General features: G+C 44.1%; 167 protein-coding genes, 6 tRNA genes and 1 pseudogene (2 of these 174 only partly in view). 101 read left to right on the top strand and 73 right to left on the bottom strand.

Features of this window, described 5'->3' with window-relative positions; all coding sequences use genetic code 11:
* Both NBH06_RS09530 and NBH06_RS09525 read left to right on the top strand, forming a co-directional pair.
* On the top strand, positions 1 to 223 hold the end of the coding sequence (locus NBH06_RS09530) for a hypothetical protein (protein WP_250794058.1). It extends 899 nt beyond the left edge of the window; only the last 223 of its 1,122 coding nucleotides appear in the window; its start codon lies beyond the left edge, outside the window; its stop codon occupies positions 221 to 223.
* Positions 220 to 1,260, top strand: coding sequence for an acyltransferase family protein (locus tag NBH06_RS09525; protein WP_250794056.1), 1,041 nt, complete (start codon positions 220 to 222; stop codon positions 1,258 to 1,260). Before NBH06_RS09530 ends, NBH06_RS09525 begins: the two co-directional genes overlap by 4 nt.
* A 2-nt stretch (positions 1,261 to 1,262) precedes the next feature.
* Here NBH06_RS09525 and NBH06_RS09520 read toward each other — a convergent pair whose 3' ends face one another.
* From NBH06_RS09520 to nadA, 3 genes are read right to left on the bottom strand one after another with little or no spacing between them, the layout of a single operon-like run.
* A complete protein-coding gene (locus NBH06_RS09520) occupies positions 1,263 to 2,132 on the bottom strand; it encodes a YitT family protein (RefSeq protein WP_021891736.1) in 870 nt (289 codons plus the stop codon).
* A gap of 58 nt (positions 2,133 to 2,190) precedes the next feature.
* Positions 2,191 to 4,962, bottom strand: a complete 2,772-nt coding sequence (leuS, locus tag NBH06_RS09515) for a leucine--tRNA ligase (RefSeq protein ID WP_250794055.1) — start codon at positions 4,960 to 4,962, stop codon at positions 2,191 to 2,193.
* Between the two features lie 36 nt (positions 4,963 to 4,998).
* Positions 4,999 to 5,988: a quinolinate synthase NadA gene (nadA, locus tag NBH06_RS09510; RefSeq protein ID WP_155012856.1), complete on the bottom strand. Its 990-nt coding sequence runs from the start codon at positions 5,986 to 5,988 to the stop codon at positions 4,999 to 5,001.
* A gap of 589 nt (positions 5,989 to 6,577) precedes the next feature.
* Here nadA and NBH06_RS09505 point away from each other — a divergent pair.
* Positions 6,578 to 7,108: an RNA methyltransferase gene (locus NBH06_RS09505; RefSeq protein WP_155012857.1), complete on the top strand. Its 531-nt coding sequence runs from the start codon at positions 6,578 to 6,580 to the stop codon at positions 7,106 to 7,108.
* Positions 7,109 to 7,177: 69 nt separating this feature from the next.
* On the opposite strand, the gene NBH06_RS09500 is transcribed toward NBH06_RS09505, so the two are convergent.
* Positions 7,178 to 7,780, bottom strand: coding sequence for a DUF4294 domain-containing protein (locus NBH06_RS09500; protein WP_008863014.1), 603 nt, complete (start codon positions 7,778 to 7,780; stop codon positions 7,178 to 7,180).
* Between the two features lie 516 nt (positions 7,781 to 8,296).
* Here NBH06_RS09500 and NBH06_RS09495 point away from each other — a divergent pair.
* Positions 8,297 to 9,076, top strand: coding sequence for a radical SAM protein (locus NBH06_RS09495; RefSeq protein ID WP_250794053.1), 780 nt, complete (start codon positions 8,297 to 8,299; stop codon positions 9,074 to 9,076).
* Positions 9,077 to 9,159: 83 nt separating this feature from the next.
* Here NBH06_RS09495 and NBH06_RS09490 read toward each other — a convergent pair whose 3' ends face one another.
* The 5 genes from NBH06_RS09490 to NBH06_RS09470 form a co-directional block, all read right to left on the bottom strand.
* Entirely contained in the window at positions 9,160 to 12,108 is a 2,949-nt protein-coding gene (locus NBH06_RS09490) for a T9SS type A sorting domain-containing protein (protein ID WP_250794050.1), read from the bottom strand.
* 165 nt (positions 12,109 to 12,273) lie between these two features.
* A complete protein-coding gene (locus NBH06_RS09485; protein ID WP_250794048.1) occupies positions 12,274 to 13,674 on the bottom strand; it encodes a tetratricopeptide repeat protein in 1,401 nt (466 codons plus the stop codon).
* A gap of 252 nt (positions 13,675 to 13,926) precedes the next feature.
* A complete protein-coding gene (locus NBH06_RS09480) occupies positions 13,927 to 14,682 on the bottom strand; it encodes a succinate dehydrogenase/fumarate reductase iron-sulfur subunit (protein WP_008863018.1) in 756 nt (251 codons plus the stop codon).
* A 44-nt stretch (positions 14,683 to 14,726) separates the two neighbouring features.
* Positions 14,727 to 16,748, bottom strand: coding sequence for a fumarate reductase/succinate dehydrogenase flavoprotein subunit (locus tag NBH06_RS09475; protein WP_008863019.1), 2,022 nt, complete (start codon positions 16,746 to 16,748; stop codon positions 14,727 to 14,729).
* Between the two features lie 36 nt (positions 16,749 to 16,784).
* A complete protein-coding gene (locus NBH06_RS09470; protein WP_008863020.1) occupies positions 16,785 to 17,474 on the bottom strand; it encodes a succinate dehydrogenase/fumarate reductase cytochrome b subunit in 690 nt (229 codons plus the stop codon).
* 294 nt (positions 17,475 to 17,768) lie between these two features.
* Here NBH06_RS09470 and NBH06_RS09465 point away from each other — a divergent pair, with 294 nt between their 5' ends.
* Positions 17,769 to 18,845, top strand: coding sequence for a TlpA disulfide reductase family protein (locus NBH06_RS09465; protein ID WP_046413651.1), 1,077 nt, complete (start codon positions 17,769 to 17,771; stop codon positions 18,843 to 18,845).
* A gap of 221 nt (positions 18,846 to 19,066) precedes the next feature.
* Complete coding sequence (locus NBH06_RS09460; protein WP_250794046.1) at positions 19,067 to 20,929, top strand: right-handed parallel beta-helix repeat-containing protein; 1,863 nt, start codon at positions 19,067 to 19,069, stop codon at positions 20,927 to 20,929.
* 847 nt (positions 20,930 to 21,776) lie between these two features.
* Here the strand turns inward: NBH06_RS09460 and NBH06_RS09455 are convergent.
* Positions 21,777 to 22,478: a DNA alkylation repair protein gene (locus NBH06_RS09455; protein WP_250794044.1), complete on the bottom strand. Its 702-nt coding sequence runs from the start codon at positions 22,476 to 22,478 to the stop codon at positions 21,777 to 21,779.
* 18 nt (positions 22,479 to 22,496) lie between these two features.
* The gene (locus NBH06_RS09450) at positions 22,497 to 23,297 is read right to left on the bottom strand and encodes a KilA-N domain-containing protein (protein WP_250794042.1); all 801 of its coding nucleotides are present in this window, start codon (positions 23,295 to 23,297) and stop codon (positions 22,497 to 22,499) included.
* A 486-nt stretch (positions 23,298 to 23,783) separates the two neighbouring features.
* Between NBH06_RS09450 and NBH06_RS09445 the strand changes: the two genes are divergently transcribed.
* The 8 genes from NBH06_RS09445 to deoC all read left to right on the top strand — a co-directional run bounded on the left by NBH06_RS09445 (position 23,784) and on the right by deoC (position 31,796).
* Positions 23,784 to 25,016 carry a spore maturation protein gene (locus tag NBH06_RS09445; protein WP_021891724.1) on the top strand — a complete coding sequence of 411 codons (1,233 nt, stop codon included), beginning with the start codon at positions 23,784 to 23,786 and terminating at the stop codon, positions 25,014 to 25,016.
* Between the two features lie 127 nt (positions 25,017 to 25,143).
* Positions 25,144 to 25,557: an rRNA maturation RNase YbeY gene (ybeY, locus tag NBH06_RS09440; RefSeq protein ID WP_250794040.1), complete on the top strand. Its 414-nt coding sequence runs from the start codon at positions 25,144 to 25,146 to the stop codon at positions 25,555 to 25,557.
* A gap of 74 nt (positions 25,558 to 25,631) precedes the next feature.
* Positions 25,632 to 27,506, top strand: a complete 1,875-nt coding sequence (gene mnmG, locus NBH06_RS09435; RefSeq protein ID WP_021891722.1) for a tRNA uridine-5-carboxymethylaminomethyl(34) synthesis enzyme MnmG — start codon at positions 25,632 to 25,634, stop codon at positions 27,504 to 27,506.
* 72 nt (positions 27,507 to 27,578) lie between these two features.
* Complete coding sequence (locus NBH06_RS09430; protein ID WP_250794035.1) at positions 27,579 to 28,103, top strand: adenine phosphoribosyltransferase; 525 nt, start codon at positions 27,579 to 27,581, stop codon at positions 28,101 to 28,103.
* A 6-nt stretch (positions 28,104 to 28,109) separates the two neighbouring features.
* Positions 28,110 to 29,906 (top strand): excinuclease ABC subunit UvrC, encoded by a 1,797-nt coding sequence (gene uvrC, locus NBH06_RS09425; RefSeq protein WP_250794034.1) that lies wholly within the window; start codon positions 28,110 to 28,112, stop codon positions 29,904 to 29,906.
* Positions 29,907 to 30,129: 223 nt separating this feature from the next.
* Positions 30,130 to 30,582, top strand: a complete 453-nt coding sequence (gene dtd / locus NBH06_RS09420) for a D-aminoacyl-tRNA deacylase (protein WP_250794033.1) — start codon at positions 30,130 to 30,132, stop codon at positions 30,580 to 30,582.
* Between the two features lie 4 nt (positions 30,583 to 30,586).
* A complete protein-coding gene (locus tag NBH06_RS09415; RefSeq protein WP_008863030.1) occupies positions 30,587 to 30,922 on the top strand; it encodes a nucleotide pyrophosphohydrolase in 336 nt (111 codons plus the stop codon).
* On the top strand, positions 30,915 to 31,796 hold the full coding sequence (deoC, locus tag NBH06_RS09410; protein WP_250794032.1) for a deoxyribose-phosphate aldolase: 882 nt from the start codon (positions 30,915 to 30,917) through the stop codon (positions 31,794 to 31,796). Before NBH06_RS09415 ends, deoC begins: the two co-directional genes overlap by 8 nt.
* 72 nt (positions 31,797 to 31,868) lie before the next feature.
* Here deoC and NBH06_RS09405 read toward each other — a convergent pair whose 3' ends face one another.
* Positions 31,869 to 32,945: a mannose-1-phosphate guanylyltransferase gene (locus NBH06_RS09405; RefSeq protein WP_008863032.1), complete on the bottom strand. Its 1,077-nt coding sequence runs from the start codon at positions 32,943 to 32,945 to the stop codon at positions 31,869 to 31,871.
* Between the two features lie 144 nt (positions 32,946 to 33,089).
* Here NBH06_RS09405 and NBH06_RS09400 point away from each other — a divergent pair.
* Positions 33,090 to 33,173: transfer RNA gene (locus NBH06_RS09400), tRNA-Leu, on the top strand.
* 230 nt (positions 33,174 to 33,403) lie between these two features.
* Here the strand turns inward: NBH06_RS09400 and NBH06_RS09395 are convergent.
* Positions 33,404 to 34,225, bottom strand: coding sequence for a hypothetical protein (locus NBH06_RS09395; RefSeq protein WP_250794031.1), 822 nt, complete (start codon positions 34,223 to 34,225; stop codon positions 33,404 to 33,406).
* A gap of 407 nt (positions 34,226 to 34,632) precedes the next feature.
* Positions 34,633 to 34,872 (bottom strand): annotated as a pseudogene (locus NBH06_RS09390) (GNAT family N-acetyltransferase); the annotation flags it as partial.
* 189 nt (positions 34,873 to 35,061) lie between these two features.
* Between NBH06_RS09390 and NBH06_RS09385 the strand changes: the two are divergent.
* The 13 genes from NBH06_RS09385 (at position 35,062) to NBH06_RS09325 (ending at position 54,124) form a co-directional block, all read left to right on the top strand.
* A complete protein-coding gene (locus tag NBH06_RS09385) occupies positions 35,062 to 35,616 on the top strand; it encodes an RNA polymerase sigma factor (RefSeq protein WP_021891715.1) in 555 nt (184 codons plus the stop codon).
* 82 nt (positions 35,617 to 35,698) lie between these two features.
* Complete coding sequence (locus NBH06_RS09380) at positions 35,699 to 36,640, top strand: FecR family protein (RefSeq protein WP_046410600.1); 942 nt, start codon at positions 35,699 to 35,701, stop codon at positions 36,638 to 36,640.
* 32 nt (positions 36,641 to 36,672) lie between these two features.
* Positions 36,673 to 40,074 carry a TonB-dependent receptor gene (locus NBH06_RS09375; protein ID WP_502800951.1) on the top strand — a complete coding sequence of 1,134 codons (3,402 nt, stop codon included), beginning with the start codon at positions 36,673 to 36,675 and terminating at the stop codon, positions 40,072 to 40,074.
* Between the two features lie 15 nt (positions 40,075 to 40,089).
* Positions 40,090 to 41,823: a RagB/SusD family nutrient uptake outer membrane protein gene (locus tag NBH06_RS09370; RefSeq protein ID WP_250794030.1), complete on the top strand. Its 1,734-nt coding sequence runs from the start codon at positions 40,090 to 40,092 to the stop codon at positions 41,821 to 41,823.
* A 62-nt stretch (positions 41,824 to 41,885) separates the two neighbouring features.
* On the top strand, positions 41,886 to 42,749 hold the full coding sequence (locus tag NBH06_RS09365) for an endonuclease/exonuclease/phosphatase family protein (protein WP_250794029.1): 864 nt from the start codon (positions 41,886 to 41,888) through the stop codon (positions 42,747 to 42,749).
* Positions 42,750 to 42,752: 3 nt separating this feature from the next.
* Positions 42,753 to 43,535 (top strand): endonuclease/exonuclease/phosphatase family protein, encoded by a 783-nt coding sequence (locus NBH06_RS09360; protein ID WP_155012877.1) that lies wholly within the window; start codon positions 42,753 to 42,755, stop codon positions 43,533 to 43,535.
* Positions 43,536 to 43,544: 9 nt separating this feature from the next.
* Positions 43,545 to 44,567, top strand: coding sequence for an endonuclease/exonuclease/phosphatase family protein (locus tag NBH06_RS09355; RefSeq protein ID WP_195555071.1), 1,023 nt, complete (start codon positions 43,545 to 43,547; stop codon positions 44,565 to 44,567).
* Positions 44,568 to 44,588: 21 nt separating this feature from the next.
* Positions 44,589 to 46,112: a right-handed parallel beta-helix repeat-containing protein gene (locus NBH06_RS09350; protein ID WP_250794028.1), complete on the top strand. Its 1,524-nt coding sequence runs from the start codon at positions 44,589 to 44,591 to the stop codon at positions 46,110 to 46,112.
* 140 nt (positions 46,113 to 46,252) lie between these two features.
* Positions 46,253 to 48,421: an alpha-N-acetylglucosaminidase gene (locus NBH06_RS09345; RefSeq protein WP_250794026.1), complete on the top strand. Its 2,169-nt coding sequence runs from the start codon at positions 46,253 to 46,255 to the stop codon at positions 48,419 to 48,421.
* A gap of 41 nt (positions 48,422 to 48,462) precedes the next feature.
* Positions 48,463 to 49,608 (top strand): glycerate kinase family protein, encoded by a 1,146-nt coding sequence (locus NBH06_RS09340; RefSeq protein ID WP_250794024.1) that lies wholly within the window; start codon positions 48,463 to 48,465, stop codon positions 49,606 to 49,608.
* On the top strand, positions 49,601 to 50,854 hold the full coding sequence (locus tag NBH06_RS09335) for a GntP family permease (protein WP_250794022.1): 1,254 nt from the start codon (positions 49,601 to 49,603) through the stop codon (positions 50,852 to 50,854). The genes NBH06_RS09340 and NBH06_RS09335 overlap by 8 nt, the downstream gene beginning before the upstream one ends.
* Positions 50,845 to 51,939 (top strand): acyltransferase family protein, encoded by a 1,095-nt coding sequence (locus tag NBH06_RS09330; RefSeq protein WP_250794020.1) that lies wholly within the window; start codon positions 50,845 to 50,847, stop codon positions 51,937 to 51,939. The genes NBH06_RS09335 and NBH06_RS09330 overlap by 10 nt, the downstream gene beginning before the upstream one ends.
* 4 nt (positions 51,940 to 51,943) lie before the next feature.
* Complete coding sequence (locus tag NBH06_RS09325) at positions 51,944 to 54,124, top strand: alpha-N-acetylglucosaminidase (RefSeq protein ID WP_250794018.1); 2,181 nt, start codon at positions 51,944 to 51,946, stop codon at positions 54,122 to 54,124.
* A gap of 73 nt (positions 54,125 to 54,197) precedes the next feature.
* Here NBH06_RS09325 and NBH06_RS09320 read toward each other — a convergent pair whose 3' ends face one another.
* Both NBH06_RS09320 and NBH06_RS09315 read right to left on the bottom strand, forming a co-directional pair.
* A complete protein-coding gene (locus tag NBH06_RS09320; RefSeq protein ID WP_250794016.1) occupies positions 54,198 to 54,890 on the bottom strand; it encodes a Dph6-related ATP pyrophosphatase in 693 nt (230 codons plus the stop codon).
* 13 nt (positions 54,891 to 54,903) lie between these two features.
* Positions 54,904 to 55,761 carry an alpha/beta hydrolase gene (locus NBH06_RS09315; protein WP_250794014.1) on the bottom strand — a complete coding sequence of 286 codons (858 nt, stop codon included), beginning with the start codon at positions 55,759 to 55,761 and terminating at the stop codon, positions 54,904 to 54,906.
* A gap of 217 nt (positions 55,762 to 55,978) precedes the next feature.
* Between NBH06_RS09315 and NBH06_RS09310 the strand changes: the two genes are divergently transcribed.
* Positions 55,979 to 56,923 (top strand): DMT family transporter, encoded by a 945-nt coding sequence (locus NBH06_RS09310; protein ID WP_250794012.1) that lies wholly within the window; start codon positions 55,979 to 55,981, stop codon positions 56,921 to 56,923.
* 72 nt (positions 56,924 to 56,995) lie between these two features.
* Here the strand turns inward: NBH06_RS09310 and NBH06_RS09305 are convergent, their stop codons facing one another.
* The 4 genes from NBH06_RS09305 to NBH06_RS09290 form a co-directional block, all read right to left on the bottom strand.
* Positions 56,996 to 57,829 carry an HAD family hydrolase gene (locus NBH06_RS09305; protein ID WP_250794010.1) on the bottom strand — a complete coding sequence of 278 codons (834 nt, stop codon included), beginning with the start codon at positions 57,827 to 57,829 and terminating at the stop codon, positions 56,996 to 56,998.
* A gap of 90 nt (positions 57,830 to 57,919) precedes the next feature.
* On the bottom strand, positions 57,920 to 58,846 hold the full coding sequence (locus NBH06_RS09300; protein ID WP_155012889.1) for a magnesium transporter CorA family protein: 927 nt from the start codon (positions 58,844 to 58,846) through the stop codon (positions 57,920 to 57,922).
* Between the two features lie 178 nt (positions 58,847 to 59,024).
* Positions 59,025 to 59,098 (bottom strand) — tRNA-Asn (locus NBH06_RS09295).
* Between the two features lie 16 nt (positions 59,099 to 59,114).
* Positions 59,115 to 59,191 (bottom strand) — tRNA-Asn (locus tag NBH06_RS09290).
* Positions 59,192 to 59,273: 82 nt separating this feature from the next.
* Here NBH06_RS09290 and NBH06_RS09285 point away from each other — a divergent pair.
* Together NBH06_RS09285 and NBH06_RS09280 are read left to right on the top strand one after the other, a co-directional pair.
* Complete coding sequence (locus tag NBH06_RS09285) at positions 59,274 to 60,266, top strand: adenosine kinase (protein WP_250794008.1); 993 nt, start codon at positions 59,274 to 59,276, stop codon at positions 60,264 to 60,266.
* 28 nt (positions 60,267 to 60,294) lie between these two features.
* Entirely contained in the window at positions 60,295 to 61,971 is a 1,677-nt protein-coding gene (locus NBH06_RS09280) for a S41 family peptidase (RefSeq protein ID WP_250794006.1), read from the top strand.
* Positions 61,972 to 62,045: 74 nt separating this feature from the next.
* On the opposite strand, the gene ychF is transcribed toward NBH06_RS09280, so the two are convergent.
* Positions 62,046 to 63,149, bottom strand: a complete 1,104-nt coding sequence (gene ychF, locus NBH06_RS09275) for a redox-regulated ATPase YchF (RefSeq protein ID WP_008863055.1) — start codon at positions 63,147 to 63,149, stop codon at positions 62,046 to 62,048.
* 277 nt (positions 63,150 to 63,426) lie between these two features.
* On the opposite strand from ychF, the gene NBH06_RS09270 reads away from it, so the two are divergent.
* Together NBH06_RS09270 and NBH06_RS09265 are read left to right on the top strand one after the other, a co-directional pair.
* On the top strand, positions 63,427 to 65,205 hold the full coding sequence (locus tag NBH06_RS09270) for a glycoside hydrolase family 10-like protein (RefSeq protein WP_155012892.1): 1,779 nt from the start codon (positions 63,427 to 63,429) through the stop codon (positions 65,203 to 65,205).
* 155 nt (positions 65,206 to 65,360) lie between these two features.
* Positions 65,361 to 66,773, top strand: coding sequence for a mechanosensitive ion channel family protein (locus tag NBH06_RS09265; RefSeq protein WP_008863057.1), 1,413 nt, complete (start codon positions 65,361 to 65,363; stop codon positions 66,771 to 66,773).
* On the opposite strand, the gene mfd is transcribed toward NBH06_RS09265, so the two are convergent.
* Positions 66,712 to 70,056 (bottom strand): transcription-repair coupling factor, encoded by a 3,345-nt coding sequence (gene mfd / locus NBH06_RS09260; protein WP_250794004.1) that lies wholly within the window; start codon positions 70,054 to 70,056, stop codon positions 66,712 to 66,714. The two genes, NBH06_RS09265 and mfd, sit on opposite strands and share 62 nt — an antisense overlap.
* A gap of 276 nt (positions 70,057 to 70,332) precedes the next feature.
* Positions 70,333 to 73,113 (bottom strand): DNA polymerase I, encoded by a 2,781-nt coding sequence (gene polA, locus NBH06_RS09255; protein ID WP_250794001.1) that lies wholly within the window; start codon positions 73,111 to 73,113, stop codon positions 70,333 to 70,335.
* Positions 73,114 to 73,229: 116 nt separating this feature from the next.
* Between polA and NBH06_RS09250 the strand changes: the two genes are divergently transcribed.
* Positions 73,230 to 74,207 carry a polyprenyl synthetase family protein gene (locus tag NBH06_RS09250; RefSeq protein ID WP_021891698.1) on the top strand — a complete coding sequence of 326 codons (978 nt, stop codon included), beginning with the start codon at positions 73,230 to 73,232 and terminating at the stop codon, positions 74,205 to 74,207.
* 205 nt (positions 74,208 to 74,412) lie between these two features.
* On the opposite strand, the gene NBH06_RS09245 is transcribed toward NBH06_RS09250, so the two are convergent.
* A complete protein-coding gene (locus tag NBH06_RS09245; RefSeq protein ID WP_250793999.1) occupies positions 74,413 to 76,086 on the bottom strand; it encodes a nucleoside kinase in 1,674 nt (557 codons plus the stop codon).
* A 181-nt stretch (positions 76,087 to 76,267) separates the two neighbouring features.
* Between NBH06_RS09245 and NBH06_RS09240 the strand changes: the two genes are divergently transcribed.
* The gene (locus NBH06_RS09240) at positions 76,268 to 78,091 is read left to right on the top strand and encodes a Na/Pi cotransporter family protein (protein ID WP_250793997.1); all 1,824 of its coding nucleotides are present in this window, start codon (positions 76,268 to 76,270) and stop codon (positions 78,089 to 78,091) included.
* 65 nt (positions 78,092 to 78,156) lie between these two features.
* Here NBH06_RS09240 and NBH06_RS09235 read toward each other — a convergent pair whose 3' ends face one another.
* Complete coding sequence (locus NBH06_RS09235; RefSeq protein ID WP_250793995.1) at positions 78,157 to 78,849, bottom strand: SIR2 family NAD-dependent protein deacylase; 693 nt, start codon at positions 78,847 to 78,849, stop codon at positions 78,157 to 78,159.
* A 237-nt stretch (positions 78,850 to 79,086) separates the two neighbouring features.
* On the opposite strand from NBH06_RS09235, the gene bamJ reads away from it, so the two are divergent.
* From bamJ to NBH06_RS09220, 3 genes are all read left to right on the top strand, one after another.
* Positions 79,087 to 79,671: a BamJ family beta-barrel-assembly machinery protein gene (gene bamJ, locus NBH06_RS09230; protein ID WP_195330670.1), complete on the top strand. Its 585-nt coding sequence runs from the start codon at positions 79,087 to 79,089 to the stop codon at positions 79,669 to 79,671.
* An 18-nt stretch (positions 79,672 to 79,689) separates the two neighbouring features.
* Complete coding sequence (locus tag NBH06_RS09225) at positions 79,690 to 80,562, top strand: FKBP-type peptidyl-prolyl cis-trans isomerase N-terminal domain-containing protein (RefSeq protein WP_250793993.1); 873 nt, start codon at positions 79,690 to 79,692, stop codon at positions 80,560 to 80,562.
* 199 nt (positions 80,563 to 80,761) lie between these two features.
* Positions 80,762 to 81,223, top strand: a complete 462-nt coding sequence (locus NBH06_RS09220) for an Lrp/AsnC family transcriptional regulator (protein ID WP_008863066.1) — start codon at positions 80,762 to 80,764, stop codon at positions 81,221 to 81,223.
* A 61-nt stretch (positions 81,224 to 81,284) separates the two neighbouring features.
* On the opposite strand, the gene NBH06_RS09215 is transcribed toward NBH06_RS09220, so the two are convergent.
* The 6 genes from NBH06_RS09215 to pnp form a co-directional block, all read right to left on the bottom strand.
* Positions 81,285 to 82,652 (bottom strand): MATE family efflux transporter, encoded by a 1,368-nt coding sequence (locus NBH06_RS09215; RefSeq protein WP_250793991.1) that lies wholly within the window; start codon positions 82,650 to 82,652, stop codon positions 81,285 to 81,287.
* An 18-nt stretch (positions 82,653 to 82,670) separates the two neighbouring features.
* On the bottom strand, positions 82,671 to 84,482 hold the full coding sequence (locus NBH06_RS09210; protein WP_250793989.1) for a 4-hydroxy-3-methylbut-2-en-1-yl diphosphate synthase: 1,812 nt from the start codon (positions 84,480 to 84,482) through the stop codon (positions 82,671 to 82,673).
* 19 nt (positions 84,483 to 84,501) lie between these two features.
* A complete protein-coding gene (gene purE, locus NBH06_RS09205; RefSeq protein ID WP_155012899.1) occupies positions 84,502 to 85,008 on the bottom strand; it encodes a 5-(carboxyamino)imidazole ribonucleotide mutase in 507 nt (168 codons plus the stop codon).
* A gap of 25 nt (positions 85,009 to 85,033) precedes the next feature.
* On the bottom strand, positions 85,034 to 85,648 hold the full coding sequence (locus NBH06_RS09200) for a phosphatase PAP2 family protein (RefSeq protein WP_046413699.1): 615 nt from the start codon (positions 85,646 to 85,648) through the stop codon (positions 85,034 to 85,036).
* Between the two features lie 21 nt (positions 85,649 to 85,669).
* Positions 85,670 to 87,139, bottom strand: coding sequence for an RNA polymerase factor sigma-54 (rpoN, locus tag NBH06_RS09195; protein ID WP_155012900.1), 1,470 nt, complete (start codon positions 87,137 to 87,139; stop codon positions 85,670 to 85,672).
* Between the two features lie 731 nt (positions 87,140 to 87,870).
* On the bottom strand, positions 87,871 to 90,039 hold the full coding sequence (gene pnp / locus NBH06_RS09190) for a polyribonucleotide nucleotidyltransferase (protein WP_021891690.1): 2,169 nt from the start codon (positions 90,037 to 90,039) through the stop codon (positions 87,871 to 87,873).
* A 452-nt stretch (positions 90,040 to 90,491) separates the two neighbouring features.
* Here pnp and NBH06_RS09185 point away from each other — a divergent pair, with 452 nt between their 5' ends.
* The 3 genes from NBH06_RS09185 (at position 90,492) to NBH06_RS09175 (ending at position 93,023) form a co-directional block, all read left to right on the top strand.
* On the top strand, positions 90,492 to 91,631 hold the full coding sequence (locus tag NBH06_RS09185) for a TlpA disulfide reductase family protein (protein WP_195330654.1): 1,140 nt from the start codon (positions 90,492 to 90,494) through the stop codon (positions 91,629 to 91,631).
* A 242-nt stretch (positions 91,632 to 91,873) separates the two neighbouring features.
* Positions 91,874 to 92,344: a transcription elongation factor GreA gene (gene greA / locus NBH06_RS09180; protein ID WP_008863075.1), complete on the top strand. Its 471-nt coding sequence runs from the start codon at positions 91,874 to 91,876 to the stop codon at positions 92,342 to 92,344.
* 283 nt (positions 92,345 to 92,627) lie between these two features.
* Positions 92,628 to 93,023, top strand: a complete 396-nt coding sequence (locus NBH06_RS09175) for an HIT family protein (RefSeq protein ID WP_008863076.1) — start codon at positions 92,628 to 92,630, stop codon at positions 93,021 to 93,023.
* A 105-nt stretch (positions 93,024 to 93,128) separates the two neighbouring features.
* On the opposite strand, the gene NBH06_RS09170 is transcribed toward NBH06_RS09175, so the two are convergent.
* Genes NBH06_RS09170 through aroQ form a run of 5 tightly spaced genes read right to left on the bottom strand, consistent with a single transcriptional unit; the run spans position 93,129 to position 97,299 of the window.
* Positions 93,129 to 94,370: an FtsX-like permease family protein gene (locus NBH06_RS09170; protein ID WP_021891688.1), complete on the bottom strand. Its 1,242-nt coding sequence runs from the start codon at positions 94,368 to 94,370 to the stop codon at positions 93,129 to 93,131.
* A 9-nt stretch (positions 94,371 to 94,379) separates the two neighbouring features.
* Positions 94,380 to 94,715, bottom strand: coding sequence for a 30S ribosome-binding factor RbfA (gene rbfA / locus NBH06_RS09165; RefSeq protein WP_008863078.1), 336 nt, complete (start codon positions 94,713 to 94,715; stop codon positions 94,380 to 94,382).
* Between the two features lie 51 nt (positions 94,716 to 94,766).
* Complete coding sequence (locus tag NBH06_RS09160) at positions 94,767 to 95,402, bottom strand: O-methyltransferase (protein ID WP_021891687.1); 636 nt, start codon at positions 95,400 to 95,402, stop codon at positions 94,767 to 94,769.
* Positions 95,399 to 96,862 (bottom strand): pyruvate kinase, encoded by a 1,464-nt coding sequence (gene pyk, locus NBH06_RS09155; RefSeq protein WP_008863080.1) that lies wholly within the window; start codon positions 96,860 to 96,862, stop codon positions 95,399 to 95,401. The genes NBH06_RS09160 and pyk overlap by 4 nt, the downstream gene beginning before the upstream one ends.
* An 11-nt stretch (positions 96,863 to 96,873) precedes the next feature.
* On the bottom strand, positions 96,874 to 97,299 hold the full coding sequence (gene aroQ, locus NBH06_RS09150; protein ID WP_046410538.1) for a type II 3-dehydroquinate dehydratase: 426 nt from the start codon (positions 97,297 to 97,299) through the stop codon (positions 96,874 to 96,876).
* 181 nt (positions 97,300 to 97,480) lie between these two features.
* Here aroQ and xerD point away from each other — a divergent pair, with 181 nt between their 5' ends.
* The 4 genes from xerD (at position 97,481) to NBH06_RS09130 (ending at position 103,589) form a co-directional block, all read left to right on the top strand.
* A complete protein-coding gene (xerD, locus tag NBH06_RS09145) occupies positions 97,481 to 98,392 on the top strand; it encodes a site-specific tyrosine recombinase XerD (protein WP_008863082.1) in 912 nt (303 codons plus the stop codon).
* A 163-nt stretch (positions 98,393 to 98,555) separates the two neighbouring features.
* Complete coding sequence (locus NBH06_RS09140; protein WP_250793987.1) at positions 98,556 to 100,238, top strand: hypothetical protein; 1,683 nt, start codon at positions 98,556 to 98,558, stop codon at positions 100,236 to 100,238.
* Positions 100,239 to 100,405: 167 nt separating this feature from the next.
* A complete protein-coding gene (locus NBH06_RS09135) occupies positions 100,406 to 102,853 on the top strand; it encodes a YfhO family protein (protein WP_250793985.1) in 2,448 nt (815 codons plus the stop codon).
* 10 nt (positions 102,854 to 102,863) lie between these two features.
* Positions 102,864 to 103,589, top strand: coding sequence for an O-methyltransferase (locus NBH06_RS09130; protein ID WP_250793983.1), 726 nt, complete (start codon positions 102,864 to 102,866; stop codon positions 103,587 to 103,589).
* A gap of 91 nt (positions 103,590 to 103,680) precedes the next feature.
* Here the strand turns inward: NBH06_RS09130 and NBH06_RS09125 are convergent, their stop codons facing one another.
* A complete protein-coding gene (locus NBH06_RS09125; protein WP_021891681.1) occupies positions 103,681 to 104,604 on the bottom strand; it encodes a bifunctional riboflavin kinase/FAD synthetase in 924 nt (307 codons plus the stop codon).
* A complete protein-coding gene (locus NBH06_RS09120) occupies positions 104,594 to 105,238 on the bottom strand; it encodes an HAD family hydrolase (RefSeq protein WP_021891680.1) in 645 nt (214 codons plus the stop codon). Before NBH06_RS09120 ends, NBH06_RS09125 begins: the two co-directional genes overlap by 11 nt.
* 568 nt (positions 105,239 to 105,806) lie before the next feature.
* On the opposite strand from NBH06_RS09120, the gene NBH06_RS09115 reads away from it, so the two are divergent.
* The 22 genes from NBH06_RS09115 (at position 105,807) to NBH06_RS09010 (ending at position 144,623) form a co-directional block, all read left to right on the top strand.
* A tRNA-Ile gene (locus NBH06_RS09115) sits at positions 105,807 to 105,880 on the top strand.
* Between the two features lie 938 nt (positions 105,881 to 106,818).
* Positions 106,819 to 107,457 (top strand): RNA polymerase sigma-70 factor, encoded by a 639-nt coding sequence (locus tag NBH06_RS09110; protein WP_008863088.1) that lies wholly within the window; start codon positions 106,819 to 106,821, stop codon positions 107,455 to 107,457.
* A gap of 69 nt (positions 107,458 to 107,526) precedes the next feature.
* Positions 107,527 to 108,564, top strand: coding sequence for a FecR family protein (locus NBH06_RS09105; protein WP_195492540.1), 1,038 nt, complete (start codon positions 107,527 to 107,529; stop codon positions 108,562 to 108,564).
* A gap of 341 nt (positions 108,565 to 108,905) precedes the next feature.
* Entirely contained in the window at positions 108,906 to 112,172 is a 3,267-nt protein-coding gene (locus NBH06_RS09100) for a TonB-dependent receptor (protein ID WP_195330120.1), read from the top strand.
* Positions 112,173 to 112,179: 7 nt separating this feature from the next.
* Positions 112,180 to 114,123: a RagB/SusD family nutrient uptake outer membrane protein gene (locus NBH06_RS09095; protein WP_046414992.1), complete on the top strand. Its 1,944-nt coding sequence runs from the start codon at positions 112,180 to 112,182 to the stop codon at positions 114,121 to 114,123.
* Between the two features lie 116 nt (positions 114,124 to 114,239).
* Positions 114,240 to 115,412 (top strand): purple acid phosphatase family protein, encoded by a 1,173-nt coding sequence (locus NBH06_RS09090; RefSeq protein ID WP_250793981.1) that lies wholly within the window; start codon positions 114,240 to 114,242, stop codon positions 115,410 to 115,412.
* A gap of 20 nt (positions 115,413 to 115,432) precedes the next feature.
* Positions 115,433 to 117,091, top strand: a complete 1,659-nt coding sequence (locus tag NBH06_RS09085) for a beta-N-acetylhexosaminidase (RefSeq protein WP_250793979.1) — start codon at positions 115,433 to 115,435, stop codon at positions 117,089 to 117,091.
* Complete coding sequence (locus NBH06_RS09080) at positions 117,088 to 121,398, top strand: putative Ig domain-containing protein (protein WP_250793977.1); 4,311 nt, start codon at positions 117,088 to 117,090, stop codon at positions 121,396 to 121,398. Before NBH06_RS09085 ends, NBH06_RS09080 begins: the two co-directional genes overlap by 4 nt.
* Positions 121,399 to 121,467: 69 nt before the next feature.
* Entirely contained in the window at positions 121,468 to 123,075 is a 1,608-nt protein-coding gene (locus NBH06_RS09075) for a calcineurin-like phosphoesterase C-terminal domain-containing protein (RefSeq protein WP_250793976.1), read from the top strand.
* Between the two features lie 19 nt (positions 123,076 to 123,094).
* Entirely contained in the window at positions 123,095 to 124,459 is a 1,365-nt protein-coding gene (locus NBH06_RS09070; RefSeq protein WP_250793973.1) for a Gfo/Idh/MocA family protein, read from the top strand.
* A gap of 40 nt (positions 124,460 to 124,499) precedes the next feature.
* The gene (locus NBH06_RS09065; protein WP_250793971.1) at positions 124,500 to 126,317 is read left to right on the top strand and encodes an alpha-1,3-galactosidase-related protein; all 1,818 of its coding nucleotides are present in this window, start codon (positions 124,500 to 124,502) and stop codon (positions 126,315 to 126,317) included.
* A 199-nt stretch (positions 126,318 to 126,516) separates the two neighbouring features.
* Positions 126,517 to 127,125 (top strand): WG repeat-containing protein, encoded by a 609-nt coding sequence (locus tag NBH06_RS09060; protein ID WP_250793969.1) that lies wholly within the window; start codon positions 126,517 to 126,519, stop codon positions 127,123 to 127,125.
* 132 nt (positions 127,126 to 127,257) lie between these two features.
* Positions 127,258 to 127,851, top strand: a complete 594-nt coding sequence (locus NBH06_RS09055; protein WP_250793967.1) for an RNA polymerase sigma-70 factor — start codon at positions 127,258 to 127,260, stop codon at positions 127,849 to 127,851.
* Between the two features lie 55 nt (positions 127,852 to 127,906).
* Positions 127,907 to 128,881 carry a FecR family protein gene (locus NBH06_RS09050; protein WP_250793965.1) on the top strand — a complete coding sequence of 325 codons (975 nt, stop codon included), beginning with the start codon at positions 127,907 to 127,909 and terminating at the stop codon, positions 128,879 to 128,881.
* A gap of 272 nt (positions 128,882 to 129,153) precedes the next feature.
* The gene (locus NBH06_RS09045; protein WP_250793962.1) at positions 129,154 to 132,489 is read left to right on the top strand and encodes a SusC/RagA family TonB-linked outer membrane protein; all 3,336 of its coding nucleotides are present in this window, start codon (positions 129,154 to 129,156) and stop codon (positions 132,487 to 132,489) included.
* Between the two features lie 24 nt (positions 132,490 to 132,513).
* Entirely contained in the window at positions 132,514 to 134,175 is a 1,662-nt protein-coding gene (locus NBH06_RS09040) for a RagB/SusD family nutrient uptake outer membrane protein (protein WP_250793960.1), read from the top strand.
* Between the two features lie 31 nt (positions 134,176 to 134,206).
* Entirely contained in the window at positions 134,207 to 135,046 is an 840-nt protein-coding gene (locus NBH06_RS09035; protein ID WP_250793958.1) for an endonuclease/exonuclease/phosphatase family protein, read from the top strand.
* A gap of 7 nt (positions 135,047 to 135,053) precedes the next feature.
* Entirely contained in the window at positions 135,054 to 135,794 is a 741-nt protein-coding gene (locus NBH06_RS09030; protein ID WP_250793956.1) for a GDSL-type esterase/lipase family protein, read from the top strand.
* A 15-nt stretch (positions 135,795 to 135,809) separates the two neighbouring features.
* Positions 135,810 to 136,553, top strand: coding sequence for an endonuclease/exonuclease/phosphatase family protein (locus tag NBH06_RS09025; RefSeq protein ID WP_021891665.1), 744 nt, complete (start codon positions 135,810 to 135,812; stop codon positions 136,551 to 136,553).
* 87 nt (positions 136,554 to 136,640) lie between these two features.
* On the top strand, positions 136,641 to 138,902 hold the full coding sequence (locus tag NBH06_RS09020) for a putative Ig domain-containing protein (RefSeq protein ID WP_250793954.1): 2,262 nt from the start codon (positions 136,641 to 136,643) through the stop codon (positions 138,900 to 138,902).
* A gap of 83 nt (positions 138,903 to 138,985) precedes the next feature.
* Entirely contained in the window at positions 138,986 to 140,404 is a 1,419-nt protein-coding gene (locus NBH06_RS09015; RefSeq protein ID WP_250793952.1) for a Gfo/Idh/MocA family protein, read from the top strand.
* A 772-nt stretch (positions 140,405 to 141,176) separates the two neighbouring features.
* Positions 141,177 to 144,623, top strand: coding sequence for an exo-alpha-sialidase (locus NBH06_RS09010; protein WP_250793950.1), 3,447 nt, complete (start codon positions 141,177 to 141,179; stop codon positions 144,621 to 144,623).
* Positions 144,624 to 145,006: 383 nt separating this feature from the next.
* Here the strand turns inward: NBH06_RS09010 and NBH06_RS09005 are convergent, their stop codons facing one another.
* The 12 genes from NBH06_RS09005 to recF all read right to left on the bottom strand — a co-directional run bounded on the left by NBH06_RS09005 (position 145,007) and on the right by recF (position 162,682).
* Positions 145,007 to 146,581, bottom strand: coding sequence for an ADP-ribosylglycohydrolase family protein (locus tag NBH06_RS09005; protein WP_250793948.1), 1,575 nt, complete (start codon positions 146,579 to 146,581; stop codon positions 145,007 to 145,009).
* A 113-nt stretch (positions 146,582 to 146,694) separates the two neighbouring features.
* Entirely contained in the window at positions 146,695 to 150,147 is a 3,453-nt protein-coding gene (locus NBH06_RS09000) for a tetratricopeptide repeat protein (protein ID WP_250793945.1), read from the bottom strand.
* An 893-nt stretch (positions 150,148 to 151,040) separates the two neighbouring features.
* Complete coding sequence (gene kbl, locus NBH06_RS08995; RefSeq protein WP_250793943.1) at positions 151,041 to 152,234, bottom strand: glycine C-acetyltransferase; 1,194 nt, start codon at positions 152,232 to 152,234, stop codon at positions 151,041 to 151,043.
* 6 nt (positions 152,235 to 152,240) lie between these two features.
* Positions 152,241 to 153,197 carry an NAD-dependent epimerase/dehydratase family protein gene (locus tag NBH06_RS08990; protein WP_250793941.1) on the bottom strand — a complete coding sequence of 319 codons (957 nt, stop codon included), beginning with the start codon at positions 153,195 to 153,197 and terminating at the stop codon, positions 152,241 to 152,243.
* A gap of 209 nt (positions 153,198 to 153,406) precedes the next feature.
* Positions 153,407 to 154,522 (bottom strand): Fic family protein, encoded by a 1,116-nt coding sequence (locus NBH06_RS08985; protein ID WP_250793939.1) that lies wholly within the window; start codon positions 154,520 to 154,522, stop codon positions 153,407 to 153,409.
* Positions 154,523 to 155,318: 796 nt separating this feature from the next.
* Positions 155,319 to 157,139, bottom strand: coding sequence for a DEAD/DEAH box helicase (locus tag NBH06_RS08980; protein ID WP_250793928.1), 1,821 nt, complete (start codon positions 157,137 to 157,139; stop codon positions 155,319 to 155,321).
* Between the two features lie 910 nt (positions 157,140 to 158,049).
* Positions 158,050 to 159,309 carry a tyrosine-protein phosphatase gene (locus NBH06_RS08975; RefSeq protein WP_250793925.1) on the bottom strand — a complete coding sequence of 420 codons (1,260 nt, stop codon included), beginning with the start codon at positions 159,307 to 159,309 and terminating at the stop codon, positions 158,050 to 158,052.
* Positions 159,201 to 160,130: a carbohydrate kinase family protein gene (locus tag NBH06_RS08970; RefSeq protein WP_250793921.1), complete on the bottom strand. Its 930-nt coding sequence runs from the start codon at positions 160,128 to 160,130 to the stop codon at positions 159,201 to 159,203. The genes NBH06_RS08975 and NBH06_RS08970 overlap by 109 nt, the downstream gene beginning before the upstream one ends.
* Positions 160,131 to 160,141: 11 nt before the next feature.
* Entirely contained in the window at positions 160,142 to 160,756 is a 615-nt protein-coding gene (locus NBH06_RS08965; protein ID WP_021891656.1) for an SIS domain-containing protein, read from the bottom strand.
* Between the two features lie 74 nt (positions 160,757 to 160,830).
* The gene (locus NBH06_RS08960; protein WP_008863120.1) at positions 160,831 to 161,271 is read right to left on the bottom strand and encodes an acyl-CoA thioesterase; all 441 of its coding nucleotides are present in this window, start codon (positions 161,269 to 161,271) and stop codon (positions 160,831 to 160,833) included.
* A 17-nt stretch (positions 161,272 to 161,288) separates the two neighbouring features.
* The gene (locus tag NBH06_RS08955; RefSeq protein WP_021891655.1) at positions 161,289 to 161,579 is read right to left on the bottom strand and encodes a DciA family protein; all 291 of its coding nucleotides are present in this window, start codon (positions 161,577 to 161,579) and stop codon (positions 161,289 to 161,291) included.
* A complete protein-coding gene (gene recF, locus NBH06_RS08950) occupies positions 161,576 to 162,682 on the bottom strand; it encodes a DNA replication/repair protein RecF (RefSeq protein ID WP_046410496.1) in 1,107 nt (368 codons plus the stop codon). Before recF ends, NBH06_RS08955 begins: the two co-directional genes overlap by 4 nt.
* Positions 162,683 to 162,935: 253 nt before the next feature.
* Here recF and NBH06_RS08945 point away from each other — a divergent pair, with 253 nt between their 5' ends.
* From NBH06_RS08945 to NBH06_RS08930, 4 genes are all read left to right on the top strand, one after another.
* A complete protein-coding gene (locus NBH06_RS08945; RefSeq protein ID WP_250793917.1) occupies positions 162,936 to 163,607 on the top strand; it encodes a tetratricopeptide repeat protein in 672 nt (223 codons plus the stop codon).
* Positions 163,608 to 163,685: 78 nt separating this feature from the next.
* A complete protein-coding gene (gene ribH, locus NBH06_RS08940) occupies positions 163,686 to 164,177 on the top strand; it encodes a 6,7-dimethyl-8-ribityllumazine synthase (RefSeq protein ID WP_008863124.1) in 492 nt (163 codons plus the stop codon).
* A 26-nt stretch (positions 164,178 to 164,203) separates the two neighbouring features.
* Positions 164,204 to 164,286: transfer RNA gene (locus tag NBH06_RS08935), tRNA-Tyr, on the top strand.
* Between the two features lie 10 nt (positions 164,287 to 164,296).
* A tRNA-Gly gene (locus tag NBH06_RS08930) sits at positions 164,297 to 164,369 on the top strand.
* A 524-nt stretch (positions 164,370 to 164,893) separates the two neighbouring features.
* Here the strand turns inward: NBH06_RS08930 and NBH06_RS08925 are convergent.
* Together NBH06_RS08925 and NBH06_RS08920 are read right to left on the bottom strand one after the other, a co-directional pair.
* Positions 164,894 to 165,175, bottom strand: coding sequence for a hypothetical protein (locus NBH06_RS08925; protein WP_250793915.1), 282 nt, complete (start codon positions 165,173 to 165,175; stop codon positions 164,894 to 164,896).
* Positions 165,172 to 165,405, bottom strand: coding sequence for a hypothetical protein (locus NBH06_RS08920; protein ID WP_250793913.1), 234 nt, complete (start codon positions 165,403 to 165,405; stop codon positions 165,172 to 165,174). Before NBH06_RS08920 ends, NBH06_RS08925 begins: the two co-directional genes overlap by 4 nt.
* A gap of 332 nt (positions 165,406 to 165,737) precedes the next feature.
* Between NBH06_RS08920 and NBH06_RS08915 the strand changes: the two genes are divergently transcribed.
* The gene (locus NBH06_RS08915) at positions 165,738 to 166,235 is read left to right on the top strand and encodes a hypothetical protein (protein WP_250793910.1); all 498 of its coding nucleotides are present in this window, start codon (positions 165,738 to 165,740) and stop codon (positions 166,233 to 166,235) included.
* A gap of 63 nt (positions 166,236 to 166,298) precedes the next feature.
* Here NBH06_RS08915 and NBH06_RS08910 read toward each other — a convergent pair whose 3' ends face one another.
* From NBH06_RS08910 to NBH06_RS08875, 8 genes are all read right to left on the bottom strand, one after another.
* Positions 166,299 to 166,793, bottom strand: a complete 495-nt coding sequence (locus NBH06_RS08910; RefSeq protein WP_008863128.1) for a hypothetical protein — start codon at positions 166,791 to 166,793, stop codon at positions 166,299 to 166,301.
* A gap of 56 nt (positions 166,794 to 166,849) precedes the next feature.
* Positions 166,850 to 170,077: a beta-galactosidase, LacZ type gene (gene lacZ, locus NBH06_RS08905; protein WP_250793908.1), complete on the bottom strand. Its 3,228-nt coding sequence runs from the start codon at positions 170,075 to 170,077 to the stop codon at positions 166,850 to 166,852.
* A gap of 49 nt (positions 170,078 to 170,126) precedes the next feature.
* Positions 170,127 to 170,981, bottom strand: a complete 855-nt coding sequence (locus tag NBH06_RS08900; RefSeq protein WP_157260388.1) for a helix-turn-helix domain-containing protein — start codon at positions 170,979 to 170,981, stop codon at positions 170,127 to 170,129.
* Between the two features lie 166 nt (positions 170,982 to 171,147).
* Positions 171,148 to 172,257 carry a type IX secretion system ring subunit PorN/GldN gene (porN, locus tag NBH06_RS08895; RefSeq protein ID WP_250793905.1) on the bottom strand — a complete coding sequence of 370 codons (1,110 nt, stop codon included), beginning with the start codon at positions 172,255 to 172,257 and terminating at the stop codon, positions 171,148 to 171,150.
* A gap of 7 nt (positions 172,258 to 172,264) precedes the next feature.
* Positions 172,265 to 173,833 (bottom strand): type IX secretion system motor protein PorM/GldM, encoded by a 1,569-nt coding sequence (gene porM / locus NBH06_RS08890; protein ID WP_008863132.1) that lies wholly within the window; start codon positions 173,831 to 173,833, stop codon positions 172,265 to 172,267.
* 3 nt (positions 173,834 to 173,836) lie between these two features.
* Entirely contained in the window at positions 173,837 to 174,829 is a 993-nt protein-coding gene (gene porL / locus NBH06_RS08885; protein ID WP_021890883.1) for a type IX secretion system motor protein PorL/GldL, read from the bottom strand.
* Between the two features lie 34 nt (positions 174,830 to 174,863).
* On the bottom strand, positions 174,864 to 176,279 hold the full coding sequence (porK, locus tag NBH06_RS08880) for a T9SS ring complex lipoprotein PorK/GldK (RefSeq protein ID WP_118687046.1): 1,416 nt from the start codon (positions 176,277 to 176,279) through the stop codon (positions 174,864 to 174,866).
* Between the two features lie 3 nt (positions 176,280 to 176,282).
* Positions 176,283 to 177,230, bottom strand: coding sequence for a PorP/SprF family type IX secretion system membrane protein (locus NBH06_RS08875; protein WP_021890881.1), 948 nt, complete (start codon positions 177,228 to 177,230; stop codon positions 176,283 to 176,285).
* A 625-nt stretch (positions 177,231 to 177,855) separates the two neighbouring features.
* Between NBH06_RS08875 and NBH06_RS08870 the strand changes: the two genes are divergently transcribed.
* The 10 genes from NBH06_RS08870 to NBH06_RS08825 all read left to right on the top strand — a co-directional run bounded on the left by NBH06_RS08870 (position 177,856) and on the right by NBH06_RS08825 (position 190,662).
* Complete coding sequence (locus tag NBH06_RS08870; RefSeq protein ID WP_229033574.1) at positions 177,856 to 179,298, top strand: lipopolysaccharide biosynthesis protein; 1,443 nt, start codon at positions 177,856 to 177,858, stop codon at positions 179,296 to 179,298.
* Entirely contained in the window at positions 179,295 to 180,242 is a 948-nt protein-coding gene (locus NBH06_RS08865; RefSeq protein WP_118687048.1) for a glycosyltransferase family 2 protein, read from the top strand. Before NBH06_RS08870 ends, NBH06_RS08865 begins: the two co-directional genes overlap by 4 nt.
* Positions 180,233 to 181,150: a glycosyltransferase family 2 protein gene (locus NBH06_RS08860; RefSeq protein WP_118687049.1), complete on the top strand. Its 918-nt coding sequence runs from the start codon at positions 180,233 to 180,235 to the stop codon at positions 181,148 to 181,150. Before NBH06_RS08865 ends, NBH06_RS08860 begins: the two co-directional genes overlap by 10 nt.
* A 3-nt stretch (positions 181,151 to 181,153) precedes the next feature.
* Positions 181,154 to 181,837, top strand: coding sequence for a CatB-related O-acetyltransferase (locus NBH06_RS08855; protein WP_021891255.1), 684 nt, complete (start codon positions 181,154 to 181,156; stop codon positions 181,835 to 181,837).
* On the top strand, positions 181,837 to 182,583 hold the full coding sequence (locus NBH06_RS08850; RefSeq protein ID WP_021891256.1) for a glycosyltransferase family 2 protein: 747 nt from the start codon (positions 181,837 to 181,839) through the stop codon (positions 182,581 to 182,583). Before NBH06_RS08855 ends, NBH06_RS08850 begins: the two co-directional genes overlap by 1 nt.
* 756 nt (positions 182,584 to 183,339) lie before the next feature.
* Positions 183,340 to 185,382, top strand: coding sequence for a methionine--tRNA ligase (gene metG / locus NBH06_RS08845; protein ID WP_250793902.1), 2,043 nt, complete (start codon positions 183,340 to 183,342; stop codon positions 185,380 to 185,382).
* 389 nt (positions 185,383 to 185,771) lie between these two features.
* Positions 185,772 to 187,148: a hypothetical protein gene (locus NBH06_RS08840; protein ID WP_250793893.1), complete on the top strand. Its 1,377-nt coding sequence runs from the start codon at positions 185,772 to 185,774 to the stop codon at positions 187,146 to 187,148.
* A 546-nt stretch (positions 187,149 to 187,694) separates the two neighbouring features.
* Positions 187,695 to 188,438, top strand: a complete 744-nt coding sequence (locus NBH06_RS08835; RefSeq protein WP_250793891.1) for a glycosyltransferase family protein — start codon at positions 187,695 to 187,697, stop codon at positions 188,436 to 188,438.
* The gene (locus NBH06_RS08830) at positions 188,423 to 188,671 is read left to right on the top strand and encodes a hypothetical protein (protein WP_250793889.1); all 249 of its coding nucleotides are present in this window, start codon (positions 188,423 to 188,425) and stop codon (positions 188,669 to 188,671) included. The genes NBH06_RS08835 and NBH06_RS08830 overlap by 16 nt, the downstream gene beginning before the upstream one ends.
* Positions 188,672 to 188,901: 230 nt before the next feature.
* On the top strand, positions 188,902 to 190,662 hold the full coding sequence (locus NBH06_RS08825) for an LTA synthase family protein (protein ID WP_250793887.1): 1,761 nt from the start codon (positions 188,902 to 188,904) through the stop codon (positions 190,660 to 190,662).
* A gap of 618 nt (positions 190,663 to 191,280) precedes the next feature.
* On the opposite strand, the gene NBH06_RS08820 is transcribed toward NBH06_RS08825, so the two are convergent.
* From NBH06_RS08820 to pdxB, 5 genes are all read right to left on the bottom strand, one after another.
* Entirely contained in the window at positions 191,281 to 192,777 is a 1,497-nt protein-coding gene (locus NBH06_RS08820) for a GH3 auxin-responsive promoter family protein (RefSeq protein ID WP_195330044.1), read from the bottom strand.
* A gap of 72 nt (positions 192,778 to 192,849) precedes the next feature.
* A complete protein-coding gene (gene rnc, locus NBH06_RS08815; RefSeq protein WP_021892412.1) occupies positions 192,850 to 193,602 on the bottom strand; it encodes a ribonuclease III in 753 nt (250 codons plus the stop codon).
* Positions 193,603 to 193,642: 40 nt separating this feature from the next.
* Complete coding sequence (fabF, locus tag NBH06_RS08810; protein WP_195241919.1) at positions 193,643 to 194,905, bottom strand: beta-ketoacyl-ACP synthase II; 1,263 nt, start codon at positions 194,903 to 194,905, stop codon at positions 193,643 to 193,645.
* 3 nt (positions 194,906 to 194,908) lie between these two features.
* Positions 194,909 to 195,151 (bottom strand): acyl carrier protein, encoded by a 243-nt coding sequence (locus NBH06_RS08805; protein ID WP_008863150.1) that lies wholly within the window; start codon positions 195,149 to 195,151, stop codon positions 194,909 to 194,911.
* Between the two features lie 238 nt (positions 195,152 to 195,389).
* The gene (pdxB, locus tag NBH06_RS08800; RefSeq protein WP_250793885.1) at positions 195,390 to 196,505 is read right to left on the bottom strand and encodes a 4-phosphoerythronate dehydrogenase PdxB; all 1,116 of its coding nucleotides are present in this window, start codon (positions 196,503 to 196,505) and stop codon (positions 195,390 to 195,392) included.
* A gap of 216 nt (positions 196,506 to 196,721) precedes the next feature.
* Here pdxB and NBH06_RS08795 point away from each other — a divergent pair, with 216 nt between their 5' ends.
* From NBH06_RS08795 to NBH06_RS08770, 6 genes are all read left to right on the top strand, one after another.
* A complete protein-coding gene (locus NBH06_RS08795) occupies positions 196,722 to 197,324 on the top strand; it encodes a DUF4254 domain-containing protein (RefSeq protein WP_021892409.1) in 603 nt (200 codons plus the stop codon).
* A 10-nt stretch (positions 197,325 to 197,334) separates the two neighbouring features.
* The gene (locus tag NBH06_RS08790) at positions 197,335 to 198,390 is read left to right on the top strand and encodes a glycosyltransferase family 9 protein (RefSeq protein ID WP_250793884.1); all 1,056 of its coding nucleotides are present in this window, start codon (positions 197,335 to 197,337) and stop codon (positions 198,388 to 198,390) included.
* 76 nt (positions 198,391 to 198,466) lie between these two features.
* Entirely contained in the window at positions 198,467 to 199,225 is a 759-nt protein-coding gene (locus NBH06_RS08785) for a lipopolysaccharide kinase InaA family protein (protein WP_195634406.1), read from the top strand.
* A 117-nt stretch (positions 199,226 to 199,342) separates the two neighbouring features.
* Positions 199,343 to 200,368 (top strand): Holliday junction branch migration DNA helicase RuvB, encoded by a 1,026-nt coding sequence (ruvB, locus tag NBH06_RS08780; protein ID WP_195634408.1) that lies wholly within the window; start codon positions 199,343 to 199,345, stop codon positions 200,366 to 200,368.
* 20 nt (positions 200,369 to 200,388) lie between these two features.
* A complete protein-coding gene (locus tag NBH06_RS08775; RefSeq protein WP_195634410.1) occupies positions 200,389 to 201,891 on the top strand; it encodes a lipopolysaccharide biosynthesis protein in 1,503 nt (500 codons plus the stop codon).
* 41 nt (positions 201,892 to 201,932) lie between these two features.
* Complete coding sequence (locus tag NBH06_RS08770) at positions 201,933 to 203,294, top strand: TIGR00341 family protein (RefSeq protein WP_250793882.1); 1,362 nt, start codon at positions 201,933 to 201,935, stop codon at positions 203,292 to 203,294.
* A gap of 236 nt (positions 203,295 to 203,530) precedes the next feature.
* On the opposite strand, the gene NBH06_RS08765 is transcribed toward NBH06_RS08770, so the two are convergent.
* Positions 203,531 to 207,691 (bottom strand): toll/interleukin-1 receptor domain-containing protein, encoded by a 4,161-nt coding sequence (locus NBH06_RS08765; RefSeq protein WP_250793880.1) that lies wholly within the window; start codon positions 207,689 to 207,691, stop codon positions 203,531 to 203,533.
* A gap of 156 nt (positions 207,692 to 207,847) precedes the next feature.
* Positions 207,848 to 210,076 (bottom strand): beta-N-acetylhexosaminidase, encoded by a 2,229-nt coding sequence (locus NBH06_RS08760; RefSeq protein ID WP_250793878.1) that lies wholly within the window; start codon positions 210,074 to 210,076, stop codon positions 207,848 to 207,850.
* A gap of 549 nt (positions 210,077 to 210,625) precedes the next feature.
* Between NBH06_RS08760 and NBH06_RS08755 the strand changes: the two genes are divergently transcribed.
* Positions 210,626 to 211,762, top strand: coding sequence for a Fic family protein (locus NBH06_RS08755; protein WP_250793876.1), 1,137 nt, complete (start codon positions 210,626 to 210,628; stop codon positions 211,760 to 211,762).
* A 182-nt stretch (positions 211,763 to 211,944) separates the two neighbouring features.
* Here the strand turns inward: NBH06_RS08755 and NBH06_RS08750 are convergent, their stop codons facing one another.
* The 3 genes from NBH06_RS08750 to NBH06_RS08740 all read right to left on the bottom strand — a co-directional run bounded on the left by NBH06_RS08750 (position 211,945) and on the right by NBH06_RS08740 (position 213,355).
* Positions 211,945 to 212,166 carry a DUF2795 domain-containing protein gene (locus NBH06_RS08750; protein ID WP_008863178.1) on the bottom strand — a complete coding sequence of 74 codons (222 nt, stop codon included), beginning with the start codon at positions 212,164 to 212,166 and terminating at the stop codon, positions 211,945 to 211,947.
* Between the two features lie 62 nt (positions 212,167 to 212,228).
* The gene (locus tag NBH06_RS08745) at positions 212,229 to 212,792 is read right to left on the bottom strand and encodes a cob(I)yrinic acid a,c-diamide adenosyltransferase (RefSeq protein ID WP_250793874.1); all 564 of its coding nucleotides are present in this window, start codon (positions 212,790 to 212,792) and stop codon (positions 212,229 to 212,231) included.
* A 17-nt stretch (positions 212,793 to 212,809) separates the two neighbouring features.
* Entirely contained in the window at positions 212,810 to 213,355 is a 546-nt protein-coding gene (locus NBH06_RS08740) for an LOG family protein (RefSeq protein ID WP_250793872.1), read from the bottom strand.
* A 183-nt stretch (positions 213,356 to 213,538) separates the two neighbouring features.
* On the opposite strand from NBH06_RS08740, the gene NBH06_RS08735 reads away from it, so the two are divergent.
* The 3 genes from NBH06_RS08735 to NBH06_RS08725 all read left to right on the top strand — a co-directional run bounded on the left by NBH06_RS08735 (position 213,539) and on the right by NBH06_RS08725 (position 216,554).
* Positions 213,539 to 214,762: a M16 family metallopeptidase gene (locus NBH06_RS08735; RefSeq protein ID WP_250793870.1), complete on the top strand. Its 1,224-nt coding sequence runs from the start codon at positions 213,539 to 213,541 to the stop codon at positions 214,760 to 214,762.
* A gap of 80 nt (positions 214,763 to 214,842) precedes the next feature.
* The gene (gene dusB, locus NBH06_RS08730) at positions 214,843 to 215,835 is read left to right on the top strand and encodes a tRNA dihydrouridine synthase DusB (RefSeq protein WP_250793868.1); all 993 of its coding nucleotides are present in this window, start codon (positions 214,843 to 214,845) and stop codon (positions 215,833 to 215,835) included.
* A gap of 11 nt (positions 215,836 to 215,846) precedes the next feature.
* On the top strand, positions 215,847 to 216,554 hold the full coding sequence (locus tag NBH06_RS08725) for a GIN domain-containing protein (protein WP_008863183.1): 708 nt from the start codon (positions 215,847 to 215,849) through the stop codon (positions 216,552 to 216,554).
* Between the two features lie 12 nt (positions 216,555 to 216,566).
* Here NBH06_RS08725 and NBH06_RS08720 read toward each other — a convergent pair whose 3' ends face one another.
* The 3 genes from NBH06_RS08720 to glsA are packed head-to-tail and all read right to left on the bottom strand — an operon-like array spanning position 216,567 to position 219,488.
* Entirely contained in the window at positions 216,567 to 217,673 is a 1,107-nt protein-coding gene (locus NBH06_RS08720; protein ID WP_250793866.1) for a WG repeat-containing protein, read from the bottom strand.
* A gap of 38 nt (positions 217,674 to 217,711) precedes the next feature.
* Positions 217,712 to 218,659: a glycine N(alpha)-acyltransferase GlsB gene (gene glsB, locus NBH06_RS08715; protein ID WP_008863185.1), complete on the bottom strand. Its 948-nt coding sequence runs from the start codon at positions 218,657 to 218,659 to the stop codon at positions 217,712 to 217,714.
* A 1-nt stretch (position 218,660) separates the two neighbouring features.
* The gene (glsA, locus tag NBH06_RS08710) at positions 218,661 to 219,488 is read right to left on the bottom strand and encodes a lyso-glycine lipid O-acyltransferase GlsA (protein ID WP_040296344.1); all 828 of its coding nucleotides are present in this window, start codon (positions 219,486 to 219,488) and stop codon (positions 218,661 to 218,663) included.
* A gap of 224 nt (positions 219,489 to 219,712) precedes the next feature.
* On the opposite strand from glsA, the gene rsmH reads away from it, so the two are divergent.
* The 9 genes in view from rsmH to murC are tightly spaced (at most 24 nt apart) and all read left to right on the top strand, a layout consistent with a single transcriptional unit that may run on beyond the window.
* Positions 219,713 to 220,627: a 16S rRNA (cytosine(1402)-N(4))-methyltransferase RsmH gene (gene rsmH, locus NBH06_RS08705; RefSeq protein WP_021892393.1), complete on the top strand. Its 915-nt coding sequence runs from the start codon at positions 219,713 to 219,715 to the stop codon at positions 220,625 to 220,627.
* Between the two features lie 2 nt (positions 220,628 to 220,629).
* Positions 220,630 to 220,992, top strand: a complete 363-nt coding sequence (locus NBH06_RS08700; protein WP_250793864.1) for an FtsL-like putative cell division protein — start codon at positions 220,630 to 220,632, stop codon at positions 220,990 to 220,992.
* Entirely contained in the window at positions 220,976 to 223,045 is a 2,070-nt protein-coding gene (locus tag NBH06_RS08695) for a PASTA domain-containing penicillin-binding protein (protein WP_250793862.1), read from the top strand. The genes NBH06_RS08700 and NBH06_RS08695 overlap by 17 nt, the downstream gene beginning before the upstream one ends.
* Positions 223,046 to 223,060: 15 nt before the next feature.
* Positions 223,061 to 224,524, top strand: coding sequence for a UDP-N-acetylmuramoyl-L-alanyl-D-glutamate--2,6-diaminopimelate ligase (locus tag NBH06_RS08690; RefSeq protein WP_250793861.1), 1,464 nt, complete (start codon positions 223,061 to 223,063; stop codon positions 224,522 to 224,524).
* 24 nt (positions 224,525 to 224,548) lie between these two features.
* Positions 224,549 to 225,814, top strand: a complete 1,266-nt coding sequence (gene mraY / locus NBH06_RS08685; RefSeq protein WP_046411154.1) for a phospho-N-acetylmuramoyl-pentapeptide-transferase — start codon at positions 224,549 to 224,551, stop codon at positions 225,812 to 225,814.
* A 13-nt stretch (positions 225,815 to 225,827) separates the two neighbouring features.
* Positions 225,828 to 227,171: a UDP-N-acetylmuramoyl-L-alanine--D-glutamate ligase gene (murD, locus tag NBH06_RS08680; protein ID WP_021892388.1), complete on the top strand. Its 1,344-nt coding sequence runs from the start codon at positions 225,828 to 225,830 to the stop codon at positions 227,169 to 227,171.
* 11 nt (positions 227,172 to 227,182) lie between these two features.
* On the top strand, positions 227,183 to 228,466 hold the full coding sequence (locus NBH06_RS08675; protein ID WP_250793859.1) for an FtsW/RodA/SpoVE family cell cycle protein: 1,284 nt from the start codon (positions 227,183 to 227,185) through the stop codon (positions 228,464 to 228,466).
* 7 nt (positions 228,467 to 228,473) lie between these two features.
* On the top strand, positions 228,474 to 229,586 hold the full coding sequence (gene murG / locus NBH06_RS08670; protein WP_250793857.1) for an undecaprenyldiphospho-muramoylpentapeptide beta-N-acetylglucosaminyltransferase: 1,113 nt from the start codon (positions 228,474 to 228,476) through the stop codon (positions 229,584 to 229,586).
* Positions 229,583 to 230,686, top strand: partial view of a UDP-N-acetylmuramate--L-alanine ligase gene (murC, locus tag NBH06_RS08665; protein ID WP_250793855.1) — the 5' portion only. 267 nt of this gene lie beyond the right edge of the window; only the first 1,104 of its 1,371 coding nucleotides appear in the window; it begins with the start codon at positions 229,583 to 229,585; its stop codon lies beyond the right edge, outside the window. Before murG ends, murC begins: the two co-directional genes overlap by 4 nt.

The following is a 230,686-nucleotide window of genomic DNA, read 5'->3' as shown; positions in this document are numbered from 1 at the left end:
AAGTTTCTTTTGCAGAAACTACAACGACGTTAGATTTTTCAGCGTTCTGCTGTTATTCGGTATCGTGACAATCCATTTTATAGAAGCGGTTTGCCAATACAGTTTTACACAAGCTCTATTCCAATCGAAAGCAGATATATCTTATTACATTTTCTGCATACCCTATTTGCTGCAAATACTCGCCGATACAGATTATAAAAGACTTATGAATCCGCAAACATGAATACGGGAAAAAGGATATTGTGGATAGACTATGCCAAATCGATATGTATCTATTTGGTTCTGTTGGGACATGCTCATGCTTCCCAACCTGTCACCGACTTTATCTATACTTTTCACATGCCTCTTTTCTTCTTTCTGTCCGGTTGTCTTTTTTCATTCGAGAAACACCCTAACTTTAAAGAGTTTGCCATAAAACGATTCAAAGGGCTCATGGTTCCCTATCTTTGGATAAACCTCATCACCTATCTGTTCTGGTTATTTGCAGGTCGTAATTTCGGCGAAGATGCGACAATATCCACTACTTGGTATTCCCCCATAATAGGCATTCTTTTAGGATATAGTAAACAGATGATACACAATACACCTATGTGGTTTTTCATTTGTCTCTATTTCTTGGAAATATTTTACTACCTCCTATTCAAACCGTTACAAAAGAAAAGCAAATCGATAAAGATTTCGGTATTGATCGTTATCGCCGTCATAGGATACACAAATTATGCCTACAATCCCTACACATTACCCTTTTGTTTGGGAACTGCCATAGTAGGAATGGTTTTCTACGGAATAGGCAATTTAATCGTACACAACATACAAATAACAAAAATAAAATTACTCCATATAATACTCGTTTTCCTGACAATGGGAATTGTTATTTTCATAGCTCATGAAAACGGATACATAATAATGGACACAAATAATTATAATAACTATATACTGTTTTTCATAGGAAGTTTCGCCGGTATATGTATGATAAATCTGTCGAGCAATTTTCTATCCTTAAAACCTGTTTTTCAAAATATCATAATCTATATATCCAAAAACACACTCATTATCAACAGTTTTCATTTGCTTACGTTCTCTTTCTTAAAAGGAATCATGGTATTTGTCTTTCACATACCGGTAGAACCCTTATACGGCAAAATAGTTCCTAATATAGTTTTCGCTTTGGTGAGTCTTTTTTCGTGCCTACCTATCGCCTATATCATCAACAAACATTTCCCCTTTATAATAGGAAAAAAAAGAAGTCCCGAAGGGTAGATTTATGCTTTTATTTTGTCGAAACCTTCTCCATAAACTCCCACAACATTGGATTGGGAAATAAAAGCTTTCGGGTCTATGGACTTTATCAAGCGAAATATTTTAACCGACTCATTCCTTTTGGCCAATATCATCAATACTTTTTTGGGTTGCTTGGAATACCAGCCCATGCCGTCGATAACTGTCACGCCGCGGCGTATATCGTTATTGACATGAGTAGCTATCTCTTCGTATTTATCCGACAGAACCAAAATTTGTACCGACTGACGTTTGCCATTGATAAGCATGTCCATCGTGTAACTCATCACCCCCATCACTACATATCCGAAAATCATTTTCTCCACACTATGGAACAGAACGTAAGAGCAGGCGATAATTAAAAAATCGATGTACATCATCATTTTGGCAAACGAAATATTCTTGTATTTGTTTACGATAGCCGCTATAATATCGGTTCCTCCCGTACTTCCGTTAGACACGAATACCAATCCAATACCCGAACCGCACAGAATACCGCCTATTATAGCCGACATAAAAGGTTGTTCGTCTACCAAAGCATCTTTTATGAACAAAGGAAGAATAGACAAGAATGAAGAACATACGATTACGCTGAAAATAGTTCGTATGCAGAATTGAAGACCCAACACCTTGATGGCAGCCAATAACAATAATACATTGATAACAAAATAGGATACCGATATAGGTATACCCGTACCGTAGTATATCAAGGCCGATATACCCGTTACACCTCCTGTCGTTATTTCGTTCGGTATCAGAAAACCTACCCAACCCAAAGCATACAACAGTAACCCGAATATGATAATCAAATAGTCTTTTATCGAATACCAGACACTATTAAAAGGCAAACGCATAATATGTAAAATATAAAATCCATGTTCGCTATGAATTTACGAACATGGATAAAGTTTATTAAATAACTATATTGACTATTTTATTAGGTACTACGATTATCTTCTTAGGTGTTTTTCCTTCGAGCCACCGCACCGAAGATTCATGATTAAGTACCATTTTCTCTATTTCTTCACGGGGAGTATCTGCCGGAATTTCCAAATTGTAACGTGCTTTTCCATTAAAAGAAATAGCATAAGTCACTACATCTTCTTTCAGATATTCCTCTTTCCATTCGGGCCACCGGGCATTGCATACAGTAGAATCGTAACCCAATTCATGCCACAACTCTTCACTGATATGAGGAGCGAAAGGAGCCAACAATATAATTACCTTTTCAAGTATCTGTTTGTTGTGCGATTTAAGAGAAGTCAACTCATTCACGCATATCATAAAAGCGCTTATAGAAGTATTATACGAGAAATTCTCTACGTCCCACGATATTTTCTTTATCAGTTTATGCAAAGACTTCAATTCCTCTTTCGTAGGCTCTTGATCTGTTACAATCCAATTATCACCTTGATAAAACAGATTCCACAACTTTTTCAGAAAACGATGTACGCCGTCTATTCCGTTCGTATCCCACGGTTTGCTTTGTTCGATGGGACCGAGGAACATTTCGTACAACCGTAAAGTATCGGCTCCGTATTTTTCTACGATATCGTCGGGATTTACCACATTGAACATCGATTTGGACATTTTCTCTACCGCCCAACCGCATACATATCTGCCGTCGTCTTCCAAAATAAACTCGGCCGAACCAAACTCAGGGCGCCAGTTTTTAAATGCTTCTATATCGAGTACATCGTTACTTACGATATTCACATCGACATGAATGGGAGTAGTATCGTAATCTTTCTTTTTATTCAAAGATACGAAAGTATTCGTATCTTTAATACGATATACAAAGTTGGAACGCCCCTGTATCATACCTTGATTTATCAGTTTCTTGAAAGGTTCGTCTTCACAAACCACTCCTTTATCGAAAAGGAACTTATTCCAGAAACGACTATAAATAAGATGACCGGTAGCATGTTCGGTTCCCCCTATATAGAGGTCTACATTACGCCAATACTCATCGCTTTTCTTCGATACCAGAGCTTTGTCGTTGTGCGGGTCCATATATCGCAAATAATAAGCCGAAGAACCTGCAAATCCCGGCATGGTGCACAATTCCAACGGATAATGCTCTTCTGTCTCCCAGTTCTTAGCACGACCTAATGGAGGTTCACCTGTTTCGGTCGGCAGGAATTTATCCACTTCGGGAAGTTCCAGAGGCAGTTTACTTTCGTCGAGCATATAAGGCATACCCTCTTTATAGTAAACAGGAAAGGGTTCACCCCAATAACGTTGACGACTGAATATAGCATCGCGCAAACGATAGTTTACTTTTACCCTGCCTATACCCTTTTCCTTAATAAACTTTTTCGTGGCGGCAATGGCTTCCTTCACCTCCATACCGTTCAAATCCAATCCGTTACCACAAGAATTTATCATTTTACCTTCTTTGGCATCGAAACTTTCCTCCGAAACATCGCACCCTTCTATCAGCGGTATGATGGGCAAGTCGAAATGTTTGGCGAAAGCGTAGTCCCGACTATCGTGCGCAGGTACGGCCATGATAGCTCCCGTCCCGTATCCGGCCAAGACATAATCGCTTATATAGATAGGTATATGTTTATTGTTCAACGGATTGACAGCGTATGCACCAGTAAACACACCAGTAACGCTCTTGTCCATGAGTCGCTCACGCTCGGTACGATGTTTTATACTGTCCAAATATTTGTTTACAGCTTCTTGTTGATCGGGGGTGACTACTTGTTTTACATAATCGCTTTCGGGAGCCAATACCATAAAAGTAACCCCGAAAACCGTATCGGCACGCGTCGTAAATATAGTAAACTCCACATCGGAATCCACCACCTTAAACTGCATTTCGGCTCCCTCGGAACGACCTATCCAATTCTTTTGGGTCTCTTTAAGAGAATCTGTCCAATCTATTTTATCCAGACCTTCCAACAAACGTTGAGCGTATGCCGATACCCGAAGACACCACTGACGCATTACTTTCTGTTCCACCGGATATCCTCCTCGTATGGAAACGCCCTCGCTCACCTCGTCGTTGGCAAGCACGGTTCCCAATTGCGGACACCAGTTTACCATCGTATCGCCCAAATAGGCAATGCGGTAATTCATCAATATTTCCTGTTGTTCTTTCTCCGATTTACCATTCCATTCTTCGGACGTGAAAGAAAGTTCTTCGCTGCAAGCTGCATTCACACCTTCCGTACCTGTCGTTTCAAAAGTCTTTACAAGCTCTTCTATGGGACGAGCTTGTTGTTTGTCGTTGCAATAATAACTATTGAACATTTGTATGAACGCCCACTGAGTCCATTTATAATATTCGGGATCGCAAGTACGTATTTCGCGGCTCCAATCATAACAAAAGCCTATCTTGTCCAATTGCTCGCGATAACGATTTATGTTCTTTTCGGTCGTTATGGCCGGGTGTTGTCCCGTCTGTATGGCATACTGCTCGGCAGGAAGACCGTATGCATCATACCCCATAGGGTGAAGAACGTTAAACCCCTTCAATCTTTTATATCTGGAATAAATATCGGAAGCTATATATCCCAACGGGTGACCTACATGCAGACCTGCTCCCGAAGGATAGGGAAACATATCCAGTACGTAATATTTGGGTTTACTCTCATCTTCTTTTACTTGATAAATATGATGATCTTTCCAATACTTTTGCCACTTCTTTTCTATCTCTTTGAAATTATATTCCATGATAAACAATTATGAATGAAATTATTATTCTCTTTTTTAAATTCCCAATGAAGCCGATATGTCGAGCATACGCTGTATAGGTTCGATAGCTTTTTCGGCTATCTCTTTATCCACTATCACCTCGGGCAACTCGTATTTAAGCGTGTTATACAATTTTTTCATCGTATTCAATCGCATGAAATTACACTCGTTACAAGCACATGTACTATCGTTGGGAGGCGCAGGTATAAACTCTTTGTCGGGATTGTTTTTCTTCATTTCATGCAATATACCCGACTCGGTAGCTACTATGAAACGCTTGCAGTCCGATTGTGTCGCAAAGCGCAAAAGAGCAGCCGTGGAACCTACCTTGTCGGCTACTAACAATATATCTCTTTTACATTCCGGGTGAGCCAGTATCAACGCATCGGGATACTGTTTTTTCAAATCTACTATTTTTTCCAATGAAAATTGGGAATGCACGTGGCAAGCTCCGTCCCATAATAACATATCACGTCCTGTGATACTGTTTATATAATTACCCAAATTTTTATCGGGTCCGAATATGATCTTCTCGTCGGCAGGGAAACTCTCTACGATTTGACGGGCATTCGACGAAGTGACTACCACATCGGTATAAGCCTTTACCGCCGCAGATGTATTTACATAAGATATGACTTTATAGCCGGGGTGAGCTTTTACGAATTCGGCAAAAGCATCGGCCGGACAACTGTCTGCCAAAGAACACCCGGCATTCATGTCGGGTATCAGTACTTTCTTGTCGGGACAAATAATTTTGGCGGTCTCGCCCATAAAATGAACACCACAAAGCACCAATATGGAAGCATCTGTTTTCGCAGCCCATTGAGCCAATGCCAAAGAATCTCCCACATAATCGGCTATATCCTGTAAATCTCCCGATTGGTAGTAATGAGCGAGAACGACAGCATTTTTCTCCCGCTTCATTCTCTCTATCTCGGACACTAAGTCTATCCCTTCGGGAACAGGCATATCCACATAACCTTTGGAGATATCTACATCGAACATATAATATATTCTTTTTATTTTTTAATTTTAAAATCTTTATTGTTGATGATAATAGACTGTTGATAGTAATGATAACTTCTTGTTAAAATACTTGTTATTTAAAGTTTCAACTGACTATGAAAATATGTTCTTACTTTATCAACGTTTTTATCTTTTCTATATGAGCTCTTTATCTTCTTTATCAACTATCTGTTTACAATATGCAAAGTTAATAACTTTATTCTATTTGCATGATTGATAAATAGATATTTTAGGTGGATATATGAACTAAAAACTCGATGAGTTATTATTTGCTTTATTGACATGCAGTGCTGTATAGATATATGATTTTTAAAAGCAATATTTTTATTACTTTTTTGTGCAAGTATTTTATAACGGTTTATACACATTTAATAACAACTTATGCACATAGCGTTGCGTCCGTGGGGTAGATAGGAGATTGTTGTATATAAGACGGGTGTAATTTTATATTTACCGAAAATGTGAGAATCGTCTGTACTTCGACATGGCTCTATATGATTGTTTTTGCGCTCGGCTTATATTATCTTTGTACAAAATGGAAATTAGACTCTTATAAAGATGATCGTTTATGAAGAAAAAGAGTGTATTGGATTTGAAAAGAATTTCACAAGAAGAGTTCAAACGAGTTGAAAAAATATCGCTGACTGTTATTTTGGATAATGTGAGGAGTCTCAATAATATAGGTTCTGTATTTCGCACGGCCGATGCTTTCAGAGTGGAGTGTATTTATTTGTGCGGAATAACGGCTACACCGCCTCATACCGATATTCATAAGACAGCTTTGGGAGCCGAGGACAGTGTCGATTGGGTTTATTTTCAAGACACTTGCGAGGCTGTTGATAACTTGTTGGCAGCCGGATATGAGGTATATGCCGTAGAACAAGTAGAAGGCAGTATAAGTCTGACAGACATAAAATTGGATAAGAATAAAAAATATGCCGTCGTGTTGGGTAATGAAGTGAAAGGTGTACAACAGTCGGTGGTCGATAAATGTACGGGAAGTATAGAAATACCTCAATTCGGTACTAAACATTCATTGAATGTGTCGGTAACGGCAGGACTGGTAATTTGGGATTTCTTTAAACAGTTAGGAATATAGCTTTGTAAAAAAATAACTTATTAAAATTAAGTGCTTTATAAATAAAAAATATGTTTTAGAATCGATATACTATAAAGAACCTTGTTCCACTAATATACAGATTCTTTCTATTATTTTATCTTCGCCTTCCGGATCCCAATCGGTTTTAAGGGAAGCTCCGAATATTTTTCCGAAAAATTGCCAAAAGTTGGCTCTGAAACTGCCCAAGAATGCTTTGATTAGTTCGTATGAAGATTGGTTACATTCCCGGTTAATAAGTTTGATGAGCATTTTACCTTGCGATAGGGTAAACTTTTTCAATACCGGTTTATATTGTTGAAAAACTTCTTTTTCCATTTTCTTCATGTGTTCTTCTCGAGCTTTGTCGTCGGGAAGAGTTTCCATATATTCATAGGTTTCAATAAGTATGGAGTAGATGAGTTTGGCATAGGGTAGGGTCTTTTTCACATCGCGTACGGTCTTCCAGTAAAATTTTTCCTGTTTTTTGTCTTTGAATTTTTCGGGAGGAAATACATGAAACGTACGTAATTCTATTACCAATACGGTATCGTTGTCTATGACAGCATGATAAAAATGTTTATATGCCGGGTGTGATTCCTGTACAATTTGGGATTTTGTACGGGGAATAAACAGGAAAAGAAAAAGAAACAATATGAATATGGTTCTCTTCATAGGGTACAAATGTAAATCTTTCGATATTCATAAGCGCTACGTTTTTGCAATAATTATATTATTCACATGTGTTTATATCTATTGTGGATAAATTGTCTATATACTGTTTATTTATAAGTGTATAATATTATAAATAATTGGTTAATAGTATATTATAATTTGTTCATAACTATAAGACCTTATCAGTTGAAATCTCGTTGATAACTTGTTTATAGTCTATAAATAGCTAACTGTTCGTTCTTATATCGTTTTTGAGTTGATAATCTGTTTATATGAATGTGAATAGAATAGTTATTATATTGGAAATAAATTAATTATAGTTATAAACACAATGTTTATAATAGATAACGATATAAAGAATTGAGTAAGATTTCCATTGAATATGGAGCAATAATTTATAAACTTTGTTTTTATAGAATAAGGAATATAATCGACATAGGTAGATTCAGAAATGAGATTTACGTTTGCCTCTGCTCCCGGCTTTCATTATATTTGTAACTGTAAAAAGGTAAAACTATGCAGACAGTATTGTTTCACGAAATCATATTCGGTCCCATACACAGTCGTCGGTTGGGAATATCGCTGGGTGTCAACCTGCTCCCGGTGGACGGTAAGTTGTGTTCATTCGATTGTGTGTATTGCGAATGCGGTTATAATGCGCAAGGGGTGGGGAAGAGCGGATTGCCTTCGTCCGATAGGGTAGAGGAGGAGTTAAAATCTCGTTTACAATCCATGCACGAGGCAGGGGAAAAGCTCGATGTGATAACTTTTGCCGGGAACGGAGAACCTACTCTACACCCTGAATTCGAGAAAATCATAGATACCACGCTTTATCTTCGGGATCACTATTATCCCGAAGCCAAGATAAGCGTACTATCCAACGCTACCCGCATTTACGACGAATCGGTGTTCAGGGCATTGAATAGGGTAGATAATAATATACTTAAACTCGATTCGCTTCGTCCCGAAACAGTCGTGTTGATAGATAATCCGAACGATCCGCATTTCGATGTGAATAAGGTAGTGGATAATTTAAAACGTTTTTTGGGTAATGTCATTATCCAAACAATGTTCTTGCGAGGGTGGCACGACGGCAAGCGTATTGACAACACGGTCGAGGAGGAGCTGAAACCGTGGTTGGAGGCTTTACAGCGCATTTCGCCTCGTTCGGTAATGGTTTATACCATCGATCGGAAAACGCCGGAAGAATCGCTCGAAAAAGTGTCTCGTGAGGAGTTGGAACAGATAGCCGACAGAGCGAGAGCCTTAGGTTTCGAAGTTTCCGTGTCGGCTTGATGGAAATAGGGTTGTGTCATGTAATATGAAAAATCCCGTTGTAAAGATTCTACAACGGGATTTTTTCTAAAATGAAGATCGGCTTATTCCACAACTATTTTTTTACTTTGTGTGGATTGTGCGTTACGAACTTTCACTATATAAATTCCTCGGGTTACATCGATGGTTTTTTCTTGATAAATATTACCTTCCCAAACTAATGCACCGCTCGTCGAATAGACTTGGACATGGGCATTTTCGGCATTTACTCTTATAATTCCCGGAGTGCTCCATATCTTCATTCCCGAATTTTCTATCTCGGTTATGCTTGAACCTTCGTCGAAAGCAGCCGTTACGACCGAGGCCATTTTGACTACAAATTCTCCGTTGGTGACGCTTACGCCATTTACCCAAACATTTTTCAGATAGAAACCTTCATCGGGATTACCTTTTACGGTAACTGTCGTATTTTTTATTACTTTACTACCCGAATTAACGATTTCGTTGTCGCTGTTCCGCAATTCCAAAATTCCGTTTTCGGTAGGCTCGATAGTTATGTAAGCTTCGTTACAACCGCTGCCATCTCCATCGACAGAAACTTTCCAACCTTTTTTGGTAGCCATAGAGGTTTCGCTACCTTCCGCTTCGTTGGGGTTGTTGATTCCTGCGATAAACATATTTACATTGGTGGGTGTCGTTGAACATTTGGGTAGATTGTAATACAAGTCGTTCAAAGCGCAGGCGGACATTCCGTTGCCGGAACATTCGAGATAGTTGAGTTTCGTGTTATTACTCAGGTCGAGAGAAGTCAATTGATTCCCGTCGCAGAACAGGCGTTCGAGCAATGTATTTTTCGATAGATCGAGAGTGGTAAGTTTATTGTTCGAACAGATGAGTTTTATCAACTTCGTATTATGGGTGACATCGAGGTCCGTAAGACCGGTGTAGGAACATTGAAGTTCTTCCAGATCGGTTAACATACTGGCATCGATAGATTTTAGTTGCTCGTTGTTCTGCACGTCTAGTAATAGTAGTTTTGTATTCGAGGAAACAGTCAGCGATGTCAGTTCGTTATTTTTAACAACAGCCTCTTCCAATTCGGTATTGTTAGACAAATCGAGGGAACCGAGTTCGCAGTTATAGCAAGAGAGTGAGAACAATGCTTTGTTGTTGGACAAATCGAGAGTTCCGATACTGTTGTAGGAACAGTTGAGTTTGCCCAATGCAGTGTTCTTCGATAGATCGAGAGCGGTGATACCGGTCCAATAACAATCGAGTGTAGCGAGAATGGCGTTATGAGATACATCGAGAGATTTCAAATCATTTTCCGAACAATCGAAATAGTCGATCAGTCCGTTGATACGAACGGTCGTACCTTTTGAATTACCGTCGATACGGGTAATAGATTCGTTGTCGATAGTCATAGTCTGCCATTCTCCGTTACCCCAATCTATTTCTACTTCTGTTTCGGGGTCTATGCCACTTATGCCGAATGAAAGCGAAGCGTTGCTTTCTACTCCCATTTCTATGTAATTGTTAGAGGCGGTAGGAACGAATACAGCCGATACGGTGACATTTTCGGTAGTTGCGAATATGGAACCGTTTATGCGTTCTCCATTTATTTGGTAGTAACGCACCTGATAATTTTCAATGGGAGTCGCAGTTATGTATACCGGTACGCCGGCTTCCAAAGTATTGTTTTCTATCGGATGCAATTCGTGGGAAACAAGATCTGGTTGAGATAATGAAATGGTTCCGAATTCCGAAGTTTCGATCGTTGCCGTTACATCTTTACATACGGCACTGCCGTCGCCTGTTACGTCTACTGTCCATTTTGATTCGGTAGCAATACTTGTAGAAGAAGTTTCGGCATTGCTTCCTTCTAGGAATAAATTCACATACGGACTTGCACTTTCGAGACCGGAAAGAGTCTGGTACATAAAATTGAGGCTGCAAGGGGTCATTCTTGGGTTATTGCGAATATCGATCGTATTCAACCCCTGATTATAATAGAAATCAAGGAATGAGAATAAGTTGTTTTGCCCCCAGAATTTTTGAAGGTGGAGGTTTTTGCTAAGATCTATCTCTTCCAACTGGTTATCACCGCATTTCAACGATTTCAGACGTGGCATGTTGGAGACTGTGATTTTTTTCAATAGGTTGCCATCGCAAGACAGGTTAGTGATATTGATGTTTGCCGTTAAATCCAGATTGCTTATTTGGTTGTTGGAACATACCAAGTCCATCAATTCGGTATTGGCAAATACATTCAATTCGGTCAGGGCGTTATCGTCGCAGTAGAGTTTTTCCAAAGCAGTATTTTTCGATACGTCCAAGTTCGATATATGGTTTTTGCGAATATCGAGTTTTCGCAAGTTGGTTAAACTCGATACATTTATGTCTATCAGAGCGTTTCCTTCCAAGTTGATGTAACGTAAATTGGGACAACCCGAAAAATCGATACTGCTTATGTCGTTGTTATAGGCGGTTATATTTTCCAATTCACTTCCTTCGCCGGGTAAGATAATGGTTGTAATACCTCCTTTGTCATCTGGATCCGATGTATTTTTTTTGTCATGTCGGCAGTCGAGTGTTTTTAATTTTTTATGAGCCGATAGATTGAGGAATAGCAGCTTGGGATTGTTGTAACAGTTTAGAGTTTCCAAATTCAAAGCCCCGGAAATATCGAGGTTGGTACGCTCTATTTCGTTTTTATAGCAATCCAGTAAAGTCAAATCAGGTTCATCGATAATAGTGACCGAAGTTACATGGGCATCGGAACAATCGAATGTCTGCATGGGAGAGAATATTCGGATTGTATCGCCCACTTGGGTTCCGTTCACTTTTTTGTTCCACATTCCATCTACGGTATATTCTTTTTTAGTTCCGTCTCCCCAGTCGACGATTACTTTACCGTCGGATGCTACCGGCTTGGGGTAAAAAGTAAAATCACTGCCGAGTTCCAGCGATGTAGTAAGTCTTATTTCGCTTTGTACTTTCGAGAACCCGAGTACGATACATAGAGAAATTAGAAAACTTGTAATTTTTTTCATACGATTTATTTTATTTTTATGTTTTGTGTTGTATATTTTTTTCAGATTGAAGATTAATATTACAAAAATGAAAAAAATATATGTACATAGCAGCATAGAAAGCGTTGCTATTTAAAAATAAATATACTTTGATTATCAATGAGTTATTTATTGAAACGTTGCAATTTAACGTTTTGAAAGATTTTCTTCTCCTAAAATGACGACACCCAATCCCTGAGAGAGAAAGTTTTGAGGAATTTTTTTTCGGATGCGTGTCCGTTGGGAACGTATGGTTTCGCTGCTGATACCCCGACAAGCCGCACACTCTTTTGTCGAAAAACCGAGTTGCAACAATGCACATAGAAAAGCGTCGTTGTCGGTTAGCGGTACTATGCTCGAAACGTGTTGCAAATAGGTATCGAACTCTTTCAATATAGTCGTCTGGAACGATTTCTGCTCGTTATAACTCAGCGATTCTTTATCGGAGTTTATCTTTTTGTATAAATCGGTATAGATATTGCTTTCTTTGAAATGTTTGCTACATGTTTCTCCTGCTTTTCTGATAATATCTATAATTTGTAATTCCCGGTTTTCGTTTTCTTGGGCGCGGGCCTCTTGTCTTTCCCATTTGTGGGCGAAGATTCGTTCGTTGCATCGTTTCAGATGTTTCCGATAAAAGAAGAATACCGTGATAGATAACAGCAGAACGACGATTATGCTAACGGTTATCGATACAATGAGCCGTATATGACTTTGCTCTTTCAGGTCGGAAGTTATCCGTATTTGTTCTTGTCGGTCTATCTGGTGAGAAACAGCCATGTTTTCAATCGAATCGGACAGGCGATAGGCCTCCTGTAAATAACGATATTTCATGGAGTCTGTTATACCCGACTTTTCGGGTAGATCGGCCAGCTTGAAATAGGCCGAGGCTTTTACCGATTTATCTTCGCTGCGGCTGGCTTGTTCGAGATAAAACAAAGCCGAATCGTATTGCATTTGCATGGCGAATAACTGTCCCCGTACGGCATAGTTGCGCAATCGTTTTACTTCGTCGTTGGTCAGAGACAACGCTTTCGCATTACATTCCAATGCCGCTTTTATATCGTTTTTCAATTTATAGGCGCTTGTCAGATTATTATAGACCGAGGAACGTTCTTCCCGATTTTTTATTTCCGGGAAAAATCCGAGCGGTTTTTCGAAATAGTAAAAGGCGCTGTCACGGTCTTTATAGAGAAAATGGTATTTCCCTATGCCCCGATAGGCGTGGGAAAGATTGCTTTTGTCTGCCAATTCTCTTGAAACGTATAGAGCTTGTTGGTAGGCTCTTCGAGCGGTTTCGTAAATGTTGTGTTCCAGAAGAAGGTTCCCGAGTTGATTGTATATTTTACTCTTTAACTCGTTGTCGTTCGATTTGTCGAGTCGTTTTAATGCTTTATGGTAGAAAATGACGGCTGAGTCGGGCATATAACGCTTTTCCAACTCCACACCATTTTGATAGAGGATTTCAGCTTTTTCGGTGTCACGATGGTTACATGAGCCGAGTAATATCGATAGTAATAATATGGTGTATATAAAACCCCGTTTCATGACCGGTAGAAAATAGAATAGCTTCCAAAGATACGAAAAGGTGAGGGCAGAGACAAATGGAAAACCTGTTTTCGGCTTGGCTGCGCCGAACCTCATATGATCTTTGTAGTGACAAAGATAGAAATAATTCGCTATTTGGGAAATACAATCTTTCAGTCATCTCGATGGCGACATGCCGCAGTTTCCGGGTAGGGGTATAAAAAAACTATCCCGGATTTCCGGGATAGTTTTCAAGATATGAACTTAGGATTTTTAGTCTTTCAGTTTAGCGCAAATGAACTCGCGGTTTAAACGGGCGATGTTCGTCAACGAAATGTTTTTGGGACATTCGGCGGCACAAGCACCGGTGTTGGTACAGTTACCGAATCCCAATTCGTCCATCTTGGCAACCATAGCACGAGCGCGTTCGGCAGCCTCTACGCGGCCTTGCGGCAGCAGGGCGAATTGGCTTACCTTAGCCGAAACGAACAACATGGCCGAACCGTTTTTACAAGCTGCTACGCAAGCTCCGCAACCGATACAAGTAGCCGAGTCCATAGCCTCGTCGGCATCGATTTTAGAGATAGGAATTGCGTTGGCATCTTGTGCACCGCCCGTGTTTACCGAGATATATCCTCCGGCTTGCTGTATTTTGTCGAATGCACGACGGTCTACCATCAAGTCGCGAATAACGGGGAATCCGGCCGAACGCCACGGTTCTACGGTGATTACGTCTCCGTCGTTGAATTTACGCATGTGCAATTGGCAAGTGGTAACGCTGGTGTCGGGCCCGTGGGGGTGTCCGTTGATATAGAGCGAACACATACCGCAAATACCTTCGCGGCAATCGTGATCGAATACTACAGGCTCTTTGCCTTCGTTAATCAGTTGCTCGTTGAGCAAGTCGAGCATTTCGAGGAAAGAGCTGTCGGTAGATACACCATTAAGTTTATATTCCTCAAATCTACCTTTTTCTTTGGGACCTTTCTGGCGCCAAACTTTGAGTGTTATATTTATTGTTTTTTCCATAACTTTATCGTGTTATACCGGAATTAAAACGGCGATTAAACAAATTATTTCTTGTAGTTACGTTGTTGAACTTTGATAGCTTCGTATTTCAGTTCTTCTTTCAATAATTCGGGCTTTTTGTCTTCGCCTTGATATTTCCAGCAGCTTACATACATAAAGTGTTCATCGTCACGTTTTGCTTCTCCTTCTTCTGTTTGATATTCTTCACGGAAGTGTCCGCCGCAAGATTCTTCGCGGTTGAGAGCATCGAGGGCCATCAATTTGCCTATTTCGAGGAAGTCTTCCACACGCAAAGCCTTTTCGAGCTCTACGTTCAGTGTATTGGCTTCGCCGGGAATGCGCACGTTGGTGTAGAATTCTTTCTTCACCTCTTCGATTTTTTCGAGGGCAGTTTCCAATCCGGCTTTGTTACGTCCCATGCCCACATAGTCTACCATGATACGTCCTAACTCTTTGTGTATGGAGTCTACTGAACGTTTCCCCTTGATATTCATCAAACGGGCGATACGAGCTTTTACCGCTTTTTCGGCTTCTACAAATTCGGGCAGATCGGTCGAGAAACGGGGAACTTGGATTTGGTCGGACAAATAGTTTTGAATCGTATAGGGAAGTACGAAATAACCGTCGGCAAGACCTTGCATCAAAGCCGAAGCACCCAAACGGTTGGCTCCGTGGTCCGAGAAGTTGGCTTCGCCGATAGCGAACAGACCGGGAATGGAAGTCATCAATTCGTAGTCTACCCAGATACCACCCATCGTGTAGTGCGATGCGGGATAAATCATCATAGGAGTCTCATACGGATTATCATCGACGATTTTTTCATACATCTGGAAGAGGTTTCCGTAACGGCTGGCTACGGCTTCTTTTCCTTTTATTTGGATAGCGGCTTGTTCTCCGCCCAAACTTTCGATCACGTGGTGGTCGAGACCTTGTATAGCTTGTTTACCTAAGCGTTCGATACTTTCTTTGAAATCGAGGTAAACGGCATAACCCGTAGCTCCTACGCCATAACCGGCATCACAACGTTCTTTGGCTGCGCGAGAAGCTACGTCGCGAGGAACAAGGTTACCGAAGGCCGGATAACGACGTTCCAAGTAGTAGTCGCGATCTTCTTCTTTGATGTCGGTCGGTTTCAATTTGCCGGCACGGATAGCTTCGGCATCTTCTTTTTTCTTCGGAACCCAGATACGACCGTCGTTACGCAACGACTCCGACATCAAAGTCAGTTTCGATTGGAACTCGCCGTGTGCAGGAATACAAGTGGGGTGAATCTGAGCATAAGCCGGGTTGGCGAAATAAGCGCCTTTATGATAACATTGAACGGCTACCGAGCCATTCGATGCCATAGCGTTGGTCGAAAGGAAATAAACGTTTCCGTATCCGCCGGTAGCGATAACGACAGCGTGTGCCGCGAATCTTTCAATCTCTCCGGTAACCAGATTACGGGCGATGATACCGCGCGCACGACCGTCGATAATCACGAGGTCGAGCATCTCGTAACGTGTAAATTGTTTTACCGTACCTTTTTTCACCTGACGGTTGAGCGATGCATATGCACCTAACAACAGCTGTTGTCCGGTCTGGCCTTTGGCATAGAATGTACGAGATACCTGAGCGCCACCGAAAGAACGGTTAGCCAATTGACCCCCATATTCGCGGGCAAAGGGAACGCCTTGTGCCACGCATTGGTCTATGATGTTGTTCGATACTTCGGCCAGACGGTAAACGTTGGCTTCGCGGGCACGATAGTCGCCACCCTTGATGGTGTCGTAGAATAAACGATATACCGAGTCTCCGTCGTTTTGATAGTTTTTGGCGGCGTTGATACCTCCCTGAGCGGCAATAGAGTGGGCGCGACGAGGTGAATCTTGAATGCAGAAGTTCAATACATTAAAACCCAACTCGCCGAGAGTGGCAGCAGCAGAGCCACCGGCAAGCCCCGTACCTACGACGATAATGTCAAGACGGCGTTTGTTGGCCGGGTTCACCAATTTTTGGTGAGCTTTATAATTGGTCCACTTTTCGGCCAATGGGCCTTCGGGTATTTTAGAATCTATGGTAGACATAACAATTGTTTTTCTGTGAATAAATAGTTTGGTTTATTAAAGGGTGCAAGTTCCGCAACCGGTCAGGCTCATCACATAGAAAGAGATGGCAACGGCGGCAAAGCCCAAGCAGATGATTGTTGCGAAAATGTTGGAGATACATTTCCAACGGTTGAACCATACGTGGTTGTTGATACCGATGGTTTGCATGGCACTCCAAAATCCATGAGTGAGATGGAACCACAAAGCAACGAACCAAATGAGATAAATAACTACATAGATCGGGCAACCGAATGTTTCGCGGATCAAGGCGATTCCGTCGTGAGGATTTACTTCGGGCAAATGACCGACGATTTCGTTGAGCTGCATTTTGTACCAAAAGTTGAAGAGGTGCAAAACCAATCCCAACAAAACGATGATACCCAAAACGAGCATGTTTTGAGATGCCCATTCTACGGTTTGCGGGCGAGTGTTCACCAAATAACGGTCGTTACCGCGCGCCTTCCGGTTTTGCAAGGTCAACCAAAATGCGTAGACAATGTGAAGAACGGCTCCGGCAGCGAGAATGACAGTTCCTGCCAAAGCATACCAGTTGGCTCCCAAAAATTGGCAAACGGCATTGTAGCCGGCAGGGCTGATTAACGCCACTAAGTTCATACACATGTGAAACGTTAGAAATAGGACGAGAAAGAGTCCGGTAATACTCATGACTACTTTTCGTCCTATGGACGAGTTACTTAACCACATAGGATTTGAATTTAAGTTATTATTTGTTGTAAATGAAATTTATGCAAATTTACACCATGCAAAATTAAATGAAGTATGCGGAATAAACAAGCTAATAAGGAAATATTTCTTTAATGTATAGTCTGTTGCCGGGGAAGTTCCCGAATGCTTAAAGAAAGTAAATCGTGTGTTTTTTCTTAAAATATATCTATCTTTGCAATAAGCGCGAAAATAGGCTACACTCGTCTTGATCGGACAAACTCGCCGTTATTTTCGTTTTGCGTCGTTTTTTTACAATTATCAATAAAAATAAATATGAAGAACAGTAATTTTTTCTTATTGGCCGTTACGGCTGCAACGGTTGTGTCTTGTGGTACGCATCCGTCTTCTTACACGATTAACGGAACGGTTTCCGATACAACGTTGAACGGAAATAAAGTTTATTTGACCGATATGGCATCCCGCAATGTATTGGATAGCGCGGTGATTGCCAATGGTAAGTTTACGTTTACCGGTAAAGCGGATACCGCATTGATTTGCCAGATACAATCACGTCCGTATCGTATGGAGTTGGTTCTTGAAAACGGCGATATCGCTGTTGAAATGGGAGAGACCGATAAACGTTCGGGTACTCCTCTGAACGATAGTTTCGCTTTGTTTATGTCCGATATGGATTCTTTGCAGAATACGATTATCGCCAAACAACAGGAAATTATGCAGAAAGGATTGTCCGAAGAAGAGCTTCGCGAGGCTTGGCAAGACTTTCAAACGAATACTATTATGCCCGAATTTAACCGAGTGATGTCCGAGAATTTCGATAGGAATAAGGACAATGCCGTAGGTGCATGGGCTATTGCCAACTGGAATTTGGAACCGGCTCAATTCGATTCCGTGCTCAATCTCGCCGGCGAAACTTTGAAGGCCAATCCGCTTATAAAAATGATGATTCAGCAACAGGAGATATTGAAAAAGACGGCCGAAGGTGCTATGTTTACCGATTTCACGATCGAGCAACCGGACGGCAGCAAGGTTTCGCTTTCTGATTATGTAGGAAAAGGAAAATATGTTTTGGTAGACTTCTGGGCATCTTGGTGTGGTCCTTGTCGAGCCGAAATTCCTAATATCAAGGAGTTGTACGATAAATATCATAGTAAAGGACTCGATGTCTTGGGCGTAGCCGTTTGGGATAAAGTAGAAGATACTCAAAAAGCTATAAAGGAACTGGGAATCGTTTGGCCTCAGATTATTAATGCACAGCAGATTCCTACCGAATTATACGGTATTCAAGGAATCCCTCACATCATTTTGTTTGCTCCCGACGGTACGATTGTCGCTCGCGATTTGCGCGAAGAGGCAATGAAGGAAAAGGTGGCAGAAGTTATGAAGAAATAATAGATTTCCTATCGTAAGGGTTAAAGGAGTGGCGATTGCCACTCCTTTTTTTGTGTGTTTGTGTTTCATTTCTTTTTCTTTTATGTTTCATTTTTGATTCAAATAGAAAATTATAGAATTTAGAAAGAAAGTAAACGAAATACTTTGTATATAAATAAAAAAATATTATACTTGCAAAAAAATAATTATTTCATTTCTTATCAATTCTAAAAAGTGTTATTATGAAAAACAAATTACTTTTAGTGAGCTGTGCTCTATTTTTGTTTTCGGGTACGGCTTTTGCCGAAAATTTATTAGTGACCAAAACATCGGGAGGTGCAGACGAAGAAGGAACTCTCCCTTATGTCGTGGCTAATGCACCGGGCGGGTCGGTCATCGAGCTGTCTATCGGTGATGAGACCACCGTTACGATTCCCGAAACGATTTTGATAGACAAAAACCTGACTATCGACGGTAAAGGAAAAACGATTTCCGTGGCCGAGCCGGGAGTCTCTAATTATCGTATTTTTAAAATCGGGCTTTACGAACCCGAAGATGGAGCGGAATTAATATCGCTTACGTTGAAAAACTGTACGCTCTACGGTGGTGACGGTACGGCTTTGGTCGATACGGAAACGACTATGGCTACTTGGTCGGCTACTATTTTGGTAGGTGCAAACGGTACGCTTACCGGTGAGAATCTGCTTTTCGATAAGGCGAAAAACGGTTATGCTGCCGGTATTATGGCATGCGGCGATATTACGCTTACGAACTGTACTTTTCAAAACCTATCGGGAACGAAAGCCGGAGGTGCATTATATACCAATAAAGGTGTAACAGGTCGTTTTACTAATTGTACATTTACGAATAATACTAGTGAAGCTCATGGTGGAGCTGTTTGTTGCTCGGGCAGTACGAACTATTTTACCGACTGTGTTTTCACCGGTAACACTTCTACTGGAAAATCTACGAACGGAGGGGCTATATTTTTGCAGAATGCAGGAGCTTCGGCAGAAATAATAAATTGTACATTTACCGAAAATACAGCGACAAATTATGGTGGAGCAGTAGAACAGAATAATAATGTAACCGATGGCGCTTTGAAAATCGTCAACACGACATTTACGAATAATACGGCTAAGGGAGGTGGTGCATTATTGACTTGGATGGGTGATGTTACTGTTGAGAATTGTTCTTTCGAGCATAATGAAGCTACGGGTACTTCTGGCGGTGCATGGTATGCTTCGTTAAAGACGGCGGTTACCTATAAGGTTGCTGGCTGTTATTTCGGGGAGAATTTATCGGCAGCACATGGTGGAGCTATCCTATCTACTTCTAAAAATGCTACGTTTACCAACTGTACTTTTTATAAAAATGAAATTACAGGAGCAAATAATGGTGGAGGAGCTTTGGCCTTACAAGGAGATGCTACTATTTATAATTGTACTTTTGTAGATAACAAGGGTGTGCATGAAACCTATGGGTCGGGAATCCATATAGCTTCCAAAGCAATCGTTCAAATCTATAATTCTATTCTTGTAAGAGGTATCGGTGGCCCCGATATTTATACTCATAACGATTGTGTTATTTCGGGTACTCACAATATATATGGTACGGCTTTGGAAGGTACACCTGTGACCACCGACGAATTTGTGGATAATGTAGTTTATACCGATCAGAAACTGTTTGCGGAAGATGAACCTATTCCGGCTCTCAATGAGGGTACGACCAAAAATATCGCTATTGCAGCCGACGGTATCGCAGCCGGAGCCGGTATTGTGGTAGAAGGTGTTCCCACAGTGGACCAACGCGGCAAATCTCGTTCGGCGACTAATCCGGCCATCGGCTCCTATGAAGTGGAGAAAGCCACGTCGATAGAGCGTGTAGCTGTTGAGAAATTGTTTTGGCCTAATCCTGCACAAGGCAATATCAACTTGACGGAAGGTGTTTCGAATATCGCTATTTATGATTTGCAAGGCAGCTTGGTAAAAGAGGTCGCTATGCCTGCACAATCTGTTTCTGTGGAAGGTTTGAATCCCGGAATTTATCTGATTCGTATCACTCTAAACGGCAACGAACACAACCATCGTTTGGTTATTAAATAATAGAATTCATCATGTGTTTAAAAACGGGAACTTCACGAAGTTCCCGTTTTTTTGTGAAATGAGTAAAGGGTAAGCCGGTGTACCTGAGCTGTGAGTTCAGTAGAGAATCCGAGGGGTAGATATGTATTTTAGCTATGGAATTTTTGTAGATAACCGCGTACCGAACTTTTGGGGAGAGTTTGATTCTTGTTTAAATTTCTATACAGAGTGTATTACTCCTTCTCCCCTATATTTTGCTCAAAACACAAGGGAGAAGTGTGAATGCTTTCGATAACAGGAATAGGGTAGTGTATCTCCCTCTTCCCTTTGCTGTGCCCCGTAGCATTACGGGGTGTTCCTGCAAGGAATATAGGAGGAGTGCCCACAGAGCGAGGGGGTTGAACTCTACAATCAAATGATCTTTTTCAACCCCTCTCCAAAGAAACGATAGTTTCTTTGGAGTCTCCTCTATATGGCTAATATAGTGCCCCGCAATACTATGGGGCATGGCAGGGGGAGAGGCTGAGATGTATTTTCGTCTTCGCTCCTGCTTCGATTTACGTGCGATTCCTCCGTAATATCACGAGCCACCACGGCAAGAGGAGAGGACTAAGATGTCGCTTCGAATATTCTTTTTACCTCTACCCGCGAATACAAGAGAGAATTTGAAAGACGATTCCCTTTGATTTCCTATTGGGTCGATATCCTCACTAATTTATAGACTGAACCGAGTTATGAGGTAACGTTGTCATCGAGGCAGATAAAGGACAGATGTATTTTAAATTCCTTCATTGGGGGTGGTGGGATTGTAGTCGATAGATTTTTGGAATCTCATTCAATGCCTGTATATGGCCGTGCGTTGTTTATGTTATTTCTGCATATAATGTCGTCGTTCTTCGGGCGGGAATTTTTCAATGGCGTAGCGAAGCATGGTTCGAGGCATATCGCGATAACGGGTGTCGAGGAAAGTACAGAGCCGGATTTTATCCTTTTTCCCGACCTCTCGCAGCATCCAGCCTACGGCTTTGCGGATTAGGTCGTGTTTGTTGTACAAGAGAATATCGGCGATAGCGAGGGTGTCGTCAAAACGGCCTTTGCGGATCCATTGCCAAGTGGAGACAATCGAAATGCGTTGTTCCCAGATGAGGCTGCTTTGGGCCAGCCGATAGAGTGGGGTGTGGTCTTGTTCTTCGAGATAGCCTCCGACGATTTGTGCTGCGGATAAATCGACCAAATCCCAGTTGTTGATATATGCGGTATTGGATAAATAGGTGTGGTATATCGCTTCTCGACGGTTGGCATCGGCTTTTTTGAATTGTTCGACCATACATAACAAGGCGGCCATGCGCAACTCGTGAACCGGGTTGTGTAACAGGATTTCGAGTTGGTCGAGCGGGGTATCTAAGTATTGTTTGACGATATTGCGCGTTACAGGAACGGGGATGCCGATGAATATGTCTTGCTCGCCGTATTCTCCTTTTCCGGTTTTAAAGAATCCAGAGAGGGTTTTTGCTTTGTCGGGGTTGGCTGCCGCCCGAATCGCTTGCTCTATGTCTTGTGCTGTGTGCATGATTGAAGATGTCGAGTTTTATTTAAGAAAGGTTCTTTCATTGTTTGCTTCCAAAATTTTCATTTGTTGAATGGCTATTTGGTTAAGTTTGATGAGCCGTTCTTTTTGAGGAATACCTTGTTCTATGAATACGGCATTGAGATTTTCCATATTTGATAAACAAATGAGTTGGTTGATCGTAGCATAGTCTCGAATATTACCTTTTTTGTTAGGATTGGTTTCTCTCCATTGAGCAGCGGTTATACCGAAAAGCGCCATATTCAATACATCTGCTTCGTTTGCATATATAATATTTGCTTGTTGATTTGTAAGTTCCGAGGGAATAAGATTTTGTTTAATGGCATCTGTGTGTATGTGATAATTGATTTTTGAGAGTTCTCGTTTGGCAGACCAGCCTAACAGTTTTTGCTCGTTTTCTTTTAGCCGTTGGAATTCCCTAATCAGGTAAACTTTAAATTCAGGACTTATCCACATTGCAAATTCCATAGCAATGTCTTTGTGAGCATAGGTTCCACCATAACGACCGGTTTTGGATACAATGCCTATCGCATGGGTGCTTTCTGTCCATTCTTTGGCACTTAGACGGAAGCTGTTTAATCCGGCTTGGGATTTAATTCTGTCGAATTCGACAGAATTAAAATTTGGATTATAAACTTTTTCCCAAATGCCTAAAAATTCTATCGTATTTCTGTTGCGCAACCAATTGTAGAAAAAATATTCTCCATCTTTGGCCCGTAACATGTCGGTTAATGAGATATAGTCATTATCGTTGATTTGTATAATTCTAATCTCGGTGTCCTCTACTTTTATTTTTGCCATATCGATATTTGTTGAGAAACGAATTTATAAATAAAATTTTATGGATAAATATAATTTTTGATTTTTTTGAAATTTGAAATTTTAGCTTCTTTGGTATAGTCGTTGTCTTTTATAATTATTGTTTTTTACAATGTTTTTAGATGTTAATTTTAAAGGGTTCTGTTGAAAAATTTGCGGATAGGCGGCAAGGTGATGGAAAATATTCGATTCTCAGGAAGATAAAATTTGAATAAATGATTGATATATAGTCGTATATGATAAAAATTGGAATGCGGGAATCAAGAAGAAATAGAACAGTCGGTTCTTTGGGCTGGGTGTAAATCCTTTTTTGGGGAAAGAAAAAGAGTGGGTTTGCTTAAAATGACTATTTTTGTAGTGAAGCTACGAAACATAGATTACGTGTTGTCATCGTCAAGTAAATTTGTTTTTACTCAGGGTTTGTGCTATGTTCGTTTTTTAGAAAGATAATTTGAAAACAGTCTCGGCATGGTTCTCAATTACATTTGGATCGCATTTTTCGTTATTGCTTTTGTGGTGGCGGTGGTACAGACTTTCGTATATGGAAACACGGGAATCTGGACCGATATTATGAATGCTTCGTTTTCCTCGGCTCGGAGTGCGTTCGATATTTCTTTGGGTTTGACAGGAGTTCTTACGTTGTGGCTCGGACTTATGAAAATAGGGGAGCGGGGTGGGGTAGTCGCTGTTTTGTCGCGTTGGATCAGTCCGTTGTTTTCCCGACTTTTCCCGGGAGTTCCCAAAGGGCATCCAGCTTTGGGGTCGATGTTCATGAATGTTTCTGCCAATATGTTGGGGTTGGACAATGCTGCTACTCCATTGGGATTGAAGGCGATGAGAGAGTTGCAAGAGTTGAATCCCAAGAAGGACACGGCAACCGATGCCATGCTGATGTTCTTGGTTTTGAACGCTTCGGGGTTGACCTTGATTCCTATCGGGGTGATGACTTATCGGGCACAGATGGGGGCAGCCAATCCTTCGGACGTTTTCTTGCCCATTTTAATCGCCACGTTTATGGCGACGTTCGTGGGGCTTTTGGCATTGTGTATCAAACAGCGAATCAATATATTCGACCGGGTAATTCTGCTATGGGGATTGGGGCTTACCGCTTTTGTGGGCGGGGTGTTTTATTATTTCTCCTCTTTGCCGGAAGAGAAGATTTCGTCTTATTCGGCTTTTGCAGCCAACAGTATTCTGTTTACGATTATCGTAATTTTTATCGTGGCGGGGTTTGTCAAGCGAATCAATGTTTACGATGCTTTTATAGAGGGCGCGAAAGAGGGTTTTAAGACGGCGGTTATGATCATACCCTATTTAGTGGCTATTCTCGTGGCTATCGGGATATTTCGGGCATCGGGAGCGATGGATTATATCGTCGAGGGTTTTGCTACGGTTTTCGGTTGGTTGGGAATAGATACCGAATTTGTGGGGGCATTGCCTACGGCTTTGATGAAGTCGTTGAGCGGTAGCGGTTCGCGAGGTATGATGGTCGATGCGATGTCGGCTTATGGTGTAGACTCCTTTGTGGGTAGGGTAGCTTGTACCGTGCAAGGATCGACCGACACGACATTTTATATCTTGGCGGTCTATTTCGGTAGCGTAGGGGTGCGTAAGACCCGCTATGCGGTCGGCTACGCTTTGCTGGCCGATGTGATAGGGGCTATTTCGGCTATTACGGTTTCTTATTTCTTCTTCAAGTAATTCTTATTCGCAGAATTGCACTATCTTTGCAGAGTATGCGGAAATGGGTTCGTACCTCGTATAAACGAGGATTCGGCCTCCGTAGCTGTGCGTTGCGAGTGTTTTATAAGATAAAAGAGATAAAGTCATGGCTGTGAGTTATTTTGCCGAAGACGTCAAGATGCCGGCGATAAAAAAGAGAGAAACGACCGATTGGATACGTCGTGTCGCTTCGGGGTATGGGAAGAAATGCGGCGATATAGCCTATATCTTTTGTTCCGATGAGAAGATTCTCGAAGTGAATAAGGCTTATTTGCAGCATGACTATTATACCGATGTGATTACGTTTGACTATACCGAGGGCGATAAAATAGGCGGTGATATATTTATCAGCGTGGATACTGTCCGTTCCAATGCGGAACAGTTCGGAACCGATTATGACGAAGAGCTTCATCGGATTATCATACACGGTGTTTTGCATTTGTGCGGTATCAACGATAAAGGTCCGGGTGAGCGTGAGATAATGACTCGTCATGAGAACGAGGCTTTGAAGCTGAGGTGATTGAATATATTTCTGATTTCTATGTAGCGGGGGAGGGTTCTTTCCCGATAAAAGTCATGGAGAAATAAGATACGATGGATTTTAATTACGATGTGATAGTGGTGGGTGCAGGGCATGCCGGGTGTGAAGCGGCGTGCGCTTCGGCCAATCTTGGTTCGAAAACCCTGCTTATTACTATGGATATGAATAAGATAGCTCAGATGAGCTGTAATCCTGCGGTCGGTGGTATCGCCAAAGGGCAGATTGTTCGTGAGATTGATGCGTTGGGCGGATTCATGGGGATTGTGACCGATGAGACGGCGATACAATTCAGAATGCTGAACCGCTCGAAAGGTCCGGCCATGTGGAGTCCTCGTTCACAGAGCGACCGAACCAAGTTTATTGCTACTTGGCGCTCTATTTTGGAAAATACGGAGAATCTATATATGTGGCAAGACTCTGTTAATCAGATTCTTGTGAAAGACGGGCGCGTGACGGGCGTGGTGACGGATATGAACGTGACGTTTACGGCGAAATGTGTGGTGTTGACGACCGGTACTTTTATGAACGGTTTGATGCATATCGGTCGTACCCGACTGCAAGGGGGGCGTATCTCTGAGCCGGCATCGTACGGTATTACCGAGCAGCTCGTGGAGCTGGGTTTTACTGCCGGACGTATGAAAACGGGAACACCGGTTCGAATCGATGGCCGAAGTATTCATTTCGAGGAGGCGACCGAGCAGAGAGGGGAAGACGATTTTCACAAATTTTCTTTCCTCGATTTCCAGCCTCGTCCGTTGAAACAACGTAGTTGTTGGACTATTTATACGAATGAACAAGTACACGATATATTACGTGCAGGTCTGCCCGATTCGCCTTTGTATAACGGTCAGATACAAAGTATAGGACCTCGCTATTGTCCCAGTATAGAGACAAAAATAGTGACATTTCCCGATAAAACGGAACACCAGTTGTTTCTCGAACCAGAAGGGGAGACTACGCAGGAATATTATTTGAACGGTTTTTCTTCGTCGTTGCCTTTGGATATTCAGATAAAGGCGTTGCAAGAAATTCCGGCATTGCGAGATGTGCGTATATATCGTCCCGGTTATGCGATCGAATATGATTATTTCGACCCTACACAATTAAATCATAATTTGGAAACTAAACAGATTTCCAATCTTTTCTTTGCGGGACAAATCAATGGCACGACGGGGTATGAAGAGGCCGGAGGACAGGGGCTTATCGCCGGAATAAACGCTCATATCAATTGTCACGGAGGTGCTCCGTTTACATTGGGGCGGGACGAAGCCTATATAGGGGTTTTGATCGACGATTTGGTGACAAAAGGTGTCGATGAACCTTATCGTATGTTCACTTCGAGAGCCGAATATCGTATTTTGTTGCGTCAGGACGATGCCGATATGCGCCTTACCGAGCGAGCTTATCGGTTAGGGTTGGCGAAACGGGAGCGATATGATTTGTTGACGGCGAAACGGGATAGCGTGGACCGGTTGATTCGGTTTGCGCAAAACTATTCTATAAAACCGGCCTATATAAACGAAGGTTTGGAAGCTCTGGGAACAGCTCCCTTGAAACAGGGGGTGCGATTGATTGATTTGATATTACGTCCCCAGTTGGATATGGCCAAACTTTCGACATTGGTTCCTGCGTTGAAACAAGAAATTTCTGTTATAAAGAATCGCAGAGAAGAAATTGTAGAGGCTGCCGAGATTAAGATGAAGTATCAAGGTTATATCGATAGGGAGAAAATGATTGCCGATAAAATTTCTCGTTTGGAACATATTCGCATACGAGGGAAATTCGATTATAGCCAGATACATGCATTATCGACCGAAGCTCGTCAGAAATTGGAAAGAATAGATCCCGAGACCATAGCGCAGGCTTCGCGCATACCGGGTATTTCGCCGAGCGATATAAACATATTGCTGCTGTTGGTGGGACGTTGATGTTTCACGTGAAACAAATCGCCGGAAAGCCTTTAAATAAAGGGATAGAACGAATAAAACAATAAAAATAAAATGAGTGTAGAGATTATTAAAAGTAAGATTCGCGATGTTGTTGACTTCCCTCAAAAGGGAATTGTTTTTAGAGATTTGACAACAGTTTTCAAAGATGCGGATTATTTGAGGGAATTGTCGGATATGCTTACTGCCATATATGCCGAAAAGGGTATTACGAAAGTAGTGGGTATAGAGTCTCGCGGTTTTATTATGGGACCTATATTAGCGACGCGTATCGGAGCCGGATTCGTGCCTATGCGCAAACCGGGAAAACTTCCTGCTGAAACTTGGCAGGAAAGTTATACCAAAGAGTATGGCGTAGATGTCATAGAGATTCACAAGGATGCCCTTTGTGAAAACGATGTTGTTTTATTGCACGATGATTTGTTGGCGACAGGTGGGACTATGTTGGCCGCTTATAATTTGGTAAAACGATTCAACCCGAAGAAAGTCTATGTCAATTTTCTCGTTGAATTGGAGTTTTTGAAAGGAAGGAATTTATTTCCGAACGATGTGGAAATCGAATCTCTGATAAAATATTGATACGGATTGATCGATAAAAACGAAAATATTAAGAATAAGCTCGCCCTTTTACCGGATACCCCGGGCGTATACCAATATTTCGATAAAACGGGAAAGATTATTTATGTAGGTAAGGCGAAGAATCTGAAACGTCGTGTGTCTTCTTATTTCAATAAGGTGCATGATTCGCCTAAGACTAATATTCTCGTCAAAAATATTTATGATCTTCAATATATCGTCGTCAAGACCGAGGAAGATGCTTTGCATCTTGAAAACAGCCTTATCAAAGCATACAAGCCCCGGTATAACGTTTTGTTGAAAGACGACAAGACTTATCCGTGGATTTGTTTGCGTAACGAACATTTTCCCCGGGTGTTTCTGACTCGCAAAGTTTATAAGGACGGTTCGAAATATTATGGCCCGTATGCCAATGTACACTTGGCGAAAACCGTGTTGGGGTTAATTCGAGAATTATATCCTATTCGCACATGCAATTATGCATTGACTCCTGAAAATATCGAAAAAAATCGTTTTCGGGTTTGTCTGCAATATCACATTAAAAATTGCAAGGGGTGTTGTGTAGGCAAAATATCGGAACAAGAATATAACGGATATATCGAACAGGTGCGTCAGATTCTCAACGGAGACATACACCAGTTGAGTAACCATTTGTTGGAAGAGATGTCGTCCCTGTCTGCCGAGCTGCGTTTCGAGGAAGCTCAGGTTGTTAAGGAAAAATACGATTTAATCGAGAAGTATAAAGCTAAATCGGTTATCGTGAATCCGGCTTTGCACGAAATCGATGTCTTTTCTTACGATGAGGACGAGGGGGTAGCTTTTGTGAATTATATGCACGTGCGAGGCGGCTCGATCGTACAAAGTATTACTATCGAGTATAAGAAAAAGCTCGATGAATCTGCTTCTGAAATTTTGTCATTGGGTATTGCCGAATTACGTTCCCGATTCGGAAGTCGGGCTAAGGAGGCTCTTGTACCGTTTTTGCCGGAGTCTGATTTTATTGACCTTGAATTTGTCGTTCCGCAAAGGGGGGATAAGAGAAAATTACTCGCGGTATCGGAGCAGAATGTGAAGCAATATAAGGTAGATCGATTGAAACAAAGCGAGAAGCTGAATCCAGAACAGAGAGTCATGCGGATATTGACCCGGATACAACAGGATTTCAGGTTGCCCGAATTGCCGTGGCACATGGAGTGTTTCGACAATTCGAATATACAGGGTACGAATCCGGTCGCCTCTTGTGTGGTGTTCAAGAAAGCGAAACCATCGAAAAAAGACTATCGCCATTTCGATATTAAGACTGTCGTGGGGCCTGACGATTTTGCTTCCATGCGTGAGATTATTTATCGCCGGTATCGTCGTTTGCTCGATGAAGGAGAGGAGTTACCGCAGTTGATTATTGTCGATGGCGGGAAAGGGCAATTGAGTGCGGCTTTGGAGTCGATCGACGCTCTTGGATTGAGGGGTAAAGTTTCGATAGTGGGTATTGCCAAGCGTTTAGAGGAAATTTATTTTCCCGGAGATTCCTTGCCTCTTTATATAGACAAGAATTCGGAGTCGTTACGAGTTATTCAGCACATGCGAGACGAGGCTCATCGGTTCGGTATTACATTTCATCGAAATAAACGGAGTAAAGGGCAGGTGAAGTCGGCGTTAGATTCCATTCCCGGTATCGGCCCCAAGAGTCGGGATTTGTTGCTGTCTCATTTCAAGAGTGTGAAACGGATTAAGGAGGCTTCGGAATCTGATTTGATGGCAGTCGTGGGGACGGCGAAAGCTAAAATCATAAAAAAATATTTGATTTAAACTATAATTATTTGATTTTCAGATTTTTAATTTGCTATTCCTTTATGGCCGGCTTTGAAAGCCGTTATACTACGTATAATCAAGTAAGTTTGCTTCTGTTTTGGATTTACATTATCTTTGTCTAATGCGAAAATAGGATGCGATTCGGAATGAAAAACGAGTGTATTCGTTTTATCTTGTACACTCCTTTCTCTATCTTTGCATGATAAGAAATGAATTTCCTATGAGAGTAGTCGTTCAAAGAGTGAAGAGGGCTTCGGTGCGGATAGGCGGAGAATTACATTCCTCCATAGAAGCCGGTCTTTTGATTTTGTTGGGAGTGGAAGATAGCGACGAATCGTCGGATATCGAATGGTTGGTGAAGAAATGTGCCAATCTGCGTATCTTTGACGATGAGAACGGGGTTATGAACCGATCTTTAATCGATATAAACGGAGAAGTGATGATTGTTAGTCAGTTCACGTTAATGGCATCGACCAAGAAGGGAAACAGGCCCTCTTATATCCGGGCGGCCGGACATGAGCACGCTGTCCCTATGTACGAGGCTTTTTGCCGTCGTTTTTCGGAGGAAATTTCCAAAACGGTGGCTACGGGTGTCTTCGGCGCCGACATGCAGGTAGAACTCGTGAACGACGGGCCGGTAACGATTTGTATGGATACGAAAAACAAGGAGTGATCTTATGACGATAAAAGAAGCGCAGGAACAGGTCGATAAATGGATTAAAAGCGTTGGCGTGAGATATTTCAGCGAATTGACGAATATGGCTATATTGACCGAAGAAGTGGGAGAGGTGGCGCGTATCATTTCCCGTCGGTACGGCGATCAGTCGTTTAAATCGGGGGAGGAGAACAGTGATTTATCGGACGAATTGTGCGATGTTTTCTGGGTATTGCTGTGCCTTGCCAACCAAACAGGGGTAGATTTGACCTCTGCTTTTGAAAAGAATATGGAGAAGAAGACAAATAGAGATAAAACAAGACATATCAACAATCCTAAATTAACAAAAAATGGATAGATACGAAGAAATGTTGAGTCGGTATAAAACCGATTTAGACGATGCACAAGTGGCATCGGCCGTAGAAAAGATCGTGTGGGATAATTTGGCAACGAACAGTACTCCCGATGTATATAAGTTTTTGTTCAGCTGTATCGATCTGACTTCGTTGCATACAGAGGATAATACCGATTCGATTACTAAGTTTACCAAACGAGTGAACGATTTCGAAGAGGAGCATCCGGAGATGCCCAGCGTGGCCGCGATTTGTGTGTATCCTAATTTCGCGGGTACGGTTCGCGCTAATCTCGATGTGTCTTCTGTGAATATTGCTGCCGTGTCCGGCGGTTTTCCCACTTCGCAGACTTTTACCGAGGTGAAAGTAGCCGAGACGGCTTTGGCTCTCGGCGATGGAGCCGATGAAATAGATATTGTCATCAATGTGGGTAATTTTTTAGGCGGAAATTACGAGGAAATGTGCCAAGAAATCGAAGAACTCAAACAAACTTGTAGAGATGCTCATTTGAAAGTGATCCTCGAAACAGGAGCCTTAAAAACGGCTTCTAATATTAAGAAGGCTTCTTTGTTGTCTATATACTCGGGAGCCGATTTCATAAAGACTTCTACGGGTAAGAGCGAGCCGGCTGCGACTCTCGAAGCCGCTTATGTGATGTGTCAGGCCATTAAGGAATATTATGAGCAGACCGGGACGATGATCGGGTTTAAGCCTGCCGGTGGAATTTCTACGACAGCCGATGCTGTGAAGTATTATTGTGTGGTGAAAGAAGTGCTCGGTGAAAAATGGTTGACTAACGAATATTTCAGAATCGGGGCCAGCCGTTTGGCCAACAATTTACTTTCGGATATTTGGGGAAATCCCACGAAATTCTTTTAGATAAAATAGTTTGACGAAAATAAAGAAGCCCGGTACAATCCGGGCTTCTTTATTTTTATGATAACCAGCATGTTAAATGAACGAATCGTCATAAGCCATTTTTGCATCGGTCACGAATTGTTTTATTTTCTGTTCTTCGCTTTTGGGGCAGATGAGCAGCACATTATCGGCTTCGGCTATGATGTAATCGTGAAGTCCTTCGACAACGACCAATTTTTCCCCCTTCACGGCTATGACACTGCCCGTTGTGTTGTAGAGTAACGCTTTGCAGTTTTGGGTTACGTTTTCGTCTTTATTTTTGGGTGAGTGGTCGTACAGGGCACTCCAAGAACCTAAATCGCTCCACCCGAATTCTGCGCAAAGCACAAATACGTTCGAGGCTTTTTCCATGATACCGAAATCTATCGATATACTGGGGCAGGCTGCGAAATTTTCGTCGATAAAATGTTTTTCTTCGGGCGTGTTGAATACTTTGATGTTTTCTTCGAATCGGTTCGAAATATCGGGTAAAAACCGTTGGAACGCTTTGATAATTGTCTGTACATTCCAAATGAAAATACCGGAGTTCCAGAAAAATTCGCCGCTCTCCACGAACATTTTGGCAAATTCGAGATTGGGTTTTTCGGTAAATGTTTTTACGGTCTTTATATTATCTTCGGCATCTTCGCCTATCTGAATATATCCGTATCCCGTTTCAGGACGATTGGGCTTTATACCTAAGGTGAGCAGCGCCGGATATTTTGATACGAAATCGAGCCCGCGATTGACGCATTGAGCGAATTCGTCTTCTTTGAGAATGAGATGATCCGAAGGGGCTACGACGATATTGGCATTCGGGTTGAGTGCCTGAATATGATAAGAGGCCCAAGCGATACAGGGAGCTGTATTTCTTCGGGTCGGTTCCAGCAAAATATTTTCTTCGGCAATATCGGGTAGCTGTTCTTTTACCAAATCGACATATATTTCGTTTGTGACGATGAATATATGGTCTTTGGGTATTATTTTTATAAATCTGTCATAACTCATTTGGAGGAGCGAACGTCCTATCCCGAAAAAGTCGAGGAATTGCTTGGGTCTGTTGTTTCGGCTAAAAGGCCAAAAGCGACTTCCGATACCACCTCCCATGATTACACAATATCTATTTTCCATAGTCGTGTCGTTTTTTTAATGTTAATTCTTCTGCTAAAATAGCTATTTTTTTATTAGAAAGACAGCTCGAATAACTTTTTTTGAAAAAAAACAGAGATTATTTGTCTTATTCAAAATCTGTTTTTATCTTTGCACCGCATTTAAGCCCAGATGGCGGAATCGGTAGACGCGCTGGTCTCAAACACCAGTGGATTAACCTCCATGCCGGTTCGATCCCGGCTCTGGGTACAAAGATAAAAGCTAAGTGTTGAGCAATCATCATTTAGCTTTTTATTTTGCCTAAAATTTTCCCATATTAGGCTCCATATTTTCCCCACGCGTAGCAGTATTTAAGACCAATTATCTTTGCTTGTAAAGAGAATTGATAAAAACAAAGCAAACGAAAAGAACAATCGGTTCATTTTCTCTCGTTTGCTTTATAGAATATGTAAGTTTAACTGCTTAACCACAGCGATGCATCAATCCAATATATGTTCTGGTATAGATGTAGTGCTTAACATTCCTGTAATTTGATAATCTGTATTAGGAACAGTCAGTTTCATAGTCATATCTATCGGCGCAGGACTTTTTGTATGTACACTATCGAAGAGTTTGCCCCACTCTACGCCCAAATAGGCTTGAATAACACTTAATACTAGTGAGGAATTTGCATTGATTTGAAAGTCATAAGATTTTGTCGTGGCGTCATTATCTGTAATATTTAGATGTAAACCGGGAATGCCATTAAATTGAGGTAGGGCATCGTCGGGTGTGACAAAAAACTCATAGCTGCCTTTTGCTATCGGTTGTTCAGATAACCGTCCGTGAATTTTGTCTATGGCGAAAATATAGCACTCTTTTTCTTGGTTATTTACGAAAAAGAGCGTTGTATTGGCTTCCAGTGCCGGATAATTGCTCTCGGATATAGCGTATGCCAAATAGCAGTCCGTTACTTTAACCTCAACTTTTTCCACATCATTTGTTACATTGTCAATAATAGTCAAGGTTGTGACTCCTTTCTGCATACCATACAGATTGATATGCCCTTTTAGGTTATCTTCCTCCCAATCATCGTTGTATTTCGAATAAATGGCTTGTAATACGTCTTCATTTTCTATGTCCAAGCTGATGTCTCCGCTGCCATTTGTGATTGAAATAGAAGTGGAACTTCGTTCTAGTCGTATTTCATAGTAGTCTTTTTCGAGAATGAATGGTGTTGGTGTATTTTCAATATTATCATCACTGCAAGCTACAATAAACAGGCACGTAATTAAAAGAACCGAATTGATAAGTTTATTCATATCCGCACAATTCCCTATTGGCTCTGTCGGGTTATTAAATTTACAGATTGAAAAACGTGAGCCAACTATGTCACGTCTAAGTGAAGGCCGTAGGAAATCTTTGATGCAGATGTAACAATAGCAGTCCACGCTATATGCGTAAGAACCACTATGCTATCTCTTGCATCGGTTTGAAAACTTCCTACATTTTCACCTATAAGATAAACATAACGTTTCTTCTTTTTTAAAGTGTCTTGGAGAGAGTTCCCTCAATCCACTCACAAAGATATGCGGTTTAGTTGAAATCCAGTCAAATACTATCAGATTACATTCTGAATACCCTATTTTTCTTCTCTATCTGTATGGAATTGAGCAGACTTTGCTGTAATTTCTCCCATTGCACCTTGAACCATTGGATTATTGGCGTATTATTTAGGGATTGTTTCTACAAAATGGATAGGATATTTGTTCCAGTATTTTTTATAAATTCTATTTTCCTGACCGTCTAAGTTGAGTGGATACATTCGAAATGTAACCCATTTGTTTTTAGGTTGCCACAATTCGTTATAGGAATATCGGTATTTCATACCGATGGCTTGCATCACCCTTCCGCTTCTTGGATTGTTTACATCGTGTGTGGCCGTGATATAGGGTATTTCGATATGTTTTTCACTTGGGTATAATTTGTCCTACAAATATAACGTGAATATTGGATCGAAAGCCGTATGGACAATGGATTTATATAATAATTTTTCATATAGATGTAATATTATATCAAACTTATTTTAATCGAAATTCTTTTGCTATTTCAATATTTTTTTCAATCTTGCAATGCTCTTAGATTCTATTAATAGGAAATGGACGATAGCGCTTTAACCCATCAGTTAAAACAGGGTAACCAGTTAGCTTTTACCATTCTTTATGACACTTATTCGGAGCAGGTGTATAGACTTGCGTTTAAATATTTGTGTAATAAAGAGCTGGCAGAAGATGCTGTGCAGAATCTTTTCATGAAAGTTTGGATTAAACGAACCTCTCTCGATGAGAGCCGCCCATTGAATCATTTTTTATTTACCGTTTTAAAAAACGATTTACTTACTATCCTTCGTGATCCCAAGAATCATATCTTTGTTTTGGACGATTGTTTGGAGTTATTGGAGCGTATAGACGGGGGCAACCAAGACGATGAGGATATGGATAAAGAGCAATTGGATTTGGTGCGCCATGCTATCGAACAGTTGTCTCCTCAAAGGAGGAAAATTTTTTCTTTGAAAATTTCGGGAAAGTATTCTAACCAAGAAATTGCAGATAAGCTAAATCTTTCTGTCAATACAATAAAATTCCAGTATAGCCAGTCTCTGAAACAGATAAAGGAGATTGTTCGTAAGTGTGCTATTTCCCTTTTGATGTAATGCTTAAAATAAGTTAATGTAATATCTGTATATAATACTTTTTGAAATTTATATAGTATTATATAATGAAAGCCAATGAAACATGCATTTTAGAAAACGACATCAGACCGATTCTGAGATATTGAAATATATATCCGGGCATATCGACAAAGATATAAACCGGCTGTTAAATGCCGAATCTTTGCCAATGGGAGGATGCGATGTGCCGGATTTCGATAAATTCGGCGTGTATGAAAGTTTGGCGCAGAGAATAGGTCGAAGCGAAAGACGAAATGTCTGGACGGTTTGTAAATGGGCTTGTGCCATTGCATTGGTATTGTTGAATGTCGGATATTTGGCTTATCAGAATATCGATTTATCGAAGCCTGTCTATAAAGAGGTTTGTTCTTTGAAGGGAGAACGATTGGTCGTATTGCTCGAAGATGGAACGAGAGTGTGGTTGAATGCAGACTCGAAGTTGGTTTATCCAGAGCAATTTGCGAAAGATAAAAGAGAAGTATCGTTAGTAGGCGAGGCTTATTTTGAAGTAAAGAAGGATATATCTAAACCGTTCATGGTACAGGCAGACGAAATGAATATCCGTGTAACGGGAACGAGTTTTAACGTATCGGGATATCCTACGGATTCGGTGGTTACGACCACGTTGGACGAAGGGGGTATAGTGATAAGTTATCCGTATGCAGAAAAATCGGGAACGTATCAGATGGCTCCCGGCCAGACGGCAATTTATGAAAAAGGAAGTAGGCTTTGTAAAGTCATGAAGAACGAGTATTATAAAGATGCTTCTGTTTGGAAGGAAAATAAATTGATATTCAGAAATGCTCCTTTGGAAGAGGTCTTGACTACATTGTCTCGACAATTTGACGTTTCTTTTGATATCCGCAGTGAAAAGATAGCTGCGTTCACATATAATTTCACCTGCAAGCTAAACAATTTGTCAGGTATTTTTGAAATGATGTCTGCCATTACCCCAATTAAGTTTAATGAAATATCGGAGAATGTATATGCTGTGAAAGAAAAATAATTAGTCTAATAACATATAAACACTAGAAATTTATGCTGAAAAAACACGTTTTTTCATACATCAGAAAATGGTGTATGGTAGGAGGGCTTTGTCTTGCTTTTCCGTGGGTTGCTTATGCTCAGCAACAGAAAATCTCGTTAAACATTCAGAATGTTACATTGAAACAAGCGATGGAACAGATAAAGGAGCAAGCTGTTGTAAATGTGGCATATAGTAAGGAATTTGTAGACCCGAACAAGACCGTTTCCTTGAAGGTCGAAAATGTGAGTTTGCAGACGGCGCTGACCCAACTATTTAAGGGTACAGATGTCGGATTCCGTTTCTTGGATAATAGTGTTCTTTTATACAATCAAAAGGAACAAGACAGTTCGGGAGCTGCATCGAAAGAGCAACAAATCGTATCGGTCAAAGGTACTGTCGTAGATCAAGTGACCGGCGAGCCTATTATCGGAGCGTCTGTTGCCGTAGAGGGATCATCGAAAGGAACCAGTACCGATTTGGACGGTAAATATTCGTTAAACGCACCCGTGGGTAGTACTTTGAAATTTTCTTATGTCGGATATAAGGAAACGAAAAAAGAGGTATTGCAGGCCGGGGTGTTAGATGTTTCTCTCATGGAGAGTTCTGTTTCTTTGGACGATGTGGTGGTCGTCGGTTATGGCGTACAGAAGAAGGTGAACGTAACCGGGGCCGTATCTATGGTAAAAGGAGATGAATTGGAAAACCGTCCCGTCGCTAATGTCAGTGCGGGGTTACAAGGCTTATTGCCGGGTGTGAGCATTACGTCTTCGTCTGGGCAGCCCGGAGCCGTGCCTTCAATAACGGTTCGTGGTGTCAGTACCATAAATAGTAGTACCGCACCTCTTATATTGATTGACGGAGTTTCGGGTGGAGATTTGAATTTATTGAATCCCAATGATGTAGAGAGTGTGTCGGTTTTGAAGGATGCTGCATCTGCCGCTATTTACGGAGCTCGTGCGGCCAACGGGGTTATTTTGATTACAACCAAGCAGGGCAAACGAAAGGAGAAGGCTACATTGACCTATTCGGGATATGTGGGTATGCAAACACCTACCGCTTTGCCGGAATTGGTAACAGGCCGGCAGTATATGGAGTTGTCTAACGAGGCAATGTCTGCCGCCGGTTTTTCCAGACCTTATGATGTGGATGCTTTTGAAAAATATGATTCGGGAATGTATCCCAATGAATATTCGAACACAGATTGGGTGAATGAAATTTTTAAGAAGCATGCGTTGCAAACGAGTCACTCGGTAAGTGTAAGAGGTGGAAGCGAGAAAAGCAGCTACTTTATGTCTTACGGTTATTTAGATCAAGATGGATTGGTTGTGGGTGATGCATTTAAAACAAAACGGCACAATGCAAGAATCAATGTGAATACAGAGGTTTTCGATCGATTGAAAATAAACGGGAATGTCAGTTTTGTCGATTATTACCGTAATGCGTCCGGATTTTCGGGTACTGGTGGCGTATTTCGTTTAGCCCAACGTATGTCTCCGCTGTTACCGGTGAAATGGCAACAACAAAATGAGATGGGATTATGGGAAGACACCGAATATTGGTCCAGCGGGAGTATAAATAATCCTGTTTATGTTGCCACAGAGGGTGGAGAGGAAAAGAGAAAATCTCGTACATTGAATACTATCGTGAGTGCGGATTTGCGTATAATCGACGGTTTGAATTTAGGAGGACAATATGCTGCGAACTATTATTTCAGAGAAACTGATAAGTTTACTCCTACGTTACCGGAATATTTTTCAGACGGGACTCCCGATCCTGCTAATAAAAATATGAGAAATTCGGTGAGCCAAGCACATCAAGATGCTTTGACTCAAACCTTACAGTTAACTTTGAATTTTCAGAAGCAGATCAATAAACATGAAATTGGAGCTCTGTTGGGATATTCGCAAGAGTGGTATAATTTCAGTAGTTTAAGCGCGAGTCGTAAGAAAATACCATTTGATGGCATTTATGTGATCGATGCAGGGACCGAGGATATTACGAATAGCGGTACGAAGAGTTCTTGGGCTTTGCGCTCTTATTTCGGCCGTGTGAATTATGCGTTTGATGGAAAGTATTTGGTAGAAGCGAATATGCGTATCGATGGTACTTCTCGCTTCGCTAGGGATAATCGTTGGGGATATTTTCCATCTTTCTCGGCTGGTTGGAATTTTTCCAGAGAAGAATTTATGCAGTTTGCAGAACCTGTGTTGAGTTCCGGTAAACTAAGGGCTTCTTGGGGTGAATTAGGAAACCAGAATGTGGGTAGCGATTATTATCCATATTTGACTCCTATTGATTCGGGAGAAAGTTATCCGATCGGAGGAAAACAGAATATCGGTTTTCAACAAAGTAAATTGGGAAATGCCAATATCAAGTGGGAAACGATAAGAATGTTGAATGTCGGCGTAGATTTAACTTTCTTTAATAATAGGTTGGCCGCTTCTTTCGATTGGTTTAAGAAAGATAATATCGATGCATTGGTGAAACCTGTTTATCCTACGGTCGTAGGAATCACCGGAACGGCTAATTTGCCTTATGAAAACATGGGTAAAATCGAAAATAAAGGTTGGGAGCTTGAAATCGGTTGGCGAGACCAGATTGGAGAAGTGAAATATAATTTGCTATTCAATCTTTCTGATGCCAAGAATAAAATTGTCGATTTAGGAACGAGTGAACCTCGATTAACCAATAACATTCGTAGAGAAGGAGATCCTATCGACGCTTATTATGGTTATTTGACCGATGGTTTGGCACAGATTGATGACTTTGGCGGTGTCGATAGTAATGGAAAGTATATTAATCCTAAGTTCGCTATTCCAAAAGCGGCAGAAGCTATAACACAACCGGGAGATATTAAATATCGAGATATTTCTGGACCCGGTGGAATTCCAGATGGAGAAATAGATGAATATGATAAGGTTGTATTTGGCGATCCGTATCCGCATTATTCCTATTCATTGAGAGGCCAGTTGCAATGGAGAGATTGGGATTTTAGTTTTTATTTCCAAGGAGTGGGGAAAGTAAATGGTTATCTGTCAGATGAAGCCCGTCACTGTTTTATCAACGATTATTCTATTCCTAAGGTAGAACATTTGGATCGCTGGACTCCTAACAACCCCGATGCCACATATCCTAGACTGTATCAAGCTCAATCTCATAATTTATTATTCAGTGATTATTGGAAAGAAGATGCTTCGTATTTGCGTTTGAAAAATGTACAATTGGGTTATTCTATTCCCAAAAAACTTCTTAATCGATGGAAAATAGAGGGGTTGCGATTGTATGCGTCGGCAGATAATTTACTGACATTCACTAAATATTTCGGTGCTTATGATCCGGAAGTACGGGAATCTTCAGGTGATGTTTATCCCCAAGTAAAGACATACGTATTCGGTTTAGTTCTTTCATTTTAATAAATACCATTGAATATGAAAACGATTAAATATATTGCGGCTTTTTTGCCGTTGGCATCATTGTTGGTTTCATGTAACGATGATTTTTTAGACAGATATCCTCAGGATTCCGTGACTAATGAAACTTATTGGAAGACGGAGGAGCAGTTGCGCGCGGCATTGTATCCTTGTTATGAAACATTTGAATATGAGTTGTTGATTAAATGGGCAGAGTCTACGGCCGAAACTGTAATATGGGGTAATAAAAACAGCGGACTTTCCAAAGTATCGGGAGGGAAACATGCTTATACCGATGGGTTCCCCTTTACTTCGTATTGGAGATATTCTTACGGACATATTCACACTTGCAATAATTTCCTAGATAATTACAATCGGGCCGAAATCGACCAAGATGTTAAAGATGTCTATGCCGCCGAGGTGAAGGTCATAAGGTCGTGGGTATATTTTATGTTGACGACTTTTTTTGGAGATGTTCCCTGGATTAACCATGTTATTACGTCCGAAGGAGCTTATGGACCTCGTACTCCACGAAGTGAAGTTATCGATAGCTTAATGACCGATTTGGATTGGGCTGCTTCGAAATTGCCTCATGAAAGGCAAACGGGAGATAATGTAGGTCGTATAGACCGCTGGGGGGCTTTGGCGATGAAAGCGCGTATCGCCCTTCAAAACGAACGTTATGATATTGCTGCCAAAGCTGCCAAAGAGATTATAGACGATGGCCCCTACGATCTTTATGATTATGAAAAATTGTATCATCTCGAAGGAGATATAGAGAATAATCCAGATAATAACGAAGCGATTATTTCCAGTATCTATGTGAATGATATTCGCAATAACAACATGTCGAACGAGACTTGTTCGCCGGTGGATTTTATTCGATTTAATCCTACCAAAACGTTGGTCGATGCTTATTTATGTATCGATGGTATGCCTGCTAAGCCGGGATTGGAGTATTATAAACGTACAGATATAAAAACGTCACCTCTGTATAAGTATCCTGAGGAACATTATGCCGATTATTTCCAAAACAGGGATCCGAGAATGAGAATGACGTTGTTTACTCCCGGTGATCAATGGGGTGGCGGTGACGATGGAGATACCGAATATCGCCGTCCGAACGATATATTTCAGTTACCACGCTTCTCGTCGTTACAACCCGGCCGGAACGGAGCTAACGGGATAACCGGCTTTTATTTCAAAAAATACAACGAGATAAGTATTGCTGGAAATGCCAACAGGTCTCACACCAATTTGAACGTAATTCGTTATCCAGAGGTTCTTTTGATTTATGCAGAAGCTCTTTATAAGATGAACGGGACATTGACCCAAACTGAAATCGATGAGACTATTAATCGTTTGAGAGATCGAGTGGGTATGCATCGAATGGATTTGAAGGAGCTGCAACAGTGGAATCTCGATTTGTGGACCGAAATAAAGAGAGAGCGACGTATCGAGCTTTCGTTCGACGGTATGCGATATGCAGATATAATGCGTTGGAGAGAAGGTGAATTGCGTTTTGGTCGGGCTATTACAGGGCCTAGTCTAACCGTTTGTATGAACGATTTGGGCGCTAATCCTTATCCCGATACCGGAGTCGATGAATTCGGCGATGTGATTTACGAAAAATCGAGAGCAGAAGGAGGTCCCCGTTATTTCGATCCGGCTATGCATTATTTGTGGCCTGTGCCTTATGAGGAAAGAATGAAAAATCCTCTGTTGGGTCAAAATCCCGGTTGGCCGGAATAAGTTGAATTTCTAATCCACACTATTAGAATCCTAATAGTGTGGATATTAATGGACTATAAAATATGATTACGATGAAACGTGTGTTTATATTGATGATGAGTATCTGTGCGGTTTTTATGGGTTGTAGTAAAGCCAATGAACCGCAAGGTGATGCCGGTTGGGGTGGTAACACTGAACCCAAAGAAAACCTGGTCGTGATGAGTTATAACATAAAACATTGTGCACCCTATTATGGTGTATCGGGTGAAACAACAACCGCAGATGTGAATAACGTTGCGAATGTGATAAAAAGCAAAAAGCCAGATGTAGTTTTGTTGCAAGAGGTAGATTATAAAACGACAAGAAGTTTGGGTGTGGATCAGGCTAAAGAATTGGCAGAATTGGCCGGTTATCCGTATTATTATTTTTTCAAACAAAAAGATTTTCAAGGCGGGGCTTATGGTGCAGCTATCCTTTCTTCTTTTCAAATGAGCGAAATCGTAAATCATGATCTCCCGAAAGAGATAGATGGACTGACTATTACGGGAAGTAACGTTTTGGGGACAGCCAAGATAAAGTTCAATGGAATCGATGTTTATTTGGCGGTAACCCATTTATCCGTTACTCAGGCGGAAAGGGATAGACAATTCCCCGTTATAATGGAAGAACTTTCTTCTAAAAGCGACTTTCCTATTATTTTAGGAGGGGACTTTAATTCGAAACCGGATAATTCGATTATCGGCAAGTTGGAAGCTGCCGGATTTGTCAGGACGAATACAGATCCGAAAAATTTTACAATTCCTTCTAATGCGCCCAATCGGGAAATAGACTATATCGCTTACAGGCCTTTGGAATATTTTAATGTTGTTTCTCATACTGTCGTTACGGGGGTAAATGCATCCGATCATCTCCCTATTATTTCTGTGTTGAAAATTTCAAAACCGTAGAAAATGAAAGCATTTAAATATCTTTTGATTGTCGTGTTTTTATACCAGTTTGGAAACGTATATGCACAAGACACTTTGAGAATAAAGGTAATGACCTATAATATTCGTTTTGGAGAATTGGCATCGTTGGAGGAACTGGCTTCGCATATAAAGTCTTTCAATCCCGATTTCGTTGCGTTGCAGGAAATAGATTGTAAAACCGATAGAGGAGAGAGAGCTCCGCATCAAATCGGGCGTGACTATATTTCGGAATTGGCATATTTTACAAAGATGTTTGGCGTGTATGGGAAAACAATCGATTATAAGGGTGGATATTATGGTATAGGAATCCTTTCCCGATACCCTTATATCGATACGAAGAAAACTTTTTTGCCGTGGCCCAATAAAGCGCATGAACGTAGAGCTCTGTTAGAGGGTCTGTTTGAAATAGGCGAAGATACGATTTGTTTTGCATCGACACATTTGGATTATCAGTTGCCAAAGACGAGAGAAGCACAGACCGCTTTTATTACCGAGCATTTCAATGATTATCGATACCCTGTGGTTTTAGGAGGAGATTTTAATACAGCTCCTTCGTCAAAGGAAATTAAGTATAATATGTTGGAAAATTGGTTTTTGGCAACCGATTACGGTTTTACTGTTCCCGCTTGGAACCCCAAGAGAAAGATAGATTATATTTTCGCCAGACCTAAACAGGGGTGGAAAATTGTGAGAACTCAAACCGTTCAATCTGTTTTATCCGACCACTTGCCTATTGTGACAGAATTGGAGTATGTAAAATATTAATTTCTTGTTATGAAAAGGGTATTTACATTATCGATATTGATTTTGTTTATAAGTTTATGTACTGGTTCTATATCGGCTGGAACGACGAAGTTACTTTCTTATAACATTAAAGGTCATAGTATGACCTCATCGAGGTTGGCCGATATTGCTACCATTATCAATACGCAAAATCCCGATATCGTGGCTTTGCAAGAAGTCGATAACCGTTCGTTAGGTATCTTTAATCATGATTATTTGAGCGAACTGGCCGAATCTACTGGCATGCATTCGCAGTTTTTTGCTTTGGTGGGGACTTATTATGGCATAGGTATTTTATCGAAGACAGAACCTATATCGGTGAAAACCCAGTCTTTTGCCCCCTCGGATACTTCGAAAGACAAGGAGTCCCGCGGTTTTCTCATTGCCGAATTTGACAACTTCTATTTCCTTTGTACGCATTATTCTCTTAATGCCGATGACCGAGATACTGCGACAGAATGGGCTATCCGCTTTGCACGGCAAAGTGATAAGACTGTCTTTATCGCTGGCGACTTCAATGCTCAGCCTACTTATCGGGCAATGGTGACTTTCAAAGAGTATGGATTTTCGATACTGAACAATACGGCTTTATATACCTATCCGGCTAAGGACCCTACGTCGTGCATAGATATGATTATCTCTTATCGACCCGATGATTCTCTTAAATATACAACCACGGAGACGGGTGTCGTTACCGAAGAACCGGGTCTGACACTTTCAGATGTATCGGATCATTTACCTGTATTCGTTACTATCGAAGCCGAGGGGAGTGCAGTGTATGACGCTACTTCCTTGCAGGAAATAAACCTTATCAGGAGTGCCGACGGTTTTTCGCTTAGTAATCTCAAAACAACGTCTCAGGTGAATATTTATGACATATCGGGAAAATTGGTAAAGACACAAAATGTAGATAATGCAACGAATATAGTTTTACCGGAAGGTTCTCGAAATGGACTTTATGTTATTCGAGTTTCTAATGCTTATCAGAATAGCAGTTTTAAATATCTATATTAACCATTAAATTTTTAAATTATTATGAAGAAGGTTACATTTTTAACGTGTGTACTTGCATTGTGTACAAGTACGATGTTTGCACAAACTTTGGAAGTAACGACGGCCGACATGGACCCGGTAGCAGCCGGTGGGTTGGTGTATGTGATTGAACATGCCGAATCGGGCAGTGTCATCGAGTTTAATTTCGATGGAGAAGTGTTGGATTACGGTGAAGGAACCGGTATTGCCATCAAAGGAAAGACGCTAACTTTTAACGGTATCAATAAAAAGAATGGAAAACGAGTAACCATAAAAGGGTTGGAATCGTTGTTTACGGTCGGTGAAGCATCTGTGATTTCATTAAACGATCTTATCATCGATGGTTTTAAGAATATTGCTATCCGATTGAGTGGCAATTCGACACTGAACGCTAATAACTGTCAGTTTTCGAATAATTACGAACCTCTTAGCAGTAAAGTCAATAATGGCGGTGTGATGCGGGTGAGTGGTTCCAATGCTTTTTTGAAAAATTCCTTATTCCTCAAAAACAGATGCGGTGCTTCTTATGGAGGCGGTGCCGTTTGTGCTTATGGAGATTCGGAATTGCGTGTTGAAAATTGTTCTTTCGTGGAAAATGAAGGGGCTGCGGGTGGTGCCATAGGAGTAAATGCGACGGCAAAGAACCCGTCTCCCCGTGTTTATATTGCTAATTCTACATTTGCCAACAATACAGCAGACGATCGTGGTGGCGCTATTTATATGCAGACAGCGACCACTGTTGATGTTTTTTCTCCGGTTATTGTAAATTGTACATTTGTCGGTAATTTGGGAAGCAATGGTGGTGCTCTTTGCGTATGGTCAAGATCAGCCACTACTATGAAGCCTACTTTCGTGAATAATTTGTTTGCTGAAAATTATAGCAATACGTGGATGGACGACGAATCGAGATTCGATATAGTTGCCTTTTATATGGCAGGACAAGTCGATGCTAATAACCAACCTTTGCCCCAAACTGTATTACCGGTTTGCAAGAACAATTTATACGTAGCTGCTTCTGACGGATTTTTTGCCGACGGTTCGAATAAAGCCGTTAATTTCGATAGCGATGTCATTTTCGCCGCTACCGAACAAAATCCGTGGGACGGGGGAGATGTGAGCTATAATCACCAGACAAGTGTTCTTTCGGGCGATATGAAGATTGCGATGATTGCAGAAAACAGTATTGCTTCGGGTGCAGGTATCGCCGTGGTAGATGGCGTGGAGATTCCCACGGTCGATCAATTGGGTAATGCGCGTCCTGCTACTCCTTCGGTGGGAGCCGTAGAGTACTCTTCTTTGAGTGGTATCACAGGAAATGTAAAAGATGTTGTTCGCATTTGGAATAGTGGGAATATCGTTTATGCAACGGGGTTGGATAAAGCTGCTACCGCTAAGGTGTACAGTATGACCGGCGGATTGGTTTATGAAGGAATCATAGCCAATCATTCGGCTTTGGAATTGCCGATAGAAGAAGGTGTTTATTTGATCGTTGTTGATAAAGCGATACAGAAACTTATCATAAAGTGATAGATAGAGTATAGGTTCATGAAAATCGTGTCGTGAGTTGCTTCTGTTCTTACAAGAGATATTATGGAATATCGGGTCTGTAAGTGGTTCATGACACGATTTTTATTCGGTAATAGGTTTAATTAAAAAAAAATAATTCCATGAAATACCACATATCAAGTAGTTTGTTTGTGCTTTTTTGTATCGTACTGTGTGCTTGTAACTCGTCTTCGGTCGAGAAAGACGGCATAATACAACCCGCTTTTGATTTAATTGAGCGGCAAATCGGGGAGAGAGCGGCCGGTATACAGTTAAAGGAGATAGCTCCTGAGAATGGGAAAGAGACTTTCGAGGTAGAGGCTAAAAATGGTATTCTCACGTTGAGAGGCAGCAGCTCGGTGGCTATTTGTTATGCGTTCCATACTTATTTACGAGAGGCTTGCTCGGCGATGAAAACATGGAGCGGGGAGCGTATGGAGTTGCCTGAGACTTGGCCCGATTTTGTTTTGAAAAAGCAGACTACGCCGTATGAGTACCGATATTTCTTGAATGTGTGTACCTTTGGTTATACAACTCCGTATTGGGATTGGGAACGCTGGGAAAAGGAAATCGACTGGATGGCTCTGCGGGGAGTCAATATGCCGTTGGCTACCGTAGCGAGCGAGGCGATTGCCGAGCGAGTGTGGCTGAAAATGGGATTGAAAGAAGAGGATATACGGGCTTTTTTTACCGGCCCGGCACATTTGCCGTGGCATCGTATGGGGAATCTGAATGGTTGGGACGGCCCGCTTACGGACGGTTGGCAAAAGGAGCAGATAAAACTGCAACACAAGATATTAAATCGAATGCGTGAACTGGGTATGGAGCCTATTGCTCCTGCATTTGCCGGTTTTGTACCTACTGCGTTTGCCGAACGACACCCCGAGATACAATTCAAACATTTGGAATGGGGCGGATTCGATGAAAAATACAACGCTTATGTATTGCCTCCCGAGACTCCCTACTTTAAGGAGATAGGAAAACTTTTTATCGAAGAGTGGGAAAAAGAGTTTGGGAAAAATACTTACTATCTGTCGGATAGTTTCAATGAGATGAAATTGCCTGTCGCCGAGGGTGACGATGACGGGAAACACAAGTTATTGGCACAATACGGCGAATCTATATATCATTCGATTGCGGCCGGTAATCCCGATGCCGTTTGGGTAACGCAAGGCTGGACTTTCGGATATCAACACGATTTTTGGGACAAGGCTAGCTTGCAGGCTTTGCTGAGTAAGGTTCCCGACGATAAAATGATTATTATCGATTTGGGAAACGATTATCCGAAATGGGTTTGGGGTACTGAACAAACGTGGAAAAATCATGATGGTTTTTATGGAAAAAAATGGATATTCAGTTATGTGCCGAACTTTGGGGGAAAGACTCCGATGACGGGCGATTTGCAGATGTATGCGACCTCTTCGGCCGAAGCTTTGCATAGTGCGAATGCCGGTAATTTGGTCGGGTTCGGATCTGCTCCCGAAGGGCTTGAAAATAATGAGGTCGTTTATGAACTGTTGGCCGATATGGGTTGGACGGCCGATTCGATAGATTTGGATTCTTGGTTGCCCGTTTATTGTAAGGCTCGTTACGGCGGTTGCCCGGCGGCTATGGATAGTGCTTGGCTGCGGTTCAAGGAAACAGTTTATAGCTCGTTGTATTCTTACCCCCGGTTTACTTGGCAAACGGTTGTCCCGGATACCCGTCGAATCAGTAAGTTGGACGTGAGCGATTCGTTCTTGCAAGGTGTCGAACTGTTTTTGTCGTGTGCCGATAGTTTGGAATCGTCGCCGCTGTATGTGAATGATGCCATTGAATATGCTTCTTATTATTTGGCCGCCAAAGCTGATGACTGTTATAAACGGGCTTTGAAAGAAGATTCTTTGGGGAATCGGGTGGCAGCTATGCAGCAGTTGGATCGTTCGGTCGAGATTCTTTTAGATGTGGATAAGTTGTTGGCCTCGCATCCGTTGTATCGACTGGAAGAGTGGGTAGATATGGCTCGCGATTGGGGGAAAACGGATTTGGAGAAAGATGCCTATGAAGCTAATGCCAAGCGGTTGATTACGACATGGGGTGGTTTCCAAGAAGATTATGCCGCCCGGTTTTGGAGCGGGTTGATAAAGGATTATTATATTCCCCGTATGAAGTTGTATTTTTCGGAACAGCGGGCCGATTTGGACCGTTGGGAGGAAAATTGGATAAAAGCTCCGTGGCACAATACCTCTACGTCATTCGAAGATCCGTTACAAAGCGCGATTAAATTGGTCGAACGGTATAAAGGGGAATAGGTCTTATTTTATTAAATTTGGAAAGTTTTGGAGCGAGAGTGATGAAAAGGGTAATTTTGGCTTTTGATTCTTTCAAAGGATGTGCGAGTTCGCAGGAAATCGCAGCCTCTGCGCGGCAGGGGATTATCGACGTGTTTCCCGAATGTGCGGTGGTGGTAGTGCCTGTGGCCGACGGAGGTGAAGGTACGGTCGAAGCGATTTGCTCGAATATGTCCGTCGAGCGGGTATCGTGCCGTGTCCACGATCCTCTTATGAATCCGATGGAAGCGGCATACGGAATTACTTCTGATGGATCGACCGCTATATTGGAAATGGCAGCTGCAAGCGGTTTGCCTTTGATTCCGCAAGAGAAACGAAATCCTTTGCTCACGACTACATGGGGAACCGGCGAGATGATTGCCGATGCGTTGCAGCGGGGGTGTCGTCGCATTGTCATGGGTATCGGCGGCAGCGCCACTAACGACGCAGGTATCGGTTTGTTGGCGGCGTTGGGTTATCGTTTTTTGGACGAGCGGGGCGAGGAGCTTCCTCCTGTTGGCGAAAGTTTGGGGAAGATTGCTCGGGTGGACGGTTCTTCGGCTAACAAATTGTTGTGTGAAACTTCTTTTACGATAGCTTGCGATGTAAATAATCCTTTTTACGGTAGTCGCGGAGCTGCCGCTGTTTACGCTCCCCAAAAGGGTGCTTCTCCCGATGAAGTCGATTTTTTGGAAAAGGGAATGATTCATTATGCGCAAGTGATAAAGGAGACGAGGCAGATGGATATTTCGGAAATTCCGGGAGCCGGTGCGGCCGGAGGTTTGGGTGGCGGCGTGTTGCCATTCTTGAATGCCGAGTTACAATCGGGAATTGATATTGTTTTGGATATGCTCCGTTTCAGGGAGACGATACAGGGAACCGATTTGATTTTTACCGGTGAAGGGAAATTGGACAAACAGACCGGTATGGGCAAAGCATTGGGCGGAATTTTGCGTTATGCGAAAGAGGAGGCTGTCCCGGTAATTGCCATAGGCGGTTGTGTGGAGGCGTGCGAAATATTGAACGAGATGGGATTTGCCAGTATTTTTTCCATACAGACGGCTCCGGTTTCTTTGCAGGAGGCAATGGATCGGGATTTTGCTTTGAAGAATATAAGGCAGGTCGTCACACAGATTATGCGAACCATTCAAATAGGAACACATGGATAGTACGGTAGGTGCATTAATCGGATTGCTGGTGTCGATATTCTTGATAATCAAGAAAGTTTCACCGGCTTATAGCCTTATTTTGGGCGCTTTGATCGGTGGTTTGGCCGGAGGCTTCTCCTTGGAAGAAGTCGTTGTGTCGATGACCGAGGGCGTGAAAGATGTCTCTTCGGCTGTGTTGCGTATCCTGACGGCGGGGGTATTGTCGGGTGTTCTGATAAAAACAGGAGCTGCAATGACTATTTCAAATGCGATAATCAGGTTTTGGGGTGAGAAACGTGTTTATTTGGCTTTGGCGTTTGCCACGATGTTGTTGTGTGCGGTAGGCGTTTTTATCGATGTAGCGGTGATAACGGTAGCTCCGGTTGCATTGTCTATCGGTCGGAGGTTGGGGATTCCTACTCCGCAACTGCTGCTTGTGATGATAGGTGGAGGGAAAAGCGGAAATATTATTTCGCCCAATCCCAACACGATTATTGCGGCCGAGAATTTTGGAGCCGATTTGCCCTCGGTTATGTTTGCCAATATTATACCGGCCATAATAGGTTTGTTGTTTACTGTGTTCGTGATAGCCCGTTTTTTCCCGGTGAAACCTCGTAAGGTCCATACCGATGAGGAGGAGATGGGAAACGACGATGGATTACCTTCGTTATGGAGTAGTTTGGTGGCTCCCGTCGTGACTATTTTCCTGTTGGCTTTACGACCTTTGTGTGGTATCACCGTAGACCCTTTGGTAGCTCTTCCGGCAGGTGGATTGTGTGGATTGATATGTATGCGGCAATGGAAAAATGCATTGCCGAGTATCGAATTCGGTTTACAGAAAATGTCGGTGATAGCCGTGTTGTTGATCGGTACAGGGACTATTGCCGGAGTGATTAAAGATTCGACTTTGAAAGATTATATCTTGGCCATGTTGGATCATGTGAGTATGGGAAAGGATATGATTGCTCCTATTTCCGGTATTTTAATGTCTGCTGCTACGGCTTCGACTACGGCGGGAGCTACGTTGGCTTCTGCCTCTTTTGCCGATACGATTTTAGCAGTGGGCGTTTCGTCGATATGGGGTGCAGCGATGGTTAATGCCGGGTCTACCGTGCTGGATCATTTGCCTCACGGGTCGTTTTTCCATGCTACGGGAGGGGTTTGCGATTTGACGTTTAGAGACCGGTTGAAACTGATTCCTTATGAAACACTTATCGGAGCCGTGTTAACTTTATTCTCGATTATAATGTATTGGATATGTCGTTGACGAGAACTTCTAAACGGTTGGTTTCATTGGACGTGTTGAGGGGTATTACCGTTTGCAGCATGATTCTCGTCAACAATGCAGGAGCGTGCGGATATGCATATGCTCCTTTGAAACATGCGAAATGGGACGGATTTACACCGGCCGATCTTGTTTTTCCTGCCTTCATGTTTATCATGGGAGTCTCTATTTATTTGTCGCTCAATAAATCGAATTTCGATTGGCGGGTTTCGATTGCCCGAATCCTGCGGCGCACGGCATTGATTTTCGTGTCGGGTGTCGCCCTCAAATGGATTTTGGCGTTTATTGCTACCGGTGAATACAATACGCTTGAAAATTTACGGATTATGGGTGTATTGCAGCGACTGGGAATCTGTTACGGGATTGTTGCTCTTTTGGCTGTGACTGTTCGTCATCGTTTGTTCCCGACGATTATCGCCGTTTTGCTTGTCGGGTATTATTTGCTGCAACTTTTCGGGAACGGATTTGAGAAATGTGCCGGGAATATTGTCTCTATGGTCGATTATGCCGTGTTGGGAAAATCTCATATGTATTTGGGCGGAGCTCAATTCGTCGATCCCGAAGGGATATTGAGTACGATTCCGGCAATAGCTCAGGTGATGATAGGATTTCTTTGCGGAAAGGTTATCGTCGGGGAAAAAGAGATACGTTCACAAATCGTGAAGTTGGCGGTTTGGGGTACATCGATGTTCGTTGTCGGGTATCTGTGGAGCTATGCCGCTCCTTTGAACAAACGGCTGTGGTCGCCGAGTTTCGTTTTGGTAACTTGCGGTATCACCTCTCTGATTTTTGCGACACTCATTTATATTATCGACGATTCGAAGAGGACGCGCTGGTCGTTTCCGTTCTTGGTAGTAGGCATAAATCCGTTGTCGATTTATATATTCAGTGAAATTGCCGGAGGGTTATTCCGTAAACTCCAATGGACGACAATATCGTTTGAAGGGATATGGCAGCCTCTTTTCGGGAATTACGGAGGCAGTTTGGCCTATGCGCTCGCCTTTCTTATGTTTAATTGGCTCATTGCCTTTTTCTTGTACAAAAAGCATATTTATATCAAATTATAGAAAGATGAAAAAACTATTTTTTATTGCTTCGTTTTTTATGCTATTGGGAATGACGGCTTGTTCCTCGAAGGATCACGATGTGTTGGCCGTGGAACAACTTACTCACCGTTTAATCCCCCAATATGCCGATCAATTCGTGTTCGAGATAGTTCCTGAGGAGGATAGGGATTACTATTCGTTGGAAAGTAAGGACGGAAAAATCCACATTAGTGGGAATAACGCCAATTCGATGGCTGCCGGATTGAATTATTATTTGAAATATTATTGTCTGACGACTGTATCGTGGTATGCCGATATTCCGGTCGAAATGCCCGATGTGTTGCCTATGGTGGAAAAACCGGTCGTCGTAGAAGCGAAAGTGGATAATCGCTTTTTCTTGAATTATTGTACTTACGGGTATTCCATGCCTTTTTGGAAATGGAAGGACTGGGAGCGTTTTATCGATTGGATGGCGTTGAACGGAGTGAATATGCCATTAGCTATAACCGGCCAAGAGATGGTATGGTATAAAGTGTGGAAAAAAATAGGGCTGACCGATGAAGAGATTCGTTCTTATTTTACGGGCCCGGTTTATTTGCCGTGGCATCGCATGGCGAATATCGATGGCTGGAACGGGCCGTTACCCATGCAATGGTTGGAATCTCAGGCCGAGTTGCAGAAAAAGATTTTGGCTCGTGAGCGCGAATTGAACATGACGCCGGTATTGCCCGCTTTTGCAGGTCATGTGCCGGCTGCCTTGAAACGGATTCACCCCGATGCCAATATTCAATATTTGGGGAAATGGGCGGGTTTCGGCGATTCGTATCGCTGTCATTTCTTGAATCCTGAAGAGCCGCTTTTTGCAGAGATTCAAAAGAGTTTCTTGGAAGAACAGGAAAAGATGTTCGGGACAGACCATATTTATGGTGTGGATCCTTTTAACGAGGTGGATCCGCCGAGCTGGGAGCCCGAATATCTGGCACAGGTATCTTCGGATATGTATAAATCGTTGGCTGCTGCCGACCCCGATGCCGTGTGGTTGCAAATGACATGGATGTTTTATCACGATCGAAAATTGTGGACTGCACCTCGGGTGAAAGCTCTGTTGACGGGGGTTCCGTCCGATAAATTGGTTTTGTTGGATTATCATTGTGAAAATGTAGAGCTGTGGAAAAGTACGGAGAAATTTCATGGACAGCCTTATATCTGGTGTTATTTAGGAAATTTCGGAGGTAATACCACGTTGACCGGAAATGTAAAGGAGAGCGGTGACAGGCTCGATAACGCTTTGATAAATGGAGGAGACAACTTAAAAGGTATAGGTTCTACATTGGAAGGACTGGATATCAATCAGTTCCCTTATGAATATATCTTTGAGAAGGCGTGGACGATAGATGTGAATGGACAGGATTGGGTGGAGCGTTTGGCGGATAGGCACGTAGGAACCGTTTCGGAATCGGCACGCGAGGCTTGGCAGATATTGTTTGATGATGTTTTTGTACAAGTACCTCGTACATTAGGTATTTTGCCCGGATATCGGCCGAAATTGGGAGATAACTATAATACACGGACCAGTAACGAGTATGATAACGCTACATTGCTGCGGGTGTGGGAGCTTTTATTGGAAGTTCCGTCTTGCGACAGAGATGCATTCGAGATAGATGTGATTATGACCGGTCGTCAACTCTTGGGCAATTATTTTTTGGCCGTGAAAAAAGAATTTGACGGTTTTTATAAGAAACGGAATGTTCCCGGGTTGAAAGAAAAGGCTTCTGAAATGAGAGAGATACTGTCCGATTTGGAGTTGTTGAATTCTTTCCACAACCGGGCATCGTTGGATAAATGGATTGAAGATGCCCGCAGTTTGGGCGATACCGACGAATTGAAAAATTATTATGAGAAAAATGCTCGTAATTTAATAACTACATGGGGCGGTAGTTTGAACGATTATGCGAGTCGTACATGGGCCGGTCTTTTGAACGATTATTATGCCAGACGATGGGAAATTTATTTTGATGCTGTGATCGGTGCGGCGGAGAAAGGAATAGAGTTGGATAAAGATGAATTGAAGAGCCGGCTTGCGACTTTTGAGCAAGAGTGGGTAGATAGTACTACTCCTATTCAGATACACAGGGAGGGTTCGTTGTTGGATACAGCTCGTCATTTGTTGGAAAAATACGGGCCGAGGATTGAGAAATCTCTCTAAGCCGATTTCCCTATAATGTTATTCTACAAGGGGATACGACAATGCAGTCGTTATCCTCTTGTAGATTTTTTTGTTAGGGAGCATTGTAGATGTCGATATACCAGAATCCGGTGTTCTGTTTCAGATCTTGACAAGGGTATTCTTTATACGATACAGGGCCCAAGTGATAGGGAACGGGTTCTTTAAAGATAGGGCCATCAAAAACAAATGAATGATACTCTCCGTTTTCGCCGCAGATATCGACGCCGTCGGGTAAATCGTTTATAAAATCATAGTCTATCATTCTGCCGACGAAAGTTTTGTCGAGTACACTGCTGTCGACACAGGTGATTATGGCTTTGAAACCGGAGTCTATAAATTCATGTAATAGCTCTTGGGGTGAATTGTTCCATAAAGGAAAATCTGTTTTTAATCCTGCTTGTCTGCATTTTTCTTCTCTGCCGATTTTTAATTCCAGCAAATGAATATCGCCGAATAGGGCAGTGGAAATTTCCTGACTTTTGAATTTGTCTATGATTTCTTGTAAAGATATTTTGTATTTATCTTCTGAATATTCGGTATTTATATCACAGGTAACGAGCGGAATTCCTATGCTTTGAGATTGTGCTTTCAATAGGTCGAGGTTGGTTCCGTGCATGGGAATGCGGTTGTTCGTAGAGTCGATAACCGTAAGCAACGCTTTGATGTCGAATCTGTTTAACGCTCTGTATAGGGCCAAAGCCGAGTCCTTACCGCTGCTCCAATTAAAATATGCTTTTGTTTTCATGTTTGGAGCTTATTCAAAATGAACGCAACCAATCGGAAAGTTCATCATGAACGGCTTTTTTGAATCGGAACGACTCGTTATATCCCCAGCCGTGACCTCCTGTGGGATAAATATGCAATGAGACCGGTATTTGATATCGATGCAGGGCTTTGTAATAACGGAGGCTGTTTTCGACAGGGACAGCTCGGTCGTCATTGGAAAGGGCGATAAAAGCTCGTGGCGACTCTGCGTTGACGTGTTTCTCATTGGAATAGTAATCGATGAGTGCTTTGCTCGGATTCTTCCCGATGAGATTTTCTCTCGACCCGCTGTGAGTTATCGTTTCGTCCATAGAGATTACCGGATAAACGAGTATTTGGAAAGCTGGCCGTAATTCTGCCGGATAGTGGGTCGCGAAAGTAGAAGCCAAGTGTCCGCCGGCGGAAAAGCCCATAATTCCTATGTCTTCGGGGTTTATCTTCCATTTGGCAGCATGAGATTTTACGACCCGCATGGCCTCGCAAACATCGGACATGGGGACTTTGTGGTTTCCGTGCGGCATGCGGTATTTGAGGACAATGAGGGCGATGCCTTGATGTTTGAAGTAGTCGGCATAGGCATATCCTTCGTGGTCGTAGGCCAGAAGGGCATATCCTCCTCCCGGGCACATGATGACAGCTCGTCCTGTATTTTTCCCTTCGGGTAGAAAGACTTTGATCGAGGGTCGATAGATTCTGACGTTTTCGTCGTATGCTTTTCCTTCATCGTCGTTCTTTTCTAACGGCCCGTTTTCCCATAAAGCTATGTCGATGGGGCGGTTGTTTTCTGCGTAAATGTCGGTACAAGTCATAGAAGCTGCAAGAACTATAAAAATAAGACTTTTGAATTTCATGTGTATTGTTTTTAGGTGAAATATTTTGCTAAATGTCGTATAAGAGGGAGCTGTGTCGGTTTATCGGGGCTGAGCCGTGGCTTGCCTGTTTCCTCGGTTTATTGCAAAGATAATTCTTTATTGTGTGAACGGAAAAAGACGGAGAAATAAAAGTCGTATGAAAAATCTTTATTGTGGAAACAATTTGTACTTTTGCGCCCGAAATAACAGCAAGGGAATGAAAGAAAAATTAAAAGGCCATTCGGCTATGTTCACGGCAAATTTCTTATGGGGAATTATGTCGCCTATTTCCAAAGCAATCTTTTTGACTGGAACGATTTCGGCGTTTTCGCTAACCAACATGCGTATGGCCGGAGCGGCGATTCTTTTTTGGATTGCTTCTTTGTTTATGCCTCGGGAGCCGGTTACTAAACGAGATTTGCTTTTGCTTTTCGTAGCATCTTTGTTCGGGATAACATTGAATCAGGGTTTCTTTGTGTTGGGATTGTCTTATACGACGCCGATAGATGCTTCGGTCGTCGCTTCTTTGGCTCCTATTATTACCATGATATTGGCTGCATTTATCCAGAAAGAACCTATGACCGGCAAGAAGGTTGTGGGTGTATTTATGGGGCTTTCGGGAGCTTTAATGCTTATTTTGAACGGAGCGGGTACTGTTTCGGAAGGGCTTTCGGGTGGCCGGGTTATGGGAGACTTGTTTTGTTTGGTCGCTGAAATCAGTTTTGCTATTTATTATGTGGCTTTCAAGGGTTTGATAAGCCGGTATACACCTGTGACTTTGATGAAGTGGATGTTCTTGTTTTCTGCGATTTGCTGTTTGCCGCTCGGGGGAAACGATTTGTTGAGCATCCCATATTCCGATCTTAGCGGCACGATTTATCTCGATTTGTTTTTTGTCGTATTCGGTGCTACATTTTTATCTTATATGTTGGTTTCTATCGGACAAAAACGTTTGAGACCGACTATTTTAAGCATGTATAATTATACCCAGCCGATAGTCGCTTCTTTGTTGGCTGTTTGGTGGGGAATGGATAGCTTTGATTTGAAAAAGGGTTTTGCCATTCTTCTTGTTTTCTTGGGTGTTTATGTGGTGACAACCAGTAAATCGAGAGCACAAGTAGAGGCGGAAATGGCTGGACAAAATAATGCTGTCGATAAGTAATTGATTTTTAGTATATAATTGCTCTATATTATTTATAATATATCTATATTTTATTTATAAATAAAGGGCGATTTATAGAAAATCTTCGCAAAGGAATCGGGCTACCCCGTCGTGGTCGTTGTCGGGAATGATAGCCGTCGCTTGTCTTTTGATTTCTTCGGTGGCATTGGCCGGTGCATATCGGCGGTCTGCCAAGTTAAAGAGGGGTAAATCGTTGAGGTTATCGCCAAAAGCTACGACTTCCCACGGATTTATTCGGTCGATTATAAGCTGGGCTGTCGCTGCTTTGGAAACTCCTTTGGGATATATTTCCAGATTTCCATAGTCGGGAACAGCGATGTCTCGATAACAGAACACACTACAATTTCCGGCACGGGTTATTTCGGCTGCTGCTGTTTCGAGCTTGTCGAAACGGTCGATGACCAGCATGAATAGGGGAGGATTATCGGTTAGTTCGGCCGTATAGTTGTCGGTGGGTATAAAATCTTTATAAGGAGTGTTTTCCCGCTTGTATTTAAAATCCCGTTGTATATCGTTTACGAGAGGTTTGTGAAACACTTGGAGTTTATTGTTCTCGATTCGGTAAACAAAGGGGATCAAGTCTCTATTTTCGAGCACCGAGATGTAACGGAGGGCCGAGTCATCGGTGAATCCATTCGTTTGTATGTAATGTTTGTTTCGTATGTCGTAGAGTACGGCTCCATTCATGAGTACTACCGGAAGGTCGAGCTGTAATTGTTTCAGTAGGGGAACGACCGTAGCTGGTGTTCGAGCCGTAGCTATCGTAAAGAGCATACCTTTTTGTAGTAAATGGTTGATATTCTTGATAGAATGGGAGGTTACGATCGAATTACTATTGAGTAGAGTCCCGTCTAAATCGGAGATATAAAGTGTTCTGGTTGTCATAATCGGGTACTGTTTCGGGGGCGTTTTTATAATTTTCGGAATCAAGCTCTCGGATAACGGTGGTACTCCACCGTTATCCGATAAAATATCTTAGAACCATTTGATTTTTCTGAACACAATGAAGGCCAAAGCAGACAACAGCACGGAGAAACAAACGATTAAAGAGAATGCGTGCGGAAGTTCTTCGATGTGTATGTCTACGTTCATGCCATAAAAACTGGCTATCAAAGTGGGAACCATCAGAACGATGGAAAGGCTGGTCATGCGTTTCATGATGGTATTGACATTGTTCGAGATGATGGAGGCAAAAGCATCCATCGTTCCGGTTAAAATGTCGCTGTAAATGTTCACCATATTTTGGGCCTGTTTCAATTCTATCATCACGTCTTCCAAAAGTTCGGGGCTTTGGTAATCCTTCTCATTGAATATTTTGGGCAATTTTCTTATCATTACCTCATTTCCTCGGATAGACGTGTTGAAGTAGACCAGACATTTTTGCAAGTTCATCAAACGGAGAAGGTCTTCATTACGTATGCTTTGTTGTAACTCTTTTTCGGCTGTGCTGACTTCGTTATTGATTTGTTTCAGGTATTTGAGAAACCATACGGAAGAAGAGTATATCAGACGGAGAATCAGTTCATATCGGTTGGGGACATTTATTCCTTTACGTCGGGTATATTCGATGAAATCGGGGATCATGGCTGTCGAATGATAGCAGACCGAAATGATGATTTCGTTATTGGTAATAATCCCGATAGGTACGGTTGTATAGGTAATGTTGTTGTCTTTTACGAAGATGGGGATACGTAAAATAGTCAACAACCAATTTCCTTCCGAATCGATACGGGGACGTTCGTCGGTGTCGGCAATATCGTGTAAAAATGCAGCCGGTACATTCAATTCATTTTCGAGGAAATCGAAATCATCGGGTGTAGGGCATTCGACATTTACCCAGCAGTTGGGAAGCCAATTGGGTTTTTCGATAAAACCTGCTTCACAAAAGAGATACTTTCTCATTGCGTTGCTCCTTTCTTTTTTTGTATCCCGAAGGGAGCCCGCAAGATTCGACATCAAATCTCACTTACTCCCACGGGAGATGTTAATACTACTTGTGTACGTTCGTGAGTTTGAATCGTCCATGATTTATCGGTTTGATTGAACAAAAAGAGTCCGTCTTATGAACGAACTCCCGAAGCTCTTCAGGTTGGACTTGAACCAACGACCCTCTGATTAACAGTCAGATGCTCTAACCGACTGAGCTACTGAAGAATAAAAATATCAAAATTGGCTCTTCAGGTTGGACTTGAACCAACGACCCTCTGATTAACAGTCAGATGCTCTAACCGACTGAGCTACTGAAGAAGATTGCATTCGTTAAAAATGCGTTGCAAAAGTAATGGCTTATTTCCAATTATGCAATATATTTGCAAAAAAAATTTCCAGAATGAGGATAGTAGGATTGGGAAATGCTCTTACAGATGTACTTGCACGGTTACATTCCGACGAGTGTTTCGATGAGATGGGGCTGCTGAAAGGCGGTATGCAACTTATAGACGAAGAGAAGCTTTTGAGAATTATGTCGGTTTTCGAAGGGCTGGAAACCACCTTAGCATCAGGCGGGTCGGCCGCTAATGCTGTTTCGGGAGTAGCCCGTATGGGAATAGAGAGCGGATTCATCGGGAAAATAGGTCGGGATGCTTATGGCCGCTTCTTCCGGGAGGATATGGAGCGCAATGGCGTGCAGACTTTGTTGATCGAAGGAGAACAGGCTTCGGGTTGTGCCATGACGATGATAACTCCCGATGGAGAGCGGACTTTCGGTACATTCTTGGGTGCAGCGGCTACTTTGTGCGCCGAGGAGCTCTCTGCCGAAATGTTCGAAGGGTATGATATATTGCATATCGAAGGGTATTTGGTGCAAGACACTTCGTTGATTTTACGAGCCGTACAATTGGCAAAAGAGGTCGGCTTGTCTGTTTCTTTCGATATGGCGAGTTACAATGTAGTAAAAGATAATTATGCGATTATCCGTGATTTGGTGGAGAATTATGTGGATATTCTATTTGCGAACGAGGAAGAGGCATTGGCCTATACAGGCGAAGAGCCCCGTAAAGCGACAGAGATATTGTCGCGATATTGTAGGATTGCTGTTGTAAAATGTGGTGCACAAGGTTCTTTCGTAGGGTGTGAAGGCATAATTACCGAGGTCCCTGCGACACCAGAGGTTCGAGTAGATTCTACGGGAGCCGGGGATTTATATGCTTCGGGGTTTCTTTACGGTCTTTCTCAAAATTGCTCGTTGGGAGTTTGCGGTGCTATCGGTTCTTTATTGGCGGGTCGTGTGATTAAAGTAATCGGTACTAAGATGAGCGATGAGATTTGGACTGAAATAAAGTTAAAAGTATCTTCTATGGTTGCCGAAGATATTCGGCATTAGTTATCTTCGTGTGATTAAAAGAAGTGAAATGAAAAATATAAGGTTGACTTTTGCGACAGTAACGGTATTATCTTTTTGTTCGGGATTTATAAATCCGATATGGGCAGGCAAATCTGACGAGAAAAATTTCGAAATATCACGTAACCTCGATATATTCAATTCTCTTTTTAAGGAATTGAATATGTTTTATGTCGATACGATTAATGCCGAGAAGGCTATTAGCGACGGTGTAAATGCGATGTTGGCGCGTCTGGATCCTTACACCGAGTATATACCTGAGAAAGAGAAAGACGATTTTTTCTTTTCGACTACCGGAGAATATGCGGGTATCGGTTCTTTCATTATGGAGCGGGATAATGCCGTTTACATTTCGGAGCCGTATGAGGGTATGCCGGCTCAATTAGCGGGTTTGCGTCCCGGAGATAAAATCGTGATGATCGATAACGATACTGTATTGGGGTGGAAGAGTGCGAAGGTGAGCGAGCGGTTGAAAGGACCTGCGAATACGCAGTTGAAAGTTACGGTCGAACGTCCCGGTGTGAAAGACTTGCTCTCTTTCGAGTTAACTCGTAAGAAGATACAAATGCCTGCCGTACCTTATTACGATGTGGTATGCGATAGCGTGGGGTATATTTATTTGAGTAGTTTTACCGATACTTCGGCCGGGGAAGTGAAACGGGCTTTACAAGACTTGAAAAAACGGGGGATAACTTCGTTGGTACTCGATTTGCGCAGTAATGGCGGTGGTATTTTGGAGCAGGCCGTGCAGATTGTCAATTTATTTGTTCCGAAGGGGGTAGAGGTGCTTTCTACCCGGGGAAGAAATAAGAAGATGGATAAGATTTATAAAACCACTCAGGAGCCAGTCGATGTGAAAATGCCTTTGGCCGTGCTGATCGACGGAGGAACCGCATCTTCTTCGGAAATCGTGGCCGGAGCTTTACAAGACCTCGACAGGGCTGTGATTATCGGTTCACGTTCTTATGGCAAAGGATTAGTGCAATCCACACGGCCTTTGCCTTATAACGGTATGTTGAAGGTAACGATCGCTCGTTATTATATACCCAGCGGACGTTTGATACAAGCTATCGATTATTCGCATCGCAATCCCGACGGGAGCGTCGCCCGTATTCCCGATAGCCTTACCCACGAGTTCAAGACCGCTCACGGTAGGATTGTCCGTGACGGAGGCGGTATAAAACCCGATGTGGAAACTTCGATGGAAAGGCGGGGGAATATCAGCTATTATTTGATGAAAGATTTCTATTTCTTCGATTATGCGACTCGGTATGCAGCCGAGCACGATACGATTCCGGCTCCGAAAGATTTTAAATTGTCCGACGAAGAATACGAGGAATTCAAAGCTTTTGTGAAATCGAAGGATTTCAAATACGACAAACAGAGTGAACGGATATTGTCCGACTTAAAGGAGGTCGCTAAATTCGAAGGATATTTCGATGAAAACACGCAGAAGCAGTTCGAAGCGCTTGAAGCTTGTTTGAATCACGATTTGGATAGGGATTTGGAGACTTTTCACGATGAAATCGCCGAATTGCTTTCGATAGAGATTGTGAAACGGTATTATTATCAGAAAGGCGAAATTATAGAGTCGATCAAAAACGATAAAGATTTAAAGGAGGCTTGTCGTATTTTGGGCAATAAATCCCGCTATGACGAGATTTTAAATCTATCGGGAAAGCATTGACGGTTCTTGAAGGAGGATATAAAAAATGCGATGAATTTTCATCGCATTTTTTTGTATGGTAATGACTGTGTAAATTATACGTTGAATCGGAAGTGCATGATGTCGCCGTCTTGTACGACATATTCTTTTCCTTCGATGTACATTTTACCGGCCTCTTTACAAGCGTTTTCGGAACCGAGAGCGATATAGTCGTCGTATTTGATTACTTCGGCTCGGATAAAACCTTTTTCGAAATCGGTATGGATAATACCGGCACATTGGGGAGCCTTACTACCTTTCAAATAGGTCCATGCCCGTACTTCCTGAGGCCCGGCGGTAAAGTAGGTTTCGAGATTGAGCAAGCTGTAAGCCGCTCGGATCAGACGGGAAACGCCCGATTCTTCCAAGCCTATTTCTTGAAGGAACATTTGTCGTTCCTCGTAAGTTTCGAACTCGGCGATTTCCGATTCTGTTTTGGCTGCCAAGATAAGGATTTCGGCATTCTCGTCTTTAACGGCTTCGCGTACCATATCCACGTATTTGTTACCCGATACGGCACTGTTGTCGTCCACGTTGCAGACATACATTACCGGTTTGTTGGTAAGCAGGAAAAGGTCATGAGCTATTTTCTGTTCGTCTTTGGTCTCGAAAGTGACGGTACGAGCAGCTTTCCCTTGTTCGAGTGCTTCTTTGTATCGGCTTAAAACCTCGTATGTAACCTTTGCTGCTTTATCTCCTCCTGTCTGAGCCTGTTTTTGGACTTTTGAAATACGTGATTCTATGGTTTCCAAGTCTTTCAGTTGGAGCTCGAAATCGATGATTTCCTTGTCACGTACCGGGTTGACTGTTCCGTCCACGTGAGTAATGTTGTCATCGTCGAAGCAACGCAATACATGCAGGATTGCATCGGTTTCCCTGATGTTCGCCAAGAATTTATTTCCCAGACCTTCGCCTTTGCTGGCTCCTTTGACCAACCCGGCGATGTCGACAATCTCCACAGTGGTGGGGACTATTCGTTGCGGATGCACCAGTTCTGCCAGTTTGTTTAATCGTTCGTCGGGTACTGTAATGACACCTACATTAGGTTCTATGGTACAGAACGGGAAATTTGCCGATTGCGCTTTTGCGTTGGACAGACAATTGAAAAGAGTCGATTTACCCACGTTAGGTAAGCCGACTATGCCACATTGTAAACTCATTATATAATATTGTTTCGGTTATAATCGAAATAATTTGTTGCAAAATACTGCACGAAAACAGACGCAAAGTCGTTTGATTACGACGAAACGTAATCTGTTTTCATATTTCTTGCAAAGATAGCGATTCTTTTCTTACTTCTGTGTATTATGTTCAATTAGCGATTTTGTATAATAATTATATATTTTATGTGCCGTTTTATTTATTTAAATAAAATAGCCTTGAAGAATTAATTTAAAGGGATATATTTGCAAAATACACTAATATTTTGTGAATAACATGAAAAAATTATCCTTCCTTTTTTTAACTATCGGTATTATTTGGGGGTGTTGGGCCGAATCTCCAAAACGTGAATTTCGTGCAACATGGTTGGCCTCGGTGAGTAATATCGATTGGCCCAAATCGACCCAGACTTTGGAAGAGCAAAAGGCCGCTCTGATTAAGATATTCGATGGTATGCAGGCGGCCCGTATGAATGCGGTTTGGTTGCAGGTGCGTCCTATGTCGGATGCCTTGTACAATTCGGCCTACGAGCCATGGTCGAAGTTTTTGACGGGAACACGTGGGGTCGATCCGGGATATGATCCGCTGGCGTTTGCCATAGAGGAGGCGCATAAGCGGGGAATGGAACTTCATGCATGGATCAATCCATATCGCTATGAGAGTGAAAAAAATATGAACGGAGCCGATGATCCCATACGTAAGAATCACCCGGAGTGGCTGTTGGAGTATTCGTCGAGTTTTATTCTCGACCCGGGGAATCCCGAGGTAATCGAGTATTTGGTGAAGGTTATCAAAGATATAGTCATCAAGTACAATGTCGACGGTATCGTGTTCGACGATTACTTTTACCCCTACGAAGGCACTAAAAATGAAGATGCCTATTCTCAGAGTCTATATAAACCCGAAGGGAAAAATGTGGGGGATTGGCGCCGTGAGAATTGCAACAAACTTATCGCCGATATTTACGCTATGATACAGGAGACGAAACCGACCGTGAAATTCGGTATAGGGCCTTTCGGGATATGGGGCGGTAGCAGTAGTGTCGCCGCTTCGTATGGTATAGAGTATTTGAATACAAGCGGAGGAACGAGTGCCTATTCCCAACTATATTGCGATGGAGTGGCTTGGTTGAAAGCGAAAACGATAGACTATATTTCGCCACAATGTTACTGGCCGAGTTTCAACACTCATGTTTGGGGGTATAAGACATTGGTTCCGTGGTGGGCGAAGGTGGCCAAGACGATGGACAGACACTTTTATTCGAGTATGCGAATTTCTACGATGCCCCAAAATAGTCCGCAGCGTATGAAAAGTGTATTGCGTCGGCTCGGCATGAGCGAGAACGAATATAACGGTTTGTCGATGGTGGAACGTTCTATCGCCGCGACAGCAGCCAAAGGTACGGAAGAGTGCGGGTTTGAAGTGGATATGAACCGATCGACCGATCTGATGGGGGCTCCCGGACACGTCTTTTTCAATACGACGCAGTTTTTCAGTTATGGGTTGGATACCTATGTCGCCGAGAATAAATTTACCGAACCAGCGTTAACGCCCGTTATGAGCTGGAAAACGCCCTGTGATTTGCCCGATATTACCGATATTTCGGTGTCGGGAAATATGTTGAGCTGGTCGGCTGATGCAGATGAAACGATACGTTATGCCGTGTATTTCGTACCCAGTCGCGTGGCTAATAATCCTCAAACCTATGAAACATCGGCCTATTTGAAGCGAGTTACATGGGAAAAAAGTATAGATGTTTCTTCTTATACTCAATTGGGATATGTGTATGCTATAACGGCTATTGATTCTTATGGAAACGAGTCACAACCTTATATTAAAACTCCATCGGGTGTTCAGTCGGGAATTGTCGATGGCCTTGTCGTTTATGGAGGATCGGGAGCTATCTATGTTTCTGTTCCAAAGGATATGGATATTTATATATATTCGTTTACCGGGCAGTTGATTCGTATGGTCAGAGTTTCGGGTGGAAATTCGGAAATAACGGTTCCAGCAGGAATGTATATTGTTAATGGAACGAAAGTGGCGGTTCAATAGTTGCATATATTAGTTTTCGTTTATTGTGGAAAAAAGAAATTCCTTCTGAAAGGAATTTCTTTTTTTGTTTGAGACTTATTTAAGCGGGTTGCCCGATCTCTGATCGGTAGTGAACTCTCTGGGGTATGAAAACGTTTTAACAAAAAAGATATTTGATGAATAAAGCTTATGAAGTAGCCGACCGGCTCATGGAATGGGTATCTTCTTTATTGCATAGAATAACGGGAGAGTCTTCGCCGGTTTGGGATAGAATTGTGTATGGTATTCTTGTTTTTGTGATCGCTATTGTGGTTGCAAGGATTTTGAGAATGATTGTTATTTATGTGATTCATCGGATTATAAAATATAAAGGAGGGGATCTGTTGAAAGGGTTGGTCGAAGCCAAAGTCTTTACCCATATAACGCATGTTATCCCGCCGTTGGTGATTTTATCTCTGTTGCCATTTGCTTTTCACGGAACTCCCGAACTATTACGGATTATCGAAAAAGTTTGCTGGATTTATCTGCTCGGAGTCCTCGTTTTCTCGATCAATACGCAAATTTCGGTCTTTTGGCGTATCTATTCTCGTCGTACCGCATTTCGGGATCGACCGATGAAGGGAATGATACAAATTATCAAAGGACTTTTGATAGGGATATGGGTGATTATTGCGGTTTCTATTTTGATAGAACGTTCGCCGATGGCTTTGATTACCGGACTGGGCGCATTTGCTGCGGTGCTGATGTTGATATTTAAAGACAGCATATTGGGCTTTGTCGCCGGTGTACAACTCTCGCAAAACGATATGATAAGGAATGGCGATTGGATTGTCGTGCCGGGTGGCGCCGTGAACGGAGTCGTTATCGATGTTTCGTTGAATACGGTGAAGGTTCAGAATTTCGATAATACCATAGTGACGATTCCTCCTTATTCGCTTATTTCAGGGGAGGTACAAAACTGGCGCGGAATGTCCGATTCGGGTGGCCGTCGTATCATGCGCTCGTTTACCATCGACCTGAACACGGTAAAATTTTGTACCCCCGAATTATTGCAAAATTTGAAACAAATCGATATTCTGCGCGATTTCATCGAGAAAAAAGAGTCTCAACAACAAAAAGGAATTGTAGAAAATACCGAAAATAGCGCGGGGCTGGTGAACGGAACGATCGAGACGAATTTAGGGCTTTTCAGAGCTTACATGACTCTTTATTTACAACAACATAAGTTTATTAACGATCAATTGACTCTTATGGTCAGAACGTTAGATCCTAACGATAACGGGTTGCCTTTGCAGTTATATTGCTTTTCGGCTAATAAAAATTGGGTAAGCTATGAATCTATACAAGCCGAAATTTTCGAACATTATGCTGCTATCATGCCCCGGTTCGGCCTGTATCCGTTCCAAAATCCGTCGGGGCGGGATTATATTAATTCGGCTCTATTGACGGCCGGCCATAATCCCGATGAGTTGTGGGGTATTCCGTGGGGAACCATGAAAGAGAAAAATACGGAAGTGCCGTCTTCTGCTAAACCGGAGGTGTCTGCAACACCTCCTCCAAAACCGATACCGCCGATTCCACCGAAGTGATGTCCTTTATAGCTAACGAGCGGCGACCGCTTATTTCCCGCAATTTACAAAGTTTGGGATTTTTTTGCAAGAATCCTAAGATGCGACCGAATGCAGCGGATTGATAATAGGCGACATGCTCGTCCGAAACGAAGTAAAGATACATGTATCCCTGTTTCAACCCTACTTTCTCGATTCCTAATTGTTTAGCCAGCCGTCTTAGACGGACTACCCGAATCAATTCCATAGCTTCGTGGGGTATGCGTCCGAAACGGTCTTCCAAGCGCTCGCAAAATTGTCGTATATCGGTTTCACGCTCCATGTTGTCGAGCTCTTGATATAGGGAGATACGCTCGGATTCCTGTGGTACGTAGTTTGCCGGGAATAAGATTTCCAAGTCGGACTCAATGGTGCATTCCGAGACGAACTCTTCGGGTTTCGTATCCGAATCGGCTCCGTAATAGAGGTCGCTGAATTCATCGTTTTTCAATTCTTCGACAGCCTCCTTTAAAATTTTTTGGTAAGTTTCATAGCCTAAATCCGCGATGAAACCGCTTTGTTCCGCTCCTAAGAGGTTACCGGCTCCCCGTATGTCGAGGTCCTGCATGGCGATGTGTATGCCGCTTCCCAATTCCGAGAAACTTTCGATGGCTTGTAATCGTCGGCGGGCATCTACCGAGAATGTGTGGCGCGGTGGAGTGAGCAGGTAACAGAAAGCCTTTCGGTTGCTGCGGCCTACACGTCCCCGCAGTTGATGCAGTTCGCTTAATCCGAAGTTTTGTGCATCGTTGATGATTATCGTATTGGTGTTTGGCATATCTATTCCCGACTCGATAATGGTGGTAGCCAGTAAAATATCATAATCATAGTTGACGAAGTCGATAATTGCCTGTTCCAATTTTTCGGGTGGCATTTGTCCGTGCCCGATCACAACACGTGCGTCGGGAACCAACCGGTGAATCGTGTTTTCGAGTTCGTACAGTTGGGGAATACGGTTGTTGACGAAAAAAATCTGCCCGCTTCGGCTCATCTCGAAGTTAATCGCTTCTTTGATAATGTCGTCGTTGAAAGCGTGTACTTCGGTTTGGATAGGATAGCGATTGGCCGGAGGGGTAGAGATAACCGAAAGGTCGCGTGCACCCATTAAAGAGAATTGTAAGGTGCGAGGTATGGGAGTTGCCGACATCGTAAGGGTGTCGACATTCACTTTCATCTGTTTGAGTTTCTCTTTTACGGCCACTCCGAATTTTTGTTCCTCGTCGACAATCAAAAGCCCGAGGTCGTTGAATCTCACATCTTTCCCGATGAGCTTGTGGGTTCCTATGATAATATCTATTTTGCGGTCGGCGAGGTCTTTCAAAATGGCTTTTACTTCTGAGGCTTTCCGGGCTCGGCTGAGGTATTCGATACGTACCGGGAACTCCTTCAATCGCTCTTTGAAGGTTTGGTAGTGCTGGAAGGCCAATACGGTGGTAGGCACGAGTACTGCTACCTGTTTGTTGTCGCAGGTGGCTTTGAATGCCGCACGTATGGCAATTTCGGTTTTCCCGAAACCCACGTCGCCGCAGATGAGCCTGTCCATAGGGCGTTCGCGTTCCATGTCAGCTTTCACTTCGGCTGTGGATTTTATCTGGTCGGGAGTATCTTCGTAAATGAACGATGCTTCGAGTTCTTGTTGCAGGAACGAGTCGGGCGAGAAAGCGAATCCCTTTTCTTCTTTACGGGCGGCATAGAGCTTTATCAAGTCGCGGGCAATCTCTTTCATCTTGCCTTTCGTCTTCTCTTTCATGCGTTCCCAAGCACCGCTTCCCAGTTTGTTGATACGAGGAGCTTCTCCCTCTTTTGCCCGGTATTTCGCCAATTTGTGCAAGGCGTGAATGCTGACAAAAATAATATCGTCGTTTTGGTAAGTCAGTTTAATGACCTCTTGCATTTTTCCGTTGATTTCGGTATGTATCAATCCCCCGAAACGACCTATACCGTGATCCACATGCACGATGTAGTCGCCGACTTCTATCTGGTTGAGCTCTTTCAAGGAAAGAGCCAGTTTCCCAGAACGCGCATGCTCGCTTTTCAAAGTGTATTTGTGAAACCGATCGAATATCTGGTGGTCGGTGAAACAACCTATTTTCAAATCGTTGTCGACGAATCCCTCATGCAAGGTTTTCAATACCGGTGTAAACGAGATGGAATCGCCTCGTTCTTCGAAAATAGCTTGCAATCGTTCTATCTGTTTTTCACTGTCGCTGAGTATGTAAAGAGTGTAGCCTTTTTCGATGAATTGGGAGAACGATTGGCTGACTAAATCGAAATTTTTGTGATAAACACCTTGTGGTGCGCAGTTGAAACGAATGACCGCCGGCGCATTCGCTTCACTGCTTGCTCCATAATCTATCCTTCGAAATGTAGTTATCTTTTTTTGAAAAGCTGTTACATCGATAATTTTTTGCATAGCATAGCGATCGCCCTCTTCGGCGATAAGGGTTTGCTCGGAGAGCGATTCGGAAGCTATGGTTGAAATTCTGTCGATCACCCATGACAGATTGTGACAGATTAAAATCGTGTTTTTATCGATGAAATCGAGTATGGAGATGCCGGAGGCTTCCTGTCCGCATACGTTGGCAACGATATAAACTTCTTCCAATTTTCCGGTGGAAAGTTGTGTTTCCACTTCGAAAGTACGAATGCTTTCTACCTCTTTACCGAAAAAATCGATACGATAGGGCAATTCGTTGGTATACGAAAAGACGTCGAGAATACTACCCCGTACAGCAAACTGACCGGGTTCGTACACGTAGTCCACTTCTTCGAACCCTCGTTCTCTCAGTTTGTCGGATAGTGTGATGATGTCGCACTTCGAATTTTTGTCGATGTGAAGGGTCTGTTCGGAAAGCATATTGACCGGGACAACCTTTTCGGCGATAGCTTCGGGATAAGTGACTATCAATAGGGACTCTCCTTTTTGACACAGGCGGTTCAGAACTTCGGTTCTCAATATTTCGGAAGGGGGGTCGGGTTGCCCGTATTTGATGTCCCGCTTGTATCCAGATGGAAATAAAAGAATGTGGTCGTTACCGTTTATTTGCACCAAGTCGTTGTACAGATAACCGGCTTCGTCCAAATCATTTGCGATGAGGATATGTGCCTGTTTATGTTCCAGAAGATTGGAAAAGAAAAGCGCTATCGAGGAACCTTCGAGTCCCTGTATAAAAATGTGCTTTGTCTTGTTGTCTTTAATGAGTTTCAAAAACGCTTCACGTCTCGCCGGAGTGTTGAAAAGCGCAGAAAAGTTCTGAATATCCATTCCTATAAACCGTCTTAACCGTCGACAAAATTACACATTAATTTAGAAGCTGTTTTAAATTTATTGAGAAATAATATTATCATTTCAAGCAGGTATGTTCCGGCCATATTGAGCCCCTGTCTTGCATCTTGAATCCCTTGATTTTTGTCAATAGCCCGCTATTGACTGCATATCTCGGACTCCAATCTGCTTCAACATAGGGCTCAATCTGTCTCGGAATAAATTTAAAACAGCTTCTTATCGGTCGCAATATTTGTTCCTGTGTTTTCTCTATGGTCAGTGGGCTTCCAGCCAGTTGCGGCCCACACCGGAGTCGGCCAATAACGGCACTTGCAACGGATAGGCGTTTTCCATCTCTTCGCAGACGATAGCTTTTACTCTCTCGATTTCCTCGACGGGTACATTGAAATTGAGTTCGTCGTGTACTTGCAGAATCATGCGGCTTCGTAGATGCTCGTTTTCCAATCGTTTGGCGATACGTATCATAGCGATTTTGATGATGTCGGCTGCACTCCCTTGTATCGGGGCGTTAATGGCGTTTCGTTCGGCATATCCCCGCACGACGCTGTTATGGGAATGTATATCGGGCAACATTCGTTTCCGGCCGCAAATCGTTTCCACATAGCCTTTTTCCCGAGCAACTTCGATACTTTTATTCATATACTCTTTGATTTGCGGATAACTTTCGAAGTATCCGTCGATCAATATTTTTGCTTCGCTCCGTGGTATATTCAGTCGTTCGGCGAGGCCGAATACCGATATGCCATAAATGATACCGAAGTTCGCTGTTTTGGCCTTTCTTCTCATATCGGCAGTTACGGCATCGATAGGAACTTTGTAAATTTTTGCGGCTGTGGCTGCGTGGATATCCGATCCCTCCCGGAATGCTTCTATCATGTGCCGGTCTCCGCTCAGGTGTGCCATGATACGCAATTCTATTTGCGAGTAGTCGGCCGAGAAGAAAATGCAGTCTTTATCCGGTACGAATGCACGGCGTATTTCCCGCCCTTCGTTGTCGCGGATAGGTATGTTCTGCAAGTTCGGGTTGCTGGAACTGAGTCGTCCGGTGGAGGTAATCGTCTGGTTGAACGAGGTATGTATCTTTCCCGTTTTGGGATTGATCAATTCGGGCAGGGCATTGATATAGGTACTCAATAGTTTGCGAATGCCTCTTTGATCGAGTATTTTACCCACGATGGGGTGGCGGGACCGAAGTTTTTCCAATATCTCCTCGGTCGTGGAATATTGGCCCGTCTTTGTCTTTTTGGCTTTTTCATCGATTTTCAATCGTTCGAAAAGGACTTCGCCTACTTGTCGTGCCGAACTTACGTTGAATGTAACGCCTGCCAATTGGAAAATCTCTTGTTCCAACTCGTTCATGCGCCGGGTGAGGATATCCGAGGAGCTTTTTAATTCGGTTATATCTACATTGACTCCGGTTATTTCCATGTCGGCGAGAACTTTTGTCAATGGCATTTCGATGTCGTAAAAGAGCTTTTCCATTTTTTCGGTCTTCAACTCTTTTTCGAGCCGGTTTTTCAGTTGCAAGGTAACATCGGCGTCTTCGGCGGCATATTCGCAAACTTGCTCTACCGGGACTTGTCGCATGGAAAGTTGTTTTTTCCCTTTCGGACCGATGAGTTTTTCGATGGACACAGGCTCGTAACCGAGATATACATTCGCCAGATAGTCCATATTGTGGTACTGTTCGGGTTGTAACAGGTAATGAGCCACCATTGTATCGAAGAAATCGCCTTTGACATGTATCCCGTAGTTATGCAGGACGATATAGTCGTACTTGATATTTTGTCCTATTTTCAAGGATTTGGGATTTTCCAGAGCCGATTTGAAGATGTTTACGAATTCCCGTGCTTTTTCTTGATCCTCTGGAATGGGAATATAATAGGCTTCGTGCTCTTTTAGGGCGAAAGAAAGTCCCACCAACTCTACATTCATCGGGTCTACGCCGGTTGTCTCCGTGTCGAATGCGAATGCCGATGCGCAAGATAGCAATGCCGCCAAGTCCCACATCTTTTCAGGGGTGTCGGTTAAATGATAGGTGTGCGGAATCGATGCGATATTAGCCAAATTCGACTGGGGCGCGGAGTTGTCTGTTTGTTCAGTTTCGGGAACATTGTCGAACAGGGAGGGTTGTACCGTTTTTTTAGGTGTCGGCGTTGTCGGTTGGTTTCCCAATACTCTTTCGGTAAGGTTTCTGAATTCCAATTCTTCGAAAATGGGTCTCAGTTTTTCACTGTTTACAGGTTCCCGTCGAAGTGATTTTTCGTCGAAAGTCAAGGGTACATCGGTCTTGATGGTTGCCAAGAACTTGGAAAACTCTATTTGCGAGCGGTTTTCTTCCACTTTGGTTTTCAAGGCTCCTTTTAACCGATCGGTGTTTGCAAGCAGATTTTCTATACCTCCGAAATCGGCAATCAGTTTGACCGCCGTTTTTTCTCCCACTCCGGGACAGCCGGGTATGTTGTCGGAGCTGTCGCCCATCAATCCTAATATGTCGATAACCTGTTCGGGTGATTGTATGCCGTATTTCGTTTTTATCTCTTCCGGTCCTAAAATTTCGAAATCGCCGCCGAACTTGGGCCGATACATGAAAATGTGTGACGATACTAATTGCCCGTAATCTTTATCGGGTGTCATCATGTAGGTGTCGAAGCCCTCCTTTTCGGCAAGTTTTGCCAGCGAGCCTATGACATCGTCGGCTTCGAAGCCGGGAACTTCTATAATGGGAATGTTGTAGGCTTGGATAATCTCTTTGATGATCGGGACCGAATAGCGTATTACTTCGGGAGTTTCTTCCCGTTGAGCCTTGTATTGTTCATAAGCCTCGTGGCGAAATGTGGGGCCTTGCGGATCGAATCCGACGGCAATATGCGAGGGGTTTTCTTTTCTCAATAATTCTTCGAGCGTGTTGACGAACCCCAGAATGGCAGAGGTGTTTATCCCTTTGGAGTTGATTCTCGGATTCTTGATGAACGCATAGTAAGAACGGTAAATCAGTGCGTAAGCGTCTAATAAAAATAGTCGTTTCTCTTGCATAAGGGTATGCTGTTTGTAGATAAGAATTAAAAAAGCATCTTTGTAATGCGGTAAAATTACGATAAAAATACGGATTCTTTTGTTTTATTACTATTTTTGCACCAGAATAAATTGATATGGATAAACTTTTTAGCATACGGCAGCCGATAACCGAGGAGCTTGCTCTACTGAATAAAACCCTTACTGAATCTTTGCATACGACCAGTCCTCTGATGAATGAGGTGATTCAGGCTTATCTCGAAAGCAAGGGGAAACAGATTCGGCCCATATTGGTGTTACTGTGTGCGAAGTTGTTCGGTGAAGTTCCTCGTGAAGCCATTGACGCAGCAGCTTCGTTGGAAATGTTGCATAATGCCAGTCTGATTCATGACGATGTAGTCGATGAATCGCAGAAACGCAGAGGCCTACCGACGATCAATCATTTATATGATAACCGTATAGCGGTTTTGGTTGGCGATTATTTCGTGTCGTGTGCTTTGGCTTGTTCGATAAAAACGAACAAGATGCCGATTGTTTCTTGTTTGGGTGTCTTGGGACGGGATTTGGCTCGGGGAGAGATCGACCAGCTTTCCAATGCCCGCAATCACTTGCTTGACGAGAATGCATATTTCGAAGTGATTCGGCGAAAGACAGCATCGTTGTTCTATGCTTGTATGCAGGTGGGTGCACTGTCTGCCGGCGCTTCTGCCGAAGATGTCGCGAGATTGGGAATGTTTGGAGAAAAGTTAGGGCTTTGTTTCCAGATTAAGGACGATATTTTCGATTATTACGAGGATAAAGTTATCGGTAAACCCACGGGAAACGATTTGCGGGAAGGGAAAATAACACTGCCGCTTATTTATGCGATTACTCATGGCGAAGGCTCTGAAAACGAACGAATGAGAGATTTGTTGTTGAGCGAGGAATATTTGTCGTCCGACAGCGTGCATACACTCATCGAGTATGCTAAAACACAAGGAGGTATCGAGTATGCCTATACAACTATGGGGCGTATCCGCAACGAGGCTGTGGACCTATTGTCCGTTTTTCCTCCTTCCGAAACGATCGATGCTTTGATTGCTATCTTGGACTACACGATAGAGCGGGAAAAATAGAATTTTTAGGATAGTGGGGTTGTGTCGACCCCTGTGGGCGCTCCCTTTATATCACTGCGCGATACCCCGTAATACTTATGGGACACGGCAGGGGGAGAGGGGGTAGAAGTATGAAAAGACAATCCCTGCTGATTTCTTACTAATTATCGAAAACGACCACTTTCTAAAAGTGGTCGTTTTCGTTTTCGGTTTTCCCTTCATGTCGTCAATATTTGAAGCTGCTGCCGCCGAGAAACTCTCTGAGAAGAGAAGTAGGAGGTATTTCGCGTTGATTGATGGATTGAAAATATCCTAAGAAACGGAGCAAACGATGAGCTTCGGCATATTCGGGACAATCATGGGGTACGGCGCTGAGTATGGGTTGTGCATAATCTTTCATTACCGCCAGTTCGAAAAGGAGTGAAGAGTTGAACATAGCATCGGCGTTTTCCTGATAGGGGAATATCCATTTTTCTTCTCCTCGTCTCACACTTCCCCAACGGGCTATGGTGCTCTGTGCCGATGCCCCGCGATATTTATGGTCGCGGATAATGCGGCGTAACAGACGGTTATCGGCAGTCGGTATCCAGTTGTGGTCGTCGATGGAGATGGTCGTCAAGGCGGAAACATAAATGCGATATTTCAAATGAGTTTCGATTTGAGGTGTCAAATCTGGGTTTAATCCATGTATGCCTTCCAAGATGAGAACAGACCCTTGTTCCAATTTCAGAGTATTCCCTCTGTATTCTCTTTCGCCGGTTTCGAAATTATAGGTGGGCATCTCGATTGTTTCGCCTTGCAATAATCTGTTGAGGTCTTTATTGAACAAATCTAAATCCAAAGCGTAGAGCGATTCGTAATCGTAGTCGCCGGTTTCGTCGAGAGGGGTGTCTGTTCTATTGACAAAATAGTTGTCGAGAGATATGGCTACCGGTTTCAACAGATTGGTCATGAGCTGAATCGATAATCTTTTGGAGAATGTGGTTTTCCCCGAGGAGGAGGGTCCTGAGATAAGTACGATACGAGTACCGTTTTCGTGATAGCGTCGGGTTATATCGTCGGCGATTTTACCTATTTTCTTTTCATGAAGGGCTTCGGCAACTTTGATTAAGTCGGTTGCTTGTCTCGTTTCCACGGCTTTGTTGAGGTCTCCTATATTGCTCAATCCGATAATTTGGTTGAACGTGAGGTATTCTTTGAACGCATTCAACATTTTTTCTTGCGGTTCTATCGGAGCCGGTTCGGTCGGTGCATCGGGCATGGGAGGAACTAACAACCCCCCACCGTTATATTTTACCAAGTCGAATCCCTGTAAATAGCCTGTCGACGGAGTCAGCCAACTGTAATACGAGTCGGCGAGACCGTCGAGAGTATGGTATTGGGTATATAACTCGTGTGTAGTTTTCAGCAATTCTATTTTATCGAACATGCCTTGTTCCCGAAAAACTTCTATGGCATCGGCCGTGTGACATTCTATTTTTTTGAACGGAATGTCGGCGGCTATAATTTCGGCCATGCGATGCTTTATTTTATCGATGGATTCGGGTTTGAGGGCGTTTTCATTATCGAGCAAGCAATAGTATCCGTGAGATAGGGAATGTTCTATACGCAATCTTGTTCCCGGGATAATGTCGTTGATTGCTTTGTACATGACGAAGCAGAGGGAACGCACGTATGTGCGCATGCCTGCCGGGTGAGAGATATCGAGAAATTCGATGTCTTTGGGCCCGAATACCCGGTATTTCAATTCTTCGGTTTTGTTATTTACGTAAGCGCAAATCGGGCGGTGAGCCAGTCGAGGATTTGCCAGTTTATAGATTTCGAGGAGGCTTTCACCTCCGTTTACACGTAGCGTTTTTCCTGTGTTTACACAATAAACGTCAAATTGTTCTTTTTCCATAATGTTGATGGGATATAATTTCGATGGTATTCTTAATTGTTAATAAAAATAAAAACGGCAATTTCTACCTGATGTAAATCTTTTTATTTGTATAATTTTGCAAAGGAATCATTTCCAGATGCAGATTGTGAGTTAAATATACTACAAAGAGGATAATAAAACAACTATTTAAGAAACTTTCATGGAATACACATTTCTGGACTTCTTGACTTTGATCGGGTCGGTCGGTTTGTTCCTATATGGAATGAAGGTCATGAGCGAAGGGTTACAGAAGGTAGCAGGAGACAGACTGCGTAATATCCTTGCCGTGATGACGAAAAATCGGTTTTCAGGAATGTTGACCGGAATATTGATAACAGCATTGATTCAAAGCTCGTCGGCTTCGACGGTAATGGTCGTCAGCTTTGTGAATGCCGGGTTAATGACGTTGGGGCAATCGATGGCAGTCATTATGGGGGCGAATGTCGGTACGACAGCCACGGCGTGGCTTATCTCTCTTTTTGGATTCAAGGTCGATATCACAATTTTTGCTTTGCCGTTGATAGGTTTGGGAGTTCCTTTGTTATTTTCGAATAAAAGTTCTCGTAAATCGTGGGGCGAGTTTATAATCGGATTCTCATTCTTGTTCATGGGGCTTAGTTATATAAACAACTCGGTTCCCGATTTGAGAAGTAATCCCGAGGTGTTTGAGTTTTTGTCTTCTTACACGCAGCATGGGTTCATTTCTATTTTGGGATTTTGTGCTGTGGGGGCGATTCTCACGATGATTGTGCAGTCATCGAGTGCATCGATGGCGATATTTTTAATCATGTGTAGCAAAGGTTGGATTTCATTCGACATAGCTGCCGCTTTGATTTTGGGTAGTAATATCGGTACGACGATAACTCCTCTGTTGGCTTCTATCGGTGCGAATGTGTCGGCGAAAAGGGCAGCGATGGGTCATTTGCTGTTCAATATGCTCGGTTCCATGTGGGCGCTTGTTTTGTATTATCCTTTCATTCGTTTTATCATGTGGATTTGTACTTCGTTGGGGGTAGGGAACCCGAATGACTTGATGTCGTTTATTTCCACTTGGGAGCAATCCGATCCTGCATTGGTTGCCGCGCTGAATAGCGGACAGAATTTGGATTCTGCCGATTTCGAACAGCAAAAAGCTCATTTTGCAGCCATGCAGTTTTCTGTATCGTTCGGGTTATCGATGTTCCATACGGTATTCAATGTAATCAATGTAACCATTATGATTTGGTTTACAGGTTTATATGAGAGGATAGTTACCCGCTTGGTGAGGGTAAAAGATAAGAACGAAGAGGAGTTCCAATTGAAATTTATTTCGCGGGGTATGTTGTCGGCTTCGGAATTAAACCTACCGCAAGCCCATCAGGAGATTGCCGTGTATGCCGAGCGGGTACAACGTATGTTTGGTATGGTAGCCGATTTATTACACGAAAAGGAAGGAAGCGAAGCCTATTTGAAATTATACAATCGTATCGAGAAATACGAGCAGATTTGCGACCGTATGGAATTGGAAATTGCCGGATTCTTGAACTTGGTTGTCGGCGGTCGGTTGAGCTATGAAGGAAAAATGATGGTAAACAGTATGCTTACCATCGTGACCGAGATTGAGAGTATAGGAGATTGTTGTTATAACCTCGCTCGTACTTTGCAACGGAAGCAAGACTCTCATATCGATTTTAACGACGAGATTGTAAGTAATATCGATGCGATGTTTAAACTCGATTCCGAAGCGTTGTCCAATATGGTGGCGCTCCTGTCGAGTAACGAACCGCTTATGAGCGAGATAATGATTTCTTATAATAAAGAGTGTGAGATTAATAATTATAGGAATCAACTGCGCGGGGCTAATGTCGAAAACATCAATAATAAACATTACGAATACCAATCGGGAATATACTATATGGATATGATTTCGGAGTGTGAACGGTTGGGCGATTACGTTATCAATGTGGTCGATGCCATCAAACAGCAGCAGGTAAAACACGCTTGAAATGAGGCGATACGATAAAAGCCGTCCCGAATTTTCGGGACGGCTTTTATCGTTGGTAAGGGAGATTATCGTCGTAATAATGCGATAAGCTCTGCCACACCCTCCGAGGCTCCCTTTTGGATAACCCGAACGGAACGATCGACAGGAACTTTTACCTCTTTGGGATCGATGAGGTATATCGGTACTTGCGGCCGTACATAACGGAGCAATCCTGCGGCGGGATAAACGTTCAGCGATGTTCCGATGACGACGAATATATCGGCTTCTTCGGTGATTTCGATAGCCGGCTCTATCATGGGTACGGCTTCGCCGAACCATACGATGTGAGGTCTCAGCCGGTCTCCGTATCGGTCGGTTTCGTCGGCTTTTATTTCATAATGGTCGGGAGACAATTCATAGATGCAATTTTCATTTTTTGTCGAGCGTACTTTGGTGAGTTCTCCGTGCAGATGAATTACGTGAGTACTCCCGGCGCGTTCGTGTAGATTGTCTACATTTTGGGTGATGACTGTTACATCGTAATCCTTTTCGAGAGCCGCCAATCCGAAGTGTCCTTTATTGGGTTCGACGGTGAGGAGCTCTTTGCGCCTTTTGTTATAAAACTCTTGTACCAAAGCCGGATTTCTTTCCCAGCCTTCCGGGGTTGCGACATCTTCTACGGGGTAACGGTCCCATAACCCTCCACTGTCTCGGAATGTAGAAAGCCCGCTTTCTACACTCATTCCTGCGCCTGTCAATACAACCAGTCTCTTTTTCATATCTTTTGTTTCAACAAGATGGATTTCGTCTTAAATAATTAAGATAAAGTTAGGGTAAAACTTCGGCGGCTGCAAATGTTTTTTAATAAAATGTGTTGAGATTTTGGAATGGGTGACACTATTCCATCGGGAATTATGTTTTTTTTTAAGGAGAATTTATTGAATTAAGTATAAAAGCCCTATCTTCGCTTCGCAAATATTGTTATTATGTTTGCTTAAATACAATAAAAATAGAAAATGGACAAATTAAGTTATGCGTTAGGTCTCAGCATGGGGCACAATTTTTTAGGCTCGGGTATCAAATCGTTGAACGTCGAGGATTTTGCCAAAGGTGTAGAGGCTGTATATAAACAGGAAAAACCGGAAATCAGTTTCGATGAGGCGAAAAAAATCATCAACGAGTTTTTTTCCAATTTGCAAGATGAAATCGCCGAGACGAATAAACAGGCCGGGAAAGAATTTTTGGCAGAGAATGCCAAGCGTTCCGGTGTGGTGGTACTTCCCAGCGGTTTGCAATATGAAGTGCTTGCCGAGGGAAAAGGTCGTAAGCCGAAAGCTACCGATAAAGTTCAATGTCATTATCATGGAACTTTGATTGACGGGCAAGTGTTCGACAGTTCGATACAGCGGGGTACTCCGGCAGTGTTCGGGGTCAACCAAGTGATACCCGGTTGGGTGGAAGCCTTGCAGTTAATGCCCGAGGGTTCTCGTTGGAAATTATATATACCTTCTGATTTGGCGTATGGAGAGCAAGGAGCCGGTGGAAGTATTCCGGCGAACGCTACTCTTATTTTTGAAGTGGAACTAATAAAAATATTATAATTATTTACCCTATAAACAATGAAAAAGACTATTTTATTTTGTGTGGCACTCGCCGGTTTGACGGCAATGTCTTCTTGCGGAAACAAGGCCGCTACTAAGTTGGAAAATGCGGCAGATAGCGCAAGCTATGCTCTGGGTGTTTCTAATGGCGCCCGTTTTGGAGAAGCCCTGAAATCGGGTATGTACGAACAGCTTAAAAATATCGATCCCAATGATTTTATGAAAGGTTTGGCCGCTGCCTTGAAAACCGATTCTACACAGCGTTCATATGAAATGGGATTGAGTCAGGGCCTTTATATTAAGGAGATGTTGAATAATATCAAACAAGGAACCGGTGTGGAGATCGATATCCCGACATTCGTTCAGGCTTATAAACAAGCTATGGACGGCGATACGACTTTGTTGATTTCGGCTATGCAATCCAATTCGGTTCTCGATGCTATTTTCAGAGCAGCTGCCGAAGCTAAGGAAAAAGAAGAACTCGCTCGTTTGGCCGAGACTCCCGAAGCCAAAGAAAATTTGGCGAAAGGCGAGGCTTTCCTTGCTGAAAAAGCCAAAGAAGAAGGTGTGGTAAAAACTGAATCGGGACTTCTTTATAAGGTCGTTAAAGAAGGAAAAGGCGATAAAGTACAATCCAATCAACGTGCGAAAGTATCTTACAAAGGAACTTTGATCGACGGAACCCAATTCGATTCCAATGCAAGCGCTACTTTCTCTCCTACGCAAGTCGTTAAAGGCTTTGGAGAAGGTTTGCAGTTGATGCAAAAAGGCGGTAAATATATCTTGTATATTCCTGCCGAACTGGGTTACGGAGTTCGTGGCGGAGGCGATAAAATCCCGACCAATTCGACTCTTGTATTTGAAGTAGAGGTTTTGGATATTGTCAAATAGATAGATTTTCTATAAATATTTTGAAGTGCCGCTCTTGTTTGAGTGGCACTTTTTTGTGAAAAAATGTCAGATAAAATGCTAATAATAGATTAAGAATAAACTTTTGTTTGTCTTTTTGTCAAAAAATAGATAAAATATAGCTGTTTATTAAAAAAGAAATGATATTTTTGTCGCAAAATGATTTATATATTAAAATTTTATGGAAAAGATTGATAACCTTGATCGTCAGATTCTCGAAATTATAATGCGCAATGCCCGCATTCCGTCGAAAGATGTGGCTGCCGAATGCGGTGTTTCCCGCGCTGCTATTCATCAACGTATTCAGCGTATGATCGACATGCATGTTATTACCGGATCGGGATACCATGTAAATCCTAAATCTTTGGGTTTCAGGACGTGTACTTATATCGGGGTGAAATTGGAGAAAGGTTCGATGTATCGCGATGTCGTTCCCGAGCTCGAAAAGATTCCCGAAGTAGTAGAATGCCATTTTACGACGGGGCCTTACACAATGCTTTGCAAATTATACGCTCGCGATAACGAGCATTTGATGGAGTTGCTTAATGACAAAATACAGAATATCCACGGAGTGGTTTCGACGGAAACTCTTATTTCGTTGGAACAAAGCATGAACCGCGAAATTCCGGTCATGAAGAAGTGATTATTTTTCGTAGAGTGAAATAGGGAGAGTCTGTCTTGGGGCAGACTCTTCTCGTTTTAAATCACCGGGTAATAACCGAATTTTTATTTTGTAGTTTTTTATCGGTTCTCCAAAGTAATAACAGAGTGATGGCGGTAGCGATTGTATCGGAAACCGGCATGGCTATCCATATACCGTTCAAGGCATATATTCGGGGAAAAATAAGTAGTAACGGAATCAGGAATATGACTTGTCGGGTCAAGCTGAGGAAAATGGACTTAGAAGCCATACCTAAGGATTGGAACAGGTTGGTGGTGACGATTTGGAATCCGACAATCGGGAATACACCCATAACGATGCGCATCCCGTGTATGGCTACATCGATGAGGTTCGTATCGGTGGTGAAGGCCCGTATAATGTAATACGGGAAAAAGGTTGAACCTATCCACCCGGCCGTACCGCAAATGGTCGCTACGATGCCGGTTAAAACGAATGCTTTTTTCGTTCTGGCGTAATTGCCCGCACCGTAATTGTACCCTACGATGGGTTGCATGCCTTGACACAACCCGATAATGAGCATAACGACCAATGTGGCGTAACTGTTGAAAATACCGAATGCACCTATCGCCTCGTCTCCCCCATACCGATAGAGCGATGTGTTGATGATCGCATTGATAACGCTGCTGGCTACATTGACCAAAAACGGAGCTAACCCGATGGAAACGATGTTGAACAGGATTCCCCATTCGAGTTTGAAGTATCGACGATGGAATCGCAACTGGCTTTTAGGGTTGAAGAAATGTATCATGACAAATGCTGCCGAAATGGCCATAGCTATATCTGTCGCTATGGCTGCGCCTTTTATTCCCCAATCTAGCCAGAAAATGAAAATCGGTGCGAGGATAAGATTGGAGAAAGCACCTATGAGCATGGTGTACATGGCTTTCCCCGGATACCCCGAAGCTCGCATCATATTGTTGAAACTATAACAAAGATTGGTGCAGAGCATACCCGGCATGATGTAGATGAGAAACTCTCTGGCATATGGAATGGTGCGGTCGCTGCCGCCGAAACTGCGCAGTATATCGTCCATGTAAACCGAGAAGAAGGTAAGGTAACAAACGGCAAACGAGAGCGAAAGTACAAGACTGTTTGCCAAAATTTTTTCGGCTTTGACTTTGTCGTTCTGTCCCAAAACGATTGAAATGCGAGCCGATGCTCCCAGCCCTACCAACATACCGATAGCCCCTGCCAACGACATGATAGGAAAGGTCAGAGCTAAGCCCGAAATGGCATCGGCTCCTACGCCCTGACCGATAAAAATGCGGTCGATGACATTATACAGAGACATAACCATTGTACCGACAATCGCCGGAACAGAGTACTTCCAAAGCAGTTTCCCTACCGGAAGTGAAGTCTGTTCTCTGTGAATATCGTTTTGGTTTTCCATGTTTGGAGTAGTCGGCACTTAGGAAGGATCGCTCCAATCGCCGTGGGCTTTGATGAGAGCTATCAGTTTTTCGATAGCCATCTCTTCGGGTATGTTCTTTTCGATACACTCTTTACCTTTGTACAAACTCACTTTGTCGCGCCCGGCTCCTACGTATCCGTAGTCGGCATCGGCCATCTCTCCCGGCCCGTTTACAATGCATCCCATGATACCGATTTTTAGTCCGGTAAGGTGTGAGGTCGCCGCTTTGACACGGGCGATTGTAGTTTGTAAATCGAACATGGTTCTGCCGCAACTCGGACAAGAAATATATTCTGTTTTACTGAATCGCTTGCGTGCGGCCTGTAAAATCGTGAACATATAGTCTGTGAGTCGCTGAGACGAGATATTTCCATTATTGCGAAGGAATATGCCATCGATGAGGTTATCGAGCAGGAACGGCCCGAAATCGGCCCCTGCTTTCACTTGCAGGTCTTCGCTCTCTTTTTCTTCGTATTCGGCCATGAACACGACCGGGAGTTTGCAGTTTGCCGCGGTAAGCCGTGCCAATGCCGCCCGCAGGTCTCCTACCGGGTTGGTATGCCGCGCGGAGAGAATAAGAACTATTCCCGATTCCTGCGACAGCTCGCCGATAAGTTCTTCCGACAGGTCGGCTGTATCGGCTTGTAGGAAGCGGACAGTCGCCGGAGTCGATTTCAATGCAGATAATTCGTGCATTTGAAATAACGGATAGGTGTCGTTTTCCCCGTGGTAGTGTGCAAAATCTACGATAGAACGGATATCGCCGCCGACTGCTCGGTCGTGTGTGTAGTAGAAATCGGCGCGTGTCCCTGTTTGTGGCTCTCCTTCGACGATAACTACGGGCTGTTGGTTGCCGCCGATACAATTGCAACTCTCCCTCTCTCGGGCTGCCATTTGTTCCAGCGGTATGTCGGGGGCTGTTATCGGTTTGTGGCCGGTTCTTGCCGTAATATAATTCACCAGCTTGCAAGCTACCGGGATTTCGGCTTCGGGAGCCTCGCTTAACGACACTCTTATAGTATCGCCTATCCCGTCGGCCAGCAGTGTTCCTATGCCTACCGCCGATTTTATTCTTCCGTCCTCACCGTCTCCGGCCTCGGTGACTCCCAAATGAAGCGGATAATTCATACCTTCCGATTCCATCGTTTCGATAAGTAGCCGAACGGTTCGTACCATGACTACCGTATTTGATGCCTTGATGGAGATTACCACGTTGTCGAAATTTTCCGAGCGGCAGATTCTCAAAAACTCCATACACGATTCCACCATACCTTCGGGGGTATCTCCATAACGGCTCATGATACGGTCCGACAGAGAACCGTGATTCACTCCTAAACGTATTGCCGTGTGTTGTTCTTTGCAAATATTCAGAAATGGAATGAACCTCTCTTTGAGCTTTTGCAACTCGGCGGTATATTCTTCGTCTGTATAGGACAGTTGTTTGAAAGTGCGGGCACTATCGACGAAATTACCCGGATTTATACGCACTTTATCTACGGTGTAGGCGGCGGCATCGGCAGCTTTCGGGTTGAAGTGGATATCGGCGACCAAAGGTGTCGTATAGCCTCTGGCAATTAACTCTCTTTTGATTTCGCCTAAATTTTCCGCTTCCCTCACTCCTTGTGCCGTGAGCCTCACATAGTCGGCTCCCGCTTGAATGATGCGTATGCATTGGTCCACGCTGGCCGCAGTATCCAGTGTGGAGGTATTGGTCATCGATTGTATGCGTACGGGATATTCACCTCCGAGAGGTGTGTTTCCTATCTGTACGATACTGCTTTTCCTGCGGTGGTAATTATAGTAGTCCATGACAAGGGAAACTATGGAATCAATTGGTCTTGAATTTATATTTTATCGATGCGAGTTCTTGGTTGGCATCAACGATTTTTTTCGTAAGTCCGGTTTTGTATTTTTCTACTTTCGAAGCGACGGTTTCGTCACCGAGCGCCAATATCTGAGTGGCGAGAATCGCTGCGTTGAGGGCTGCGTTGATTCCTACCGTAGCGACGGGGATTCCGGGAGGCATTTGCACGATGGCGAGCAAGGCATCGAGTCCTTCCATACCCGATTTGATGGGAACTCCTATCACGGGCAGTGTAGTCATCGAAGCGATAACACCGGGCAGATGTGCGGCCATACCTGCGGCGGCAATGATAACTTTTATTCCTCTGGAACGAGCGTTTTTAGCGAATTCCTCAACTTCCGCAGGGGTACGATGTGCCGATAAGGCCAACATTTCGAACGGGATTTCGCACTCGTCGAGCAGCTTGGCGGCTTTTTCCATGATAGGAAGGTCGGACGTGCTGCCCATAATTATACTTACGATTGGTTTCATAATAAATATATGTCTGTGATTGGTTTTATATGAATAGGAAAAATAAAAATCCGCAGCACATGGCTCCTAACGCAAATCCCGCACCTACTTGGCCGATCGTGTGTCGATTCAGTAAAATACGAGAAGAGCCGACGAGTCCTGCAAGCAAAATGATGGCTATTTGCAAGGGGAATATATAGGGCGTGAGCATTAATCTATAAATGCTCATTAGGAATACCAATACAACCATCGCTCCGGCCGCTACCATGTGTGCGCTTATTTTCCAATATCGGTTGATAAATAAAGAAATGATAAGCGAGACGATTGCACCCGCTATGAAAGAGAGTATCCAATTCGGTATCCCGAAACGGTATAAGTAGAGATAACATGCGATATAACAAACGAAGTTGATGATATACGGGACGGTACGCTCGGTACGGTTGTGAAGTCTGAAATCGCTGATATGACCTGTTTTGTAGAGGATAAATATGCCTAAGGACGGAAGTATGCAAGTGGTGAGCAATACGCCTATGACGATGATTCCTAACAGTCTGTCACCGAAGACTCTCATATAGGACGTATAAAGTGCGATGGCGATTCCGTAAGTCGGCATCAATAACGGGTGGAATATAGTCGATAGAATCGTGGCTAATAGTTTCATGTGTCGTTCGGTTTGATTCATTCAAATTTCTTTTCGCAATCGGGCTACCGGTATCGATAGCTGTTCCCTGTATTTGGCGATCGTACGCCGGGCTATCGGATAGCCCTTTTGTTGCAGCAGCTCGCACAGCTTGTCGTCCGAGAGGGGCTTATGTTTGTCTTCGTGGTCTACCAGTTCTTCCAACAATCTTTTGATTTCCCGGGTAGAGACTTCTTCTCCGGCCTCGTTTTGCATAGATTCGGAAAAGAAATATTTTAACGGATAAATGCCGAAATTTGTTTGCACGTATTTGCTGTTGCTGGCTCGGGAGATGGTAGAAATGTCATATCCCGCACGTTCGGCGACATCTTTCAGAATCATGGGTTTCAAGTTGCGTTCGTCGCCGGTGAGGAAAAAATCTTTTTGTAAATCTACGATGACTTTAATTGTGCTCAGCAGTGTTTCCTGCCGTTGTTTTACGGCATTGACAAACCATTGCGCCGCATCGAGTTTTTGTTTGACGAATAACAGGGCATCCCGTTTTTCCCGAGTCTGGTTTTGTTTGTTCGAGGAATAATCGTCGAACATATCCTGATAATCCCGGCTTACGTGTAGTTCGGGTATATTCCCGTTATTTAGCCCGATGGTTAACTCCCCATCTTGCGCTTCGACAAAAAAGTCGGGAATAATGTGATGTTCCGAGCTGCCCGAATAGCTGTTGTTCCATGCGCTTCCGGGCTTGGGATTAAGTAGCGTGATTTCTCGTATGGCTTGTTTCAGTTCTTCTTCGCAAACATTACATTGACGCATGATTTTGTCGTAATGCTTTTTAGAGAATTCTTCGAACATTTTGTCGATAATCTTGTAAGCCAATAAGTTGGCAGGAGTCCCTTCGTGGCGCTCTAATTGGAGTAGCAGGCATTCCCGTAAATTCGAAGCTCCGACACCGGCCGGTTCGAACTCCTGAATCATTTGTAAAATATCTTCTACTTGGCTCGCCGGAACGTCTAAACCTACTTGAAAAATAAGATCGTCCGAAATAGCTTGTATCGGTCTCTGTAAATAACCGTTGTCATCTATATTCCCAATAATGTATTGAGCAATTTGATAGGAGGTTTCGTCGAGAGAAAGCTCTCCCAACTGGCTTTCGAGGTAATCGTGAAATGAAGAGGCCGATACGAATGGAATGTCTTCTTTTTTGTCATCTTTCGAGTAGTTGTCGGCTTCGAGTCGGTAGTCCGGTATATCTTCTTCGTTGCGATAATCACCCAATGTAAGTTCCTCTGCCGATTCTCCCGGATTTCCGTCTTCATCGGCGTTGGCATCGAATTCGTTTATGCTGTCCGGGATTTCTTCCCGTCCTTCTTCTAAGGCGGGATTATCGACCAGTTCTTGTTGTACGCGTTCTTCAAATTCGATTTCGGTAAGTTCGAGGAGTCGAATCAACTGTATCTGCTGGGGCGATAGTTTCTGTTGCAATTTTTGTTGCAACTGCTGTTTCAGTGCTGCCATAAGCTGTGAGTGATTTGCAAACGAAGATAGCTATTTTTGCTCTAAATAAGTAAAAAAATGAGAATTTTTAGAAGCTGTTTTTATTTTTTCAGCCTGTATTCGAGAGCTGTTTTTCAAGGGTATTTTACAAATAAAAGAAATATGAATAAGTTGGAGCTACATTCTTTCGAAATGGTTGCTGCCGGTGTTTTTGAAACTATATGGTGAGACTCTCTGCTGCTTTCGGTTCAGTAAAACCTCGTGGGGTAGACATGAATTTTAGCGATGAAATTTTTGTAGATAACCACATTCCAGACTTTTCAGTAAAAGGTTGATTCTTGCTTAATTAAAACCTCCTCCCCTGTGTTTGGTTGTCAAACAAAATATAGGGGAGGTGGCACGAAGTGACGGAGGGGTTGAAAACAACATCACATTAGGCTGTTTGTATCGGATATTTAATCCTCTCGCCTTACGAGCGTTCTCCCTATCTCATCTGCGATGAGCTGAGGGTGGGGAACTAAGATGTCACTGCGAATATTCTTTTCACTCCTACTCGCAAATACAAGAGAGAATTTAAAAGACAATCTTCACTAATTTCCTCCTGAGCCTTGCTTTCCATAGTATTAAGGGGGATTCAACGCTTCTTCGCTATATCTTTTGCGAAACATGAGGGGGAAGAGCTTGTTCTTATTGCGAATAAAAAAAGCCGTGTATGGGAAATACACGGCTTTTATGCGGCAAATAAGTGATTCTTATTGGTTGTTGTCGTTACGAGAATGACGGTCGCTGCGGGGAGCTCTTTCGGGGCGGGGCAACAGCGCCTTCATAGACAAGCGGTATTTCCCGGTTTTTTTGTCTATTTCGATGAGTTTTACCGTTACTTCGTCTCCTTCATGGATGCCCGATGTCTCCATCGATTCGAGGCGATCCCAGCTGATTTCCGAGATGTGGAGTAATCCGTCTTTTCCCGGAAGAATTTCTACGAAAGCGCCGAAGGGTAAAATCGATTTAACGACTCCGGTATAAGTTTCTCCCTCTTCGGGTTGAGCCGTGATGGATTTGATACGACGTATGGCATCTTTGATAGAATCGAGGTTAGCGGCAGATATTTCTATGTGTCCCTCGTTGTTGATTTCATCGATAGTAACCACAGCTCCGCTGGCTTCCTGTATGCTTTGGATAATTTTTCCGCCCGGGCCTATTACGGCTCCGATCATGTCTTTCGGGATAATCATCGTTTCGATACGAGGCGCATGCGGTTTCAAGTCGGCGCGAGGTTCGGCGATAGTGTCGGTGATAATATTAAGAATGTGCAGACGACCTTCGCGGGCTTGGTTCAATGCTTTTTCCAAAACTTCGTAAGAAAGTCCGTCGCACTTGATATCCATTTGGGTCGCTGTGATACCGTCGCGAGTTCCGGTCACTTTGAAGTCCATATCCCCGAGGTGGTCTTCGTCACCGAGAATATCCGAGAGAATGGCATATTTCACATTGTCTTTATCGGTAATCAATCCCATAGCTATGCCCGATACCGGTTTCTTGATTTTCACACCGGCATCCATAAGAGCCAATGTCCCGGCACAAACCGTTGCCATCGAGGAGGAACCGTTTGATTCGAGAATATCCGAAACTACACGTACCACGTAAGGATAATCGGCAGGAATCATGCGTTTAAGCGCACGGTTCGCCAAGTTTCCGTGTCCTATTTCACGACGACCTACGCCACGTTGAGCTTTGGCTTCGCCAGTGGAGAAGGGGGGGAAGTTATAGTGCAACAAGAAACGGTCGCGACCTTGATTCAACACGTCGTCAAGAATTTTCTCGTCGAGTTTGGTTCCGAGAGTTACAGTCGATAAAGATTGCGTTTCACCGCGAGTGAAGACTGCCGATCCATGAGGTCCGGGTATATAATCGACTTCGCACCAGATAGGACGAATTTGTGTGGTAGTACGTCCGTCCAAACGAATACCCTCATCGAGAATACAACGGCGAACAGCTTCTTTTTCTACATCGTGGTAGTAGCGTTTTACAAGAGCTCCTTTTTCGGCGGCATCTTCTTCGCTCATGCCGGCTAAGTATTCGTCGACAATCGCGTCGAAAGCGTTTTGGCGGGCATGCTTGTCGGCATTTCCCGAACGTGCGATAGCGTATGCTTTGTCGTAGCATTTTGCCCAAACGTCTTTTCTCAACTCTTCATCGTTGGTCTCGTGGCAATATTCTCTTTTCACGGTAGAGCCTACGGCTTCTGCCAATTCTTTTTGTACAAGGCAATGAACCTTGATAGCTTCGTGGGCGGCTTTCAATGCTTCGAGCAAATCGGCCTCCGAAACTTCGTCCATTTCGCCTTCTACCATCATAATATTTTCATAAGTGGCTCCCACCATTAAGTCCATATCGGCTTTCTCCAATTCGGCGAAAGTGGGATTTATTTTGAATTTACCATCGATACGGGCAACTCGTACTTCCGAGATAGGGCCATTGAAAGGAATGTCCGAAACGGCCAAAGCTGCCGAAGCGGCAAGACCGGCCAAAGCGTCGGGCATATCTACGCCGTCGCTCGAAAATAACATGATGTTCACGAATGTGTCGGCATGATAATTTTCGGGGAACAAAGGGCGCAATACACGATCCACTAAACGGGAAGTAAGTATTTCGTAATCCGAAGCACGGCCTTCTCTTTTGGTGAAACCTCCGGGGAAACGGCCGAAAGCAGAGAAACGTTCTTTATATTCTACTTGCAGAGGCATGAAATCCACGCCTTCACCGGCTTCTTGGGCCGAACATACGGTAGCCAGCAGCATGGTGTTGCCCATGCGAACCTCGACGGCTCCATCGGCTTGCTTGGCTAGCTTGCCGGTTTCGATGGTGATGGTCCTTCCATCACCCAAATCGATGGTCTTCTTAATAACTTGTTTAATCATAAAATCGATTTTTCTTTATTTTTTCCTTCTCAAAATCGTGCAAAGATAATGAAAGTTTGAAAGTAAAACTATGATTATGAAATAAAAATGCGAAAATAGAATACGTAGAGAGGAGTCTGAGTCGGTTTAATTTCGTTTTTTTATACTTTCTCCTGACATTTTGCTTGCGCGAGCTTCTCGATTATGTGACCGTTTACGGCGAATGCGGGAGTAACCTGTACCTCGGTATATGTCGAGTAAACTTGTTTCTACTTTCGATTTGCACTATTTTTGCCATTGATAGTGAAAATCAATGTAATTGAAATGTGTTTTGCTTCTGTCTTCATTTGCATTATCTTTGCATAGTGCGAAATAGGTTATGCCCCGGTATAATTAAGTGAATTTGCTTCTACTCTCGGCGTATACTATCTTTGCAATTGAAGAAAGGAACATAATTTATAACATATACGGAAATGAAAAAGTGGGTATTTGGGTGTGCAATGGCGTTGGTGATAACCTCGTGCGACAATAAGAAATTTTCCATTCAGGGACGCGTGGCCGATGCCGATGGACAAGTACTGTATTTAGAGTCGTTGGCTGTGAATGGTACAGAGCTTCTCGATTCTGTCGAATTGGATAAGGACGGTCGGTTTAAATTCAAGTATCATGCTCCGCAGTATCCTGAGTTTTATCAATTGAGATTGGACAAGTCCATCATACATTTGGCCATAGATTCGACCGAAACATTGAACCTCTCGGCGAATGCGGCCGATTTTGCCAATGACTATGAACTTACAGGGTCGGACGAATGTGTGAAGATGCGCATTGTCGCTCAGGAAAGCGCCAAGTTAAAAAAACGAATCGATGAACTGTCCCGAGCCATGTCTTCCAATAGCGACCGTGTCGACGATTTGCGGAAGCAGGCAATCGAAGATTTGGCCGCCTATAAAAAGAAAATGTTCGATTTGGTATTGGAAAATCCGGCCTCGGCAACTGCATATTATATTGTTTTTCAAGAAATAAACGGAGATAAAATATTTGATCCTTATGATGCCGATGACCGAAAATTGATAGCTGCCGTCGCTACGGGATTCGATTCGCTTTATCCCGATTCGCCTCGATCCAAACAATTGAAGAACATGACACTGGCTGCTATTGCCGCTGAGCGTGCTGCGCAAAAGGAAAAGTCCGAAATTGAAGCGAGCACAGCCAATTTTCTGGATATGGAATTATACGATTTGCGAGGACGGAAAAAGGTCTTGTCCAATTTTGTCGATGCTGGTAAAGTCGTTCTTCTGAGTTTTACCGCCTATCAGGCCGATTATTCTCCGGTGTATAATATGAAGTTGGCCGAGCTCTATAAAAAATACAAGTCGAAAGGGTTGGAAATATATCAAGTTTCTTTGGATGCCGACGAGCAGGCTTGGAAAGTTGCGGCCGATAATCTCCCGTGGATTTGTGTGCGAGATCCTCAAAGTGTTTATTCGCATAATGCCGCCATGTATAATGTGAAGACACTGCCTACATGCTTTGTTATCGATAGGAATGACGGTATTGTAAAACGGATAGAAAAAGTCGATGAAATAGAAAACGCGGTACAGTCTCGGCTTTAAGGTTCGATACGAGGTTCGGAAAATGAACTTTTGGACGAATATCGTTGTTTTTTTTTGGAAGATAAAAAAAAAGAGAGTATCTTTGTCACATTGAAAGCACAAAAAGGAGTCCCGACAAACGGCGGGATTTCTTTTTTGTTTAGGAGCCGTTTTGAAATTTCCAAGTGATATTGGAACCTTCGAAAAATTGAAACGACATCTCGATGAGAAAATTATTTAATATAAACTATAGGAGTTAGATTATGGCTATTACGTACATGACCGAAGAAGGTTACAAAAAATTGATGGAAGAGATCGCTTATCTCGAAAATGTGAAGCGTCCCGAAATCTCACGGGCTATCGGTGAGGCACGTGATAAAGGAGATCTCTCGGAAAATGCCGAGTACGATGCCGCCAAAGAGGCGCAAGGAATGCTCGAAATGAAAATTTCTCAGTTGAAAGATTTAGTGGCGAATGCACGCTTTATCGACGAGAGTAAATTGAACACCCATACGGTTCAGATTTTGAATACAGTAAAAATTAAAAATGTGAAGAACGGGGCGGTAATGACCTACACTATCGTATCTGAGTCCGAAGCCAATTTGAGAGAAGGAAAAATCTCGGCCACGACGCCTATCGCCAAAGGACTGTTGGGCAAGAAAGTCGGAGACATCGCAGAGATTCAAGTGCCTTCTGGATTGATGTCGTTCGAGATCGTAGATATTTCTATTTAGGCATAAGCCGATGTGCGAGTTATGCACACCGGCTTTTTTATTATAGATATTCCCCCTTTCTCTCCTATAGTTCGCAGAAAGGGGGAATATTTTTTGTCACCCTGTTTCTTTTCACATTAATATAGAGTGTCTTGTCGAAAAGTCTCAGCGAGCTTAGCTTTTTTGTGTTTGATTTTCGCTATATTTATGGGATACGGTTCGGCATAGCCGAATCGGAAATATGATTTCCATTTGTCTTTGCACTCAACTTTCACTATATTTGTAGACCTAAAATCACGAAATTATGGCATCTATTTTCAGTCGTATCGTTGCCGGTGAAATACCGTGCTATAAAGTAGCCGAAGATGAAAACTACTTTGCTTTTTTAGACATCAGTCCCGTTGCCAAAGGTCATACTTTGGTTATTCCCAAACAAGAGGTCGATTATATTTTCGATTTGGACGATGAGACTTATGTGGGTCTTACCCGATTTGCCAAACGGGTGGCAAAAGCTATCGAGAAAGCGATTCCTTGTAAGCGAGTGGGAGTCGCTGTTATGGGACTCGAAGTCCCGCATACTCATATTCACCTCGTTCCTATTAACAAGGAAGCGGATATGAATTTTTTCCGGGACAAACTTTCTCTTGAATCTACCGAGATGCAAGCTATTGCCGAAGCTATCGCTCGGGAAATGGAATGATTCTTAGTGCCCTTAAAAAGCGTAGGCATTGGTTTTAATGAATCTTTCGTCGGTCATCATAAGATGAGATAGGGCGGGTGACATGCAGTGACGGAGTGTGGTAGGTTATTGTTCGTTTTGTTTGGCTGTCAGAAGTCTTTTTCTCAGAAATTTGGCCGGATACCAAGCGGTCACGAATCCCAGAATGAGGACGATGGCTGTGACTGCCAGCGTGTCGAGGAGTTCCAGCTTCACCGGATAGGCGTCGGTAATAAACACGCCTTCGGAACTGCCCAATTTCAGTATTCCGTATTCTTGTTGCAGATAGCAGAGTATGACTCCCAAGATGAGTCCCGAACCAGCCCCGATAGCCGAAATGAGCCACCCTTCGACAAGGAAGATTTTAGAAATGAGTCTGTCGTCGGCTCCGAGGTTTTGTAGTGTATCTATATCCCGTTTTTTGTCGATAATAAGCATCGACAAGGCTCCGATTACGTTGAATGTGGCAATCATCAGAATGAACGATAAAATAAGAAATGTGATCCATTTCTCTATTTGCACCCATTTGTACCAGTCGTTTTGCTGTATGTGGGTCGCCACCCGATAAGCGTCACCGAGGTGCTCTCTCAATTTTTTCGCAAATTCGTTTTCATTTGTCGTTGGAGTGAGGCGTAGCTCGATAGCGGTCGCTTCGGTAGTGTAACTGAACATCTCGCGAGCCGTCGACAAGGGTATGATGGCGAGCTGGTCGTCATAGATGGCTTGGTTGGCGCAGAATGTCGATGAGACGAAAATACGTCTCCCGTTGAACGACTGTGACGGATTGGCCAGATTGACTTTTCCCAACCGATTGGGAGCGTACAATTCTACCGGATAAGGAGAGTTGGCGACAACGCCGAGTTGTCCGGCTACGCCGATACCTAATGATACGTAGTCGATTCTGCCGTCGTTGAGTTGGAACGTTCCGCTCGTGACGATATCTTGTATGTGGGAAAGCTCTGTATAATTGTCGGGTACGCCTTTCACTAAAACAGGCCGTTGCCGGTCTTTGTATATGCAGAGGGCGTTTTCTTCGATGACGGGTGTGAATGTTTTCACCTCGCTCCATTCGGCGATTTGCTCGATAGCCTCTTCTTCGGTGTCGAGAGTTTTGCCTTGTAACGGGGTTATTTTTATCTGCGGGTCTATTTGGGAGTAGAGCGAGCCTATCAGCTCTGTAAATCCGTTGTAGACCGATAGCGTGCAGACGAGAGCCAACGTAGTGATAGCCACCCCGCATACCGAGACAATCGATATGGCATTGATGGCGCTATGCGATTTTTTTGAAAACAAGTAACGCCATGCTATTTTCCGGGCGAGGCGGTTCATAGGGAGCGTTTACTTTTTCAGTAGAGAATCTATGTTTTCGATGTAGTCGAGCGAATCGTCGAGGAAAAACGACAGTTCGGGAGTTTTTCTCAACTGGTAACGTACCCGCTGTGAAAGCTCGTACCGAATGGTTTTCGTATTGGCATTGATGTTTTCTATCATTTCTGCGCTCTTTTCCGGCGGGAAAATACTCAGGTAGGCTTTTGCCGTACTTAGGTCGGGACTTACCCGCACTACGCTTACCGATATGATTATCCCATGTGTTTTACGGGTTTCTGCCAAGAATATGTCGCTCAATTCTTTTTGGAGCAGTCGGCTTATTTTGTTTTGTCTGGTTGTTTCCATAATAGGTGGTTTTAATAAATAACAAAGTTTTACCTCGTATATCCGGCGAAATTATGGTTTTTTCCATAAGATCGTGAGTCCGTCTCGTAAGGGAAGTATAATTTTTTCTACCCGATTGTCGGTCGCGACGAAGTCGTTGAACCGTTCTATTCCTATGGTTTGGGCATCGCGGCTGTTCGGGTCGGTCACGACTTTCCCGTCCCATAGGGTATTATCGGCAAGAATGAACCCTTCCGGTCGCACCTTCGGCAATACGAGCTCGTAATATTTCAAGTAGTCCCTTTTGTTGGCATCGATAAACACGATGTCGTACGTGTCGGTTAGTGTCGGAATGATGTCCGAAGCATCGCCTATAATCAATTTTATCCGGTCGCGTAACGGAGATTTATCGAAATAACTGCGGGTGAAATCTTCTATCTCGTCGTCGATCTCTATGGTGTGTACTTCGCCGCCCTCGGTCAGTCCTTCGGCCAAGCACAAGGCCGAATATCCGGTGAAGGTTCCCAGTTCCAATATTCTGTGCGGCCGGATCATGCGGCAGAACATTTTGAGAATCCTCCCTTGCAGATGACCCGATACCATGCGCGGGCGCAAGTGGTAGAGATGGGTGTTTCTGTCGAGAGAAGCGAGCAGCTCGTCTTCCTTGTCGATGTGGGTCAATATGTATTCTTCCAGTTCGGGCGTCATGCTTCGGTATCTTCCATGTTGGGTAGCGTATAGTGGTCGAAGTTATCGAGAACTTCTCCCACTCGATTGATTTCTAAGAACGTCGTTCCTTTTCCTTCACCGAATCCGCCGCCCAGATAGGCGATTAAATCGTCTCGGTTTATCAGGTGTTGTTCCATGAGATGGTTTAGCCCGTTGAACAAATATTCGCGGGAAGTACGGGTTCGTTCCTGATATAACGGGAAGACGCCGTATGAGAGGGCCAATAACCGTATTGTCCGCTCGTAATAACAAATCGCCAATACCGGATATCTGCCGCGAAAGGCAGCGACATAACGGGCGGTTCGTCCTGTGTAACTGTCGGTAACGATAGCTTTCGTGCCCAATTTGTTAAACGTTTTTACGGCTTGTTTGGCAAGGAACGAAGTGACATCGGGGTCGTCGGTCGAGACTACCCGAATGTTGTTTTCCGTGAGTTTGTTGTTTTCGGCCTCTTCGGCTACACGGGCCATAGTCGCCACCGCTTCGACAGGATATTTCCCATAAGCCGTTTCACCGCTGAGCATAAGCGCATCGGTATGTTGATAAATGGCATTGGCGATGTCGGTAACTTCGGCACGGGTAGGCCGGGGATTTTTTATCATCGAGTGCAACATTTGTGTCGCTACGATTACCGGTTTCTTGGCCTGTATGCATTTTTTAATCAGTCGAGCCTGTATGCCGGGGATTTTTTCTTGGGGAACTTCTATTCCCAAATCGCCTCGCGCGACCATTACCCCATAGGCGGCTTCGAGTATCTCGTCGATATTATCCACACCCTCTTGATTCTCTATCTTGGCGATAATCTTGATGGGGCTTTTGTACTCGTCGAGTATAGCCTGTATATCGAGAACATCTTGTTTGCTGCGTACGAACGAGTGAGCGATGAAGTCGATATTTTGTTTAATGGCATAGCGGATATTGCGAATGTCTTTTTCTGTGAGAGACGGTAGGTTAATCCGTACTCCCGGTACATTTACGCTTTTGCGTGCACCCAGCTCTCCGTTGTTGAGCGATTCGCACAACAAATCGTCGTTCTCTTTTTTTCGCACGACAAATTCGAGCTCTCCGTCATCGATAAGTATGTGGCTGCCTATGGAAAGGTCCTCTGCAAAACGGGGATAACTCACCCCGATATATCCGTTGCCGGTCAATGTTCCTTCTTTTCCCGTGATGCGAACGATGTCGCCCGTCGAAAACAAAATGTTTGAATCCCCCGACAATGCGGTAGTACGCACTTCGGGTCCTTTTGTATCCATTAAAATGGCTATTTTGTTCGAAACGGCACGCACGTTGTCGATGATTTTTTGAAATCCTTCTTCTTGCAAATGGGCCGAATTCATACGCACCACATTCATGCCGCTTTCGTATAGCTGCTTGATAAAATCGACGTCGCAACGAGCGTCGGAAATGGTGGCTACTATTTTGGTATATTTGGACATATATGATTAATTTATCGTTCGTTTTCAATTAGAGCTTCTATGGCGAGCCGGTATGAGTCGAGTCCGAATCCGATGATCGACCCCTTCGCTGCGGCGGCTATCATTGACGTGTGCCGATACTCTTCCCGGGCATGTATATTGGAGATGTGCACCTCTATAACGGGGGCGGGCACTGCTCGTATGGCATCGCCGATTGCAATAGACGTGTGTGTGTATGCACCAGCGTTAAGGACAATGCCGTCGCAGGAAAAACCGGCTTCTTGAATTTTTCCGATGAGTTCGCCCTCTATGTTGGATTGATAGTATGCAATGTGGTGTTGGGCATAACGTTGCTGCAATTCACAGAGATAATCTTCGAAACTTTTTTCTCCGTAAATGCTTTTTTCTCTCTTCCCCAAAAGGTTAAGATTCGGCCCGTTAATAATAAGAATATTCATAAATCACTATCTTTGTAAGGAGAAATACATGTTTCGTATTCTCTTCGATTTTGCCTATTTTCATCAAGATACGGAATAGTCTGCCATTAGCGTAGCTTTGTTTTGTATAAAAGCTCAAAAAACTACTCCTGAATTTAGTGCAAAATTACAGAAAAAAAATGAGATATCGGATAAAAAGAAAATGGCATTAGTTGATACGGATAATTTGTTAAAACGTTTTAGTCGTTATTTGAGACTGGAACGAGGGCTTTCGGAGAATACGATAGCCGGTTATATGTCCGATGTAGAAAAGCTGGTTGACTTTATCGACTCGGAAAATTTGGATTGGAGAACCGTTACAGGAGCCGATTTGCATCAGTTTGTCGCTACATTACAAGATTTGGGTATCGGTGCACGGTCGCAGGCTCGTATTATTTCGGGGATAAAATCTTTTTTCAATTTTTTGAGAATGGAGAAATGCATCGATACGAATCCTTCGGAATTGATAGAGACTCCTAAATTGGGTATGAAATTGCCCGACGTGTTGACAGTAGAGGAGGTGGACGAGCTAGTCAATTCGTTCGACCTGTCGAAACCGGAAGAACGCCGCAATCGAGCGATTGTAGAAACATTGTATAGTTGTGGCCTTCGTGTTTCCGAATTGGTGGGGCTTCGTATGTCCAACCTCTATTTTAACGACGGTTATATCATCGTGGAAGGTAAGGGTAAAAAGCAGAGGTTGGTTCCTATTTCAGAGAAAGCGATTAAAGAAATTCGTCCTTATATAGATGATCGGCTATCCCTCGATATAAAGCGGGGCAACGAGAATATTTTGTTTCTGAATCGCCGGGGGACACAACTCACCAGAGTAATGATCTTCTATATTATCAAGAGGGCTTGTGAAAGATGTGGCATTCGTAAAAAAGTCAGTCCGCACACGTTGCGGCATACATTTGCTACCCATCTGTTGGAAGGAGGAGCCAATTTACGGGCAATACAACAGATGTTGGGCCATGAAAGTATCACTACGACAGAAATATATACTCATCTCGACCGGCAGTTTTTACGACAAGAGATATTGCAACACCACCCCAGAAATAAGAAAACCTTATAAATTATGAAGGTTAGATAAAAAAATTTGTATAAAAATAGTGGGAGTGTTCTATTTTTGTTTATTTTTGCCTTAAATATTAACCGCAATAGGAGTATTTTGTTTTTAAACAGTTGACTATAAAAGTAATATTTCAAAAAATAAGTGTAACCAAACAATTATTATTATGATTAAGAAAATCTATCTTCCTCTAATGCTTCTCATGACACTAGCATTTGTAGGGTGTAACAAAGACATGAAGCCGTTATCGGCCGATTATTTTACGGTAACCCCTTCTCCTCTTGAAGTAGTGGGCGGTCAAGTTCCTGCAACGGTTACTGGAACTTTCCCTGAAAAATATTTCGATAAGAAATCGGTTGTAACCGTAACTCCGTATTTGGTTTATGCCGACGGTGAAACTGCCGGAACTCCGTTTGTTTATCAAGGTGAAAAAGTAGAAGGTAACGACCAAGCCATTTCTTATAAAATGGGTGGCGTTGTTTCAATGCCGGTTAATTTCAAATACATTCCTGCTATGCGGAAATCGGAATTGCAATTGGCATTTAAGGTACAAAGAGGCAAAAAAACGTATGACCTTCCTCGTGTAACTGTTGCAGAAGGCGTTATTTCTACGGCCGAGATCGCTAACGCACAAGAATTGAATCCTGCTATTACGCCCGATAAGTTCCAACGTATCATAGAAGAAAAATATTCTGCCGACATTATGTTCCTTATTCAACAAGCCAACTTGCGTTCTGAGCAATTGAAATCGGAACAAATGAACGCTTTGCACAATGAAATCAAAGCTGCTACCGAAGCTCCTAATAAGGAATTGACCAATATCAATGTCGCTTCTTACGCTTCTCCCGATGGTGGTGTTAAGTTGAATACGACTTTGGCTGAAAACCGTGAGAAAAATACGGTTAACTATATGAAGAAGAGCTTGAAGAAAGGTAAAATCGATGCCGATATGACTGCCGAATTTACAGCTCAAGACTGGGAAGGTTTCAAAGAATTGGTTTCGAAATCGAATATCCAAGACAAAGAACTTATTTTGAATGTTCTTTCAATGTATTCCGATCCTGAACAACGCGAACGTGAAATCAAGAACATGTCTTCTGTGTTCAAAGTATTGGCCGAAGAAATTCTTCCCCAATTGCGTTATTCGAGAATCACAGCTTCTGTAAACGTTATCGGTAAATCTGACGAAGAAATTTCGAAATTGGCTAAGGAAGATGCCAAAGCTCTTTCTGTTGACGAATTGCTTTATGCCGCTACTTTGGTAAAGACCAATAAAGAAAAAGCCGCTATTTATGCAAAAGTCGTTGAAATCTATCCTAACGATTATCGTGGATACAACAACTTGGGTATGGTTCAATACGAAGAAGGCGATTTGGCTGCTGCTCAAAACAACTTTGCAAAAGCTGCCCGCATTGCTCCCAATACTCCCGAAGTTGCTATGAATCAAGGCTTGATCAGCTTGGCTAATAACGACTATGCTAAGGCAGAACAAGCATTTGGTAAATCTGCTGGTGTAGAAGAATTGAACGAAGCATTGGGTGTATTCTACATGAAGAAAGGTGACTATAACGCAGCTGTTAAAGCATTCGGCAATGTTAAATCCAACAATGCTGCTTTGGCTCAAATCTTGACGAAAGATTACAGCAAAGCAAAAGCTACTTTGGCCGGTGTTGAAGCTCCTAATGCCAATACATACTATTTGATGGCTGTTTTGGGTGCTCGTACCAACAACGAACAAATGGTTGTTTCCAACTTGAAGAAATCTATCAGCATGGATTCTTCGAAAGCCCAACAAGCTGCTACCGATCTTGAATTTGCAAAATTCGATATCGCTTCGCTTGTGAAATAAGATAGAAGATAAGTCTTTATTAATAGAGCCGGAGTTGCCCAGTGCAGCTCCGGCTTTTTTGTATAAAGGAATAGAAGATAAACGTTTTTGTTTCAGATTGTTCTTCTTGAAGTGGGATTATTTCGGTTAAACTCGTACATTTGCACAGAATATACAGATTTGGAGAAATGAAAAACCGTAGGAATTTTTGGGCATTATTGCCGGTATTGGTGTTTGTATTATTATCGTTCGTTTATTTTTGTCCCGATGTAATCGAAGGGAAAATATTGTTTCAACATGACACCCAACAAGGTTTAGCTATCGGGCATGAGGCGAAAACGTATGCCGAAGAGACCGGAGAAATGCCTCGTTGGACGGGTACGGTATTCTCCGGTATGCCCACGTTCCAAATAGCTCCGAGCTATGCGAGCAATGAACCGTTGAAAGGATTGCAAAAGATCTACAACTTGTGGCTGGTTTCGCCGGTGTCTTTGTTGTTTATCATGATGTTGGGCTTTTATATCCTTATGTTGTCGCTGAATGTCCGTTGGTATCTGGCAGCCTTTGGGGCGATAGCCTATGCGTTTTCTTCCTATTTTTTCATTATTATCGCGGCGGGGCACATTTGGAAGTTTATTACTTTGGCTTATATCCCGCCGACGATCGCCGGTATCGTGCTGGCCTATCGGGGTAAATATCTGTTGGGTGGAGCGTTGGCTGCTCTGTTCGGGGCATTGCAAATCATGTCGAACCATGTGCAAATGTCCTATTATTTTTTGTTTGTTATCCTTGCCGTAGTGATTGCCTATGCGGTAGAACATTATCGTTCGCATACGTTGCCTCGCTTTTTCAAAGCCACCGGAGTATTGGTTATCGCCGCTTTATTGGCTGTCGGAGCGAATGCCTCGAATCTGTATCATACCTATAAGTATTCGAAGGAATCCATGCGAGGTGGACATACCGAGCTGACATCGCAAGACAATTCCCAAGAAAATACGGGCAGCGGATTGGATAAGGATTATATTACTCAATGGAGTTATGGTAAGATGGAGACGCTTACCCTGCTTATTCCCGACAGTAAGGGAGGAGCCAGTGGACTGCTCTCCGAGAATGAGCATGCGACGAAGGCTGCCGATCCTCAAATCCGTCCTTATTTGTCTCAGGTCGACCGATACTGGGGTGACCAGCCTTTCACGTCTGGGCCCGTTTACGTGGGTGCGTTGATTTTCTTTTTGTTCGTATTGGGGTGTTTTATCGTTCATACTCCGTTGAAATGGGCATTGCTTGTAGTAACTATATTGACCGTTATGCTGTCATGGGGGAAGAATATGATGTGGTTTACCGACTGGTTTATCGATTATTTCCCCATGTATAACCGGTTCCGTACCGTTTCGAGTATTTTGGTCGTTGCCGAGTTTTGTATGCCTCTGCTCGCTGTGTTGGCATTGAAAAAGATATTCGACGATCCCTCGATTCTTAAAAGAGAAAAATGGTCGTTCTATTTGAGCGGCGGTATAGTGGGGGGGATTGCCTTATTGGCGGCCTTGTTCCCCGGTTTGTTCGATGATTTCTTGAAAGATTATGAATTGGAGGCTATACAGCAACCCGGTTATGGAGAGTTATTCGCCGGGATAGCCGAGGCTCGACGAGCTATATTCACGGCCGATGCATGGCGTTCGTTCGTTATTGTTGCATTGGGCTTTGTCGCTTTGTGGCTTTTGAGGGAGAAGAAGTTAGGTTCGACTGTGGTAATGGTTGCGTTGGTCGTAGTTCTTATCGGCGATATGTATCCGGTCAATAAACGTTATCTCAATAGCGGTAACTTCGTGACTGCTGCCCGGAAAACCAATCCTTTCCCCATGACCGAGGCCGATCGTTATATCTTGCAAGACAAAGATATGAATTACAGAGTATTGAATGCTGCTGCGGGACCAACTTTGGAGGCAAGTTTCAACGAGCCTCGTACTTCGTATTATCATAAATCGGTGGGAGGATACCATGCCGCCAAGTTGCGTCGTTATCAAGACTTGATAGAGCATCAGTTGGTGAATGCCAATCCTGCGGTATTGAATATGTTGAACACCCGTTATATTATCCAACCTCTCGAAAACGGAAAAGAGACGGTGGTACGCAATCCCGGAGCTTTGGGGAACGCATGGTTCGTTTCGGAAGTGAAATGGGTTGATAATGCCGATTCCGAGATGGAGGCGATTACCGATTTCGATCCGTCGTTTACAGCGGTGGCCGATCGTAAATTCAAGAATGAAATCGGTGAGAAAATCATTCCTCCGGTTGCCGGTGATACGATTTATGAGACAGCATACAAACCAGATGAATTGACTTATCGTTACCAATCCCGAAATGGTGGATTGGCTGTTTTCTCAGAGATATATTTCCCGTGGGGCTGGCAAGTGACAGTCGATGGAAAACCGGTCGATATGGCGAGGGTGAATTATGTGCTGCGGGCGGTAAATCTTCCCGCCGGAGACCACGAAGTCATTTTCCGTTTCGACCCGCAATCGGTTCATACGACCGAAGCGGTTGCCTATGTTTCTTTGTTCCTTATCTTGGGAGCATTTGTAGTGGTGGGGCTTGGAGCGTGGAAAAAGCGTAACGATTTGTCTGTGGAAGATTAGGAATACCGTCATGCAAAAAAAGTTCTGGAAGGATTATACGTCGCCGATGAGTCGCATGCGTCAAGCATGGGGATTCGGTATCCATTCTCCTTTTGCGTTTAGACTCATTACGAAGGTCATACGGGAGAAAGCGAGGTACTATGCCTATGATGACATAGAGGCGATTTGTCACGAGCATGTGGACGATAGTCTTTCGCATCGACAGAAACATTTGCGGAAGCGGATTTCGACAAGCCGAGGAAGGCTTTTTTTTCGATTGACCAACTTCTTTCGTCCGGATAACATTCTCGAAATAGGAACTTCATGGGGAATTTCGACTCTCTATTTGAGATTGGCGGGAAGACAATCTGAGATTACGGTTGTAGAACCGCTGCCCGAGATTCATGATTTTGCCGAGAGCCTTTTTGCCGAGGTTGGAGAGAAGGCCGATTTCGCTCGGGAAGAATATGCTACGTTTCTCTTGGACTATTTTCGACAAACACCCGAGCGTCTGTATATTGTCGTGAATCGTTTGCCCAAGCCGTATTATCGGGCATTGCCCGATTTGCTTGCCCCTGTTTTGGATATGCATGCGTTGTTGATAATAGATGGTATCCGCAGTAATAGCGAAGTGAAATCGTGGTGGGAAAAGCTCGTTAAAGACGAGCGTGTGAGGGTAACTGTCGATATGAAGAATGTCGGTTTGGTGTGTTGTGATCCTAAACTGAATAAACAAGATTATCAAGTCTCGTTATAGCGATTTCAGGTTTCGAGATAAAATAGATAGAAGTTGGAATAAATTTGAATTTATTCTCTGCGTTGCGAATCGCCGGAAGTGAGTGAGGAAATTACTCGGATAAGATTTTGCGGATAGTTTCTTTATCTTTAACTAATTGTGACTGTAAGGCCTTTATATCGGCGAATGTTTTCTCCGTGCGTACATATTCGATAAGTTCGACAGATAAGGTCTTGCCGTATAAATCTTCCGAGAAATCAAAAATATTCACCTCTATGCTATAATCGTTCGGGCGGTTTAGTGTCGGCCGATGTCCTATATTAAGCATGCCTCCGTAATGTTTGCCGTCTGGTATCCCGATTCGTACGGCATAAACTCCATTTGCAGGAATCAGTTTGTCCGGGTAGTCGATATTTAAATTAGCCGTGGGAAATCCTATTTTCCTTCCGACCTGAAAACCTTTTACCACATTCCCGTGCAACGTATAAGGATATGAAAGTAATCGGTTGGCGGTGCAAACATCGCCTTGCAAAAGATATTTTCGGATAATCGAAGAGCTTACCGGCCCGAGGTCGGTCACAAATTCAGGGGCATGGATTATTTCTATCCCTAAGTCCTTGCCATATTTGACGTACTCTTCGAAACCCTCGGCCCGGTTATGCCCGAAACGATGGTCATAGCCGATGATAAGCCCTTTTATACAGTATCGGTTTGACAGGATTTTCAAGAAATCGTACGCCGATAATAAGGACATTTCGGGTGTGAAGTCAAGAAAAATAGTTCGATCTATCCCGGTTTTTCGCAACAGCTCGGCTCGTTCTTCGGGCGATGTCAGCATGCGAAAAGGTATTTCGGGGTGAAGTACCTGCTGCGGGTGTGTGCGAAATGAGATGACTGCCGACGATAAGTTTCTCATAGCCGCTTCTTCTTTTACTTTTTCGATAACGGCTCGATGCCCCGTATGTACACCGTCGAATACACCGAGTGCTGCAAAAGCGGCTTGATCGTTTGTGATACCTTTATATTCAGAAGTCATCTATCGATTGGGTATTGAAAAATGTTACTATATCCCTGTCGGGTGTTACGAGAAAAGTCTTGAATCCGAGGCTGGCCGCAGCATCTAAATTCTTTTGAGAATCATCGAAAAATAAAGTCTCTTGCGGAACAATACGGGATAGTTCGATCACTTTTTTGAAAATAGCGATGTCTGGTTTACAAGATTTTAATCGGTAGGATAAATAAACGTCGTCGAAATAATCGGTAATCGATAATCCCTCTTGTGCAAAGCACTCGGCTATTTTGGTATCGAACATGATAGGATTCGTGTTGCTCAACATCATAACGTTGAATCGCTGTCTCAATTTCCGTAATAGAGTCAAACGGTCGAGGGGAATCCCGATTAAAAGTTCGTTAAGGGCATGGACGATTTCCTCGTCCGAGACGGCTTTCCCTATCTTTTGGCGCATGCGCTTGAAAAAGTCGCTTGGGGATATTTTTCCCTCTTCCAAATCCATGAGTGTTCCCCGTTGGACGGATAGGTCCAGCATTTCGTCGGCTTTTTCATCGCCTAATGCCGTTAAAGCATCGACACAACGTTGCCGGTCGAGATTTATAATAACTCCACCTAAATCGAATAATAAATTCCGGATACCCGCCAAAGACGTATTCATAAATACAGTTTTAAGTGCAGCGAAAATAGGGCGAACCGAGGGTAAAATAAATTTGCTTGATTACATTCGGGTGTTACCTATTCTCGCATTTTATGCAAAAGTAGTGAATTTTGTGCGGTATTCTGGCTGCATAGAAAAATTTTTAGAAGCTGTTTTAAATTTATTCCGAGACAGATTAAGACCTATGTTGAAGCAGATTGGAGTCCGAGATACGCAGTCAATAGCGGGCTATTGACAAAAATCAAGGGATTCAAGATGCGAGACAGGGGCTCAATAGGGCCGGAACATACCTGCCTGCAATGATAATATTATTTCTCAATAAATTTAAAACAGCTTCTTAGTTGACGGAAGCATGACGGTCGATGGTACAACCGTATTGAGCAGAGGAGAAATGCTTGTACAATTTTTGTTTATGCTGTTTCATGGAAAGGCGAGGTATATTGGGGTACGATAGAGAAGGGGTGATTTCAACCGTCTTTTATATTCCCTTTGAAGAAAAATAAAAAAATATTTTGGGGTTTCTTTGAAAACATCTATCTTTGCACACGCTTACGGAAATATCCGTGCCGGTCCTATAGCTCAGTTGGTTAGAGCATCTGACTCATAATCAGGGGGTCCTTGGTTCAAGCCCAAGTGGGACCACATAAAGCAGGTTGCGAGAAAATCGCAATCTGCTTTTTTGTTTGTCTCGATAGAAAAAATCTTATATTGAGCCAGTAGATTTTTAGGCTCTGTCGATAATTAATGGGGATTGCCCGTTTTATACTTCTAACTCCTCAATCAAAGATTATATAATATCTTCTCAACTCCTCCGTCACTTCGTGACACCTCCCCTATATGGCTAACGCCACACTACGGAGCACGGCAGAGGAGGAGGCCAAACACGATCCATCTCATTGATAAATAGTGTGATAGAAGGGCATTAAACCTCCTCCTCTGTGTTTTGCAATGCAAAATATAGGGGAGGTGTCACGAAGTGACGGAGGGGTTAGAAAATACCCGCAGTGAAAATAATCAAGTTTCTCCTCCTCCTCTGCCGTGCTCCGTAGCATTACGAGGTGTTTCCGTTTTCATAAGGGAATATAGGGAGAATGCCTATGAGACGAGGGGATTAACCCTTACAGCTAAAAATCTTATGAAATCTTTTCAACCCTTCTCCTCAGAAACTATTGTTTCTTCGGTATCTCTTCTCTATATTGCGTCACAACGTCCTGTAAGGCTACGGTACACGGCAGAGGAGAAGAGTAGATACAATCCCCTCTCATTCGCTAACATTCAGGGCTATCCCCATGAATTTTCTACTGAACCCTTATATTCTTAAATGGTCTAATTATAATATTAAATAATTGTGATATTTCTCCAATTTAATTTATTATAATTAACTGTAATTGTGGGGATAACTGTAATTTTTTATAAGAATTTTTCATTAAGATTTTTTTAATTGGTGATTAGTTTTATAATATTATTATATCTTTGAGGAAAGAAATTCATCACCTAATTTAAAATAAAAAGTTGTATCTGAATAACTTTTGGTATTATCGGTTTTGAATATTCATTTTTAGAAGTTAAGTTATAAGACTATGAATCACAAAGAAATATATGATTTAAATATTTTATCGGAATCATTGATCTCGAATGACGAAACTTTTCAACAAGCATGTGACGATGATTTGATGCGGAGATTAGCTTTGGACGATGAAAGATCTTTTGATTCTATTTTTAAATTGTATTATAAGGACCTTCTTCTTTATGCGGGGAGCTATCTTCGCGAAAGACAAGTTTGTGAGGATATAGTTCAATCCTTATTCATGCATTTATGGTATGACCGGAAAACACTGTCTGTGGGGAGATCGTTAAAATCTTATCTGTTAATTTCCGTTCGGAATCGTTGTTTCGATTACATGAGGCATCAAAATGTCAGGAACGATTATTTTGATTACGTAAATGAAAACTCGGTATTATCGAGCTCCAATACCGAGGAATATATTTTATATTCCGAATTACAAGATCATATAAAAAAAGCGATAAATAAATTGCCGAAAGCTCAAAAAGAGGTTTTCGTATTGAGCCGGATAAAAGGTATAAAATATAAAGAAATCGCTAAAAAACTGAATGTCTCGGAACGTACGGTTGAAGTTCGTATAAGCCAGTCATTAAAAACATTGCGGACTCTTTTGAAAGATTTTTTCTTATTGATTGCTGTTTTATTTGTACGATAGATAAAAAAAATTCTGTTTTCATTGTGGATTTTTTGGGGATAAACGTCTTATTAATAGAAAGGGATAAAAATGGAATTATCGAATGAGAATATTGACCGTCTTATTGTAAGATATCTATCTGGAAATTTGAAATTACAGGATAAGCGTGTGCTTGAAACGTGGATTTCGAATAACCAAGATAATTATGATTACTTCTTAAAAATGAAAAATTTGTGGGAGGTGACGCATCCTGCTTTTGATGTACGGTCTATTTCGACGACTAAGGCTTTAAGTCGGATAAAGTTGAAGATGGGTTTACGAGAAAAACGTGTGATACGCATATATCGTTATTGGAGTAGAGTTGCCGCAGTTTTAATTATTCCTATTTTGTTTGCGTTGATATATATGGTTGCCGATAGGTTTGTAGAACAAGATTATTCTAAAATAAGTTATCAGAAAATATCGGCTCCTTATGGAACCCGTATACAAATGAATTTGCCTGATGGTTCTATCGTATGGTTGAATTCTGGTGGTGAATTGAAATATCCTACGAAATTTAAGGCCGGAGAGCGTAGCGTTTACTTGAATGGAGAAGCCTTTTTCGAAGTCCGTTCCGATAAGAAAAATCCTTTCATTGTATATACCGAGGACATGGAAGTTAAAGCCACAGGTACGGCTTTTAATGTAGAAGGTTATAGCAATGATACGATAAATGCTGTGACCATGGTTAATGGCGTTGTAGAGGTTGAGTTGGATAGGAGTAAAGAACGGTTGAATTTGAAACCGGGACAAAGAATAAATTATAATACGAAACGGCAAAATTATCGTGTAGAAGAGGTCGATACTTATAAATGGTGTGCATGGAAAGATGGCAAATTAATTTTTAGAGATGAACCTTTGGACGATGTATTCCGAAAGATAGGACAAGTTTACAATGCCGATATTGTGGTGATGGACAAAGATTTGGCGAAACATATGTATCGTGCGACCTTTCAGGGAGAAACGCTCGATGAGATTCTACGGTTAATGAAATTGACTGTTCCCATGAAATACATAGAAAAAACTTCCGAGAAAGCTATGCCTAATGGCGTTTATTCCAAGAGATATATCGAAGTAGTGAGATTATAGAAAATAATTATGAATAACCTTAAAAATTTTATATTATGAAGAGAAAGACGGATTAGATAGAATAGAAAGAATTATCCGCCATATAAAGAAGGGTGGAACCTTCCTCCATATCCACCCTTCATAAGTTAGCGGAAAGATAACACTTAGAGTTTATTATCCTTAAATACCAACTAAACTAACACAAATGTATGAACTTTATTTCTATTTTGAAAGGTAGGAAGCAACAATTTCTGCCTAAGAATCTTCTAATTATAAAAATTTGCTCGCTTTTGTTGGTTTGCTGTAATGTTATGGCTTTCGGTGCAGATAATCATACACGCGATCCATTAGTAAGCGTCAATATGAAAAATGCTACTCTCGAAAGCGTTTTGAATTATATAGAGGAAACAACCAGTTACTCTTTTTTGTACAATAAACAGCAAGTAGATGTCGGTCAGAGGATCGATATATCGCAGAAAGATCAACCTATCTCCGTAATTCTGGATATTTTGTTTAAAGGGAGCGATATTACGTATTCTATAAACGGAAAGCAGATAGTTCTCAGTAAAAGCCGGTCAAATGCTTCTTCGAAGGTCGATAAGCGCCTGCTTACGGGTACGGTTATCGATAGTAAGGGAGAAGCCGTTATCGGAGCTAATGTGATTGTAAAAGGCGAGAAATCGGGAAAAGCGACCGATATAGAAGGAAATTTTTCCATCGAAGTCCCCGACAAAGGTGTTCTGTTGGTGTCTTATATTGGGTTTCAACCGCAGGAGGTGAGTTATGGCACGAAAAAAAATGTGACTGTGGTTTTACAGGAAAATAATACATCTCTTGACGAAGTCGTTGTCGTGGGTTTCGGTAAACAGAAAAAAGAGAGTGTGATCGGTGCTATTCAATCGGTAAAAGCCAGTGAACTTCGTGTGCCCACTACCAACCTTACTAACACGTTTGCCGGTCGTATTGCCGGCGTAATATCGGTTCAGAAAACCGGGGAGCCGGGAGCCGACGGTGCGAATTTTTGGATACGAGGAGTCAGTACATTCGCTTCGGGTTCAGCTCAGAATGCCTTGATATTAATTGATGGAACAGAATCCAGCACGTATGATTTGAATGCCTTAGCACCGGAAACAATCGAGAGTTTTTCTGTCTTGAAAGATGCTACGGCAACTGCTCTTTATGGTTCGCGTGGGGCGAACGGCGTTCTTTTGGTTACGACCAAGTCGGGTCGAATGAATCAAAAACCTACGATAAATGTTCGTGTCGAAGGGCGAATGTCCATGCCTACACAGATTCCCGAACTGGCCGATGGTGTCACTTATATGAAAATGTTTAATGAAGCGATCGAAGCTCGTACTCCCGGAGCGAATCCTCAGTTTACCGACGATCAGATTCAAGGAACTATTGAGAACCGCAATCCTTACCTTTATCCAAATAACGATTGGTATGATATTATTTTTAAAGATGTCACGTTTAATCAGGCTGCGAACATAAACGTTTCCGGTGGGTCGAAAAACATGGATTATTTTGTCAGTGCGACATTTAATAACGATATGGGGTTGGTACAAGAAGCAAAAGAAAATCCGTTAAAGAATAATATTCAGAATTTGCGGTATTCGTTTCAAGCCAATGTAAATACTCATATTTCGTCCACTACCAAAATGGGGGTGAAATTAAATGTTCAAATACAAGATTACAAGGGCCCTTATAATAGTATCAATACGATCTTTAATCGGGTAATGTGGGCACAGCCTACCTATTTCCCGGTGAAATTTCCTCAAATCGAGGGTACGAATTATATCGCATGGGGTAATAAATCGGGTGGCGCCCAACTCAACCGTTATCCGAATCCGTATGCCGAACTGGCTTCCGGTATAAAGGAAATGTTCCGCATTACGACGATGGCGACGTTTAATATAGACCAAGATTTGAAGTTTATTACTAAGGGATTGTCCGTTAAAGGTTTATTCTCTATGAAGCATTTCTCTTCTACGACTTTGAATCGTACTTATACTCCCTATTATTTCGAAATCGACCCGAACACGATTGTTACCGATCCTATTACGGGGAATCAATCTTGGAAGTTGAGAAATGTCAATAACGATGGAACCGATGCGTTTTCTTTTACCAAAGCCTATTCGGGTGATAGGTTATTCAATTTTAATGTTTCGTTAGATTATCAAAGAAAGTTTGCCGATCTTCATGATATTTCAGCGCAACTGATCTATTTACAACGAGGGGTTTATAGTAGTAATCCGGCCAATTATAACTCTTCTCTCGGAGAGTTGAATCAAGGTATGGCCGGAAGATTTACGTATGACTTTGATAAACGTTATTTCTTTGAGTTTAATTTCGGATATAATGGGAGTGACAATTTCGCCAAAGGTAAGCGGTTTGGCTTCTTCCCGTCCTATGCACTCGGTTATATTATTTCGAACGAGGACTTTTTTGCCCCTTTGAATAAGACGATTAGTCTGCTGAAATTAAGAGGATCGTATGGAACGGTTGGAAATTCTAATTCTTCTGTTCGTTTTCCCGGATATACCAATGTCAATATGAATGGAGCCGGATATGCTTTCGGTGAGGATTTCAAAGCTACCGAGGCTGGAGCTATCATAACGACATACGGTAATGAAAATGCTACTTGGGAGGTTGCTAAAAAAGCAAATGTGGGTATAGAATTGGGTTTGTTCGATCAAAAATTCTTGTTGATTGCCGATTACTTTCATGAAAATAGGGACAAAATTTTAATGACTCGGCAAACTATTTCGCCTACGATAGGAATTGGTGATGCTAATCCGGTAGCCAATGTGGGAAAAGTGACGAATAGAGGAGTTGATATGTCTTTGGAATATAATCATGCGTTTTCCAAAGATATTGTTCTTTCGGTTAAAGGGAACTTTACTTATGCTGTAAATAAAATATTGGAGAAAGATGAACCCCATTATCCGTTTAGTTATCAATACGAGAGAGGCGGAGCCTTGAATCGTGTCGGGCCGGCTTACATAGCGCTGGGGTTATTTAAAGATGAGGAAGATATTAAAAATAGTCCCAGTCAAGAGGCTATCATGCCTAATATAAAACCGGGGGATATAAAATATCAGGATTTGAATGAAGATGGGGTGGTTAACGAGTATGACCGTACCTATATCGGAAATCCTTATATCCCACAGATTGTATATGGTTTCGGAGCCTCTTTCCAATATAAGAATTGGGACTTCTCTGTATTCTTCCAGGGTGCGGGAAAAGTCTCTATTTATTTGGACGATATACATCCGTTCGATATCTATCATAAGAATGTTTTGAAATTTGTGGCAGATGACTATTGGTCGGCATCTAATCCCAATCCTAATGCGAAGTATCCGAGGTTGGCGCACAATGTAGATAATACGAATACATACCAGAAGTCAACATTCTGGTTGAGAGATGGTTCTTTCCTGAGATTGAAAAATGCCGAGATAGGATATTCCTACAAATTTATGAGAGCCTATATTGCCGGTAGTAATTTATTGACATTTACGGGCTTTAAGTATTGGGATCCTGAGATCGGAGGCGGATCTAACAGTGGCAATGGATTGGTATATCCTTTACAGAGAGTTTTCAATCTGGGTGTTCAATTTAATTTCTAAAACGATTATGAAAGCAATTAAAAATATATTCTTAGTATTAGGGATACTCGTTACTGTTTCCGGTTGTGATTATCTGGATTCTGAACCTGAGAAGAAAGGAACTTTGGAAGAGGCTTTTGCCAGCGTAAATTCGGCAAGGAATTTTTTGTACGCTTGTTATTCTTTTATGCCCGAGTCGAGTGATCATAACGGGGAGCCGCAATTTAATGGAGCCAGTGATGAAGTGTGCATAACTTCTCAGTGGGCTACGACATGGCATTACTCCAAAGTCGCGAATATTGGGTCTCAAACGGCAGCCGATCCCATATATAATTATTGGTCTTATTTCAAAAGTCCTACACAATCGAGTCGTTGTAAAGCGTACAATCTTTATGGCGCTATTCGTCAATGCTATACATTTTTGAATCGAGTAGAAAGTGTACCGGGAATATCCGCAGCAGAAATAACCGATTTTTCATCGCAAGCCAAATTTCTGATAGCTTATTACCATTATCTGTTGTTAAGATTGTATGGTCCGATTGTGTTGATAGACAGGGAAATTCCATTGGATGCTACCGGTGAGTTGGCCTTCCCGAAACGTCGTCCTTACGATGAGTGTGTAGAATGGATCGCCGATCGTTTAGACGAAGTGGCTCCTTTACTGCCGCCTATCCAAACTTCCGATAAATATGGAGCTCCCACGCGGGCTGCGGCAAAAGGAATAAAATCGCGTATGTTATTGTATGCCGCAAGTCCTTTGTTTAATGGGAATAGTGAATATTACAGCGACTTTAAGAATAAAGATGGAGAACAATTAATCAGTTTGCAGTATGATAAGGAAAAATGGAAAAAAGCCTTAGATGCAGCCGAGGATGCTATCAATGAGGCGCATGCTGCTGGCCATGATTTGTATACCCATTTACAGGCTCCGGTTGGAATAAGCGATGCTGAAAAAGGATATTTTAATCATCGTTGGTCGTTGGTGACTATGCCGAGTGCGGGAAATACAGATATTATTTGGGCTTACACAGGGTCCCGAATGAATATTCAGCAAATGATTGCGCCTCGCGGATTGTCACAAGGATCTACCACTGTTCCTTATGGAGGCTTGGCTCCTTCAATGCAAATGGTGGAAACCTATTTAACAAAGAATGGATTGCCCATTGATAAAGACCCGTCTTTCCAATATGATAGAAGATTTGGAATAACGACCGATCCTGAGACGGGAGAAAAGACCGTGAGATTGCATTTGAACCGGGAACCTCGTTTCTATGCCGATATTGCATACGACCGGGCAACCAATTTCGAGTTGGACGGCAGAGATGGAATAAAAGGAGGAAAAGGTTATACGTTGTATTTGAGAATGGGCGAAATTAATCCTGAAACCAATCAGACGAACGGGAATGATCCCTTGAAAGACAATATCACTCCCAATGGTTATTTGTGGAAAAAATATTTACATCCGAATACGAGTTTCGCCAATAATCAGGTGGCAGTGAGGGCTACGGCTTTTCCGTTGGTTCGTTTGACAGAGCTCTATCTCAATTATGTGGAGGCTTATTATGAATATTATGGAAGACTTGATGGGCAGGCCCTCATTTATTTGAATGATATTCGTTCCCATGCCGGTATCCCCGATGTCGAGACTTCTTGGCAGGGAATTGCAGGGAAAGATTATCGCGAGATTATACGACAGGAAAGAACGATTGAACTCATGTATGAAGGCCATCGATTCTTCGATGCTCGTCGTTGGAAAATTGCGCATCTGACTTTCAATAAGGTTCAGAAAAGATGGAATTGTTTTCCGGCAGGATTTACGACCCAATCTCCGCAGTCAGCAGAAAATTATCTGACATTGCGAAACAGTAATGAGCCGACGAAAACTTTTAATGTGCCACAACACTATCTCTATCCGCTGGATTCCAGAGATATAAATATCAACCCGAATTTAGTCCAAAATCCGGGGTGGTAGGCGGTCGAATATACAGACACACTTTTTAGATAGATTTGGAAAGGCCCGGTCTCGATGTGTTGAGAGACCGAGAGATCGGGCCTTATAAGTAGAATTCATGCATTAAACAAATAAATATGCTCAGGAAACTAATAAGAGTTTGGATTATAGGAATAGTATTCCCGCTCTATGCCATAGCCGGGCAACCTTCGGTAAAAATTACCCACGGTCCCTATTTACAAAACTTGTCGGAGAACGAAGTGACAGTCGTGTGGACAACCGATAAGCCTTGTAAATCGTGGGTGGAATTCAGCAAAAAGGAAGACGGTAAGAGCTTCTACTCCCAACTGCCGCGAAAAGCCTATGCCTCACAAGACGGGTTGTGTTGCGTCGACACATTGCATCGCGTAACGGTTACGGGGCTTGAAAAAAACACGACCTATTTTTACCGAGTATTGTCACAAGAGGTAAAAGAGTTGCTGCCCTATCGTCCTGTTTTGGGTAACATCGTTTCTACCGATATCTGGAAAAAACCGTTGACTTTTACAACACTCGATGGCAGACAGGAAACATTGTCGATGGTTATGATAAACGATATACATGGGAAGAACGATTTGCAGAAAAAATTGTTGGAAATGGCTCCACCGCAAAATGTCGATATGGTAGTGTTTTGTGGGGATATGTGTAACTATATTAACAAGCAAAGTGATATTTTCACCGGTTTTTTAGATACATCGGTCGGCCTGTTCGCATCTAGTAAACCATTTGTATATGTAAGGGGTAATCATGAAACTCGTGGAGCATATGCCCGTAATTTCTCCCGATACCTTACCGGTCCCGAAGGGAAATTCTATTACGCTTTTACCTATGGCCCCATTCGGTTCATCGTGTTAGATAGCGGTGAAGATAAACCCGATACAGATGTGGAATATTCGGGTCTGGTAGATTTTGATAATTATATACTTGAACAAAAGGAGTGGTTGGCCCGTGAATTGGAAAGTCCGGAGTTTAGAGCTGCCTCTTTTCGGGTAGTCTTGTCTCATATTCCTTTTGGGAAAGGCGGTTGGTATGGCTCTGAACGACTACGCAAACAGTTGCTCCCCCTATTGGAGGGTGCTCGTATCGATTTGATGTTAAGTGGGCATAATCACACATTCGGATTTATGGATAAGGGGAAAGTTACAGCTTTCCCTATAATAGTGAACTCCAATAACTCTGTGTTGACAATGTTTGGTTCGGAAGATCTGCTGAAAGTTCAAGTTAAGCAAATTGATGGAAAAGTATTATTAGAGAAAGAATTCAGTAAATAACGATAGGAATTATGCAAAATATGCGAACAATACGATATTGTTTTATCTTGTTTTTATCCGTTTTAGTCTCTTGTAAAGACCAAACCGATAAATTAAATGATAATTGCCCCCTTATACCCAAACCATTATCGTTAGACATGCAACCGGGCGAATTTACGTTTGGAGACAGTGTGGTAATTGAATTGAAAACAGATGATGAAGAAATAAAAAGAGCAGCAAACTTTCTTAAAACCTTTGTGGAACAGACAGGAAGTTGCAAAGCTCAGATAGGAACCGGTGAAGAAGCCCGGAACAAAATCGTTTTTACCGTTTGCGATACGATCGCTCATGATGAGGCTTATAGACTCGATGTGTCCCCTCGTACGATAACTATCGCCTCGAAGGGTGGTGCTGGTGCTTTTTATGCAGTGCAAACATTGCGTCAATTGCTTCCGGCCGAATGCGAGAAAAAAATATGTGACGAAAATGTGATACTGCAAGTGCCCTGCGTGAATATCTACGATGAACCTCGTTTCAAACATCGAGGGTTTATGCTTGATGTGGCACGTCATTATTTCCCGTTGGATTTTATCAAGAAAAACATCGATATAATGACTTTGTATAAATTGAATGTATTGCATCTGCATTTAACCGATGATCAAGGGTGGCGCATCGAGATAAAATCGCATCCGCAGCTTACTTCTGTGGGGGCTTGGCGCAAACAAAGTATTGCCGGACATAAAAATGATGTACCTCGTAAATACGATGGAAAACCTCATGGCGGATATTATACCCAAGATGAATTGCGGGAAATTGTCGAATATGCCCGCGAGAGATTTATTGAGGTTATTCCTGAAATCGAAATGCCGGGACATACTCAATCGATTTTGGCCGCATATCCTCAATTGGCCTGTTTCCATAAAAACTACGAAGTCTCGTGCGATTGGGGCGTTCATAAAGAAGTCCTATGTACAAAGGAAGGCAGTTTTAAACTTCTGGAAGATGTGTTATCCGAAGTTTTTGAAATTTTTCCTTCGAAATATATACATATAGGAGGAGATGAATGTCCGAAAGATCGTTGGTCCGAATGTCCGGTTTGTCAACGAAATATAAAACGATTGGGATTGAAAGATGAGCATGAGCTCCAAAGCTATTTTATAAAACGAATGGAGGAGTTTGTCAATGCACATGACCGGCAAATTATTGGTTGGGACGAAATTTTAGAAGGTGGCATCGCGCCTAATGCCGTTGTCATGTCTTGGAGGGGAGAAGCAGGAGGTATAAAAGCGGCAAAAATGAACCATTCTGTTATCATGACTCCTCGGGATTTTTGCTATCTCGATTATTATCAATCGGAAGACCGGGATAATGAGCCTTTGGCTATTTATGGTTACCTACCGTTAGATTCGGTTTATTCCTATAATCCTATCGAAAAATTAACATCGGAACAGGGTCGATATATTTTAGGCATTCAAGGAAATCTTTGGACGGAATACATTGCTACTCCCGAGCATGCCGAATATATGGCTTATCCGAGGGCCATAGCGTTGGCCGAAGTTGGGTGGAGTCGGCAAGAACAAAAAGATTTTACAGATTTTGTCTACCGTTTGACTATTCAATCGAAGAGGCTTGATTCATTGAATGTTAATTATGCGAAACACTTTCTTTTTTCAGTAAAAAATAAAAATGATAAACTATGAAAACAAATGCTATTTTTAGTAAGAAACAGCTTTTTGGGGTCTGCTGTGCATTATTGTTGTCCCCTATGGCTGTATTTGGGCAACTTATTGTTGGAAAAAGTTTGGGAGCCGATCATACGGCCGATGAACAAAAGGCTTTGGCCGTAACGAAGAATGGGGATATGTATATATCGATCAATGCCAATTCTTTTCAGATAATGAAAGATGACGGAACTTTCGATGAAATTAAAAATCCCTATCAAGAGTCTACTACCCGTGCTGGTATTTTGACGAAAATATCGGCTGATGGAAAACTCCTTTGGAGCAATATGGTGTGTGTGCAGGAGTCTGCCAATAACAGTCAGGTTACATCGGTTTGTGAAGCCGGTGATTATCTCTATGTAGTCGGAGGTGTCAGAACCAATGTAAAAGGGGAGCACCCGGTATCCGTGTTTGGAATTCCATTGGTCTCACAGGGGGAAATGGATTATTATATCGCTAAACTGAATGCTGCTACCGGTGTGGCTGTGTGGGCAAAGACATTCGGTGGTGTGCGTAATTGGGAGATGTTCAATTCGGTGGTTGCCGATGAGGCTGGGAATTTGTATGCCGTGGCTACTTTTGGTAATGTATCGAGTGCACCTTTGGAAATGCCTCTCAAAGACGGTTCTTCTACCTCTTTGGCCGTTACAAACAATTGGGGCGAGGATTATCTGCTTGTGAAGTTCAATAAAGACGGTGAAATTTTATGGGCGACCAATATCGGTTCTAAATTTCGTGAAAATGGAGCTCCTGATGTAACCGTAGGAAAAGATGGGAATCCTGTCATTTGTGGTGTTTTCAATGCTGCGAATGGAAATCTAACGAATGAGTCGGAGGAAAAACGAGAGTTTTATATTGGAGAACAGAAATATCTGCTTTATCCCGAGCAGTCCAAAGAGTCGGCATTGGTAAAACTCAATTCGGCCGATGGTTCTGTGATGTGGTCCCGTTATTTTACCGGTACTGGAAATCAAGAAGTGTTGAAGGTACAGGCCGTTTCGGGCTCGAATGCTGTGGCCGTAACGGGGAAAGCGAATAATCAGATAATCGTGGAAGGATCTGCCGGATTGTCTACCGAAACCGTCACGCATGTATCGGGAGCAGATCATTTATTTGTTATCTCTTTTGACGTCGATGGAAAGCTCCTGTGGAGCAAATCGGCTTCGGGAGATACATCGAGCGAAGGTAAAGAGATTTCGAGTGATGATTTGGGGAATATTTATGTGAGCGGATATTTCAACGGTTCGTTAAATTGGGGTGACAATATCGTCCTTCAAAAGACCGGGTCGAATGAAAAAGAGGGCTTCTTCGCTAAATTAAATGGTTCCGGTAAATGTCTGTATGCCGAAACGGTCAAAGGAACAGGTGCAGAGAGTATCAATCTTATAGCGGTAAACGGAGATAAGCTGGCTGTTGCCGGGGATAGAACGACAGATGTCACGTTGCCTTATGGCGACTCTGAAACTGGCGTCGCTCGATATACTGTCGGAGATCGTAATTATAAATGGTTTGCGGCATCCTATACGATGAAACCTTCTGTTTCGGGAATCTCGACGTTGAACGGAAAGAGATTCGTTCCTTTCTCGTATCAAATTGTTCCGGCTTTCTTCGAAATGCCGGCAGTGTTTGAATACTCTTTGGCTGGCAATTTACCCTCTGGCTGGATATTGGATCCTGCTACGGGTATTATTTCGGGAAAAGCTACCGAAGAGGCAAGCGGTTCATTCAGTGTGATGATTTCTAATGCCACAGACGGTGAAAGTGTAGAGAAAACCTATACCTATTCTATTGTACCTAAACCCTGCGATATCTTGTCTATACAACCCGAGAGTCTACCTTCACGGGCTGTGACCGGAGCTTTCTATCAACAATTCACGTTGGAAAATGGAGAGGGAAAAATTGTTTGGACTGCCGAAAATTTGCCCAAAGGTCTGTCTTTGGATCCTGATAAAGGGTTATTGAACGGTATTTTACAACAAACAGGGGAACTTTCGTTCACGATTAAAGCGAGAGAAGAGAGTGGTTGTGAGACTTCCCGAAGCTATACGATTAATGCCGAAGAATTTAATTATTCTTTGGCTCCGAATCTGAAATGGATTAATCAAATTTATGGAAGTGAAGCGTTTGACCATGCCAAAGTGAATTCTATCGATAAAGATGGAAATGTTTGGGTAGCAGCAAGTTATTTTTCGGCAACTTTCTCCGATGAAGTTTCATTCCCGAACATTGGGAATACCGATGCATTGGTTGCTAAATATAATGGAATCGATGGTAGTTTCATGTGGGCTCGTACGATCGGGGGCTCTCCTGTATCTGGCAGAAATGAGCAAGGACAGGCGATTGTAACAGATGTAGTGACAGGCGATGGAGTATTTACCGGAATAATTATGCCCGATGCTCGTATAGGAACCCTAAATGAAACAGATAGCTTTCCTACAAATGGGGGACGGGATATAGGAGTTGTTCGTTTTGATAAAGATGGTAACAAAATTTGGCATAAAGTATTTGGCTCGGCCAAAGATTGGGAAGCCGGAATCAATACGACTTTTGATAAGAAAGGAAATATTTACGTGATCGGTTATACCAACGATGGAGATATAGTGATACCTATGGCCGATGGCTCTTCCGAAACATTAGCGGGAACCTCGGTAGATGTGGTGATTATTAAACTGAATGGAGATGGAGAAGGCATTTGGGCGAAGCGTTTAGGTACGGTAAATAAAGGTGAGGAGATATATGGCCTTGTGACCGATGACGCTTGCAATGTATATGTATCGGGTATGGTGAATAACGGTACAGTACCTTTTGGTAATGGTAAGGTGGTGACCGCTACCGGAATTACTTCGTTTATTGCCAAGTATGACGAGGCCGGAGTTTGCCAATGGGTAACTTCGTTGGGAAGCAATGGTTCGATTCTCAATGGACGGGGAACATCTCTTGTTCGAGATAAAAATGGAAATTTGTATTTTGCTGCAATTTGTAAAGGGTCTTCTTCCATATCGGGAACAACGGAAACGATTGAGGCCGATGCTTCGAAGACCGATGGAGCAATTATTAAATTTAATTCCGATGGACAATATGTATGGCATCGCATGTTTGCATCGGTTGCCGATGACGGAGTGACCTCTCTTGCGGTTGATGAAAGTAATAATGTCTATGCCGTGGGATATTATGAGGCAGAGTTGCCTGTATATGAGAGTATAAAATTACAGCGCAATGGAAATAATCGAACGGCCTTTGTCGCCAAATATTCCGATGAAGGAGAGTATTTATATGCTTTCTCGACAGGAGCTATTATTACCGATGCCGTGAAACCGACCGGTTTGGCCATTTCGATAGATAAGACTACGAACGACATTATATTGACCGGGCCTACTTACGGAACGATATATCCCTATGGTGTTAGCGGTAGTTCCAATGCTTTTGGAGGCGGACGTTTTATGTTGGCACGTTATAGCCAAGATGCTGCTTTGTTCGGCATTTTTCCTCAGGGAATAAAAGGGGAGAGCTATTCGGCTCAATTAAATATTTCTGGTTTCCAAAAGCCCTTACAAGTTGCTTATAGTCTTAAAGTTGGAGATAACCTCCCCGATGGATTGTCTTTGGATACGAATACGGGAGAAATTAGTGGAGTATTGAATGAAGCTGGAATATTTAAATTTACAGTCTTGGCTACCGACGGTTTTGTCAATGCTAGTAAAGAGTTCAGCATTTCTGTTACCGGAGCAGATTGTCAGATGACAGTAGAGGCGATTATTTCGGAAGATGCAGAAAATGGAAAACCTTTTTCTGCGAGAATATATGCCGATAATGCTACCGGAGCAGTAACATGGTCTATTGAAGAAGGTAGTTCTCTCCCTTATGGCTTGTCTATAAGCTCGTTGGAAGATGGTGTCGGATTAATTAGTGGAACTCCTAATGCTCCGGCGAAGGAATATTCGTTTACGATTGTCGCCGAGGACGAAGCGGGCTGTCGTGTCACTCAATTGGTATATCTCAATGTTACAGGCGAAAGCGGGGTAGAAACCCTTGTTTCCGAAGGCTTTGTCGTATATCCCAATCCGGTAACCGATGGAATGCTTAAAGTTTCTTTGAAAGACCTTGTTTCGGGAAATTATGTGATAGAAATTGCAGACCTATCAGGAAAACAAGTCTATAAAGAGGAAGTTAGGGTAGAAGAAAGCATGGTAAAAAGTATTTCTGTAAATAATATGCCTTCTCAATGGTATGTAGTTACCGTTCGGGGAATGGGTGTATCTTATTCGCAGAGATTTATGGTTCAATAAAGTTTCTATGGGGCTATCCAACCAATCTGGATAGCCTCATAGTTTTGAAACAAAAGAGGAGAAATTAGCATGAAGAATCTTATCTATTTCGTATGTCTGGCTTTTGCCGGTATTTGCTTGTTGGGTTGTGAAAAAAACGATATGCCCGAACCCGAAAAACCAAGAGAGGAAGAACCTGCCGATTCCACGGATATCGTCGATCCCGAAGAGCCCGATACTATTGTAGAGCAGAAGGACGATCCTGAAAATGGAATTATCTTGGATATGCCGGGTATTACGCTTAAAGGTTGGGTGCATTGCAATCGGGTAGGAATGCCGGGGGTTGTAGTGACCGATGGAACTAACGTCACTGTTACCGATGAGAAAGGTATATATAGAATGAAACGAAATACGACGGCTTCTCATGTATATATATCTTCACCGAGCGGTTATACCGTATGCGTGAAAAATAGCGTACCCCAGTTTTATGCCGAAATCAATCAGCGAACAGATATTGTCCATAAAGATTTTGAGCTTGTTCGTCTTGAAAAAGATGATACGAAACATACATTTGTTGCAATCGGTGATCCACAGTTATATCGTGATTTTGAGTTGAGTTATTTGAAAGAAGCTGTAAATGACCTTAACAGCTGGGTAACGCAGAGCCGTAAAGGAGAATGTGTACATTATATTGTGTTGGGAGATTTGGTGTTTGACAAACCAGAGTATCATGAATCGAGTAAAGAGATTTTTTCGATGTTGAATGCTCCTGTGTATAATGTTATCGGCAATCATGATCATGTGTTCGACAAAAGTGAACCTGCTGTGAAGTCCAATGATTTGAAAGCCGATACGGTGTATAAACGACATTACGGGCCTACTTATTATTCATATAATCGGGGTAAGGTCCATTACGTAGTACTTGATGATGTGGAGTATTGGGGCGGATCGGGGCCTAAGTATGTCGATGCCGTTTCCGATGAACAAATTGCTTGGTTGCAAAAAGATTTGATGTATGTCGATAAAGATAAGGCGATTGTCCTTTGTTTGCATGCGCCTACTAAGCGCAGAACCGAGACTCGGTCTTTCGGCAACAGAGAACAGTTGTATGCTCTTCTCCGTGGATATGCCGATGTTCAGATTCTTAGCGGTCATACGCATTGGAACTCTGTTGTGACAGATGATGGTAGTGGTATGACAGAACACATTGTAGCGGCAATGTGCGGTAATTGGTGGCAACCCGAACTGATTTGTAGTGAGGGTACACCTATCGGGTATAAAATATTTGATGTGGACGGAACCTCATTTAAATGGAAATATAAATGTGTGGGACAACCCGAACAATACCAGATGAGAGTATATCCTTTGGGAGAAAGAATCAACATATTACGCCCGAAAAATGTCGTTCTGAATGTTTGGGATTGGGATCCTTCGTGGAAAGTCGAATATTCCGAAGATAACGGACAAAACTATCGTTCGATGTTCCGTAGTCTGAATATGTATGATATTACTGCATACAATGCTTTCGGGGCGAAGGGAGATAATACTTTCCCTGTCGGGCGTACTTGGATACAAGCCTCTGAATCTGATCATATGTTTTATTGTAGGCCTTCTATTCCGTATAATCAACTTAAAATAAGGGTGACTTCCCGATTTGGGGATATGTTTTCGACGACCGTAAATATTCAAAATCTTTGATTAAAATAAAGTATTAGTTATGAATCTGATTCTAAGAATTATTATAATAGGAGCATTGTTGCTTTTGTTTGCTTGTAAGTCTGTTTATAAAGCCGACCCGTTTCCCGAACCGGAAAGAGAATCGGGACAAACCGATGTCCTTGCATTAAGAGCAGAACCTTTGGATACGGTACGGGTGGCTTTTATAGGGGTAGGTGCTCGGGGCATGGCAGCCGTGAAACGTTTTATGAATATAGAAGGTGTGAGGGTAGTTGCATTGTGCGATGTAGATTCTTTCAAGGTTGCCAAAGCGCAGAGGATTCTGGCTGCGAAGGGACGAGGACCGGCCGTGGAATATTGTGGCCCCGATAGTTGGAAGAAGGTTTGTGAACGAAGCGATGTAGATTTGATTTATAATTGTACCCATTGGCAGTTGCATACTCCTATTGCGGTCTATGCTATGGAGCAGGGGAAACATGTCGCGGTGGAAGTTCCGGCAGCCCTTACGGTTGATGAGTGTTGGCAATTGGTGAATACCGCCGAAAAAACTCGGAAACATTGTATGATGCTGGAAAACTGTTGCTACGATTTTTTTGAGTTGGCTACTTTGAATATGGCTCAACAGGGCGTTTTTGGAGAAGTTGTTCATGGAGAAGGGGCTTATATTCACGATTTAAGAGAATATAATTTTGACACTGCATCGGTATCGGGATATTGGGATATGTGGAGATTGAAATATAATACGGATCATACGGGGAATCCATATCCGACGCATGGCTTAGGCTCAATTTGTCAAATAATGAACATTCATCGGGGAGATAAAATGAATTATTTGGTGTCGATGTCGAGTGACCAGTTCGGATTGACGGAATATTCTCGGAGTCGTTTGGGGGAAGAACATGCGTTCGCTTCTAAAAAATATGATTTAGGAGATATGAATACTACTCTTATTAAGACTGAAAAAGGGAAAACGATTTTGATTCAACACGATGTGACAAGTCCTCGACCTTATGACCGGCATCATGTAATCGGCGGAACAAAGGGTTTTGCACAGAAATATCCGGTGGAAGGGATTGCCTTAGAACCGAATGCTCATCGTTTCTTACCGGAAGAGAAATTGGATTCTCTCTTGAAGGCTTATGAACATCAGTTTGTGAAAGAAATTGGAAATTTAGCTCGAAAAGTAGGTGGGCATGGAGGTATGGACTTTATTATGGACTATCGCTTGATTTATTGTTTAAGGAATGGATTGCCTTTGGATCAAGATGTTTATGATGCTGCCGAATGGTCTTGCTTGGTCGAATTGACTGAATATTCAGTAAGAAATGGATCTGTTCCTGTACGTATTCCCGATTTCACACGAGGAGCATGGGAGAAATTAAAAGGTTTGGAGTTTGCAAAATAGTTATAAATTTGCAACATTGAAATATTTAACAAGATTAAGAATGGGAACGAAATTTTCGACACGCATATGGGTAAGTGTAGTCGGCATAGCATCGATTTTTTTGGGAAGTAAAGGATATGCGGATACTGTGATTTCGGTAGCCGACTTTGGGTTGAAACCCGATACGAGGGAGAATGCCGTAGCATATGTTCAAAAAGCGATAGAGGCTTGTAGGGGAAAAGAGCCGGTAACCCTTGTCTTTCCCGAAGGACGTTATGATTTTTGGCCTCAATATGCTCATGAGAAAAATTATTATGAGACCAATACCTACGATGTTTTTCCGAAGCGATTGGCAATGCTTTTCGAGGGGCTTCACAATATCACTGTCGACGGGAACGGCTCGCAGTTCATCATGCACGACCGAATACAGCCGATAACCGTTGAGAATTGCGATGGCGTTACGTTGAAAAATTTCTCTATCGATTGGGATATACCGCTTACGGCTCAGGCTCGTGTGACAAAGGTGGGTAGCGATTTTTTCGAGATCGAAATCAATGTCCTTGAATCTCCCTATATCATTGAGGACGGCAAACTGGTATTCGTGGGTGAAGGTTGGAAAAGTGCATTAGGCAGTATGATAGAATTTGAGTCTGATACGCATTTCGTAGTTCCCGGTACGGGTGATTTGGTGCTGGGGTGGAATTGGGGCGATTATACGGCCGTTTCACCTCGGTATGGTATTGTGCGGTTGAGTCGGAAGGGAGGATTCGAGCGATACCCGGCCGAGGGTAACTGGTTGGTGTTGAGGCATAGCACGAGAGACCATGCCGGAATTTTTATCTGTGGCAGCCACGATGTGCGGTTGTCCGATGTGCAGGTGTATCATACCGCCGGCTTGGGTATCTTGGCACAATATTCTTCTGATATTGCGTTCAAAAAAGTGAGTGTAGAGCCCAATGCGGCGAAGGGACGCATATTGAGCGGTCACGACGACGGTTTCCATTTGATGGGGTGTAAAGGTAAAATTACGGTCGACAGTTGTCGTTGGGCTGGTTTGATGGACGATCCCATAAACATACATGGAACCTGTGTCCGGGTGGTGAAAGTCCTTTCTTCCGATAAGGTTGTCTGCCGGTTTATGCACGACATGAGCAAAGGTATGGAGTGGGGATTTCCGGGAGATAAAGTCGGTATGATCGAAAACAATACCATGCGCACGGTTGCTACCGCAAATATACGCTCGTTCAAGGCGATAGACGAGTATGAGTTCGAATTGGAATTGACATCGGATTTGCCGGAAGAAATCGGGGTAGGCGCTGCATTGGAGAATCTTACGTGGACCCCCGATGTCGATATTCGCAACTCGTTTTTCGGTTCTTGCCGGGCGCGGGGATTACTGGTTTCCACACCGGGAAAAGTAGTGATTGAAAACAATGTGTTCGAGTCGAGCGGGTCGGCTATATTGATTGCGGGCGATGCGAATTATTGGTATGAATCGGGTGCGGTAAAAGATGTGCTTATTAAAGGAAACGACTTCCGTTATCCCTGTATGTCTTCCATGTATCAGTTTTGTGAAGCCATCATATCTATCGAGCCGGAAATTCCCCAGCCCGATACGAAGTATCCGTTCCATAGCAATATCAGGATTGAGAATAATACGTTCAATCCGTTCGACTATCCTATTTTGTATGCAAAAAGCGTAGACGGTATTTCGTTTACAGGGAATGTGATTCAAAGGAATACAACCTACAAACCTTTCCACAAACGAAAGGCCGCCGTAACATTGGTAAAATGCCGCCATGCGAAAATCAAGGATAATAAGATTATAGGCGATGTGCTGGGTGCTCCCGGTGGGAAACTGTCTATTGTAAAAGAATAATGGATAAGACGTTGGGCGGAATGTTAATTCCGCCTTTCTTTTTTGAATAGGAATCTTGTTTTATCCCTTTCTCTCTGTTCCGAAGGTTTGGTTTTTAAAAATTTGTTTTTATATTTGTGATGTTGTAAAAAAGGGGCGAAGATATACGCTTTTATGTTAGAAAAGAGTTTGTATGATAAAACCTTAAAATTCAAATCTCATGAAATACCCGATCTCGATATTCTTGTTTATTTTCATGTTTTTTGTTTGTTCTTGTGCCGGTTTAGGAGGGTTTCCTCTGTATTCGGGAAGTTATGGTTCGCAGGCGGCTAGTCGTTTGACACCGGTCGAAAATCCGGCTACCGGATTATATGGCTATGTCAATGACTTGGGTATGTGGGTAATACGGCCTAAATTCAGATCTGCACAACGTTTCCGTAACAACGGACTGGCGCGGGTGCAAATCGGTGTGCGGTACGGAGCCATAAATATGGCTGGGAAAGTGGTGATAAATCCGGTGTTCGAGCACAGCTACGATGTGGATAACGCTATTACTTCGATGGAGAAGGGAAGATTGCGCGGAATCGATTTATGGGAGACCCGCGATTCCAAGAGTGGATTGTACGGTTATCTCGATTATTATGGGAATTGGTTCATTAAACCGCAATATTACAATGCACGAGGATTCAACGACGAGGGCTTTGCCGTTGTGGAAGTCGGGAGAAACCGCTGGGGCGCAATCGATAGAAACAACAGAATCGTCATTCAACCCAATTTTAAGGCGTCGTATGAGGCGGAAAATGCGCTTAGGCGTCTTTTGGGCTATTAATTTCAGATTAAATAAAGAATAATATTATTATTTCCATTGGCGAAATAGATATTTATTGGAAAAATAACATGTAAATAATAATATTTTTAGGCAGATGGTTTATATTTGCATATTATATTATTATTGCCAGAGTTGAAAAGTGAATGTGACAATATTATCGTAGGCCTCAAATCGGGTTCTTTCGATGCCTTTGAAAAGGTATACAAGTTGTATAGTGGTAAATTATACAACTTTGTCATGAGAATATCTGGCGGAGACAGTTATTGGGCGGAGGAAATCGTACAACGTACGTTTGTCCGGTTGTGGGAGATGCACGATCAGGTGAGTCCCGATAAATCGTTGATCTCTTATCTTTGTACCATAGCTAAGAATCTGTTGATGAATGTGTATCAGCGGCAGACTGTCGAATATATTTATGCGGAATATGTTCTTGAATCTTCGGAAGAATATAGCGATAATGCCGATGGAGAGCTGGACGGTAAGCTGCTGGAAGAATATATCGATCGACTTGCCGAGGAACTGCCGCCGTCGCGTAAGAAAATATTTGTTTTGAGTAAACGTAAGCATTTTACGAATAAAGAAATAGCGGTCGAGCTGAATATTTCGGAGAGTACCGTCGCGACGCAATTGTCGTTGGCGCTTAAATTTATGAGGGATAAATTGATGGCTCATTACGATGAGTTGTTACCCTTAGTGATTTATGCCGCTTTAATTAAGATAGTTTAACTATAAGTGATTAGACGTGCGAGCCGATTTGCTTTTATACTAGGTAAAGGAACAAATGGATAAGGAATATTTCAAAATACTCATCGAGAAGTACCTCGACGGAAACGCTTCGACGGCAGAAGTCAAGGAATTGTGCGAGTGGATAAAAAATAACGATTCGCTCGACCGATGGATTATGCAAGCTATTGAGAGAAGCGATTCTCATCTCGATGAGGAAGTCTATGAACGTCTGTATACCCGCATTAAAAAGGACATAGAATCCCGGGAGAAAAAGTCGCATAGACGATTCTCCTTTGTTTCGATGTTGCGGTGGGCCGCCGTTGTCTGTTTACCGATTATCGCTGCGTTGGCCGTATATGAGTTGAGACTCGATTCAAAGGTGGATACTCTCCCGTTGGTAGTAACTGCCGAGAGTGGGGAACGAGCCAAAGTCCAATTGCCCGATGGTACGAAAGTAAATATAAATTCAGCCTCTCAAATTAGTTATCCGCATGATTTTAATGGAAAAAAAAGAATCGTCGAGCTCGATGGAGAAGCCTATTTCGAGGTGACTCCCGATAAGGATCGCCCGTTTGTCGTAAAGGCTGCCGATCTTGAAATTACAGTATTGGGCACGGCTTTCGACGTGTGTGCTTATAAAGACGATAATGAAGTGTCGGTCGTTTTGTTGACAGGGAAAGTCGATGTGGCGTCGGAGAGCAATCGCTATGTCATGCAGCCCGACGAGAAACTGGTGTATGACAGAAACACGGGAACCATGCAGGTGGGTAAGGTTTATTCGAAGGAATATGTCGAATGGACCGATGGGAATTTACGTTTCGAAAATGAATCGCTGGAAAATATCGTTAAGGTTTTATCTCGTGTATATAACGTAAAAATCGTTTTCGACTCGACGTTTCCCGAAGGACAATATTTTTTCACCGGTTCGATAGGAAGCGGAGGCATTACAAATGCTCTTGATATCTTGTCGATGACATCGTCATTACATTATGAAGTGCGCGATTCTGTCATCGTGCTTCATAAAAAATAATATAACAGCTCCTCTTTTGAATATTTCCCTATGGGGATAAGAATGCTTGGTGTTTGCGTCGAGCCGGCTCCCCTTTTTGCTTATGAAAATGGCACATGTCGAATCATTTAAGAGTTGGATAATTTAATAAATGTTAATTGTAGAATAGGCTTGGATAAATCTGGGTCGCTACTTGTATACCCAATAGACGATGAAAATTAAAAGTAACACATTATTGCAGATACCTTTTATACTAATATCTTTTTAATCAAAGAAATAAAAATGAAAAACGTATGAAATCAAACCATTTTAAGATGAGGTGGCTATGCTTGTTGTTTGCGCTTTTTACGCTCAATATTCAGGCGCAGATTACGGTAGATATTAAAAATAAGCCGTTGAAAGAAGCCATAAAAACAATCGAACGGTCGAGCAATTATAGCTTCTTTTATAATGTGGAGTTAGAGGGGCTTGATAAACTCGTGACGGTGAAAACCGACAATGCATCTTTGGAAGAGACCATGAAACAGTTATTGAAGGGAACGAATATCACATTCCAAAGGAAAGTCGATAATGTAGTTGTTTTGCTTTCCAAACAGCAGCAAGCGGCTAAACGGTCCCGTTTTGTTTCCGGTAAGGTAGTCGATGAAAAAGGCGAGGCCATTATCGGGGCCAGTATTATCGTAAAAGGTTCTTCGATAGGAACTTCGACCGATGTAGATGGAAATTTTACTATCAATAATATTTCGGATAACGCTCTGCTGGTCGTGTCTTCTATCGGCTATAAAAAGACAGAGGTTCCTGTCACGAATGAAAATCCCATTGAAATTCGATTGAACGAAGATTCCAATTTGATGGACGAGGTAGTGGTGGTAGGCTACGGTGTTCAAAAGAAAATAAATTTAACGGGATCGGTCGTTTCGGTAGACCATGATGTTTTAGCCAATCGTCCTATCGCTAATGTGACGACCGGTTTGCAAGGCATGTTGCCGGGTGTCTCTATCGTTAATACGACGAGCCGTCCCGGTGATAATAACTCTTCTATACGGGTGAGGGGTATCGGGACATTGAATAACTCCGACCCTTTGATTCTTATCGACGGCGTGGAAGGCGACATGAACACGTTGAACCCCGACGATATAGAGTCTGTATCGGTATTGAAGGATGCCGCTTCCTCTTCTATCTATGGTTCGAGAGCGGCCAACGGAGTTATTCTTATTACGACGCGTAAGGCCGACCGCGAGGTAAAACCTACGGTCACTTATACCGGATATTTTGCCATGCAAAAACCGACGGCCCTTCCCGAAATGCTCGATGCCGTCGAATATCTTACTTTACTGAAAGAAGCGACTTCGAATGTAAATAAAAGTTGGGGGTATACACAGGAAGATATCGATGCCGTCATTAACGGAACCGATCCGAATTTCCGGGCGAATACGAACTGGATAAAAGAAATCACGAGAGATTATGCTCCTCAACACGGTCACAATGTAAATATCAACGGTGGGAATAAGAACATGGGGTATTATTTGTCCTATGGAAACTTAACCACTTCGGGACTTATGGTAGGCAACGGTTATCATGCTACCCGTAATAATGTGAGAATGAAATTAAACACCGAGCTTTTCGATCGATTGACCATCGAGGGAAATGTGAGTTATACCGACGTGGATAATTGGACTCCTGCATCGAGCGATAGCGAAAATTCGGGACTTTTCTATCAAGCTCTCCGTTCTTCTCCTTTGACTCCCGTGAAATTCACCGACGGGCAATGGGGATATGGCGGTAGCTCGGCAAACCCGATAGCACAAGCCTACGACGGTGGTTTTATCAATTACCATAAACGTGAGACCTCGTTGAATTTCAGCGCCGGATTGAGAATTATCGACGGGTTGACGGCAAAGGTTCAATATGCTACCCGGTTGGTCGATGTGTTGCGGAAACAACAACAGAACATCATACAGCACTTTTATCCCGATACCGAAACGCCATTGGCTTATACGTCGAATACGAGTAAGTTCAGTCAACGCGATATTGCCCAACGATACCAGAATGTGATGGCACAGGTCGATTATGATAAGACGATAGGGAAACATTCTTTCCATATTCTTGCCGGCTTTTCTCAGGAGTGGCAGTTGTACCAACAAATGGATGCCAGTCGTCAGGATTTGGTCTCCAACGATCTCCATGTGCTGAATGCCGGAACCGATTTGCAAACCAATAGCGGCTATGACAATCATTGGGCGATTCGTTCCGGGTTCGGGCGGGTCAATTATAATTTCAACGATCGCTATTTGGTAGAGGCCAATTTGCGTTACGACTTGTCGTCGCGTTTTCATAAAGATCACCGGGGAGGCTATTTCCCTTCGGCATCGGTGGCTTGGCGTTTGACCGAAGAGTCGTTTATGGAATCGATCCGCAGCTGGTTGGATAATTTGAAAATTAGGGCCTCATACGGTACTCTGGGTAACCAATATACCTCTTCGTTATATCCTTATATGGCTTTGATTCAACCTTCTACCTCCAACATGCCTATCGGCGGGGAGATAACCTCTTCCATGCAGCAAAGCGAGGCATCGAACAATATTCTCTCTTGGGAGTCCATAAAGATGACTAATATCGGATTGGACGTCAATTTGTTGAATAATCGTTTGTCGTTGACGGCCGATTACTTCATTAAGAATACCGACGATATTTTGCTGAAAGTGAAACTTCCCGATGTGCTGGGTGTGAGTGAACCCTACCAGAATGCCGGTAAGGTTCAAAACAAAGGTTGGGAAATCGCTTTGGCTTGGCAAGATAAAATAGGGAAAGATTTTACCTACGGGGTGAATGTCACTTTTTCCGATGTGAAAAATAAAGTGGTTAGCGTGGGAAATACGGCCGACGATTTCAGCGGCGATCGCATTCGTGCGGTGGGCTATCCTATCGATGCATTTTGGGGATACAAATCCGACGGACTTTATACGGTCGATGATTTTGATTATGACATTGCCACGAACACTTATACGCCGAAAGCGACGACCCCTATTATCGAGGAGTATCGCACGAAGGTACAACCGGGAGATATAAAATATGTGGATATAGACGGTGACGGGAAGATTACGCCTACCGAGGATCGTTGCTATATAGGCAGTGCTATTCCTCGATATAATTATACGATCGGACTCAACGCCGCTTGGCGAGGAATCGATTTCAGCCTCTTTTTACAAGGTGTGGGTAAATGTGACGGGTATATCGGAGGCATGGGACGACATGCGTTTACCGAGCTTGCCAACTATCCGCAGAAGGCACATCTCGACCGTTGGACTTGGGAAAACCAAAATCCTCATGCATCCTATCCGCGTTTTACGTATGATGAAACATACAATCGGGACGAATTTTCTTCTTTCTGGCTCGAAGACGCTTCATACCTGCGGGTAAAAAATTTGCAAGTGGGTTACACGGTTCCCCGTAAAGGGATCATTTCCAAGATGCATATTGAGAATTTGAGAATATATTTTTCGGGCGAAAATTTGTGGACGTTCACCGACTTCTTCTCGTCGTATGACCCTGAGATTCCTGTAAGCAGTGGAGGCTACTATCCTATCACGGCCTCGTATTCTTTGGGTTTGAGCATTACATTCAAATAATTATCGATATAAATATCAGAATATATGAAAACAAAATATTTAGCAATTCTGCTGTGTGCGGCGTTTGTTTTACCCGGCTGCAACGATTCGTTCCTCGACAGAATCCCGTTGGACGAACTTACCGATGAAACATATTGGGAAACCGAGGAACATTTGATATTGGCATCTAATGCCTGCATCAATTATTTGAGAGGAAAAAACAGGAGTGTCGATATGGAATTTTTGGGAGATAATGTTTTTCGTGAGCGTTCGTCGGAATACAAGACTCTCGGGAGTGGAAATTTTACGAGTGATTTGTCGGTTATCAATTCGGAGTGGACGACCGGTTATGACGGTATCAGACGTTGTAATCACTTTCTTGAAAATTACGAACGTGCTCAAAAGGTTTCTGCACCTGTAAGAGAAAGATATGCCGGAGAAGCCATTTTCATAAGAGCCTATTTGTACAGTTATCTGGTGAATTGCTTTGGCGATGTACCCCGTGTAACCAATACGATAGATGTGGGAGACGACGAGCTTTATGGCTCCCGTACCGATAAGGAAACCATGATCGAGTGGATTCTTGATGAGTTTGACCGGGCAGCTGCGGTATTGCCTTATGCTAAGGATTTGAAAGATAGCGAACTCGGTCGTCCCACAAAAGAGGCTGCTTGGGCGTTTAGTTCTCGGTTTGCGTTGTACCACGAGCGTTGGGACAAGGCTGTTTCTTCGGCAGAAGAGGTGATGACTGCCGGTTTTCATAAATTGTACGATAACGGGAATCCCGAAACGACTTATAACGAGTTGTTTACTTTGGCTGCCAATCCGGTGACTAATAAGAACAACCGGGAGTTTATCGTTACTCGTCTGTATAGTGAGGAAGCCAATCAAACTCATAACCTCAGCCGGGAATTGCAAGTTCCCAACGAGGAGGCTCGTTCTGCGCCCACTCGTTCGCTCATGGATGCCTATTTGTGTAATGGGCTTCCCATAACTTTGCCGGCGAGCCGTTACCGCGAGAATACCCACGAAGCTATCTTCAATAATCGGGATCCACGTATGGCGCAGACGATTTTGAAACCCGGAGCGAAGTGGGGCGGATATCCCGGTAAGACTACCTATGAACAGCCTAAGTTCTCGAATTCGGCTACCAGTTGCCGCACGACGACAGGTTGGTATTTTACGAAATTTGTCGAACTCTCCGCAGTCTCTTTTTATAACAAAGACCAGAATGCCATTCCGTTGATGCGTTATGCTGAGGTCTTATTGAACTGGATTGAAGCGAAGGAGATGAGGGGCGATGCAATAACTCAACCGGATATAGATAAGTCGATAAACCTTCTTAGAGACCGGGTTGAAGCAGACAAGATGGTATTGACCAAATTGAATGCTTACGGGCTGAATCTGAGAGACGAAATTCGTCGGGAACGCCGGGTCGAACTGGCTCTCGAAGGGGAGCGCTATTTCGATTTGTTACGTTGGAAACAAGGAGATTTGTTGGCGAAAGATGTGACCGGTATGCGTAAGAGTACGGTTCCGCCCAGTGAATATGTTTATGTCGAAGATATTCCTACCGACGATAAAGGGAATTTGATTTTGATGACGGGGCGTACTTTCTCTGATATGAAAAATTATTTATGGCCGATTCCGTTCACACAAACGCAGCGTAATCCCAATTTGCTCCCTAATAATCCCGGTTGGGAATAAGGATAGCTTACACAATTAATGTTATCTATATATGAAAACTCATTTTAAATTCATTTTGTGCTTCGTTGGAATTTTATTGATAACTGCTTGCGGTTCGTCCGACCCGGATTTGCCGGGTTCGGGCGGGACCGGCGGTGACGATGAAACTCTGGTCACGTTGGCTGGCGACCGTTCGTTTTCTCTTCTGTCGTTGAGTGCCGGTAAAGGGTTAGCCTCTGGGACGTATAATATCCAGCCGTTGGCGGCATTTATTCAGGAAAATAATACCGATGTCGTAGCATTGCAAGATGTGGATTTCGGGACTGCCCGCACGGGAAAAAAGAATCTGGTTGGCGAGGTCGCTTACCGTTGCAGCAAGGACGGTCAACGCCGGCAGGGGATATTCGCCTCTACCGGTCGGGAAGATGGCGGAGAAACAGGAGTGGCTTTGTTTGTCCGGGAATGTTTTTATGGTACGAATAAAGTGAATTTGAACGATGAATTGGTATTGCTTACTGCGCCTTATGAATTGGGTTCGGGCGAGACGGTTCTTATCGCTACATGCCAGTTCGATAAGGAGGATGCCAATAAACGGGTGCGTCAGGCCGAAGCTCTTGCCGCTTATGCCGACCAAGTAAAGCAAAACATCGTTATTTGCGCTTCTGTCTATGAAAATGAATCAGGGAATGTATTCAATATTTTGAAGAAGAAGTATCGCCGTTCCTGCAAGTTTTCTTCGGAAAATACATATCCTGCCGTTCAACCCGAATCGAGATTCGATTATGTGTTGACTCCTTTGTCCCAGAATTGGGGAACACAGGCGGTTCAGGTTAAGGGAGATCAAACCGTTTCGGATCATAAGGCTCTATTTTTGCGTATAGGATTAAAATAAAGAACAGATGAAAAAGTATAATTATTTCAGCAGAGTATCCGGCTGGGGAATATGTATGTTATTTCTCCTCACAGGGCTCTTTGCCGGTTGTTCCGAAAACGAAGAGGTCTATCCGAAGGGACAAAGACCTGCTGGCATTGAGTCGGTTAGAAAGGTAGCTTGCATAGGGAACAGTATAACCTATGGGGCGAGACAGTTTTTAAACGATAGGGAAAAAGAGTGCTACCCGGCTTTGTTGGGTAATATGTTGGGAGAGGGTTTCGAGGTCGCCAACTTCGGGTGTAGTGGCACAACCCTTTTGAAGAATGGCAATTCTCCATATTGGAATACCAAAGAATATACCAATGCCAAAGCATTCTTACCCAATATTGTCATTGTAAAATTGGGCTCGAATGATTCAAAGTCGGGCAATTGGTCTAGTCATGGCTCCGAGTTTGAGTCCGATCTCACGGATTTGGTTCTTTCCTTACGGAGTCTGTCAACTCGTCCGAGGGTCTTTTTGTGTACGCCGGCCATAGCGTATAGCAACTCGTTCGGAATAGACGACGGTATCATAACGAGCGAAATTATTCCGGCTATTCAGCGGGTTGCCGAAGCTCAGAATCTCACGGTCATAGATTTGCATACGGCTTTGCGGGGGTATGGAGATTTGTTCCTTGATGGAGTCCACCCCGGATTGGAAGGAAACAGAGTAATAGCGACCATCATTTACGATGTGTTGGCAAAAGAATATTCTTTGAATAAATAACAAATAGAATGAATCATGAAAAAAATTATATCGATACTATTAGGAATATGTTTGTGTGGAGGCGTGTTTGCCCAGACTCAACTGAAAATAATCTCGTTTAATATCCATGCAGGTTATGATGCCCCTATCGCCGACATCGCTGCTTTCATTAAGGAACAAGATCCCGATATCGTGGCTTTGCAGGAAGTAGAATACTATACGAATCGAACAGGGGCGAATACGCCGAGGCCGATCAATAACAATATCAATATGTTGAATGAGTTGGCCTATTTAACAGGCATGCATGGAATGTTTTATGTAACTCTCGAAAAATGCTACGGCGGTAAATTCGGTAACGCTATTTTGAGTAAACACAGTTTTGACGAGACTCGTAGAATTATGTTGCCATGTGCGGCCGGTACAGAGCAACGTAATGCTGCCATTGCCGATATAAAGCTCCCCGACGGGACCGAGTTTTCGATTGTCGACACTCACATCGATATGTCTAAATTGGACAACGGCATGTCGCAAATTAAAGAAGTTAACCGTATTCCGCAGTTGGGGAAACATTATATTGTAGCCGGGGACATGAATCGTCGGGTAGGAACTGCCGAGATTAACGAATTGTCCAGCGTATGGACGTTGGCTCTCAGTCGGGAGTTCGATCATATCGGTTACTATCCGGCCAATGGGTGGGTGGTAAAAGAAACGAAAGTCTTTTCCGATAACCAGTTGTCCGACCATTATCCCATTATGGTTACCCTCGAATTTGTCAAATAACGATGTAGATAGAAGTGTATCATGTTATAATATTCAAAAATTAATTTTAATCGTCGTCTAATTAACTTCTATTAAAAACATTAAGCTATGAAACTAAGAAAAATTTACACAAGTGCAGGAATCTTGCTGCTCTCTTTATTTTGTATTGGAGATGCGGTAGCGAAAGATGCTAAGTTTGAAACAGGTGTTTCTTTCGGTAGTACAGGAGCCGATGAGCCTTACAGCTCTCTGACGGATAAAGACGGAAATTATTATATTTCGGGTACGTGCCGTGGAGATGTGGAGTTTGCCGGTGGAGCTACGATTAAAGGTCGTGGCGGTATGGATGCCGTTATCGTGAAATATGATGCCGAACTTAATTTTTTGTGGGCAAGAGTCGTGGGTGGCAGTAAAGACGATACCTTCGAACGCATTGCAGTTACCTCTGCGGGCGATATTGTCGCTGTCGGTAAAATATCGGGTGATGTTACTATCGACGGTACAGACCAGACGTTGAGCGGTACGCAATCTACCGACGGGTGTATCGTCGTTTATGATAAGGACGGTAATTATAAATCGTCGGCTCAGATAAAAGCGGCGGGAGCATCTTTGTGCTATTCGGTGGCTGTGGACAAGAGCGGTAATATTTTTGTGACGGGATCGACTGTCGGAGCGACCGATTTCGGAAATGAGAAAACCGTGACAATTGAGGGAAGTAGTCCGGGAACATTCTTGGCTTGCTATAATAATTCTTTGGTCTGCCAGTGGGCTATTGCTGGTTCAAGCCCCGTTCAATCCTATGGCTGGGCCGTGAATTTCGATAAAGAAGAGAATATACTGCTTACCGGACGTTTCGGAACGACGTTTACAATCACTGGGACCGACGGGGAAGCGCTGACGACTGCCGTGGGCTCGGAATCTTCGCAAGACACCTATGTGGCTAAATTGTCTCACGAAGGTGTGGGACAATGGATTACGTATGTAACGAATTCCAATCGTATCGATACCCGTTCGATAGACTCCGACTCACAAGGAAATGTTTATATTTGGGGACATTGTCAGTCGGCGGTTACTCCCGAAGGACAGTCTCCTCTTGGATTTAACGGGAATTTCGATTCGTTTTTGATTAAATACTCGTCTGCCGGAGCCTATTTGGACGGTATGAATCTCGGTGGGAGCGGTCGTGATGAAGCTAAATCTCTATTTGTCGATGCAGACGACAATATTTATGTCGCCGGTAATGTGAACGGCGACGGCTCGAAAGGAGGAACTGCCGTGAATATGAATCCTCGGGGAGAGTCCAAAGATTATACGTTCAAAGGTCATGACGGTTATGTCGCTAAATATAACGGTTCTACATGGGAACTTATGCAACTGGAAAAAACGGTTACGCCCGATAATGCCAATCAGCACGAAGTCGCTTGGTGTGTAACGATGTCTCCCGATTACAATAAGGTGTATGTAACCGGATATTTTAATAATGGCGCCACCGTTTTTGACGGGGCTTCGCTCACTCTTCCGTTTGTACGGGATTATGATATTTATACGGTTCTATATTCCTATACCTTAATGGTAAAGACCAAAACGTTGGAGCCGGGTGTAGCCAATGAGCCTTATTACAACAATATCGTTGTGGATAATGTTGAGGGTGCAGTGAAGTTCGAAATCGTTTCTGGCACGCTTCCCGACGGTATTACGTTAAGTAAAGACGGTGCTTTTGCCGGTACACCGACGAAGAACGGTTCTTATACGTTCACCGTCAAAATTTCCGATGACGTTTCTTCTATTCAAAAAGAATACACGTTGGTTATTAAATCGGGAGAAGGTTGCGATGTATTCATCGTTACCGATCAGTGTCCCGATGCATACATAGGTTATCCCTATTCGCTCCAACTCGAAATAGAGGGTGAAGGTATTACCTGCGCTCTTACCGGAGGCTCGTTGCCGGTCGGCCTTTCTTTGTCGCCCGAAGGATTGATTTCAGGGACCCCGGCAGAATCCAACGAACCGGGAATTTACAGCTTTACGGTGAAAGCTACCGGAGCATCGGGTTGTGACGATGAATTGGAATTGTCGATGATACTTTCCGACGAAACTCCCAGTGGAATAAACCGTGTAAGTCTCGATTCGTTCCAAGTCTATCCTACGGTTTCTTATGGAGAAATTACGTTGAAAGCCGACTTCGGTAAGGATATGAAGGCTCGGGTAGCTGTCGTGACTCCACTCGGAACTTGTGTATGGGAAAAAACATATTACGGTGTACAACTCGATGAGGTAATTTCTACTGCCGATATGCAACCGGGAGTTTATTATCTGGTATTGTCGACAGAAGAGGGTAAATCGACCAAGCCTTTTATTGTAAAGAGATAAGTAATCGAAGTCTTTTTTCGAGATGACTCCGGTTCCTTTGAACCGGGGGCCGGAGTTATCTTGTATTCATATAATTGATAGAAATGAAAAGAAGTGAATTTTTAAGGTTGATGGGAGCCACTACGGTTGCAGCCGCTCTTTCCGATTTTCAGGCGATATCGCAGACTGTCGGAACGTTGAAGGGTGGAACGGTCGGGGCAGACAATTTAGACGACGAATTCTCGTCCGATCTGGAAAGCCAAGAGGCTGTGGTTGATAAACCGGTTACAGCGATTGTGATTGGAGCCGGAGCCCGTGGAAGAACGTATGCCAGTTACTCGGAACATTATCCAAATTCTTTGAAAATCGTAGGCGTAGCCGACATCAATACAGAGCGTAAGGAGTATATGAAAAATCTGTATCGTATCCCCGATGAGCACTGTTTCAGCGATTGGAAAGAAGTATTCAATGTCCCTAAATTTGCCGATGCAGTTATCATCGCCACACCCGATAACTTGCATTATGAGCCGGCTTTAAAGGCTATGGCTGCCGGATACGATTTGTTGTTGGAGAAACCTGTCGCCCAGTCGATAAAAGAGTGTACGGATATTTTGAAATACGCCAAGCGCTATGACCGTATTGTAGGCATTTGCCACGTCTTGCGGTATGCCCCTTATTTCATTGCGCTTAAAAAGGTATTGGATTCGGGTAAAATCGGTGAGTTGGTCAGCATACAACATATGGAATGTATTCGTTATCACCACATGGCCCATTCCTATGTACGAGGAAACTGGAAAAGCTCGAAGGACACGACTCCCATCATTATCGCGAAATCGTGCCACGATATGGATATGATGCGGTGGCTTGTGAACAAACCCTGCAAATCGGTATCGGCTTATGGAGGTTTGAAACTGTTCAAGAGGGAGAATGCGCCCGACGGTTCTACCGAGCGTTGTCTCGATTGTCCGGTAGAATCGCAGTGTCCTTATTCTGCCAAGAAGATATATTTGCAGAGGAGGCAATTCCTGTATGTGTTCGATATTCCCGATAACGATTGTAAAAACCACAAGTACGACAGCTTGATTCTCGATAAGCTCAGAACCTCCGATTATGGTCGATGTGTTTATCGATGCGATAACGATCAATGCGACCATTTCGTGGCATCGCTCGAATTCGATAACAATATTACCGGAGCCTTCTCGATGGAAGCCTTTACGGCTACCGGTGGCCGTCTTACCCGTGTTATGGGAACGAAAGGCTGGATCGAGGGAGATATGAAAAAATTTACCGTAACCGATTTTCTGACAAATAAGAAATTGGTTTGGAATAAAGATATATCTTCTTTGCCGGGATATGAAGGTCATGCCGGCGGCGATTTCGGAATCGTGAAAGACTTTGTGCTGGCCGTCGCTCATAGAGATACTTCCTATTTGACCAGTACCATCGACCTTTCCATTGAAAGCCATGTGATGGGTTTCTTGGCCGAAAAGAGCCGGGTGCTGAAAAAGAGAATCGATATGTAGGCATGAGTAACGGACCGTTAAAAAAATGTGATATGTGAATTTTAAGGTGCAAATTGAGTTTTCAAAAGATAGATAAGCGATGACGAGCCGGGCACATTGTGATAATGTGCCCGGCTTTTTATGTGTAAGATTTTATGTTACAGAGGTTTGATGACGGCTTGGGATAGATGAGCTTGGTTCATGTCTTCTTCTTTCTTTTTTTTTAAGTGAAAAAAATAGATTTTTTCACTAGGGATAAAGTGCTATTTGGGGTTTTATATAAAAGGAGTTATATAAAAATGCATTTTATATCATGAAAAACGAAATAGAAACTATGAAGAACCTGTTTCAACGAAGAAGATCGATCACAGATTATAATTCTTATTAAACTATTGAAGGGGAGAGCGTTGCTTAGGAGATGGGTGTACCTGAGGCGTGAAACGTCATTCTTTTTATTTCTCGAAATCATTTTGATTTTTTAATATTAAAAATATGTGTAGCCTATGGATATAAATTTGACTGTTTCTTAATATTATTAAGAAGAGACTATTGATTTCTAAAAAATTCAAATACCGCGAAAGGCACAGTATGTATGAAAGTAAGGGGTTCGTTTCTATAAATTTTTGTATTGTATGGTGTCTTCTGGCGTCTCTGAGAATTTCGTGAGTTATTATCTCTTCTTTATTCGGTGAAACTGAATGATTAAAAATAAAAGGTTCTCCGGTAGAATCGTGTCGATATCGAATGGATTTTGCCGGTGAGTCAATAATTAACAAAACAATTAAAAATTATCATGAGAAAAAGTGTACAGTTTTTGTTGCTGTTCTTGATGTGCATAAGCGCTTCTTGGACGTGGGCGTCGGACGCTCCCGAGCGGACCGTCTTGTTTAATATGGGAGACTATGATTCCCAATATTGGCGTATTCCGGCTTTGGTGACTGCTGCCGACAATTCGTTGGTCGCTGTGGTGGACAAACGAGGCAGCAGTTTGGGAGACCTGCCCAATACGATTTCCATTATGTCGAGAAGAAGTACCGATAACGGTAAAAATTGGTCGGAGCCGGTTGTCGTTGCTCAGGGTGGTAACGGTAAAACATATGGCGACCCGGCTGTGGTACTCGATAAAAAGACGGGAAATTTGATTTGTATGTTCGTGGGGGATCAAGGTCTATGGAATGCAACGCCATATAACCGACAAGGAATCTATGTCTCTAAGAGTACCGATAACGGTGTTTCTTGGAGCGAGCCGGTAGCTATTACCGATCAGGTGTATGCTAACCATAGCAGTTGGTATGCCGGTTTTGCCGGATCGGGTCACGGCTTATGCTTGAAAGATGGCCGTTTGATGTTTGTTTTGGCGATTCGTGCCACTTCTGCCACCGGAGTCCCTCTTCATAATTATGCTATCTATTCCGATGACGGAGGCGATAATTGGACTTTGTCGACCAATGCGGCTACGACTGCGGGAGACGAGGCCAAAGTGGTGGAACTTGAAGACGGGGATATTTTAATGAGCATCCGCAATCCAAGTAAGGGCAACCGCATTTTTTGTAAATCCGCCGACCGGGGGCAGACTTGGGGCAAAGCCTATTTCGAGACTGAATTGAAAGACCCGGCTTGTAACGGCGATATCATTCGTTACTCCTATTCTACCGACGAAGGATCGGAAGGAAAGAGCCGTTTGTTGCACTCTCTTCCGGAAAGTACGACAACCCGTGAGAATGTCACGATTTATCTGAGTGAAGACGATGGTGAGACTTGGCCGATAAAGAAACGTTTGGTAGACGGTTATTCTGCCTATTCTTCTTTAACGGTTTTGTCCGATGGGACAATAGGCGCTTTGGTCGAAGAGGGTAAATGGGATAGTAATCTCCCGGGTGAAGACGGGTTCCAACTCGTGTTCTATCGATTCACGATGGATTGGCTCACTTCCGATGTTACCGAGCCTCCTGTGGTTTCGGAAGGTACATTGCAACTGAACGGTACGGATCGCTATATGCGTATTCCCTCTGCCGATGATTTTAATGTTGCTATCGGTGAATCCTACACGGTTACTTGCAAGGTGAAAATGCCTTTCTCGGGTAGTTCTTGCCGTTTTGTGTCGAAACGTTCTTATACGGGAACGGCCAATAGCGGTACTGTCGGTTGGGAAATGTGGGGCGATATGAATGCCAGTACACGATTCTCTACCAACCTTTCCCCTGCCGGTTCGCCGTGGGGCGGTAAAGGTAACGGTACAGGTGTCACGTTCACTGAAAATCAATGGGTGCACTTGACTTGGGTTTTCGACTGGAACGAAAATACGACGAATATTTATGTAGATGGTGTATTGGGTGAATCGAAACCTCTACACGCCGATTTTCAATCTAAGTCTCTGGAAAATAACTTCGATGTTTTGGTCGGAGCCGGATATTCGAACAGCGACGGTTCGGCATCTGTTCCCGCCTATTTTATGAATGGCGAGATGGACGACCTGCGTTTCTATAACAAAGCGTTGACTTTGGACGAAATTAAAGCCGATATGGACGCTACGGTAGACGGAACGACCGATGGCTTGGTGGCTGCTTATGACTTTACCGATATTTCGGGGGTGGAAGTTTCCGATATCTCAGGTCACGGACATACGGGTACATTGGTGAATTTCCCCAATTACAGTACGCTTTATACCGTGACAATCGCTGCTCCCGACCCCGAGCAAGGGACATTGAAAGTGATGAACGGTTCCACCGAGGTGGTTAGCGGAACCGGAATACCCGAAAATACGAGGTTGACTGTCGTGGCAGAACCTGCCGACGGATACCAGCTGAAAGAAATTCGGGTGAACGATGTGGCATTGGAAACTAATGTAAACACCTTTACGTTGACACAAGAGACTACGGTTACCGCCGAATTCGAAGAGGCCGTACCGGCATACTGCACGTACGAAGGGAACTCGTCACATGACCAGCGGTATGTCCGCAGTATCACTATGAACGGAGGAACTTCTCCTTTCTCGGTATCGGTATATTCCACGACAAGACAAGCGGTTTATGTAGACAAGACCGACAATGTGTTCGAAGCATATGCCGGAGAGGAGATACAGCCTGTCGTTAATTGGGCAGGAGAATGGATGCACGGCTACCTCTACATCGACTACGACAAGGACTACACGTTCTCTTATACTTTGGGGAGCGACGACTATCCCACGGCCGACGGCGAGCTGGTCTCCTATACGTTTTATAGCCCGAGTGGCTCTCAGTGGGGTAAGAACAGTAAGGGCGAGAGCACGAAGCATGACAGCAGACTGGACGATGTTCCCTCCTTCACATTGCCCGAGAGTCTTGCTCCCGGCGAATACCGCGTGCGTTTGAAAATAGACTGGTGTCACTTGGATCCTTGTGGGCATCCCGATGAAATCCCCAATACCCTTACCGGCAACGGCGGCAACATCGTCGATTTCACTTTGCGTATCGTGGAACGTCCGGCCACCTACACGGTGACCTTGCCGGAGACGGTAGAGAACGGTACGCTGACCGTGATGAACGGCAGCGCAGCCCTTGTGCCCGGAGCAAACACGGTGGAAGAAAATTCGGAATTGACCATCACCGCCGAACCGGCCCAAGGATACCGGCTGAAATCGCTCACCGTCAACGGCAGCGCCTTCACGAGCGGAGATACCTATACGGTGACGGGAAATACGGAGATAGCCGTTTCATTTGCCGAGATTCCCGTTGTGACGCATATCATCACCTATTCGGTTAAGCAAGGCGAAGGAACTATCACCTTATCCAACCTCGAAGGAACCGAAACTTACCAGAGCGGAGCATCTCTGAGAGCGGACAAGTCATTTAAAATCACCTTCTCACCTGCCGAAGACTACACTGTGGAAAAGGTGATGTATGGTCCCACAAGTTTTGGTGCGATCATGGAGTTGACTTTGGACGAAAACAACAGTTACACGATGCCGGTCGAACAGTTCGTGGGCAACTACACGTTCGAGGCCTATTTCACGTACGATCCGGGAACCGGCATAGCAGAGAACGACCGAGAGGCTATATCTGCCCGCTATGCTAACGGTGTTCTCCATGTGGAGGGCGTGACGGAAGGCGAGTTTGAACTCTGCATATACAACCTCACGGGAAAACCGGTGAGAACGGCGACAGAGACGGTGGTCGACGTGGCCGACTTGGCAAAGGGTTGCTATCTCGTCAAGGTAACGACCGCAGAAGCCGAGGAAGTAGTGAAATTCATTAAGAAATAAGACACAGGGGGAAAACTTCCCTTATGAACGAAGCCCGGCAGGAAATTTTTCCTGCCGGGCTTTGTCATTTTTTCACGATGTCCCGCCCGTTTCGTCCTACGGGGCATCACTCTTTATTTCATCGCCCTGTGGAATGTGGGGCTTCGAAAGGTGTCGTGAAATGTTACTTTGAATATTTTACCCTCCTCCTTTGCTGTGTCCCGTAGCATTACGGAGTGTGGTGTTAACCAATAGGGGAGGTGTCACGTAGTGAGTGAGGGAGATACACTACCCTGTTCCTGTTATTGAAGGTATTCACCCTTCTCCCCTATATTTTGCATCGCAAAATATAGGGGAATACATTTATTGAGATTTACTGCCGATAAGAATGAATGTAGGGCTTTCTATATGGCATCGTATGACTTTGTACCGTTTTTATAAACGACGGCGCCACGGACACCTATTGCACAGCCTTCCGATTCCTCTCTCTTTTCTCCTTTGACTACTATGTTAATGGTGTGTTTCCCTTCTTCCAAGTTCAAGATGTGGAAGATGTTTATGTTGCGGTGTTCTTGTTTGGCATAGTAGTAAAAGCAGTCTATCGTGCGTTTGAATATACCATCGACATATACGTCGGCTTTGCCTCCGTTTTTAACCCACCAGCCTTCGATAGAAGCTCCTGTTCCTTCGAAAGTGAACATTATTTCATCGCCGGCTTGTTCGCTGTATTTCACATAACCGTTTTCGGCATCCTGCCAATTCCCTTTCAAAGTCCAGCAACTGTCTTTGTCGGCATCGACGATGGCTGCGCGTTTGCTGTATACCAAGTTGGGGAACGCATCTTCCATAGGAAGGGCAACCGGTTCTTGCAGTACGATGGAGTAACTGTCTTCGGTTACTTTACCGCCATTTTCCACAATGATTTTTTCGGCATAATCCGCAGTGCGTTCCACCGCTTTGTTGAAAGAGTAGTTGGTGTGAACGAACGGTTTGTCTCCGATTTTTTCGATGGCTTCTCTATACTCTTGGGGGAATGCGCTGAATCCTTTGATGATACCCAAAACAGCCAAAGCGTTGGACGGGTTGCAGTCGGAGTCTTGTCCGCAGCGGGTGGATATTTCCAATGTCTTGTTTATATCTCCTTCTCCATAGAGCAATCCTATAACGATGTAGGCTCCGTTCAGTTTGGCATCGATATTGTATTTCGTGCCGGGGTTGCAAATGTTCGCGCGAGCCCACTTGTTTTCTAACATTTGCCAGCACTTAGTCCAGTCATCGGGATTTTCTTGGTGAAAAGCGATGACATCTTCAATGATTCTGCGATAGCCGCTTTCGGCCGGTAAAGAGAGCAATGCTTTTTCGATGATAGACCGGATATCGTTCTGCAAATAGGCTTCACTATACAGCGAGGCTACGAATGCACCGCCATACACACCGTCGCCGTAGTTCATGATATGACCCATATAATCGGCCATTTTGTTGGCTGTCTGCGGCATTCCGGGACACATGAACCCGATATAGTCGGCTTCGATTTGAAAGTCTATGTCATCGGCATGGAGGTTGAATTCGGGCTGTCCCGATTGGGGCGGAAATATGCTGTCGAAATAATTTTTGCGGGTCTGTACATTGGCGTGCCACAGTCTGAATCCGGCTGTTGCCAAAGCCTCTTGGTATTTTTTTTGTTCGGCTTGCATACCGTGTTTGTCCATTACGTCCATCAAAGTTAGCTGTACATACAAGTCGTCTTCCCACAAAGCATCTTTTACTCGGACGGGAGTCCAAGGGATAGAATCTTCATACATCTTGCCCAATGCTTTGAATTCGGTAGGGAGTCCGTAGGATACTCCTATCATTTTACCTGCCCACCCACCGGCGATTTTGTCTTTCAGAGTGTCTTTGCTGATCGTAGCTTGTTGGCTGCACGCCATTAGGAAAAGAGGCATGAGTAACCCCAATCCTTTTTTCATGGTATTCATCATAAATTTTAATGTGTTAAAAGTTTATGATAAAGAGACAGAAAGGTTTGTTAAAAGGATAGTCAAGATTGAAATATATATCATTTTTTAACTTTTTATATGATAGGTAGTCTCTTTTATGTGAAAATTTTTATGCGCCTTTCTACTTCGGATAGGGCTTGTTCATAGTCCGGTGAATAGAATTTCAGTATTTTATAGATACGCAGAGCCTCTTGATAGAAAGCCATAGCATTTTCAAGGTGTCCTTCTTCCTTGATTATATCGGCGAAATTCCTGCAACATTCTGCTTTTACCCGATAGGTGTCTTCGGTAAATCCTCCGACGAGGTATTTTTCGCAGATGTCTATTGCATCGATATATAACTCTTTCGCTTTCTGCAAGTCCCCCTTGTCAGTATAGCATTTTGCGGCTTCCAGATAGTCCGATGCCGTTTTAAAACGATGGGCGTTTTTCTTGGCGATTCTTATGTCTTCTATCGTTCGAGCTTCGTCTGTCTCATTGCTTTCTTCACACTCGCCGTCTTCATCATCTTCCTCCATGTCTTCATCGCTTTCGTCTTCCTCATCTTCGTCATCGTTGTAATCCTCCTCCTCATCTTCTTCGATAGCTCCGAATTTCAAAGCGATGTCGTAGTACTTTCTCGCCTTTCGGGCTTTTCCGGTATCTGCGAATGTTTCCGAAAGGCATAGCGCTACCGAACCTAATTCTTCGCCGCATTCTCCTGTTTTCCGGTAGATGGCGTTTAGTAATTCGTAGGCTTCGAGATAGAGCGTAATGGCTGTGTCGTATTCTTCGCATACGTAAAGTACGATACCGAGTTTCTTCAATACGACTGCCATTTTGTCGATATGCAGGGGAACCGGGCAGGCATTTATTTCTCGATAAAGTTTCAACGATTTTTCGAAACATTCGCGGGCGGGTTCGGCTGCTTCCAGATTGCAATGGGTTTCGCCCAGACTGCAATAGGCTTCTGCTAAGTCGGATCGATTGTCGTGCCCGTCGTTACAGAGAGATTCGTAAATCGATATACACTCTTCGTATAGCTCACTTGCTCGATCATACTCTTCGTTTGCGCTGGAAATTAGTGCCATACAGTTGGTTATGTGGGCCACCTCTTCTCGATAGTCGGAGTCTGGGGTGTGCAGTTCCCTGAACATCGATAGTGCTTTTTCATAAGAAGGCACGGCTTGGGGTTTTTCCCAAAGCATATAGAGATCGCCCATGCGGCTCCATGTTCGTGCCATGTCGTAGCTCGTTTTGTTGTCGGTGAGCCTGCTGTATATGCTCAATGCTTGTTTGAACAGGGATTCGGCCCGGTCGTATTCCTCGGAGTCGAGTCGAGTATCTGCCCATGCATAAATCGAATCGGCGATGGATACTTTTAGATGTCCGCTTTTTTCGGCGGCATTTGTATATAGCGTTACCGCTTTCTCGAACATCTCGCCGGCCCGGTCGTTTTCTCCCATATCGACCAGCAAATCTCCGAAGTCCCGGCAGACTTTGGCGTGGTCGGCGGTGAAGGAGTATGGGGCTTGTGCGTGTTGCCTTTCGCGAATATCCAGTGCCTCTTTGAGGAACTTTTCCGCGTCGTCGTATTTCTCCTCGTGGCGGCAGATGACACCCAAGTTTTGGAGAACGGTGGCGATTGGGTGGTCGTAGACCGGTTCTTTCGTTTGCAATCGTCTGAATATGTCCAATGCTTGGCGGAATCCCTTCCTTGCCTCTTCGTTTTTGCCGAGCACATAGTTCAGCCCGCTCATTTCCATCTTTGCCGTGGCCAAGTCGGCACTATGAGCCAATGGCATGCGGGAGGCGAGATTCGCAGCCAATTGTAGGGATTTTTGCAAGGATTCTTCCGCCTTGTCGAGTTGGTCGAGCCGTGTATAAATCGAGCCTTCCCGATTTAAAATCGAGTACAGTTTGTACTCGTATATTCTCGGAAACTCTTTGTCCAACTCATCGAGTATGGCGTGCGCTTGGGCTATGTATCGCAGGGCTTCTTGGGAGTGGTCCGAAAATTGCAATGCCGTAGCCATATTGCAATAAATGTCGGCCAGAGCCGATCGGGAATCGGGGTCATTGTCTTTGGCGAGGAGCTCGAATCGTATGCGTGCAGCCTCGTTGAACTCCGATAAGGCTTTGTTATATTCGTCCCGGTCGGAGTAAAGTGTTCCGAGGTTATTTTTGAGACGGGCTATATCGTCGTCATATATACCCGGTTCTTCCCGGTCGAGCCAATCATAAATATCTATGGCTTTCAAGTATTTGGATAGGCAGTGGTCGAAATCGCCCTTATCGCTGTAAAGTACGGCCATATTGTTTAATACGCCGGCGTAACCGTAGGCATACTTCTGAGGTGCTTTGCGGTATAAACGTTCGTATATGCCCGACAGCCGTTCCCATGTTTCGAGGGCTTTTGTTTGTTGACCTGTATCTGTAAGCAGTACAGCATAGTCGAACAGGTATTCTGCCAATGTTTCTTCGGGCAGTCGTCCCGAAACAAGGTCTATCGCCGTCGACATGAGTTTTACCGCTTGTCGGTATCTCGATTCGTCGGCTATTCCACTGACGACGATACGAGCTTTAAGCATGTATTCTCCCGCACATCGTTCTATGTTTCGGGTGAGTTCGGCGGTTGGCTGCGCTGCTGTATCGAATTTCAATTTTGCGTTCGTGGCATCGGCTTCCATATCGTCTTCTTTGAGAACGGCTTCCGCTTTTCCGATTTCTCCTTTTTCAAACAGTTCGGCGGCTGTTCTCATACGGGGGCTGCATTCACCGCCCTGCATGCGGGCGATAGACATTGCCGTGTCTACGAGTGCCTTTTCTTGTCGCTCTATCTGTTTGGTTACACTCTCGCGTTCTTCCCTCAGATTAGCGAGTTCTTCGTCGGTCGTACGGGAACGTTGCCCGAAGAAACCTCTCCGGCCGCCGGACTCGGCATTACCGATTTCCCTATCGAGTTGTTCCTTCCGTGATTGCAGTTCTCTGTATGTGGTATTCTCCGAGGTAAAAGGCACATTGTTCAAGTCGGCGATCGTACTGTCTCCTATTTTCACCTGCGACTCTTTTACCTCCACCTTTATCGGGGTGGTGGCCTCTACCATTTGCAATTGTAGGACAAAATGCAGTTGCATGGTGTCGAAGTTGCTGTATCGACACCAATAGTGTCCCAGCTCTTCGAGCATGAGTCGTTTGAACTCTGCCAGGTCCCGACTTTCGCTTTCGCCTGCTTCGAGGTCTTTTATATAGGTATATATCTTGGGAGAAGCCTGCTCGTCGAATGCTTTTCGGGCGATGTTGAACTCCTCGATGGTAAATTTCCCCGCTTTTTTATAAAATAGCGCCAGAAACATGTCGCTCGCTCTCACTCGTTCGTTGTATTCGTCTTGCTTGCGCATGCCGTTGTAGGCGGCATCATAGTCTTCCCATTCGAATAATTCGATGCGTATGCCTCGTTTCTCATAAATGTTGTCCAGTTTTCTAATGAGGTTCCCGAAACGATAACGATCGGCCTCTAACTCCTCGGAGGAGGCCAGAAAAATTTTGATGACTCGGTTTGTTTTCATGGTTCGATTTATCTTGATACAGTCGATAAGCGTTCGATCGCTTGTATATGTTCAGTCCCGTATGTAGTTCGTATTTACAAATATAGCTGAATTTTGTTAAAAAACAAGGCGTTATGCGATTAAATTTGCTCAGTCGATAATTAGTGGGATATCGGATCAATAAGAAATCAGAGGAGACTGTCTTTTCATACTTCTAATCCCTCTTCTCAGAAACGATTGTTTCTTCGGTGTCTCTCCTATGTTGCGAAGCAACATAGGAGAGAAGGGAGATACCCACAAAGCGCCGGAGGGAATAAGGTTCGGAGCAGCACTTTTAATCCTCTCCCCCTGCTCATCGCAGATGAGATAGGGGGAGTGCCCATAGGGCGAGGAGGGGGTAAATATCTGATATGAACAGATTGATGAGATGTCGTTTTCAACCCCTCCGCCACTTCGTGTCATCTCCCCTATTGGCTAGCGCCATACCCCGCAATGCTACGGGACACGGCAAGGGAGAAGGGGGGGGCAGTTTCAATTTGCTGCATAGCAAATTAATTTGTAGAGGTTGATAAGCAATGTGCCGCACCCTTCCTTTGGGATTCTGATATAGTTACATTCCGGCACTGTAAACGATAGTGAGAAATGGAATACCATCCTCCCCTGTGTTTTGCAACGCAAAATATAGGGGAGGTGACACGAAGTGGCGGAGGGGTTGATTTTTATCAAAAGCTATTCAGCTACTTTTTTACCGTTCACCGAGGAGATAGGAATGTGTTTGTCGACAAGAAATACATCGCTGAAATTCATTTCTACCCCATGAATTTATTAGATTGACCGTTGGCACGATTTACGAATGACAAAGGTCATTTCCAACATTGGAAACGACCTTTGTCTCTGTATGAGGAATCGTAATTTTATTTGAGGACTCCCAGATTTTTCCCGACTTTAATGAATGCCTTGATACAAGCGTCGAGTTCTTCCTTCTTGTGAGCGGCCGAAAGTTGTACCCGTATGCGGGCTTGGCCCTGAGGAACGACAGGATAATAGAACCCCGTTACATAAATGCCTTCGTCGAGCATTTGTGCGGCGAACGATTGCGATAGTTTGGCATCATACAGCATGACTGCACAAATGGCCGATTGGGTAGGCTTGATGTCGAAGCCTGCTGCGAGCATCTTGTCTCGAAAATAGGTGACATTCTCCATTAAGCGGGTATGGAGTTCGTCGCTTTCGTCGAGCATTTTGAATACTTCTATTCCTGCTCCTACTACGGCGGGAGGGAGCGAGTTGGAGAAAAGGTAGGGTCTCGACCGCTGACGCAGCATGTCGATAATCTCTTTGCGTCCGGTAGTGAATCCGCCGATAGCGCCTCCGAAAGCTTTTCCCAATGTCCCGGTGTGAATGTCGATACGCTCGTACAGGTTGTACAGTTCGCTTACCCCTCGTCCTTTGGGGCCTACGACTCCTGCCGAGTGACATTCGTCGACCATGACCAAAGCATTGTATTTTTCGGCCAAGTCGCAAATCTTGTCCATCGGAGCCACATTACCGTCCATCGAGAATACTCCGTCGGTGACGATGATACGGAATCGTTGAGCCTGTGCTTCCTGCAAGCACCGTTCGAGTTCTTCCATGTCGGCATTGGCGTAGCGATAACGTTTGGCTTTGCAAAGGCGTACACCGTCTATGATCGATGCATGGTTGAGCGCATCCGAGATGATGGCATCCTCTTCGGTGAACAAGGGTTCGAATACGCCTCCGTTGGCATCGAAACAAGCTGCATAGAGAATCGTGTCCTCGGTATGGAAATAGCGGGCAATCGCTTTTTCGAGTTCGCGGTGCAGGTCTTGCGCCCCGCAAATGAACCGTACCGACGACATGCCGAATCCGTGGGAATCCATCGCTTTTTTCGCGGCGGAGATAAGCCGGGGATTATCGGATAGTCCGAGGTAATTGTTGGCACAGAAATTCAACACTTTTCCGCTACGTTCGGCTATTCGAATGGCAGAACTTTGCGGCGTGATAATCGTACGCTCTACTTTATACAGTCCGTTTGCTTTTATCTCGGCAAGCTGCTTTGCCAGATGATCTTTCATTTGTGTGAACATAGGCATTTATTTAAGGAGTTTCTTTTTCAAGTGGTCGATCATGTCTACCGACATCGATTCGAGGTCGTAGTCGGGTTTCCAGTCCCATTCGGCACGGGCGCACGAATCGTCGAGCATATCGGGCCACGAATCGGCTATTTGTTGCCGCACGGGGTCGATACGGTATTCGGCTACGAAATCGGGATAGAATTTCTTGATTTCGTTGTAGATAATTTCGGGATCGAAGCTCATCGATGCGATGTTGAACGAGTTGCGGTGTTTCAGTCTGGACGGGTCGGCCTCCATCAGCATCACCATCGCTTTCAGGGCATCGGGCATGTACATCATATCCATGAATGTCCCCGCCTTGACCGGAATCTCGAACTTCTCGCCCTTGACGGCGGCGTAGTATATTTCTACGGCATAGTCGGTCGTACCGCCTCCCGGCAATGTCTCGTACGAAATGAGTCCCGGAAACCTTACCGACCGGGTATCTACCCCATAGCGATAGAAATAATAATCACTCAGCAATTCGCACGATACCTTGCTCACTCCGTAGATGGTACGCGGCCGTTGTATGGTTTCTTGCGGAGTCTTCATTTTGGGCGACGAGTCGCCGAATGCACCTATGGAACTGGGGGTAAAGAGCGAGCAACCTTTTTCTCTCGATATTTCGAGAAGGTTGAGTACTCCTCCTATCTGGATATTCCATGCCAATAACGGACGCTTTTCGGCTTGTGCCGACAATATGGCTGCTAAGTTGTATATCGAGTCGATTTTATATTTGTCGATGATGGCTGCGATTTGTTGGGCATTGGTTACATCGGCAATTTCCAAAGGGCCGCCGTTTTTCAACTCATCGCTTAGAGGCACGCCCTCGATATATCCCGCTACGACGTTGTCGTTGCCATACTCTTTGCGGAGTTTTGTCATTAATGCCGAACCGATTTGCCCGGTCGCTCCGATTACAAGAATTTTTTTCATTGTCTTTTTGTTTCCTTTTTAGATAATCGGGTTGATGTGTGTTAATGGATCGTTAAGGTTGTTTTTGTTTCGGGGAAAGCTGTATATAGTGAACAAAATCTTGCGATTGAGCTCTACTATGACCGACCCTTCACATACTGTGCAAATATATATATTTTTTGCCCCGATTGTTATGGAGAAACGGTTTAATTTTTCACCTTTTTAAAGTTTTATTTTTTCAACGTATATATGGAACCTTTCAGTACTCCGTGAATTTCGACGAAATTTTGTTGCCGCAGATAGAGCAAATCTTTTTTTATCGTGTTGATGGACACGGGTTTGAGGGCTTGTGCGATGTCGCCTACTTTTACCGGGCCTTCGTCTTCCATGAAAGACAATATCCGTTTTTGCCGGGCGTTCAGATAGACGGGCGGGTTGCCCGGTTCGGCAGAGCGTGACGTTATATTCTTGTTTCGTAGGGGAATATCCGTCGAATCGAGTGTGGGTGTCGTCTCGGTTAATGGGGTGGGGACGAGGTTTCGTATGGATTGAAGCCATATATCGCACAAGAATAGAATCCATGCCGAGATATCCTCGCGAGATGAGTAGCGATTTTGCTGACCCTCTTTCAAGGTTCCGTAATATTCTGTCCGACGTTTCTCGATGAGATTATCGATAGATTCGAATTTGGCCCATTCGTATCCGTTTTGCAGTAACAGCAAGGTGGAAAGAATGCGCGATAGTTCTCCTTTGCCTTCCCGGAACGGGTGTATGGAAATAAATTCGTAGGCAAAAGCTGCGATGACAACGAGTGCGTGATGTTCGTGTTTACTTAATTCGTCGTTGGTCCATTCGACCAAATCCCGTATTTCGTTATTGACCGATACCGCTTGGTTACGGCTGAATAGAGTAGGCGCTTTGTAGTCGAGGAAATTGACGACGCTGGGTTTACCGGCCGGTTCATCGTTCGAATGTATTTTCCCGTTGGGAAACAGGGCCGCATGTATCGTGACGATAGTGTCTTCGAGAAGCGGATAGTTGTGAGGGTGGGTATAAAGTGCCCTCAGTACGGTATCGTATCCTATAATAAGGCTCTGTTTTTTGTCGTTGGTAGCTTTTTGTCTCTCTATTATCTTTTGGATTTGCAGAGCTGTGTAAGGTATGTTTTCGAGGGAGAGTGAAGCCGAAATAGTCGTTTCTATATTCTTTTGTATCGCTTCGGGGCCCGATTCTCCCGATTTTTGAATTCCCGTCCATCTTTTTGATAGAGTATCTATTTCATATAGAGTTTTTTGCAGGTTTTCTTTTTCTGGATTATTCAACTTGATTTTTTGAATGATATTCATAATATATCTATATTTTATGCAAATATAGTAGGATCGAGACGAGAAAGCAAGACTCAGTCGATAATTAGTGGAGATTGTCCTTTTATACCTCTACCCCCTCCATCAAAGATTATAAAATCTTTTCAACCCCCTCGCCTTGTGGGCACTTCCCTATTACAATGCGATACCCCGTAATGCTACGGGAAGCGGCCGGGAGAGAGGGGAGTACTCAATTTTGTTCCTACTGTTGGTATTGCTCTTTCTCCCCTGTGTTTTGCTCCGCAAAATATAGGGGAGAGACCGAAGGAACGGTAGTTTCTGAGGAGAGGGGTTAGAAAGGTTGTTCGATTGTATTGTTTAACCCCTCCGTCACTGCGTGCCACCTCCCCTATATGACTTCGCCACACAGAGGAGGAGTTTAAAGTAACACTCTATTCATTTGCGATGAGCAGAGGGAGGGACTATTTTACCCCTCTTCTCTATATAGCTAACGCAGCTCCCCGTAGCATTACGGGGTGTTCCCGTAAGGGAATAGAGAGAAAGTGCCTTCTGGGTGAAGGCGTTAATCCTTACAGTTAAGAATCTTATGAAATCTTTTCAACCTCCCCGAAGAGATTTGGAATGTGGTTACCAATAAGAAGTTCAGCACTAAAATTCAGGTTTATCCCTCACGGATTTTTACTGAATCGAACCTAGATGAAAATTTCGTTTCTGCAATATAAAAGAAAAGCCGACCAACAATTTGGCCGGCTTTTCGTATGGTGATAGAGTCTACATCTGAATATTCAGGTAGTCGGAAGTTTGCGCCACAGCGCATTTATCCTTTTCTCTTCTTGGACGAGTGTGAGTTTCTCTTTGTCTTAGAGGAAGAGCGGTCTCGTCTGGACCGGCTTTCCGAATGGTCCCTTCGGGAATTCCCGTAACGTTTTTCGTTCGTTCTGCGTCCTCCTTCTTCTTTGCCTTTTCTTTTTCCTTTCGGTGCGCTGTAATCTTTATCGGTCGCCAACTCGGCATATATGCGATGTCCGTAGAATTCGTTGCCTTTCAGTGCTCCGATGACTTTTGGAGCGCTGCTTTTTTCCACATCGAAAAGCGAGTAGGAAGACAGCAGGTCTATACGTCCTATGTTTACACGCCCCGGTACGAGGGAGTTGACCATTTCGATGAGGTTGGGCGGGAAAAATCCGTGAGCCTTTCCCAAGTTGATATATATACGTTCGAATCCGGCTTCGGCCGTGCGAATGTCTTTTTTACGTCCGTTACGTCCTTCCTTCGCAAAATTACCCTCTTTGGGTTTGCGAGTGTTTTCATCGGGGATATCCAAATCGGGGGTGTCGCGGTAATAATCTATGAGCCGGTTAAATTCGAGCGATACGATTCGCTTGATGAGGTCTTGTTCGGTGAGCCACCCCAGTTTTCGGGAGATATTCGGCAGGTATTTGGCGATCTCTTCTTCGTTTACCTTTACTTTTTCGATACGGTCGGCGAGGTTGAAGAGCTGTTTTTCGCAGATTTGTTCTCCGGTGGGAACCATTCCCCGTTCGAATTTTTTGCCGATAATCTTTTCGATAGCGCGCATTTTCCCTTTTTCACGGCTGTGCACGATGGCGACCGAAACACCCGATTTCCCGGCTCTGCCGGTACGTCCGCTGCGGTGTGTATAAGTCTCTATGTCGTCGGGCAATCCGTAGTTGATGACGTGGGTCAAGTCGGTAACGTCGAGTCCGCGGGCGGCAACGTCGGTGGCGACGAGCAATTGCAGGTTTCTCAATCTGAATTTTTGCATGACCGCATCCCTCTGGGTTTGTGACAACTCTCCGTGGAGGGAGTCGGCATTGTATCCGTCGGCGATAAGCTGGTCGGCGATTTCTTGTGTTTCCCGACGGGTACGGCAGAATATGATTCCGTATATACTTGGGTAATAGTCGGCGATTCTTTTGAGTGCCGGATATTTGTCTTTGGCATGTACCATGTAGTACACGTGTCGTACGTTTTCGGCTCCTTCGTTTCGGCTTCCTACGACCACCTCTTTCGGTTCGTGCATATAGGTACGCGCGATCTGCTCGATTTCTTTGGGCATGGTGGCCGAAAAGAGCAGCATTTTACGCTCTTGGGGTACTTTGGAAAGAATTGCGTTGATACTGTCGAGGAAACCCATGTTGAGCATTTCGTCGGCTTCGTCCATGATTACGGTCGAAACATGGTCGAGTTGTACCGTGCGACGTTCGATCAGGTCGACGAGCCGTCCCGGTGTGGCGACTATGATGTGTACGCCTTTTTTCAGTGTTTTTATTTGACTCTCGATACTCGAACCTCCATATACGGGCAATATACGCAATCCGCTGACATATTGCGAATAATCGGTCAGGTCGCTGGCTATTTGTAAACAAAGTTCCCGTGTGGGCGATAAAATGAGCGCTTGCGGTTTACACAGAGATAAATCGATGCGCTGGATAACGGGCAGACCGAACGCGGCAGTTTTTCCTGTGCCGGTTTGGGCCAGTGCTACTAAGTCGGTTTCTTCGTTAAGTAGATGAGGGATTACCTGCTCCTGCACGGGCATAGGATTCTCGTATCCCAACTCGGTGATCGCTTTCAGTATCTCGTCGCAGATACCTAATTCTTGAAATGTTTTCATTTATAATGTTGTAATTTTTTGCTTTATCGCATGGGCACAAGGCCTTTTTTCGTCCTCAATGGGGCTAAGGGGAGAGGGTGAATAAAAACTTGTCGTACGTTAAAGTTTTGTTTGTGCCGGCAAAGGTACGATAAAAATCGGAATATATTCGATTTGAGTACAATATACTGCTTGAAAAAACAGAATAATTTCGGGTTGGTCGATATTAAGAAGCTGTTTTAAATTTATAGAGAAATAATATTATCATTGCAGGCAGGTATGTTCCGGCCCTATTGAGCCCCTGTCTCGCATCTTGAATCCCTTGATTTTTGTCAATAGCCCGCTATTGACTGCATATCTCGAACTCCAATCTGCTTCAACATAGGCTCAATCTGTCTCGGAATAAATTTAAAACAGCTTCTTAGTGGTTTTTCTCCTTTTTAACCTCTCCCCCTGCCGTGTCCCATAGTATTGCGGGGTGTTCCAGCAAGGAATATAGGGAGAGGGGGTTATATCTGGTATGAATAGATTGATGAGATGTTGTTTTCAACCCCTCCGTCACTACGTGCCACCTCCCCTATATTTTGCATAGCAAAACACAGAGGAGGAGTTTTAAAATATCTTCGATAGTGAAAATTGAAATACCCCGTAAAGCTACGGGGCACAAAGTGACGGAGGAATTAAATTTTTCAAGAATCTATTCGGCGGCTTTAATCATTCACCAAGAAGACAGAAATGCACTTATCAACAAGAGATTTATCGCTAACATTCAAGTTTAATTTCTCTGATCTTCTACGGAACCATGATTCCTGATTGTTCGTTGATGAAGAAGTATAATACAAACCGGGCTGATTTTTCGAATCGGCCCGGTTTCATATTGTGACTTATGTTTATATGCTTCTTGGAATTGTTCTTAAAGACCGTTCGAAGATCAGTGTAGCAGAAGATGTTTTAACTGCCTTTTCTTTTCGGGTGTAAGTCCCAATTCTTCTTCCAAATAGTTATTGATAGACCCGTGTTGTTGACGGATATAGTCGCGGGCGTAGGACAGGAATCGGCTGTCGGCCGATTGTATCAACGATAGAGCTTCTTGTGTTTCGTCGCAACAGTTTTTAGGATCGAACGAGGTTCTCCGTTTGTCGAAATAACGGTTGGAGAGCAGATAGTCGTTCATGATAACGTCTTCGGGTATATCCAAAGCGCTGAGTAAAAGCGATACGGCGAATCCGGTATAGTCTTTTCCGTTTACACAACTGAGAATAATGGGATAATTGTCTTCTACGAGCAATTGGTTGAACATCGATTTGAAGGCTCTTTTCGAACCGGAAACCATCGCGACGTATAAATCTTGCATGAACAGGTTGGCATCTCCTCGTCTCAGTTCCTCTTTTTCGAGCCGGGGTAATAGATTTTGTCTGTAATGAAGAGAGCCCGGCAGATTGATTACATTATCGAAGCCTAGTTCGGGACTCGTTTTGATGATGTCTTCGCTATCCCGGAAATCGATTAATGTTTTTATCCCCATGTTTTTTATCCGGTTGATGCTGTTTGCTGTCAAAGAGTTAAATTCGCCCGACCGGAAAATTTTTCCCCATCGTATTTGTTTGCCGTTTTTGGTTTCATATCCGCCTAAGTCCCGGAAGTTTTCGATATATTTCAATCGTTCGGCACGTGGCCCTACGATACGGTCGTATCGGTCGTTAAACCGAAGAAGAAAGTAATAACGATATGTTTGCAGACTATCCGGGACAACGGTGTAACCCGTCTGAATGCTTGCTGTTGCGACAGGTTCTTTTGCTGTATCGAAATGCTCGGGGTCGGTCGATCGGTAAACTTGAACTTCTCCTTCAATCCTCGGCGTGGTTTCCCATTTTAACAAGTAGTTGTTTTGCAAGTCGATTTCACACGCCACATCAATGTCTGGGCTGTGCGTAGAGCAAGCGCTCAATGCGAGGAGCAAAGAACAAAGTTGTAGGTAACGCATATCGTTCGGTGATGAAATTTTATTGCAAATATAAGACAATGCGATAGTTAGCCGTACCGAGGTTTGTTTTATTTTAGAATATTTATAGGGCGTTTGGATTACTCCGGGGTAATATAATTCGCAGCGAACTCCGGTGTTATGTAGTTGTCCATACTGCAACAGACGGTCGCGGCGAACTCCATTCCGTATCGTACGATCGGTTCCCATTCTTCGGGAGTAAGACTATATAACATATCGAGCGTAATGTCGTGTTTGAGCAGTCCGAACAGAACTCCTGCATTAAAAGAATCGCCTGCGCCGATCGTACTGACAGGTGTTACAGGGGTTGTCGCAAAATGTTTGTCGCCTTTTTCACAAAATAGTTTCACTCCTTTACTGCCTAACGTACAGATAAAGTTCGGGCAGTAGAATTTGATATGATCCGTATATATTTTTTGAGGGTCTGTGACGTGGAACAGATTGTTGAAATCATCTGCCGAACCTTTCACCAAGTCGGCGTATTCGAGATTTTCGAGTACCGATGGCATGAGTTTCACAGCTTCATGGGCATGGGCATCGCGAAAGTTAGGATCGTAATAGATGATTGCTTTTCTCTCTTTGGCAAATTCCACCAGCTCGCATACCTTTTTCCGAAGTGTTGGATTCAAGGCGAAATAAGACCCGAATATGATAATGTCGTCTTTTTCAATGCGCGGCCACACGAAGTTGAGTCTTTCTTCGGGAAACTGGTTGTAGAACATGTATTGGGCTTCGTTATTCTCGTCGAGGAAAGCCAGCGAGATGGGTGTTTTTCCTTCGCAAAAAATATCCAGATTCTCGGTACAGACGCCATTTTTCTTCATGAAGTCGATGATGATGTCACCGACCGTGTCTTTCCCGATTTCGCTGATGAATGTAGCCGGTACGCCTAATCTTCCCAGCGAAATGAGCGTATTGAACGTGGAACCCCCCGGAACGGCGTGAGAGGGTTGGTTGTTCCTGAAAATAATGTCGAGAATAGTTTCTCCTATGCCTATGATTTTACGCATGTCCTCGTGGTTTATTTATTCTGACTTTGTTCTCTGGAACGGGTTCCCAAGTATCCTCCGTGGTGACGCAGGGCATATTGATGGGCGTCGAAATGAGTCGCCTCCATAGCGCCTACGACCAGAATATCGCCGATAACCGTCATAAGCGTGGTCGAGGTCGTCGGTGTTAGCCCAAGTGGGCATACTTCTCCCGGGGCTCCGGTAAAAAGGCATACGTCGGCACGTTGGGCGAGTTCGCTTCGGTTGTTCCCGGTAATGACGATGAATTTCAATTCGGGCATTAGGTTCGAAGCCAGTTGAAGAAGTTCGAGTATTTCGCGAGTTTTCCCCGAGTTGGAGATGACCAGCATCAAATCGTTTTTTTGCAATATGCCCAAGTCTCCGTGTTGAGCTTCGCTGGGGTGAAGAAATACGGCAGGAGTCCCGGTCGAGCAAAATGTGGTAGCGATATTCATGGCTATTTGCCCGGCTTTTCCCATTCCGCTGGTAACGAGTTTCCCTCCCTTTCGATGTACCTGCTCGACGATAAGTTCGACGGCTTTTTCAAACTGGTCTGTGACCGGTATATCCAGAATGGCCTGAGCCTCTTTTTGTAGGATTTCCTCTATTTTTTCGGTAAAATTCATATCTGTTTTAGGCTTTATCTTGTACAAAAGTAATAAAACGCGACGAAAAAGCTCGGACTACGTGCTATATTTCGTTACTTTTTCCGAAGTTCTTTCCCTTCGAACCGGCAAAGCGCCTCTTTCCATTCGTCGCTGATAGGGGCGGCACGACCGGCCGTTATATCGAATCCCACCATGACTGTGTGGCAAACGCCCTTTATTTGTCCGGTTTCGGTATTGACAATTTGCTGTAACAATTTGAAACTGCGGTTTCCTATTTCGACCGTGCAGGTTTGCACAGCGATGGGTTCACCCGGATAGATGGGCGATAGGAAATCGGCATTGACGTTGGCGACAACGACATCGGCTTTCTTCCAGTCGATATTCTGGGCTTTCACGGTCTCGAAATAACGGGCTTTCCCCAAGTCGTAGAAAGAGAAATATACCGAGTTGTTTACATGCCCCAGCAGGTCTATGTCGTTGAAGCGGAGTTGAAGCGGAAGCGTGTGTCGAAATGCAGGAGATGTCGTTTCCATTGTCTGTTTTTTTATCTTTATCTGAAAATAATGTTGTCGATAACCCGATGTCCGAATTCTGCGTTGATACGGGTTAGAAGTTCGTTTCGCAACATCGTCAGTTCGTTGCGAAGAACAGCAGATGATAGACGCACATAGAGCGTTCGGTTGTGTACATACATCGATTGTGTATAGGAGTTTACCGTCTCTCCGGCAATTCGGGGCCACAAGCGCATGACTTGCGTTTCGTCGAGTTTCTGCCCGAAATTTTTTTCCGAGATGAATTGGGAGATAATGTCGCCGATAGGAAGTGCATCTTGTTTTTTCATGGCGTTTTTCCCTCCAAGATTTTAACTTCTCCCCGATCGACGGAGAAAATATTGTATTGCGACCCGATGAAATGTATGATTTCGTCCAAATATTTCCGGTTTGTGTCGGTAATGAATATTTGCCCGAAATGATCCGACGAAACCAATTTCACGATTTGTTTTACACGCTCGGCATCGAGCTTGTCGAAAATATCGTCGAGCAACAAGATAGGCGCTGTATCGCCTTGTTCCCGCAAAAAATCGTATTGGGCCAGTTTCAAGGCGATCAGGTAAGTCTTGCATTGTCCTTGCGAGCCTATGCGTTTCATGGGATACTCGCCCAGCATCATGTCCATGTCGTCCCGATGTATGCCTCGGGAAGTATATCCCAGTATCAGGTCTTTGTGGCGGTTGGCTTTCAGTTGCGGCAGCAGTGCGCCCTCGGAAAGATGGGATTTGTAAATGAGATCGGCCGATTCGTTTTGCGATGAAATTTCGTTGTAAAACCGCCGGAATACGGGAATAAACGATTGCAGAAAACGGTCGCGGCTGTTGTGAATTTGTGCGGCTGTCGAGTCCATTTGCTCTTCCCAAATGTCATATAGCATCTCTTCGGAACACTCCTGTCTCAACAGAGCATTGCGTTGTTCCAACGCTTTGTTGTACCGTATGAGCGTGCTTAAATATTGTTTGTCGAATTGGCTGATAACCAAGTCTATGAACTTTCTTCGCTCTTCGCTTCCGCCTAAAATCAATTCGTTGTCCGACGGAGCGGCCATGACTAAGGGGGCAAACCCGATATGATCCGACAACCGGTCATATTCTTTTTTGTTCCGTTTAAACGCTTTTTTCTGTCGGCGTTTGATACCGCAATACAGTTCTTCTTCGTTTCCGTTACGCTCGTAATAACCTTGTACGACAAAAAAGTCTTCTCCGTGTCTGATGTTCTGCGAATCGGGATTGCGGGTATAACTCTTACAAAACGAAAGGTAATAGATAGCATCCAACAGATTGCTTTTCCCCATGCCGTTATTGCCTAAAAAACAATTGATGTTGGGCGAAAAACTCAGGTCCGCTTGGGCAATGTTTTTGAAATTGACTATGGATAGCCGGGAAAGAATCATGTCGGGTTATCTTTTATTTCTACAAACATACGCAAACTTTTTTATTTTTTGCGAATAATGTTCGATGGAAATGGAATGAAAAAGTCGTGGGAGTGGGGGAAATCATGCGCATAATTGGGTCTATTAGAGCTCCTCGTACAAAAAAATGAAGATGAAATTTTATTTATAAAAAGAAATAAATTACTTTTGTCACTCGATTCTGTATAATAGGAATTGTGTAGAGGATAAAAAATAATTAAAAGACAAGAAAAATATGGCAGAAAAAGAAAAAGACGAGCTTGAAAAAATGAATGAGGCTCTCTCTATGTCGGAACAGTTTGTTGAAAAGTATCAGAAACCCCTCTTGCTCGGATTGCTGGTCGTAGTGGTGATTGTCGGAGCTATATTGGGAGTACGTCATTTCTATCTGTTGCCCCGTGAGGATAAAGCTCAGGCTGCGATGTATCAGGCTGTTATGGCTTTTGAAAACGATTCTATCGATTTGGCGATTAACGGTAATGAAAAATTCGATGGTTTGTTGACGATTGTCGACCAATACGGTTCGACGGCTGCCGGTAATTTGGCGAATGCCTATTTGGGATTGGCTTATTATGAAAAAGGGGAATACGAAACGGCACAGAAATATCTTTCTGCATTCAGTGCGGACGAGACCGTGTTGTCTCCTGCCGTGACTGCCGCTATCGGGAACTGTCTGGTGGATATGGAAAAATATGCCGAGAGTGCCAAGTATTTCGAGAAAGCCGCTAAGGAATCCGACAATGCGGTTTTCAGTCCCATCTATTTGAAAAAGGCTGCCGCGGCTTATGAGAAAGTGGGTAACAACGAAACTGCCGTGAAACTCTATCAGGAGATTAAGGACAAATATCCTACCTCCAACGATGCTCGTGGAATAGAACGTTACATCGAGCGTGCCCAAAACAAGTAATTAAGAAATTCAATCATATCGGTAAGGCCGTCTCTCATTTCGAAAGGCGGCCTTATTTCAAAAAGAGAAACCGAATATATGGCAACTGCTTATCACAATTTATCGTCTTATGACGCTGATACTATGCCCGATGCTTCGGGCATGAAAGTGGCTATCGCCGCCGCCGAATGGAATGCCGAGATCACCGATGCTCTATTGAAAGGAGCTGTCGATACCCTGCTCCGTAACGGGGTGAAGGAGGAGAATATCTATGTGGCCCGTGTGCCGGGAACTGTCGAGCTGACTTTTGCCTCGCAGCAGATGGCCGAGTTTTACCAGCCCGATGCCGTGATTGCCATCGGCTGTGTCGTGCGGGGAGATACGCCTCATTTCGACTATGTTTGTCAAAGTGTCACACAAGGTATTACACACCTCAATACACTGTTCGGGATACCCTTCATCTTCGGGGTGTTGACGACCGATACCATGCAACAGGCAAAGGATCGGGCCGGAGGAAAATTGGGTAATAAAGGCGACGAAGCGGCGGTGACGGCAATAAAAATGCACGATTTCGTTTGTAAATTAAAATAAGAGTGCTATCTTTGCACTCGCTTTAAGGGCAAATACCAGAGTGGCCAAATGGGGCAGACTGTAAATCTGCTGGCTTACGCCTTCGGTGGTTCGAATCCATCTTTGCCCACAAAAAAATTGCGGAAGTAGCTCAGTTGATAGAGCATCAGCCTTCCAAGCTGAGGGTCGCGAGTTTGAGCCTCGTCTTCCGCTCTATAAAGAGAGGGTACATCGTTTCGATGTACCCTCTCTTTTTTATTTCTTTTCTGTCGATTAAAATATCGGCTATGCAGCAAGCCTGAACTATTCCCCTCCTCCCTTGCCGTGCCCCGTAGCATTGCGGGGTGTTTTGCCATGCAAAATATAGGGGAGGGATTGAGAAAGAAGATCATTTGCTTGAAGAATTTAACTCCCTTGCCCTGTGGGCACTCCCCCTATCTCATCTGAGATGAGCAGGGGGAGAGGGCTAAAATGTGCTTCGAAGATTTCAGTATAGAGGAGAGGAATCGAGTAACCCGGTGCTAACTATGAAGTGCCGCGTTTCCGGTTGGGTTGAACTTATCCAACTTTTGGGAATCGGTTCACTTTTAAACTCCTCCCCTGTGTTTTGTATTGCAAAATATAGGGGAGGTGTCACGCGGTGACGGAGGGGTTGAAAACCGTGGTAAGCGGAGCGTATTGGGTAGCAACCACTCCCCTACCGTGTCCCGTAGCATTACGGAGTACTCTGTGTAACTTTACGTAAAGAAATGGAAATAGATGACAAGCGTTATAAATATATATACAATCCAAGCGATAACGGTGTAGAACAACTCCCAGTTGGCATACGGTTCGTTGTGAGCTCTGCACCAACGTCGATGGGAGATTAGCCCCCACTGCGGTATGGCAAACAAGGCTATCGACAGCCCGATGAGCCACTTGATGCCTACAACGAAACAAAGCCCCGCAAGCCATGTTTCCACGAACGCGATTAGCTCGATGTATTTCAAGCGGATAACCGATTTGCTTTTCTTTTTCATGATGCGGCAACTAAATTATGAACAGTCCAATAAGTAAATATACACCAATAAAGCAGATAAAGAATCCACCACGGCACAAATAAATATTCGTCTTTTTTCTTGCACCGAAAGGGATAATAGACCAATTGGCCGAATAGTGTCGCACAGGCTGTCAGTCCTATCCACGCTACTGCTGTACCCAAATCGCTCATGAGCATCAAGATAAAACAAATAGAGATATTAGTTTCCACTTGTTTTTCGTATTTATTTAATTCGAACATATGTTGCTGATATGAACTCTTGTTAATAGTAATTTTAGTCGATAGCTTATAAATGGCCTTAGTGTCTATTTGGTTAATCCTAAACAGCCCATGCTAAGGATAAATATCCTCCGATATATCTTATAATATATTGAATGATTTCGGCTGTTTGTTTTCATGGTTTTATGATTTATAGATTAACGTTTGCAAGATAAATAAAAAAATAAATTTTGCAATATTTTAACCAGGTTTTTCTATCTTGTTTTTGTATCATCATGCCATAAATGAGTGTGTGACTTGTTTTTACTTTGTCGAAAAAAACGATGGAAACACAAGAACAAAAAATGGTGGAACGGCTGTCGATGCGCCGTATGGAGATAGAGATGTTGAGGTGTGAAGTATTGTTCCGGTACTACGAACGGTTGCTCGGTTTAGATGTGATAAACGATCGTGACGAAGTGAAGAGTATCATGACTTGTATCAACACGCTCGAACGCTATGCCCGCAAATATGAAAAGAAGTTCGAGGAGTTGTTCGCGAATCAAAAAGAGGCTATGCCCGAAGTTGCTGTGTCGGAGTCGGACTCTCCGAAAGAGGCGAATCGGGTGGCGGACATCGATATGGACAGGGAGGAATGCGAATTGCCGGATATAGAAGACCGTGAGCAGTCGCAAGTCCCGCTTGTCGCACCTGCTTCTCTTTTGCGAAACAATCAGGAGCATTCAGACCTTTCGACGATAAATCATGTTTCGCATCGGGCGGTCGATCCCATTATCAAGCTGAAAAAACAATCTTCTAAAAAAGTTCGTCGAAAGAGATAGACGCCGGAGACATCGATAGGCATATCGAATGCCGTTTGAAAAACAAGAGACTCTCGGTGGCGATTAAACGAGCTTTTTTCTTCTTTTCACTTCGGCTTTTAATTTGTTCAGCCATTTGTCGTAGGTCGATTCCTTCAAGAGCATGGTATGGGAAGTTTGCTTTTGATTGACTTCGTTTTTGCGGGTAACGGTCAGTTCGTTCCGGTAAAGAGAGAGCTTTACCTCCGTACGTTTGTCGGAAAGCGGTAGAATGAGGAATACGGCTTCGGTCGATTCCCTTTCGGTAGCTGTACCGAAGGTTTTTAAATTCCTTTCTACATCGTCCCGCTCGGTGTGTCGTGTGCCTCGTATGATTCCGCTCTCTTTGTCGGCTTGCACGATAGTGAACTGCTCGGCTTGTAGAAGCGATAAGGTCGAATAGAATACCATGTCGTGGTTTTCGTCGAAATATTCCGATGTAATTCGGGTAACATCGTCGGAAGATAGTTCTTTGAATAAACTGCAAGAGGAGAGAAACAGGAGCGAAACGAGTAAAGACAGTTTGGGTAATCGACTCATAAAATGTTTATTTATAAATATATCCCGGAATGACTTCCGGGATATATTCGGCAATTTTAGTATTGTTTGATGGCTTTCTCAAAGTTAGCGTTTTTATCCAAAGGAATTAAGCTGAATCCGTAAGAAATTTTTCCGGGAGCTAAATTGATTTGGTATTCCTCATGAGGCTGAGCGCCCCAAGAATCGTCTCCGCCGAGTCCCATCATACGGTAATCGATGAACAGGTCGACCAGTTCGGCCGGCTTGGGATCGCAGTTGTGACGTTGCCGGGGATTTTCGGGACGCTGACGACCGTCGTCACGATGGTCTCCGCTATCGAACGATTCGAGGGGATAGTTCGAAACATTGAATTCCAACAAGCTGTCGGCGACGATTAGCAAAGCGTTCTTTTTGCCTGTGAGAGCAAACCAGCTCACATCGGTGCGATGGTTGTTTTCTTGCGGACGTACATACGGCTCGTAAAGGTCGGCTATGTTGGCTTCGTATCGCCCGATAAAGCAACTGGTACGACGGTCTATGTAGTTTTCCCACGGTCCTCGGCCATAGTATTCCAACCGGGTGAATGAGTCGGGTAACTGCATACGCAATCCTATGCGGGGAATCATGGGCGCTTGGGGATCGGATACCTCGAACGTATTGTCTACCTTGATAACTCCGTTACCGAATATCGTATAGGAGATTTCCCATTCCGACCGGGTTTGCGGGTAAAGGTATCGGCAAACGACACGAACGTTATCGTTCTCTTTTTTATCGATGGAGAACGAACGGGCGACAGGGGGCTGTTGGGTGGCCTCTTTCCATTTACCCAATAGTTTGGGTGAGTTATAGCCGTAGTCGTTGTCTAACGGAGCTCTCCAAAAAGCGGGGCGGAGTCCGAATCCGTCGAGGATATATTCGGTTCCTTTGTATCGGTACGAGGTGATCAATCCGCTGTTTTTGTCGAATGTAACGCTGAAATTCTTGCCGGAGAAAATCGTCTCGTCACCATTATCGGTTTGTGCGACGACTCCTTGATCGGGTTTTGCAACTGGCTTGATAGCCGGTTTGACCGAGATTTGTTCGCGTGCTACGACATAACCTTGCGGAAGGAAAGGTTCCGCTTTTTTCTGTTTGGCCTCGAATTCGATTTGATAGTCTACGGTTTCTTTATCCATATTCGGCAGCCCGCTCAATGCAACCGTACATTTCTGACGCGGACGCAACGAGACGGTGAATTTCCCGGTTTTCAATACTTTCCCGTTCCCTTTTACCGCATAAGCGAAATCGTATTTGTCGAGGTCTGTGAAGAAAAATTCGTTTTGAACTTCGATCGTTCCTTTCGTTCGGTCGAAGTTTTTGAATTTGATATTTTGATAAACCTTGCCCATTTCAATGGTCTGCGGTTTTATTTTCCGGTCGGGATATACGATACCATTGATGCAGAAATCTCCATCGGAGGGAGTTCCGGTATCTCCGTAATCACCGCCGTAAGCCCAGAATTTTTCGCCTTTTTCATTTGTCTTTTCGAGTCCTTGATCTACCCAGTCCCATATACAGCCGCCTTGAAGAAGATCGTATTTTTCGATGATATCCCAATAATCTTGGAAGTTTCCTAAACTGTTCCCCATAGCGTGGGCATATTCACAGAGGATAAGAGGCCGATGCGATTTGGGGTTAAGAGCATATGCTTCGATTCCTTTCGGGGAAATATACATGGGGCAAACGATATCCGTATTCCATTCATGTTCGGCACGTTCGTATTGAACCGGACGGGACGGATCCCGTTGTTTCAGCCACAAATAGGTTTCATAAAAACAGTAACCGTTCCCCGCCTCGTTCCCCAGAGACCATGTGATGATAGACGGGTGGTTTTTATCCCGTTCTACCATGTCTTTAAGACGGTCTAAATGAGCCGGTAAATAGAGAGGATTGTTACCGAGACTTCCTCCGGCTTGTAAGCTATACCCCATGCCATGAGTCTCGATGTTGGCTTCGTCGATGACATAGAATCCGTATTCGTCGCATAGTTCATAAAATCTTTTTTGTTGAGGATAGTGACAAGTGCGAACCGTATTTACATTGTATTTTTTCCAAAGCTCGAAATCTTTGAGCATGGTTTCTTCGGTTATGTAATGACCGGTAAGCGGGTCGTGCTCGTGTACGTTAACCCCCTTTACAAGGATAGGTTGCCCGTTGACTAACAGTTGTTTGTTCTTGATTTCGACGGTGCGGAACCCTATACGGGAAGGAATGCATTCTTCGATTTTCCCTGTTTCATCGGCAGTCGAAATAAGTAGTGTGTATAGATTCGGAGTCTCGGCGGTCCATGCTTTTACGTCGTTTATCGTTTCTGCAAAAGAGACGGATTGTGAACTGTTCTTGTCGAGTTTTATCGCTTTTTCCCCGTGGGCTACGGTTTGTTCGGCGTGGTCGATGAGTCGATACGAAACGGAAATGGAACGCGCCTTAACCTCGTCGTTTTGTACTTTTACATCAAGTTTGAATACCCCGTTCTTGAATGATGAGTCGAGAGGTGTTTGTACTTCGAAATCAGCGATTCGGGTTTGCGGTTGGGCATAGAGATATACGTCTCTTTCAAATCCGGTCAGCCTCCAAAAGTCCTGTCCCTCGAAATAATTGGCATCGGAGAATCTGTGCATTTGTACGGCTAAGGTATTTTCCCCGGGTTTTACGACAGGAGTTATATCGAATTGTACCGGAACTTTCCCTGCTTTCGACATACCTATGAATTCACCGTTCAGATAGAAGTAAGCAGCACCTTTTACCGCATCGGCGCTTAGAAAGATTCTTTTTCCTTTCCAGTTTGCGGGGAGGGCGAAATCCCGGCGGTATGTACCGGTCGGGTTCCACGCTTCGGGAACCATAGGAGGATTGGGCTCTTGGAGATATTTGTCGAATCCCGGAGATACGAATTCATACCCTACATTTACATAGATAGGGTCGCCGAATCCTTGCAGCTCCCAGTTTCCGGGAACTTTTATCTCTTTCCAATCGGCGGTGTTAAAATCGGGCTCCATGAAATTCATGGGTCTTTCTTTGATTTTTTCGGTATAATGGAATTTCCATGTCCCGTTCAAAGGTAGGTAGAAACTTCCGTTCGCCTTGTCCTTGTTCAAAGCCGATGTCTCGTCGATGTAAGAGGTGAAACTGGCGTGAGGCGGCAGCTTGTTGATACTGAGTAATTGCGGGTCGGTAATTTCGGCAAATCGATTTTCTTGCTGTTGTCCGAAGATAGGTGCGGATAACAGGCAAGCGGCCGATAGAAATAGCACAATGTTCTTCATGTCGTTTATCGTTTTTATTTGTGAATAGTGTGTTATTTATTATAGACGGTCATTCGCCTCGATATGAGGACGGAGATTGTCCGGTATTTTGTTTAAAAAATTTGCCGAAGAAAGATTGATTGGCAAAGTTCAGTTCTTCCGAAATTTCTTGGATACTTAGCGTCGTGGTTTTTAGGAGTTGTTTGGCGGCCATAATAACGACGTCGGAAATGATCTCGTGAGCGGTCTTGTGACTTAATTGCTTGATGACCGAGGATAAATGCTTGGGCGATATACAGAGTTTATCGGCATAAAAATCGACGCTGCGATTTTCTTTATAATGCTGGGTAAGCAAGGAGAGAAACCTCCATAGAATATCTTCTTTACGGGATATTTTCAATTTCTTGCGTTCTACCCGTATGGCAAACATTTGGTTTAACTCCAAGATGAAAGCAGAAATAAGAGAACGTATGATCGCATAGTTTACGTGGGCCTCGTATCTGTTTTGTATCAGACGAAAATAGCCTTCGACCACTATCGACTCATTCGCTGAAAGGGACGTATGCGGGTGTCTGGCGATATAGGTACTTAACGAGAAAATGGTTTCCAAGTCCAAAAAAGCATTTCTTTCTTTGGGCGAATGTTCTCTCATCGAGAGATAACGTGCCTGAAAGTCGCTGCTCGTTTTTATCGGTTTCCAAATCGTGTTGGGGTAGAGGAACGCGATACTACCGGGTTCGAGTACATATTCTGTAAAGTTCAGTTGCACGGTTTTACAACCTCGGGTACATAATACGATCGTAAGTTTGTCGGAAGATGTGAGTAATGTATTATCCTCGGAAGAGGAAGCGGGCCTTTCAAAAGAAAGTAGAAAATGTTCCTGCGTTTGCGGATTTAGATTCGTATCCGTAGATTTTGGAGGCATTTGCATATGGTATCCTTCATAAAGTCAATACGGACAAAGATAAAAATTTTATCTGAATCGGACAACCCGATATGGGCGATTCGCTCAAATTAATATTAAGAGTTTGAGAAATATAAAAGAAAGAGTTTTCTGAATTTCAGAAAACTCTTTTATGGTTTAATATAGTTTAACGCGTTCGGCGAACGGAGCGTACGGGGGCAGCAGATGATTTTTTTTGTTTCGGTTGTTTTTGCTTTTTTACTTTCGCCTCTTTCTGTTTTTTTGCCCGTGAAGACCGAGCGGTGCGGCTTTTCTCTTTCTTTTGTTTGTCATTGTCGAGCGTTTCTCCGTTTTCTTTTGCTTCTTTGGCCGCTTGCTCTTCTTTGGCTTTCGCTATTTCTTCGGGGGAGGGAACCCATAGATTTTCATTAAAGTTTTTCAGTTGTTTTTCTATGCTGTCTTGTGCTTGTTTCCGAATGGAGTCATTGGGATACATTTGCATGAGCGACTGGTTCCGCAGGTTTTGGGTTTTGTAGATTTCCCCTTCGTACATTCGCATTTGGAAGTAATCGTCGTAGTTGTATTGCTGTACGTTGTTTTCGTTGCTCGCCAAGATGTATTGGCGTGCGATGTAGGGGCGTATGTCGTTGTATTTAACCCAGAACATGGGGTATTTGACTGCTTCGCCTCCGAAGTCGCCCGTACGGTGAAGTACCGGGCAGATGGCCTCGATGGACGGTTTTACCTGCGAGGTGCGGCGGTCGAATATCCATTTTTCCAAGATATAATAGGAGAGTACCTCGTTGGAGGGTATATCGCTTTCCTCTACCGTGAAGCGGGGATTCTTCTCGGAGTATCCTTTTGCCGGGGCATACAGGATATGGAAGCGGTCGAACATTTCTTTTACTTTGATGCGATATTCGTCGGTGAATATTTCTCGTCCGTCGAGGTATTCGTATGCCGGTATCTGGTTGTTCGCCAAAAGTTTCATGACAATTCTGAAAAGATTCTCCTGATTTTCGGTGGACTCTTCGGGATAATAGAGCGGCATATTTTTCTCTTTGTTTAAGTCGATTTGCCGATAGATTACCCTCATCCACGGAATGTCGGCATCCGATGCATCCTGAGTGTCATAAAGCGATTGAGCCCGGACGCTGAGTTGGTTGTTTGTCTTTTTCGAGTTGTCGGTATCGCTTTTTTTGATTACTTGTGCATGACTCCCTATTGCCGACCATAGCAGGCAGAGGGTCAAACAGCTTTTTATCAGGGTATTCATATTTGCTGAATTATATTTCATATTGGCCTTAGTTTACAATTACTTCGATAGGTGACAGATCGCGTTCTATACCATCGGGGCCGACGGCGCGGACTCTCGATATATAGAACCGTTTTCCTCTCGATAGTCTGCGGAACGAATCTTTCTGTCGTTGAGAGAAATTGGCTCCGTCGGAAACTTCGGGAATCGCATTTCCCATAGAGTCGAAAAAGACCGTTTCGAATCGCAGTACCCGATAGGTGACGTTCAACAGGTCGTCGTCGATTGCGGCTTGAATACCGGGCGCAGAAAGCAGTCGTGTTTTGGGGAAAGGTTTCCCTCCTTTGTATTTTTGTTCGTAACCGTTTGCATCTTTATAGGCGATGAATGGCATAGGGTCGGGGAGTTGCCGTACCCGGAACTGGGTGTTGGCAACTGTTTGCGCCCGCCCGTCCATTGTGGCGGTTACGGTTATTACCGCGTCTTGTCCTACTTTCGCCGGTTTGGCTATCCAGTTGTCACCTTGACGGGTGAGAGTGCCGTTCGTCATCGTAGCTTGAATGGCGTGATTGGGGATGCCGGGAACCGATATGCTGATAGGGTTACCGATACCTGCATACAGAACGTTCATCAAGGTCGCCGATATGGTCGCACTCGGCTCTACCACGGTGTAGGACGAAGAGAATTCGTGACGGGTCATGGAGCCGTCGCCGCGCGGAACTTCGAGATAGCCTTGAAAATCGAATATGCCGGTGCTTCCACAGACGAATTCATATAAACCGTTGTTCTCGGGAGGGAGTTGTTTCCCGTTGATGTATATGGCCGGTCGCTGGGTCGTATCGATGGCTGCCAGAACGATGTTGGCACTATATTTCCCGCCTCTCATAATGTTTTTCGAATTGGGAATAACGAACGCGTTCAACTGGTTGACACGTACGTCTCCTTCGTCGATGTTATTGATGAGGGTGTGTAGCGCTTCGCTTTCGGCATACCGCACGTCGCTCTGTATTTTCGTCAGAATGGTTACGGCGGCGATTACCGGCATATTTTCGAACAGCGTCGTTTCCCACATGGAGGGGGCTTGGGTTCTGTTGCCCGAGTGAATGGTGGTCGAAAGGTAGTTTTCGATCGCTGCTCTTTTGATGGAGTCGGTCATGAGACTGCCGATGAGATTGCGGTAGTCGTCTATTTCCTTTCTCAATTTCATTCCTTGCTTTTGGGCGGGGGACAACATGATGTATGACGCTGCTTCGAGGTCGTCTTGATGTTCGATATTATTTACATCACCGTCTTTACCGTCGGCTTTCTTGACGATTACGTTTTTCAGGGAGTCGATGTAGTCGTACAAGAGGGCGGTCTGTTTTTTTACTTCCAGCGATTTTTTGTACCACGGTCCTCCTTTTTCGGGATTCTGACTATTGAAGTCGGCCAGTTTTTGGTAGAGGACATCGTTTTGCAGCGAAGCATTCGAAGTAGACCTTTCCAATCCGTCTTCAACTTGCTTGAATCCGTTGAGCACATCGGACGACACGTTGAGGGCCAGCATGGCAGTGAGGACGATATACATGAGGTTTATCATCTTCTGCCGGGGTGTAAGTCTGTTGTTATTCGATGCCATGTGTTATTTTTGTTCGGTGTCGTCTTTCGGTTTTTCGGGCATTTCCACGGGAGCTCCTCCCATGGGTCTGTACATGTTGATGGTCATTGCCGTGATCATCTTTTCGTAAACCGAATTGAGTTGCTGTATATACTGTGTCATTTTTTCGGTTGCTTCGCAATAACGGGAGCTATCGGAAGCGGAGCGTTCGTACATGTCGCGAATGTTTTTCAGCCCGTTGTTTACACGGTCTATATTATCGAGTTGCGAACTGATGCTCTTCAACTGTATCTCATAGATAGTGTTCAGCCCACTAATGTTACGGTTGAGCGTTTCCATACCCGAAACATATCCTTGCGAGGTGTCGGATATTCCTTCGGAGTTTTCCGTGATGTTGCGGTAGGATTGCAAGAGGGTGTTCGATACGGCGGTGAGGCTCTCGGTCGCACTTCTTAATTGTTCCATTTGTTCAGCTATACCGGAGAGTTGGGTGAGGTATTGTTGGGTTGCGTCTGTCAGTTCTGCCATACGCGAGAGTTGATCGGCGGCAGCCGACATTTTTTGAATACTATCGGTGAGGCTTTGCGTGTCGGCGTCGCTTAAATTGAGGCCTTCGGGTATTCCCACAGCTCTTTTGGCATCGGACGGGGTGATATCGGAATAGTTCCCTCCGTTACTACCTCCGCCTTTGCCGTTTCCACCGATAATGACGGTTCCTTTCCCTCCTGAAAATTCGGGCCGGTCTTCGGGGTTTTTACTATTTAGTACGGGAAAAACTTCTTCCCAATGATATGTTTTCGGGGGAGTGTCGAAGGCGGATAGAATGAACATGAGCACTTCTGTTCCCATACCGATAGAAAGCAAGAGACTGCCTCCGGGGAGGTGCAGGATTTTGAACAGAGCACCCCAGATTACAATCGCAGCACCTATACTGTATGCGAAATTGAAAAATCGTTGTCCTTTATCGCTGGATAAGAACTTTTCAATACTGTTTTTATATCTTTTGTATTTTCCCATGATCCTTGATGATTGGTTTTATCGGGTTTTGATATTATCTTTTTGCTTTTGCGAATCCGATTTGAGAGCGAACGCAACGGAATCCGATATAGGATCGTTGTTCGTTTTGGTATTCCCACATGCGGATATCGGAACGAATGAAGTTGGAAACGTCTTTCCACGAACCGCCCCGGACTACTTTGCGTTTCATGCGGTAGGGGTCTTCTTTGGCCGCATTATATTTGTATTCGGGGTTAAGGTCGCTGGTGTTTTGCGATACGGCTTCGGTATAGGCTGTCGAAGTCCATTCCGATACGTTACCGGCCATGTCGTATAATCCGAACTCGTTCGGGGAATAGGAGCCTACCGGCGAAGTGATGAGGTTTCCGTCTTTCACGTAATTCCCGTCATCGGGCTTGAAGTTGGCATAGAAACACCCTTTTTCGGCCATAGGCAGGTTACCCGTCCACGGGAATTTATTTTCGTTTTTCCCGGCTCTTGCCGCATATTCCCATTCGGCTTCGGTGGGAAGTCTGTACGGTTCGATAACAACGGCGTTACGTCCCACCGAACCTTTCAAGAGCGCGGTGCGCCAAGCGCAGAATGCATTCGCTTGTTCCCACGAAACTCCTACGACCGGATAGTCGTTATAGCCGGCATGGGAGAAATAGAGTCTCACGTATGGCTCGTTGTAGGCATTCTCGAAATCGTTTACCCATACGGTGGTATCGGGGTAGATATTGACGATGTAGGTATTGAGGAAGTCAAACTCGCTGCCTAATGGCCGTGTGATGGTCTCGCGAATGATACGCCCGTCTTCGTCGATATATGCGGTATCTTTGGATATCATTACGATTTCATCGTAGTCGGGAGTATGGTCGGTGTTGAGGTCACGGCGTGCCGGGTCGAGACGATTCTTCCGTTTGGATGCCTCGGTGTGATCGAAGATCTCGTAGCGGTAGTTCATTTGGGAGGCATCGAGTTGGCGCTCTCCCGTAATGGGGTTGATTCTGTACACGCTTTCGATGGCTCGCGCTTCGTCTTCATTGGGATTTCTCCACGGAATGGCTTTATCCCAATTCAACCGAGGCTTGATGGGGTTTCCCTCCCGGTCTTCTTCGATTTTGAACACTTCGTTACCTCCATAGGCGGGATCGGCGAGGCGTTCCCGAATGATAGAGTCGCGTACCCAGAATACAAATTGTTTGTATTTTGAGTTGGTGATTTCCGTTTCGTCCATCCAGAAGGCATCGATAGAGACAGCCCTCGGTTCTTGTTGTGTTCCCCAAATACTGTCCTTCTCGGCCGGTCCCATTTTATAGGATCCACGAGAAATGAGAACCATACCGTAGGGTGTAGGCTCATTCCATGCCGTACCTCCGACACCTGTAACTTCACCGCTATGGCGCGACGAAGGTGCGCATGCTGCGACGAGAATGGCAAGGGTGATATACACGATTATCTTTTTCATAGGCTACATTATGCGTATGCTTTTGTGTTTATTTTTATTTTTATCGGACAGGTCGAGTTTCAAACTGTATCCGAGAAATACTTCGTGGCTTCCGCTACTGGCTTTTACAATGGCCGATACCGGGTAGTCGTAGGCATATCCCGCTATAAAGTTTTTATATTCCGCACCTATCATAAATATACATGCGTCTTTCCAGCGATACGAAAGGCCTCCCCAGAACAGTTTGTTGTATTTTACACGGCAGGATAACTCGTACTGCGTGATGTTGAGGTTGCTTTTCACCATCATGGAGGGCTGCACTTCATATAACGTGTTTTTAATGGGAATATTGCTCCCAGCGATAAAATAATAGGATCTGCCGATGTATGTTTCGTATTTGTCTTCAAAGGTGATCGATGGCTCGTTGAGGTGTGAGACCGAAATTCCCGCATAGAACCACGGGTGGGTGTACCATGCCCCGAAAGACATATCGAACGACATGCCTTGTAACTCGGTAGTGGGGATTCCGTCGTCGGTGGCTTGATGGTAATCGCTCGTGGGTATGCTGACTTGTGTGCCGTCGAAACGTTCGTCGAGCATTCCCAGTTGTATGCCGAGGCTGAGTACTCCTTTCCATAATTTGATTTTGAAGGCATATTGCGCTCCTAAAATCAGATGGGAGTATAGCCCTTCGGTTTCGGAAGTGACGACCAGTCCTACTCCGTGGTTCTGTTTCAAGAATTTGAAAGGCATGTCGCCTGTTACGAAATAGGTTTGAGGGGCTCCCGGCATACCTATCCATTGTTGCCGGGTGGAGGTGAGTATGTTGAGTTTGTCGGAACTTCCCGCCGCTGCCGGATTGTAATAGCCGGGCAGAGCCCAGTATTGGCTGAACTGCGTATCGATCTGAGCCTTTGCTGTGGCAAAGACCAAACAACACAGGGTTAGAATAACGATTCTTACAATCTGCATACTCTCTTTTCCAGACTTTTCGGGGGGTGCACACCGAAGTCCGGATATTTATAATAACTGAAAATAGCCTTTAAAATTGTTTGACACAACTGTTTTCGGATGCGAAATTACGAAAAGAGAAAATATATGAGTGCTTTTTCGCTCCGAAAAATGCGAGACTAGTCCCGCAGAGCTTATCTTGTTCACAAAAAGATAAGCTCGATCGAGTTTTTTGCTTTCGACTTTCATTATCTTTGGATAAGATAGGCTGCGGTTCGGTATTGTCAAATTGAAAACTACGTTTTCATTTGCCACTACACTCCCCTTTCGCTATCTTTGTACATGTGAAGATAGGATTGCAGTTCAGTATAGTCAAATCGGAAACGGGATTTCCGTTTGCCTCTGCACTCACCTTTCGCTATCTTTGTGAGTACGAAGATAGGCTGCGGTTCGGCATAGTCAAATCGGAAACAAGATTTCCGTTTGCCTCTGCACTCACCTTTCGCTATCTTTGTGAGTACGAAGATAGGCTGCGGTTCGGCATAGTCAAATCGGAAACAAGGTTTTCGTTTGTCTCTGCACTCACCTTTCACTATCTTTGTGGAGCAGAAGGTTATCGACTTTCATTTAGCTGATGGAGGAGAATTTGAAGAGAAAGACGACGAAAGCGCTCGTGTGGAGCACGGCCGACAAGTTGGGACAGCAGTTGTTCTATCTTGTCGCCGGTATTATTCTCGCTCGTCAACTTTCTCCTGAGGATTATGGCAAGGTGGGGGTTCTCACGATATTTATCGCCTTGTCGGGGATATTGATCGACAGCGGTTTTTCTTCGGCTTTGATTCGGAAAAAGGAGGCTACTCAGGCCGATTACAGCACGGTGTTTTATGTGAATGTGGCAATCAGTTGCGTGCTGTATGGTTTGTTGTATGCAGCAGCTCCTTATATTGCAGTGTTTTTTAAAGTCCCTGATTTGATATATATCTGCCGGATTTTGTTTCTCGTGATTCCGTTGAATGCACTTTCCCTTATACAGCAGACTTTGTTGTTGAAGCATTTCAAGCTCTCTGTAAGCGCTCGTGTCAATTTGTGGTCGTTGGGTATCGCTTCGGTCGTTGCCATTGCGATGGCTTACGGCGGTATGGGAGTCTGGTCGTTGGTGGCTCAGACACTCGGACTCTCGTTTTTCAGGGCTGTTTTTTTCTGGGTGTTTAACGACTGGCGTCCCCGATGGATATTTCGCATGGCTTCGTTGCGGGAGTTTTTCGGATATAGTTCCAACTTGGTCGTTTCGGGTATTATCAACAATGTGTTTAACAAGATATATCCCATTATCATCGGTAAGTTTTATGGCATGACGCAGACCGGCTACTATACTCAGGCCGACAAGTATCAGGATATAGCTTCTTCGCTTATCAGCAATATATTCCGTTCGGTCGCTTTCCCTGTTTTCTCGAAGGTGCAAGACGATTTGCAACGGTTGAAACGGATTTGCCGGAAGAATGTACGGGCCATCGCATTTTTCATTTTTCCTATCATGCTGTTGATGGTCGTCGTTTCGTATCCGCTCATATCGATCATGTTGAAAGAGCAATGGGTTCCGTCCGTGCCGTATTTCCGCTTGCTTTGTTTTTCGGGAATATGCTCTCCGTTTATTATTTTGTTTTTCGATTTGTTCAATAGTCTGGGCTATTCCCGGCTGAATTTACAACTGGAAATCGGGAAAAAGATTTATTTGTTTGCGGGTATCGCTTTGTTTTATTCTTCGGGCATTTTGTGGCTGATAGGGTGGTGGATTTCTTATTCGGTGTTGTCTCTGGCGGCTTCGATCTTTTTTGCCCGTCGCTTTCTCGGATACGGTTTCGGGGAGTATGTGAAAGATATTTTTCCGTATTTTATCTTGGCGTTGGCGTCGGCGATACTCTCGTGCGGCGTTTATCTGCTTTTGCCGAGCGATTTGTGGCGGTTGTGTCTTGTCCCGGTCGTTTATGTCGTTTTGTATTTGGGCGGAGCATACATGTTGAAATTGGAGATGTTGCAGGAGATGCTGTCGATGTTGAAGAGTCGTGTGAAGAGAGGAGGTGAAGCGTGAACGAGGTAGCAGTTGCTCGACCGAGGGTCTTGACGGTGATCGTTTCGTATAATTTCGAGCCGTGGATCGAACGATGTCTGAGTAGTATTCGGGATTCGGATTACCCCTCGGATCTTGTGGTAATCGATAATGCTTCGACCGACCGGACGGTGTCGATCATCGCCGAGAGGTATCGATGGATTCGTCTTGTGCGGAGTAGGAAAAATCTCGGATTCGGGCAAGCGAATAACATCGGCATGAGAATGGCGTTGGAGGAGGATTACGATTATGTGTTTCTCGTGAATCAGGATGCGTGGATAGAGGCGAATACGGTGGGGACTTTGGTGGGGTTGGCAGAAAAATATCCCGATTACGGAGTGCTTTCGCCGGTGCATCTTGACGGGAAGGGGGAGCATCTCGACGGTTCGTTCGCCAAGTATGTAGGGGGAGCATCGGCGGTTTCATCGAAAAAATCGGATATCGTCGAAGCAGCTTTCGTTAATGCGGCTTTCTGGTTTATCCCGGTGTCGGCGTTGAAAAAGGTGGGAGGTTTTTCGCCGTTGTTTTTTCATTATGGCGAAGATGTGGACTATATTCACCGAATGCGATTCTATGGTTATCGGGTGGGATACACTCCGTTGACTTCGGGGTGTCATGACCGGCAAAATCGACCGATTACCCGCCAGACACAAATGAAATTGGATAGGGTTTATTATTTGTCGGTTGTTTCGGATTTAAATTCGGGAATGGCTAAGTGTCTGTGGGGGGGGGTATTAGCTCCTTTGAAGCCGGGCGTGCTCGCTTTATTGCGGGGAAGATTCAAAGAATTTTGTTTTTATACAGGCACAAGTGTCCGGCTTTTGTGTCGATACCCTTCTATTGCAGAAATCAAGCGATTTTGCAAACAGGGAAGACCTGTGTTTTTGGAAAATGTTCATTCAAAAATTAAACCGATATGGAGTTAGCCCCGATTGTTTTATTCGTTTATAATCGTCCTGAACATACGCGCGCTTGTCTGGAATATTTGGAGCGGAACGAGCTGGCGGCGGAAAGCGAATTGTATGTTTTCGCCGACGGCGCGAAACAGGGCAGCGAGGAGGCGGTGGCCGCCGTGCGTCGGGTGATTGCCGAACCGTGGAAATTCAAACGGTTGAATGTCGTGGAGCGACCGGAGAACAAGGGGCTGGCAGCCAATGTGATTGCGGGGGTGACTTCGGTTTTGGAGACGCACGACCGGGTGATCGTCTTGGAAGACGATTTGATCGTTTCTCCTTATTTTCTGCGTTTTATGAACGAGGCACTGGAAGTTTATAAAGATACGGAGGAGGTTTGCCATGTGACTTGCCACATGCTCGACCATAAAGGAGAGTTGCCCGATACGTTTTTGATACGCTGGTGTAACAGTTGGGGGTGGGGAACTTGGAGCCGTGCATGGCAATATTTCGAGCCAAACGGTAGAAAATCGTTGCAGGAAATCGAACGACGGGATTTGTGCAGGCAATTCGATTTGGACGGAGGTTTCCACTTTACCCAGATGTTGCGCGACCAAATCGAGGGTCGGAATAACTCGTGGTTCATACGGTGGTATGCATCGCTGTTTCTGTGTGACAAGCTGATGTTGGGCACGGGCCGTTCGTTGGTCGATAATGCGGGATTCGACGGAAGCGGAACGCATTGCAATACTATGCAGCTTTGCACGCAGACTTTGTCGATGAATCCGATAGCGGTAGTTCCCATTTCACCGGTAAAAGAGAACTTGCTCGCCCGAAAAGTCTATTCCCGAACCTATCGTTATAATTATTCGTACAGGCATAAATTGAAAGTATTCATCGGGAATCTGTGGATTCGTGTATTCAATCGTAAAAAGAGATAGATTATGAGGGATTTGACTCGTTTAGCCAGTCGTATCGTTATGTTTTTCATGCAGTTTTATTATCGACTGGCTCGTCATTCGAGGGTTTCGTACAAGGCTTATATCGACGGTCGTACCCGATTGGCCGGATATAATACCATACAGGACAATGTTTTGTTGGCCGGCGCCCGTATCGGCCGGGGCACTTATATTTGCCGAGGGAGCAATTTCACCGATGCAGAGGTCGGTGCGTTTTGTTCGATCGGTCGGAATGTCCGTATCGTCAACGGACAGCATCCGACCCGCACCTTCGTATCTACTCACCCGGCTTTTTTCTCTCCCAACGGGCAACCGGGGTTTTCGTTTGTCCGGGAAAAGCGGTATGAGGACTGCCGGTATCTCGATCGGGAACGACGAGTGAGCGTAGAGGTGGGAGCCGATGTGTGGATTGGGAACAACGTGTCGTTGATGTCGGGGATTCGAATCGGTACGGGGGCGGTGATTGCTACCGGAGCCGTGGTGGTGAGCGATGTGGCTCCTTATGCGATTGTGGGCGGTGTACCTGCCCGGGAAATCAGGAAACGGTTCGACGATGAGCAGATTGCTTATCTGTTGGCTTCGCGATGGTGGGAACGTCCGTTCGACGAACTTCGGAAAGAGGCGGACAGTTTCTCGGATATCGGATTGTTCATGAAAAACGGATTGTAATGGGACGGCCGCTTTTTTCGATTATTACGATTACGTTTAACGCTGCCGGGACTTTGCCGGCTACGTTGAAAAGTGTGGAACGACAGACGTTTACCGACTATGAGTATTTGATCGTGGACGGTGCATCGACCGACGGTACGGTTGCGATTGCGCAGCACTCGGCAGCGGTCTCGTCGGTGACGAGCGAACCCGACAAGGGTTTATACGATGCCATGAACAAGGGTTTGCGTAAAGCACGAGGGTGTTATCTCGTTTTTCTGAATGCCGGCGATGCGTTTCACGAGCCTGATACATTGCAGAAAATCGCCGATTCCATCGAAAAAAACGACCCCGATATTGTCTATGGAGAGACGGCATTGGTCGATTCGGAAAGACGTTTTATATCCATGCGGAGGTTACAGGCTCCCGAAAGGTTATCGGTGAAGAGTTTTCGCATGGGGATGCTGGTGTGCCATCAGGCGTTTATCGTTCGCCGGGAGATTGCGCCGGAATATGATTTGCGGTATAGTTTCTCCGCCGACTTCGACTGGTGTATCCGGTGCATGCAAATGGCGAGAACGATAACTCATACGCACGAGGTGCTTATCGATTATTTGAATGAGGGGGTCACTACCGCCAACCGAAAGGCTTCGTTGCAGGAGAGATACGAGATTATGTGCCGATATTACGGGACTTTACCGACGTTCTTGCGTCATTTGTGGTTTGCCGTGCGGTTCGCTTTCGCTCGTTTTTCGGGACGGGAGTAGACGGTATGTTTAAAATCTGTAATCCTCTTTGCCTACATTTAACCCCTCTGTCTGTCACTGTGTGCCACCTCCCCTATATTTTGCTGTGCAAAACACAGGAAAAGAGATTTAATGCCCTTCTATCTCATTATTTATCGAATGAGATGGATCGTATTTGTCCTTCTCCCCTGCCGTGTCCAGTGGCATTGCGGGGAGTTGTGTAAACAATATAGGGAAGAGACCGAAGAAACGGTAGTTCCTGAGGAGAGGGCGTGAAAAAGATGGCATAAAATTTTTGACTGTAAGGGTTAACCCCCTCGTCCTGCGGACACTCCCCCTATATTCCCTTATGGCAACACAGGGGGAGAGGGCTAAAATGCATTTCGAACATCTTTAAACTCCTCCCTCGCCGTGCTCCGTAGCATTGCGGGGTGTTTTGCACAGCAAAATATAGGGGAGGTGGCACGTAGAGACGGAGGGGTTGAATGAATAGGTCTTTAAACTATCCCGAGAAGTTGTCTTGTGGGCAAGTTTCATGAGTCTATACCGTAAAAATATAATTCGAGGCATTCCGTTCGGTGGGAAATTTGTATCTTTGCAGTATGCGAATATAGATTGCACCTCGGTATAACCAAGTAAATTTGTTTCTACTCTCGGCTTGCACTATCTTTGCACTCTGAAAAAAAATGAGTTGTATTCCAGAGGTTGCGGTAGACCGGTCTCGATCGGTGCAGAGCCTCTTTAATCCAAGTGATTCGATAGAAAATAATACGATATATGGAGAAGAATTTCAAACGTACATTGGTTACCACCGCTTTGCCTTATGCTAACGGCCCTGTGCATATAGGTCATTTGGCGGGAGTATATGTCCCGGCAGATATTTATACCCGGTATCTGCGGTTGAAAGGCGAAGATGTGATCATGATCGGCGGTAGCGACGAGCATGGCGTGCCTATCACGATTAAGGCGAAGGCCGAAGGAGTGACCCCGCAGGATATCGTAGACCGTTATCACAATATTATTAAAAAATCGTTCGAGGAGTTCGGAATCTCTTTCGATATTTACTCTCGCACGACTTCCAAGATTCATAGTGAAATGGCATCCGATTTCTTTCGGAAGTTGTACGATAAAGGCGAATTTATCGAGAAAACCTCGATGCAATATTACGACGAGGAGGCTAACCAGTTCCTCGCAGACCGGTATATTACCGGGACTTGTCCGCACTGTGGCAACGAACATGCCTATGGCGACCAATGCGAGGCTTGCGGCACATCGTTGAATGCGACCGATTTGATTAATCCCAAATCGGCCATTACGGGAAATCAGCCTGTTTTGCGGGAGACAAAGCACTGGTATCTGCCTCTCGACAAGTGGGAACCGTTCTTGCGCCAATGGATTTTGGAAGAGCATAAGGAATGGAAACCGAATGTGTATGGACAATGCAAATCGTGGCTCGACATGGGGTTACAACCTCGCGCGGTGAGCCGTGACCTCGATTGGGGGGTTCCCGTACCGGTGGAAGGCGCCGAAGGTAAGGTGTTGTATGTGTGGTTCGATGCTCCTATCGGGTATATCTCGAATACCAAAGAGTTGCTTCCCGACAAATGGGAACTGTATTGGAAAGACAAGGATACGAAGATGGTTCACTTTATCGGCAAGGACAACATCGTATTCCACTGCATTGTTTTCCCTGCGATGCTGAAAGCCGAGGGGAGTTATATTTTGCCGGATAATGTGCCGGCCAATGAGTTCTTGAATTTGGAAGGTGACAAGATTTCCACTTCGAGAAACTGGGCGGTATGGTTACACGAGTATCTCGAAGAGTTCCCCGGCAAACAGGACGTATTGCGTTATGTGCTCACGGCCAACGCTCCCGAGACGAAAGACAACGATTTCACTTGGAAAGATTTCCAAGCGCGTAATAATAATGAATTGGTGGCTATTCTCGGCAATTTCGTGAATCGAGCTTTGGTGCTGACTCATAAATATTTCGACGGGAAAGTACCGGCTGCGGGTGAATTGACCGACTATGACCGGGAAACATTGAAGGAGTTTGCCGATGTGAAAGCCGATGTGGAGAATTACCTCGACCATTACCGTTTTCGCGATGCCTTGAAGGAGGCGATGAATCTGGCTCGTATCGGGAACAAGTATCTTGCCGATACCGAACCGTGGAAGCTGGCGAAAACCGATATGGACAGGGTGGCGACGATATTGAACCTTTCGTTGCAGATTACGGCCAATCTGGCTATCGCTTTCGAACCATTCCTACCTTTCTCTGCCGAGAAGCTGCGGGGAATGTTGCATTTGGGACATTGTGACTGGAATATGCTGGGACGTACCGATATTTTGCCTGCCGGAGCCGAGTTGGGTAAGGCCGAGTTGCTGTTCGAGAAGATAGAAGACAGCGTGATCGAGGCACAGGTGAACAAGTTGTTGGAGACGAAGAAGGCCAATGAATTGAAGAATCACAAGGCTGCGCCGATACGGGAGAATATCGCTTTCGACGATTTCATGAAATTGGATATTCGGGTGGGTAAAGTGCTGGAATGCCAGAAAGTGCCCAAAGCCGACAAGTTGCTGCAATTCCGTATCGACGATGGTTTGGGCGGTCGCACGATCGTATCGGGTATCGCCAAGCATTATGCTCCCGAAGATTTGGTGGGTAAGAATGTGTGCTTCGTGGCTAATCTCGAACCTCGCAAATTGAAGGGTATCGAGTCGCAGGGTATGATTCTTTCGGCCGAGGATGCCGACGGGCGTTTGATTGTCATCTCCCCGGCGACCGATGAAATCGCTCCCGGTTCGGAAGTGAAATAACTTGGAATCTTGATAAAAATTGTGGCCCCGATACCGAACGAAGTATCGGGGCTTTTTTAGTTCGGCTTGAAAAGATGTTGTTTCTCAGTTTCTTTTGAAAATTTACCTCCACCCTCGCCCTATGGGTACTCCCCCTATATTCCCTTGTGAAAATACTCTGTAATGCTGCGGGACAGGGCAGGGGAGGTGAATAATATAGTTTTTTTGTTCCATTGCGTTGTGCCTCGGGAAATAGAGCCGTATCAATAAATTTATTTTGTGAATGGAATTTTTTACCTATTGCATGCTTTGACATTGTTTTTATTTTTAATTTTATACAAATTTAATCTATAAGAGTTCCCCGCATTTCAATTCTAAAAGTAAGATCGTATTTCATTTATTATCGTATTATGCAATTACCACGGTTAAACTCATTAAAAGATTTTTTAATTTGGCCGTTTCGGCTTGTTTTCAATTTGCCGGTATGGTGGCAGGCAATTTTAGGGTTGGCGGTGACCGGGGTGCTTGTCGCTTTGGCTTTGAGCGGAGACGAATCTTTTCCCGATGGCAAGGAGGTAGCTGTCGCTCATACCGGTTATCTTAAAACGGGATATGTAGGCACCAACCTTGATAGTGTGAGGATAGGCAAGGGGAAATCGTTGCGGTTGCTTGCCCGTCAGGGGCGTAACTTTTGGGCGGAGACTCTCGACGGGCGTCGTAGGGGATTTATTGCAGCAGATATCGTAGGAGACCAAGTGCCGAGCCTTTCGCTTCCGAAGCGTCGGACTTTGAGTTCTTATTTCATTACCCAAGAAAAATTCGAGGTTTTGATGGCCGATACTACTTCTACTTTGGAGTCGTTGCAGAACGATTATATCCATGCCGAATATTTGAAACCGCAAGGGCGGAAGATGGTCGGTGAGTTTGGATTTTATGTCGTGGATTCGATCGGGAGGGAGTTGCGTCCTGTCGTTACTTTTAATCCCGATGGTACGGTCGATGACTATTCTCTCGAACATTGGCGCAATAAAAGAGCGGCCGGAGTATTGCTCGGCCGGCTGGTCGATTATGCATCGCCGTTGATCTCTACTCGTGAATTCCACTCTTTTTCGCCATTCGACAGTGTCGTGACCAATATCTTGTGGACTTGCTTGATAGGGTATATCCCTATGTTTTTGCTGGTTATCCTTCTTTGGACAAGGCTTCCGCTCGTTTGGGTTCCTAACTGGGCGGTTAATGGTCTGCTGGGTGTGTTGTTGATAGCCGGTCCTGCGGTGTGGTGTGCCTTATTGTTGGTACAAGGGGTAATATGGTGGTCGGTGGTTCCGGCTACCGTGGTCATCGTGTTATTGGGGGCATTGTTTTTTTGGACGCTTTATGGCGGCTTGCGTTGTCCACATTGCAAGAAACTTATGAATCATGAGTTTAAGAATCGGCAAAAAGGTCTGCCTTTCGAGCGTGTAAAGCGAGGCTCCCGAGAAATAGGACGGCGCAATGAAAAGAATTATATCGGTGGTTGGAAACATCGGAAAATAGAGTCCGGATATGGGGAGAATTCATACCGTATACAGTCCTATCGAGTGGGACGTTTCACCGATCTCGTGACGTATGAGGATTATGTGGAAACATCGATGGTGAGGAGGATTACCAATCATTTCGTGTGCCCGGCTTGCGGGCATGGCAAGGAAGAGATGAAAGAAGAGGTCCTTAGCCATGAGGTGCAGATTGTGGGCAGGCATACAGCCAAAGAGACTTACACCAAAGAGGTGGATCATCGTATCGGTTGACAGTCGTTCCTTTTTATAGTCGTCGACAGACTTTCAATAAGGTCGCTTTTGTGCCGGGCATTCTTGTTTATTTCATCTACGGTTCTTAACCCCTCCGTCACTACGTGCCACCTCCCCTATATTTTGCATTGCAAAACACCCCGTAATGCTACGGGACGGCAGGGGAGGAGGGTGATACTTTAATTCGTTCCCTTTGCTGTGGGTATTTTTAACCCCTCCGTCCTGCGGACACCTCCCCTATATTTGCGTTGCAAAACACAGGGGAGGAGGTTAATACCTTACGATGTATCGTGTTTGTCTTTCTCCCTCTATATTTCCTTACGGAAACACCCCGCAGTGCTACGGGACACGGCAAGGAGGAGGGTTAAGCTCGACTCTATATTCATTACTGTGAATGCGCTGTGAATATCTGTTTATCTTCTTGAAATCGGTAAAAGTTTTTTTCGCCTTTCTCGAAATTCTTTCTTTATTTTCTAAGTAAAAAAAGTATAAAATTTTGCAGCATCGAGAAATAATCGCATTATTTGTATAATATTATATATAAGTATGCGTATTTTGTTATTTCTCAACTCGCTGATTCCTGTTTCTAATTATGGAGGTACTCAGCGTGTTATGTGGTCTTTGGGGAAGGCGTTAACCCAGATGGGGCATAAGGTTTATTTTTTAGCAAAGGCTGGTTCTACGTGCGATTTTGCTTCGGTGATACCTTACGATTCTGCTGTGGATCTTATCAAACAGATTCCGCAAGATGTAGATGTGGTTCATTTCAACGGTACTGCTCCTTGTGGATTCGAGAAACCTTATGTCGTGACCTATCATGGTAATTTTATGGGTGGTGATTTGGATCGAAATGCTATATTTGTTTCCAAAGATCATGCGTCGAGATATAATAGCGACTCTTTTGTTTATAACGGGTTGGATTGGGACGAGTATGGGCCTGTCGATTTGAATGCTTCTCGTCATTATTATCATTTCTTAGGTAAGGCGGCGTGGCGGGTCAAGAATGTTCAAGGGGCAATAGATGTAGTGAAAGCCTTACCGAATGAAAAGATATATATTTTGGGCGGTTATCGGTTTAATTTTAAAATGGGTATGCGTTTTACGGTTACTTCGAAAGCCCGTTTTAAGGGAATGGTAGGAGGCGTGAAAAAGAATAGATATTTACAACACTCCAAAGGATTGATATTCCCTGTCAAATGGGACGAGCCTTTTGGTCTGGCTATTACGGAGAGCCTTTATTTCGAGCACCGGTATTTGCTACTCCTTATGGTTCTTTGCCTGAACTGGTAAAGCCAGAAGTGGGCTTTCTTACCGATAGTGAGTCGGAAATGATCTTGCATTTGAAAGAAGGTGTTGTCTATTCTCCAATGATTTGTCATGAATATGCGAGAGATTTATTTAATGCCGAGATTATGGCAAAAGCTTATTTGCAAAAATATGAAAAGGTATTGAACGGTGAGTACTTGAATGAGAATTATCCTCATGCTTTGGTTCCTGATTCAAAGAGACCATGGAAAAAATAGGGGTATAAAACAAAAGAAGGTACTGATTTTAGTGGGAAGAAAAGAGAAGTCTGTTTTTCCGATATTACAGATTGTTTATTTGATCAATAGGTTTAGTTTGTAAAAACAAATAATATCTAACTTTATTTTATTATTTTTTAAGAAATGTCTGTTTGGAAATCTTTGTAGTTGATTAATATATTATATTTGTACCGGTAAAAGAAACTTTCAATTAAGATGTAAAATCGTTTATGAAAAGGTGGAGTTTGCCGGTCGCATTGGCCGTTTGTATTTTCTTGAAATTTATTTTGTTTGATGTTATATGGAGTTCGGACACGACTTTTCAGTCGTTCAGCCAGCCGGAGTCTTATCTGATTAAGGGTGCTATCGCCTTGTTGCTCGCTTTCCCCACGGTGTTTTTTCGATCGAGGTGGTATGCCGGTATCGTGTGTTTTTTATTGGATATTTTGCTGGTTGCCAATTTGATGTATTGGCGGACATATTATACGGCGATACCGTGGAACAGTTATTTCCTTGCGGGTAATTTGGCTGATTTCATGGGTAGCGTGTATGCATCGGTCCGATGGTGCGACGGGTTGTTCTTTGCGATGACTTTGGGATTGTTGTTTTATACTTCCCGATACGGGGATTTGCTGTCGAGTCGGTCGGAAACGAGATGTCGGGCCGTATGGTTTGCAGCGGGCTTCTTGATTTGTGTCGTAGCGACGATGGGATTGACGTTTGCCCGAGGTGGATTCCAACGGTCGTATGAGAAACGAAATACTTGTGCCACACCGACGTTCACGGTGTTCGGGACTTTGTGCTATGAGTTCGTCAAGGAGAGCATGTCTATTACGCCGGAGATTCACAGCGAGATAGAACGGTGGCTCTCGGCCGCATCGAGATCGTATCCGGTTTCCGGGGTGGAACACAGGAGGCATTGTGTGGTGATTCTCGCCGAGTCGTTCGAGGGGTGGATGCTGGAACGGAATGTAGAGGGAAAGGAGGTGACTCCTTATTTGAACCGTTGGTTGAAAGATTCATGTACGTTGTATGCTCCCCGGGTACAGACGCAAGTTCGCGGCGGACGCTCCATCGATGCGCAGTTGTTGGTGAATACGGGGTTGCTGCCGATAGCGAACGGTGCATACAGTATTCGTTTCCCGAATCATAGGTATCCTTCGCTGGCGAAGGCTTTGAAACAGGCTTGTGGGGAAAAAGGTCGCATGATAGGTATGACCTCGGACAAACGAATCGTGTGGAACCAGCAGGGTGTGGCTATGGCTTTCGGATTCGACCGATTGTATGATGAGAAGTCCTTCACGAAAGAAGAGCGAATGGGAGTGAAGAAAAGGGTGGGCGATTATCCGTTTTTGCAACAGTGTGCCGAGAAAATAGCCGAGGAGATAGCCGGAAGCGGTGATAGTTCTCGTTGTTTTTTTCAACTGGTTACTTATTCGGGACATGGACCATTTATTATTCCCGATGAGTACAAACGGATTTCTTTTTCTCCGGGAATGCCCGAGGTGCTGAACAATTACCTGACGGCTGCCAATTACACAGATTATGCAATAGGGAAGTTTATCGAACGATTGCAGGAGGAGGGGTTGTTCGACGAGACGATGATTGTCGTGACAGGCGACCATGAGGGATTGGCTTATTTGCGGCAGTCGTTGTGTGAAACAAAAGAGGGTGGTGGACTTGTCTCACCGTTTGAATATACTCCTTTTATCGTGATTAATTCGCCGGTGGGCATGCGGTACGAGAAAGTTATGGGGCAAGTAGATATTTATTCGACATTATTGGATTTGACCGGACTGGACGATTATGGCTGGAAAGGTATGGGGCAGAGTATTTTAGACCCGTCTCATCTGGGTGTCGCGGCTATTTGGAATTTGACGATTGCCGGGGATACAACCGGTATTTGTCCCGAGGCGATAGAAAGAATGAAGCAGTCGTGGCGAATATCGGACTTGATGATTCGCGGGGATTATTTTAGGAGTGATTTTTGAGAATTGGAACCAGATGTTGTTGTCGTGCCAAATTCTTATATTGTTTCTTCTTTCTAGTTTTTAACCCCTCCGATTTCCCTATATTTCCTTACGGAAACGCCCCGTAATGCTACGGGGCACGGCAGGGGGAGAGGGTGACACCTTAATTCGTTTCCTTTGCTGTGGGTATTTTTTAACCCCTCCGTCCTGCGGACACCTCCCCTATATTTTGTATTGCAAAACACAGGGGAGGAGGTTAATACCTTACGATGTATCGTGTTTGTCTTTCTTCCCTATATTTCCTTACGGAAACACCCCGTAATGCTACGGGGCACGGCAGGGGGAGAGGGTGACACCTTAATTCGTTTCCTTTGCTGTGGGTATTTTTAACCCCTCCGTCCTGCGGACACCTCCCCTATATTTGCGTTGCAAAACACCCCGTAATACTACGGGACACGGCAGGGAGGAGGTTAATACCTTACGATGTATCGTGTTTGTCTTTCCCCCCCCCTATATTTCCCTACGGAAACACCCCGTAATGCTACGGGACGCGGCAAGGGAGGCGGGGAATTTCCTCTTATGTGAATTCAGTCGGGCAGCCCTGTTTTTCTGTTTAATTGAGAAGCCGGATATTAAGGATTACCGGTTATACCGGAGTATTTCTTCTATGATGTCGCGTCGATTGTATAGCCGGGGGATTTTGTGCTGTCCGCCGAGTTTGTTGTGGTCACGTAACCAAGCATCAAATATCCCTGTTTTGGCGGGAATGATTTCAAGGCATTCGAGTGCGATACTTTTAAATCGTTTGGCTTCGTAGTCGGAATTTAAATTTTGGAGGTTCGTGTCGAGCTTCTCTGCAAATATTTCGACCGGAACGGGGAGTTCGCCGAACTCGATGAGCCATTGATGGCGTCCTTTGCTGTGGTCGGTCATGTATACGGGAGCGGCTGTGTAGTTGAGTACGCTGGCTCCTGTCTGTGCGCAGGTGCGGGCGATTGCCTGTTCTGCGTTATCGACCATGAGTTCTTCTCCGAAGGCATTGATATAGTGTTTGGTGCGTCCCGATATGCTTATCTTTAACGGATTCGTGGAGAGTATTTTTACGGTGTCTCCCATGCGATATCTCCATAGGCCTCCGTTAGAGGTGATGACCATCTCGTAGTTGCGCCCGGCTTCTACCTCCCACAGCGGAACGGCGTGTTCGTTGCTTTTTCCCAGCGGGATAAATTCATAAAAGATGCCTAAGTCGATGAGGAGTAGCATCTCGGCAACCGATAGGTCGTTTTGTACGGCGAAGAATCCTTCGGAAGCGTTATAGGTCTCGACGTAGTGCATGTCGGGGTTGGAGATGAGCTCCCGGTATTGTTCGCGATAGGGTGCGAAACTGATTCCTCCGTGGAAAAAAACTTCGAGGTTGGGCCATACTTCCGTGAGGTTCTGCCGACCTGTTTTTTTTAAGATGTGTTTGATGAGGACTAGAAACCACGAGGGTACTCCCGACAGATTGGTGATATCCCGATCGATCGTGCTCTCGGCGATGGCTTCGAGCTTGGTGTCCCATTCGCTCATGAGCGCTATTTTTTTCGACGGGACTCTTATCAGGTTGATGAGCGGATTGATATTTTGAATGAGTATTGCCGATAGGTCTCCGCAATAGGCTTTGCCAAAAGGGTTTTGTGCCCGGCTTCCTCCGAGTATCAGGCCTTTTCCCGAAAAGAAACGGCTTTGGGGATTTTCTCTGAGGTATAGGGCTACACAATCGCTGCCTCCTTGATAATGGCAGTATCTGAGGGATTCGGCACTGACGGGAATGAATTTGCTTTTATCGTTGGTCGTTCCCGATGATTTTGCAAAATGCCGTATCGGTGTGGGCCATAAGATATTTTGTTCCCCGCTCATCGTTCGTTCGATGTAGGGCTTTAATTCTTCATATCCATTGATGGGAATGTTTTCGGCAAAACTTTTATAGGAGGATATGTCGTTGAATTTGAATTTTGTTCCAAATTCGGTGTTTTTTGCTTTTTGAAGCAGGTCGAGCAGTGTTTTTTGCTGTATGATGTCGCCGTAATCGGCATAACGGTCTATTTGAGAGAGACGTTTTGCAAATATCGAACGTATCAACTTTGTAGGATTCATTTGACGAACGTTTTCAATAAGTGGCAAAAATAGATATTTCTCCCGTGATTCCCATTGTTTTGTCTATGATTTTTATGTTACGATCGTGTTATTCCCATTCTCCCGAGTGGCTAATACCGATTGCTGATAGTTTTTGTCTCTGCGGATTCGGTTGAGAGCTATGCGTGCTGCATTTTGCTGCGATTCTTTTTTGGAGTATCCTATTCCTATCCCGCCGGATATACCTCCGAGCAGGGCTTGCGATTGGAATACGGGGTTGTTGTCTTGGTCGACGATGGTCTCGATCAGTGCAAATTCTATATCGACTTTGTGTTTTTGCCCCCATTCGATGAGTCGAGACTTGAAATTGAATTCTTCTTTCGAGATTTTTTCGAGATCGATATATGGGTCGATGATACGGGTCTCGACGAATTTTTTGCAGTATCGGTATCCTTTATCCAAATAAATGGCTCCGATGAGGGCTTCGAAGGCATTGCCGAACATGTAGTTGTTGTGCGAACTGGTGCGCATGGAATAGGTGATGAAATTATCGAGACCTAATTTCACGGCGATTTCGTTGAGTGATTCGCGTTTAACTATTTTTGCCCGCGTGTTGGTGAGAAATCCTTCTTTGCTCGTTTTGAATTTGTGGAACAATATATCGGCGACGATGGCATCGAGAATTGCATCGCCCAAAAATTCGAGTCGTTCGTTGTTAATGCGCCGGCCTTGTTCGCATATCGAGGAAGAACGATGCAAACAGGCTTGTTCATACAGATGTATGTCGGTAGGATAAAAACCTAACAGTTTACGATAAAGAACATAAGGCTCCTTATGTCGCAGCATAAGGAGCCTTATACGGTTATAAATCGTTCTGAACACGTTTTTACTTCGTGAATTTTTTTACGATTATACTTGCATTGTGGCCACCGAAACCAAAGGTGTTGGACAGCGCTGCATTTACTTCGCGTTTCTGCGCTTTATTGAATGTGAAATTCAATTTGCTGTCGATTTCGGGATCATCGTCTCCCTCGGCATGGTTGATAGTGGGGGGTACGATACTGTCATCGATAGATTTCACACAGATGAGGGCCTCTAATGCACCAGTCGCACCGAGCAAGTGCCCGGTCATCGATTTCGTAGAACTGATGTTGAGGTCGTATGCGTGATCTCCGAAAACTTCCAAAATCGCTTTGGCTTCCGATTTATCACCTACGGGTGTAGATGTACCGTGAACGTTGATGTAATCGATCTCTTCGGGAGCCATGTGAGCATCGTCGAGAGCGTTTTGCATCACCAATTTAGCACCTAAACCTTCGGGGTGAGTAGCCGTCAAGTGGTAGGCATCGGCAGAGAGTCCGCCTCCTACGATTTCGGCATAGATTTTAGCCCCGCGGGCCAATGCGTGTTCCAATTCTTCAAGAATGAGGCAGGCACTTCCTTCGCCCATAACGAATCCGTCGCGCGAAGCGCTGAACGGACGTGACGCTGTTTCCGGCGAATCGTTTCTTGTGGAGAGTGCGTGCATGGCATTGAATCCTCCGACACCCGATACGGTGATCGCAGCTTCGGCTCCACCCGATACGATGAAATCGGCTTTGCCCAAACGTATATAGTTATATGCGTCGATGAGGGCGTGGGTAGAAGATGCACATGCCGATACGATACCGAAGTTGGGTCCCCGGAAACCGTATATCATGGATATTTGTCCTGCGGCGATGTCTGCAATCATTTTCGGGATAAAGAACGGGCTGAACCGAGGTCCTTTTTCGGGAGCGACGGCATAATTCCCGACTTCTTGCTCAAACGTGCTGATTCCGCCGATACCTGCCGAGAAGATAACACCGGCACGATCTTTATTGACGGTTTCGAGGTCTAATCCCGAATCGGCAATACTTTCTTGGGTCGCTGCGAGAGCAAACTGGGTATAGCGATCGAGCTTGCGGGCTTCTTTTGCGTTGAAGTATTTCAACGGATCGAAATCCTTGACCTGACAAGCAAATTGAGTTTTGAATTCAGATGCATCGAAAAGCGTAATAGGTCCTGCTCCGCTTACTCCTTCTAAAAGGGCAGCCCATGTAGAGGGAACATCATTTCCCAACGGAGTGATTGCACCAAGACCTGTTACTACGACTCTTTTAAGCTCCATAAATTATTTCTCTGCGATAGCTTTTTCGATGTGAGCGATAGCTTCACCTACAGTTGTAATTTTTTCTGCTTGATCATCAGCGATTTTGATATCGAATTTGGTTTCAAATTCCATGATCATTTCGACAGTGTCCAAAGAATCTGCACCGAGGTCATTCGTAAAGTTTGCTTCGGGAGTTACTTCTGATTCTTTAACACCTAATTTTTCTACGATAATTTCTTTTACTGTTGATGCTACGTCAGACATAATTTTTAAATTTTAATTAATAAATAAATTAACGTTCTTATTTTTTGCAGTGCAAAGGAATATATTTTTCTCCGAACAAAAAAAATTTTCTCTTATAAATTACTCGTTTTTTGCACATTTATAGATTTTATGTGCAAAAAATACGTGTTTTTATATGTGAGAAGGGTTTAAAAAGGGTCATTTTTTATCGAGCTATTTATTCATTTTTCTTTTCTATACAAGTATAAAATGTGTATATTTATACGAGGTGAAATCCTAAATTTTCTAAAATGGGAGAACCGGTCGGGGGAATACCTTTTATATAATAAGCCGGAAACTCTCGCCTTAGGGGGTACAGGCCTCGTTGCATCTCGAATGTTTCGGGAGATTTTCTCAATCTGAGGTCATCGTCGAAAGGGTTGTAGGATTCCCATACGGCTTGTTGCAGAGGATTGGCGGCCCCGGAGAGGTCGATAATTTCCCGTACCGGTGCGGGTGGTACGATGTTTTGGGTGGGGATATCGGTTTTTATCCATTTTCCGACCGACTGTACAATCATGCGTGTCGCCTCCGATTTGCCGTCGGCAGAATATCCAGCGATATGGGGGGTGGCAATGAAGGCTTGTTCCAATAATTCTTTATCTATGTTCGGCTCGTTTTCCCAGCAATCAAGGATAACCGACGATATTTTTTTTTGTTTCAACGCTCGTTTCAATGCTTCGGTATTTATTATTTCTCCTCGCGCCGTATTGATAATGAGGGGTGTTTTTTCAAGGGCATTGAAAAAGTCGGTGTCGGCCAAATGATATGTCGGGTATTTTCCTTCATGTGTCAGAGGGGTGTGAAATGTGACGATGTCGGCTTCCCGACAAATTTTTTCGAGAGGAACAAAATCGGTTTCGCTTTCGGCTTCCTGCCGGGGGGGATCGTTGAGCAGAACCTGCATTCCCAATAATTTACCGTATCGGGCGACTATTTTGCCCACGTGACCTACTCCTACGATGCCTATGGTGCAGTCTTGCAGATTTTTTCTGGTGCTTTTGCTCCAAGCCAGCAATGATGACAATACGTATTGCCCGACAGAAGATGCATTACAACCGGGTGCGTTTTGCCAAGAGATACCTTTTTCTTTACAGTAGAGCGTATCGATATGGTCGTAGCCTATGGTCGCCGTCGCTATGTATTGGCAGCGACTTCGGTCGAGCAGTTCCCGATTACATTTTGTCCGGGTGCGGATTAGAAGTATATCGGCATCTTGTACCGTTTGTGCATTTATCTGTTCGGGGGATAGGTAATCGATTCGTGCGTAAGGTTCGAGAATCCCTTTCAGGTAGGGTATTTTATTGTCTGCTACAATATATGGAATCGTGTTCATCGCTATGTTTTTTTGATAAACAAAAATAGTAATTTTTTAGGGTAAAGAAGCGAAAAGCTATTTTTATATGAGGAAAATAGCGGAAGTTCGTAAAACTATTGTTATGTTTGTTGCATGAAACAAAAATAGGCCGTGCCCGGCGGAGGTGAAATCGCCGGTTGCTGTGCGGGAATTGTTTTTGTGATAAAGAAGTCATATTCGTTAAAGCAATAAGTTATGAATTTCGCTGAAACATGTAATCGTATTTTTTGGAATACAACACAATATTATCATCGGTTCGACCAAGTCGATGCCCCGTTGGAAAATCCTTATTCGGAAGGGAGTATAGAATATTATCTGTGTTTGAAAAATTGGATCGATGTGGTTCAGTGGCATTTGGAGGATATTATTCGCAATCCCGAGATAGATCCCGAAGAGGCCTTAGCTATCAAGCGAAGGATTGATAAGTCGAATCAGGAGCGTACCGATTTGGTGGAAATGATCGATGATTATTTTTTACAAAAGTATGCCAACGTCGAGGTAAAAGCGGATGCAACCATCAATACGGAAAGTCCGGCTTGGGCCATAGACCGTCTGTCGATTCTTGCCGTTAAAATCTATCATATGCAACAAGAGGTAGAGCGTAAGGATGCCTCTCCCGAGCATGTCGCCAAATGCCGGGAAAAGCTGAGAATTTTATTGGAGCAACGAGCCGATTTGTCTATGGCGATCACCCAGTTGCTCGATGAAATAGAGTCTGGCAAGAAATATATGAAGGTTTACAAGCAGATGAAGATGTATAACGATCCGGCATTGAATCCGGTTTTATATAAAAAGTAATACACTTTTTATGCCTTATCGCAAAGTACTGATTATACGTTTGTCGGCATTGGGCGATGTCGCGATGACTATTCCCGTGGTTTATTCCGTATGCCGGGCTTATCCTGAAACCACATTCGTGATGCTTACTCAAAAAGTGGCTTCACAGTTGTTCATAAACGCTCCGAGAAATTTACAGGTTGTCGTCGCCGATGTCAAGGGAAGGCACAAGGGCTTTGTCGGGCTTTATCATCTGGCTCGGGAGGTTCGTCGGTTGTCCATCGATGCCGTAGCGGATTTGCATGATGTGTTGCGAACGAAGGTGTTGCGCTTTTTTTTCAAATTATGGGGGATTCGTGTTGCCGTAATCGATAAAGGACGGAAAGAAAAACAGGAATTAACGTCTCGCAGGGCGAAAGTGCTGCGTCCGCTCCGTTCCTCTTTCGAACGGTACGGCGAGGTTTTTGTTTCGCTCGGGTTTAGTTTTGTTCCTAACTTCGTCTCTTTGTATGATGAGGGTGTGGGTGACGAAGGATTGTATTCGGAGTTGACGCCCCCGAAATCTTCCGGAGAGCGTTGGGTAGGAGTGGCTCCGTTCGCTAAGCATAAAGGTAAGATTTACCCGCTCGACCGTATGGAAAAGGTCGTTTCGAAGTTATCGGAGGAAAGCCGAGTAAAGATTTTTTTGTTTGGATCGGGCGATCGGGAACGGAAGATTTTGTCCTTATGGCGTGAGCGTTATCCGGGAGTGATTTCTTTGGCGGACAAGCGTTATGGCTTTGCGGTCGAGCTGTCTTTGATGAGCCGTCTCGACGTGATGATTTCGATGGATTCGGCCAATATGCATTTGGCATCGTTGGTGGCGGTTCCGGTCGTTTCGGTTTGGGGAGCCACGCACCCGTATTGCGGTTTCTTAGGTTGGCGACAGTCGGATAGCGGCGTGGTTGAGTTGCCACTGGATTGTCGTCCTTGTTCTGTATTCGGCAATAAGCCTTGTTATCGAAAGGATTATGCTTGCTTGGAGATAGCCCCGGAAACTATTGTCGATCGCGTGAAAAGTTTAGAAACTCTAATAAAAGAGAAATAGGTTGAATACATTTTTCTTACATCGTTGAAAAAGCGTATTTTTATCATCATATTATTCAAGACCCGATGACCAGAAAATGAAACTTGTTCTGAATCCATCATATTGCCAGCTGCGAAATTTCGTACAAAAACTGCCGATTTCATTTCCTACGTTGGGTGATTGCATTTATAAAGCCAGAAACGAGCTTCGCAAGTTTTCTTATGAGGGGCAGTGGTATGTGGTGAAGAATTATAAAGTGCCGTTGTTTATCAATAGAATCGCTTATACTTTTTTCCGTCCCAGCAAGGCTTCCCGTGCTTATGAGTATGCGTTGAGATTGCGGTCTATGGGAATAGAAACCCCTGCCCCGGTCGCTTATATCGAACTAAAAAGCGGGGGACTTTTGCAGCATTCTTTTTTTGTGTCGGAAAATTGTTCTTATCCTCGTATGATGCGAGAATTCGAGGAGGGTGGTATTGCCGGACGTGAGGATATTTTGGATGCGTTCGCCGCTTTTACGGTAGATTTGCATAAAAAAGGGGTCTTGCATTTGGACTATTCTGCCGGAAATATTTTGTTCGACAGGCGGGAGGGAAGTGTCGTGTTTTCTATTGTCGACTTGAACCGTATGCGGTTTCTGCCGATGACTCCGAAAATGTGTTTGGCCAATTTCAACCGATTTTGCCGGGACGAGTCGGTCGTGCGATATGTTGTAGGCGTGTATGCCCGTTTACGAGGGTGGGACGAGGCTGCTTCCATAGAGGAGGCTCTGCGGGCGCACAGGGAGTTTTGGGCCAAGATAGAGCGAAAAGATGCTTTGAAATGTCGCCGGAAGAGACTCCGTTTTCTAAAATGAGAGGAAATAGTTAAGGTTCTATTCTTGTGCATGGCTCTAAAAAACTCCAATCGGCTTCTCGTAATCACAAAATAAATTGTTAAGTTTGTCGTTGAAATACGGTGAACGCAAGAGCCTGTGGAAAATAATCGATTCGACATAAGAGAGCAAAAAATTTCGGATACCGAGCGTGAGTTCGAGAAAGCTCTGCGTCCGTTGTCATTCGACGATTTTAACGGACAGGAGAAAATTATAGAGAACCTACGGGTTTTCGTCATGGCGGCGCGGATGCGCCAAGAGCCGCTCGATCATGTATTGTTGCATGGCCCTCCCGGATTGGGGAAGACCACACTCGCCAATATCGTGGCTAACGAGTTGGGGGTGGGTTTCAAAATAACGTCGGGGCCGGTACTCGACAAGCCCGGTGATTTAGCTGGATTGTTGACGTCGTTGGAGGAAAACGATGTGTTGTTTATCGATGAGATTCATCGTCTGAGTCCGGTAGTGGAGGAATATCTTTACTCGGCGATGGAAGATTTCCGTATCGATATTATGATCGACAAAGGGCCGAGCGCGCGTTCCATACAGATAGAATTGAATCCTTTTACGCTGGTGGGTGCGACTACCCGAAGCGGGTTGTTGACGAGTCCGTTGCGTGCCCGATTCGGGATAAACTGTCATTTGGAATATTACGATCATGCCGTATTGACTCATATTATAAAGCGGTCGGCCAAGCTGTTGTGCGTGCCTTGTACGCATGAGGCGGCTACCGAGATCGCTATGCGCAGTCGTGGAACGCCTCGTATCGGGAATGCCTTGTTGCGTCGTGTTCGTGATTTTGCCCAAGTGAAAGGGTCGGGGAGTATCGATTTGGAGATAGCACGGTATTCTTTGGAAGCGTTGAATATCGATAAATACGGGCTCGACGAGATCGACAATAAGATACTTTCGGTCATTATCGATAAATTCAAAGGCGGCCCCGTAGGGTTGACGACTATTGCGACGGCTTTGGGCGAGGATCCCGGAACGTTGGAGGAGGTATATGAGCCTTATTTGATTAAAGAGGGATTTATCAAGCGTACGCCCCGGGGACGCGAGGTGACCGATTTGGCTTATACCCATTTGAATCGGCGACGGATTTCGGAGCAGGGTACATTGTTTTAATTACGTATAAGCAGAGACGTATGGCCGGCATGAAGAGTTTGGCGAAAGATACCGCCATATATGGTTTAAGCAGTATATTGGGGCGGTTCTTGAACTGGTGTTTCGTTTTTCTTTATATCAACGTATTGAAAACGACCGCCGAGTATGGCATCGTGACCAATCTGTATGCTTATATGGCTCTTTTGTTGATTATCCTGACTTATGGCATGGAGACCGGTTTTTTCCGGTTTGCCAACGATAAGGAGGAGAAAGAGCCGCAGAGGGTCTATACTACCGGGCTTATTTCGCTGGCGACTACATCGACGTTGTTTTTTGTTCTTGTGTGGGTGTTTATAACGCCTTTGTCGAGGTTGTTGGGTTATCCCGAGCATGAGGATTATGTATTGATGATGGCGGCCATTATAGCCGTCGATGCTTTTACGGCGTTGCCGTTCGCTTACTTGCGTTATCGGCATCGTCCGATACGGTTCGCTTCGATCAAATTGTTTTCGATATTCCTGAACATAGCGTTGAATTTGTTTTTCATTCTGCTTTGCCCGTGGCTGTATGGTATTCACCCCGAGTGGATTTCTTGGTTTTTCGACCCCGATTTTTTGGTGGGATATATATTGGTCTCGAATGTCATCAGTTCGGGAGTTGTATTGTTGGTTTTGTTCCCAGAGATTTTCGGGATACGTTATCGGTTCGACCGGCATTTGTTGTCACGCATGTTGAAATATTCTTTTCCGTTATTAATATTGGGGATCGCCGGTATTATGAACCAAACCTTCGACAAGATGTTTTATCCTCAACTGGCAAGCAATCGCCCGGATGCCATGTCGGAACTCGGCATATACGGTGCGGTTTATAAAATAGCGATCGTGATGGTGATGTTTACACAGGCTTTTCGTTTTGCATACGAACCATTTATTTTTGCCCGAAATAAAGATGCCGGCGACGGAAATAAAAAGTCGTATTCGGATGCGATGAAGTATTTCATCATATTCGGGCTTTTCATCTTCCTCGCAGTGATGTTTTATATAGACCTCGTGCGGTTCTTTATGCCGGCGACGTATTGTACGGGATTGAAAGTCGTTCCTATTGTCATGCTCGCCGAATTGTTCTTCGGTGTGTTTTTCAATCTTTCTTTGTGGTATAAATTGACCGACCGGACACAATGGGGCGCTTGGTTCTCTTTGTTCGGTTTTGCCATTACGGCGATTATCAACATCGTGGGGGTTCCCCGTTTCGGATACATGGCTTGTGCTTGGGGGGCGTTCGTTTGTTATGCGAGTATGATGTTGGCCTCTTTTTTTATCGGGCAGCGTGTTTACCCGATACGCTATGATTTGAAGTCGGCTTTCCGCTATACACTGTTGGCGGTTGTGCTGTATGCGGTGGCGATGGTTGTCCCTATCGAATCCCTCTTTTTGCGTTTGGCATTCAGGACTCTGCTTTTGGGTGTGTTCTTGGTCTATTTGTTCCGTCATGATTTGCCGATGAACGAGGTTCCCGGGTTAAGACGTTTCGTGTCCAAGTTTTGAAAGAGCGGTTTTGAGTTTCCGGTATTTTAATAAAAGTAATTATGTCATTTCCCAAATTCGTTGATTCCGTCAAAAGGTTTTTGACTCATTATCTTGATATGAGTCAAGACAGGGAAGAAGAGGCGGCTTCGGTAGAAGCGATTCGCGCAGGAGTGGAGTTTAAGGGTTCTACGATTCTTATTTTGGTATTCGCGATATTTATCGCTTCGTTGGGATTGAATACCAATTCGGCCGCTGTGATTATCGGCGCTATGTTGATTTCACCTCTGATGGGTCCCATCATGGGTATCGGATTGGGGTTAGGTATCAATGACTATGAGTTGATAAAACGTTCTTTTCGGAATTTGGCAGTCGCAACGTTGTTCAGTGTGATAACGTCGACTATTTACTTTTGGGTTTCACCCCTGAATGAGGCCCGAAGCGAATTACTCGCTCGTACTTCGCCGACTATCTACGATGTGTTGATCGCTTTTTTCGGAGGATTGGCGGGTATCGTGGCGATATCGTCCAAACAAAAAGGAAATGTTTTACCCGGTGTCGCCATTGCCACGGCGTTGATGCCGCCGTTGTGTACGGCGGGATTCGGGTTGGCTACCGGTAATTTCTATTATTTTTTCGGAGCGTTTTATTTGTTTTTCATCAATTCGGTTTTTATTGCGTTCGCAACGACTTTGGGCGTGAAGTTAATGAAATATTCGAAGAAGGAGTTTGTGGACGATGAACGACGCAAGAAGGTGGAACGAATGGTGTATACCATTTTGATACTGACTATGGCTCCGAGTATTTACCTTACTTACAATATGGTGAAAGAGAACTTTTTCGAGGTCGCAGCATCCCGCTTTGTTTCCCAGAATTTCAATTATGCCGATACTCAGGTTTTAAGTAAAAGTGCTGTGACGGAGCACGGAAAGCACATCATACGCGTCTCTTTGGTAGGAGCCGAAATCCCGAAAGATTCCATAGCTGTGGCACAGGCGAGATTGCCCCAGTATGGATTGGGCGGTGCTATATTGGAGGTTCGTCAAGGGTATGGGCAAAATCAAGCGGATATAAGTACTTTGAGCAGTGTGATGTTTAAAGATATTTATTTGCATAATCAAGAGCAGATAGCTCGCCAGCAGAAAACGATAGATTCTTTGGAAAATCTGGCATCGCATTACCAACAATATGATTCTGTGGGGGTGGAAGTCGCTCCTGAAATAAAGGTTCTTTTCCCTAATGTTACCGATATTGCCATTTCGAAAACGATTTTCAGCCGTATCGATACGGAGGCGAGAGACACGACAACTCTTGCTGTGGTGCGTCATTCCAAAGTCTTTTCTTTGTCGGAGCAAAAAAGATTCAAGGAGTGGTTACAGGCTCGTTTAGGGACAAAGAAAGTACAACTTGTCATTGAAAAATAAGGGGACAAAATAAATTTCCTTGCGGAAACACCCCGTAATGTTACGGGACACGGCAGGGAGAGAGGGTGATGCCCTAATCCATTTCCTCTGCTGTGGTCTTTTTAACCCCTCCGTCCTATGGACACCTCCCCTATATTTTGTGTTTCAAAACACAGGGGAGGAGGACTGAAATGTCACGCAATACCATAGAGTACGAAAGGGAAGGAGGTGCTCCTTTGTTTTTAACAGCTTTATTTTTAGCAGAACTTGTCTAAACGGTCGAGTGCTTCTTGTGCAAAACTATATCCTAAGTCGAGCGCTTTTCGATACAGTTCTTTGGCTTGTTTATAATCTTTTTCCACACCTAATCCGTTTTCGTAAACTTCTCCCATTAACATATATGCTCGTCCGTATCCTTGCTCTAAACAGGGTTTTATGATTTCGTATGCTTTTTGCGGGTCTTGTACTGTTCCTAATCCGTGGAATATCATTCTGGCTAAGTCGATTCGAGCCGGTTCGTTCCCTCTTTCGATGGCTTGTATAAAGAGTTTTTCGGCTCTTTTGTAGTCTTTGGGCAGACCGTTTCCATCGAGATAATTGCAAGCCAAGTACCACATGGATTGGTTGTCTCCTAATTCATGCCCTCTGATGTATAACTTGTTGGCTAATTCTATATTTGGTGCAGTGCCTTCGCCTCTTTCATAGAGTAGTCCTAACAGACTGCATGCATCCGGATAGTTCGCATCATAAGCCATTTGTAAATAGTCCAATGCCAATTTGGGGTTACGGGGAATACCCTCGCCGTAATAATACAGACGTCCTAAGTGATACATGGCCCATGCGTTGCCTTTATCGGCTGCTTTCTTCAAATAGAATGCTCCCATAGCATTGTTTTGTGTTACGCCTTGTCCCAAAAGGTATAAAAGAGCCATACCTTTTATTGCATTGATTTCGTTAACGTCGACTCCTTTTTGATAGTATCGTTTCGCTTCGGCATAATCGATAAGTTCTTCCGGTCCGGTTCGATAGATATCTCCGATGAAACTCAGTGCGTAGGTATAGCCCATTTGGACCGCTTTTTTCAAATATTGTAATGCTTGTTCGGGATCTTGTATTTCTTCGGGTCCGTTCCAATATAAGAATCCGACATTAAAGAAACCATAAACACTATCGAGTGCCGCGGCTTTTTTATATAGTTCCAGAGCTTTGGCTTGGTTGATTGCCATTCCTCTGCCGTAGAAATACATGTCTCCTAGTTCGTTGAACGATTCGGCATGGTTTCTTTGCGTTAAATAGGAAAAATAGGCGTAAGCCGTTTTGAATTGGGCTTTTTCCAATGCATTTTTAGCATCTTTGTATAACTCTTCGTCTGACTTGTCTTGGGGTATTTCAATATCTGTTATGGTCTCGTCCACCAAATTTTTTTGGAGTTGTTCCATCCACTCCCGGGCTTCTTCATAACCTTGTTCGATAGCTTTACGGTAATAGTTCATCGCCTTTTGAGTGTCTTTTTCGAGTTGTCCGATACCATCGGTATGAAGCCTTCCCAACCAATATGAGGCCTTCCCATATCCCTGTTCCGAGGCTGCCGTAAAGCAAGATATGGCTTTCGTCAGGTTTGCCGGTATTACTTCCCCGAAAAGATATAATTCTCCCATCTTGTTGATGGCGGCGAGAATACCGTTGTCGGCGGCTAATTGGAAGTATTTGACGGATAATTCGAGATTTTGAGCCATTCCACTTTCGTTATCTTCGAATAATAATCCCAGCCGATACGTGGCTTGATGGTTTCCGCGTTTGGAGGCTTCGGTGAGCAATTCGATTTCCCGAGGTATGTCGACCTGTAATCCTCCTTTACCGTTGTGGAGGTAGTAGCTGATTCGGAACATTGCATTCGTGTTGCCCAATTCGATAGCTTTTTGGAAATAGTGCACGGCTTTTCGTTCGTTGCTCTCGGTTTCTTCGTCATTCATGTAGGTTCCTCCCAAGAAGTTGTATGCCATGCCGGTTTCGTCTTGTTCGGCAGCTCGTTCATAATATCTACGGGCGAGGTCGATATTGAGCGGAACTCCCAATCCCGATTCGTAAATCAATCCGATATGAAGCAATGTATCGGTGTCTTTGGGATTGTATTCGATGTATTGCAGGTAGTAGTCCAACGCTTTGCGATTGTCCTCTTCGGTTTCCAACGAATAGTAATATCGAGCCAAGTCCCGGGTTGCCGCTTTGTAATTCTGCTCAACCGCCAAGCGGAACATGGAAAGTCCTTTTTCAATGTCCCGGGGAATATCGGAAGACCCTTTCATGAGTATGAATCCGCAACTGTATGAACCATATCCAGATCCGTTTTGAGAGGCTTTCAAAAAATATTCATATGCTTTGCCCATATGTTTAGGGGCCAATTCTCCATTAAAATAGAGGTCTCCCAAATCGTTCAGGGCTTGAACATATCCTAAATTCGCCGATTGGGATAGAAGGTTGATATATTTTTCTGTTTCTTTGTCGGCAAGGGCTTGTTGAGCTTCTAAATAGGCTTGTCGGGCGAATGGGTCGATGTCTTTTTCTTCTTCCGATTCGTGATCCATGCGGTTCAAAAGTTGGAAAGCGCTTTCATTTCCCATAGCGGCGGCTTGACTGAGATATTCCTGAGCCTTTTCTTTGTCGGGGAGCGTTCCTTGTCCTTTCCAATACATAAAGCCTAATGAATAGAATGCATAAGGATAACCTTCGTCACACGCTTTCTGGTAATATTCCATTGCTTTCTGGTAATCTTGTCGGACACCTTTCCCTGCATAATACATGTCTCCCAGTTCGGTCAAAGCTCTGCTGTGTTTTGTTTCGGCAGCTTTTTCGTACCAATAGAACGCTTTTTCATAGTCGATGGTCAATCCGTCTTCATAGGAGTACATGTCGCCTAAATTGCACATTGCGTCCGGCATATTTTGTTCTGCCGCTTTGGTGAACCAGTTGGTGGCTCTGACCGGGTTTGCATTGACATACCACCCGAAACGGTATGCACGTCCCATGTAGTTTTGGGCAAAGGAGTATCCGCTTTCCGCGGCTTGTTGTATGAGGTTGAATCCTTTCTCTTCTTCTCCCGATATTTCTTTATTGATAATTAGCTTCCCAAGATTATACAAACAAGAAGGAATGCCGGCTTGTGCTCCTTTTTGATACCAATCGGCAGCTTTCAGGATATTTTTTTGTACTCCGTCTCCTTCTTCATAGATTAATCCCAGAGTGAACACACATGTCGGTTCGTCGCTTTTTGCTCCCATTTCATACCATTTTATGGCTTCTTCCTTATTCATGGGCATACCGTAACCGTTATCTTTCATGAATGCCATTTCTCCTATGGCCATGATGTTGTTTTGTGCTGCCGAGTTTTTATAATAGGAGAGAGCTGTATCGTAATTTTGTTCTACGAATGTCCCGTTTTCATACATGTTGCCTAACAAGTATTGGGCATATGAATTCCCGCTTTCGGCTGCTTTGGAGAACCAGTCGAAAGCCTTTTCGTAATTGCGCTCATTCAGTTTTCCCCGATAGTAGACTTTTCCTACGATGGTTTGAGCGAAGGCAAGATTTTTTTCTGCGTAGGGTAGGAATGTTTCTAAAATTCCGGGCCATAGTTGATACCCTTTTACTTTGTTGCAAAGAATGTCGCAAAGGAGATTTTGAGCTTCGGTGTTGTTTGCGGCGGCTAATTTCAGAAGGATATCCGATGCTTCTTTGTATTTGTGATTCCGGTATAGTCTGATGGCTTCTTGATAAAGTGCGGGGTTTACTCCTGTCGGGTGTGCCGCCGTCGTTTTATCGGTAATTTTCGTGTCTCGGTTTTCGATATTTCCAGTAACTGTTTTACTGTCGGGCATGACAGACGGTTTAATCGAATTTTCGGTTTGCCGGGTGCTTTCGTTCAGCAAAAGAGTTTCGAGCACTTGGTCGATTTTGGCATCGATGATGTTCAATATGCTCGTAATCATGTGGTCCCATTGTGCTTTATCGTTGAGATAGTTGCAAAGCGGTTGTGCCTCGGAAGGGTGTATTTGCCTTTGATATATCCAGTCGATTATTCGTTTCGATTTTTCGGTAATGTTTCCGATGAGTAGAGGAACGATTTTCATATCGTTTTTTTCTACTTGCTCTTTAATCCAAACGAGTTCTTTGTTTACGATATAATCCGAGGATACGAAACTTTCGCTAATCAGCAAAATGGCAATGTGTGATTGAACGATGTGATTGTGTATTTCTTCGTCCCATTTTTCGCCGATAACCAATCCTTCATCGAACCATATTTCTGCATCCGGACTCGTGTGTCGTCTAATTCGAGGTATCAGATGAATGTTTCCCGGACCTTCCAGTACCCACTCTTTGTCTTCGTGGGCATAACTGATAAAAATATGCGCTTTTGCCATGATGATAAAATTTCTGTGTTACGTGGTATAAAATTATTTTATGATATCTTCTTTTACAAAGATAGTCTTTTCGGAGAATCGGTCTGTATTTCGATCGAATGTTATATAACACAAAAGGCAGCTTAGCTGCCTTTTGTGTATCTTATTTTTTATGGGTTATTGAGTGACTTTGTTTATGAATACTAATCCCGAGGTATCGTTTCCTTTCTCTCCGCAGGCTTCTACTTCTATGAAAAAGGGAGTACCGGCTTCGAAGGAATCGACGGTAAAGCGGTAGGTCGCTATGGGGGAATCGGCATTTATCAGAACCGATTGCGGAACTTCGGCGAGGAGTTCGTCTCGCTTGTAAAGTTTCAATGTGCCTAACCGGAACGGGGTTTCACCTTTTGTGTAGATGAACGATACCGTATATGTGCCATTGCCTGATATTTTGCCTGTACATTCGAATCGCCAAGGAGTTAGATAGGGCTGTACGTTCAAGGGTTTCCATTCGGCTGTATATTCACCGTACTGTTTATAGCCCGAATAGTCGGGGGCGAAATAAATGGGCAGCGAATAGTGACGGGGATTTACTACGGTGATAGCCCGGAAGTCGCTTTTGTCATTGACGGTTACCGGAGTGGTGTAAAGGGGGGAATGAACCGTAGGATAGGAGCCGTCGGTGGTATAGCGAATGTCGGCATCGGCGACGGCCGGAGATAATGTAAATTCTATTGCACCGGTAGCAGTCGGATTCATCTGTTCTATGATGGGTTCCGGTACACGGTAATGGCAATTTTTGAAGTCGAGTCGATTGAAATGGTGACTCAACCGGCAACGGAAGTCGGAATAATTGCGGTCGGATTGTCGACACCATGCCACTTCTGAAAGAGCTAACAGACGGGGGAAAGTGAAGTATTCGGCATAGTTTTCGGAGCGATTTTCATTCAGATAATCTATCTCTTGCAATACAGTGCCGTGAATAAATTGGTCGCTCCAAAAGCAGCCTTGTACTCCTAATACGGTCGATTCGGGAGAGTAGTCGTTGATTTCCATGCTGTAACATTTTTCGAGAGAGATAGGCGGCATCCAAGTGGCGGCTTTCACTTCTCCCGGGGTACGGCTTTCGGGGAAGTCGAAATACATGTGCGTGGCGGGTGTCAGAATAGCTTTATGTCCGCGCTGCGTAGCAAGAAGGGTGTCCCTGACATTGTGCCAAATAAGCCCGACAACAGGGGTTTTGACATCACCTCGCAAAAAGATTTCTTCCCACCCTACAACGGTACGATTTTTTTCTTTCATCATTTCGGCTACGACGTTGGTAAGGTAACCTTGCAGTTCAGAAGCCTTTTTCAATCCTTCCCGCTTCATCACTTTTTGGCAGTCGGGACATTCTTCCCAACGAGTGTAAACGGCTTCATCACCCCCTATATTGATGTATGAGGAAGGGAATAATCGAACGGTTTCGTCTAATACATCTCGTAAAAATTGCAGGGAAGATTCTTTGCCGACACAAAGCAGATCGCGGCTGATGAAATGTTGTGTGGGGACTTCGTGTTGCAGGCCCGTGCAACTGAGCCACGGATAGGCAACGACGGCAGACAGAATGTGAGCCGGAAATTCGATTTCGGGAATGATTTCCACGTTACGGACTTGTCCGTAAGCGATCAGTTCTTTTATGTCTTCTTGGGTGTAGAATCCTCCCAAACGGTTGTGATCGGGACCTGCCCATGCACCCACCTCGGTCAGACGGGGATATTTTTTGATTTCCAATCGCCAGCCGGAGTCATCAATCAAGTGGAATTGCAGTTTGTTTAACTTGTACATGGCCATCATGTCGATGTATTTTTTCACGAACTCTTTGTCGTAGAAATAACGAGCCACGTCCAGCATCATGCCTCGCCACGGGCGATTGGGAGCATCGTATATCGTTACGGCGGGGGCGATCCATTCCACTCCATGCTGCCGTTTGTCGCTGTACACTTGGGGCGGAAAGAGTTGCAGCAGCGTTTGTATGCCGTAGAATATGCCGCCTGCGTCCCGGCCGGTCAGTGAGATTCCTTTGGGCGTTACGTCCAGTCGGTAGCCTTCCGGTTTATCTACTTTTTCGGGGTTTAATGTCAAGAGGATAGTGGCTTTGCGGGCATCTTTTTTCAGTTTCAAATCCCAGCCGGTGGATTGACCGAGCACTTGCTGTAAGTATTCGGCTTGTCCTTGAAGAGCGGCATCGTAACCGATCGTGGATTTGGGGGAAAGCCGGAAATTGCCCGATGTCTGTTCTACGTGAACGGGTTTCGGAATGATTTCGATTTCGTTAGCGTTTGTTGCCCATGTAGCGGGTAGATGGCAGGCTATCGCAAGTATAACAGCCCAAGTTTTCTTACACATTGTACGGTAGGATTTCATAAGCACTTTATTTTTTTCATGGTTTTGCCTCTTGTCGAGGGGTGATGATAATGTTCATGTGATTATAAAAACAGATACTTTATAGCGGTGTGCATAAATCTCTATAAATGCAGATACTATTCAATAAAGCAAAGTTAGGAAAATTTGTGGAATAAATGGGTAAAGCGGATTAAGATTTTAACTTAATATGTGCTTATTTAATGTGTGGGTTCTTTGAAAAAGAGAAATGATTCTGCTGGTATTTTTTGTTGAATTTCCACGATAGTTATTCAAGACAGTAATTGTCAAATTATTACAGTCGTGTTTTTAGATGGCAAAGAGGATAGCAGGGAGGGTTTTACAAATATCTTATTTAAAAGTCGGCATTAACGGGACAGCAAAATCTTCGATTGATGTAATTATTGGTTTGAGTTTTCAATTTTGCTAAGTTTCTACTCCTAGAAGAAGATATAAGTAAATTGGAATATAAATTTTGTTATTCTAATTTTGTGAAGAAATTTGGAATAATAGAATGCTTATTCTAATTTTGCATTTAAATTAATGATAGATATGATCCAACTCGATAAATTCTTGGCCGGACACTATGAGGAAGGCTATGGTTACAAATATTTTGTTCCCAATCTCATAAATGATGCTTGGGAATGGAAAGATTCTCTAATAAACCATCTATTAGAGAAAGCTGCATTGCGATTAGGAGAACTTAATTCATTTTCGCGCTTAGTTCCTAATATTGATCTATTTATACAACTGCACGTAACAAAGGAAGCGGTTATTTCCAGTCGTATTGAAGGCACGCAGACTCGTATGGATGAGGCATTGCTTCCGGAGAACGAAGTGAAAATTGAACGGCGTGATGATTGGAAAGAAGTACGGAATTATATAAAGGCTCTTAATGAGGCAATTTCTTGTTTGGAGAAACTGCCGATTTCAAGTCGTCTGATAAAGACTACTCACAGATTGTTACTGGATAGCGTACGAGGCGAACATAAACTTCCCGGTGAGTTTAGAAACAGTCAAAACTGGATTGGAGGAAAGTCGCTTGCTGATGCCAAGTATATTCCGCCAACACACCAATTGGTAGGTGAACTTATGGGAGATTTGGAAAAATTCCTCAATAATGATCAAATTCAGTTGCCTGCATTATTGAAGATTGCAATTGCTCATTATCAATTCGAAACGATTCACCCATTCTTGGACGGCAATGGAAGAATCGGACGTCTGCTAATCACATTATTCCTTGTAAAAGAAGGGTTATTGGAGAAACCTTTGCTTTATTTGTCGACATTCTTTGAGACCCCAAAAGATTTATATTATGATAATCTTTCGGCTATACGTACAAAGAATGATATGGCACAGTGGATAAAATACTTTCTTGTAGGTATTGAGCAGACTGCTTCTTTGGCGGTAGAGACGCTTTCATCAATATTAGAATTTAAAAATGAAACGGAGAATTTGATTAGGGGAACATATAGAACTCGTTCAACAAATGCCATCATTGTATTTCATCGTTTACTTGAAAACCCATATACCACTATCGATCAGGTAGCTTCTTTATGTGGCATAACCTTCACATCGGCAAGTACTTTAGTAAAACTGCTTGTTAAAGACGGTCTATTATTTGAAATAACAGGTCAAAGTAGAAACAGATTGTTTGTATGCGAGCAATATCTTAATTTATTCAGGTAGTTAAAGTATAGGAAGAGGTACGTGTTTAATGAAGTTACAAGTACATTATAGCTAAATAAACTATTCTAAAAACACCCCATGGGGTGTTTTTAGGTTTTTACTTATAAGCGAAAAAAACTACCCTATAAAAAGGTGGCTTTTTATAGTTGTCGGATTATCAGTGCTTTTAATTCAAGCCTGAATTAATATTCTTCCTCGTTGAAGAAGAAGTCTTCTTTGCTGGGGTAATCGGGCCAAATATCTTCGATGCATTCGTAGGTTTCCCCCTCGTCTTCCATCTCTTGCAAGTTTTCAATAACTTCGAGAGGCGCCCCGGAACGCATAGCGTAGTCAATCAATTCCTCTTTTGTCGCAGGCCAAGGTGCGTCTTCGAGTTTCGATGCTAATTCTAATGTCCAGTACATAGTGATAAAAATTTAACGTTAAGTCCTCCTATAAAATTTTCGCAAAAGTAATTTATTTATTTTCATTTACAATCTTTATCCCAGAAAATTTCGTCTTGTTTTGCAGTGTAATTGTTAAACCTTGCTAAAACAAAGAAGTAGTCTGATAGACGATTGATGAATTTCATGATGTTTTCATCGACTAAAACTTCTTGGGCTACTTGGCAGATGCGGCGTTCGGCTCGACGGCAAACGGTTCGACAGACGTGCGCTTGGGCGGCAGCGACGGTTCCGCCGGGTAGGAGGAACGCATGGAGTGGAGGAACGGTCGCATCCAGTGTGTCGATGCGGTTTTCTATCCGGGCGATGTCTTCGGGACAAAGGCGGCTGGCTTCTCGGAGTTGTGTGAAGGACGTGTCGGTGGCGAGGTAGGAGCCGATGACAAAGAGTTTATTTTGAATGAAGAGGAGCAGGGCATCGTCTTCGGACCGATTTCCTGTTTGTCGAAGGAGTCCTATGTGGGCATTGAGTTCATCGACGGTTCCATAGGCTTCGAGCCTCGGATCGTTTTTGGTGGTACGTTGTCCTCCTACTAACGATGTCGTGCCTTTATCTCCGGTCATTGTGTACAGGTTGCTTTTTTTCATATCTTCGTTTTTGGGTATTAACGGTTATATTGTTCGAGAAGTTCGCAACAGGTTTTGGCGTCCGGTACGATGTGGTAAATATCCGGCCGGTCGTACCGCAAGAAGTTTTCTTTGCGCAGCAGTTCTATTTGCTGAATCAATGGGTTGAACAGGCCTTGTGTGTTACAGATGATAACGGGTTTGTCGTGTGTGCCGAGCATTTTTGTCGTGAGGGCATCGAAAAGTTCGTCGATAGTCCCTATTCCGCCGGGAAGGGCCACGAGTATGTCGCCTCGCTCGATGAGCAGCCGTTTGCGTTCACCCAGGCTTTCGGTTGTGACGAGGCCGGTGGGTTGTTGACTGGATCGACCCATTTCGGCGATGTGGCGGGTGATAATGCCGAGTACTTGGCTTCCATTGTCGCGGACTTCCTTAGCGACGATTTCCATGAGGCCTCCGTTGGCTCCTCCGTATACTAATGTCTTGTGGTGTGTCCCTATCCATTGTCCTACTGTTTCGGCTTCGTTTTTATATATCGGAGCGACCGTGTCTGATGCAGAACAGAAAATGGTAATGTTTTGCATGTGTTTCTGTTTTTCTTTCAAAGGTAATGAAAATTCGGTATAACTCAATAAACTTGTTTCTCTTCTCGACTTGCACTATTTTTGCATGCTGCGAAAATAGGCTGCGTCTCGGTATAACCAAGTGAACTTGTTCTTGCTCTTGACTTGCGCTATCTTTGCACCTCCTTAACACAGGGATATTTTATGGAAGAATTTCAAACACATACTTTACCGAACGGTCTCCGTCTGATTTACCGACCGACGCAATCGGCGGTTTCGTATTGCGGATTTACTGTCAATGCCGGGACTCGCGACGAGGACGAGGATTACAGCGGATTGGCTCATTTTGTGGAACATACGATTTTCAAGGGGACGACTCATCGGCGTGCTTCGCATATTTTGAACCGCATGGAGGTTGTCGGCGGTGAATTGAATGCTTATACGTCGAAAGAGGAGACGGTGGTGTATTCTGTTTTCCCCGGCGCTCATCTGGCTCGTGCCATGCAGTTACTCGGCGACCTTGTCGCAGATTCTCAGTTCCCGGAGAGAGAGTTGTGCAAGGAGCGCGAGGTCGTCGTCGACGAGATAAACTCTTATCGGGATACGCCTTCGGAGTTGATTTACGACGAGTTCGAGTCATCTCTTTTCGAGGGGTGTTCTTTGGGCCGGAATATTTTGGGAGACGTGGATTCTTTGACTCGAATCACATCGGACGTCGCCCGTCGTTTCCTGACGGATTATTATACGCCCGAAAATATGGTATTCTTTTTTATGGGTTCGACATCTTTCAATCGGGTGAGGGGGCTGGCGGAGCGCTATTTCGGTCATTTATGCCGTCCTAAGAAAGAGTTGTCTCGTGGGTTGAAACCATTTGTCGAGTCTTTTTCCCGGACGGTGAGCCGCGATACTCATCAGTCGCACGTCATTATAGGGGCGAGGGCGTATGATTTGTTCGACAAACGTCGCCGTCCGTTACTGTTGTTGAATAATTTATTGGGTGGCCCGGGCATGAATAGCGTGTTGAATGTGAGCCTCCGGGAAAAGAGAGGGTATGTCTATACGGTGGAGTCGTCCGTGACTTCGTATACCGATACGGGACTTTTTACAGTTTATTTCGGGACGGATCATCGTTATGCTCAGCGATGTATCGATTTGGTGAAAAGGGAGTTGAAAAGGGTTCGAGAGCAAAGGCTTTCGCCGGCGAAGTTGGCTGCGGCCAAACGTCAGTTTATGGGGCAGATAGAGGTTTCTACCGATCATTCGGAGAATGTGGCGTTGGCTTTGGGAAAGAGTTTCCTCCGTTACGGTCGTTTCGATTCTTTGGAGGAGATTGCGTCTTTGATGGAGCGGATTACGGCCGACGATATTTTGGAAGTCGCTAACGAGTTGTTGTCAGAGGATCGTTTGTCTATGTTAATTTATGAGTAAGGCGTGGTTAATTTTTACAATTTCGGGCAGATGAAGTGTGGAGTTTTTGTATATTCGTATTTTCAAATATTATATTTTGAATGAAAATAGGTAATCTCGATTTTGGCAAGTATCCTTTGTTATTGGCTCCGATGGAAGATGTCACGGACGAGTCTTTCCGTTTGATGTGTAAGGAATTCGGAGCCGATATGGTCTACACGGAGTTCGTGTCGAGCGATGCTTTGGTAAGGAATATCAACAGTACCATGCGGAAATTGAGCATACAGGATGCGGAGAGGCCTGTCGCCATACAGATTTACGGACGTTTTGTCGATGCTATGGTCGATGCGGCTCGTCGTTGCGAGGAGGCTAATCCCGACGTATTGGATATAAACTTCGGCTGTCCGGTAAAAAAGGTAGCCGGCAAAGGCGCCGGAGCCGGTATGTTGAGGGATATCCCGTTGATGTTGAAAATTACCCGGGCCGTGGTCGATGCCGTGAAAATACCGGTGACGGTAAAAACGAGGTTGGGTTGGGACCATGATTCGAAGATTATCGTCGATTTGGCCGAGCGGTTACAGGATTGCGGCATTGCTGCTTTGACCATACACGGACGTACGCGCAGCCAAATGTATACGGGCGAAGCCGACTGGACTTTGATCGGAGAGGTAAAAAACAATCCTCGCATGCGTATCCCCATTATCGGAAACGGAGATGTGACGATTCCCCAAATTGCCAAAGAGCGATTCGATCGTTACGGGGTCGATGCCGTTATGGTGGGTCGGGCGAGTTTCGGTTGTCCGTGGATTTTCAAGGAGATGAAATATTATTTGGAGACGGGCGAGCTTTTACCTCCTCTTTCGATCCACGAGAAGATGTCGGTTTTGAGGAGGCAGTTGCGTGAAAGTGTGGCCCGGTTGGACGAACGCCGGGGCATATTGCATATTCGCAGACATTTGGCGGCGACGCCTTTGTTTAAAGGCATTCCTAATTTCAGGGATACTCGCATAGCCATGTTACAAGCGAATACGGTCGATGAATTGACTGCTATTCTCGATAAGATAGAATGTGATATTTTACCAGAACAAATATAAAAAAGAGAGATATGAAAAAGGTGTGGAGTATATTGGCGGTTTTATCGATGTCTCTTACCGCATTGCAGGCAGTAGAAACTTCTGTGAAACAGCTTTCGGTAGATGATTTTTATAAGATGAAGGTATATAATAATTTCGATGTGTCTTATCGTCAGAGTGCCGATTCGGCCGGTGTTATCGTGATAATGGCATCGACCGAGGATATTTCTCATGTCGAATGTGTATCGAAAAAAGGTCAGTTGACGATTAAGTATAAAGGTTCGTCGGATAAAGAGCAGATGCAGGGTGCTATTATCGTTTATTCCACGGCTTTGGAGTATGTCGAAAATAATGGATTGGGATCGATACAGATTGTTTCGCCTATATCGGGAGCGGCGTTTCAGGCCAAAGTACTGGGAAACGGTTCTATTTCGGCTCCTCAAATCGATTATGGCATTGTAAAAGCATCTGTATTGACCGGCAAAGGAAAAATTTCGCTGACGGGTAAATGCCGAGAAGCCGAGCTTTCTGTGACCGGGGCAGGGCAGATAGAAGCCGATAGATTAACCGCCCGCGATGTAACCTGCCGAATCCGGGGGGTAGGAGTAATCGGGTGTCATGCTACCCAGAAATTGACGGCAAAGGCTACCGGAAACGGTGAAGTGTATTATCGAGGGACCCCCGAAATCAAGAAACTCTCTCTGGGAGAGTTATCTGTCCGTTCGTTGGAGGGGAAATAAGTTGCGAAGGTTTTATTTGTATCGGGCGTGATCGCTTTCTACCAGTGTGAATGCCGAGCCTTTCCTGATCGATTGATGAATGTAGTCTTCGGAAATACGGTCGTATTGAGGATTGATTTGGAAATGTCCGTCCGGGTCTATTAACCCGTATACTGTTCCGGTTTGTACCACGGCCAAGCCATCGAAAAACGGAAATGCTTTGGAAAATTGCCGCTTTATTTTCCATTCGCCTTTACGGTTTATATAACCCCATTTCCCTCGTATTTTGACAGGGGCCAAGTCTGGGTTTCCAAAAGATTCACTGTCTTCGAATCGTGGTTCGATAAATATGTTTCCTTTGTTGTCGCACCACCCCCATTTTTTATCTTTCTTTATCCGAAAGGTATTCCCGTCGGAGATGAGAGCATCGCATTCGATCGTCCACAAAGTATCGCCTTTGGTATCGATGACTTGAAACAGTCCCGATTTGGCGGACCGGACAACCGCATGCCCTTCTTTTGAGAAAGACTCGGCCGACGAGAATTGCGCCGGTATTCGTTCAATCCCTTTGGAATCGATATACCCCCATAGATTTTGCTCGTTTTTAACTGCGGCAAGACCCGATGAGAACGGTTTTACATCTTTATAGAGCGGTTTAATAACGGGTGTTCCCGATTTGTCGATAAATCCCCATCGTTCTCCTTTTTTCTCTTTTTGGGCGAAAGCTGCCATTCCTTCACAAAAAATCATGACCTTCGAAGCGCGGGTGAGAGTTAGTTGCAGTCTCCCTTTCGTATCTATGGCGCAAGGGGCTTCGTCGGGTCGTACTACCCAAGCCCGGTTTTCGTTGAAGATAGTTGCCCGGGTATATACCGCCGGATATTGAAGTTCACCGGAATCGTCGATATATCCCCATTTTTTATCCGATTGATTGCATATTAGCGCCATATTGTCGTAAAACAGGGTGGCATCGGAATATGTTCCGGTAAAATGCAAATTGTCTCCATGGTCTATGTATTGACAGGAATCTTCGCTAAACACAGGTATGTATTTGGTATCGGACAGGAAATGAGAATCTTGTCCTCCGCATTGACAAAACAAGAAAATGCATGCAGCAGGTATGACATGGAAATATTTCATGGCGAATATGTTTATTCACCGATTAAGTATAATATCATCTATGATATTTTTATCGGCGGAAGTTTATCGTAGGTTTCGATATATCGGCTTCTCTTTTCTGCGATAATATCTTTTATCGCGATGAGGATACCGGACTCTTCAACGTTCCCGAATTCGTCGTTAATGGCCGTACCAAACATTTTCATCGTGGGAGATAATCCCATATAGGCGTTGACTAACGGCGGAATGTTGTACCCGAGTTTGCGTACTTCTTGATTTAGAATTTTGTAGTCTTCTTTAAAGTCGTCATAAATGAACAATTTGCTCATTTTTTCTTCGTCGGTGTCGGTTTGTAACGGGTGTTTAGGCCAAACGAGACGATCGGGGTCGGGAAAATGTTTGTTCAAAAAATAGAGTATCATGTTTCGCCCCTCTTGAGAGTAAGTGGGGTACATGGTTACTTTCCCGAAAAAGTATTCTATTTGAGGATAATCTACGGTCAGCGCTCCTAATCCGTCCCAAAGGTTATCGAGAGCGAATAATCCTTTCGCTCCGGCTCTCGAAGATTGGTATTCGAGCGTAACGAAAGAACGGCCTAACTCGATTGTATGGGGCAGATAATCCTGTAAGAACTTCTGAGAAAATTCAAACAAATGAGATGTTGCGATACGGGGTCGCCCCATTTCGTCGTTACGAATATTTTCTCCTACGATGAAACGGTATCCTCCTATGATTTCTTCGGCATCGGGATTCCATACGATGAGTTGTTGGCAAGGCGGGTCCATAGTATCGAATTCGTCTATGTCGAGCGGTAATCCAGTGCCGCCTCCGGGGTAACGGAATGCTATTTCGCGCAACCTCCCGATTTCTCTCATAACATTGGGAGCATTATTGCAATCGATGATATATATTTTATTTCCGCCCTTGCGAGTATCCCGCATAAATCTGTCCGGGGTTAGTTCTGCTTTGATAAGTTCTTTATCAACGGGCGCAATAATGGGTTCCATGCTATTGATTCTTTTTTATCTGGTAGACTTTTTCTTTAACGATTTGGGCCCATTCTTGCAAACTTTTCGATTTATCGAAAGTTTGCCACGGGATAGGTTTGCCAATGTATATGTCGAATGTCTTGTTTTTGCTGTTAAACATTTCGTCGGGCAAATATATCAATTCTATATTAAATTTTAATCCGATACATTTACGTATTTGCGCAAAACGATAAAAAAAAGTGGAATTTCGTCCTTCGAAGTAGATGGGAATGATGTCTCGTTGAGATTGAACGGCCTTGGCGATAAATGTTTTTTTCCACTCCAAATCTTTTATTTTCCCGTGTTGCAGCCGAGAGCACAAGCCTGCCGGGAAAATGAGCATCTGCTCGTCCGATTCATAAGCATTATTGATTTGCAGACTGGATTCTTTGGCTTGGGAACCGTACTTGTTGATCGGTAGAAACACCGGCGCCAAAGGTTTGATATGCATGAGAAGATCGTTGACGAGAAATTTAATTTTTCCGCTGTAAAAATGTCCGAAGAAACGAATGAGCGCAACTCCGTCAAGGGCTCCCAACGGGTGATTCGATGCAAAAATGAAACGACCTTCGGGCGGGATATTTTCTTTCCCTATCACATTGATATGCACGTTCATATAAGAAAGCAAATCGTCGGCGAATTTTACACCGGTACTGTCTTTATATGTTTTGAGAATGTAGTTTATTTCGTCTTGGTGTATCGTGCGTTCAAGGTAGCGAAAAAGAAATCCCGGAATTTTTTTTGCATATTTCGGAGCTTTCTCCTTGACGACTTTTTCTATGTCGATTTTTAAAGGCTCAGAACTCATATCTTTTGTAAAAAGTGCATACAAAATTACTGTATTTTTTTTGTTTTTGTGAGTTTGCGAGATGTTTTTGTTTGAGAGTCGAATCGCAGAGTCGTTTCTGATGATTGCGAGAGCCATGTCGATTTAAAGAAATACAGAAAAAAAGTCAAAAAGAGCACCTTTGGATTAGGGATTAATTTCTATCTTTACCCTGCGAAAAAACAAAGTTGAAGAAAGATAGATAAATGGAGTTGCAATCGGCTGTATATCATGTGCCCGCGCTGCTTGAAGAATGTATCGACGGATTGAATATCCAGCCGGGGGGAACTTATGTCGATGTTACGTTCGGCGGGGGCGGTCATTCTCGTGCCATTTTAGGACATTTAGGCGAATGTGGACGTTTGTTTTCTTTGGACCAAGATGAAGATGCCCGGCAGAATAGCCTCGATGATCCTCGATTTACGTTTGTCCATAGTAATTTCCGGTTTTTGAAAAACTTCATGCGTTATTACGGGGTGGAGCGAGTCGATGGGATTTTAGCCGATTTGGGAGTTTCTTTTCACCATTTCGATGATTCGGACCGGGGATTTTCCTTTCGTTTCGAAGGGCCTCTCGATATGCGAATGAATCGACGTTCGGGACAGACGGCGGCTCAATTGATAGCTACGTGTAGCGAGGAAAAATTGGCCGATTTGTTTTTTTTGTATGGTGAATTGAAGAGCGCTCGGCGCATAGCGGCCGCAGTTGTCGCCGCTCGGTCATCGGCTCCCATAGAAACGACAGAGAGATTGTTGGAGGTAGTGCGGCCTTATATCAATCGGAAGCAGGAAAAAAAGGAATTGGCTCAGTTGTTTCAGGCTTTGCGGATAGAGGTAAACCAAGAAATGGAAAGTCTGCGCCGGTTGTTGGAACAGTCGGTAGAGTTACTTCCGCAGGGCGGCCGATTGGTGGTTCTTACGTACCATTCGTTGGAAGATCGCATGGTCAAGAATTTCATGAAGACGGGTAATGTGGAGGGGCGTGCCGAACAGGACTTTTTCGGTCGGATAAATGCACCTCTTCGGCCGGTCAACAATAAAGTAATTGTTCCCGATGAAGCGGAAATAGAACGGAATCCGAGGTCGCGGAGCGCTAAACTGAGAATCGCAGAGAAGGTATAGATATGGCTAAAAAAGGGAAAAACGAGAAAGGCGGATTTATCAAATATCTGAAATTGCTTGTACAGGGGCGTATATTCTCTTTGGATTTTTTCAGATCTCATTGGGTATTTATCGCTTCGGTCGTTTTCCTTTTTTGGTTGTCGATCGCTAACCGATATGTTTGTCAGACAAAGGTCGAGACCATTAAATATTTGCGTTTTGAATTGTCCAATGCCAAGACGGAGCGAGTGCGTGCCACAGCCCGCTATATGGGGTTGGTACGTCATTCCAGAATTATCGCCCTTGTCAATGAAAATAAATTGGGACTTGAAATACCAGATACTCCTCCCGTAAAATTAATACCGCAAGATGGAGACAAGGAATAGAAATCACATATTGTTGCGGTATGCTCTGGTGATTGTCGGGGTGCTCGTGTTCAGTGTCGCTATTGTAAAAAAAGCGGCCGATACATGTATTATACATGCCGATAAATGGAACGAGAAAGCCGCACGTATGCTTTCTGTCACTCATGAGGTAATGCCTGAGCGGGGCGATATTTTGGCTCAAAACGGCGAAGTGATGGCTACGAACATGACTTATTATCGTGCGTTAATCGATTTCGGCGTTCCCAAATTCAAGTCCAGAGAGTTTAATGACAGTCTGAAAACGTTGTGTAAACTATTGGGAAAATATTTCCCCGAAAGGACTCCTGCCGCTTATGAAAAGGCTATGCGAACTGCTTTTTTGAGAAAAAAACGTTATTTCGTATTGGTTCGGGAAATTACGGGAAGGGATTACGAACTGTTGAAGACGTTTCCCTTTTTACGGCATTCGACTCAGTATTCGGGATTTCATATAGACCCTGAACGGGAGAAAATAGTCAAACGAGAGAAGCCTTACGGTACGATGGCTTCGCGTGCCATCGGAGGGTTGGACGAGACTTTTCACGGAAACAGCGGATTGGAAAAAGCATTGGATTCTTTGTTATACGGTATTCCGGGTAAAACCGTGAAAAAACAGATTCCGTCGGGTATGGTCGATTGGGTGGCCGAACCTCCTCGGCGGGGACTCGATGTGAAGACAACTATCGATGTAGATATACAGGATATAACGGAGCAGGCTTTATTGCAGACCATCGAAGAGACACAACCGGAGTTTGCCGTTGCCATAGTGATGGAGGTGGCGACGGGTGATATAAAGGCCATGTCGAATTTGTCGAGATTGCCCGGAGGGGAATATGTAGAAACTGTGAATAATGCCGTGCAAGGTTATGAACCGGGTTCGGTGGTTAAACCTTTGTCGATGATGATAGCTCTCGACGACGGTGTTATCCGTCCCCATGATGTCGTAAACGGGCATGATGGAGTTTTCCGTTATCCGGCGGGAATGAAAGTCCGCCCCATAACCGATACGCACGGTAGGGCTTCGATGACCGCTACCGAAGCGATGAAATATTCTTCCAATATAGGCTTGTCGGAAATTATACTGCGAGGATATGAACGTAATCCCGATGAATTTGTACAGCGCATTTATAAGTCGGGTTTTATGGAACCGTTCGATCTTTGTATACCGGGGGCGGCCCGTCCTACGATACGACATTTGAAGTCGACGGTGCAAGATCGTATTAACCTGACTCGTATGTCGTATGGATATACGACAAAAATACCTCCCATTTATACATTGGCATTGTATAATACCATCGCTAACGACGGGCAATTCGTGAAGCCCCGATTGGTAAAAGAGTTGATTCGGGACGGGGTAACCGATACGGTCTTCGATATTAGTTATGTTCGAAAACAGGCATGTAAACCCGAAACGGCAAGAGCATTGAGAAATATGTTATATGCGGTCGTAAATGACGATGACGGGACCGGTCGTCGGGCTCGTTCGAAAAAAGTGACCATAGCCGGGAAGACAGGAACGGTGAGAACAATAGGTTCCGACGGGAAATACGAAACTCGTTATCGAATCACTTTTTGCGGTTTTTTTCCGTATGAAAATCCACAGTACTCGTGTATCGTTCTTTTGGGAAAGCCCAATTTGCCGGGTATGCCTTCGGCCGGTTACTATTGTGGCGGCGTTTTGAAGAAGATAGCGGAGACGCTTTATTCCATGGGTCGCCTCGATGTGCCTATGGATATACCTTCGGATTCGACGAGCGTTCGGAGTCCGGCTATTTTAAAGGGGGATATTGCAGAGACAAGGCAAGTATTGCAGCATTTGGGAGTTCGGGGAGATGTGACCCAATGTCGCGATATGGAGGCCTATTGCGACAGTATGCCCGATGTCTGCGGTATGGGTGCGCGAGATGCATTGTATATATTGGAGCGTGAAGGATTGAATGTAAATATACAAGGTCGGGGAAAGGTGGTAGAGCAGTCTATCCCTTCGGGAAAAGTCATACAACCCGGTACGACGGTAATTTTAAAATTGAAATAGAAGGATATCGATGATATGAAAAATGTGGAATGTTTATTGTCGGGAATTAAGGTGGTGGAACGCAAAGGGGCGGTCGTGACAGAAGTCTCGGGAGTGGAATCGGATTCTCGTCAGGTAAAGAAAGATAACTTATTTGTTGCGGTGCGGGGAGCTTCGGTCGACGGTCATGATTTTATCGGCCAAGCTATTGCACAGGGGGCTGTTGTCGTTGTTTGCGAAGAGTTTCCCGAAAAGTCGGAGCCGCAAGTGTTGTATGTGAAAGTGGAAGACAGTGCGGTCGCATTCGGTTTGTTGGCAGCGGCATGGTATGGAAATCCTTCGAAAGAGTTGGTACTGGTGGGTGTCACCGGGACGAACGGGAAGACGACTACAGCGACATTGTTGTATGAAATGTTCCGTCTGTTCGGGTACAAGGTCGGTCTTTTATCTACCGTTTGCAATTATATAGACGACATCGCTGTTCCTGCAACTCATACGACCCCCGACCCTTTACACCTGCATCGTTTACTTCGTGAAATGGTCGATGCCGGCTGCGCATATGCGTTTATGGAGGTAAGTTCGCATTCGGCTGCGCAACATCGCATAGCCGGTCTCGATTTCAACGGGGCGATTTTTACGAATCTAACGAGAGACCACATCGATTATCATAAAACCGTCGAGGCTTATCTGAAAGCTAAAAAATCGTTTTTCGACGGGTTACCCAAAGGAGCATTCGCTTTGACTAACATCGACGATAAGTCGGGGTTAGTTATGTTGCAGAATACCAAAGCTGAAAAGCATACTTATTCGTTGCGGACTTTGGCCGATTTCAGAGTGCGGATCATAGAAAGTCGTATCGACGGCATGACTCTGGAAATAAACGGAAAAGAGGTGGAAGTGATGTTTGTCGGTAAATTCAATGCTTATAATTTACTGGCGGTTTATGGAGCGGCTTGTTTGTTGGGACAGGAGCCGGAAGAAGTTTTACGAAAGATGAGTTTATTGATTCCTGTCGCCGGAAGGTTCCAAACTCTTCATTCTTCAAAAGGTTATACCGCTATCGTGGATTATGCTCATACTCCCGATGCCTTGAACAATGTGTTGAGTTCCATTCGTGACGTCTTGGGAAATAGAGGGCATATCATTACGGTTGTGGGAGCCGGTGGAAACAGGGATAAAGGGAAACGACCCATGATGGCTCGGGAAGCGGTGAATTTGAGCGATCGGGTAATATTGACATCGGATAATCCGCGGTTCGAAAACCCGAACGATATATTGAACGATATGTTGGAGGGCCTCGATGCCGAACAGCGTCGTAAAACTCTCGCTATCGTCGATCGCCGGGAAGCGATTCGTGCGGCTACGCAGTTTGCCCAACCGGGCGATGTCGTTTTGATTGCGGGCAAAGGGCATGAAGACTATCAGGAGATAGAGGGGGTGAAACACCATTTCGACGATAAGGAAGAAGTGGAAAAATTGTTCGCGGAAGAGAGAATTTAATAATAATTGTGAAATAGAAAGAGTATGCTGTATTATTTGTTTCAATACCTTGAATCTTCATTCGATTTTCCGGGGGCTCGATTGTTTTCCTACATATCTTTCCGGTCTGGGGTCGCTTTTATTTTGGCTTTGTTTATTGCTACCATTATCGGCAGGCGTATTATCAATAAGCTGCAAATTTTGCAAATCGGAGAGCTCGTGCGTGATCTCGGGTTGGAAGGACAAATGTCCAAGAAAGGCACGCCTACGATGGGTGGGATTATCATTATTATCGCTATATTGATACCTTGTTTGTTGGTCGGGAGACTGGGAAATATCTACATGATATTGATGTTGATTACGACCGTTTGGCTGGGAGCCATAGGTTTTTTGGACGACTATATCAAGGTGTTCAAAAAAGATAAGGAGGGGTTGCACGGGCGATTTAAAATAGTCGGACAGGTGGGACTCGGTCTTATCGTGGGATTGACGCTGTTTTTGAGTCCGGATGTAGTTATTCGCGAGAATGTGGCTGTGCAAACGCCGGGAGCAGATACCGAAGTGGTAAAATATGAATCGGAAAATATCAAGTCTACCCAGACGACCATTCCTTTTTTCAAGAATAATAATCTCGATTATGCCGATTTGGTCCCGTTTTTGGGCGAACATGCCCAGACCGGCGGCTGGGTTATTTTCATATTGCTTACGATTTTTGTGGTGACAGCCGTTTCGAACGGTGCGAACTTGACAGACGGTCTCGACGGTTTAGCGACGGGAACTTCGGCCATCATGGGTTTGACATTGGGCATATTGGCCTATCTGTCGGGGCATATAGCGTACGCATCGTATTTGAATATCATGTATATACCGGGGAGCGAGGAACTGGTCGTTTTCGCCAGCGCTTTTATGGGGGCGACAATCGGTTTTTTGTGGTATAATGCATTCCCGGCTCAGGTGTTTATGGGCGATACGGGTAGCCTCACGTTGGGCGGTATTATTGCCGTGTTCGCTCTTTGTATACATAAGGAGTTGTTGATTCCGATTTTGTGTGCGATTTTCTTCGTGGAAGATTTGTCGGTAATGATACAGGTCGCTTATTTCAAGATTACGAAACGAAAATACGGAGAGGGTCGTCGGGTTTTCAAGATGACGCCTTTGCACCATCATTTTCAAAAACCGGGTAATGCAGGAATCAACGCTTTGATACAAAAACCGTTGCAAGCTGTGCCGGAGTCGAAGATCGTCGTTCGCTTCTGGATTGTTTGCATCATGCTTGCAGCCATTACGATAGTGACGCTGAAAATGCGATAGAAAGGGTTCTAAAATGGAAAAGAAAAAAAGAATTGTAGTGTTGGGTGCAGGAGAGAGTGGTGTCGGAGCCGCTGTGCTTGCCCAAGTGAAAGGGTTCGATGTATTTGTCTCGGATATGTCGGTTATCCAAGATAAATACAAAGAACAGCTCGATCGATATGAAATCCCCTTTGAAGAGGGGAAACATACCCCGGATTTGATATTGAACGCCGACGAGGTGGTCAAGAGTCCGGGTATTCCCGATAGGGCTCCCATGATAGCGGCTTTACGTGAAAAGAATATTCCTATTATTTCGGAAATAGAGTTTGCCGGTCGTTATACTCGTGCCCGCATGATTTGCATTACCGGGAGCAATGGGAAAACGACGACTACACTGTTGACTTATCATATTCTGAAAAGTGCCGGATTGAAAGTGGGACTTGCCGGTAATGTGGGGAAAAGTCTGGCCTTGCAGGTGGCGACTTGCGACTATGATTATTATGTCATCGAATTGAGTAGTTTTCAGTTGGATAATATGTATGATTTCAAAGCCCATATAGCTATCTTGTTGAACATTACACCGGATCATCTGGACCGGTACGATTATAAAATGGAGAACTATGTCGACGCCAAGTTTCGGATTATTCGAAATCAGACGGAAGACGATGCGTTTATCTATTGGAATGACGATCCCGTGATTACCGAGAAATTGTCGCAGTTGCCTTTGAAGTCGCAGCGATACCCGTTTGCCGAAACTCACGAGCCGGGGACGCAAGCGTACACCGAAGACGGAGCTTTGACAATCGATACTCCTGAGGAAAAGTTGACGATGGAGACCGATGAACTGTCGTTACATGGAAGGCATAATTTGTATAACTCGATGGCAGCCGGTCTTTCGGCCTGCCTGTTGAATGTGAAGAAAGAGTATGTTCGCAAGGCATTGAGCGATTTCGAGTCGGTAGAGCATCGTCTCGAACGGGTGGCTTCGGTGCGGGGTGTACAATTTATCAATGATTCGAAAGCTACGAATGTTAATTCGTGCTGGTATGCTCTGGAAAGCATGAAAACACCTGTGGTACTTATTTTAGGGGGAAAAGATAAAGGGAATGATTATTCCGAGATAGAGCAATTGGTTCGGGACAAGGTGAAAGCCTTAGTCTTTTTGGGTGTGGACAATAGTAAGCTCCATGCCTTTTTCGAGGGAAAAGTACCTTATATAACCGAGGCGAGCTCTATGAAAGAGGCTGTGGATAAGTCGTTTGCTTTGGCTACTCCGGGTGATACGGTTCTGCTGTCGCCTTGTTGCGCCAGCTTCGATTTGTTCAAAAGTTATGAGGACAGGGGCGACCAGTTCAAGGCTTGTGTTCGAGCTTTATAACCGTTATCGTTATGGAAATAGAAGTATCGGAAAAAGAGAAAAGGAGAAGCGACCCGTACATTTGGGGTATTATTATCATCTTGTATATCGTTTCGGTTGTCGAGGTTTACAGTGCGATAAGCCGGGAGATTACGGGTGGTGACGTGTATTCTCCCATCATCAAACATATCATGCTTCTTTTCTCCGGCTTTGTCATTACTTATGTCACGTCCCAGATACATTATAAATGGTTCAAGGTCTTGGCCTATCTGATGATACCTTTGACGATCGTTCTTCTCGTGAGCATTCTTTTCTGGGGGGATACGATTAACGGGGCAAAACGTACGATCTCGGTATTAGGAGTATCCTTACAGGGTTCGGAAGTCGCCAAAGTTACGATTGTGTTGGCTATGGCGACCGTTTTGGCGAAGACCCAGATAAAGCACGGGGTAAATATGAAAGGCGTTTTGTGGGTGGTCGGTCTGGTGACGATATTCAGCGCTTTGCTGTTTACTCAGGGATTGACCAATACGTTGTTATTTATCGGGATAAGTCTCTGTATGATGCTGATCGGGGGTGTCGAATTGTATAAAGTGCTCGGTATCTTATTGGTGTATGTGGTCTTGGCTTTGGCTGTCATGCAGGCGAAAGATTTGATAACGGAAGTGAAAGCACAGCCGGAGACGCAGGAGGTAACGGTACCGGATAGAAACGAGGGAGATAAGGTGATCGTTCGGTCATCGACTTGGAAAAGCCGCTTGAAAGACTTTTTCGACCCTACTCCCGAATATGAAAAAGAGACTACGCACAAGAACTTGCAGGAACATCGGGCGGCTATGGCTATGGCTCACGGTGGAATTACCGGAGTGGGACCCGGTAACAGTAGGGAATCGTCTCGGCTTCCGTTGGCGTTCTCGGACTATATTTATGCGATTATCATAGAAGATTTGGGATTTATCGTCGGTGGCGTAGGCCTTTTGGTGGCTTATTTGATGATTTTGGCTCGTGCCGGTTTGATAGCTCGCCGGTGTACGAGGGCTTTCCCGGCATTGCTGGTCATGGGAATGGCGGTAATGATCGTGTTGCAGGCTTTGTTCAACATGGCTATCGTCGTGGGGGTTTTCCCGGTTTCGGGACAACCGTTACCATTGATTAGTAAGGGGGGAACTTCGATTTGGATGATGAGTTTCGGATTCGGTGTGATGTTGAGTGTGAGCCGTTATGCGGTGAAAGATTCCGGAAAGAAAATAAAAACAGAGAAAGAAAACGATTTACCGGAGGACTTGCAGGCTGCGAATCCTACCAATTTAGCATAGAAAGAATATGAAGCAAACGATAAGAGTTTTGATTAGCGGCGGAGGTACGGGGGGACATATTTTCCCGGCTATTTCTATCGCCAATGCGATAAAGGTGAAGTGCCCCGATGCCGAGATATTGTTCGTCGGAGCCGATAACCGCATGGAGATGGAGAAGGTTCCGGCTGCGGGATACCCGATTAAAGGTCTTCCCGTAAGCGGCTTTAACCGGAGTAATCCGTTGGCTAACTTCAAAGTGTTGTGGCGGCTGTGGAGAAGTCTGCGTATGGCTCGCCGTATCGTGCGGGATTTTCGTCCTGATGTGGCGGTAGGTGTGGGCGGATATGCCAGTGGTCCCACTTTGTGGGCCGCTGCGCATCGAGGTGTACCTACTCTCATTCAAGAACAAAACTCCTATGCGGGGGTCACGAATAAGTTGTTAGCATCGAAAGCACATACCATTTTTGTGGCATACGATGGTATGGAACGCTTTTTTCCTGCTGAAAAATTGGTGCTGACCGGCAATCCGGTACGGCAGGATTTGTGCAATGAGGCTTTAACTCGTACCGAGGCTGCCGCTTTCTTCGGCCTCGACCCGAATAAAAAAATTATTTTGTTGATAGGCGGTAGTTTGGGAGCTTTGACATTGAATACGGCTGTGGCAGAGTCTATTCCAGAGATTGTGAAAAGCGGAGTCCAGTTGATTTGGCAATGCGGAAAACGGTTCGACGAACGAGCTAAAATGGTATTGGAAGCAGCAGGCAATCCTACTTGTATTAAACAAATGCCGTTTATCGCACGCATGGATTTGGCCTATAAGGCAGCCGATTTGGTTATTTCGAGAGCGGGAGCCAGTTCCATATCGGAGCTTTGTTTACTTGGGAAGCCTGTGATTTTAGTACCGTCGCCTAATGTGGCGGAAGATCATCAGACCAAAAATGCGGAAGCCTTGTCGTCGAAAGGAGCGGCGATTCTCGTGCGGGATACCGAGGCTCGCCAACGGTTGATGCCTTGTGCTTTGTCGGTGGTTCACGATGAGGAATCTCTGACTTCGATGAGCCGGGAAATCGCGGCGTTGGCGCAGCGTGATTCGGCAGCCCGGATAGCCGATATAATTTTTGATATAGTCAATAAAAAATGAAACAGTATACATCTCTTTATTTCGTAGGAGCCGGAGGTATCGGCATGAGTGCATTGGTCCGGTATTTTTTGGCGAAGGGATATAAAGTCGCGGGTTATGATCGCACGCAGTCACCTCTGACTACCGAACTTAAAACCGAGGGGCTGGAAATCGTTTATGAAGAGTCGGTAGAGTCGATACCCGATTATTGCCGGAATCCCGAGACGACTTTGGTCGTTTATACTCCGGCGATTCCCGCAAGTCATGCCGGATTGGTTTATTTCAGGGAGCATGGTTTCCGAGTGGTAAAGCGTGCCGAGTTGTTGGGGCTGATTACGCAATCGAGCAGAGGTCTGTGCTTTGCCGGCACTCATGGCAAGACCACGACATCGAGTATGGCTGCTCATATCTTTCATGAATCTCCGATAGGTTGCAATGCGTTCTTGGGTGGTATTCTTCGTAATTATAACAGTAACCTTATCCTGTCGGAACAGTCGCCGTTTACGGTAATCGAGGCCGATGAATATGACCGTTCGTTCCATTGGCTGCATCCCTATATGGCTGTCGTTACGGCAACCGATCCCGATCATTTGGATATTTACGGAACCGAGGAGGCTTATTTGGAGAGTTTCGCTCGTTTCACTTCGTTGATACAGCCGGGTGGCTGTTTGATTATGAAGAAAGGTATCAAGCTGGTTCCCAGCGTAAAGGAGAATGTAAAAATATATACTTATTCGGCTCGTGACGGGGGTGATTTTCATGCCGGTAACATACGTATAGGCGACGGAACCATCGTGTTTGATTTTGTGACGCCGGAAAGGGTTTTCGCAGATATAGAGCTGGGTGTTCCCGTGGAGATAAATATTGAAAACGCGGTGGCTGCTATGGCGATAGCGTGGTTGAATGGAGTGTCTGGCGACGATATGCGGAGAGCTATGGCCTCGTTCAAGGGTGCAAAACGCCGGTTCGAGTTTTGGGTGAAACGTCCCGACAGGGTAATGATAGACGACTATGCACATCACCCCGATGAATTGAAAGCCAGTATCCGTTCTGTGAAGGCTCTTTATCCCGGCCGTCGGTTGTCGGTGATTTTCCAGCCTCATCTGTACTCCCGTACTCGC

Source organism: Barnesiella sp. B2-R-119 (assembly GCF_023656675.1).
In the GTDB taxonomy this organism is placed as follows: Bacteria; Bacteroidota; Bacteroidia; order Bacteroidales; family Barnesiellaceae; genus Barnesiella; species Barnesiella intestinihominis.
Note: the sequence above shows the minus strand (reverse complement) of the source record. Positions and strands in the feature narration are given on the sequence as shown.

What these genes read in the sequence shown, in the direction of transcription:
- NBH06_RS09525 (WP_250794056.1), top strand. Translation starts at nt 220, where the DNA reads ATGAATACGGGAAAAAGGATATTGTGGATAGACTATGCCAAATCGATA.
- NBH06_RS09520 (WP_021891736.1), bottom strand. Translation starts at nt 2,132, where the DNA reads ATGCGTTTGCCTTTTAATAGTGTCTGGTATTCGATAAAAGACTATTTG.
- leuS (WP_250794055.1), bottom strand. Translation starts at nt 4,962, where the DNA reads ATGGAATATAATTTCAAAGAGATAGAAAAGAAGTGGCAAAAGTATTGG.
- nadA (WP_155012856.1), bottom strand. Translation starts at nt 5,988, where the DNA reads ATGTTCGATGTAGATATCTCCAAAGGTTATGTGGATATGCCTGTTCCC.
- NBH06_RS09505 (WP_155012857.1), top strand. Translation starts at nt 6,578, where the DNA reads ATGAAGAAAAAGAGTGTATTGGATTTGAAAAGAATTTCACAAGAAGAG.
- NBH06_RS09500 (WP_008863014.1), bottom strand. Translation starts at nt 7,780, where the DNA reads ATGAAGAGAACCATATTCATATTGTTTCTTTTTCTTTTCCTGTTTATT.
- NBH06_RS09495 (WP_250794053.1), top strand. Translation starts at nt 8,297, where the DNA reads ATGCAGACAGTATTGTTTCACGAAATCATATTCGGTCCCATACACAGT.
- NBH06_RS09490 (WP_250794050.1), bottom strand. Translation starts at nt 12,108, where the DNA reads ATGAAAAAAATTACAAGTTTTCTAATTTCTCTATGTATCGTACTCGGG.
- NBH06_RS09485 (WP_250794048.1), bottom strand. Translation starts at nt 13,674, where the DNA reads ATGAAACGGGGTTTTATATACACCATATTATTACTATCGATATTACTC.
- NBH06_RS09480 (WP_008863018.1), bottom strand. Translation starts at nt 14,682, where the DNA reads ATGGAAAAAACAATAAATATAACACTCAAAGTTTGGCGCCAGAAAGGT.
- NBH06_RS09475 (WP_008863019.1), bottom strand. Translation starts at nt 16,748, where the DNA reads ATGTCTACCATAGATTCTAAAATACCCGAAGGCCCATTGGCCGAAAAG.
- NBH06_RS09470 (WP_008863020.1), bottom strand. Translation starts at nt 17,474, where the DNA reads ATGTGGTTAAGTAACTCGTCCATAGGACGAAAAGTAGTCATGAGTATT.
- NBH06_RS09465 (WP_046413651.1), top strand. Translation starts at nt 17,769, where the DNA reads ATGAAGAACAGTAATTTTTTCTTATTGGCCGTTACGGCTGCAACGGTT.
- NBH06_RS09460 (WP_250794046.1), top strand. Translation starts at nt 19,067, where the DNA reads ATGAAAAACAAATTACTTTTAGTGAGCTGTGCTCTATTTTTGTTTTCG.
- NBH06_RS09455 (WP_250794044.1), bottom strand. Translation starts at nt 22,478, where the DNA reads ATGCACACAGCACAAGACATAGAGCAAGCGATTCGGGCGGCAGCCAAC.
- NBH06_RS09450 (WP_250794042.1), bottom strand. Translation starts at nt 23,297, where the DNA reads ATGGCAAAAATAAAAGTAGAGGACACCGAGATTAGAATTATACAAATC.
- NBH06_RS09445 (WP_021891724.1), top strand. Translation starts at nt 23,784, where the DNA reads ATGGTTCTCAATTACATTTGGATCGCATTTTTCGTTATTGCTTTTGTG.
- ybeY (WP_250794040.1), top strand. Translation starts at nt 25,144, where the DNA reads ATGGCTGTGAGTTATTTTGCCGAAGACGTCAAGATGCCGGCGATAAAA.
- mnmG (WP_021891722.1), top strand. Translation starts at nt 25,632, where the DNA reads ATGGATTTTAATTACGATGTGATAGTGGTGGGTGCAGGGCATGCCGGG.
- NBH06_RS09430 (WP_250794035.1), top strand. Translation starts at nt 27,579, where the DNA reads ATGAGTGTAGAGATTATTAAAAGTAAGATTCGCGATGTTGTTGACTTC.
- dtd (WP_250794033.1), top strand. Translation starts at nt 30,130, where the DNA reads ATGAGAGTAGTCGTTCAAAGAGTGAAGAGGGCTTCGGTGCGGATAGGC.
- NBH06_RS09415 (WP_008863030.1), top strand. Translation starts at nt 30,587, where the DNA reads ATGACGATAAAAGAAGCGCAGGAACAGGTCGATAAATGGATTAAAAGC.
- deoC (WP_250794032.1), top strand. Translation starts at nt 30,915, where the DNA reads ATGGATAGATACGAAGAAATGTTGAGTCGGTATAAAACCGATTTAGAC.
- NBH06_RS09405 (WP_008863032.1), bottom strand. Translation starts at nt 32,945, where the DNA reads ATGGAAAATAGATATTGTGTAATCATGGGAGGTGGTATCGGAAGTCGC.
- NBH06_RS09395 (WP_250794031.1), bottom strand. Translation starts at nt 34,225, where the DNA reads ATGAATAAACTTATCAATTCGGTTCTTTTAATTACGTGCCTGTTTATT.
- NBH06_RS09385 (WP_021891715.1), top strand. Translation starts at nt 35,062, where the DNA reads ATGGACGATAGCGCTTTAACCCATCAGTTAAAACAGGGTAACCAGTTA.
- NBH06_RS09380 (WP_046410600.1), top strand. Translation starts at nt 35,699, where the DNA reads ATGCATTTTAGAAAACGACATCAGACCGATTCTGAGATATTGAAATAT.
- NBH06_RS09375 (WP_502800951.1), top strand. Translation starts at nt 36,673, where the DNA reads ATGCTGAAAAAACACGTTTTTTCATACATCAGAAAATGGTGTATGGTA.
- NBH06_RS09370 (WP_250794030.1), top strand. Translation starts at nt 40,090, where the DNA reads ATGAAAACGATTAAATATATTGCGGCTTTTTTGCCGTTGGCATCATTG.
- NBH06_RS09365 (WP_250794029.1), top strand. Translation starts at nt 41,886, where the DNA reads ATGATTACGATGAAACGTGTGTTTATATTGATGATGAGTATCTGTGCG.
- NBH06_RS09360 (WP_155012877.1), top strand. Translation starts at nt 42,753, where the DNA reads ATGAAAGCATTTAAATATCTTTTGATTGTCGTGTTTTTATACCAGTTT.
- NBH06_RS09355 (WP_195555071.1), top strand. Translation starts at nt 43,545, where the DNA reads ATGAAAAGGGTATTTACATTATCGATATTGATTTTGTTTATAAGTTTA.
- NBH06_RS09350 (WP_250794028.1), top strand. Translation starts at nt 44,589, where the DNA reads ATGAAGAAGGTTACATTTTTAACGTGTGTACTTGCATTGTGTACAAGT.
- NBH06_RS09345 (WP_250794026.1), top strand. Translation starts at nt 46,253, where the DNA reads ATGAAATACCACATATCAAGTAGTTTGTTTGTGCTTTTTTGTATCGTA.
- NBH06_RS09340 (WP_250794024.1), top strand. Translation starts at nt 48,463, where the DNA reads ATGAAAAGGGTAATTTTGGCTTTTGATTCTTTCAAAGGATGTGCGAGT.
- NBH06_RS09335 (WP_250794022.1), top strand. Translation starts at nt 49,601, where the DNA reads ATGGATAGTACGGTAGGTGCATTAATCGGATTGCTGGTGTCGATATTC.
- NBH06_RS09330 (WP_250794020.1), top strand. Translation starts at nt 50,845, where the DNA reads ATGTCGTTGACGAGAACTTCTAAACGGTTGGTTTCATTGGACGTGTTG.
- NBH06_RS09325 (WP_250794018.1), top strand. Translation starts at nt 51,944, where the DNA reads ATGAAAAAACTATTTTTTATTGCTTCGTTTTTTATGCTATTGGGAATG.
- NBH06_RS09320 (WP_250794016.1), bottom strand. Translation starts at nt 54,890, where the DNA reads ATGAAAACAAAAGCATATTTTAATTGGAGCAGCGGTAAGGACTCGGCT.
- NBH06_RS09315 (WP_250794014.1), bottom strand. Translation starts at nt 55,761, where the DNA reads ATGAAATTCAAAAGTCTTATTTTTATAGTTCTTGCAGCTTCTATGACT.
- NBH06_RS09310 (WP_250794012.1), top strand. Translation starts at nt 55,979, where the DNA reads ATGAAAGAAAAATTAAAAGGCCATTCGGCTATGTTCACGGCAAATTTC.
- NBH06_RS09305 (WP_250794010.1), bottom strand. Translation starts at nt 57,829, where the DNA reads ATGACAACCAGAACACTTTATATCTCCGATTTAGACGGGACTCTACTC.
- NBH06_RS09300 (WP_155012889.1), bottom strand. Translation starts at nt 58,846, where the DNA reads ATGAGAAAGTATCTCTTTTGTGAAGCAGGTTTTATCGAAAAACCCAAT.
- NBH06_RS09285 (WP_250794008.1), top strand. Translation starts at nt 59,274, where the DNA reads ATGAGGATAGTAGGATTGGGAAATGCTCTTACAGATGTACTTGCACGG.
- NBH06_RS09280 (WP_250794006.1), top strand. Translation starts at nt 60,295, where the DNA reads ATGAAAAATATAAGGTTGACTTTTGCGACAGTAACGGTATTATCTTTT.
- ychF (WP_008863055.1), bottom strand. Translation starts at nt 63,149, where the DNA reads ATGAGTTTACAATGTGGCATAGTCGGCTTACCTAACGTGGGTAAATCG.
- NBH06_RS09270 (WP_155012892.1), top strand. Translation starts at nt 63,427, where the DNA reads ATGAAAAAATTATCCTTCCTTTTTTTAACTATCGGTATTATTTGGGGG.
- NBH06_RS09265 (WP_008863057.1), top strand. Translation starts at nt 65,361, where the DNA reads ATGAATAAAGCTTATGAAGTAGCCGACCGGCTCATGGAATGGGTATCT.
- mfd (WP_250794004.1), bottom strand. Translation starts at nt 70,056, where the DNA reads ATGGATATTCAGAACTTTTCTGCGCTTTTCAACACTCCGGCGAGACGT.
- polA (WP_250794001.1), bottom strand. Translation starts at nt 73,113, where the DNA reads ATGCAAGAGAAACGACTATTTTTATTAGACGCTTACGCACTGATTTAC.
- NBH06_RS09250 (WP_021891698.1), top strand. Translation starts at nt 73,230, where the DNA reads ATGGATAAACTTTTTAGCATACGGCAGCCGATAACCGAGGAGCTTGCT.
- NBH06_RS09245 (WP_250793999.1), bottom strand. Translation starts at nt 76,086, where the DNA reads ATGGAAAAAGAACAATTTGACGTTTATTGTGTAAACACAGGAAAAACG.
- NBH06_RS09240 (WP_250793997.1), top strand. Translation starts at nt 76,268, where the DNA reads ATGGAATACACATTTCTGGACTTCTTGACTTTGATCGGGTCGGTCGGT.
- NBH06_RS09235 (WP_250793995.1), bottom strand. Translation starts at nt 78,849, where the DNA reads ATGAAAAAGAGACTGGTTGTATTGACAGGCGCAGGAATGAGTGTAGAA.
- bamJ (WP_195330670.1), top strand. Translation starts at nt 79,087, where the DNA reads ATGGACAAATTAAGTTATGCGTTAGGTCTCAGCATGGGGCACAATTTT.
- NBH06_RS09225 (WP_250793993.1), top strand. Translation starts at nt 79,690, where the DNA reads ATGAAAAAGACTATTTTATTTTGTGTGGCACTCGCCGGTTTGACGGCA.
- NBH06_RS09220 (WP_008863066.1), top strand. Translation starts at nt 80,762, where the DNA reads ATGGAAAAGATTGATAACCTTGATCGTCAGATTCTCGAAATTATAATG.
- NBH06_RS09215 (WP_250793991.1), bottom strand. Translation starts at nt 82,652, where the DNA reads ATGGAAAACCAAAACGATATTCACAGAGAACAGACTTCACTTCCGGTA.
- NBH06_RS09210 (WP_250793989.1), bottom strand. Translation starts at nt 84,482, where the DNA reads ATGGACTACTATAATTACCACCGCAGGAAAAGCAGTATCGTACAGATA.
- purE (WP_155012899.1), bottom strand. Translation starts at nt 85,008, where the DNA reads ATGAAACCAATCGTAAGTATAATTATGGGCAGCACGTCCGACCTTCCT.
- NBH06_RS09200 (WP_046413699.1), bottom strand. Translation starts at nt 85,648, where the DNA reads ATGAAACTATTAGCCACGATTCTATCGACTATATTCCACCCGTTATTG.
- rpoN (WP_155012900.1), bottom strand. Translation starts at nt 87,139, where the DNA reads ATGGCAGCACTGAAACAGCAGTTGCAACAAAAATTGCAACAGAAACTA.
- pnp (WP_021891690.1), bottom strand. Translation starts at nt 90,039, where the DNA reads ATGATTAAACAAGTTATTAAGAAGACCATCGATTTGGGTGATGGAAGG.
- NBH06_RS09185 (WP_195330654.1), top strand. Translation starts at nt 90,492, where the DNA reads ATGAAAAAGTGGGTATTTGGGTGTGCAATGGCGTTGGTGATAACCTCG.
- greA (WP_008863075.1), top strand. Translation starts at nt 91,874, where the DNA reads ATGGCTATTACGTACATGACCGAAGAAGGTTACAAAAAATTGATGGAA.
- NBH06_RS09175 (WP_008863076.1), top strand. Translation starts at nt 92,628, where the DNA reads ATGGCATCTATTTTCAGTCGTATCGTTGCCGGTGAAATACCGTGCTAT.
- NBH06_RS09170 (WP_021891688.1), bottom strand. Translation starts at nt 94,370, where the DNA reads ATGAACCGCCTCGCCCGGAAAATAGCATGGCGTTACTTGTTTTCAAAA.
- rbfA (WP_008863078.1), bottom strand. Translation starts at nt 94,715, where the DNA reads ATGGAAACAACCAGACAAAACAAAATAAGCCGACTGCTCCAAAAAGAA.
- NBH06_RS09160 (WP_021891687.1), bottom strand. Translation starts at nt 95,402, where the DNA reads ATGACGCCCGAACTGGAAGAATACATATTGACCCACATCGACAAGGAA.
- pyk (WP_008863080.1), bottom strand. Translation starts at nt 96,862, where the DNA reads ATGTCCAAATATACCAAAATAGTAGCCACCATTTCCGACGCTCGTTGC.
- aroQ (WP_046410538.1), bottom strand. Translation starts at nt 97,299, where the DNA reads ATGAATATTCTTATTATTAACGGGCCGAATCTTAACCTTTTGGGGAAG.
- xerD (WP_008863082.1), top strand. Translation starts at nt 97,481, where the DNA reads ATGGCATTAGTTGATACGGATAATTTGTTAAAACGTTTTAGTCGTTAT.
- NBH06_RS09140 (WP_250793987.1), top strand. Translation starts at nt 98,556, where the DNA reads ATGATTAAGAAAATCTATCTTCCTCTAATGCTTCTCATGACACTAGCA.
- NBH06_RS09135 (WP_250793985.1), top strand. Translation starts at nt 100,406, where the DNA reads ATGAAAAACCGTAGGAATTTTTGGGCATTATTGCCGGTATTGGTGTTT.
- NBH06_RS09130 (WP_250793983.1), top strand. Translation starts at nt 102,864, where the DNA reads ATGCAAAAAAAGTTCTGGAAGGATTATACGTCGCCGATGAGTCGCATG.
- NBH06_RS09125 (WP_021891681.1), bottom strand. Translation starts at nt 104,604, where the DNA reads ATGACTTCTGAATATAAAGGTATCACAAACGATCAAGCCGCTTTTGCA.
- NBH06_RS09120 (WP_021891680.1), bottom strand. Translation starts at nt 105,238, where the DNA reads ATGAATACGTCTTTGGCGGGTATCCGGAATTTATTATTCGATTTAGGT.
- NBH06_RS09110 (WP_008863088.1), top strand. Translation starts at nt 106,819, where the DNA reads ATGAATCACAAAGAAATATATGATTTAAATATTTTATCGGAATCATTG.
- NBH06_RS09105 (WP_195492540.1), top strand. Translation starts at nt 107,527, where the DNA reads ATGGAATTATCGAATGAGAATATTGACCGTCTTATTGTAAGATATCTA.
- NBH06_RS09100 (WP_195330120.1), top strand. Translation starts at nt 108,906, where the DNA reads ATGAAAAATGCTACTCTCGAAAGCGTTTTGAATTATATAGAGGAAACA.
- NBH06_RS09095 (WP_046414992.1), top strand. Translation starts at nt 112,180, where the DNA reads ATGAAAGCAATTAAAAATATATTCTTAGTATTAGGGATACTCGTTACT.
- NBH06_RS09090 (WP_250793981.1), top strand. Translation starts at nt 114,240, where the DNA reads ATGCTCAGGAAACTAATAAGAGTTTGGATTATAGGAATAGTATTCCCG.
- NBH06_RS09085 (WP_250793979.1), top strand. Translation starts at nt 115,433, where the DNA reads ATGCGAACAATACGATATTGTTTTATCTTGTTTTTATCCGTTTTAGTC.
- NBH06_RS09080 (WP_250793977.1), top strand. Translation starts at nt 117,088, where the DNA reads ATGAAAACAAATGCTATTTTTAGTAAGAAACAGCTTTTTGGGGTCTGC.
- NBH06_RS09075 (WP_250793976.1), top strand. Translation starts at nt 121,468, where the DNA reads ATGAAGAATCTTATCTATTTCGTATGTCTGGCTTTTGCCGGTATTTGC.
- NBH06_RS09070 (WP_250793973.1), top strand. Translation starts at nt 123,095, where the DNA reads ATGAATCTGATTCTAAGAATTATTATAATAGGAGCATTGTTGCTTTTG.
- NBH06_RS09065 (WP_250793971.1), top strand. Translation starts at nt 124,500, where the DNA reads ATGGGAACGAAATTTTCGACACGCATATGGGTAAGTGTAGTCGGCATA.
- NBH06_RS09060 (WP_250793969.1), top strand. Translation starts at nt 126,517, where the DNA reads ATGAAATACCCGATCTCGATATTCTTGTTTATTTTCATGTTTTTTGTT.
- NBH06_RS09050 (WP_250793965.1), top strand. Translation starts at nt 127,907, where the DNA reads ATGGATAAGGAATATTTCAAAATACTCATCGAGAAGTACCTCGACGGA.
- NBH06_RS09045 (WP_250793962.1), top strand. Translation starts at nt 129,154, where the DNA reads ATGAAATCAAACCATTTTAAGATGAGGTGGCTATGCTTGTTGTTTGCG.
- NBH06_RS09040 (WP_250793960.1), top strand. Translation starts at nt 132,514, where the DNA reads ATGAAAACAAAATATTTAGCAATTCTGCTGTGTGCGGCGTTTGTTTTA.
- NBH06_RS09035 (WP_250793958.1), top strand. Translation starts at nt 134,207, where the DNA reads ATGAAAACTCATTTTAAATTCATTTTGTGCTTCGTTGGAATTTTATTG.
- NBH06_RS09030 (WP_250793956.1), top strand. Translation starts at nt 135,054, where the DNA reads ATGAAAAAGTATAATTATTTCAGCAGAGTATCCGGCTGGGGAATATGT.
- NBH06_RS09025 (WP_021891665.1), top strand. Translation starts at nt 135,810, where the DNA reads ATGAAAAAAATTATATCGATACTATTAGGAATATGTTTGTGTGGAGGC.
- NBH06_RS09020 (WP_250793954.1), top strand. Translation starts at nt 136,641, where the DNA reads ATGAAACTAAGAAAAATTTACACAAGTGCAGGAATCTTGCTGCTCTCT.
- NBH06_RS09015 (WP_250793952.1), top strand. Translation starts at nt 138,986, where the DNA reads ATGAAAAGAAGTGAATTTTTAAGGTTGATGGGAGCCACTACGGTTGCA.
- NBH06_RS09010 (WP_250793950.1), top strand. Translation starts at nt 141,177, where the DNA reads ATGAGAAAAAGTGTACAGTTTTTGTTGCTGTTCTTGATGTGCATAAGC.
- NBH06_RS09005 (WP_250793948.1), bottom strand. Translation starts at nt 146,581, where the DNA reads ATGATGAATACCATGAAAAAAGGATTGGGGTTACTCATGCCTCTTTTC.
- NBH06_RS09000 (WP_250793945.1), bottom strand. Translation starts at nt 150,147, where the DNA reads ATGAAAACAAACCGAGTCATCAAAATTTTTCTGGCCTCCTCCGAGGAG.
- kbl (WP_250793943.1), bottom strand. Translation starts at nt 152,234, where the DNA reads ATGTTCACACAAATGAAAGATCATCTGGCAAAGCAGCTTGCCGAGATA.
- NBH06_RS08990 (WP_250793941.1), bottom strand. Translation starts at nt 153,197, where the DNA reads ATGAAAAAAATTCTTGTAATCGGAGCGACCGGGCAAATCGGTTCGGCA.
- NBH06_RS08985 (WP_250793939.1), bottom strand. Translation starts at nt 154,522, where the DNA reads ATGAATATCATTCAAAAAATCAAGTTGAATAATCCAGAAAAAGAAAAC.
- NBH06_RS08980 (WP_250793928.1), bottom strand. Translation starts at nt 157,139, where the DNA reads ATGAAAACATTTCAAGAATTAGGTATCTGCGACGAGATACTGAAAGCG.
- NBH06_RS08975 (WP_250793925.1), bottom strand. Translation starts at nt 159,309, where the DNA reads ATGGGAACCGATCGTACGATACGGAATGGAGTTCGCCGCGACCGTCTG.
- NBH06_RS08970 (WP_250793921.1), bottom strand. Translation starts at nt 160,130, where the DNA reads ATGCGTAAAATCATAGGCATAGGAGAAACTATTCTCGACATTATTTTC.
- NBH06_RS08965 (WP_021891656.1), bottom strand. Translation starts at nt 160,756, where the DNA reads ATGAATTTTACCGAAAAAATAGAGGAAATCCTACAAAAAGAGGCTCAG.
- NBH06_RS08960 (WP_008863120.1), bottom strand. Translation starts at nt 161,271, where the DNA reads ATGGAAACGACATCTCCTGCATTTCGACACACGCTTCCGCTTCAACTC.
- NBH06_RS08955 (WP_021891655.1), bottom strand. Translation starts at nt 161,579, where the DNA reads ATGAAAAAACAAGATGCACTTCCTATCGGCGACATTATCTCCCAATTC.
- recF (WP_046410496.1), bottom strand. Translation starts at nt 162,682, where the DNA reads ATGATTCTTTCCCGGCTATCCATAGTCAATTTCAAAAACATTGCCCAA.
- NBH06_RS08945 (WP_250793917.1), top strand. Translation starts at nt 162,936, where the DNA reads ATGGCAGAAAAAGAAAAAGACGAGCTTGAAAAAATGAATGAGGCTCTC.
- ribH (WP_008863124.1), top strand. Translation starts at nt 163,686, where the DNA reads ATGGCAACTGCTTATCACAATTTATCGTCTTATGACGCTGATACTATG.
- NBH06_RS08925 (WP_250793915.1), bottom strand. Translation starts at nt 165,175, where the DNA reads ATGAAAAAGAAAAGCAAATCGGTTATCCGCTTGAAATACATCGAGCTA.
- NBH06_RS08915 (WP_250793910.1), top strand. Translation starts at nt 165,738, where the DNA reads ATGGAAACACAAGAACAAAAAATGGTGGAACGGCTGTCGATGCGCCGT.
- NBH06_RS08910 (WP_008863128.1), bottom strand. Translation starts at nt 166,793, where the DNA reads ATGAGTCGATTACCCAAACTGTCTTTACTCGTTTCGCTCCTGTTTCTC.
- lacZ (WP_250793908.1), bottom strand. Translation starts at nt 170,077, where the DNA reads ATGAAGAACATTGTGCTATTTCTATCGGCCGCTTGCCTGTTATCCGCA.
- NBH06_RS08900 (WP_157260388.1), bottom strand. Translation starts at nt 170,981, where the DNA reads ATGCCTCCAAAATCTACGGATACGAATCTAAATCCGCAAACGCAGGAA.
- porN (WP_250793905.1), bottom strand. Translation starts at nt 172,257, where the DNA reads ATGAAATATAATTCAGCAAATATGAATACCCTGATAAAAAGCTGTTTG.
- porM (WP_008863132.1), bottom strand. Translation starts at nt 173,833, where the DNA reads ATGGCATCGAATAACAACAGACTTACACCCCGGCAGAAGATGATAAAC.
- porL (WP_021890883.1), bottom strand. Translation starts at nt 174,829, where the DNA reads ATGGGAAAATACAAAAGATATAAAAACAGTATTGAAAAGTTCTTATCC.
- porK (WP_118687046.1), bottom strand. Translation starts at nt 176,279, where the DNA reads ATGAAAAAGATAATCGTGTATATCACCCTTGCCATTCTCGTCGCAGCA.
- NBH06_RS08875 (WP_021890881.1), bottom strand. Translation starts at nt 177,230, where the DNA reads ATGCAGATTGTAAGAATCGTTATTCTAACCCTGTGTTGTTTGGTCTTT.
- NBH06_RS08860 (WP_118687049.1), top strand. Translation starts at nt 180,233, where the DNA reads ATGGAGTTAGCCCCGATTGTTTTATTCGTTTATAATCGTCCTGAACAT.
- NBH06_RS08855 (WP_021891255.1), top strand. Translation starts at nt 181,154, where the DNA reads ATGAGGGATTTGACTCGTTTAGCCAGTCGTATCGTTATGTTTTTCATG.
- NBH06_RS08850 (WP_021891256.1), top strand. Translation starts at nt 181,837, where the DNA reads ATGGGACGGCCGCTTTTTTCGATTATTACGATTACGTTTAACGCTGCC.
- metG (WP_250793902.1), top strand. Translation starts at nt 183,340, where the DNA reads ATGGAGAAGAATTTCAAACGTACATTGGTTACCACCGCTTTGCCTTAT.
- NBH06_RS08840 (WP_250793893.1), top strand. Translation starts at nt 185,772, where the DNA reads ATGCAATTACCACGGTTAAACTCATTAAAAGATTTTTTAATTTGGCCG.
- NBH06_RS08835 (WP_250793891.1), top strand. Translation starts at nt 187,695, where the DNA reads ATGCGTATTTTGTTATTTCTCAACTCGCTGATTCCTGTTTCTAATTAT.
- NBH06_RS08825 (WP_250793887.1), top strand. Translation starts at nt 188,902, where the DNA reads ATGAAAAGGTGGAGTTTGCCGGTCGCATTGGCCGTTTGTATTTTCTTG.
- NBH06_RS08820 (WP_195330044.1), bottom strand. Translation starts at nt 192,777, where the DNA reads ATGAATCCTACAAAGTTGATACGTTCGATATTTGCAAAACGTCTCTCT.
- rnc (WP_021892412.1), bottom strand. Translation starts at nt 193,602, where the DNA reads ATGCTGCGACATAAGGAGCCTTATGTTCTTTATCGTAAACTGTTAGGT.
- fabF (WP_195241919.1), bottom strand. Translation starts at nt 194,905, where the DNA reads ATGGAGCTTAAAAGAGTCGTAGTAACAGGTCTTGGTGCAATCACTCCG.
- NBH06_RS08805 (WP_008863150.1), bottom strand. Translation starts at nt 195,151, where the DNA reads ATGTCTGACGTAGCATCAACAGTAAAAGAAATTATCGTAGAAAAATTA.
- pdxB (WP_250793885.1), bottom strand. Translation starts at nt 196,505, where the DNA reads ATGAACACGATTCCATATATTGTAGCAGACAATAAAATACCCTACCTG.
- NBH06_RS08795 (WP_021892409.1), top strand. Translation starts at nt 196,722, where the DNA reads ATGAATTTCGCTGAAACATGTAATCGTATTTTTTGGAATACAACACAA.
- NBH06_RS08790 (WP_250793884.1), top strand. Translation starts at nt 197,335, where the DNA reads ATGCCTTATCGCAAAGTACTGATTATACGTTTGTCGGCATTGGGCGAT.
- NBH06_RS08785 (WP_195634406.1), top strand. Translation starts at nt 198,467, where the DNA reads ATGAAACTTGTTCTGAATCCATCATATTGCCAGCTGCGAAATTTCGTA.
- NBH06_RS08775 (WP_195634410.1), top strand. Translation starts at nt 200,389, where the DNA reads ATGGCCGGCATGAAGAGTTTGGCGAAAGATACCGCCATATATGGTTTA.
- NBH06_RS08770 (WP_250793882.1), top strand. Translation starts at nt 201,933, where the DNA reads ATGTCATTTCCCAAATTCGTTGATTCCGTCAAAAGGTTTTTGACTCAT.
- NBH06_RS08765 (WP_250793880.1), bottom strand. Translation starts at nt 207,691, where the DNA reads ATGGCAAAAGCGCATATTTTTATCAGTTATGCCCACGAAGACAAAGAG.
- NBH06_RS08760 (WP_250793878.1), bottom strand. Translation starts at nt 210,076, where the DNA reads ATGAAATCCTACCGTACAATGTGTAAGAAAACTTGGGCTGTTATACTT.
- NBH06_RS08755 (WP_250793876.1), top strand. Translation starts at nt 210,626, where the DNA reads ATGATCCAACTCGATAAATTCTTGGCCGGACACTATGAGGAAGGCTAT.
- NBH06_RS08750 (WP_008863178.1), bottom strand. Translation starts at nt 212,166, where the DNA reads ATGTACTGGACATTAGAATTAGCATCGAAACTCGAAGACGCACCTTGG.
- NBH06_RS08745 (WP_250793874.1), bottom strand. Translation starts at nt 212,792, where the DNA reads ATGAAAAAAAGCAACCTGTACACAATGACCGGAGATAAAGGCACGACA.
- NBH06_RS08740 (WP_250793872.1), bottom strand. Translation starts at nt 213,355, where the DNA reads ATGCAAAACATTACCATTTTCTGTTCTGCATCAGACACGGTCGCTCCG.
- NBH06_RS08735 (WP_250793870.1), top strand. Translation starts at nt 213,539, where the DNA reads ATGGAAGAATTTCAAACACATACTTTACCGAACGGTCTCCGTCTGATT.
- dusB (WP_250793868.1), top strand. Translation starts at nt 214,843, where the DNA reads ATGAAAATAGGTAATCTCGATTTTGGCAAGTATCCTTTGTTATTGGCT.
- NBH06_RS08725 (WP_008863183.1), top strand. Translation starts at nt 215,847, where the DNA reads ATGAAAAAGGTGTGGAGTATATTGGCGGTTTTATCGATGTCTCTTACC.
- NBH06_RS08720 (WP_250793866.1), bottom strand. Translation starts at nt 217,673, where the DNA reads ATGAAATATTTCCATGTCATACCTGCTGCATGCATTTTCTTGTTTTGT.
- glsB (WP_008863185.1), bottom strand. Translation starts at nt 218,659, where the DNA reads ATGGAACCCATTATTGCGCCCGTTGATAAAGAACTTATCAAAGCAGAA.
- glsA (WP_040296344.1), bottom strand. Translation starts at nt 219,488, where the DNA reads ATGAGTTCTGAGCCTTTAAAAATCGACATAGAAAAAGTCGTCAAGGAG.
- rsmH (WP_021892393.1), top strand. Translation starts at nt 219,713, where the DNA reads ATGGAGTTGCAATCGGCTGTATATCATGTGCCCGCGCTGCTTGAAGAA.
- NBH06_RS08700 (WP_250793864.1), top strand. Translation starts at nt 220,630, where the DNA reads ATGGCTAAAAAAGGGAAAAACGAGAAAGGCGGATTTATCAAATATCTG.
- NBH06_RS08695 (WP_250793862.1), top strand. Translation starts at nt 220,976, where the DNA reads ATGGAGACAAGGAATAGAAATCACATATTGTTGCGGTATGCTCTGGTG.
- NBH06_RS08690 (WP_250793861.1), top strand. Translation starts at nt 223,061, where the DNA reads ATGAAAAATGTGGAATGTTTATTGTCGGGAATTAAGGTGGTGGAACGC.
- mraY (WP_046411154.1), top strand. Translation starts at nt 224,549, where the DNA reads ATGCTGTATTATTTGTTTCAATACCTTGAATCTTCATTCGATTTTCCG.
- murD (WP_021892388.1), top strand. Translation starts at nt 225,828, where the DNA reads ATGGAAAAGAAAAAAAGAATTGTAGTGTTGGGTGCAGGAGAGAGTGGT.
- NBH06_RS08675 (WP_250793859.1), top strand. Translation starts at nt 227,183, where the DNA reads ATGGAAATAGAAGTATCGGAAAAAGAGAAAAGGAGAAGCGACCCGTAC.
- murG (WP_250793857.1), top strand. Translation starts at nt 228,474, where the DNA reads ATGAAGCAAACGATAAGAGTTTTGATTAGCGGCGGAGGTACGGGGGGA.